At 61.1% G+C, this 230,686-nt stretch carries 191 protein-coding genes and 2 tRNA genes (2 of these 193 running past the window's edge); 71 read left to right on the forward strand and 122 right to left on the reverse strand.

The features are described from left to right. On the reverse strand, window positions 1-596 hold the 5' portion of the coding sequence (mshD, locus tag I6I71_RS00890; protein WP_201821568.1) for a mycothiol synthase. It extends 223 nt beyond the left edge of the window; 596 of the gene's 819 nt are visible here — the first part of the coding sequence; its start codon is at window positions 594-596; its stop codon lies off the left edge, out of view. A gap of 23 nt (window positions 597-619) precedes the next feature. Between mshD and I6I71_RS00895 the strand changes: the two genes are divergently transcribed. Continuing rightward, window positions 620-1,261: a heme-binding beta-barrel domain-containing protein gene (locus tag I6I71_RS00895; RefSeq protein ID WP_052206220.1), complete on the forward strand. Its 642-nt coding sequence runs from the start codon at window positions 620-622 to the stop codon at window positions 1,259-1,261. Window positions 1,262-1,263: 2 nt separating this feature from the next. On the opposite strand, the gene I6I71_RS00900 is transcribed toward I6I71_RS00895, so the two are convergent. After that, on the reverse strand, window positions 1,264-2,160 hold the full coding sequence (locus tag I6I71_RS00900) for an aminodeoxychorismate lyase (RefSeq protein ID WP_201821569.1): 897 nt from the start codon (window positions 2,158-2,160) through the stop codon (window positions 1,264-1,266). Window positions 2,161-2,200: 40 nt separating this feature from the next. Here I6I71_RS00900 and ygfZ point away from each other — a divergent pair, with 40 nt between their 5' ends. Beyond that, window positions 2,201-3,241, forward strand: a complete 1,041-nt coding sequence (gene ygfZ / locus I6I71_RS00905) for a CAF17-like 4Fe-4S cluster assembly/insertion protein YgfZ (RefSeq protein WP_236587427.1) — start codon at window positions 2,201-2,203, stop codon at window positions 3,239-3,241. 91 nt (window positions 3,242-3,332) lie between these two features. Then, complete coding sequence (locus tag I6I71_RS00910; protein ID WP_070464168.1) at window positions 3,333-3,572, forward strand: DUF3073 domain-containing protein; 240 nt, start codon at window positions 3,333-3,335, stop codon at window positions 3,570-3,572. Window positions 3,573-3,730: 158 nt separating this feature from the next. Here I6I71_RS00910 and purM read toward each other — a convergent pair whose 3' ends face one another. The 3 genes from purM to I6I71_RS00925 are packed head-to-tail and all read right to left on the reverse strand — an operon-like array spanning window position 3,731 to window position 6,673. Continuing rightward, a complete protein-coding gene (gene purM, locus I6I71_RS00915) occupies window positions 3,731-4,792 on the reverse strand; it encodes a phosphoribosylformylglycinamidine cyclo-ligase (protein WP_052206214.1) in 1,062 nt (353 codons plus the stop codon). After that, the gene (gene purF / locus I6I71_RS00920) at window positions 4,793-6,259 is read right to left on the reverse strand and encodes an amidophosphoribosyltransferase (protein ID WP_236587337.1); all 1,467 of its coding nucleotides are present in this window, start codon (window positions 6,257-6,259) and stop codon (window positions 4,793-4,795) included. A gap of 18 nt (window positions 6,260-6,277) precedes the next feature. After that, the gene (locus I6I71_RS00925) at window positions 6,278-6,673 is read right to left on the reverse strand and encodes a sterol carrier family protein (protein ID WP_101735061.1); all 396 of its coding nucleotides are present in this window, start codon (window positions 6,671-6,673) and stop codon (window positions 6,278-6,280) included. Between the two features lie 52 nt (window positions 6,674-6,725). Here I6I71_RS00925 and I6I71_RS00930 point away from each other — a divergent pair, with 52 nt between their 5' ends. Continuing rightward, window positions 6,726-7,745, forward strand: coding sequence for an acyl-CoA thioesterase (locus I6I71_RS00930; protein WP_201821571.1), 1,020 nt, complete (start codon window positions 6,726-6,728; stop codon window positions 7,743-7,745). Between the two features lie 9 nt (window positions 7,746-7,754). Here I6I71_RS00930 and purL read toward each other — a convergent pair whose 3' ends face one another. From purL to purS, 3 genes are read right to left on the reverse strand one after another with little or no spacing between them, the layout of a single operon-like run. Continuing rightward, window positions 7,755-10,028, reverse strand: coding sequence for a phosphoribosylformylglycinamidine synthase subunit PurL (gene purL, locus I6I71_RS00935; protein ID WP_201821572.1), 2,274 nt, complete (start codon window positions 10,026-10,028; stop codon window positions 7,755-7,757). Between the two features lie 6 nt (window positions 10,029-10,034). Then, a complete protein-coding gene (gene purQ / locus I6I71_RS00940; RefSeq protein WP_201821573.1) occupies window positions 10,035-10,715 on the reverse strand; it encodes a phosphoribosylformylglycinamidine synthase subunit PurQ in 681 nt (226 codons plus the stop codon). Beyond that, on the reverse strand, window positions 10,712-10,942 hold the full coding sequence (gene purS, locus I6I71_RS00945; protein WP_052206204.1) for a phosphoribosylformylglycinamidine synthase subunit PurS: 231 nt from the start codon (window positions 10,940-10,942) through the stop codon (window positions 10,712-10,714). Before purS ends, purQ begins: the two co-directional genes overlap by 4 nt. A 275-nt stretch (window positions 10,943-11,217) precedes the next feature. On the opposite strand from purS, the gene I6I71_RS00950 reads away from it, so the two are divergent. The 4 genes from I6I71_RS00950 to I6I71_RS00975 all read left to right on the forward strand — a co-directional run bounded on the left by I6I71_RS00950 (window position 11,218) and on the right by I6I71_RS00975 (window position 17,784). Next, window positions 11,218-14,994, forward strand: a complete 3,777-nt coding sequence (locus I6I71_RS00950) for an ExeM/NucH family extracellular endonuclease (protein WP_236587338.1) — start codon at window positions 11,218-11,220, stop codon at window positions 14,992-14,994. Window positions 14,995-15,290: 296 nt separating this feature from the next. Beyond that, window positions 15,291-16,277 (forward strand): metal ABC transporter solute-binding protein, Zn/Mn family, encoded by a 987-nt coding sequence (locus I6I71_RS00965; protein WP_201821574.1) that lies wholly within the window; start codon window positions 15,291-15,293, stop codon window positions 16,275-16,277. Between the two features lie 11 nt (window positions 16,278-16,288). Next, a complete protein-coding gene (locus I6I71_RS00970) occupies window positions 16,289-16,966 on the forward strand; it encodes a metal ABC transporter ATP-binding protein (RefSeq protein ID WP_201821575.1) in 678 nt (225 codons plus the stop codon). Further along, complete coding sequence (locus I6I71_RS00975) at window positions 16,963-17,784, forward strand: metal ABC transporter permease (protein WP_052206196.1); 822 nt, start codon at window positions 16,963-16,965, stop codon at window positions 17,782-17,784. Before I6I71_RS00970 ends, I6I71_RS00975 begins: the two co-directional genes overlap by 4 nt. On the opposite strand, the gene I6I71_RS00980 is transcribed toward I6I71_RS00975, so the two are convergent. From I6I71_RS00980 to I6I71_RS00990, 3 genes are read right to left on the reverse strand one after another with little or no spacing between them, the layout of a single operon-like run. After that, the gene (locus I6I71_RS00980) at window positions 17,781-18,455 is read right to left on the reverse strand and encodes a DUF2334 domain-containing protein (protein WP_201821577.1); all 675 of its coding nucleotides are present in this window, start codon (window positions 18,453-18,455) and stop codon (window positions 17,781-17,783) included. The genes I6I71_RS00975 and I6I71_RS00980 overlap by 4 nt on opposite strands. Before the next feature lie 42 nt (window positions 18,456-18,497). After that, the gene (locus I6I71_RS00985) at window positions 18,498-20,621 is read right to left on the reverse strand and encodes a S9 family peptidase (protein ID WP_201821579.1); all 2,124 of its coding nucleotides are present in this window, start codon (window positions 20,619-20,621) and stop codon (window positions 18,498-18,500) included. After that, the gene (locus I6I71_RS00990) at window positions 20,622-21,512 is read right to left on the reverse strand and encodes a phosphoribosylaminoimidazolesuccinocarboxamide synthase (protein WP_052206188.1); all 891 of its coding nucleotides are present in this window, start codon (window positions 21,510-21,512) and stop codon (window positions 20,622-20,624) included. Between the two features lie 52 nt (window positions 21,513-21,564). On the opposite strand from I6I71_RS00990, the gene I6I71_RS00995 reads away from it, so the two are divergent. After that, the gene (locus I6I71_RS00995) at window positions 21,565-22,089 is read left to right on the forward strand and encodes a hypothetical protein (protein ID WP_201821581.1); all 525 of its coding nucleotides are present in this window, start codon (window positions 21,565-21,567) and stop codon (window positions 22,087-22,089) included. 19 nt (window positions 22,090-22,108) lie between these two features. Here the strand turns inward: I6I71_RS00995 and purB are convergent, their stop codons facing one another. After that, window positions 22,109-23,482 (reverse strand): adenylosuccinate lyase, encoded by a 1,374-nt coding sequence (gene purB, locus I6I71_RS01000; protein WP_201823099.1) that lies wholly within the window; start codon window positions 23,480-23,482, stop codon window positions 22,109-22,111. 56 nt (window positions 23,483-23,538) lie between these two features. Further along, window positions 23,539-24,801 carry a phosphoribosylamine--glycine ligase gene (gene purD, locus I6I71_RS01005; RefSeq protein WP_201821583.1) on the reverse strand — a complete coding sequence of 421 codons (1,263 nt, stop codon included), beginning with the start codon at window positions 24,799-24,801 and terminating at the stop codon, window positions 23,539-23,541. Between the two features lie 31 nt (window positions 24,802-24,832). Between purD and I6I71_RS01010 the strand changes: the two genes are divergently transcribed. Next, the gene (locus I6I71_RS01010; protein ID WP_070494519.1) at window positions 24,833-25,243 is read left to right on the forward strand and encodes an HIT family protein; all 411 of its coding nucleotides are present in this window, start codon (window positions 24,833-24,835) and stop codon (window positions 25,241-25,243) included. Here the strand turns inward: I6I71_RS01010 and I6I71_RS01015 are convergent. From I6I71_RS01015 to I6I71_RS01025, 3 genes are all read right to left on the reverse strand, one after another. Continuing rightward, a complete protein-coding gene (locus I6I71_RS01015) occupies window positions 25,230-26,615 on the reverse strand; it encodes a sensor histidine kinase (RefSeq protein WP_052206181.1) in 1,386 nt (461 codons plus the stop codon). The genes I6I71_RS01010 and I6I71_RS01015 overlap by 14 nt on opposite strands. An 18-nt stretch (window positions 26,616-26,633) precedes the next feature. After that, a complete protein-coding gene (locus tag I6I71_RS01020; protein ID WP_052206543.1) occupies window positions 26,634-27,338 on the reverse strand; it encodes a response regulator transcription factor in 705 nt (234 codons plus the stop codon). 223 nt (window positions 27,339-27,561) lie between these two features. Further along, window positions 27,562-27,637: transfer RNA gene (locus I6I71_RS01025), tRNA-Thr, on the reverse strand. Between the two features lie 68 nt (window positions 27,638-27,705). Between I6I71_RS01025 and thrE the strand changes: the two genes are divergently transcribed. From thrE to I6I71_RS01040, 3 genes are read left to right on the forward strand one after another with little or no spacing between them, the layout of a single operon-like run. Then, complete coding sequence (gene thrE / locus I6I71_RS01030; RefSeq protein WP_201823101.1) at window positions 27,706-29,160, forward strand: threonine/serine exporter ThrE; 1,455 nt, start codon at window positions 27,706-27,708, stop codon at window positions 29,158-29,160. Further along, window positions 29,160-29,567 (forward strand): histone, encoded by a 408-nt coding sequence (locus tag I6I71_RS01035; RefSeq protein WP_201821585.1) that lies wholly within the window; start codon window positions 29,160-29,162, stop codon window positions 29,565-29,567. The genes thrE and I6I71_RS01035 overlap by 1 nt, the downstream gene beginning before the upstream one ends. Window positions 29,568-29,569: 2 nt before the next feature. Continuing rightward, entirely contained in the window at window positions 29,570-30,004 is a 435-nt protein-coding gene (locus I6I71_RS01040; RefSeq protein WP_052206176.1) for an META domain-containing protein, read from the forward strand. Between the two features lie 35 nt (window positions 30,005-30,039). Here the strand turns inward: I6I71_RS01040 and I6I71_RS01045 are convergent, their stop codons facing one another. After that, a complete protein-coding gene (locus I6I71_RS01045; protein WP_201821587.1) occupies window positions 30,040-31,083 on the reverse strand; it encodes a LacI family DNA-binding transcriptional regulator in 1,044 nt (347 codons plus the stop codon). Between I6I71_RS01045 and I6I71_RS01050 the strand changes: the two genes are divergently transcribed. Continuing rightward, window positions 31,082-31,867, forward strand: coding sequence for a CE1 family esterase (locus tag I6I71_RS01050; RefSeq protein WP_101735048.1), 786 nt, complete (start codon window positions 31,082-31,084; stop codon window positions 31,865-31,867). The two genes, I6I71_RS01045 and I6I71_RS01050, sit on opposite strands and share 2 nt — an antisense overlap. On the opposite strand, the gene rlmB is transcribed toward I6I71_RS01050, so the two are convergent. The 6 genes from rlmB to I6I71_RS01080 form a co-directional block, all read right to left on the reverse strand. Next, window positions 31,830-32,771, reverse strand: a complete 942-nt coding sequence (gene rlmB / locus I6I71_RS01055; protein ID WP_070494522.1) for a 23S rRNA (guanosine(2251)-2'-O)-methyltransferase RlmB — start codon at window positions 32,769-32,771, stop codon at window positions 31,830-31,832. The genes I6I71_RS01050 and rlmB overlap by 38 nt on opposite strands. Next, window positions 32,772-34,124 (reverse strand): cysteine--tRNA ligase, encoded by a 1,353-nt coding sequence (gene cysS / locus I6I71_RS01060; protein WP_201821589.1) that lies wholly within the window; start codon window positions 34,122-34,124, stop codon window positions 32,772-32,774. A 5-nt stretch (window positions 34,125-34,129) separates the two neighbouring features. Further along, window positions 34,130-34,630, reverse strand: a complete 501-nt coding sequence (gene ispF / locus I6I71_RS01065) for a 2-C-methyl-D-erythritol 2,4-cyclodiphosphate synthase (protein WP_201821591.1) — start codon at window positions 34,628-34,630, stop codon at window positions 34,130-34,132. 11 nt (window positions 34,631-34,641) lie between these two features. After that, window positions 34,642-35,748 (reverse strand): HNH endonuclease signature motif containing protein, encoded by a 1,107-nt coding sequence (locus tag I6I71_RS01070; protein WP_201821593.1) that lies wholly within the window; start codon window positions 35,746-35,748, stop codon window positions 34,642-34,644. A 114-nt stretch (window positions 35,749-35,862) separates the two neighbouring features. Then, complete coding sequence (gene ispD, locus I6I71_RS01075) at window positions 35,863-36,564, reverse strand: 2-C-methyl-D-erythritol 4-phosphate cytidylyltransferase (protein WP_414017441.1); 702 nt, start codon at window positions 36,562-36,564, stop codon at window positions 35,863-35,865. Beyond that, window positions 36,548-37,132, reverse strand: coding sequence for a CarD family transcriptional regulator (locus tag I6I71_RS01080; RefSeq protein WP_070494527.1), 585 nt, complete (start codon window positions 37,130-37,132; stop codon window positions 36,548-36,550). Before I6I71_RS01080 ends, ispD begins: the two co-directional genes overlap by 17 nt. Window positions 37,133-37,285: 153 nt before the next feature. On the opposite strand from I6I71_RS01080, the gene I6I71_RS01085 reads away from it, so the two are divergent. The 3 genes from I6I71_RS01085 to disA are packed head-to-tail and all read left to right on the forward strand — an operon-like array spanning window position 37,286 to window position 40,253. Further along, on the forward strand, window positions 37,286-37,807 hold the full coding sequence (locus I6I71_RS01085; RefSeq protein WP_236587339.1) for a hypothetical protein: 522 nt from the start codon (window positions 37,286-37,288) through the stop codon (window positions 37,805-37,807). 26 nt (window positions 37,808-37,833) lie between these two features. After that, window positions 37,834-39,219: a DNA repair protein RadA gene (radA, locus tag I6I71_RS01090; RefSeq protein ID WP_101735044.1), complete on the forward strand. Its 1,386-nt coding sequence runs from the start codon at window positions 37,834-37,836 to the stop codon at window positions 39,217-39,219. Beyond that, window positions 39,216-40,253, forward strand: coding sequence for a DNA integrity scanning diadenylate cyclase DisA (gene disA, locus I6I71_RS01095; RefSeq protein ID WP_201821598.1), 1,038 nt, complete (start codon window positions 39,216-39,218; stop codon window positions 40,251-40,253). The genes radA and disA overlap by 4 nt, the downstream gene beginning before the upstream one ends. Window positions 40,254-40,277: 24 nt before the next feature. Here the strand turns inward: disA and I6I71_RS01100 are convergent, their stop codons facing one another. Both I6I71_RS01100 and I6I71_RS01105 read right to left on the reverse strand, forming a co-directional pair. After that, window positions 40,278-41,003 carry a hypothetical protein gene (locus I6I71_RS01100; RefSeq protein ID WP_201821600.1) on the reverse strand — a complete coding sequence of 242 codons (726 nt, stop codon included), beginning with the start codon at window positions 41,001-41,003 and terminating at the stop codon, window positions 40,278-40,280. A 9-nt stretch (window positions 41,004-41,012) separates the two neighbouring features. Beyond that, window positions 41,013-41,615, reverse strand: a complete 603-nt coding sequence (locus I6I71_RS01105) for a carbonic anhydrase (RefSeq protein WP_201821602.1) — start codon at window positions 41,613-41,615, stop codon at window positions 41,013-41,015. Window positions 41,616-41,637: 22 nt separating this feature from the next. Between I6I71_RS01105 and I6I71_RS01110 the strand changes: the two genes are divergently transcribed. Beyond that, window positions 41,638-42,483: an HhH-GPD family protein gene (locus I6I71_RS01110; protein WP_236587340.1), complete on the forward strand. Its 846-nt coding sequence runs from the start codon at window positions 41,638-41,640 to the stop codon at window positions 42,481-42,483. Here the strand turns inward: I6I71_RS01110 and I6I71_RS01115 are convergent. Continuing rightward, window positions 42,462-42,632 carry a DUF4236 domain-containing protein gene (locus tag I6I71_RS01115; RefSeq protein ID WP_141738122.1) on the reverse strand — a complete coding sequence of 57 codons (171 nt, stop codon included), beginning with the start codon at window positions 42,630-42,632 and terminating at the stop codon, window positions 42,462-42,464. The two genes, I6I71_RS01110 and I6I71_RS01115, sit on opposite strands and share 22 nt — an antisense overlap. Window positions 42,633-42,655: 23 nt before the next feature. Here I6I71_RS01115 and I6I71_RS01120 point away from each other — a divergent pair, with 23 nt between their 5' ends. Then, window positions 42,656-44,131 (forward strand): alpha/beta fold hydrolase, encoded by a 1,476-nt coding sequence (locus I6I71_RS01120; RefSeq protein ID WP_201821604.1) that lies wholly within the window; start codon window positions 42,656-42,658, stop codon window positions 44,129-44,131. A 42-nt stretch (window positions 44,132-44,173) separates the two neighbouring features. Here I6I71_RS01120 and I6I71_RS01125 read toward each other — a convergent pair whose 3' ends face one another. From I6I71_RS01125 to I6I71_RS01230, 22 genes are all read right to left on the reverse strand, one after another. Beyond that, complete coding sequence (locus tag I6I71_RS01125) at window positions 44,174-47,041, reverse strand: ATP-dependent Clp protease ATP-binding subunit (protein WP_201821606.1); 2,868 nt, start codon at window positions 47,039-47,041, stop codon at window positions 44,174-44,176. Window positions 47,042-47,190: 149 nt separating this feature from the next. Then, the gene (locus I6I71_RS01130) at window positions 47,191-48,054 is read right to left on the reverse strand and encodes a MetQ/NlpA family ABC transporter substrate-binding protein (RefSeq protein WP_201821608.1); all 864 of its coding nucleotides are present in this window, start codon (window positions 48,052-48,054) and stop codon (window positions 47,191-47,193) included. Continuing rightward, window positions 48,055-49,056: an isopenicillin N synthase family dioxygenase gene (locus tag I6I71_RS01135; RefSeq protein ID WP_201821609.1), complete on the reverse strand. Its 1,002-nt coding sequence runs from the start codon at window positions 49,054-49,056 to the stop codon at window positions 48,055-48,057. A 90-nt stretch (window positions 49,057-49,146) separates the two neighbouring features. Next, on the reverse strand, window positions 49,147-50,820 hold the full coding sequence (locus I6I71_RS01140; protein ID WP_201821611.1) for a phosphoenolpyruvate--protein phosphotransferase: 1,674 nt from the start codon (window positions 50,818-50,820) through the stop codon (window positions 49,147-49,149). 15 nt (window positions 50,821-50,835) lie between these two features. Continuing rightward, window positions 50,836-51,837 carry a hypothetical protein gene (locus I6I71_RS01145; RefSeq protein ID WP_201821613.1) on the reverse strand — a complete coding sequence of 334 codons (1,002 nt, stop codon included), beginning with the start codon at window positions 51,835-51,837 and terminating at the stop codon, window positions 50,836-50,838. A gap of 2 nt (window positions 51,838-51,839) precedes the next feature. After that, window positions 51,840-52,712, reverse strand: coding sequence for a hypothetical protein (locus tag I6I71_RS01150; RefSeq protein ID WP_201821615.1), 873 nt, complete (start codon window positions 52,710-52,712; stop codon window positions 51,840-51,842). A 269-nt stretch (window positions 52,713-52,981) separates the two neighbouring features. Further along, complete coding sequence (gene lysS / locus I6I71_RS01155; protein WP_052206136.1) at window positions 52,982-54,562, reverse strand: lysine--tRNA ligase; 1,581 nt, start codon at window positions 54,560-54,562, stop codon at window positions 52,982-52,984. A gap of 28 nt (window positions 54,563-54,590) precedes the next feature. Further along, on the reverse strand, window positions 54,591-55,856 hold the full coding sequence (locus I6I71_RS01160; RefSeq protein WP_201821617.1) for a hypothetical protein: 1,266 nt from the start codon (window positions 55,854-55,856) through the stop codon (window positions 54,591-54,593). Window positions 55,857-55,927: 71 nt separating this feature from the next. Next, the gene (locus tag I6I71_RS01165) at window positions 55,928-56,725 is read right to left on the reverse strand and encodes a pantoate--beta-alanine ligase (RefSeq protein WP_052206132.1); all 798 of its coding nucleotides are present in this window, start codon (window positions 56,723-56,725) and stop codon (window positions 55,928-55,930) included. Next, window positions 56,726-57,430 carry a 6PGD fold domain-containing protein gene (locus I6I71_RS01170; protein WP_201821619.1) on the reverse strand — a complete coding sequence of 235 codons (705 nt, stop codon included), beginning with the start codon at window positions 57,428-57,430 and terminating at the stop codon, window positions 56,726-56,728. A gap of 3 nt (window positions 57,431-57,433) precedes the next feature. Further along, the gene (locus I6I71_RS01175) at window positions 57,434-58,498 is read right to left on the reverse strand and encodes a DUF6779 domain-containing protein (protein WP_201821622.1); all 1,065 of its coding nucleotides are present in this window, start codon (window positions 58,496-58,498) and stop codon (window positions 57,434-57,436) included. A gap of 10 nt (window positions 58,499-58,508) precedes the next feature. Further along, window positions 58,509-58,976, reverse strand: coding sequence for a DUF3180 domain-containing protein (locus tag I6I71_RS01180; RefSeq protein ID WP_101734676.1), 468 nt, complete (start codon window positions 58,974-58,976; stop codon window positions 58,509-58,511). After that, window positions 58,973-59,431 (reverse strand): 2-amino-4-hydroxy-6-hydroxymethyldihydropteridine diphosphokinase, encoded by a 459-nt coding sequence (gene folK, locus I6I71_RS01185; RefSeq protein ID WP_201821624.1) that lies wholly within the window; start codon window positions 59,429-59,431, stop codon window positions 58,973-58,975. The genes I6I71_RS01180 and folK overlap by 4 nt, the downstream gene beginning before the upstream one ends. A gap of 5 nt (window positions 59,432-59,436) precedes the next feature. Continuing rightward, window positions 59,437-59,808, reverse strand: coding sequence for a dihydroneopterin aldolase (gene folB / locus I6I71_RS01190; protein ID WP_052206121.1), 372 nt, complete (start codon window positions 59,806-59,808; stop codon window positions 59,437-59,439). Continuing rightward, window positions 59,801-60,625, reverse strand: coding sequence for a dihydropteroate synthase (gene folP, locus I6I71_RS01195; protein WP_101734693.1), 825 nt, complete (start codon window positions 60,623-60,625; stop codon window positions 59,801-59,803). Before folP ends, folB begins: the two co-directional genes overlap by 8 nt. A 63-nt stretch (window positions 60,626-60,688) precedes the next feature. After that, window positions 60,689-61,258: a GTP cyclohydrolase I FolE gene (gene folE / locus I6I71_RS01200; protein WP_070494544.1), complete on the reverse strand. Its 570-nt coding sequence runs from the start codon at window positions 61,256-61,258 to the stop codon at window positions 60,689-60,691. A 1-nt stretch (window position 61,259) separates the two neighbouring features. Further along, on the reverse strand, window positions 61,260-63,551 hold the full coding sequence (gene ftsH / locus I6I71_RS01205) for an ATP-dependent zinc metalloprotease FtsH (RefSeq protein ID WP_201821633.1): 2,292 nt from the start codon (window positions 63,549-63,551) through the stop codon (window positions 61,260-61,262). A gap of 32 nt (window positions 63,552-63,583) precedes the next feature. Beyond that, entirely contained in the window at window positions 63,584-64,189 is a 606-nt protein-coding gene (gene hpt / locus I6I71_RS01210) for a hypoxanthine phosphoribosyltransferase (protein WP_201821635.1), read from the reverse strand. 29 nt (window positions 64,190-64,218) lie between these two features. After that, window positions 64,219-65,187 carry a tRNA lysidine(34) synthetase TilS gene (gene tilS / locus I6I71_RS01215; protein WP_201821642.1) on the reverse strand — a complete coding sequence of 323 codons (969 nt, stop codon included), beginning with the start codon at window positions 65,185-65,187 and terminating at the stop codon, window positions 64,219-64,221. Next, window positions 65,187-66,443, reverse strand: a complete 1,257-nt coding sequence (gene dacB, locus I6I71_RS01220) for a D-alanyl-D-alanine carboxypeptidase/D-alanyl-D-alanine endopeptidase (protein ID WP_201821643.1) — start codon at window positions 66,441-66,443, stop codon at window positions 65,187-65,189. Before dacB ends, tilS begins: the two co-directional genes overlap by 1 nt. Beyond that, window positions 66,436-67,296: a nucleotidyl transferase AbiEii/AbiGii toxin family protein gene (locus I6I71_RS01225; RefSeq protein ID WP_052206111.1), complete on the reverse strand. Its 861-nt coding sequence runs from the start codon at window positions 67,294-67,296 to the stop codon at window positions 66,436-66,438. Before I6I71_RS01225 ends, dacB begins: the two co-directional genes overlap by 8 nt. Further along, window positions 67,283-67,846, reverse strand: coding sequence for a type IV toxin-antitoxin system AbiEi family antitoxin domain-containing protein (locus tag I6I71_RS01230; RefSeq protein WP_052206110.1), 564 nt, complete (start codon window positions 67,844-67,846; stop codon window positions 67,283-67,285). Before I6I71_RS01230 ends, I6I71_RS01225 begins: the two co-directional genes overlap by 14 nt. A gap of 163 nt (window positions 67,847-68,009) precedes the next feature. Here I6I71_RS01230 and I6I71_RS01235 point away from each other — a divergent pair, with 163 nt between their 5' ends. Both I6I71_RS01235 and I6I71_RS01240 read left to right on the forward strand, forming a co-directional pair. Continuing rightward, the gene (locus I6I71_RS01235; protein WP_052206108.1) at window positions 68,010-68,486 is read left to right on the forward strand and encodes an inorganic diphosphatase; all 477 of its coding nucleotides are present in this window, start codon (window positions 68,010-68,012) and stop codon (window positions 68,484-68,486) included. 312 nt (window positions 68,487-68,798) lie between these two features. Continuing rightward, window positions 68,799-69,710 (forward strand): endonuclease domain-containing protein, encoded by a 912-nt coding sequence (locus I6I71_RS01240; RefSeq protein ID WP_201821644.1) that lies wholly within the window; start codon window positions 68,799-68,801, stop codon window positions 69,708-69,710. Here I6I71_RS01240 and I6I71_RS01245 read toward each other — a convergent pair. The 3 genes from I6I71_RS01245 to I6I71_RS01255 form a co-directional block, all read right to left on the reverse strand. Further along, window positions 69,695-71,389 carry an MFS transporter gene (locus I6I71_RS01245; protein WP_236587341.1) on the reverse strand — a complete coding sequence of 565 codons (1,695 nt, stop codon included), beginning with the start codon at window positions 71,387-71,389 and terminating at the stop codon, window positions 69,695-69,697. The two genes, I6I71_RS01240 and I6I71_RS01245, sit on opposite strands and share 16 nt — an antisense overlap. A 213-nt stretch (window positions 71,390-71,602) precedes the next feature. After that, entirely contained in the window at window positions 71,603-73,033 is a 1,431-nt protein-coding gene (locus I6I71_RS01250; RefSeq protein ID WP_201821648.1) for a hypothetical protein, read from the reverse strand. A 127-nt stretch (window positions 73,034-73,160) separates the two neighbouring features. Then, complete coding sequence (locus I6I71_RS01255; protein WP_201821650.1) at window positions 73,161-73,841, reverse strand: sortase family protein; 681 nt, start codon at window positions 73,839-73,841, stop codon at window positions 73,161-73,163. Between the two features lie 24 nt (window positions 73,842-73,865). On the opposite strand from I6I71_RS01255, the gene I6I71_RS01260 reads away from it, so the two are divergent. Genes I6I71_RS01260 through I6I71_RS01270 form a run of 3 tightly spaced genes read left to right on the forward strand, consistent with a single transcriptional unit; the run spans window position 73,866 to window position 78,500 of the window. Then, the gene (locus I6I71_RS01260; protein WP_201821652.1) at window positions 73,866-74,159 is read left to right on the forward strand and encodes a rhodanese-like domain-containing protein; all 294 of its coding nucleotides are present in this window, start codon (window positions 73,866-73,868) and stop codon (window positions 74,157-74,159) included. Between the two features lie 10 nt (window positions 74,160-74,169). Beyond that, the gene (locus tag I6I71_RS01265) at window positions 74,170-74,610 is read left to right on the forward strand and encodes a MarR family winged helix-turn-helix transcriptional regulator (protein WP_201821654.1); all 441 of its coding nucleotides are present in this window, start codon (window positions 74,170-74,172) and stop codon (window positions 74,608-74,610) included. 44 nt (window positions 74,611-74,654) lie between these two features. After that, window positions 74,655-78,500 (forward strand): Pls/PosA family non-ribosomal peptide synthetase, encoded by a 3,846-nt coding sequence (locus I6I71_RS01270; protein WP_201821655.1) that lies wholly within the window; start codon window positions 74,655-74,657, stop codon window positions 78,498-78,500. 59 nt (window positions 78,501-78,559) lie between these two features. On the opposite strand, the gene I6I71_RS01275 is transcribed toward I6I71_RS01270, so the two are convergent. From I6I71_RS01275 to I6I71_RS01305, 7 genes are all read right to left on the reverse strand, one after another. After that, window positions 78,560-80,104, reverse strand: coding sequence for an HNH endonuclease signature motif containing protein (locus I6I71_RS01275; RefSeq protein WP_201821658.1), 1,545 nt, complete (start codon window positions 80,102-80,104; stop codon window positions 78,560-78,562). Between the two features lie 180 nt (window positions 80,105-80,284). Next, window positions 80,285-81,184: a polyphosphate kinase 2 gene (gene ppk2, locus I6I71_RS01280; RefSeq protein ID WP_101734662.1), complete on the reverse strand. Its 900-nt coding sequence runs from the start codon at window positions 81,182-81,184 to the stop codon at window positions 80,285-80,287. Window positions 81,185-81,286: 102 nt separating this feature from the next. After that, complete coding sequence (locus I6I71_RS01285; RefSeq protein WP_201821660.1) at window positions 81,287-81,439, reverse strand: hypothetical protein; 153 nt, start codon at window positions 81,437-81,439, stop codon at window positions 81,287-81,289. A gap of 43 nt (window positions 81,440-81,482) precedes the next feature. Next, window positions 81,483-81,650 carry a hypothetical protein gene (locus tag I6I71_RS01290; RefSeq protein WP_201821662.1) on the reverse strand — a complete coding sequence of 56 codons (168 nt, stop codon included), beginning with the start codon at window positions 81,648-81,650 and terminating at the stop codon, window positions 81,483-81,485. Between the two features lie 685 nt (window positions 81,651-82,335). After that, window positions 82,336-83,973, reverse strand: coding sequence for a chaperonin GroEL (groL, locus tag I6I71_RS01295; protein ID WP_201821664.1), 1,638 nt, complete (start codon window positions 83,971-83,973; stop codon window positions 82,336-82,338). Window positions 83,974-84,149: 176 nt separating this feature from the next. Beyond that, the gene (locus I6I71_RS01300; protein ID WP_201821666.1) at window positions 84,150-84,620 is read right to left on the reverse strand and encodes a hypothetical protein; all 471 of its coding nucleotides are present in this window, start codon (window positions 84,618-84,620) and stop codon (window positions 84,150-84,152) included. Between the two features lie 56 nt (window positions 84,621-84,676). Beyond that, entirely contained in the window at window positions 84,677-86,056 is a 1,380-nt protein-coding gene (locus I6I71_RS01305; protein ID WP_201821668.1) for an AAA family ATPase, read from the reverse strand. A 313-nt stretch (window positions 86,057-86,369) separates the two neighbouring features. Between I6I71_RS01305 and I6I71_RS01310 the strand changes: the two genes are divergently transcribed. Genes I6I71_RS01310 through I6I71_RS01340 form a run of 7 tightly spaced genes read left to right on the forward strand, consistent with a single transcriptional unit; the run spans window position 86,370 to window position 94,160 of the window. After that, window positions 86,370-87,740, forward strand: coding sequence for a dipeptidase (locus I6I71_RS01310; RefSeq protein ID WP_201821670.1), 1,371 nt, complete (start codon window positions 86,370-86,372; stop codon window positions 87,738-87,740). A 24-nt stretch (window positions 87,741-87,764) separates the two neighbouring features. After that, on the forward strand, window positions 87,765-90,692 hold the full coding sequence (locus I6I71_RS01315; protein WP_201821672.1) for a Na+/H+ antiporter subunit A: 2,928 nt from the start codon (window positions 87,765-87,767) through the stop codon (window positions 90,690-90,692). After that, window positions 90,693-91,184: a Na(+)/H(+) antiporter subunit C gene (locus I6I71_RS01320; RefSeq protein ID WP_201821673.1), complete on the forward strand. Its 492-nt coding sequence runs from the start codon at window positions 90,693-90,695 to the stop codon at window positions 91,182-91,184. A gap of 4 nt (window positions 91,185-91,188) precedes the next feature. After that, on the forward strand, window positions 91,189-92,886 hold the full coding sequence (locus I6I71_RS01325; protein ID WP_236587428.1) for a Na+/H+ antiporter subunit D: 1,698 nt from the start codon (window positions 91,189-91,191) through the stop codon (window positions 92,884-92,886). Beyond that, complete coding sequence (locus I6I71_RS01330) at window positions 92,886-93,461, forward strand: Na+/H+ antiporter subunit E (RefSeq protein WP_201821676.1); 576 nt, start codon at window positions 92,886-92,888, stop codon at window positions 93,459-93,461. The genes I6I71_RS01325 and I6I71_RS01330 overlap by 1 nt, the downstream gene beginning before the upstream one ends. A gap of 1 nt (window position 93,462) precedes the next feature. Next, window positions 93,463-93,741 carry a monovalent cation/H+ antiporter complex subunit F gene (locus tag I6I71_RS01335; protein ID WP_070465159.1) on the forward strand — a complete coding sequence of 93 codons (279 nt, stop codon included), beginning with the start codon at window positions 93,463-93,465 and terminating at the stop codon, window positions 93,739-93,741. Continuing rightward, the gene (locus I6I71_RS01340) at window positions 93,741-94,160 is read left to right on the forward strand and encodes a monovalent cation/H(+) antiporter subunit G (RefSeq protein ID WP_201821678.1); all 420 of its coding nucleotides are present in this window, start codon (window positions 93,741-93,743) and stop codon (window positions 94,158-94,160) included. The genes I6I71_RS01335 and I6I71_RS01340 overlap by 1 nt, the downstream gene beginning before the upstream one ends. Window positions 94,161-94,188: 28 nt before the next feature. Here the strand turns inward: I6I71_RS01340 and I6I71_RS01345 are convergent, their stop codons facing one another. The 3 genes from I6I71_RS01345 to I6I71_RS01355 all read right to left on the reverse strand — a co-directional run bounded on the left by I6I71_RS01345 (window position 94,189) and on the right by I6I71_RS01355 (window position 97,391). Beyond that, a complete protein-coding gene (locus I6I71_RS01345) occupies window positions 94,189-95,316 on the reverse strand; it encodes a glutamate--cysteine ligase (RefSeq protein ID WP_201821680.1) in 1,128 nt (375 codons plus the stop codon). A gap of 714 nt (window positions 95,317-96,030) precedes the next feature. Continuing rightward, the gene (locus I6I71_RS01350) at window positions 96,031-97,125 is read right to left on the reverse strand and encodes a LytR C-terminal domain-containing protein (RefSeq protein WP_201821682.1); all 1,095 of its coding nucleotides are present in this window, start codon (window positions 97,123-97,125) and stop codon (window positions 96,031-96,033) included. 35 nt (window positions 97,126-97,160) lie between these two features. Next, window positions 97,161-97,391 (reverse strand): DUF3263 domain-containing protein, encoded by a 231-nt coding sequence (locus I6I71_RS01355; RefSeq protein WP_052206074.1) that lies wholly within the window; start codon window positions 97,389-97,391, stop codon window positions 97,161-97,163. Between I6I71_RS01355 and I6I71_RS01360 the strand changes: the two genes are divergently transcribed. The 5 genes from I6I71_RS01360 (at window position 97,390) to I6I71_RS01380 (ending at window position 102,319) form a co-directional block, all read left to right on the forward strand. Next, window positions 97,390-97,962, forward strand: coding sequence for a peptide deformylase (locus tag I6I71_RS01360; RefSeq protein ID WP_052206072.1), 573 nt, complete (start codon window positions 97,390-97,392; stop codon window positions 97,960-97,962). The genes I6I71_RS01355 and I6I71_RS01360 overlap by 2 nt on opposite strands. Before the next feature lie 72 nt (window positions 97,963-98,034). After that, window positions 98,035-98,973, forward strand: a complete 939-nt coding sequence (locus I6I71_RS01365) for an LPXTG cell wall anchor domain-containing protein (RefSeq protein WP_201821684.1) — start codon at window positions 98,035-98,037, stop codon at window positions 98,971-98,973. Between the two features lie 18 nt (window positions 98,974-98,991). Beyond that, the gene (locus tag I6I71_RS01370) at window positions 98,992-99,936 is read left to right on the forward strand and encodes an N-acetylglutamate synthase, CG3035 family (RefSeq protein WP_201821686.1); all 945 of its coding nucleotides are present in this window, start codon (window positions 98,992-98,994) and stop codon (window positions 99,934-99,936) included. Between the two features lie 9 nt (window positions 99,937-99,945). Next, complete coding sequence (locus I6I71_RS01375; protein ID WP_201821688.1) at window positions 99,946-100,737, forward strand: exodeoxyribonuclease III; 792 nt, start codon at window positions 99,946-99,948, stop codon at window positions 100,735-100,737. Between the two features lie 4 nt (window positions 100,738-100,741). After that, on the forward strand, window positions 100,742-102,319 hold the full coding sequence (locus I6I71_RS01380) for a phospholipase D-like domain-containing protein (protein WP_201821690.1): 1,578 nt from the start codon (window positions 100,742-100,744) through the stop codon (window positions 102,317-102,319). 314 nt (window positions 102,320-102,633) lie between these two features. On the opposite strand, the gene I6I71_RS01385 is transcribed toward I6I71_RS01380, so the two are convergent. Genes I6I71_RS01385 through I6I71_RS01395 form a run of 3 tightly spaced genes read right to left on the reverse strand, consistent with a single transcriptional unit; the run spans window position 102,634 to window position 104,789 of the window. Further along, window positions 102,634-103,368 carry an ABC transporter permease gene (locus I6I71_RS01385; protein ID WP_201821692.1) on the reverse strand — a complete coding sequence of 245 codons (735 nt, stop codon included), beginning with the start codon at window positions 103,366-103,368 and terminating at the stop codon, window positions 102,634-102,636. Next, on the reverse strand, window positions 103,361-104,299 hold the full coding sequence (locus I6I71_RS01390; protein ID WP_201821694.1) for an ABC transporter ATP-binding protein: 939 nt from the start codon (window positions 104,297-104,299) through the stop codon (window positions 103,361-103,363). Before I6I71_RS01390 ends, I6I71_RS01385 begins: the two co-directional genes overlap by 8 nt. After that, on the reverse strand, window positions 104,292-104,789 hold the full coding sequence (locus tag I6I71_RS01395) for an NUDIX domain-containing protein (protein ID WP_201821702.1): 498 nt from the start codon (window positions 104,787-104,789) through the stop codon (window positions 104,292-104,294). Before I6I71_RS01395 ends, I6I71_RS01390 begins: the two co-directional genes overlap by 8 nt. A gap of 25 nt (window positions 104,790-104,814) precedes the next feature. Here I6I71_RS01395 and I6I71_RS01400 point away from each other — a divergent pair, with 25 nt between their 5' ends. From I6I71_RS01400 to I6I71_RS01415, 4 genes are all read left to right on the forward strand, one after another. After that, window positions 104,815-106,137, forward strand: a complete 1,323-nt coding sequence (locus I6I71_RS01400) for a hypothetical protein (protein WP_201821704.1) — start codon at window positions 104,815-104,817, stop codon at window positions 106,135-106,137. Beyond that, complete coding sequence (locus I6I71_RS01405) at window positions 106,134-107,144, forward strand: glutamate ABC transporter substrate-binding protein (RefSeq protein WP_201821706.1); 1,011 nt, start codon at window positions 106,134-106,136, stop codon at window positions 107,142-107,144. The genes I6I71_RS01400 and I6I71_RS01405 overlap by 4 nt, the downstream gene beginning before the upstream one ends. Continuing rightward, window positions 107,141-109,492 carry a serine/threonine protein kinase gene (locus tag I6I71_RS01410; RefSeq protein ID WP_201821708.1) on the forward strand — a complete coding sequence of 784 codons (2,352 nt, stop codon included), beginning with the start codon at window positions 107,141-107,143 and terminating at the stop codon, window positions 109,490-109,492. The genes I6I71_RS01405 and I6I71_RS01410 overlap by 4 nt, the downstream gene beginning before the upstream one ends. Window positions 109,493-109,868: 376 nt before the next feature. After that, window positions 109,869-110,777, forward strand: coding sequence for a DUF3800 domain-containing protein (locus tag I6I71_RS01415; protein WP_201821710.1), 909 nt, complete (start codon window positions 109,869-109,871; stop codon window positions 110,775-110,777). Between the two features lie 244 nt (window positions 110,778-111,021). On the opposite strand, the gene I6I71_RS01420 is transcribed toward I6I71_RS01415, so the two are convergent. From I6I71_RS01420 to I6I71_RS01455, 8 genes are all read right to left on the reverse strand, one after another. Continuing rightward, window positions 111,022-111,930: a hypothetical protein gene (locus I6I71_RS01420; RefSeq protein ID WP_101734643.1), complete on the reverse strand. Its 909-nt coding sequence runs from the start codon at window positions 111,928-111,930 to the stop codon at window positions 111,022-111,024. A 281-nt stretch (window positions 111,931-112,211) separates the two neighbouring features. After that, on the reverse strand, window positions 112,212-113,417 hold the full coding sequence (locus I6I71_RS01425) for an acetate kinase (protein ID WP_201821712.1): 1,206 nt from the start codon (window positions 113,415-113,417) through the stop codon (window positions 112,212-112,214). Beyond that, window positions 113,418-114,767, reverse strand: coding sequence for a phosphate acetyltransferase (gene pta, locus I6I71_RS01430; RefSeq protein WP_201821714.1), 1,350 nt, complete (start codon window positions 114,765-114,767; stop codon window positions 113,418-113,420). A gap of 218 nt (window positions 114,768-114,985) precedes the next feature. Continuing rightward, window positions 114,986-119,362, reverse strand: a complete 4,377-nt coding sequence (locus I6I71_RS01435; RefSeq protein ID WP_201821722.1) for a Rib/alpha-like domain-containing protein — start codon at window positions 119,360-119,362, stop codon at window positions 114,986-114,988. Between the two features lie 1,273 nt (window positions 119,363-120,635). Continuing rightward, window positions 120,636-124,691: a YPDG domain-containing protein gene (locus I6I71_RS01440; protein ID WP_201821724.1), complete on the reverse strand. Its 4,056-nt coding sequence runs from the start codon at window positions 124,689-124,691 to the stop codon at window positions 120,636-120,638. Between the two features lie 422 nt (window positions 124,692-125,113). Next, window positions 125,114-126,145 (reverse strand): ATP-grasp domain-containing protein, encoded by a 1,032-nt coding sequence (locus tag I6I71_RS01445; protein WP_201821725.1) that lies wholly within the window; start codon window positions 126,143-126,145, stop codon window positions 125,114-125,116. Window positions 126,146-126,295: 150 nt separating this feature from the next. After that, a complete protein-coding gene (locus I6I71_RS01450) occupies window positions 126,296-130,117 on the reverse strand; it encodes a YPDG domain-containing protein (protein WP_201821727.1) in 3,822 nt (1,273 codons plus the stop codon). 424 nt (window positions 130,118-130,541) lie between these two features. Continuing rightward, window positions 130,542-135,008 carry a YPDG domain-containing protein gene (locus tag I6I71_RS01455; RefSeq protein ID WP_201821729.1) on the reverse strand — a complete coding sequence of 1,489 codons (4,467 nt, stop codon included), beginning with the start codon at window positions 135,006-135,008 and terminating at the stop codon, window positions 130,542-130,544. A gap of 547 nt (window positions 135,009-135,555) precedes the next feature. Here I6I71_RS01455 and I6I71_RS01460 point away from each other — a divergent pair. Genes I6I71_RS01460 through I6I71_RS01470 form a run of 3 tightly spaced genes read left to right on the forward strand, consistent with a single transcriptional unit; the run spans window position 135,556 to window position 137,471 of the window. Then, window positions 135,556-136,698 (forward strand): AAA family ATPase, encoded by a 1,143-nt coding sequence (locus I6I71_RS01460; RefSeq protein ID WP_201821731.1) that lies wholly within the window; start codon window positions 135,556-135,558, stop codon window positions 136,696-136,698. Continuing rightward, on the forward strand, window positions 136,679-136,963 hold the full coding sequence (locus tag I6I71_RS01465; protein WP_070494841.1) for a type II toxin-antitoxin system TacA family antitoxin: 285 nt from the start codon (window positions 136,679-136,681) through the stop codon (window positions 136,961-136,963). Before I6I71_RS01460 ends, I6I71_RS01465 begins: the two co-directional genes overlap by 20 nt. Beyond that, the gene (locus tag I6I71_RS01470; protein ID WP_201821733.1) at window positions 136,956-137,471 is read left to right on the forward strand and encodes a GNAT family N-acetyltransferase; all 516 of its coding nucleotides are present in this window, start codon (window positions 136,956-136,958) and stop codon (window positions 137,469-137,471) included. The genes I6I71_RS01465 and I6I71_RS01470 overlap by 8 nt, the downstream gene beginning before the upstream one ends. A gap of 14 nt (window positions 137,472-137,485) precedes the next feature. Here I6I71_RS01470 and I6I71_RS01475 read toward each other — a convergent pair whose 3' ends face one another. Further along, on the reverse strand, window positions 137,486-138,775 hold the full coding sequence (locus I6I71_RS01475; protein WP_201821734.1) for an adenylosuccinate synthase: 1,290 nt from the start codon (window positions 138,773-138,775) through the stop codon (window positions 137,486-137,488). A 101-nt stretch (window positions 138,776-138,876) separates the two neighbouring features. Here I6I71_RS01475 and I6I71_RS01480 point away from each other — a divergent pair, with 101 nt between their 5' ends. After that, window positions 138,877-139,701: a hypothetical protein gene (locus tag I6I71_RS01480; RefSeq protein WP_201821736.1), complete on the forward strand. Its 825-nt coding sequence runs from the start codon at window positions 138,877-138,879 to the stop codon at window positions 139,699-139,701. 295 nt (window positions 139,702-139,996) lie between these two features. Continuing rightward, entirely contained in the window at window positions 139,997-140,839 is an 843-nt protein-coding gene (locus tag I6I71_RS01485; RefSeq protein ID WP_201821738.1) for a PRC and DUF2382 domain-containing protein, read from the forward strand. Between the two features lie 653 nt (window positions 140,840-141,492). On the opposite strand, the gene I6I71_RS01490 is transcribed toward I6I71_RS01485, so the two are convergent. The 10 genes from I6I71_RS01490 to clpB form a co-directional block, all read right to left on the reverse strand. Next, window positions 141,493-142,686: an FUSC family protein gene (locus I6I71_RS01490; protein ID WP_052206013.1), complete on the reverse strand. Its 1,194-nt coding sequence runs from the start codon at window positions 142,684-142,686 to the stop codon at window positions 141,493-141,495. Between the two features lie 59 nt (window positions 142,687-142,745). Beyond that, window positions 142,746-143,780 carry a class II fructose-bisphosphate aldolase gene (gene fbaA / locus I6I71_RS01495; RefSeq protein WP_201821740.1) on the reverse strand — a complete coding sequence of 345 codons (1,035 nt, stop codon included), beginning with the start codon at window positions 143,778-143,780 and terminating at the stop codon, window positions 142,746-142,748. Window positions 143,781-143,831: 51 nt separating this feature from the next. After that, window positions 143,832-145,028 (reverse strand): glycoside hydrolase family 76 protein, encoded by a 1,197-nt coding sequence (locus I6I71_RS01500; protein ID WP_201821743.1) that lies wholly within the window; start codon window positions 145,026-145,028, stop codon window positions 143,832-143,834. Window positions 145,029-145,481: 453 nt separating this feature from the next. Further along, window positions 145,482-146,156: a TrmH family RNA methyltransferase gene (locus I6I71_RS01505; protein ID WP_236587429.1), complete on the reverse strand. Its 675-nt coding sequence runs from the start codon at window positions 146,154-146,156 to the stop codon at window positions 145,482-145,484. A 22-nt stretch (window positions 146,157-146,178) separates the two neighbouring features. Continuing rightward, the gene (gene pyrE, locus I6I71_RS01510) at window positions 146,179-146,712 is read right to left on the reverse strand and encodes an orotate phosphoribosyltransferase (RefSeq protein ID WP_201821744.1); all 534 of its coding nucleotides are present in this window, start codon (window positions 146,710-146,712) and stop codon (window positions 146,179-146,181) included. Continuing rightward, window positions 146,705-147,565, reverse strand: a complete 861-nt coding sequence (locus tag I6I71_RS01515; protein WP_201821746.1) for a type III secretion system chaperone family protein — start codon at window positions 147,563-147,565, stop codon at window positions 146,705-146,707. Before I6I71_RS01515 ends, pyrE begins: the two co-directional genes overlap by 8 nt. Beyond that, window positions 147,565-148,413 (reverse strand): sulfurtransferase, encoded by an 849-nt coding sequence (locus I6I71_RS01520; RefSeq protein ID WP_201821748.1) that lies wholly within the window; start codon window positions 148,411-148,413, stop codon window positions 147,565-147,567. The genes I6I71_RS01515 and I6I71_RS01520 overlap by 1 nt, the downstream gene beginning before the upstream one ends. 33 nt (window positions 148,414-148,446) lie before the next feature. After that, complete coding sequence (locus I6I71_RS01525) at window positions 148,447-148,860, reverse strand: DUF4265 domain-containing protein (protein ID WP_101734623.1); 414 nt, start codon at window positions 148,858-148,860, stop codon at window positions 148,447-148,449. Window positions 148,861-148,955: 95 nt separating this feature from the next. Continuing rightward, window positions 148,956-149,471, reverse strand: a complete 516-nt coding sequence (locus I6I71_RS01530; RefSeq protein WP_308314034.1) for an NYN domain-containing protein — start codon at window positions 149,469-149,471, stop codon at window positions 148,956-148,958. A 683-nt stretch (window positions 149,472-150,154) separates the two neighbouring features. Further along, on the reverse strand, window positions 150,155-152,701 hold the full coding sequence (clpB, locus tag I6I71_RS01535) for an ATP-dependent chaperone ClpB (protein WP_201821750.1): 2,547 nt from the start codon (window positions 152,699-152,701) through the stop codon (window positions 150,155-150,157). A 482-nt stretch (window positions 152,702-153,183) separates the two neighbouring features. Between clpB and I6I71_RS01540 the strand changes: the two genes are divergently transcribed. Together I6I71_RS01540 and I6I71_RS01545 are read left to right on the forward strand one after the other, a co-directional pair. Continuing rightward, on the forward strand, window positions 153,184-153,687 hold the full coding sequence (locus I6I71_RS01540) for a helix-turn-helix transcriptional regulator (RefSeq protein ID WP_201821752.1): 504 nt from the start codon (window positions 153,184-153,186) through the stop codon (window positions 153,685-153,687). After that, window positions 153,684-154,754, forward strand: coding sequence for a ferredoxin reductase domain-containing protein (locus I6I71_RS01545; RefSeq protein ID WP_052205990.1), 1,071 nt, complete (start codon window positions 153,684-153,686; stop codon window positions 154,752-154,754). Before I6I71_RS01540 ends, I6I71_RS01545 begins: the two co-directional genes overlap by 4 nt. Here I6I71_RS01545 and I6I71_RS01550 read toward each other — a convergent pair. Next, window positions 154,729-155,559, reverse strand: a complete 831-nt coding sequence (locus I6I71_RS01550) for a carbon-nitrogen hydrolase family protein (RefSeq protein WP_201821754.1) — start codon at window positions 155,557-155,559, stop codon at window positions 154,729-154,731. The genes I6I71_RS01545 and I6I71_RS01550 overlap by 26 nt on opposite strands. Before the next feature lie 79 nt (window positions 155,560-155,638). Between I6I71_RS01550 and I6I71_RS01555 the strand changes: the two genes are divergently transcribed. The 4 genes from I6I71_RS01555 (at window position 155,639) to I6I71_RS01570 (ending at window position 158,614) form a co-directional block, all read left to right on the forward strand. Next, window positions 155,639-155,893, forward strand: coding sequence for a hypothetical protein (locus I6I71_RS01555; protein ID WP_201821756.1), 255 nt, complete (start codon window positions 155,639-155,641; stop codon window positions 155,891-155,893). Next, entirely contained in the window at window positions 155,886-157,070 is a 1,185-nt protein-coding gene (locus I6I71_RS01560; RefSeq protein WP_201821758.1) for an alpha/beta hydrolase, read from the forward strand. Before I6I71_RS01555 ends, I6I71_RS01560 begins: the two co-directional genes overlap by 8 nt. A gap of 450 nt (window positions 157,071-157,520) precedes the next feature. After that, complete coding sequence (locus tag I6I71_RS01565; RefSeq protein WP_232305821.1) at window positions 157,521-157,799, forward strand: helix-turn-helix domain-containing protein; 279 nt, start codon at window positions 157,521-157,523, stop codon at window positions 157,797-157,799. Next, on the forward strand, window positions 157,796-158,614 hold the full coding sequence (locus I6I71_RS01570; RefSeq protein ID WP_201821768.1) for an ImmA/IrrE family metallo-endopeptidase: 819 nt from the start codon (window positions 157,796-157,798) through the stop codon (window positions 158,612-158,614). Before I6I71_RS01565 ends, I6I71_RS01570 begins: the two co-directional genes overlap by 4 nt. Window positions 158,615-158,838: 224 nt before the next feature. Here I6I71_RS01570 and I6I71_RS01575 read toward each other — a convergent pair whose 3' ends face one another. The 10 genes from I6I71_RS01575 to exaC all read right to left on the reverse strand — a co-directional run bounded on the left by I6I71_RS01575 (window position 158,839) and on the right by exaC (window position 172,301). Continuing rightward, complete coding sequence (locus tag I6I71_RS01575; RefSeq protein WP_201821770.1) at window positions 158,839-159,075, reverse strand: hypothetical protein; 237 nt, start codon at window positions 159,073-159,075, stop codon at window positions 158,839-158,841. Between the two features lie 133 nt (window positions 159,076-159,208). Beyond that, a complete protein-coding gene (locus I6I71_RS01580) occupies window positions 159,209-161,791 on the reverse strand; it encodes a zinc metalloprotease (RefSeq protein WP_201821772.1) in 2,583 nt (860 codons plus the stop codon). A gap of 18 nt (window positions 161,792-161,809) precedes the next feature. Next, window positions 161,810-163,186 carry a Rib/alpha-like domain-containing protein gene (locus I6I71_RS01585; RefSeq protein ID WP_201821774.1) on the reverse strand — a complete coding sequence of 459 codons (1,377 nt, stop codon included), beginning with the start codon at window positions 163,184-163,186 and terminating at the stop codon, window positions 161,810-161,812. A 6-nt stretch (window positions 163,187-163,192) separates the two neighbouring features. Further along, window positions 163,193-165,022 (reverse strand): Rib/alpha-like domain-containing protein, encoded by a 1,830-nt coding sequence (locus tag I6I71_RS01590; RefSeq protein ID WP_201821776.1) that lies wholly within the window; start codon window positions 165,020-165,022, stop codon window positions 163,193-163,195. Window positions 165,023-165,402: 380 nt separating this feature from the next. Next, the gene (locus tag I6I71_RS01595) at window positions 165,403-165,768 is read right to left on the reverse strand and encodes a heat shock protein transcriptional repressor HspR (protein WP_052205973.1); all 366 of its coding nucleotides are present in this window, start codon (window positions 165,766-165,768) and stop codon (window positions 165,403-165,405) included. 40 nt (window positions 165,769-165,808) lie between these two features. Next, window positions 165,809-167,008, reverse strand: a complete 1,200-nt coding sequence (gene dnaJ / locus I6I71_RS01600) for a molecular chaperone DnaJ (RefSeq protein ID WP_201821778.1) — start codon at window positions 167,006-167,008, stop codon at window positions 165,809-165,811. 106 nt (window positions 167,009-167,114) lie between these two features. Continuing rightward, window positions 167,115-167,756 (reverse strand): nucleotide exchange factor GrpE, encoded by a 642-nt coding sequence (gene grpE / locus I6I71_RS01605; RefSeq protein ID WP_052205969.1) that lies wholly within the window; start codon window positions 167,754-167,756, stop codon window positions 167,115-167,117. 32 nt (window positions 167,757-167,788) lie between these two features. After that, complete coding sequence (gene dnaK / locus I6I71_RS01610) at window positions 167,789-169,636, reverse strand: molecular chaperone DnaK (RefSeq protein WP_052205967.1); 1,848 nt, start codon at window positions 169,634-169,636, stop codon at window positions 167,789-167,791. 201 nt (window positions 169,637-169,837) lie between these two features. Continuing rightward, entirely contained in the window at window positions 169,838-170,635 is a 798-nt protein-coding gene (locus I6I71_RS01615; RefSeq protein ID WP_201821780.1) for a hypothetical protein, read from the reverse strand. Between the two features lie 145 nt (window positions 170,636-170,780). Beyond that, on the reverse strand, window positions 170,781-172,301 hold the full coding sequence (gene exaC / locus I6I71_RS01620; protein ID WP_201821783.1) for an acetaldehyde dehydrogenase ExaC: 1,521 nt from the start codon (window positions 172,299-172,301) through the stop codon (window positions 170,781-170,783). A gap of 361 nt (window positions 172,302-172,662) precedes the next feature. Between exaC and I6I71_RS01625 the strand changes: the two genes are divergently transcribed. After that, a complete protein-coding gene (locus I6I71_RS01625; RefSeq protein ID WP_201821785.1) occupies window positions 172,663-174,144 on the forward strand; it encodes an HNH endonuclease signature motif containing protein in 1,482 nt (493 codons plus the stop codon). A gap of 215 nt (window positions 174,145-174,359) precedes the next feature. Next, window positions 174,360-175,889, forward strand: coding sequence for an IS1634 family transposase (locus tag I6I71_RS01630; RefSeq protein ID WP_462101429.1), 1,530 nt, complete (start codon window positions 174,360-174,362; stop codon window positions 175,887-175,889). 387 nt (window positions 175,890-176,276) lie between these two features. Here the strand turns inward: I6I71_RS01630 and I6I71_RS01635 are convergent, their stop codons facing one another. Continuing rightward, window positions 176,277-177,614 (reverse strand): thioredoxin domain-containing protein, encoded by a 1,338-nt coding sequence (locus tag I6I71_RS01635; RefSeq protein ID WP_201821787.1) that lies wholly within the window; start codon window positions 177,612-177,614, stop codon window positions 176,277-176,279. A gap of 81 nt (window positions 177,615-177,695) precedes the next feature. Here I6I71_RS01635 and I6I71_RS01640 point away from each other — a divergent pair, with 81 nt between their 5' ends. The 7 genes from I6I71_RS01640 (at window position 177,696) to I6I71_RS01670 (ending at window position 186,820) form a co-directional block, all read left to right on the forward strand. Further along, complete coding sequence (locus I6I71_RS01640; RefSeq protein WP_414017442.1) at window positions 177,696-179,069, forward strand: AI-2E family transporter; 1,374 nt, start codon at window positions 177,696-177,698, stop codon at window positions 179,067-179,069. Window positions 179,070-179,122: 53 nt separating this feature from the next. Then, window positions 179,123-179,659, forward strand: coding sequence for a type 1 glutamine amidotransferase domain-containing protein (locus I6I71_RS01645; RefSeq protein ID WP_201821789.1), 537 nt, complete (start codon window positions 179,123-179,125; stop codon window positions 179,657-179,659). Window positions 179,660-179,770: 111 nt separating this feature from the next. After that, window positions 179,771-181,777 carry a hypothetical protein gene (locus I6I71_RS01650; protein ID WP_201821791.1) on the forward strand — a complete coding sequence of 669 codons (2,007 nt, stop codon included), beginning with the start codon at window positions 179,771-179,773 and terminating at the stop codon, window positions 181,775-181,777. Further along, entirely contained in the window at window positions 181,774-182,475 is a 702-nt protein-coding gene (gene grpE / locus I6I71_RS01655) for a nucleotide exchange factor GrpE (protein WP_201821793.1), read from the forward strand. The genes I6I71_RS01650 and grpE (I6I71_RS01655) overlap by 4 nt, the downstream gene beginning before the upstream one ends. A gap of 13 nt (window positions 182,476-182,488) precedes the next feature. Further along, a complete protein-coding gene (locus I6I71_RS01660; protein ID WP_201821795.1) occupies window positions 182,489-184,090 on the forward strand; it encodes an Hsp70 family protein in 1,602 nt (533 codons plus the stop codon). A 13-nt stretch (window positions 184,091-184,103) separates the two neighbouring features. Then, the gene (locus I6I71_RS01665) at window positions 184,104-186,011 is read left to right on the forward strand and encodes a hypothetical protein (RefSeq protein WP_201821797.1); all 1,908 of its coding nucleotides are present in this window, start codon (window positions 184,104-184,106) and stop codon (window positions 186,009-186,011) included. 29 nt (window positions 186,012-186,040) lie between these two features. After that, window positions 186,041-186,820 carry a hypothetical protein gene (locus I6I71_RS01670; RefSeq protein WP_201821799.1) on the forward strand — a complete coding sequence of 260 codons (780 nt, stop codon included), beginning with the start codon at window positions 186,041-186,043 and terminating at the stop codon, window positions 186,818-186,820. A gap of 15 nt (window positions 186,821-186,835) precedes the next feature. On the opposite strand, the gene I6I71_RS01675 is transcribed toward I6I71_RS01670, so the two are convergent. The 16 genes from I6I71_RS01675 to I6I71_RS01750 all read right to left on the reverse strand — a co-directional run bounded on the left by I6I71_RS01675 (window position 186,836) and on the right by I6I71_RS01750 (window position 209,118). Then, window positions 186,836-187,150, reverse strand: coding sequence for a hypothetical protein (locus I6I71_RS01675; RefSeq protein WP_201821801.1), 315 nt, complete (start codon window positions 187,148-187,150; stop codon window positions 186,836-186,838). 18 nt (window positions 187,151-187,168) lie between these two features. Beyond that, the gene (locus I6I71_RS01680) at window positions 187,169-188,269 is read right to left on the reverse strand and encodes a TRAFAC clade GTPase domain-containing protein (RefSeq protein WP_052205940.1); all 1,101 of its coding nucleotides are present in this window, start codon (window positions 188,267-188,269) and stop codon (window positions 187,169-187,171) included. Further along, complete coding sequence (locus I6I71_RS01685; RefSeq protein WP_201821803.1) at window positions 188,266-189,228, reverse strand: hypothetical protein; 963 nt, start codon at window positions 189,226-189,228, stop codon at window positions 188,266-188,268. The genes I6I71_RS01680 and I6I71_RS01685 overlap by 4 nt, the downstream gene beginning before the upstream one ends. A 15-nt stretch (window positions 189,229-189,243) precedes the next feature. Continuing rightward, entirely contained in the window at window positions 189,244-190,224 is a 981-nt protein-coding gene (locus tag I6I71_RS01690) for a GAP1-N2 domain-containing protein (RefSeq protein ID WP_201821805.1), read from the reverse strand. Continuing rightward, a complete protein-coding gene (locus I6I71_RS01695; protein ID WP_201821807.1) occupies window positions 190,224-192,449 on the reverse strand; it encodes a hypothetical protein in 2,226 nt (741 codons plus the stop codon). The genes I6I71_RS01690 and I6I71_RS01695 overlap by 1 nt, the downstream gene beginning before the upstream one ends. 3 nt (window positions 192,450-192,452) lie before the next feature. Next, window positions 192,453-195,146 carry a hypothetical protein gene (locus tag I6I71_RS01700; RefSeq protein WP_201821809.1) on the reverse strand — a complete coding sequence of 898 codons (2,694 nt, stop codon included), beginning with the start codon at window positions 195,144-195,146 and terminating at the stop codon, window positions 192,453-192,455. 28 nt (window positions 195,147-195,174) lie between these two features. After that, a complete protein-coding gene (locus I6I71_RS01705; RefSeq protein WP_201821810.1) occupies window positions 195,175-198,861 on the reverse strand; it encodes a tubulin-like doman-containing protein in 3,687 nt (1,228 codons plus the stop codon). 42 nt (window positions 198,862-198,903) lie between these two features. After that, on the reverse strand, window positions 198,904-201,603 hold the full coding sequence (locus tag I6I71_RS01710) for a vWA domain-containing protein (RefSeq protein ID WP_201821811.1): 2,700 nt from the start codon (window positions 201,601-201,603) through the stop codon (window positions 198,904-198,906). A gap of 3 nt (window positions 201,604-201,606) precedes the next feature. Further along, window positions 201,607-202,218, reverse strand: a complete 612-nt coding sequence (locus tag I6I71_RS01715) for a 6TM ABC transporter family protein (RefSeq protein WP_201821812.1) — start codon at window positions 202,216-202,218, stop codon at window positions 201,607-201,609. 320 nt (window positions 202,219-202,538) lie between these two features. Then, a complete protein-coding gene (locus I6I71_RS01720) occupies window positions 202,539-203,483 on the reverse strand; it encodes a sulfite exporter TauE/SafE family protein (protein WP_101734770.1) in 945 nt (314 codons plus the stop codon). Beyond that, window positions 203,476-204,180, reverse strand: coding sequence for a sirohydrochlorin chelatase (locus tag I6I71_RS01725; RefSeq protein WP_201821813.1), 705 nt, complete (start codon window positions 204,178-204,180; stop codon window positions 203,476-203,478). Before I6I71_RS01725 ends, I6I71_RS01720 begins: the two co-directional genes overlap by 8 nt. Before the next feature lie 13 nt (window positions 204,181-204,193). Then, entirely contained in the window at window positions 204,194-205,465 is a 1,272-nt protein-coding gene (locus I6I71_RS01730) for a sulfate adenylyltransferase subunit 1 (protein ID WP_201821821.1), read from the reverse strand. Beyond that, window positions 205,465-206,373: a sulfate adenylyltransferase subunit CysD gene (cysD, locus tag I6I71_RS01735; protein ID WP_201821823.1), complete on the reverse strand. Its 909-nt coding sequence runs from the start codon at window positions 206,371-206,373 to the stop codon at window positions 205,465-205,467. The genes I6I71_RS01730 and cysD overlap by 1 nt, the downstream gene beginning before the upstream one ends. A 15-nt stretch (window positions 206,374-206,388) precedes the next feature. Continuing rightward, window positions 206,389-207,168: a phosphoadenylyl-sulfate reductase gene (locus tag I6I71_RS01740; RefSeq protein WP_414017443.1), complete on the reverse strand. Its 780-nt coding sequence runs from the start codon at window positions 207,166-207,168 to the stop codon at window positions 206,389-206,391. After that, window positions 207,161-207,442 (reverse strand): hypothetical protein, encoded by a 282-nt coding sequence (locus tag I6I71_RS01745; RefSeq protein ID WP_201821828.1) that lies wholly within the window; start codon window positions 207,440-207,442, stop codon window positions 207,161-207,163. The genes I6I71_RS01740 and I6I71_RS01745 overlap by 8 nt, the downstream gene beginning before the upstream one ends. Then, window positions 207,442-209,118, reverse strand: a complete 1,677-nt coding sequence (locus tag I6I71_RS01750; protein WP_201821830.1) for a nitrite/sulfite reductase — start codon at window positions 209,116-209,118, stop codon at window positions 207,442-207,444. Before I6I71_RS01750 ends, I6I71_RS01745 begins: the two co-directional genes overlap by 1 nt. 259 nt (window positions 209,119-209,377) lie before the next feature. Between I6I71_RS01750 and I6I71_RS01755 the strand changes: the two genes are divergently transcribed. Further along, on the forward strand, window positions 209,378-210,742 hold the full coding sequence (locus I6I71_RS01755) for an FAD-dependent oxidoreductase (RefSeq protein WP_201821832.1): 1,365 nt from the start codon (window positions 209,378-209,380) through the stop codon (window positions 210,740-210,742). Window positions 210,743-210,787: 45 nt separating this feature from the next. On the opposite strand, the gene I6I71_RS01760 is transcribed toward I6I71_RS01755, so the two are convergent. Beyond that, window positions 210,788-211,870 (reverse strand): Fic family protein, encoded by a 1,083-nt coding sequence (locus I6I71_RS01760; RefSeq protein ID WP_201821834.1) that lies wholly within the window; start codon window positions 211,868-211,870, stop codon window positions 210,788-210,790. A 659-nt stretch (window positions 211,871-212,529) separates the two neighbouring features. Here I6I71_RS01760 and I6I71_RS01765 point away from each other — a divergent pair. From I6I71_RS01765 to I6I71_RS01805, 9 genes are all read left to right on the forward strand, one after another. Continuing rightward, on the forward strand, window positions 212,530-214,197 hold the full coding sequence (locus tag I6I71_RS01765) for an ABC transporter ATP-binding protein (RefSeq protein ID WP_201821836.1): 1,668 nt from the start codon (window positions 212,530-212,532) through the stop codon (window positions 214,195-214,197). Further along, the gene (locus I6I71_RS01770) at window positions 214,194-216,026 is read left to right on the forward strand and encodes an ABC transporter ATP-binding protein (protein WP_201821838.1); all 1,833 of its coding nucleotides are present in this window, start codon (window positions 214,194-214,196) and stop codon (window positions 216,024-216,026) included. Before I6I71_RS01765 ends, I6I71_RS01770 begins: the two co-directional genes overlap by 4 nt. A gap of 162 nt (window positions 216,027-216,188) precedes the next feature. Next, entirely contained in the window at window positions 216,189-217,436 is a 1,248-nt protein-coding gene (locus tag I6I71_RS01775) for a Na/Pi symporter (RefSeq protein ID WP_083278938.1), read from the forward strand. A gap of 34 nt (window positions 217,437-217,470) precedes the next feature. After that, the gene (locus I6I71_RS01780; RefSeq protein ID WP_052205901.1) at window positions 217,471-217,785 is read left to right on the forward strand and encodes a hypothetical protein; all 315 of its coding nucleotides are present in this window, start codon (window positions 217,471-217,473) and stop codon (window positions 217,783-217,785) included. Beyond that, entirely contained in the window at window positions 217,778-218,704 is a 927-nt protein-coding gene (locus tag I6I71_RS01785) for a substrate-binding domain-containing protein (RefSeq protein ID WP_201821839.1), read from the forward strand. Before I6I71_RS01780 ends, I6I71_RS01785 begins: the two co-directional genes overlap by 8 nt. A gap of 32 nt (window positions 218,705-218,736) precedes the next feature. Then, window positions 218,737-219,390, forward strand: a complete 654-nt coding sequence (locus I6I71_RS01790) for a DUF1707 SHOCT-like domain-containing protein (RefSeq protein WP_201821841.1) — start codon at window positions 218,737-218,739, stop codon at window positions 219,388-219,390. A gap of 9 nt (window positions 219,391-219,399) precedes the next feature. Further along, window positions 219,400-220,683: a pyridoxal phosphate-dependent aminotransferase gene (locus I6I71_RS01795; protein WP_236587342.1), complete on the forward strand. Its 1,284-nt coding sequence runs from the start codon at window positions 219,400-219,402 to the stop codon at window positions 220,681-220,683. A 138-nt stretch (window positions 220,684-220,821) separates the two neighbouring features. Then, a complete protein-coding gene (locus I6I71_RS01800; protein WP_141738130.1) occupies window positions 220,822-221,049 on the forward strand; it encodes a hypothetical protein in 228 nt (75 codons plus the stop codon). Then, window positions 221,027-221,629, forward strand: a complete 603-nt coding sequence (locus I6I71_RS01805) for a PIN domain-containing protein (RefSeq protein ID WP_232305820.1) — start codon at window positions 221,027-221,029, stop codon at window positions 221,627-221,629. Before I6I71_RS01800 ends, I6I71_RS01805 begins: the two co-directional genes overlap by 23 nt. Window positions 221,630-221,651: 22 nt before the next feature. Here the strand turns inward: I6I71_RS01805 and I6I71_RS01810 are convergent, their stop codons facing one another. The 6 genes from I6I71_RS01810 to dcd form a co-directional block, all read right to left on the reverse strand. Beyond that, window positions 221,652-223,187, reverse strand: a complete 1,536-nt coding sequence (locus tag I6I71_RS01810) for an FMN-binding glutamate synthase family protein (RefSeq protein ID WP_236587343.1) — start codon at window positions 223,185-223,187, stop codon at window positions 221,652-221,654. 108 nt (window positions 223,188-223,295) lie between these two features. Next, a complete protein-coding gene (locus I6I71_RS01815; protein ID WP_201821848.1) occupies window positions 223,296-223,904 on the reverse strand; it encodes a Fic/DOC family protein in 609 nt (202 codons plus the stop codon). Next, on the reverse strand, window positions 223,891-224,193 hold the full coding sequence (locus tag I6I71_RS12245; RefSeq protein ID WP_414017444.1) for an antitoxin VbhA family protein: 303 nt from the start codon (window positions 224,191-224,193) through the stop codon (window positions 223,891-223,893). The genes I6I71_RS01815 and I6I71_RS12245 overlap by 14 nt, the downstream gene beginning before the upstream one ends. Next, window positions 224,126-225,457 (reverse strand): UDP-glucose dehydrogenase family protein, encoded by a 1,332-nt coding sequence (locus I6I71_RS01825; RefSeq protein WP_201821850.1) that lies wholly within the window; start codon window positions 225,455-225,457, stop codon window positions 224,126-224,128. Before I6I71_RS01825 ends, I6I71_RS12245 begins: the two co-directional genes overlap by 68 nt. Before the next feature lie 43 nt (window positions 225,458-225,500). Beyond that, window positions 225,501-226,226 (reverse strand): hypothetical protein, encoded by a 726-nt coding sequence (locus I6I71_RS01830; protein ID WP_201821852.1) that lies wholly within the window; start codon window positions 226,224-226,226, stop codon window positions 225,501-225,503. 34 nt (window positions 226,227-226,260) lie between these two features. Further along, complete coding sequence (gene dcd, locus I6I71_RS01835) at window positions 226,261-226,824, reverse strand: dCTP deaminase (RefSeq protein WP_052205878.1); 564 nt, start codon at window positions 226,822-226,824, stop codon at window positions 226,261-226,263. Between the two features lie 62 nt (window positions 226,825-226,886). Between dcd and I6I71_RS01840 the strand changes: the two genes are divergently transcribed. Beyond that, window positions 226,887-226,960: transfer RNA gene (locus I6I71_RS01840), tRNA-Gly, on the forward strand. 242 nt (window positions 226,961-227,202) lie between these two features. Here the strand turns inward: I6I71_RS01840 and I6I71_RS01845 are convergent. The 4 genes in view from I6I71_RS01845 to I6I71_RS01860 are tightly spaced (at most 34 nt apart) and all read right to left on the reverse strand, a layout consistent with a single transcriptional unit that may run on beyond the window. Further along, window positions 227,203-228,594: an ABC transporter ATP-binding protein gene (locus I6I71_RS01845; protein ID WP_052205876.1), complete on the reverse strand. Its 1,392-nt coding sequence runs from the start codon at window positions 228,592-228,594 to the stop codon at window positions 227,203-227,205. Continuing rightward, window positions 228,591-229,277, reverse strand: coding sequence for an energy-coupling factor transporter transmembrane component T family protein (locus I6I71_RS01850; RefSeq protein WP_052205874.1), 687 nt, complete (start codon window positions 229,275-229,277; stop codon window positions 228,591-228,593). The genes I6I71_RS01845 and I6I71_RS01850 overlap by 4 nt, the downstream gene beginning before the upstream one ends. Next, on the reverse strand, window positions 229,270-229,866 hold the full coding sequence (locus tag I6I71_RS01855) for an MptD family putative ECF transporter S component (RefSeq protein WP_035757768.1): 597 nt from the start codon (window positions 229,864-229,866) through the stop codon (window positions 229,270-229,272). The genes I6I71_RS01850 and I6I71_RS01855 overlap by 8 nt, the downstream gene beginning before the upstream one ends. A gap of 34 nt (window positions 229,867-229,900) precedes the next feature. Beyond that, on the reverse strand, window positions 229,901-230,686 hold the end of the coding sequence (locus I6I71_RS01860) for an ABC transporter ATP-binding protein (protein WP_201821854.1). The gene runs 963 nt beyond the window's last position; 786 of the gene's 1,749 nt are visible here — the last part of the coding sequence; its start codon lies off the right edge, out of view; its stop codon occupies window positions 229,901-229,903.

A 230,686-nucleotide genomic window follows, 5' to 3' on the forward strand; every position in this document is an offset into this window, starting at 1 on the left:
CGTTTCGTCCAATGAAAACCTGCCAGCTGCTCCCCCTGGTACAGCAGCCACACGCCTGCCGGATCAAACCAGTCGGTGTCCATTGCGCTGCGCAAACGCGCCAGATCCCAACCGCCCTGCTCGGGATGCCAATCAAAAGCGTCATTGTTTACATCCAGCCACGCCTGCTCCACGTTCTCGCGCCCGAAACGCTCAACGGCCTGCGCGTACGTCAACGCTGCAAAGCCTTCCGGAAGCTCAACCGGGCCGCGGCTAACCTGATCGGCACCGATGGACATAACCAGCAGCTCGCGCACCGGCCGCAGGCCTAAAGACTCCGCTGTGGCTTGGGCCGCGGGCAGGTTGCCGTGGGCCCACAGTTTGGGGTGGTTGACGTTGGCGTCGATAAGCCTGAAAAGCTCCTTCGCCTTACCCTGCCTGCGGCAATCAGGGTGCACGACAAGCTCAACACTGCCGTCCGAGGCTGCAAGGGCCAAGCCGCCATCCACCGTAAAGCGTGCATAATCGCCATCCAAGCCGCGCAGGAACGCCTCCGACAACGGGGCCACACCATCATGGTTTTCCGCAGCTTGCACAAGCTCTAAGTAGTCAGTCATGGTGCCAGGCTACCCTTGAGTGCATGACTGAAAATGAGAACCAAAACGACAAGCTCAACGGCAGCGACGCCGTCAACCTCGCCGCCGAACAATCCAAAGCAACCGCGCACCGCAACATCCCGGGCCTCGGCTTCGAAGAGTTCCCGCTGGAAGACGACACCGCGAACCTGCGCCAGGGCCCCTCGCTTCACGACGGCCTGTTGGCCCTCCTCCCCCTCGTCGGCGTCTGGCACGGCAGCGGCCAAATCAACGAGCAGGGCGAGGAATACGCCTTTGGCCAGCAGCTGATCTTCTCCCACGACGGTGGCAACTACCTGCGCTTTGACTCCCGCATGTGGCGCCTCGATGAAAACGGCGAGTCAACCGGCCCGGAGCAGCGCGAACTCGGTTTTTGGCGCATCTCCGAAAAGGACGAGATTGAAGTTGTGCTGGCCAACCCGCGCGGCCTGGTGGAGATCCTCTACGGCAGCATGCGCAATGAGCGCGCGTGGCAGCTGGAATCTGCATCCACCATCGCCACCGAAACCGGCCCTGCACACCACGGCCCGGGACGCCGCCTCTACGGCCTGATGCCCAACAACAACCTCGGCTGGGTGGACGAGCGCGTGGTCGACGGCGAGCTGGTGCCGTACATGTCGGCAGAGCTCAAGCGCATCGCCGGCTAGCGCTAGCGTGCTGCGGCGGAGATCAGCGCTTTGATCTCCGCTTCATTTTCGGGGGTGGCAAGCTTCGTGCCATCAATGTGGGTCACGCGTGCGCAGATGCGTGTCGACGACACGAGCCACACCGACTCCGCCTTCAACAGCTCGTTGATATAGATATCTTTGGCTTTGCACTTGAAGCCTTCCTTTTCAGCGAGCGCGAAAAGCGCCGCCTGCGTCGTGCCGGCCATGACCCCCGGCCCTGGCGCCGGGGTGCGCATGCGTCCGCCTTTCTTCAGCATGATGACGGTACTTGTGGCACCTTCCAGCACACGGCCGGTCTCGCGCTCCACGTAAATCACGTCATCAGCGCCCTGCTCGCGCGCCCAGCGCAGCGCCGCCATGTTCGCGGCGTAGTTCAGCGTTTTCGCCTCCCCCACCATCCACGGCACTTCCGGATCCGCCACAAACCCGCGCGGGGTGGTCACTACCTTCACACCGTTTTCGCGTTGTTTGCGCACTTCAGGGTCAATATCGCGCACGGTCAGCCACGCGGTGGCCACACCTGTGGTCTCCCGTCCGCGGCTAAGCGTCCAGGTGCATTTTGCTTCCTTGACTTCCTTTGGGTTGCCGCCGCGCTCCCGCACGTAATCCGCCACCGCCTCCTGGGTGGCTTTCAGCCAGTGTTGCGCGTCCGGCACCGGCAGCTGAAGCGCCTCCGCGGAACGGGTGAAGCGCTCCAGGTGGCGCTCCACGTTTCGTGGTTTGCCGTTGCGGATCAGGATGGTTTCAAATACGCCGTCTCCGCGCGTGACGGCTGCGTCGTCCCAAAACACGTGCGGCGTGTTCGGGTTTTGTCTGCGGATGGATCCGCCGTAGGGCTCTACCAGGTAGATGACGGGTTCTGGCGCTAGGAGTGACATATCTACCCATTATGCCCTTATGATCGGGGCCGTGACTCGAATGTTCTCTGTTGATCTTCCTGGTGCCGTTCCTGATCCGGAGACGCATGTTGCGCTCCACTTTGGGGATCCTTTAGCGGAGCAGCGCGCGTTGGCTGAAACGCCGACGCTGATTGACCGCTCGTATTACGACGTCATCGCCGTTTCCGGCCCTGATGCCGCGACGTTTTTGAACAACTTACTCTCCCAGAAGCTCGACGGTGTAGCCGCCGGTTTCGGCGCCTTCGCACTCGACCTGAACGCCCAGGGACACATCTTGCACCACGTTGGCGTGATGTTTGACGGCTCAACGTTCTACCTGGACATGTTGCCGCAGCAAAAGGCGTCGTTCCTTGAGTTTTTGCAACGCATGGTCTTTTGGTCCGACGTCACCATCGAGGAAACCGACCTCGTGCTGGTCTCCACCTTCGGCCGGCCGCTCGACGGCGCCGTTGCCACCCGCACCCGCCGTTTCGGGAGCTTTCTGCTTCACGACGCCCTGTTATCCCCCACCACCGTCACCCCCACCCTGGACGCGTGGCAGGCCGACGGCGGTCGCGTTGCCGGTTTGATGGCGTACACCGCGGCCCGCGTTCGCGCGGTCGAGCCGGAGCTGGGTGTGGATCTTGATGAGCGCTCCATCCCCCACGAAGCGCCCACCCTCATCGGCCGTGGCGATCACCTCGGCGCCGTCCACCTGCACAAAGGCTGCTACCGGGGTCAGGAAACCGTGGCGCGTGTGGAAAACCTCGGCCGTTCACCACGACTATTGGTGATGCTGCAGCTTGACGGCTCCGCACCTGAGCTGCCCGCCCCTGGTGCCGAGATCACGCTTGGCGGCCGCAAGGTTGGCCAGTTGGGCACCGTGGTCCAAGACGCCGACTACGGCCCCATCGCGCTGGCGCTGGTGAAACGCTCTGCACTTACAGACCCCACCGCGTCCCTGGACATCAACGGCGTGGCGGCCAACGTTGACCCAGACTCCCTGCCCGCCGAAGAAGGTGAGCGCGCAGGACGTGCCGCCATTGACAAACTCCGCGGCGGCGTGAATCCGCGCAGGTAGATGGGCGGAGGGGAATTTTTTGGTGGCACCCGCTATTATGTCTGGCAGGACAAATACGATTAGATAAATAGCACCTCAAGGGGGTCACGCCATGGGCCGCGGACGCGCCAAAGCAAAGCAGACCAAGGTAGCTCGCCAGCTCAAGTACAACTCTCCGGAAATGGACCTCGATTCCCTGCAACGTGAGCTTGCAGCACAGGTCCCAGGAGGCTGGGCCGAGGACGACGATGAGGTGGACGACCAGTACGGCGACTACGCCGACTATGCCGACTACGGCAACTGGGACGATGAGGATGAGGACAACCGCGGCCAGCGCCGCGTTGCTCGCTAACTCCCCCACCTTCTCACTGCAGCTCGCTGCCGCAGCCTAACAGCCGCAGCCTAACCGCTGCCTAACCGCAGCCAGCTGCACCTGTTTGCAACGAAAAGAGCGCAACCCCGAGCCAATACGCGGGGTGCGCTCTTTTCGCGTGCCGTTTTTCGGCGCAGCTAGTACTGCGGGTGCTCGCCGGTGAGCAGGGCGCGGGGTTCGTCGTCGTTGGTGGCGGCGCGGACCTCGCCAAGCACCCAGCTATCAATGTGGCGTGCGGCCAAAATGGCTAGTGCACGGTCGCGGTCGCTAGGCGACACAACGGCAACCATGCCCACACCCATGTTGAAAGTCTTCTCCATCTCCGCATCCGGCACCTGGCCGACAGAGCGGATGGTGCGGAAGATCTGGCCCGGGGTCCAGGTGGCGCGGCGCATCTCTGCAACCAGGCCTTCTGGGATGATGCGCTCCATGTTGCCCACCAGGCCACCGCCGGTGACGTGGCAGAAGGTACGCACTTCGCACTCGGCGGCCAGCTCAAGGCAGTCAAGAGCGTAGATGCGGGTGGGTTCAAGCAGCTCCTCGCCAAGCGTGCGGCCAAGTTCCTCGATGTGGCCGTCAAGCGGCAGCCCGGCGCGCTCCAGAAGCACGTGGCGGGCAAGGGAGTAGCCGTTGGAGTGTAGTCCGGAGGATGCCATGCCGATGATGATGTCGCCTTCGCGCACCAGGTGGGGGCCGAGCAGCTCATCGGCCTCGACGACGCCAACGGCGGTTGCGGAGACGTCGTAGTCATCCGGGTTCATTACGCCGGGGTGCTCTGCGGTCTCGCCACCGAGAAGGGCGCAGCCTGCCTGGACGCAGCCTTCTGCAATACCGCCGACGATCTCAGCGACTTTCTCCGGCACAACCTTGCCAATTGCAATGTAGTCCTGCAGGAACAGCGGCTCAGCACCGCAGACGACCAGGTCATCCACGCACATGGCAACCAGGTCAATGCCAATGGTGTCGTGCTTGTCCATCGCCTGGGCAACGGCCAGCTTCGTGCCCACACCATCAGAGCCTGCGGCCAGCAACGGCTCCTTGTACTTGCCCAAGGCAAACAGACCGGCAAAGCCGCCGAGTCCGCCGCGGACCTCCGGGCGGGTGGCGCGCTTGGCGTGCGGCGCGAACAGTTCAACGGCCTTGTCGCCGGCTTCGATGGATACGCCTGCGGCCTCGTAGGAAATCTCGGGGTTACTCATTTACGCTTCGGCGCCTTTCTTCATGCGGCGGACAAGGTCCGCGTTCGGGTTGCCCTCCGGCAAACCTAGTGGGTAATGGCCGGTGAAACACGCGGCACAAAGGTTCTCGGCATCCTGGTGGGACGCCGCAACAATATCGTCAATCGGCACAAACGCCAGGGAGTCTGCACCAATCATGGTGCGGATAGATTCCGCGATCTCCTCATCCGAGCCACCGCGGCCATGGTTTGCAATTAGCTCACCGGGGCTGGCGAAGTCAATACCGTAGAAGCACGGCCACTTCACCGGCGGCGAGGCGATACGCACGTGCACCTCCGCAGCACCTGCCTCACGCAGCATGCGGATCAGCTTGCGCTGCGTGTTGCCGCGCACAATGGAGTCATCCACCACGATCAGCTTCTTGCCTTCAATGACCTGGCGTACTGGGTTGAGCTTCAGGCGCAGGCCCAGCTGACGCAGGGTGTCGGAAGGCTGGATGAAGGTGCGGCCCACGTAGGCGTTCTTCATCAACCCCTGCTTGAACGGGATGCCAGATTCTTCGGCGTAGCCAATCGCGGCCGGGGTGCCGGATTCCGGCACCGGCATCACCAGATCACCCTCGACGGGGTTGACGCGCGCCAGCCTGCGGCCGATTTCAATGCGGGAGTTGTTGACCGTCTGGCCCTCAATCACCGAATCCGGACGAGCAACGTAGACGTACTCAAACACGCAGTGCGCGCGCGTGGTCTCGGCGTAGCGCTTGGAATGCACACCCGTCTCATCAATCCAGATCAACTCGCCTGGCTCGATCTCACGGACAAAGGCGGCGCCCACAATGTCCAAAGCACACGTCTCAGAGGCAACCACCCAGCCTTCTTCAAGACGCCCCAACGAAAGCGGCCGCACACCATGCGGATCACGTGCGGCGTAGAGCGTGTGCCCGTCCGTAATCATGAAGCAGAAGGCGCCGTGGATGCGTGGGAGGAGTTGCTCGCATGCGTCAAGAAGCGTGTGCTCCTCACGAATCAGAGCCGCCAACAACGCAGAGACCACCGCAGTGTCAGAGGAAGAGCCCTGGCCCTGCACGCCATCGGCAGGCACCAGCTTCTTCTCAATGGCTTCCGCCTGCAGCTCCGCGTAGTTGACCAAGTTGCCGTTGTGCGCCAACGCCACATCAGTGCCGTTTGGCGACGTCCGGAACATCGGCTGCACATTATCCCAACTATTTCCACCCGCGGTGGAATAGCGCGTATGGCCAATCGCCACATCACCCTGCAGCGCGCCCAGGACGGTTTCATCAAAAACTTGGCTGACCAAGCCGGTGTCCTTAAACACCACGATGTTTTCCTTATCGCCAACAGCAATGCCGGCGCCTTCCTGACCACGGTGCTGCAGCGCAAACAACCCGAAATACGTCAGTTTAGATACGTCTTCTTTCGGCGCCCATACCCCAAAGACGCCGCACTCTTCCCTGGCTTCACCTTGCACGACCCCTATGGTATCCGACTAGCGCCGAACTGCCGAAAGTGAAACGACCGGAAGCCCCCTCGCAACCTCACCCGCACGCGCGCCGGAGGCGTGGACGTGGGGGGAGGATAACGCGGCGTCGAAAAGCAAAAGCCCTGTTGCAAGCCGCAACCAGGTCTCCGGATCCATCTCCACAACATTCGGCGGCGTACCGCGCGTGTGCCGAGGGCCCTCGACGCACTGCACGGCCACAAACGGCGGAATGCGCAGCTCAACCGCATGCCCCGGCAACTCCTGCGCAAGCGTGCGAGCCGTCGTGCGACACGCCGCCGCAAGCTGCGCACGCGTCGGCTTTACCCCCTCCCCCTCAAGCCACGCAGCCACCGCCGCAACAGCCTGCGTCATTTCCGCCGGATCAACCTGTTTGCTCGCCATAACTGCATAGTGCCATGCCAGCACAACACGCGGCGATGGCTATTGTGTTGCTATGTCTGGAAGCAAGTCCGAAGCACCCGTACCCACCGAAAAGTCGCCCTCCATCACCCTGCGATTTATGGCCGCACCGACCGACGTGCTGCACGCCGGCGCCCAAGGCGTCAACGGCGGACGCGTCCTGGAGTGGATTGATAAGGCCGCCTACGCGTGCGCCGCACAGTGGTCATCCACCTACTGCGTAACCGCCTACGTTGGGCACATCCATTTCACCCGCCCGATCCCCTCGGGCCACATTGTGGAGGTCCGCTCACGCGTGGCCATGACCGGGCGCTCTTCCATGCACATTGTTAATGAGGTGCTGTCGGCGGACCCTCGCCAGGGAATCTTCACGCGCGCATGCGACTGCCTGGTCATCTTCGTGGCTAAGGACACCGAGACCGGCAAACCCACCCCGGTTCCTACATTTGTGCCGTCCACCGATGAAGAGCGCCGCGTAGAGCAAGCAGCACTGAGCCGCATTGACCTGCGCAAGGCCATCGAGGCAGAAATGAGCGAGCAAACCTACACGGACGATTCCACCGCACCGCGGGTTGTGCACCGCTTCCTGGCTAAGCCAACAGACGTGAACTGGGGCGGCAACGTGCACGGTGGCACCGCCATGGAGTGGATAGATGAAGCCGGCATGGCGTGCACCATGGAGTGGTCGGGTGAGCGCACCGTCGCCGTGTATGCGGGCGGCATTCGCTTCTACCGCCCGATTCACATTGGGGATTTGATTGAGGTTGAGGCGCGCCTGACGCGTACGGATAACCGTTCGCTGCACACCTCAATCCACGTGCGTTCCGGCGACCCACGTGGCGGGCGCGAGAACCTTAAAGATGCCATCCATGCGACCGTAACCTACCTGGCTACGGACATTGACGGCACCCCGCTGCCTGCCCGCCAGTTCAATCCGGTGACGGCGGAAGACAGGCGGCTGTGGGAGCACACGCAGGCTCTGAAGGACCTGCGCGGCCAGTACGAGCCGGTGCCTTTGGTGGAAATGCCAAAGGCTACCCAGCGCGTGGACTAGCCTGCGGGTTTAGACCGCAGCGTTCGGTGCCACACTGTGGCCGAAGTGCTGCGGCAGCGTCGCGGCCCAAGCTTCAGCCAGCTCGTCCACTGCGACTTCCTGGTTGCCGAAGGAGAGCTTGCCGCTTGCAGACGTCTCACCAACCACCACAGCCGGCACCCCAACAGCAGCGGCGCGCTCAAGCGCTGCATCAACACGGTCGCGGGACACGGCGATGAGCACGCGGGACGCGGACTCAGAGAACAGCGCGGTGAACGCGTCCTCATGCACGGCTTCCAGGTTGAGGTCTGCGCCCAAGCCGGAGGCGAGCAGCAGCTCGAAGACCGCCTGGGACAGGCCGCCCTCGGACAGGTCGTGGGCTGCGGAAACACCTTCAACGCCGCCGAAGAATTCCGCCAGGCGGGCCTCATTAGCAAGGTCAACCTGCGGCGGCAGGCCTGCCAGGCCCTGGCCGGAAATGTCCTGCCAGACAGAGCCGCCGAACTCCTCAAAGGTCTCGCCCAGAAGAACCAGCACGTGCTCTTCCGCACCAGCTGGCAGGGCGTGCGGGATGGAGTTTTCCACGTCCTCGATCACGCCGAGCACGCCAACCACCGGGGTGGGCAGAATCGGAGTGTCGCCCGTCTGGTTGTAGAAGGACACGTTGCCGCCGGAGACAGGTACGGAGAGTTCACGTGCGCCGTCGGCAAGACCATGCACTGCCTCAGCGAACTGCCACATCACGTCCGGGTTCTCCGGGGAGCCGAAGTTCAGGCAGTTGGTCACGGCAACCGGGGTTGCGCCGGTGACAGCAACGTTGCGGTACGCCTCCGCCAGCGCCAGGCGCGCGCCCATGTTCGGATCCAGGTAGGTGTAGCGGCCGGAAGCGTCAGCGGAGATTGCCACGCCGCGGCCGGACTCCTCGTTGATACGCAGCACACCAGCGTTGGCGTGCTTGGCCTGCACGGTATTGCCACGCACATAGCGGTCGTACTGCTGCGTGATGAAGTCACGCGAGCACAGCGCAGGCGATGCAACCATCTGCTTCCAGGTGCCCACTAGGTCATCGGACTTGGTTACCTCGGTCTTTGCCTGGACGCCATCCAGCCACTCCGGGCGTGCGTACGGACGCTCATAGACTGGGCCCGCATCAATCGTTGACGGCGGTGCATCCATCACCAGCTCACCCTGGTGGTAGACAGCCAGGCGGTCAGTCTCATCCGTCACCTCACCGATGACGGCTGCGCCAACCTCCCACTTCGCACAGATCTCCATGAAGCGGTCCACGTTCTCAGGGGCCACAACAGCACACATGCGCTCCTGGGACTCAGAGGCGAGGATCTCTGCCGCGGTCATGTTCTCTGCGCGCAACGGCACTGCGTCCAGGTCCACGCGCATACCGCCGTCACCGGCAGCAGCAAGCTCAGAGGTAGCGCACGACAGGCCGCCGCCACCCAAGTCCTGGATGCCCACAACAACGCCGGCCTGGTAGAGCTCCAGGCAGCACTCGATGAGCACCTTCTCTGCAAACGGGTCGCCCACCTGGACGGCAGGCAGCTTGCGCTCCTCGCCCTCCTCAAACGTGGCGGAGCCAAGCACTGACACGCCGCCAATGCCGTCAAGGCCGGTGCGAGAGCCGAACAGGATCACCTTGTTACCGGTGCCGGAGGCGAATGCCAGGTGGAGGTCTTCCACCTTCAGCGTGCCCACACAAAGGGCGTTGACCAACGGGTTGCCGGCGTATGCTGGATCAAACACGGTCTCGCCACCAATGTTGGGCAAGCCCAGGCAGTTGCCGTAGCCGCCAATGCCGTGCACCACGCCCGGCAACACGCGTTTGGTGTCATCTGCATCAACCGCGCCAAAGCGCAGCTGATCCATCACGGCAATCGGGCGTGCACCCATGGCCATAATGTCGCGCACAATGCCACCGATACCCGTTGCGGCACCCTGGTACGGCTCCACAAAGGAGGGGTGGTTGTGGCTTTCCACGCGGAAGGTCACCGCATCACCGCCACCGATGTCCACCACACCAGCGTTTTCACCAATGCCGGCGAGGATCTTGGAGGCCATTTCCTCCGTCATGGTCTCGCCGAAGTAGCGCAGGTGCACCTTGGAGGACTTGTACGAGCAGTGCTCAGACCACATCACGGAATAAACGGTCAGCTCCGCGTCCGTCGGCCTGCGGCCCAGGATCTCCTTGATCTTCTGGTACTCATCGTCCTTCAACCCCAGCTCAGCGTATGGCTGCTCAATTTCCGGGGTTGCTTTTGCATTATCGACGGTATCGTTCACCACAGTCACAGCGTCTTACGCTCCAATCTTCGAAATCGCGTCGATGGCGGAATGGAACAGTCCCAGCCCATCAGTGGAAGGGCCGGTGAGGGCTTCGATAGCGTGCTCCGGGTGCGGCATGAGTCCGACGACGCGGCCGGTCTCATTGGTCACGCCCGCGATCGCGTTGATCGAGCCGTTGAAGTTATCGGTGTAGCGGAAGACCACGCGGCCTTCCTTCTCCAGCGCCTCGATGGTTTCTGGCTGCGCCTGGAAGCGGCCCTCACCATGCTTGGCGGGAACGAGGATCTTGTCCCCCTGCTCGAACTTGCTGGTCCAAGCTGTATCGGCGTTTGCCACCTCAAGGTAGGTGTCAACGCAGTGGAAGTTCAGGCCCTGGTTGCGGGTCAGTGCGCCCGGCAGCAGGCCAGCCTCGGTGAGAATCTGGAAACCGTTGCAAATACCCAGCACCGGCATGCCACGCTTCGCAGCGTCGATCACTGCCTGCATCATCGGCGCCTGCGCAGCAATCGCGCCAGTGCGCAGGTAGTCACCGTAGGAGAAGCCGCCGGGGACGACCACCGCGTCGATGCCGTCGAGGGAATCATCCGCGTGCCACAACTGCTTCGACGTAGCGCCGGCAAGGCGGACGGCACGCAGCGCATCTACGTCATCCAGCGTGCCTGGAAAAGTAATGACTCCGATAGTTGCGCTCATCGCACAACCTCGAAGTCCTCGATCACAGTGTTAGTCAACAGGGTTTCAGCCATGTGGCGAAGCTGTTCATCGGTTACGGAATCATCTACCTCGATTTCGAACCGCTTGCCCTGGCGGACGTCAGCGACGCCCTCCACCCCGATGCGGCCCAGTGCACGCAGCACTGCTTGGCCCTGCGGGTCCAGAATTTCAGTCTTGGGCATGACATTGACGACGACTCGTGCCATGAGAATCCTTCGTGTTGAGGGAGGTTGGACGCTTTAAACGCCTTTTCAAGCGCCTTAAACAAGGACGCGCACCAGTATATCCGACGAGGCCACACGCCTTCGAACGTACGTTGACCAGCGCAAAAACCCTGCTACGCAAAATGAACGTGGCGCCAAAGTGAACAACCCCTGAATTCTTGGAAAAGCCTGTCATCTCACCAAGCGGAAACTGAGTGCCGCCGCTAGTTTGATCTTGCTATTGCACACCATTTGTTCAGTTTCCCGAAGAGGTCTCCATGTCTTTTCCACGCAGAAGCCTGAGCGCAGCATTCGCGATTGCGCTGGCAGCAGGTACCGTATCCGTCGTCACGCCAACTGCTCTTGCAGCTCCAGACGGCTCCAACGTTGTCATCAATGAGGTCTACGGCGGCGGCGGTAACTCCGGCTCGAAGTACAGCCACGACTTTGTTGAGCTGTACAACCCGACCGACCAGGACATCGATCTGACCGGTTGGAAGCTGGACCAGCAGTCCGCCAAAGGCAACACGGGCGCAGAAGTCTTCTTGAAGGGCACTGTCCCCGCCGGTGGCTTTTTCCTTATTCAGGGACAGGGCACTCCAGATAAGGGTGCAGGCCTGCCTACACCTGACCAGGTTGCAGAGTTCAACTTCGGCGCCAAGGGTGCAATTGCCGTCCTAACCAGCCCGAGCGGCGAAGTTGACCGAGTCGGTTGGGGCGGTGCGAGCAAGCCAGAGGGCACCTCTGCCGCAAGCACGAGCAACTCCGAGTCCGTCCAGCGCGCGCAGGTAGGCGTGGACACAGACAACAACGCGGCGGACTTCATCGTGGCTGAGCCGACCCCGCAGAACTCGGGCAATGAAGCAGCCCCGCAGCCCGAAAAACCGCAGCCCGAAAACCCGGAGAACCCGGGCACTCCGCAGCCGCAACCCGGCGAGATCACCCCGATCGCAGAGATCCAGGGCACCGGCGCCGCTTCCCCGCTGGAGGGGCAGACGGTGACTACGGAGGGCGTCGTCACGGCTGTGTATGACGAGGGCGGCAAGAACGGTTTCTTCCTCCAAACCGCAGGTAGCGGCGGTGCAGCGAAGAACCCGGGCGATGCGTCTGACGGCATTTTCGTCTATGTGGGTGGTGGGCAGAGTTTTCCGGAGCGTGGGGCGTCGATACGCGTGACCGGCAAGGTCAGCGAGTACTACAAGCAGACCCAGCTCACGCTCTCCGCGATTGAAAAGCTCAGCGAGGCGCTTGAGGCGCCGAAGGCAACCGCGATCGACACCCTGCCGGCCGGCGACGATGCCCGCGAGCCGTACGAGGGCATGCTGGTCCGCCCGACCGGCGCCTACACGGTGACCAACAACTACACCCTCAATTCCACCGGTGACCTGGGCCTTGCGCCGGGTGAGCGCGCCCACCGCACCCCGACGGATGTGGTTGCGCCGGGTGCACCCGCAACCACCTTGCAGAAGCAGCAGGATCTGGAGCTTGTCACGCTTGACGACGGCCGCACCCGCGACTACTTCCGCACCGACAAGAACACCCCGCTGCCGTACATCTTGACCTCTGACAACGGCATCAAATCCATCCGCACGGGCGACCAGGTGCAGTTCCAAACTGACGTTGTTGTGGATTACTCCTTTGACAAGTGGCGATTCCAGCCGCTGCAGCCGATCACCGGCAAAAATGCGGCAGAGGAGCTGCCGATCACGTGGGAGGATTCCCGCAAGACCTCCTACGACGTGCCGGACACTGTTGAGGGTGACTACTCCATCGGCTTCTTCAACGTGCTGAACTACTTCAGCAGCCTGGGTGAAGACGAGAAGGGCTGCAAGGCCTACAACGACATTTACGGCACTCCGATCGCGACGAACCGTTGCAAGGTCCGCGGCGCGTTCTCCCAGAAGGCGTTCCAGGATCAGCAGGCGAAAATTGTTTCCGCAATTAACAAGCTGGACACTGACGTGCTTGGCCTCTCTGAGATCGAAAACACCTACAGCGTGACCGGCAATAAGTCGAAGCGCGACGAGGCGCTGCAGAACCTTGTGGACGCGCTGAATGAGAAGCAGCCGAATAAGTGGGATCTGGTGAAGTCCCCGCAGAAGCTCGGCACCGATGAGGACGTGATCCGCGTCGCGTTCATCTACCAGCCGGCGAAGGTGGAGCCGGTTGGTGAGTCGATCATTTTCGACGACTCCGCGTTCACCCGCACCGCCCGCCAGCCGCTCGCCCAGGAGTTCAACACCATCGGCAACGATGAGGACGACAACTTCGTGGCCGTGGTCAACCACTTCAAATCCAAGGGCTCCGTTGCCAAGGGCGACGAAGACACCGGTGATGGCCAGGGCAACAACGCACGCCTGCGCGCACAGCAGTCCGAGGCGCTGCTTCGCAAGCTCAACGAGCAGTCCCAGTGGGCTACGCTTCCGACGTTCCTGGTTGGCGACTTCAACGCATACTCCAAGGAAGACGCCATCGGTGTCTTCGAACAGGGCGGCTTCAGCATCGTGGAGTCCGAGCGCGACTTCGACCAGGCGTCCTACCAATTCAGCGGCCAGCTGGGTTCCCTTGACCACATCCTTGCTAACGAGGCAGCGCAGAAGCTGATCAAGGACTCTGCGGTGTGGAACATTAACGGCGATGAGTCGAACTCGTTCGAGTACTCCCGCCGCCTCTACAACGTCCAGGACTTCTTCGGCGACGGCGACGACCCACTGTACGGCTACGGCAACCCATTCCGCTCCTCCGACCATGACCCGGTGAAGGTCGGCTTCGGCGAGGCAGCTTCTTCGTCCGAGTCCGACGCCGACAAGCACGATCCCCAGGTCCAGGAAATCACGGTTGCACAGGGCGATTCGCTTACCGACGCCCCAACCGCCATCACCAACACCGACCAACTTCCCGAGGGAACGACCTTCAAGTGGACCACGCCGGTGGACACCAACACCGCTGGCGACAACCAGACTGGCGTGATCACGGTGACCTACCCAGACGGCAGCTCTGAGACCGTTGATGTTGTGGTGAACGTCAAGCCGAAGGCGCGCTACATCGTTAAGGCCGAGATTCAGGACGGCAACCTCGTCGTCACCTACGACAACGGCGAGACCGAGAACCTTGGCAACGTCACCGGCGAGCAGGGCCCGAAGGGCGATAAGGGCAATAAGGGTGACACCGGCGCCGCAGGCCAGGACGGCGTAGACGGCAAGGACGGCGTAGACGGTCAGGATGGCAAGGACGGCGTTGACGGCCAGGACGGCAAAGACGGCGCTAATGGCAAAGACGGTGTCGACGGCAAGGATGGCGAGCAGGGCCCGAAGGGCGACAAGGGCGACACCGGCGCCCCCGGCCAGAAGGGCGACCAGGGCGACAAGGGTGACACCGGCGCCCCCGGCCAGGACGGCGTAGACGGCAAGGATGGCCGTGGCGTCACATCCTTCGAGATCAACGACAATGGCGAGTTGGTCGTCTCCTACACCGACGGCACCTCCGAGAACCTGGGCAAGGTTACCCAGGACGCAAAGGACGGCGAGGCAGGCGAACCGGGCCAGCCGGGCCAGCCAGGCCAGCCAGGTAAGGACGGCGCCAACGGCCAGGATGGTGAAGACGGCGCCAACGGCGCTGACGGTCAAGACGGCGCTGATGGCAAGGACGGCAAGGACGGCCGCGGCGTAACCAACGCAGAAGTCAACGAAAACGGTGAGCTGATCCTGACCTACACCGACGGCACCACCCAGAACCTGGGCAAGGTCAAAGGCGCCGACGGTAAGGACGGCCTCACCCCGACGACGCCGAGCGAAGATAGCAATAAGCGCTGCTTGCCGGCTGCGCTTGGTGTATCCCTGCCGCTGTTGGCCCTGATCCCGCTCGGACTTGCGGCCACCATGGATATCCCGGCGCTGGCACCGGTTAAGGAGCAGATCAGCAGCACGATCGATCCGCTTCCGATCAGCAAGCAAGACCTACAGATCGCTGGCGGTGTGGCGGTAACAGCGGCTGCGGTTGCGGCAATCGCTACGATCGCTGCGGCTTGCTCCACCGACAGCGGGTCCTCCAAGTAATCCCTCCCAGTAATTACATTTGTCGTCTAGCGCTCCATGTGGCTGCTAGACGACATTTTTGTCTGCCAAGAGCAGGGCCAGCCTGGAGCAGCTCGCGGCAGTCCGAAACACCTGAACCCGGCAATTGCCGGCCAGCTGTGGCAGATATCACCGGTTTGGCAACGTGTTGCCGCAGCCCCAAAAAGGCGCACCCGCACCTCAGGCCGTGAACACACCCCATCCCGCACACCGTCTCAAGTGCCCGCAAAACTACCCTTCAATTGAAACCCGTTTTCAGTAGTGGTTTAATCGCCCGCATGCACAAAACGAAAATGATTCCCGGTTTGGCGGTTGTGGCGGCGGTGGCGTTGGTTGGGGCGTCGGTAAGCAGCTGCTCCTCTGAAAGCCAAAGTGATAACGCGGCAGACATCATTGCCACCACCAATGTCTGGGCCGATGTCGCGGCTGCGGTGACGGGCGACGATGTTGAGGCCATTATCAGCGACGCCTCCATCGACCCCCACCACTTCGAGCCCGCCGCGAAGGACCTCGCGCGCGTCAAGGCTGCGAACCTTGTGGTTGCCAACGGCGGCCACTACGACCAGGCGATCTACCGCGTAGCCGAGCAAGATCGCGTGATCTTCGCGGTGCCGCCGCACGCGCACGACGAGCACGACCATGATCATGAGCACGATCACGGTTACGATCATGATCACGAAGGTCACGACCACGAGGGCCACGACCACGAGCACGGCTGGATCGATACCATCCCTGAGTCCATGGACGAGCTGGAGCACGTGTGGTTCGCCACCAGCAAAGTCAAGGACGTGGCAACGCAGGTAGCTGACCGTACCGGCGGCTCCGCGGATGACGTGGTGGCTCGCATGGATGCCATTCAGCAGCGTCTGGATTCCTTCAAGCACGTCCACCTAGCCATGACTGAGCCGATTGCCGCGCCGCTGATCTGGGGTACTGAGCTGCACGACATCACCCCGGAGTCCTACCTTTTGGCAACGCTTAATGAGGTAGAGCCGTCCGCTTCCGCCGTCGCGGAGACCCTCGCGCTGATTGAGAGTGGCTTCCTCGACTTCCTTGTGGTCAACCCGCAGAGCACCAACAGCGCTACGGATCGCCTGGCGCAGGCTGCGAAGGACAACAACCTGCCGATTGTTGAGATACGCGAGACCCCGCCGGAGGGCATGAACTTCCTGGACTACTTTGAACAGGTAGTTGATGAGATTGAGTCGATCGTGAATGCGGCTGAGCCTCGCCCGGACACGGAGCTTCCGCGCTTCAACAATTAAGCTGCTTTTCCGTGATCCTTCGATTCACTGACGCTGCCGTCGACCCGTTGTGGCACGGCCTGGATTTTGAGCTTGACGGTGGTGAGTTCCTCGCGGTGCTCGGGCCTAATGGCGTGGGCAAATCCACGCTGCTGGGCACGATTTTGGGAACGCGCAAGCTCACACATGGCTCGGTAGAGACCAATGGCCGAGTGGGGTTGATTCCGCAGCAGCGGATGTTTCCGCGTGATTTACCCATGCGTGGGCGTGATTTGGTCTCGCTTGCGGTCAATCACCGGGGTCGTGCTGATCGCGCGCGGGTTGATGCGTTGCTTGACCGCGTCGGTGCCACACCGTTTGCGGATCAGCGCGTGGGCACGCTTTCGGGCGGCCAGCAGCAGCTGATTCGTCAGGCCCAGGCGTTTGCACAAGATCCGGAGCTTTTGCTTGCCGACGAACCCCTGCTCTCCCTCGACCCCTCCAAACAGCGAGAAGCCGTAGACAGGTTTGTCGCATCGGGCGCTGCCGTGGTGTGCGTGACTCACTCGATTAACCCGGTGTTGGGCGTGGTGGATCGCGTCTTATATCTCGGCCCTGAGGGACATGTGATTGGTGAGGTTGGCGAGGTCATGCGTTCCTCCGTGCTCAGCGAGCTCTACGGCACCCACGTCGACGTTGCTGAAGTCGGCGGAAAGCTGGTGGTCCTGTGACCACGTTAGAGCTACTGCAACTGGATTTTGTCCAGGCGACACTGGTTGCGTGTGCGCTGCTGGGGTTGCTCTCTGGGGTAATGGCGCCGCTCATTGTGCTTCGCCAGATGTCGTTTTCGGTGCATGCCACCAGTGAGCTGGCGCTGATGGGTGCCTCTGCCGCACTGCTGGTTGGCATCAACGTGGGGGCGGGTGCGATTGTGGGGGCGATCGTCGCGGCCCTCGTCCTGGCAGCGCTGGGTTTGAAGGGCCAGCAAGACTCAGCCGTGGGTGTGGTCATGAGTTTCGGCATGGGCTTATCTGTGCTGTTTATTCATCTCTACCCCGGCAACGCTAACCGGGCGCTTGCCCTGCTTACGGGCCAGATCGTCGGCGTGACGGGACAGGACTTGTGGCTGCTGGCGGCAACCACGGCGCTGGTCATCATCGCTGTAGCCGCACTGTGGCGGCCTTTGTTGTTCGCATCCGCCGACCCAGAGATGGCCGCTGCTTCCGGCGTACGCGTGCGCACCATGGCGTTGATGTTCGCGGTGCTGGTGGGTATCGCTTCCGCGCAGTCGGTGCAGATTGTCGGTGCGCTGCTGGTCATGTCGCTGCTGATCACACCCGGCGCGGCCGCCGCTCAAGTCACTGCCAACCCAGTGCGTGCGGTGTGGCTGTCCATCCTGTTTGCTGAGGCTGCCGCGGTTGGCGGCATGGTCCTTTCGCTCGCCCCGGGCGTGCCGGTGAGTGTGTTCGTGGCGTTCATCTCGTTCGGCATTTACTTGGTGTGCCGGGTTATTGCGCGAATGAAGGACTCGCGAATCAGAGCGCGCTAAAGGTACGCGCGGTAGTCCGCAGGCACGCTACCTGCGCTCACGGCCGCACGGGCGGCAGCCACAAAGTCGCGGCACACTTTCTTCTCCCCTAGCTCACGACCCGAAACCGAAAGCCTGATCGTGTTGCCGCGCTCCGCGCCGCGCACGGCGGCTTTCATGATGTTGCGTCGCCACCACTTCGCCGCGCCAAAGCCTTCGCCTAGGGACAGGTTGCGGCACTGCGTGAACTCGCCGGTGCGCAGCTGGTGGATCCCGGCGGTAGAAGCCGCCAAGCCGAAGCCGAAATCCGGCAGCACGGCCAGAGTGCCCTCAGACATCTGCCAGCGCGGGGGCGCGAACATGTCAAACGCAAAGCCCAGGGATTCCATCTGCCGCGTCGCTCCTTTGAGACGCAACCGCGCCTCATGCTCCGGCAACGTGGCAAACTCCGCGCGCCTACCCTGCACCGCCTGATCGAACCCGTTGAGCAGCACCGCGCGGGTGCCCATTTGCTCTTTGAGCCAGGTGCGGGTGGTGGTGTCTTTGGCGAGGTGCCATTTTGCGTCGATATGCGGGGCAACCAGCAGGGAGACCGGGATGCCCGCATGGTCGAGATTGTCAACGAGGGTGCGGACGCCGTCGAGTGTTTCGCTAAAAATCGAAGAGACAGAAACAAGCAGACGGCCAGACATAGGGATCAGTTTCGCACAGGTTTCCCACTTGCGCTCGCTATCTCAGCTAGCCAGATCACCCGTATCCACCGCACCCGCGGTCACCAGCATCCATGCGTACTCAAACGCGGTCTGCTTCCACTTTGCGTAGCGCCCAGACACACCACCGTGGCCGGCGGACATCTCCGTTTTCAGCAGGAACGGCCCGCCGCGGCCGACTTCGCGCAGTTTCGCTACCCACTTGGCGGGCTCGACGTACAGCACGCGGGTGTCATTCAGACTGGTCACCGCAAGAATTGGCGGGTACTGAACATCCCGGATGTTCTCATAGGGAGCGTACGTCGCCATGTAGTCGTACACCTCAGGGTCGTGGTACGGGTCGCCCCACTCCTCCCACTCCCCAACTGTCAGCGGCAGCTCGGGCTTCAGAATGGACGTCAGCGGGTCCACGAACGGCACGATCGCCTGGATGCCTGCGAATTTCTCCGGGGCCAGGTTCGCCACCGCACCCATGAGCAGGCCGCCTGCGGAACCGCCCTCAGCAACCATCTGCTCGTGCGTGGTTAAGCCCAGCTCAACCATCTTGTCCGCACACGCAATGAAGTCCGTGAACGTGTTGGTCTTGTGCAGCATTTTGCCGTTGTCGTACCACTGTCGGCCCATCTCGCCGCCGCCGCGCACGTGCGCGCACGCCCAGATCATGCCGCGGTCCAACAGGCTCAGCCGCGCAATGGAGAACCCTGGGTCCATGGAGGCTTCGTAGGAGCCATACCCGTACAGCAACAGCGGTGCGGCATCAGCGCTTGCTGCTTTACGACGCACCACCGACACCGGCACCTGCGCCCCATCCGGAGCCTGCGCCCACACGCGAAACGCCTCATAGTCATCCGCGTTGTAGCCGCCCTCAACCTCCTGCTCTTTGAGCAGGGTGAACTTACCGGTGGCCACCTCGTAGTCCAGAAGCTGCGAAGGCTGGGTGTACGAGGTGTAGATCACGCGCACCACGGGTGCGTCCCACTCCGGGTTGCCGGACAGCCCCACGGTGTAGAGCTCCTCACTGAACTCCAGCTCCTCGAACGCGCCGAAGCTCTCCCCCAGCGGCGCCACGGCCAGGCGTGAGATGCCGCCGCGGCGGTATTCCATGAACGCGAAATCGCGGTAGGTGTCCACGCCTTCGATGCGGATGGTGTCGCGGTGTGGGGTGATCACGTGGGCGTCGGCAAGCTTGGGAAGCTCCCCTGTGGGAACTAACGCCACGCAAAAGTTCGGTCCGTGCGCATTGTGGGTCACCACCCAATGCTCCTGGCCTGCGATTTCGGCGAAGTTCACGTTGTACTCAACACCGGATTCACGCGGCCACAACACCTGCGGGACGGCGGTCGGATCTGCCACCGGCACCACGCGATACTCCGTGGTCAGCGAGGAAGACGCGGCGATAAACAGGTAGCGCTCCGCGCGGTCTGCACCCACACCGACAGCAAAACGCTCGTCGTCTTCCTGGTAGACCAGCACGTCTTCTTCGGAGCTGCCCACCTGGTGGCGCCACACCTGGTACGGACGCCACGCCTCATCCGCACGGATGTAGAACAGGTAGTCTTCACCTGCCCAGGTCGCGCCGTAAAACACGTTCTCCAGCTGGTCTTCTAACAGCTCGCCGGTGTCAAGGTTTTTGATACGCAGCGTGAACCGCTCATCTCCCACCGTGTCCACGGAGTACGCCAAAAACCTGCCGCTGGTAGACACCGAGGATGCACCAAGCGCGAAAAACTCATGGCCCTGCGCAAGCTCGTTGCTGTCCAGCAGCACCTGCTCGCCAGGCATGTCGTCGGTAACCTCGGGCGGGGTCCACGGGTCGCCTTCAACCGGCACCCTGCAAGAAATGCCGTAGCTTTTGCCCTCCACCGTGCGGCCGTAGTACCACCAGTTACCTTGGCGACGCGGCACGGACATGTCCGTTTCCTTCACCCGCGACCTGATCTCCTCATAGACCTTCTCCGTCAGCGGAGCCAAGTTAGCGGTCATGGCCTCCGTGTAGGAGTTTTCCGCCTCCAAGTGCGCAATGACCTCGGGGGATTCCTTCTCACGCAGCCACTCGTAGTTATCTACAAACTCGCGGCCGTGGAAGGTGCGCGTGTACGGCTGCTTCGCAGCATGTGGTGGTTGGAGCCGTGCCTGGGAATCAGCCATTTACGCCCCCGGCCAATCCGCGAAACGCTTCCCACTGAGGCGCTCATAGGCCTCAATGTAGCGATCCCGAGTTGCCTCCACCACAGAACCCGGCAGCTCCGGCGGCTGCACGCCACTAGCCGGGTCCCAGTCCGCCTTCGGGCCGGTCAGCCAGTTGCGCACATACTGCTTGTCAAAGCTCGGCTGCACCTTACCCACTTCGTAGGAATCAGCGGGCCAGTAGCGCGAGGAATCCGGGGTCAGCACCTCATCGGCCAAGACAATCGTGCCGTCCGCGTCTAGGCCGAATTCCAGCTTGGTGTCCGCCAGGATGATGCCGTGCTCCGCCGCGTGCTCGGCGGCGGTGGTGTAGACCTGCAGCGTCAGATCACGAAGCTTCTCTGCAAGCTCCGCGCCCAGCTTGTTAGCCATGTACTCGAAGGTGACGTTCTCGTCGTGGTCACCCTGCTCCGCCTTGGTTGCGGGGGTGAAAATCGGCTCCGGCAGCTTTGAGGCCTCAACCAAACCCTCCGGCAGGGCAACGCCGCACACCTTGCCGCGGGCGTCGTATTCCTTCTTGCCGGAGCCGGTGAGAAAGCCGCGGGCCACGCACTCGAAGGGCACCATGTCCAGCTTCTTCACCACCATCGCACGCCCCAGAACACTCTCCGGGATGCGGGGGTCCTCCACGCCGCCAACCAGGTGGTTCGGCACGCCTTCAAGCAGGTCAAAGAAGAACATCGACGTGGCTGTAAGGATGCGTCCCTTGTCCGGGATCGCTGGCTCCAGCGAAAAGTCAAAGGCTGAAATGCGGTCAGACGCCACCATCAGCAGCGTTTGGTCATCTACTTCATAGATCTCGCGTACTTTACCGCCAGAAATATGCTTGTAATCAGAAAGATCTGCGGGCATGCGTCACAGTGTATGCCCTTGGGCAGGTTTTCACGGTGGTAGGCTCCCGCTCATGAGATTGCGCAGGTGGGCGGTTGGAGCCTTTTGCTTATCGACGCTCACGCTAACCTCCTGCACACCCCCTCCCCCATATGCCGAATCCATCGGGGAGACGGGGGCAGAAACCCAAACTCGCTCCTTCGGCAAAAGCGCCGAGGTGGTGACGCGTGATGTGCGCTATGGGGTGCCGGTGGTGTGGAACGTGGACGTCGCAAAGCCAAAGCTCAAAGCCGCAACCCCCACCTTCCCCGAGGTGTTGTGCTTTGCGGTGACCATGACGCCTCAGGAAATCGGCGACTACCCAGTGGACGTCACGGTGGCAGTGCCGAATTTTAGCGCCGTGGCTGGTGATCTAGAGGCGAACTATCTTGACGACGCCTCCATCTGCGGCCCCCAAACCCCACCCCACGGCTACACCGGCGAGCTAGAGGTGGGCACCCCGTTTGAGTTCTACGTGGCCAGCTGGGACGGCCTATACGGCATTCCAGCGACCGGAGTCCGCCTGCGCACGGCGACGCAGACGGTGACCTGGGAGTAACTGCCGGAGTAGCTTGCGGCTACAGGATGTCGCCCGGGCGGTACTGGGCGGCCTCCGGGTGGGCGTCCACAACCTGCTGGATATGCGCCAACACGCGATCCACCTGGGACTCCGCCGCGCCGATGAATGCGTGGCGGTCCGCCAGCGCCGCCTCCAGGTCCTCCTGAGTCAGCGGCAGACGCTCGTCCTTGGCAAGGCGCTCCACCAGGTTCTGCTCCGCGCCACGCTCACGCATATCCAGCGCCATGGCAACCGCGTTTTCCTTGATGACCTCGTGGGCCGTCTCACGGCCAACGCCCGCGCGGACACTGGCCATCAGGATGCGGGTGGTTGCTAGGAACGGCAGGTAGCGGTCCAGCTCGCGGCCAATCATCGCCGGGAATGCACCGAACTCATCGAGCACGGTAAGCATGGTCTCCAACTGGCCGTCGATGGCAAAGAAGGCATCCGGCAGCGCCACGCGGCGCACCACGGAGCAGAACACGTCGCCCTCATTCCACTGCTGGCCAGCCAAGTCAGCCACCATGGTGAGATAACCGCGCAGGATCACCTGGAAACCACCAACACGCTCGCAGGAACGGGCGTTCATCTTGTGCGGCATCGCGGAAGAACCAACCTGGCCTTCCTTGAAGCCCTCGGTTACCGTCTCATTGCCGGCCATCAGGCGGATCGTGGTGGCCAGGCTCGACGGTCCAGCGCCCAACTGCACCAGCGCAGAGACCACGTCAAAGTCCAAGGAACGCGGGTAGACCTGGCCCACCGAATCAAAGACACGCTCAAAGCCCAAACCCTCAGCAATGCCCTGCTCAAGCTGGGCCAGCTTCGCCTCATCCCCACCCAAAAGATCCAGCATGTCCTGGGCGGTACCCATCGGGCCCTTAATGCCACGCAGGGCGTAGCGGCCCAGAAGCTCCTCAATGCGCTCAATGGCCACCAGAATCTCATCAGCCGCGGACGCGAAGCGCTTGCCCAGCGTCGTGGCTTGCGCCGCCACGTTATGGGAACGGCCAGCCATAACCAACGACTTGTACTCACCCGCACGGTTGCCCACTGCCTTCAGCAGCGCCACCGCCTTATCACGCGTCAGCTCCAGTGAGCGGTACAGCTGCAGCTGCTCCACGTTCTCCGTCAGATCGCGCGAGGTCATCCCCTTGTGGATCTCCTCGAAACCGGCCAGCGCATTGAACTCCTCAATACGCGCCTTCACATCATGGCGGGTGATCTTCTCACGAGCCGCAATGGAATCCAGATCCACCTGGTCAATCACGCGCTCATACGCCTCGATCGCACCCTCGGCGACCTCCACACCCAAAGCTTCCTGCGCACGCAACACAGCAATCCACAGCTGGCGCTCCAGGATGATCTTATGCTCAGGCGCCCACAGCGTCGCCATCTCCGGCGAGGCGTAGCGGTTACTCAAAACATTGGCGTTATTCGGTTTCACGGCACTCACTTTAGGGTGATCCTTCCATCAATAGCGGGACGAGCAATGTCACGACGGTAATGCGCACCATCCAGGTTGATCGCGTCAATAACCTCGTAGGCGTTGGCAACAGCGGCCTCAAGCGTCTCGCCCTGGCCTAGGGCGTTGAGCACGCGACCACCCGTGGCCACCAGCTGGCCGTCAGTATCTCTGCCGGTACCTGCGTGCAGCACGCGGGTCGGATCATCCAGGCCCTCGCCAGTGATCACGCCGCCGGTTTTCGGCTGCGCCGGGTAGCCCTGCGCCGCCAACACCACAGTCGCGGCGTAGCCGGGCTTCCATTGCAGGGGTGGGAGTTCACGCAGACGTCCACAAGCAACTGCCCAAAGCGGCTCCAACAGCGGGGTCTCCAGCAAGCTGAGCACCGGCTGGGTCTCCGGATCACCGAAACGAGCATTGAACTCCACTACCGACGGCCCCTCGGCACCCCACGCCGCACCCACATAGAGCAGGCCGCTATACGGGATGCCGCGCTTGACCATCTCAGCTGCAACCGGCTTAGCAACCTCATCAACGATGCGCTCCACCCCGCCTTCCGGCAGCCACGGCAGCGGGCAGTACGCGCCCATGCCACCGGTATTCGGGCCTTCATCGTTGTCATAAGCACGCTTATGATCCTGCGCAGGCAGAAGCGGCACAACCGTCTCACCATCCACCAGGCAGAACAGACTGACCTCCGGGCCGTCCAAGAAAGACTCCATCAGCACCGGGTTGCCCGCCGCAATCACCGCCTGTGCGTGGGCCTTCGCCTCCTCGCGATCATGCGTCACCACAACGCCCTTGCCACCAGCAAGACCATCGTCCTTAACCACGTAAGGCGCGCCAAACGCATCAAGCGCGGCATCAATCTCATCCTCCACCGTCACACGACGCGCCTGCGCAGTACGCACACCAGCCGCCGCCATGACGTCCTTTGCAAACGCCTTCGACCCCTCAAGCTGAGCCGCCTGTTTCGTCGGCCCAAAGGCAGGAATTCCCGCCGCCACCAGAGCGTCTACCGCCCCGGCAACCAGCGGGATCTCTGGACCGATAACTACCAATTCAGCGTTGATCTCTTTCGCCAACGCCACGATGTCCTCTGGGTTTTTCACGTCAACGTCACGAACCGTGGCTAAAGACGCCATCCCGGCGTTGCCCGGCGCGACAGTAAGTTCAACGGAACTGTCTTTGGCTAAACCTGCAAGCAGGGCGTGTTCACGGCCGCCCGAACCGATGACAAGGATGCGCATACAGACAAATTTACAGGTAGCTTGGGCAAGCATGAGCACCGTATTCAGCAAGATCATTGCCGGCGAGATTCCCGGCCGCTTTGTTTACCGCGACGAGACCGTCGTCGCCTTCCTCACCATCGAGCCGATTGCGTACGGCCACACGCTGGTCGTGCCGGTTGAAGAGGTGGATAAGTGGACCGACCTCTCCCCGGAGGTTTGGGCTCACCTTAACGACGTCGCGCAGAAAGTCGGCCAAGCCGTCCTCGAAGTATGCGGCAGTGAGCGCGCCGGCTACCTGATTGCCGGCTTTGAGGTTCCGCATACCCACATCCACGTCTTCCCTGCCAATGACATGAGCGGCTACAACCTGGCTAACGTCATGGCCGCAGACGCCACGGACCCCTCCAAGATGGACGAGGTTGCCGAAGCGCTGAGGCAGGCAATTGCTAAGCAGGCTTAGCAGCTGGCATTGGCAGCGAAATAGTAAATGTTGAACCCTCGCCCGGCGCGGTTTTCACGCTGATCGTGCCGTCGTGCTGCTCTATCAGTGACTTGGTAATGGCAAGGCCCAGACCTGAGCCGCCGCCGGTGCCGCGCGTGCGCGAGGTGTCCGCGCGGTAGAAGCGGTCAAAGATGTGCGCCGCATCCTTCGGATCCATGCCGATGCCGTTGTCTGCAATATCTATAGACACCCGGTCTAGGTACTCCCTGAGCGTCACGGTGACTTCCGCGTCTGGGCCGGCGTGCTTGAACGCGTTAGTGATCAGGTTGGTCAACACCTGGTAGAGACGGTCCGGGTCGCCGTTGACCACAGGCGGGCGGCTGCAATCGTGGTTGATACGCAACACACGATCCGGAAACGCCGCGCCTAGCGAGCTTGCCACCGAGGCGGTCAGCTCCAGCATGTCTACCTCACGCTTGTTCAGGCGCGCTCCCTCTGCACGGGTGAGCGCCAACAGGTCTTCCACCAGCAGCTGCATGCGGGCGGATTCCTCGTCGATCTTGCGGATCACCATGTCCGCGTCCGGCGCCATACCCTTGTTGTACAGCTCTGCGAACCCGCGCACGCTGGTCAGCGGAGTACGCAGTTCATGCGACGCATCACCGACGAAGCGGCGCATCTGTTCCTCTTTCGCTTCTGCTTCCTTCACGGATTCCTGCAGCTGCGACACCATGGTGTTCATGGCGTAAGAGAGCTTGCCAACCTCAGTCTCACGGGACCAGCGGGGGACGCGGCGTGACTGCTCGCCTGCTGCAATCGCCAGTGCGGTGGATTCGACCACCCGCAACGGCTTCAGCGCCCGATCCACCTGGCTGCGAGCCACATAGACAATGCCCAACATGGCCAACGCACCAATCGCGGTCTCAGCAATTGCAAGCGCTGTCAGCGTTCTGCGCTCCTGGTCCAACTTCTTGGCCACGAACTTCACAGTGCCGTCCGGCTCCTGGCGTTTCATGGCACGCCATTGCCGGTTGAAGTCTGCACCGTCTTGGGAGCCAATGGTCTGTCCCTTGTTGAAGCTGCGCAGCTGCGTGTAGTCCGGCGGCGTCGCACTATAGGCCGGCTCCCACAAATGCGTGTAGCCAGGAAACAGCATCCCCTGGTGGAAATCGCTCGGCGCACCATAGGACGGCAGCCATGCGGTTTGGCCGACCCAGGTATCCAAACCGTCTTCGAGCTGATCGTCCGCACGCTGGTACAGCAGCGAACGCATCAGCAGGTAGACCGTGACAAAGCTGAGCAGCATCGCCAGCAAGGACACGGCCACAACCACCGTCACCAGCTTCTTCTGAAGCGGGGTGTTCTGGCCGTAAGACTTGGAAAGAATCATTGACTGCGTCGTGGCGTGTTACTGGCGCGGGGTGCGCAGCACGTAGCCGACACCACGCACGGTGTGGATCAGCTGCTGTTCGCCTTGGTCTACTTTGCGACGCAAGTACGAAATATACGACTCCACCACATTGCCATCGCCACCGAAGTCGTAGTGCCACACGTTGTCCAAAATCTTCGCCTTGGACACCACAACCTCCGCATTCAGCATGAGGTAGCGCAGCAGGTTGAACTCAGTCGGAGAAAGGTCCACGATCTTGCCAGCCTTGGTCACCTCATGCGTCTCATCGTTGAGCGTCAGGTCCGCATAACGCAGGGTGCCGTCGCCCTTCTCATCCTCCATCACGTTTCCGCGACGCAAAATCACACGCAGGCGAGTAATAACCTCCTCCAAGGAGAACGGCTTGGTCACATAGTCATCCGCACCAATGGTCAGGCCGTGGATACGATCCTCCACGGCGTCCTTCGCGGTGAGGAATAGCACCGGCGCATCCAACCCCTCAGCGCGCAGCGTGGTCAAGAGCTCGAAGCCATCCATCCCCGGCATCATCACGTCCAGGATGTACGCATCCGGCTTAAAGGAACGCGCCAACTCAAGCGCCTCCTGACCTGACGTCACGCTCTCAACCTCAAAACCCTGAAACTTCAGGGACACAGTCAAAAGCTCAACAATGTTCGGCTCATCATCAACAACAAGCACCTTTACAGCCGGATTCTCAGCCATGTGTGGGGTCATCTCCTCTTTGTTTCTGCTTGGGTTCGCGTTTGGGTTTTGTTTGGGTAACTGCTCAAACGCGTATCTCACAGATATCTAACACCCACAGACTGTACGTTTCCTGAACGTTTACTGCATGCGCAACAGGAAGTTCCGCGATGTTCAGTTGGAGTGCTCAACCCCCAGCACCCCCAACGACCCCACCCCAGACACACCCGCCCCAAAAAAGAAATGGAGCTGGAGACGAGACTTGAACTCGCAACCTACGGTTTACAAGACCGTTGCGCTACCGATTGCGCCACTCCAGCAATGGGAGACAGCCTACAGAACGAAACCGGAAATTGTTACATCGGCTAGGGTTTGACGGGTGAAATCAATGTGGGACATGCTGCGCGGCTCGCGGCAACGCGTGGCCACAATTGACGCTGCACGAACTTCTCCGCCGCCGAGTGTGCTGGCACCTGTCGTCCTGACGGATCCGACGCAGGTCGCTGCTGTGATGACTATCGCGGCCCGCATCGGGGAGATTCTGATTGCGAACGGCACGACGTCCTCGGACGCGATTGCCCAGATCCGTACCGTGACCTCCTCGTATGGCCTTCACTACTGCCACGTGGATATTACGGTGAATACGATCACGATGAATACGGTGATCGTCGGTAAGGAGAAGCGAACCCCGGTCACCGTCTTCCGTGTGGTGACCATGATGAGTGAGAACTACCACAAGCTGCAGGAAGCTGACCGGCTAATCCGCTCCATCCGTGCCGGCGCGACGCGGCCCGAGATGGCCGAGAAGATCTTGGACGACATTGATCACTCGCCCATCCCATACCGCAACACCCGCTTCCTCGCTGGCTGGTTTGTCATGGGCGCGGCCGTTGCCATCCTGCTTGGCGGCGACTGGCTGATGTCACTGATCGGCGGCATCACCGCGTTTCTGATCATGGGGTTCAACAAAGTCCTGTCCAGAAACTCGCTGCCATACTTCTTCCACTGCGTCATCGGCGGCTTCCTAGCCACCATCCCCGCGGCGGTGTTTTATGACTTCTCGGCACACATCGGCCACACCATCGTGCCCAGCCAGGTCATCGCCTCGGGCATCGTGGTGTTGCTTGCTGGTTTGACGCTGGTGCAGTCGCTTCTCGACGGCATAACGGGCTCCCCCGTCACCGCCTCCGCCCGCTTCTTCCAAACAGTCCTTTTCACCGGGGGCATTGTCGCCGGCGTGGCCATGGGGCTCTACTTTTCAAATCTGGTGGGCGTGAGCCTGCCGCCAATTGAGACGATGCTGGGCAAGCCGTCTTTGGATTCCGTGGTGTGGCGCATCCTCGGTGGCGCCACGGCAGCCGGCGCGTTTGCCGTGACCTGCTTCGCGGAAAAACCCGCGGTATTTTTGTCATTCCTCACCGCGGGCGCAGGTTCCGCAATGTACTACCTGTTCCTGCTGCCGCTTGGCACTGGGCGTTTCATTGCAACCACTGCCTGCGCCATCGTCATCGGCCTCGCCGGCGGTTTGATTGCTCGCCGCTACCTGATCAGCCCGGTGATCACCGCCGTTGCCGGTGTGACCCCATTCTTGCCGGGCTCGGGCATCTACCGCGGCATGTACGCGGTGATGAACGAGCAAATGGTTGTCGGCCTGACTAACATCTTCATGGCAATCGCCACCTGCATGGCTCTGGCCGGCGGTGTAGTCTTCGGCGAATGGATCGCCCGCAAGCTGCGCGCACCGCAAACATATCTGCCATATCGTGCACTGAAGCGCGTTGGGCGGATGACCTTCGGTAGCATGGCCGGAGTATCTCGTAAACGTCCAAGGAGGAATCCCTAGTGCCACCGAAGATCACGGACTCGCGGCCCGCACCCGATGCTGTTCTTGAGATGGAGGAGCAGACCGCAGCAGGCGCACGTCGGATCGTGGCCACCTACGCGGAGGACTTCTTCGACGGCGTGACCCTCATGTCCATGCTTGGCGTGGAGCCGAAGGGCTTTGTGTACAAGCGCTACGCAGAGCAGCTTGAAGCGGAAGCGGCCGAGGCCGAGGCAGCAAAACCTGCCAAGAAGACCACGAAGAAGGCAGCAAAGAAGGCCGCGAAGAAGACAGCCAAGAAGACGACAAAGAAGACCACCAAGAAGACTGCGAAGAAGGCCGCTAAGAAGGCGACCAAGAAAACCACCAAGAAGACGGTGAAGAAGGCAGCCAAGAAGGCTGCAAAGAAGACGACCACCACCGAGTAGTCATGGCGCGTGCGCTTTACGCCCTTGCGGCTGCCGCGGCGCTCACGCTGAGCGCATGCGGCGCCAAGGAGGACATCTGGCAGGTCACTGCGGTCTACACCGATCCTTCGGTCCCGGGTGACCTGCCGCCGGACGCCCACGGCTCCGCCAACTTCTCCCTGTCCGGCAACACAGTGCACGGCACCACCCCCTGCGCTCTCGTCACCGCCCAGGTCACGCTGGAAGATGAGCAGTTGACCATCGATAGCATCGACATGCGGCCACGCACCGACGTCGACTGCATCGGCGGCCGCCTCTACACACACGAGCAGCTCGCTTCCCTTTTGGAGCCTGGTTTGCTTTTCGACGTCAACGTCCACCCCAACTCCCGCCTCTCCCTAGTGAAAGTCGACCCGGACGTTGTGGACGCCCCCATCATCACCCTGCGCAAGCTCTAACTCTGGGTCTTTCACGCTAGGTCTCTCACGTTGGGTCAGTCCGTGCGTGGGGGTGTGATGGTGGCGCCGGGGATGAATTCGGTATCCAGAAGCACGCGGGTAGAAATCCCGGAAGAGCTCCCAGTAGAACTCGGCGAATCTCCGGCGAGGAGATCGCTGAGAAGGGTGGCGGTGGTGGTGCCTTTGAGGTGGTTGGGTTGGCGTACCGTCGATAAGCTGCGAAGCTCTGCTGCCTCAATGCCATCGAACCCGGTGACTGAGAGATCATGGGGCACGCGGTCACCGTAGGCAGCGAGGACGCCGAGTGCCATGGAATCCGTGGTGCACAACACGGCGGTGAGGTCCGGGTGGCGGGCGAGCAGTTCGCGGGCACCATCGGCGGCGGAGTCAATGTCGTTGAGGTGGCGGGTGACCACGGGGACGTTGCCCAGCACGGCGCGTGCTCCTTCGACGCGGGCGCGCTGTACCTCCAGGTCTGCCAGAGTAACGTCAGCAACCTCCCCGTTGAACGGCGTGGAGAACATGCGCTTAGCCAAAATGCCCACGCGCGTGTGCCCGGCAGCCTTCAGCGCATGGGCTGCGGACTGGATCGCCGTGTAGTCATCGATGCCAACAAACGGGGCGTCGACCTGTTTCGGCTGGTCACACACAACAAGTGGCAGGCCGCGGGCGATGGCTTGCTGCAGCTGGGGGTCGTGTTCGGGGACGGAGTAGACCACGATGCCGTCCACAATCGCATCATGCACGCTCGCACACGCGGGGATCAGGGTCAGCGAGTAGTTCTTGATGGAAGACAACCCGGCGAGGAAATCCACAGACGCGCGGTCCTCGAAGGCGAAACTGAGCTCTTCCGTCAGCACCACCCCAACGGCCCCGGTCTTTTGCGTGCGCAAGGAACGCGCCATGGGGTCGGGGCCTGCGTAGCCTTGGGCTTTCGCGGCAGCCAGGATTCGTTCGCGCAGCGCCTCTGAAAGCTGGTCTGGGTTGTTGAAGGCGTTGGACACTGTGGTGCGTGAAACGCCTAGTTCTGCGGCCAGTGAAGCAAGAGACGGCATGCAGCCGATAGTATCGCGTGCCATGCGGCATTCCATGGACTACGGCGGGCTTGAGCGCACTTGGATTCAAATCGACGGCGACCCGGGCACGGCGATCATGTTTTTGCACGGTTCGCGCCAGTCGGCGTCGGTGGTGCGTAACTTTACTAACCGCCAGTTCGAGGGCCTCGGCCCGACGGTGGTGTACCCGGATGGCTACCACCATCATTTCAACGATCTTCGGGTCGGGTTTCAGGAGCGTGCCCGCCGCGACAACATCGATGACGTGGGTTTTCTCACCGCGCTGGCTGGCCGCTTCGACCGGGTTATCGCCTGCGGGTTTTCCAATGGTGGGCAGATGGTGCTCAGGCTTCTGTGGGAGTCACCAATCACCTTCGAGGCAGCAGCGTTATTTGGGGCTTCTTTGCCTATCGACGCCAACGTCATCGAACTCTCCGCCCCCTTCACCCCCACCCCGCTGCTGATTGTCCAGGGCACCGAGGACCCGCTCGTGCCTTACCAGGGCGGTATGTCTGGCATTGGCAACGCGAATCGCGGGGAGACAATGTCCGCCATGGATTCCGCAAGGCGCCTGGCGCGCTACAACGGTGCCGAAACGCAGCACACCCACACGCAGCATGACGGGTACACGGAAGACACCTGGAACGCCCCGGGCGCCCAGCCGGTGAGGTTGGTGTCGGTGGCGGGGGTGGGGCATCTCGTGCCCGTCGATAAGCAACTAGACCCTCGGTTGGGACCGGGGACCGACAAGGTGACCGGGGCGCAGCTGCTTACGCGTTTCCTCGACGCTGCCGGGCAAACTCACTGAGCACCACGCCTGCAGCAACCGAGGCGTTGAGGGATTCCACCCACGGCGCCATAGGCACGGACATGATCACGTCACAATTCTCACGCACCAGGCGCGAGATGCCCTTGCCCTCGCTGCCAACCACGATGACCACGGGGTCCGTGCCGCCGTCGAACGTATCCAGGGTGTGCTCCCCGCCTGCGTCAAGGCCCACGACCATGTAGCCGTTGTCCTTGAACTGCTTGATGGTGCGCGTCAGGTTGGTCTCACGAGCCACCGGAAGGCGCGCCGCAGTACCGGCGGAGGTACGCCACGCAACACCCGTGACCTGCGCGGAGCGACGCTCCGGGATCACCACACCGTGGCCACCAAACGCCGCCGTGGAACGAATCACAGCACCCAGGTTGCGCGGGTCCGTGATGTTGTCGAGCACGACGAACATGCCGGTCTCGCCACGCTCCTTCACGCTAGCGATCAGGTCAAAGACGTCCGCGTACTTGTACGGCTGAATCTTCAAGCCCACGCCCTGGTGCATGCCGTTGCCGGTCATGTCATCCAGCTGCTGGCGCGGCACCTCATGCACCGGGATGCCACGGGAGTTTGCCAAGGTCACAGCTTCGCTCAGACGGTCATCGTGGCCGGTGCCAAACGCCACGTAGAGGGCCTCTGCAGGCACCTTGGCGTGCAGGCACTCCACCACCGGGTTGCGGCCAACCACCAGGTCAGCCTGCTCCTTTTCGTGACGACCCTGATTCCGACGCTGCTGCTCCAACTTCCGCTTGTGCGCCGCGTGGTACACGCGGTCCTCCGCCTTGGGCGTGGCACCTTTGCCGCGCAGCCCGCGGCGGATCTGCCCGCCAGAGCCTTTTGTTGCGCCCTTCTTGTTTTTCTTCTGCTTATCGGGGCGGCCGTACGGTTTCGCCATTTACTTCATCTCCCATTTCGGTCCCTCGGGGGTGTCCGTGACCTCGATGCCAGCCGCTGCCAGCCTGTCACGCACTGCGTCCGCCTCGGCCCAGTCCTTATTCGCGCGCGCCGTTGCACGTCGCTCAAGCTCCGCGCCCACCAGCACGTCGAGTGCCTTGGTGCTGTCACCCGCAGCGTCTTCACGCCACTGGCCTGGGTCGATGCCCAGCACTGCCGCCATCGCACGCACCTGCGCCGCCACGGCGGTGACCGCCTCAACGTCTTTTGCTTTGTTGCCTTCGCGCACGGTGTTGTGGATCTCCGCCAGCGCGCGCGGCACCGCGAAATCATCGCACATCGCGGCCGCAAACGCATCGGTCCAGGTTGTCGGCTCAGGGTAGCCTGCGCGCTTCACAAACTCCTCAATGCGCTTGTAGCCCGCGGCCGCCTCCTGGAGTGCCTCCGGCGAGTACTCCAGCACGCTGCGGTAGTGCGCGGAGCCCAGGTAGTAGCGCAGCTCCACCGGGCGCACCGGCATGGCGTCCAGGGAGAGCACGTTGCCCAAAGACTTGGACATTTTCTCGCCTGCCATGGTCACCCAGTGGTTGTGCATCCAGAAGTTGGCAAAGCCATCGCCCGCCGCGTGCGACTGGGCCTGCTCGTTCTCGTGGTGCGGGAACTGCAGGTCAAGCCCGCCGCCGTGGATGTCAAACTCCGGACCCAGGTACCAGGTGGACATCGCTGAGCACTCCAAGTGCCAGCCGGGCCGCCCGTCGCCCCAGGGGGTTGGCCAGTGCGGCTCGCCCGGCTTGGCTGCTTTCCACAGGGCGAAGTCCAGGGCATTTTGCTTATCGACGCCCCCCTCACCCCTCAAATCCTCCACCCTATTACCCGAAACCGAACCGTAGTCCCCACCGGCCTCGACCCAAGCGTTGACGTCGAAATAGACCGAGCCCTTGGAGGCGTAGGCAAAGCCCTTGTCAATCAAGCGCTGCATGTAATCGACCATCTGCGTCACATGCCCGGTGGCGCGCGGCTCCGTACTCGGCGGCATCACGCCAAGCGCGTTATAGGCGCGGGTGAACTCGCGCTCATAGGTGGACACCCACTCCCACCAGGGCCGGTTGTTTTCGGCGGCTTTGTTCAAAATCTTGTCATCAATATCGGTGACGTTGCGGACAAACGCCACGTCATAGCCGTTGGCCAAAAACCAGCGGCGCACGATGTCAAACGCCACACTAGAGCGCAAATGCCCAATATGGGGGGCCGATTGCGGGGTGGCTCCGCACACGTACATGGAGACGTGGCCGGGCTTGAGCGGCTCAAAATCTCGAAGCGTTTTGGTGGCAGTGTCAAAAATCTTTTGTTGCACGTTTCTTACCCTACTTTGACCAGCGCCGTCGCAATCGCAGCGCGCCCCTCACCGGAGCCAGTAAAACCCATGTGGTCCGTAGTGGTCGCGGACACCGACACCGGCGCACCCAACGCCTCACTCAACACCTGCTGGCACTCCTCGCGCACCGCCGACATCTTGGGGGTCTGCGCGATCAGTTGGGCGGAGGCGTTGATGATGGTGACGCCTTTGGCGTCGCAAAGCAACTTGAGCTCCTGCAACAACTGCACACCGCGCACACCGTCATACTCCGGACGACCGACGCCAACAAACGAGCCAAGGTCGCCCAAGCCTGCGGCCGAGAGCACCGCGTCCACGATGGCGTGGCTGACTACGTCGCCATCAGAATGGCCCTCACAGCCGTCCTGATCAGGGTGAAAAATGCCAGCGATCCAGCACTCTTTGCCCGGCTGGATCTGGTGGGCATCAAAAGCAGTACCAACGCGGAGGGTGGAAAGCGGGTTCGAGGTCTGGGAGGATTCCATGACCCCCGATCCTAGTTGGCGTGGACGACCACCTTCGCCGGGTCATGGTTGAACAGGGAGCGCATCCCGCCGAAGGGGTGCAGCGTGTTCGCCCGGGCGAACCCGCGCGGAGAGACCCACACCGGTGCCCCGCCGCGCATCTCAATGTGGCCGCGGCGAACCACATGCACGTCATCGTCATTGACACGATTGTGATACCGGCACAGGGGCGCCAGGTTGCTCACATTGGTCTCGCCGCCGTTCTTCCACGCTTCAATGTGGTGGATCTCGCACTGGTCCGCGCCACGGCGGCAGTCCGGACTGGTGCAGATCGGCTGCGTGGCCCGCGCCATGTCGCGCTGCTTCGCGTTGGCGAACCGCTCCAGACGGTACTGGTTCACCGCGCCTTCCGTCGGGTGGAAGGCCACCGCCTCCAATTCGTTGTCCCGGTTGGCGGTGTGGGCGGTGAGGAAGTCGGCGCCGGTCATGGTGGTGCCATCAGTAAGCCCGAGCACAACGTCATCGCCCTCGCCACGGATAATGCGCACCCACTCTGGCAACGGGATGAGCAACTGCGGCCGCGGAACAGCATGCGGCACTCCCCCGCCGCTGCGTATAAGCGCAAGGAAATGCTCAAGTAATTGCTCCGCAAGAGGCAAATCTGGGTCCACCTTCTGCAACAACGCGTGCTCCAAGTCGGCGACATCACGCTCATCTGCCCAGAACATCACCCGACGCCGACCATGACGCGACGCCGAAATCGTCATCTTCTTCTCCGGCGCCTTGTCCACACTGGGCAGAATCTTCCTGACCAGCGCGAGCAGCGCCTTGTACGTACCGCGCACGGAGAGCATAGTCAGCCGCAGCTTGTTGCGCGTCCGGTTGTTCTTAATCTGCCTGAGCTTCTTCTCAATGTGGATGAGCTTGTCCAGGCTCACCCCCTGCACACGAGCCTTCTCCCGCGCCTGTCGTTGCTTCGACGGCGACGTCGTCGGACCGTAATACGCGTCATGCACGAGCTTCCAGTTATTCGCAGTTGTCTGCGACATCCCGGCATCCAACGCGGCTTCGCGGTCAAACCCTTCCAACATTTCTATTGCGCCCCCCGAAAGGGCCTCGATCACATTTTTAAAGTTCATGCCCCAAAGATATTGACCAAAAGTGCCCTTCTACAAGGGTTTTTGAGATTTCCCACAGTTCCCAAATTTATGGAACCGAACAGGGTTTGAGGCAGTCTAAATAAGGATGGGGCTTTATGATTCCGCCTCATCAGTAATGCGCTGTGCCAGCATAAAGTCGACCGGAGTGGTGATCTTGAAGGCCAGCGAATCACCCTCAACGGTGGCTACGGGGATGCCGAACCACTCCATCAACGAGGCATCATCAGTAGCCACAAAATCCTGCGCACCCGCAAAGTAGGCCTTGTTCGCCTCGCGCAAGGTGCGCAAGTCAAAACCCTGCGGCGTTTGCACCGCGCGCAGGCGAGCACGATCGGGCGTGGATTCCACGAACCCGTTGTCCACCACCTTGATAGTGTCCGCCACCGGCACAACCGGGATCACGGCTTGAGCACCGTCCTCAACGGCAGCTGCGACACGCGCGATCATCGCCGGCGGTGTCAGTGCGCGGGCGGCGTCGTGGATGAGCACCGTAGCGTCGTCAAGCGGGATGCTCTGCAACGCATTCCACACGGAGTTCGCACGCTCGGCACCACCGTGGACAAACGTCACATCGTGGCCCTGCAGCAAGCGCGCGGCAGGCGACTCCATCTCCGGAGACACCACAACGTACACAGCATCCACTACCCCCGATTGCACCATCGCGCTTACAGAGCGCTCAAGCAAACTGCGGCCGCGAAGCTCCACATACGCCTTCGGCAACGCAGCCCCCAGACGAGTGCCTTGGCCGGCCGCCGCCACAATGGCGATAACTGAGGGCTTAGTCCTCATCCTCATCGTCGAAGCTCAGATCATCCAGATCCAGATCCTCATCATCCACAGCATTCGGATCCTCGCTGATGCCGGCCTTCACCTGCTCCTCGATGATCTTGGCAATGCCGGACTCCATCTCCTCGACCTTCTTCTCATCCACCGGCTCAGCCAGCGCAAGCTCACCCACCAAAATCTGGCGAGCCTTGCCCAACATGCGCTTCTCACCAGCAGACAAACCCTTGCCCTGGTCACGGCGCCACAGGTCACGCACAACCTCCGCAACCTTGTTAATGTCACCCGACGCCAAACGCTCCTGGTTAGCCTTATAACGGCGAGACCAGTTGCCAGCCTCCTCAACGTCGGTTTCACGCAACACCGAAAAAACGCGCTGCAGGCCCTCTTCATTGACCACGTCACGCACGCCGACAAGCTCAGTGTTCTTGATCGGCACACGGACCTCAAGGTCGGACTGAAGGATCTGCAACACCAGGTAGTCGAGGGTTTCCCCACCGATCTCACGCTGTTCAATATCTGCGATCTTTGCGGCACCATGGTGCGGGTACACCACAACTTCCCCGACCTTGAACTCCATACGTCACTCCTTAGTGGCTCAATTGCCCCACAAGACTACCACTGGGAAAGTTAGAAATAACTGGCAGCGGAGACTAGAGTTAATCCCATTGTCATTGCGTTGGTTATTGTCTTGCGCGAAAGAATATCCAGAAAGATTATGGAGGCACTCCCCGTGAAGTCCTTGAAGCCGGTTGCTGCAATCGCTTGCGCTATGGTCCTGGCTGGCTGCTCTGCAGGTCAGATCACCCAGACCGCCGACCAGGTCGCTGCTGTTGATGGCGCCACCGCATTCACCGAAGACGGCGCAGTGTCCGTCCAGGATGTCACCCTGATCCTCACCGAGGATGGCCAGGCTGCACTGAAGTTTGTGGCAACCAACCAGGACACCTCCATGAAGGACCACACCCTGCAGTCCGTAAGCGTTGCCGGCACCCCGGTCAACCTGGGCGTATCCAAGCCGGTGACCTACAACTGCACCCTGGTCTCTGACTCCGCTGAAGGCCTCAACCGCATCCCGCAGTCTGATGATCCGTGCATCCAGTACGTGCCAAACACCGTTGTGAACAAGGACTTCGCGTTCGCAGGCAACGTCCCGGTTTCCTTCACCTTTGACAATTCGACCGTTGAGGTGGACGCGACCGTGTCCGCACCGAACCTGGTGTCCGGCCAGGAAGACCGCGACTTCTCCAAGTAAGCACGCAAAAGGCAAAGTAGAAACACTTGGCCAAAAAGGCGCGGGTAATCCACACCTGCTCTGAATGCGGGTACTCCTCCCCCAAATGGTTGGGGAGGTGCCCCGAATGTGGATCTTGGGGGACGCTGCAGGAGGAAACTCTTGTCAGCACAGGTAGTGCCGCGAAAAGCGGCATCGGGGGTAACGTCAGCGTGACCGCAGGGGCACTGACCCCTGCCACTCCGGCACGCCCAATCACCAAAGTCGCGGCCGACGCCGCACACGCAGTGCCTTCCGGCATCGGTGAGCTTGACCGCGTACTTGGCAACGGCGTGGTTCCCGGCTCCGTTATTTTGCTTGCCGGTGAGCCTGGCGTGGGTAAATCCACGTTGTTGTTGGAGGTGGCGTCGAGGTGGGCGTCGATAGGCAAAAAGGCTCTTTATGTCACGGCGGAGGAGTCAGCTGGGCAAGTGCGGGGGCGCGCGGGGCGAACCGGCGCGCTGCAGGACACGCTGTTTCTGGCCGCTGAATCCAACCTGGATACGGTGTTTGGGCACGTCAAAGAGGTCAAACCCAGCCTGCTGATCGTAGATTCGGTGCAGACCATGCACGCATCCGGTGTGGAAGGCGTTGCTGGCGGTGTGGCGCAGTCGCGCGCTGTGACGGCCGCGCTGACCACGCTGGCCAAGACCACGAACCTGCCGGTGCTACTGGTGGGACATGTGACCAAAGACGGCAACGTAGCCGGCCCCCGGGTGCTTGAGCACCTCGTGGATGTGGTGCTGAACTTTGAAGGCGACCGACAGTCCAGCCTGCGCATGCTCCGCGGGCTGAAGAACCGCTTCGGCGCCACCGATGAGGTTGGCTGTTTCGAGCAGACCGCGGACGGTATCCGTGAAGTGTCGGATCCGTCGGGGCTGTTTTTGAGCCACCGCGGCCAAACCCCGGACGGCTCGGCAGTAACCGTGGCCATGGATGGTGTGCGCCCCATGCTGGCTGAGGTGCAGGCCTTGACGGTAGACCCGGTAAATAAGTCTCCACGCCGCGTGGTCACGGGCCTAGACGGCAACCGCGTGCCCATGGTGCTTGCTGTGCTGCAGGCGCGCTGTGGGGAGCGCACCAACGATAAGGACGCCTACGTAGCCACTGTGGGTGGCGTGCGCATTACGGAAACGGCAACTGACCTGGCGGTGGCGCTGGCCACGTGGTCCTCACTGCACGAAAAACCACTCCCGGAAAAGACGGTGGTGGTGGGCGAAGTTGGCCTTGCAGGCGAGTTGCGCCGGGTGCCTAACCTTGCCCGTCGCCTGCAGGAGGCCGCGCGCCTGGGCTACACGCGTGCGATCGTGCCCGCCGGCGAGAAGGTAAGCGTGAAGGGTATGCGCGTCCAGCAAGTATCCACGGTGGCCGAGGCGATAAGGTTGCTTGCGTGACACTGCGTGAAATCTTGGCCAAGCTCTCCCCCGGCACTCCGCTTCGCGACGGCTTGGAGCGCATCCAACGCGGCCGCAGCGGCGGCCTGATTGTGCTGGGAGATACCCCAGAGGTAACCAAGATTTGCGACGGCGGCGTAACCTTCGACGCCCCCTTCTCCCCCACCTTGTTACGCGAGCTTTCCAAAATGGACGGCGCGGTAATCCTATCTGCCGACGGCTCACGAATCACGCGTGCAAACGTCCAACTTGTGCCCTCGCCGGAGTATTTGACGGTTGAGTCCGGCACCCGCCACCGCGCCGCCGAACGCACCGCCCTGCAGACCGGTGTTCCGGTGGTCAGTGTGTCCGCATCCATGAACACGGTGACGTTGTACCACGACGGAACCCGCCACCGCCTGGAGGAATCCGCCGTGCTGATCGCACGCGCAAACCAGGCGCTTTCCACCATTGAGCGCTACCGGCAACGCCTTGACATGGCTAACCAGCGCCTGTTCGTCGCAGAGATGAACGGCTACGCCACCGTGGGAGATGTAGTGGGCACGCTGCAGCGCCAGATGATGTTGGAGCGCGCCGCCATGGACCTGGATCTGACCATTGTGGAGCTTGGCTCAGACGCCCGCCAGCTGATCCTGCAGCTGACCGAGCTTGAAGGTTCCAACGCCACTGACATTGAGATGTTGGTGCGCGACTACATCGCCGCCGACACGGTGCCAACCGATGAGCAGGTCGCCCACGCCGTGCACGCGCTCGAAGCGCTTCCGGACGCTGAGCTTTTGCACAGCTCTGCACTCGCCCGCCAACTTGGGCTTCCCGCTTCCGAGGAAAACCTCATGCAGTCAGTGGTACCGCGCGGCTACCGCGCGCTTTCGCGCGTACCGCGTGTGCAGAAGTTCCTCATGGATCACATTGTTTCGGCCTTCGGCGAACTGCCGACGATTGTCAACGCCACGCCCGAGGAGCTCGCCAGCGCCGACCACGTCTCCGGCCTGTGGGCGCGCCACATCGCCGAGGGCCTGCGCCGCATTAGTTAACGCCGCATTAGCTAGCGTTTCGCGTTACGCCGTGAAGTTGAACGGCGCGGCGTCCGAAGCATTGTCGCCGATCACCGCGTGCAGGTAGTAAGAGCCCGCCGGTACTGTCTTACGGTCGGTGCATGCGCCCGGCGCGGATGCAGTGCCGGACCAAACGGCCTGGTACGGGCGCTTCTCGCCAGCCGGGAAGGTCTCCTGGCCAACCACGATGGAGGCGTAGCAGTCAGTATCGCTCCACACGCGGGCGTTGGTGGCCATGTCGTAGACTTCGAAGCGCATGTCGCCGTCGTTAAGGTCGAGCACGCAGTCGGTGTCGGTGGGGTTTTCCACTTCCATGAAGATCTTCGGCGAATCGCCCACCTTAAACGACGGGAACTCCGTCAGTGCGGTGATGCGCAGGTCAGACAGCTCGCAGAAGCCTTTCGCGATGGGCTCTTCGCTTGCCGACGCCTCCGCGCCCTCCCCCTCCGTCTCCTCCTTGGTTGCCGCAGTCGTGACCCCGGTGGTGGATTCGGTGGTGGAATCGACATCCTCTGGGGCAGGTACCGTCGGCTCGGTCACAGGTGTGACACTCGGGGTGGAGTCAGTGGTGGACACCGCAGCGTCAGAGCCGTCGCCGGAGTTGTTTCCGGACTTCGCTACCGCGCTTAAACCCCAGACCACTAGGACAACAAGGATCAAAAGAACGACAAGCGCACCGACCCTGCGGCGCACATAGATCTCGTCTGGGAGCGGGCGCTGGTTTGTCATGCCCTCACTCTAGTTCGCGAAATGCTCCCAGACGGTCTCGACGCGGCCGCAGTCAAGCAGGTAGCGAGCCGCCACCACACCCGTCCCCTCTTTGTTAATGGATGGGATGCGCTCCACCAGGTGCTGTGCGGTGATCTTCGCGTGGGTTTCTTCGATCTTCTCGCGGGAGTTCTCGCCCGCCGCACGTGCGGCCAGGACGGACGGCGCGATCTTTTCCATAAACACGCGGGTCAAACCGTGCGGTGCATGCTCTGGGTCCTCCACCGAACCGATCGCGGCACCGATAGCGCCACACGACTCGTGCGTGAGCGCGACGACCAGTGGTACGCCAAGGCCCTCTACGGCGTACTCCACACTCGCCGAAACTGCCGCGTCCACGCAACCGCCTGCGGTGCGGATGACAAACAGATCCCCGAAGCCGGCATCAAACAGCAGCTCGACCGGCACACGGGAGTCGCTACACGCCACGATCGCAGCGACCGGGTTTTGCCCTTCGACGATCTCTGCGCGGCGGCGCGGATCCCTGTGTGGCGTTGTCGCCGAATCTGTAGCGAAGCGCTCGTTGCCTTCCAGAAGGCTGTTCCAAACCTGACGTGGGGAAGAATGTTCCATAGTCACTATTGTTGCACTCATTGTGAGCCTGCAAGACGAAATCATCCACTGGTATTCCGACAACGCCCGCGACCTGCCGTGGCGCAATGAATCGACCTCGCCGTGGGGCGTGTTGGTCAGTGAAGTGATGAGCCACCAAACCCAAGTTGAGCGCGTCGCACCCATCTGGGTGGACTGGATGCACCGCTGGCCCACGCCCGAAGCGTTTGCCGCCGCCAGTACTGCCGACGTCCTACGCGCCTGGGGGTCTCTGGGGTATCCCCGCCGTGCACTTCGCCTCAAGGAGTGTGCGCAGGTCATTGTGGATGAATGCGGCGGGGTGGTTCCGCGTGGCGTCGATAAGCTGCTGGCTCTTCCCGGAATTGGTGAGTACACCGCGCGCGCTGTCGCCGCATTTGCATACGGGCAGAACGTGGCGGTTGTGGACACCAATGTGCGCCGCGTCCACGCGCGTGTGGTGCTTGGGCAGGAAAATCAGAAACCCCGCAAATCCGAAATCGCCGACGTCACCGAGCTGCTGCCGCCCGAGCAAGGGCCCGTGTTCTCCGAAGGGCTTATCGAACTCGGCGCGCTGGTCTGCAAAACCAAACCCGTCTGCGAGGCATGCCCAGTTAGTCAGTGTTTGTGGCGCGAGCGCGGCTACCCCAAGACGTTTGTGAAGGCGCCCTCACAGAAGTTTGCGGGCACCGACAGGCAGGTCCGCGGCAAGATCATGCGCGTGCTTCGCGACGCCCCTGGCCCCGTCCCCCAATCCGACATCGACGTGGTGTGGCCCGACGATGCACAACGATCGCGAGCGTTGTACTCCCTGCTCGAAGACGGCTTGGCCGTCCAAAACGAACGCGGCTACTTCCACCTGCCGCGGTAGGTCATGCCGCCGGGCAGCTTGATCCACACGCCGCCGCGGGAGTTGAACGTCACCGGCCCGACCTTGGTAGACATCGAAGCGCCGGTGCCGGTCTGGTTAATCCAGACGTTCTTGCCAACCTTGTGCCGTTTCCGATACTGAAGACCCATGCGCAGAAGCTTACACTTTGTGCATGTCTCGTTTCCTGAAGTCGCTAGTCGCGACCACGCTTGTCGTCCCGCTTGTTTCCGTCCCCGCCGTCTCCGCCGCACCGGCGCATGCACAGGATCTCAGCGCTGAGTCCCTCTCATCATTGTCATCGTTTGGTTCCTCGGCGGCCGGGGTGCTCTCCAGTGTTGGTGAGCGCCGCACCGGTGAGCGCATCGTGTACGACTCGGTCAACGAGCTGGGCGAAACCGTGCGTGTCAGTGGCGCCGTGTTTGATGTTGACAATGCGAAGGGGTTGGTGGCGTTGGCGCCGGGTACGAGGGGCGTCGGCAAGCATTGTGCTCCGAGCGCACCGAAGGACGGGTTTTCCTCCATCACGGGCAGCTCGGTGAATGTGAACTATGAGGCGCCGGTGGTGCGCCTGCTGAACAAGGCAGGCTACCGCGTGGTGGTCACGGATTACATGGGCTTGGGCGATCGCGGCTCGGCGAAGGTACACACGTATCTGAACAGGATTGATCAGGGCCATGCGCTTATCGACGCCGCACGCCACGTATCCAAACCCGACGAAAAAGTCGCGTTCTGGGGCTACTCCCAAGGCGGCGGTGCGGCAGCTGCAGCAGCCGAATTGGTCGGGGAATACGCCCCGGAGCTCAACGTTGTTGGCACGTTCGCGGGCGCTCCCCCGGCGGATCCGCTGCGCGTGATTGAAGACGCCAGCGTGGACCTCATCACCACCGTCGCCGGCTTCGGCGCGATCAGCTACTCCGAAACCTACCCGGAGTTCAAGGAAGCCATCGATGAGCTGTTGACCGACGAAGGCCGAGAAATGCTCAAAGAGCTGGCCAACGCCTGCGTACTGGACGGCCCCCGGGTGGTAACCAAACCGTTTTCCGCCTACACCAAAACCGGCAAGACACTCGCGGAGGCCGCGCGGACTGATGCTCGCATCTACAACGTCCTCGAACACAACGCCCTTGGCCGCGTAGGCACCTCCGCGCCTATCATGGTGCTGACCAACCCGGATGATGACATGGTGCCGGAACCGCAGGCCACCCAGCTTGCGAGCGACTACTGCACAGTCGGCGCCCCAGTGGAGTACCGCAAGGTACTAGTGCCGGGTACGGATTCGATGCCGCTGTTTACCGCATCAAGTGACGCGTCCTCCTTCCCAGCAAAGAGGGTGCCAGTCAGCGGACACGCCGCACCACTTGTGTTGGAGACGAAAAATGCGATCACCTGGTTAGACGATCGCATGGCGGGCAAGAAATTTACCCAGGTCTGCCCTGGTGAAGAAACCCCGGTGGAGCTCACCGATGAGCTGAACTCTGTGGAGCAGACCGCCGTTGCCCTCGGCGTGCTCGCAGCGGTGGCAGGGATTGTCGGGTTGGGCGGCTGGGCCGCCTACAACCTAGGCCTCATCCCCAGCGAGTGGTTGGCGATGGTGCCGCAGCAGTGGCTGGGGATGATCCCGCCGCTGCCGCAGCTGCCGCAGCTCTAGCGCTACGGCTGGTTAGGTTAGACCGGCTGGGCCGGCTGGCGCTTAGGCCGGCTCCATCGGGCCGCGGCCGCTCGGGCCGTCTTCGCCATCCTCACCGTCACTGTTGCCATCGGAGTCACCGTTTTCGGTGCCGTTGTCGGCGTCGGTGCCGTTGTCGTGGCCCTCGCCGTTGTCGAAGTCAGCAGCGTTGTCCGTGTTCAGGTCCGTGTTCAGGTCCGTGTCCAGGTCCTTGTCTAGGACGGTGCCTGCCGGCTCATCCTCAAACCCGCCGCCCTGGTCAGTCTCGTCCGGGAACTCAGAGGCCGGGCTCTCCGGCTCGACGCGGGACGGGTCGATCTCGCGGACTTCGCTCTCCAGCTCGATGTCGGCCTCGTCAAACGTCTCGGCCGGCAGCGGGCGCGGACGCGGGGTGAACGTCAGCTTTGCGCTCTTCTCGTCGGCTTCGATGTCGCCGTCGACGTCGACAGTAATGATCTCACCCGCACCGATCTCGCCGAAGAGGATCTTCTCGGACAGGATGTCCTCGACTTCGCGTTGGATGGTGCGTCGCAAAGGACGAGCACCCAGCACCGGGTCGAAGCCGCGCTTGGCCAGGAGGTTCTTCGCAGCGTCCGTAAGCTCGATGCCCATGTCCTGAGCAGCCAGGTTCTTGTCCACTCGGGCGATGAGCAGATCAACCATCTGCACAATCTCTTCCTGGGTGAGCTGGCGGAAGACCACAATCTCATCAATGCGGTTGAGGAACTCGGGGCGGAAGTGCTTCTTCAGCTCATCGTGCACCTTGTTCTTCATGCGCTCGTACTGCGCATCCGCATCCGTGGCCGTGCTGCCGGTAAAGCCCAAGCCCACAGCCTTGGAGATGTCGCCGGTGCCCAGGTTGGAGGTGAAGATCAGCACAGTGTTCTTGAAGTCCACCATGCGGCCCTGGCCGTCGGTGACGTGGCCTTCTTCCAGCACCTGAAGCAGCGTGTTGTAGATCTCCTTGTGGGCTTTCTCGATTTCGTCGAAAAGCACGACCGAGAACGGCTTGCGGCGCACCTTCTCGGTGAGCTGGCCGCCCTCCTCGTAACCCACGTACCCCGGAGGGGCACCGAAGAGGCGCGAGGCGGTGAAGCGGTCATGGAACTCACCCATGTCCACCTGCACCAGCGAATCCTCATCACCGAACAGGAACTCAGCCAGCGCCTTGGACAGCTCCGTCTTACCCACACCGGACGGGCCGGCGAAGATGAACGAACCGCTCGGACGCTTCGGGTCTTTCAGGCCCGCACGGGTACGGCGGATGGAACGAGACACAGCACGCACCGCTTCGTCCTGCCCGATGATGCGCTTGTGCAGCTCGCCTTCCATGTTCAGCAGGCGCGAGGACTCGGACTCAGTCAGCTTGAACACCGGGATACCGGTCCAGTTGGCCAGGACCTCTGCAATCTGGTCCTCGCCAACCTCGGCGATATCCTCAAGGTCATCGGAGCGCCACTTCTTTTCCTTCTCCGCGCGCTCTTCGCCCAGCTTGCGCTCGGTGTCGCGCAGGCCAGCGGCCTTTTCAAAGTCCTGTGCGTCAATCGCGGCTTCCTTCTCGCGGCGCACCTCAGCGATGCGGTCATCCACCTCGCGCAGGCCCTCCGGCGCCGTCATGCGCTTAATACGCATGCGCGCACCTGCCTCATCCAGCAGGTCCACGGCCTTATCCGGCAGGAAGCGGTCATTGATGTAGCGATCCGCCAGGTTCGCCGCAGCCTTGAGCGCATCGTCTGTGTAGGACACGCGGTGGTGCGCCTCGTAGCGGTCGCGCAGGCCCTTCAAAATGGTGATGGTGTCTTCCACCGACGGCTCATCTACCTGCACCGGCTGGAAGCGACGCTCCAGCGCCGCATCCTTCTCGATGTGCTTACGGTACTCATCCAGGGTGGTGGCACCGATGGTCTGCAGCTCACCGCGGGCAAGCTTGGGCTTGAGTAACGACGCCGCGTCAATCGCACCTTCCGCCGCACCCGCGCCAACAAGCGTGTGGATCTCATCAATAAACAGGATGATGTCGCCGCGCTGGTTGATCTCCTTGAGCACCTTCTTCAGGCGCTCCTCAAAGTCACCGCGGTAACGAGAGCCCGCAACCAAAGAGCCCAGGTCCAGGGAGTACACCTGCTTATCGCGCAGGGTCTCCGGGACCTTGCCGTTAGCAATGTCGAGCGCCAAACCCTCCACAACGGCGGTCTTACCCACGCCCGGCTCACCAATAAGTACCGGGTTGTTCTTCGTGCGGCGGGAGAGCACCTGCATGATGCGCTCAATTTCCTTGTCACGGCCCACCACCGGGTCCAGCTTGCCTTCCTTGGCAGCTGCGGTGAGGTTGCGGCCAAACTGGTCAAGCACCAGCGAGTTGGAGCGCTCGCCCTGCCCACGCGGGCCCGGGCCGGCAGCAGCCGGGGAACCAGGCGCCGAGGTCGGAGCCTCCGGGTTCTGCGCCTCGCCGCCCTCGTAGCCGCTCAAAAGCTGGATAACCTGCTGGCGCACACGCGGCAGGTCTGCGCCCAGCTTGATCAGTACCTGCGCCGCTACGCCTTCGCCCTCACGGATCAGGCCGAGCAGCAGGAACTCAGTACCGATGTACTTGTGCCCCATCTGCAGACCCTCGCGCAGGGAGAGCTCCAGGACCTTCTTGGCACGCGGGGTAAACGGGATGTGGCCGGTAACCGGCTGGGTGCCGTGGCCGATGATCTCGATGACTTCATTGCGTACGTCATCAAGATTGATGCCCATGGACTCTAAAGCCTTGGCGGCAACACCCTCGCCCTCTTTAATCAGGCCAAGCAGGATGTGTTCGGTGCCCATGTAGTTGTGATTCAGCGCGCGCGCCTCCTCTTGGGCAAGAACGATGACGCGACGAGCGCGATCAGTAAACCGCTCAAACATGTGGCGACCCCTTCTTCAAACAGATTCCCTAAATAGTCGTTCTCACACCATAACGGCTAAGCCCCACACTTCTTCCCTGCATTTCGGACAGTGTGGGGCATTTACGCAGGTAGATGGCAATGTTCGCCCGTAGCGAACACCCATGTTCCTTAGTTCACCGGCAGCACAGCGTTGCCGTACTTCTCGCGGATCCAGTCAGCAGTTTCTTTAGACTGCAACGCCTCGGCCACGGCCTTCACGCGCGGATCATCCGCGGACTCCTGGCTGGCCACAAACACGTTGACGTAGGGGTTGTTCTCCGGGGACTCTGACAGCACCGCGTCATCCACCGGGTCATAGCCGGACTCCAGGGCAAGTGAGGACGCTGCGATGACGCCGTAGACGTTGGTGTCACGAATCGACTGCAGCACCATCAGGTCCTCCACCGGCACGATGTTCAGGTTGCGCGGGTTGTCCTTAATGGACAGCAGGCTTATCGACGTCACCGCCTCCGGATCCAAATCCGCATCCAACGTAATCAGCCCATTCTTCTCCAACAGCAGCAAGCCACGGGCGAGGTTGGACGGACTCGACGGCACCACAATGTCCGCACCGTCCGGGATCTGGTCCGCGGAAGTGATCTTCTCCGAGTACATCGACGTCGGCTCCAAGTGCACGCCCGCCAAATTGACCAGCTGCTTGCCGGTCTGGTCCTCCCAGTCACGCAGGTACGGCACGTGCTGGAAGAAGTTCGCATCCGCCGAACCATCAGCAACAGCCATATTCGCCGCCGACACATCCGTGACGGTCTTGACATCCAGCGTGAACGAGTCATTGACCTCGTCTAAGTGCTCCAGAATCTCCAAGTGCGGCACCGGGGAGGCAAGGATAGTCAGCGCCTCAGATGAAGCACCGTCACCGGCTGCCTCCCCCGCCGAGTCAGAAGGCGAAGAGGCACACGCCGCGGTGGTGAAGATGATGGCGGTGGTGGTGAGGGCGGTTGCGATGTGGCGTCGAAAAGCAAGAAGGCTCATTTACAGCTCCTGGAATTGATCGGCAATAGCTTGGTTGAATTTCGCTGTGGTCTCGGGATGCGCGCGCAAGCGGGACTTCAAGGTGTTCAGGCCCGAGTTCTCATAAATCTGCTGGCCCTGCATGTCCTGGCCAACACCCCGCGAGTCCGGCAGCTCAAGCGTGGGCAGCACCGTGTCAAGATTCGGCGTCAGGAAAAACGGGAAGGAGTAGCGCTCCGACCCCTTCGCCGTAGGCAGGACGCGGTGGCGCGTAGCCACAAGATAGCCATCCGTGGCGCGTTCCAGCAGCTCACCAATGTTGACCACGTACGTGTTCGGGATGGGTTGGACGTCAATCCAACCGTTGTCCGTCTCCACCTGCAGGCCAGAGGAATCCGGCTCAATGTACAGCAGCGTGATCACGCCCGAATCCTTGTGCGCGCCAACACCCTGGGTGGCCTCGTTGTGCTCAACCGCGGGGTAACGCACCAGCTTCAGCAGCGGGAACGGGTTTGCAAACTGCCCATCAAACACCCCTGGGTCCTGGCCAAGCGCCTGCGACCACGCGCGAATAATGTTCTGCGCAACACCCGTGAGGTGCTCGATGTAACCATTCACGGCGCCCTTCAGCTCCGGCACCTGCGCCGGCCACGGGTTCGGCCCCTCAACCACGCGCCACGGGCGCTCTTTGTACTCCGCCTCATCGGGCGCAGGCAGGTCGAAGGAGTAATCCAGCTGCTCGCGCCAGTCGACTTTGTTCTGCGTGCGCTCATCCCCCAGGCAGGAGTAGCCGCGGTAGTGGCGGTTGTTCAGGTTGGAGATCTCGTTCTTTTGCTCCAGCGGTAGCGCGAAAAACTCTTTGGACTTGCTAATTACGGTGTCGCGAAGCGCTTCGTCCACACCGTGGTCCGCCAGGTAGAAAAACCCGATCTCGTGGGTAACTTGGCGGAGTCTGTCCATTTCTTCCGTATCTCCGGCGGCAAGCTTTGCGTAGAAGATGATTGGAAGCGTGGCTTCTGACATGGTCAATCCTTTCATAATGAACAGCTTGGTTCAGTTTCTAGAGGAAAACCCTAGACCGTTTTGTTCATTTTGAAAGTATGCGGCAGGTTTTTATTCAGCAGCCGCCTGCTGACACTCCTCCAGACTGCATTGGCGCAGCGCGGCGTGCACCGCCGGAATCTTCACGTTTGCCATGGACAGGGAGCTCACACCCATCCCCACCAACACCTTCGCAAGCTTCGGATCGCCCGCAGCCTCACCGCACACCCCGATGGGCTTTTTCTTCACGACGCCCACCCGCACCACCCCCCGAACCATCCTCAGCACCGCCGGCTGCCACGGGTCCTGCAACGCGCCGAGTTCGCCATGCATCCTGTCGGCTGCCATCACGTATTGCGCCAGGTCATTGGTGCCAATAGAGGCGAAATCCACCTCCTCCAGGATCTCCTCGGCCATGATCGCAGCCGCCGGAGTTTCAATCATCACGCCCACGTTGGGCAGCCCGTGGGCGCGGGCGCGCTGCGCGAACCAGCGGGCCTCATCTGCCGACACCACCATCGGCGCCATCACCCACAGCTCCGAACCTGGAACCTGTTCGGCGGCGTTCGCAAGCGCCTCAAGCTGGGTGTCCATAAGCTCCGGGTACCGCTGCGACATGCGGATTCCCCGCACCCCGAGCGCCGGGTTTGCCTCTGCCTGTGGAGGCGCTTGCCCAGGCGCTGGCATGGGCGCTTGCCCAGGCGCTGGCGTGGGCACGAACCGCAGCGGCTTGTCCGCCCCCGCGTCCAACGTGCGCACGACCACCCGGCGCCCGGCCGCCGCTTTCAACACAGCAACGTACTGATCGGTCTGCTCTTGCAGGCCCGGCGCGTCATCGCGATCCAGGAAGAGAAACTCCGTCCGGAAAAGCCCCACGCCCTCCGCGTCGAGCCCTTCCATCTCCGCAGCGCTGCCGATGTTGGCCATGAGCTTCACCGGGTGGCCGTCGCTGGTCTGGCCGTTTCGAATCTGGCCGGAAATGCTGCCCGGCCCGGCTGCAACCGCTGCAACCCCAGCCGCTGCTTCCTCAGCCGCGGCTGCCTCCCGCGCGGCTGCCTCCAAGCCAGCGGCTTCCGCGGGTGTGGGGTTGACGTGCACTTCGCCGGTGGTGGCGTGGAGGGAGATGCGGTGGGCGTCGGTAAGCAAAATGCCCCTGACCTGCACCACCGCAGGAATCCCGAGCTGGGCCGCGAGGATCGCCGTGTGGGAGGTCGGCCCACCTGCCTCGGTGACAATGCCCGCGACCAGCGCCGGATCCAGCGCGGCGGTCTGCGACGGCGCCAAATCGTACGCAACGATGATGCTCGGGCGATCAAGATGCGGCGCCCCCGGCTCCGGCAGACCTTGGAGGCGTGCGATCGCACGATCCCGAATGTCGTAAAGATCCACCACCCGCTCCGCGAAGTATCCGCCCAGCTTACGCAGCTTTTGCGCGTACACCTCCACGGCACCTGCCACAGCGGCGGTGACACCTGCGCCGCTCGCCAGCTCCTTGTCAATCGCCTTGACCAGCGCCCGGTCCGTGGCCAAGGCTGCGGTAGCTTCGAGCATGCTTGTGTGCGGCCCGTCCCCTACCGCCCTCACCGACGCCGCAACCGCCTCCAAGGTCTCACGAATCCGCTGGCCGTCGGTTTGCGGGTCCGTCGAAGGAGGCTCGTTTGGATCCACGCCCACCGGCTGCGACACCCGCACAACCGGCGCCGTCACAAACCCCGGACAGACACCGATGCCGCGCAGCGTAACCATGGTTTCTCTCGGCTGCTAACAGATGGGCAGACGCACGCGCAGGTCTGCCGCGCCCTCGCCGTTGACCAAAATCAGATAGTTACTCCAGTGACTGTTCGGCGCCATGTAATAGGCCTCGAAAGACTGATCGGGGATCTCGGCGGAGGTGAACTCGCAGGTCTCGTTGCCGTAGTGCTCCACTGGCTCGCTAGCCGGGATCGCTGTGTCGCGCTCTGCCTCCGAGGCGTACTGGATCACCGTGATGCCAAGCTTGTCGTTGGCGCAGCGGATCTTCGCCGTCTCACCATTGCTGAGCTCACGCGAGGAACACGGCAAGCCGTCGATGCCGCGGCCGCCATCGTTGGCGGCGATGATCTGCGGAAAGTCCTCCGCAACCATCGCGTACGGCTGCTCCCACGGCGAGCCCTGTGCAGTGTCCCGGCCCGCGAACCACCACAAGCCGCCGCCCACAATCGCAACCAGGGCCACCGCCGCAGCAGCGATCGGCCACACCGGGCGCTTCTTCTTGTCAGACGCTTGGCCTTCCTCCACCTTCGGGATCGGCTCCGTCGGGTACTTCTGCTGCTGCGGTACTTGTGTTGCTGGCTGCTGGATCGACGACGTCTGCCTACTCGGCCCATACTGATACGGCCGGCCCGTCAACGGCTCAGCGACTGCAGGTTTCTCTGCCGGTTTCTGCGCAGGCCGTGATGCAGTCACGCCCGATTCCACGCCCGAATCCATCCCCGAATCCATGCCCCCACCTATGTTCATGTGGGCCAGCTGGCGCAGGGAATCCGGCGTCATCGCCGGCGCGTTCGGGTCGTTTAAACGTTGGTCGTACGCTGAACGTCGATAAGGATCTCCCAGCACCGCACGCGCCACCTGCAACTCCTCCAACCCGCCCGGGTTCCACGTGTTGCCAGACTGAATCCGCTGGTCAATCTCCTGGGCCAACGCGGCCGGGTCTTTCGCCCGATCAAGACGAAGCGAGTCATACAGGTTGTAGTGGGCCATCATCCAATCCTCACGGTTCATCCCTAACAGGGATCAAAGTACTCAGCGCGGTCTACCAACACGCGACCATTACCACCGTACTGCGCCTTCGCCCGGCACATCTCATCAACATCGGACAAAAAGTCCAGATACACCGGGTAAATATCGTCCCCGTCGAGCTGCCCGCGTAACGACGCACACCGCCCCGGCACCGTAAACTTCACACTCCTACCCGACGGGTGCACCGCCAACACCTGCCTTGCAATCCTGTGCGCAGTATCCGGCTCATTGTCAATCACCGAATCCAGGATCAGAATGTTGCGGCCATCGCAGGCGGGGTAGCTGGCGGCCTCACCGGCCTCACCAAGATTGACCAGCGTGATGTACGGACTCGACGGGTCCCCCTTCGGCGCGGTTTCAAAGAACTCATCAAAACCGGTCTTACCGCTTGGACACTTGCGCATCTTCACCAAGATGGTCTCCGGCACCCCAATGTCACGCATGTGTGCAGTGTCCCAGCAGGGGGCTTCGCCCCATTTGGTGTCTTCGACGTGGCCGTCGGCAAGCAAAGGCCCCCACTGGTTGCCATCCCACCGCAGGAAGCTGAACTCGTCTGACGACGGCACACCCGCGTACGCAAAACCACCCTCACAATCGAAGAACTTGTGCTGCATGCCTACCGAGTTCGTGGGCAGCAACGCGTTGTCGCACACCGGCGGGGATGTCGGCTGTTCTGTTGGCGTTTCTGCTGGGGTTTCTGCTGGCGCTTCTGTGGAGGACTCCACTGGCGAGTCCTCCACGGAGGTGAACAGCGGGGTCGGCTCCGCGATCTCCTGCACTACTGTGGGTGTGCACGCCACTAGGCCGGCAGCCAGCCCAGCGGCGGCGACGAACGTAAAGATCCCGTGAGAGCGCATGCGCGAATCCTAACGCACGCACGCCAGGACGGCCCGCGCTGCTTCTTTTGCAATGTGGTCTAGCAGTATGCGAGATGCTGCTAGACGATAAAACTTTTCCCCGCTGTTTCCGCAGGTCGCGTTTTGGCGAAAAGGGGCGAAAATACAATGTCGTCTAGCAGTACACGCAGCCTGCTAGACGACATTTACAAAACCCCAGGCCGAGACACAAAAGCCGGGCTCCGCGCGAGCAAAACCGAGTTTGCTTCTAGTTGGATTCTAGTTCGCTTCTAGTTCGCTTCCGGCTTGACCAGCGGGAAGAGCACGGTCTCGCGGATGCCCAGGCCGGTCAGGGCCATCAGCAGGCGGTCCACGCCCATGCCGCAGCCGGCGGTCGGTGGCATGCCCTGCTCCATGGCGGCCAAGAAGTTCTCATCAAGCACCATGGCCTCTTCGTCGCCGTGGGCGGCAAGGCGTGCCTGGTCCTCGAAACGCTCGCGCTGGATCACCGGGTCAACCAGCTCGGAGTAGCCAGTGGCCAGCTCGAAGCCGCGGACGTAAAGGTCGAACTTCTCGGTCACGCCGCGCTGCTCGCGGTGGTCGCGGGTCAGCGGCGAGGTCTCTACCGGGAAGTTGATCACGAACGTCGGCTCGTAGAGCTGGTCGGAGCAGAGGTGCTCCCAGATTTCCTCGACAAGCTTGCCGTGCAGCCAGCCCTCATCCTTCGGCACCTTCAGACCAATAACCTCAGCAATGCCCATGAGCTCCTCAACGGAGGAATCCACGGTCACCTCGGGCTGGCCCGGGAACTGGCGCTGCAAAGCCTCGTTCAAAGAGGGGTACATTTCCATGACCTTCCACTCGCCGCCGAGGTCGTACTCGGTGCCGTCGGCAAGCGTGACCGTCGTGGAGCCGAAGACCTCCTGCGCACAGAACTGCACAAGATCCTTCATGGTCTTCGCACCGTCCTTGTAGGTGCCCCACGCCTGGTAGGTCTCCAGCATGGTGAACTCCGGCGAGTGCGAGGAGTCAATGCCCTCGTTGCGGAAGTTGCGGTTGAGCTCAAAGACACGCTCAATGCCACCAACAACGCAACGCTTCAGGTACAGCTCCGGCGCGATGCGCAGGTAAAGGTCCATATCCAACGCGTTGGAACGCGTGATGAACGGGCGAGCGGCAGCGCCGCCGTGCAGCGTCTGCAGCATCGGCGTCTCCACCTCAACAAAGTCGTGGCCCGTGAGGAACTTACGCACAGCAGCGATCACCTTGATGCGGGTCATCGCGTTGTTGCGGGCAGCCTCGCGCATGATCAAGTCCGTGTAGCGGTGGCGCACACGCTGCTCTTCATTCATGTCCGCAAAGGCCACCGGCAGCGGGCGAAGCGCCTTCGACGCCATGTGCCAGGACTGTGCCTGGACGGAGAGCTCGCCGCGTCGAGAAGCAATAATGCGCCCGGTTACCGAAACAATGTCGCCCAGGTCTGTGTCTGCCTTCCAGCTGGCCAGCGCGTCCTCGCCAACCTCTGCAAGCGACAGCATGACCTGCAGCTGCGTACCGTCACCCTCCTGCAGGGTGGCAAAGCACAGCTTGCCGGTGTTGCGCTGGAACATAACGCGGCCGGCAACCGACACCACGTCCTGGGTCTCCTGGCCAGCCTCCAGGCGGGTCACGCCATCGCCCTCCCCCTCGGGCACGACCTGGTACTTCGCGCGCAAATCACGCAGGCTCGTGGTGCGCTGCACCTCAACGGGGTAGGCCTCACGGCCCTCATCAATCAGCTTCTGGCGCTTGGCGCGGCGGATGCGCTGCTGCTCCGAAAGGTCTTGGCCGTTTACTGGTTGCTCTGCTTGCGAAGTCGTCTGCTTAGTCACGGATGACCATGCTAGTCGCCCGCAGCGATTACTCACACACCGGCAGATCCAGACGCATCTCTTCCGCCTGGTAGCCGTTCACAACAATCAGGAATTGACCCTTGTCATACGGCGCCATCGCAAACGCCTGCGGGTAGGCCTCCGGAATCTCATAGTCCGCAATCATGCACTCGCCGGAGCCCAGCACGGTCGCGTACTCCTCGCCCGGCAAGTCCTGGTCACGCGCGGCCTGGGTTGGGTACTTCGCCACCGAAACACCCAGCTCCTCACCCGCACAGCGGATCTTGGCCTCCTGGCCGGCATCGGGTGCGGCAGACTCACACTCCAGCCCCTGCCAGCCGCGCTTGCCGCCTTTCTTTGCGACGACCCCCGGGTACGCCTGCGCAATCTCCTGCTCCGCCGCGGTCCACTCCTGGCCACGCTGCGTGGTAACAAACCACGCCACCAGCATGACCACAAGCGCCGCAGCCAACGCACCAATAACCCACGGCCACGGGTTGCGCTGCGCGTTTACGGGTTTCGACGGCGGCGTGTAGCCAGACGGGTACGGCTCCGGCGGCTTGCGGTAACCATCCTGCGGGCGCGGCGCCACGGCAGCGGACGCCTCCGCCGGCAGCTCAGAGGATTCAGGCTTCTCAACCGAGGTGACCTCCTGCAGGTAACCCGCCGCGGTGGCGTGGCGGGCCGCCGCCTGTTCATCCACCGGCTGGCTGGTCACCTGGGCAACCACGTTCCAAAAATCGTGCAGGTTGTCCTCGGTGGCCGCCAGGTCAACGCTCGGCCCCACAAGCGCAAGCTTGACCGGCACGTCAGACCACGACGGCTGCACCAGCAGCTGGTCCGCGTTGATGGAACGCGCCAAAAAGCCCGGGTAGCCAGCTGCGTTGTAGGCGTCAACGGCCTCGGCGGCAGCGGTCAGCAGGTCGCGCGCCTCCTCGTTGGTGAAGGTCTGGCCCGCGTCGTGCTTCTCCAGGATCAGGTCGCGCAGCGGCGTACCGACGGTTGCCTCACGCAGCACGTAAAACTGACCGTCCTCGGTCACGCCCGCATGGCGGGGGCGAAACGCGCCGGGTGCTGCGATTTTCTCCAGCTCGGCGTCCAACGAATCTACGTCGCCACCAATGCCGCGCACCTCCGCGGTATCAAACAGCTCAACCTGGACCGCAGCCCCCTCGTCATTGCTCGCCTCATACAGCGTGGAGCCACTCGTGCGGCCGACCTCCACAATCCGGTCGGCGGCAAACGCGAAGCCGTAGCGTTCATTCAGCAGTGCGGCGAGTTGGGGCGCAGACATGCAAGCGAGTGTAGCGCACCCCAGCACTACCTACGCCCAGCCACCTACGCCCAGCCACCTACGCCCAACCACTACTCCTGGCCGGCGTACTTGAAGCCCACGCCCAACGGCAGGCCGACGTTGTCAATCAGGTGCACGCCGTCCACGTCGATGGCGGCGAGCAGGCGGACGTCGCCGGTTTCGGGGGCGGGTCGGAAACCAAGATCACGAAGCTCCAGGTAGACAGGCTCCACACCGGCGGCTGCAAAGATACCGCGGGCGGTCTCCAACACCACGTCCGCACCGTGTTCCGCCGCATGGGCTCCGGCGGTTAAGGCTGCGGAAAGTGCGAGGGCGGCTTCGCGGTGGGCGTCGCTAAGCAAAAGCCCATTGCGCACGCTGATGGCAAGGCCATCCGGGTGGCGGACGGTGGGCAGGGAGTGCAAGAGCACCTCCATACGCAGGGCCGACACGGCGCGCTGCACGGCAACCAACAGCTCGAAGTCCTTCTCCCCCATCACCAAATCGGTGGCGTGGCAAAGGTTGATCGCCGCCAAGATCGCGGCAACCTCACGCGCCACCTCATCGGCCGGCTCCAGGTGATCAAGGCCGGTAGCAACCGCAACCTCGGCGGCAAGCGGGCCGTGGAACACCACGTCCACCTCCTCGCGCGCAAATGCCTCGGGCACTTCCGCCCCGCGGAACACCACAAACGTGTACGCGCCAAGCAGCGATTTGGCCGCGCGGATCAGCTCAACGTGCGCGCCGGTGACGTCACTGTTGATCACCACCAGCGCGATCTTCTTACCAATCTTGCGAAACGCGCGCCCGTACTGCGCCAGATGCGCCTCATCGGTGACTACTACGGCCTGACCTGGTTCAAACGCCATTTATATTGTTCCCTCGTATTTCGCGTACGCCCACAGCTCCGCGTCGGTGGCTTGGGCCTGCTCAGCGTATCTGCGCTCCACGTCCACGTACAACCTCCGCACCCCCGGGTCCGCGATCGCGTCGGCGATCCGGTCCAGCTCAGTGGGGGTTAAGTCTTCGAGCGGGCCGCGTGGGGCGCTAAAAAACTGCTCCTCCAAAGCGGCAATGTCGGGGGAGGCGGTGGTGGTCAGAGCGTGGGCGTCGATACGCAAAATGTGCTCCAAAGCCCGCAGGCGCTGCGCCGCAACAAGGGCGGGGCGCGCCGTGTCCGCGATGGGGATGTTGATGCCGCCGAGCTCCGCAACCAGCAACCCAAGGACGGATTCACCCAGCTCATCGGCCGCGGACGTCACCCACACATCGCCGAACACATTGTGCGCACACATCACAATCGAATGAGCGGTCTCCACATCATCCAACAGCTGCGCCCCAGCCTCCAGCGCGGTGTGCAAAAACATCTGCTGCGGCCGCGCGTGAGCTTCAAGCTTCTCGACGCCCCACCGCACCTGACCCACCCCACCATCCAAAACCACAAGGTCAACATGCACAATGGCGCCCGGATCATCGTCTGCATCGATCGGGATGATGGTGTGCCCGGCGCGCTCCAACGCGTGCGTTAACGGGGTGTGGCCGAAAACGGAACCGACCACTAAACGAGGCGGCACGGGCTAGCTGTCCTGCTCTGGTTTGTTCTGCTCGCTCTGGGCGTTCTGGGCGCGGCGGGCCAGAAGTTCGGCAACGGAGATGGCGTTCGCGTGCTCGTCACGACGCCTACGCCCACCCCTACGCGGCGCCTCCTCCTGCTGAGGCTGCGGCTCGGGCTGTACTTCCGGTTCCTGCTGTACTTCCGGTTCCTGCTGCGGCTCGGGCTCGGGCTGTACGGGTTCCGGGGTTGGCTCCGGCTCCGGGGTCGGCACCGGCTTGACCACCGGCTCCGGCTGCACAGCTTCTTGTGCAGCCTCTTGTTCGCGGGTGCGCTCGCTGATCAGTGTGGACAGCGGGTTCGGGTGCTCGTAGGTCGGCTGCTGGCCGATGCGGCCAGAAATCGCTGCGGCCGACGGTGCGCCTGCCGGGCGGGTGCGCTGCGCGCGGACCTGCTCGCGGGGTTCTTCCGGCACGTTGACCTTGGCAATGCGGGTGGTCTCATCGCTCGACGGGCCCGGTCGCGAAGCAACAGGAGCAGCAGGCTCAACAGGCTCCGCCGGTGCAGACGGCGCAACAGGCTCCGCCGGTTTCGGCTCCTCGATCTCCTGGATGCGGCGTGCAGAGGCGCGCACCGCGGCCGGCTCGTACTCGAAGACTTGGCCGCGCAGCTCCTCCAGTTGGGAGCGAAGCGCCTTGATCTCCTCCTGCAACTCACGCAGCACGGCCAGATCGGATGCCTGCAGGTGCGCCTCGGCAGAACCGGTGACGGTTGCGGGCACCTGGCCGGTTGCCTGGGCGGTTGCGTGCTCCTCTGCCTGGGCTTCGAGCTGGCTGCGGGCCTGCGCAAGCTCGGCTTCGCGGGTGGCGGCGGTGGCCAGGGCGGCGTCGCGGTCACGACGCGTCCGGTCAATCACCATAATTCCTGCAACCGCCGCCCACAGTGCGAAGATCAGCGCGATTTTCAGCGCGTTGGCGGAGTTTGTAAACAGCATGACCACGGTGCCAATGACGGCAAGCACAAACGGGACAACAACCCAAAGGTTTCCGGAACTGCTTTTCGGGCTGCGTTCGGTGCTGTGGTCAGTCATGTCGTTTACCTTAGCTGGCTTGCTCTCCTTGTGAAGGTGGCGACACCTCACAAGCCCGTTCCAGCACTACACCAGCCACCGCAAGCGCCAGCCCGCCCAAAGCCCCCGACAGTAGCGACGGAAAGTCCTGCGCCGCCGCCGTCAACACCGAAAGCTTGGGCACCACGTACACCAGCGCGCCCACGTACGCCCCGCCGAAGACGGCCCCGGTCCACGCGCTCGCCTTGCCCAGCAGCATCAGGTTGGCCACCATCATCGGGTTGATCTGGCTGCGATCAAGGCCCACCTGTCCGTCTTCGCGGCGCTTCTTCACCACCCACGCAAAGAACCCGCAGGCCAGCGCCACAATCCACAAGCTCATGGGCACAACCAGGCTCAAAGACTCCAGCAGGCCATAGAATCGGCGCACCAGAATCAGCGCCGCGGCCGCGGTAAACAGCGCCGCACCGAACAGGCCCGCAATCGAGGTCCGCTTCACAGTTTGCGCACCCCTTGCTCTTCCAGGCCTTGGAGCAGTTCGCTTATGTGCGCCCCGTGCAACTCCCCATCCGAATCAATTTCCAACCACGGTTGGAGAACGAAGCGTCGTAAATGAGCGCGCGGATGCGGGACGGTGAGCACCGGGTCGTCGGAGGTGTAGCCCTCGATCCAGATGATGTCCACGTCCAGGGTGCGCGGCCCCCAGCGTTCCTCGCGGACGCGCTGGGCGTCGTTTTCCAGGCGCTGGCAGCGCTGCAAAAGCTCAAGCGGGGTTTGGTCAACCTCCACCAGCAGGCTCTGGTTGAGAAAGTCCGGCTGGTCGGTTTTGCCCCAGGGCGCGGTGGCGTAGATAGAGCTCGCGGCAACGAGCTCGCCTGCAAACTCATCAACAACCGCGCGCAGGTGTGCACGCGCATCACCCATGTTTGATCCGGCGGATAGCACTGCGCGCATGGGGCTCACATCCGTTTCCGGGAGCGGCGTGCAACCACGGCAACGTCCTCGAACACCGCGGGGATCGGCGCGTGCGGCTTGTGCAGGGTGACCTCGATGGCGTGCAGCACCTCGTAGGTGCGCATGGCGGTCTCTGCGATCTCCACCACCACGGTCTCAATCAACTGGCGCGGCGTGCCGGTGGCAATGGCCAGTGCGGTCTCGGCGAGTTCGGCGTAGTTGACGGTTTTCGTTAGGTCGTCGTCACGCGCGGCCTCTGAAAACTCCAACCAGCAGGTGATGTCTAAGGAAAACGCCTGGCCAAACTCGGTTTCGTGTGCCAACACGCCGTGGTTGGCGTGGAACGTCAGGCCTTTGAGCTCAATCCGGTCAGCCATAAGCTTGATCTTCCTGCTTAGCACCGCGCTGCCAAGCTGCAGCAACATCCACCGCATCCCGCGACACCGCCACCTCGTGCACGCGCACACACCACGCCCCCAGGTGCGCGGACAGTGCGGTCACGGCGGCGGTGGCCGGGTCGGCGTCTACCGGCCCGTGCTGCAGGCCGCGATCTGCACGAATGGCGGTGAGGAACCGCTTTCGTGACGCCCCCACCAACACCGGATAGTCACCCGCAATGAACTCCGGCAGCGCATGCAGCAACGCCCAGTTGTCCTCCGCGGTCTTGGCAAAGCCCAGGCCCGGGTCCACCGTGATCTGCGCCGGATCAACGCCCGCGGCGATCGCGTTGTCGGTGACCTGCTTGAGCACCTCGTGTACGTCGCGCACCACGTCTCCGCCGTGGTCGGCGGCACCCGAGGCACTTTCGAAGCGGGCCGCGCGCCAGTGCATCAAACACACCGGCAGGCCGGTGTCCGCCATCACCCGGTACATGTCCGGATCTGCCAGGCCACCGGAGACGTCATTGATCAGGTGCGTGCCGGCCTCAGCGGCGGCCAGGGCGGTGGCGGCGCGCATGGTGTCCACGGAGGTTTTGATCCCCTCCTGGCTCAGCAGCGAGATCACCTCGCGCACGCGCTGGGCTTCCACCTCGGCGGGCACACGCACGGCGCCGGGGCGGGTGGATTCGGCGCCGACGTCGATAATGTCAGCCCCCTGCGCCACCAACTCACGCGCATGCGCAAGCGCGGCCTCAGGGGCGAGGAACTGCCCGCCGTCCGAGAAGGAATCCTCCGTGACATTCACAATCCCCATCACGGTGGTGCGCCCCGGCGCAGTGATGTCTGCAAGGGTGACGTGACGTTGAACAGTCACAAGCTAGCTCCTAATCAGGCTCATGACCTCTGCGCGCGAGGCCGCATTGTTCTGGAACCCGCCACGCACCGCACTGGTGGTGGTCACCGCGCCCGGTTTACGAATGCCGCGCATAGCCATGCACAGGTGCTCGCACTCAATGACCACAATCACGGCAGAGGCGTCGAGTTTCTCCACCAGCGCGTCTGCAATCTGCGCGGTCAGGCGCTCTTGGACCTGCGGGCGCTTCGCGTACAGATCCGCCAGGCGTGCGAGCTTGGACAGGCCCGTGACCTTGCCGTCCTTGCCCGGAATGTAGCCAATGTGCGCCTTGCCGTAAAACGGCACCAGGTGGTGCTCACACGTGGAGTAGATCGGGATGTCACGCACCAGCACCAGCTCGCGGTGGTTTTCAGAAAACGTCTTCTCCAGCTGCGTCGTCGGATCCTGGTGCAGGCCGGCAAAAACCTCCTCGTAGGCCCGCGCCACACGCGCCGGGGTCTCCACAAGACCCTCGCGGTCCGGGTCCTCACCCACCGCAATCAGCAGTTCACGCACCGCGGCTTCGGCGCGCTCGCGATCAAACGTCCCCATGCTACTTCTCCTCCGGGTGGTCTGGCTGTTCGTGTTCGGGCAGGCGGAAGCCAATCTCCTCCGTTGGGGCCTCTTGCTTATCGACGCCCCCACGCCCCCCATCCTGCCGCCGCCCCGAAACCTCCGGTGCCTGCTGTTGGCCGGGATAGGTCCACCCCGGCGGTGGGGTCGGGCCACCGTACTGCGGCTGGCCCGGTTGGCTCGACTGGCCCGACTGGCCCGGCTGGCCCGACTGGCCCGGCTGCCAACGCGAGGAACCCGGCTTCGCATGCTTCGGCCCACCCATCGCTTCACGTTCACGACGACGACGCTCACGAGTCTGCCTCGACGCCTCCAAAATAGAGAAACGCTTCGGCGGCTCCTCGCCACGTTCCTTGGCCAGCTCCACCGGAGTCTTCACCGGTTCTCGGCCCGGCTGGCGGACAAAGCGGACGTCATGCGCCGGAAGCTCGGGGCGCTCCGGCTCGATGGTGTCAAAAATCGCCTCCAGATCAGGGCGGCGCAGCGTCTCCTTCTCCAGCAGCTTGGTCACCAGCGTGTCCAGCTCATCGCGGTACTTCGACAGGATGGAGTAGGCGGTTTCATGCGCGGCGTCGAGAAGCTCATGCATCTCCCTATCAATAGTTTCTGCAACCGCCGGGGAGTACTCCAAGCTGGCGCCGGCGCCGCGGCCAGAGAACGGATCACCCTGGGCCTCGCCGTACTTCACCGTGCCAAGCACCGAGGACATGCCGTACTCCGTAACCATGGCGCGCGCGATCTTGGTGGCCTGCTCAATGTCGTTGGAGGCACCCGTAGTCGGCGTGCCAAACACCAGCTCCTCGGCGCTTCGGCCACCCATGGCAAACACCATGCGGGCAAACAACTCGTCACGGTTGTACATGCCCTTATCGTCTTCATCCGCAGTCATGGCAAAGCCACCGGTGTTGCCACGCTGCAGGATGGTCACCTTATACACGCGCTCAATATCCTTCAGCGCCCAAGCAGCCAGCGTGTGGCCGCCCTCGTGGTAGGCGGTGACCTTCTTCTCGTGCTCCGAGATGATCTTCGTGGAGCGGCGCGGACCACCAATCACACGGTCCGTAGCCTCCTCCAACGCGTCCGGGGTGATCACGTTGCCACCGATGCGCGCCGTCAGAAGCGCCGCCTCATTCAGCACGTTCGCAAGGTCCGCTCCACTCATGCCGGCGGTGCGCTTCGCCAACGCATCCAAGTCCACATCCTTGGCCAACGGCTTGCCCTTGGCGTGCACCTTCAAAATCTTCGCGCGACCCGTCATGTCCGGGTTGGTTACCGGAATCTGACGGTCGAAGCGGCCCGGGCGCAGAAGCGCCGGATCCAGAATGTCCGGACGGTTCGTCGCCGCGATCAGGATGACACCCTCGCGGCCATCAAAGCCGTCCATCTCAACCAGCAACTGGTTCAGCGTCTGTTCGCGCTCATCGTGGCCGCCGCCCATGCCGGAGCCACGCTGGCGGCCAACGGCATCAATCTCGTCCACAAAGATGATGCACGGCGCGTTCTCACGAGCCTGCTTAAACAGGTCACGCACCCGCGAGGCACCCACGCCCACGAACATCTCCACAAAATCAGAACCAGAGATGGAGTAAAACGGCACACCAGCCTCACCGGCAACGGCACGCGCCAGCAACGTCTTACCGGTACCCGGCGGGCCGTACAGCAGCACGCCTCGCGGGATCTTGGCACCCAGCTGCTCATAAATCGTGGGATCCGTCAGGAAATCCACAACCTCCTGCAGCTCATCCACCGCCTCATCGGCACCAGCCACGTCCGCAAACGTATTCGTCGGGTTGTCCTTATCCAGCTTCTTCGCCTTGGACCCTCCGATGCCAAACATGCCGCCACCGGCCTGCATGCGATACATCAGATACATCAGCAAGCCGAAGATCAGAACCATCGGCAGCATAAAGCCCAACATGGACATCAGGAAGGATTCCTGCGTCACATTCGTCTTAAAGCTGTCGGCGCCAGAGGCCTTCACCGCATCAAAGATCGTTGGAGTAGTACGCGCCGGGTACTGGGTGGAGACGGCTTCGACGTTCTCGCGTTCGTCGACAGTAATGGGCTCTTTCAGCTCAATCCGGACGCGCTGCTCCCGATCATCAATCTGCACCTCCTTGGCGTTGCCCTTCTCCAGCTGCTCAAGCGCAACGGAAGTGTCAACCGGCTGGTAGGCGCGGGAATCGTCCCCAATCAGCGTAAGCAGGTACAGGACGATGAGGGCGGTGGCGCCAATCAGGCCCCACCGCAAAACATTTTGATTTTTGCTCATGTAATCCGTGAAATCTAACTAGCTTCTAGGCTTTAACCCTCAGACGCATCCGAGTACACCCGCGGGTGCAACGTACCCACATACGGCAAGTCACGGTAACGCTCCGCGTAATCCAAGCCGTAGCCAATGACAAACTCATTCGGAATGTCAAAGCCCACATCCATCAAGTCAATCTTGGCGGTCTGCACTTCAGGCTTACGCAGCAGCGTGATCACCTCAAGGCTCTTCGGGTTGCGGCCAGACAAGTTCTTCAACAGCCAGCTCAACGTCAGGCCAGAGTCAATGATGTCCTCAACCACCAACACGTCGCGGCCGGCGATCTCCTTATCCAGATCCTTCAGAATGCGCACCACACCAGAGCTAGTGGTGGAGTTGCCGTAGGAAGACACGGCCATGAACTCCATCTCGCACGGGATGGACAGCTTGCGCGCAAAGTCCGTAAGGAAGAAGACCGCGCCCTTGAGCACGCACACCAAAATCAGGTCCTCTGCGGAATCCTTATACTTCTCGCTCACCTTGTCGGCGAGCTCCTGGATGCGCTCCTGCAGCACCTCCTCCGAGATCAGGATCGCTTCCACATCGTCGCCGTAGCGGTTCGCCGGGACGTTGAAATCTTTGGTGTCATGCAGCTCAGTCATGGGTGCCCTTCCCTGTCTTGTAACCCCGCCTATCTTGCCACTTCACGGCCACACGGCACAACAACTAGCCGCCCAGCCTCACGCTTTACCGCCTGGGAACCGGCCAACTCCACGCCAACCTGGCCGCGCCAATGGGTAACAAGGCGCTCAATCGCGTCGAGTTGGGCACCGTTGGGGTGCACATGCTTTTCGACGAGCCACGCATGAATCCGAAAGCGCCTCACCACCGCGGGCAGCCCGGCCAGCTCCTCGCAGTCCATCTCTGTACTGGCGCTAGCCAGCTCGCGGATAACCTCGTTGCTCTGCGCGATCCGGTCCGCGGTGCGGGCAAGCGCCGGGACGGCGTCGCCGCCAAGCAGCTCCGATAGCGCGGGGATGATCTCTGTGCGCATGGCAACGCGCCGAAACGCCGGGTCCTCGTTCATCGGGTCGTGCCACGGATGTAGGTGCAGCTCTGTACAGGCGCCAACCGTATCGGCGCGGCGCAGGTAGAGAAAGGGGCGCACCAGGTTGCCGCTGCGCTGCAGCATGCCAGACGGGTTGCCGCGCAAGGCGCCCAGCAGCAGGGTCTCCGCCTGATCATCCGCGGTGTGGGCCACCCAGACTTCAGCCCGATCACCCGCAGCTTCCGCGGCTACCTCGAACAGCGCAGCGTAGCGAGCCTGCCTCGCCGCCGCCTCCACGCTGCCGCCACGCTCCACATCCACGTCCACGTGCACGATTCTTGTCGACGCCCCAAGCGCCCGCGCCTGCACCGCAGCCTCACCAGCAATCTGCGCAGATCCCTCCTGCAGGTTGTGGTTGACCACCACGGCCAACACCGGAACGCCCTCCGCAAGAGCCGCAGCCACCAGCGCCAACGAATCCGGCCCACCCGAAAGGCCGATCACAACAGGGCCGCCAGTATCCCCGCCATGGGACGTTTGCCAACACAGGCGCACGGCGCGTCGGCAAGCAAGAAAGTGCGGGCTCTTGCGCGGCCAGAAAGGCTCAGCCATCAGTACTCCCGCAGGATCGATGCCATCTCATCCATCGCCCGGCGCGCGTCCAGGATGTTGGAGCCGTTGGAGAGGAACGCAAACGTGTACACGTTGCCGTTGACGCTGGTCACCGTGCCGGCAAGTCCCGAGGTGTCACCAAGCGTGCCGGTTTTCGCGCGCACCCAGCCACGCCCATCCAGATCCCCGTAGCGGTCGATCAAGGTGCCTTCGCCAGCAGCCACGGGCAGGGTTGCCAGCAGCGTGCGAAGCGGGGTGTTCATCGCGGCGTCCGCAAGAATCTCGTCCAACAGCCGCGGGGTGATCAGGTTCAAGGTGGAAAGGCCGGAGCCGTCTTCGATCACACAGCCGGCGGTGTTGTATCCGCGCTCCGCAAGCACGGTCAGTGGGTCCTTGCCGGTATGCTCCTGAAGCTCACGGGCGATCGCCTCGGCATACACGTTGTCGGAGCGCTTCATCATCATCTCCATGCGCTCCACCAGCGTCGGCGACTGAACCGCCCCAACCTCCTGCGCCCCCTCCGGCACCGGGGCCACACCAACCTCTCCGGCACCTACCTGGTCCGCCACGGCCTGCGCCACGTCCAGTGCCGGGGTGTGCGAGCGCGGCACATCGCCAGTCTCGTGCTCCAGCCCTCGCCCACCGTTGAGCATCAGCGGCTGCAGCGGCGCCACATAGCCACCATCAATATCCAGCTCATCCCAGCCCGGCAACAGCTCCGGCAACCCCGCCCACCGGGAGGTATCCACATACACAGCGTGAGCCCCCTTGCTTATCGACGCCACCACGTCCACCCCTTCCTGCCCCAACCACACATCCCCCGTGGCCTTGATATACACAGCATCCCCATCCCTGTAGACGGTGGTGGTCAGCGTGTCGTTCGGCCCCAACTCATACAGTGCTGCCGCCGCCGTGAGCACCTTGGTAGTAGAGGCCGGACGCAGCGGCACATCCGCCATCTGCTCAAAGACAACGTTGCCCGTGGTGGCGTCAGTGATGTGGGCGTGGAACTGGCCAAGGTTGGGGTTTTGGGCGGCGTGCGTTAAGGCGTCGGCAAGCAGGTGCTGCTCGATCGGTGCCCCGGTAGCCGGGGTGAGAGGCTGGTGTGCCGCGGGCAGCTCGTAGGCCGGGGCGTGCTCAAGCGCCGAGAGCTGCTCGTGCGCCGCAACACCAAAGCCCGCGACACCGCCGACCGCCGTCAACGCCAACGCCGAAACCACCCAAGTACCAATCCGCTGTGCGCTGCTCTTACTCATCGCTGTTGAGGGTAGTACACAGAACTATGTCCTCCAGGAATCGTCCAAACCAGCACAGCGCCCCGTCATAATCGGCAACATCAGCTGGATCCCGAAGGCTCGCCCGAGCTGTGTCGTACAGTTCCTTCCACCCCTGCCCAGGAGTAAGCATCGGCGGCCACGCCTGTCGCTGCCTGTAGCGGAACAGTCTCTCACACAAAAGCTTCGTTTGCCCCAGATCTATTGCCTCATGTTTCTCCAGCAATTGCAGATCCACAAGATCATGGGCTCTTTCGCTTCCAGGTGAAGTAAGAGCATGAATCTTCTGCGCAACTTGGTACTCGGCACCCATAACCGGCGCCGGCTCAGGCGCCGGAAGCCCAATCGCAGTAAACAAATTCACGAGTTCATCAGGCATGGCTAAGTGCGACGACGCTGCGGAACCAATTTCGTTTTGAGCAAGTTCAAAATCGACGCTCTTCCAGCTCTTACCGCGAAAGCCAAGCTTTACTTGGAACTTTGAGGTCACATAATCCGAGGGAACATCACGGGGAGATGGCTTTTTCAGCTGTTTCAAAACACCAGTAAACCCAGCCCAACCGTCACGGAGGTTCTCTTCAAAAAGATCAAGGACGTCATCTTCCGCCAGCGCCCGCGCTGAGTCCACATCCGTAGTTCGTCTCACACCAGTGCCGTATCGAAGCACCATGGCACTACCACCCTTAATAACCATGCCTTCGGGCATCATCTGAGACACCACAACCATGGCCATCAAGAAATGTCGACGGTTCGCATCGTCTTGGCCCAACTCCTGCTGGGCCACACGCGCCTGCAAAGACTGCAGATTGGCGGGTGGGGAATCATAAGTCTTCATCGCTGAATTTCTCCATCAGTTGGCGGTATTCACGGCGCAACAACAACCCTTCCTCGCGCGCTTTCCTGATCGCCGCCACGAGACGCTCTCGCATGATGCCTGGAGCGGCATCCTCGAATGCGGTCACCAGCGGCTGGCATGGGATTCCTTTGTATAGATGAATATCCTCGGCGCGCTTGGGCTTGATAACGCGGATGTTGTCCGGCAGCTCCCTTTGATGACGCTGGGGCGACGCAATGGTTATCACCCTCGGGTTAACGTTTGCAAGGTCAAAAAGGGCTAAGACGGAGTCTTCCGCTAAGTAGGCTTCATCGCCGAGCGATCTCAAGATCCCACGAATCTCCGTGTGCTCATCCGCGGGGTACAACGGATCCCAATAGACGCCACGGTGCACCTTTTCAAAAGCGCCACGCTGGGCAAGCTTGCGCAGCTCAACCTTTGGCACGCCATAATCCGCAGCGATGGTCGGCGTAACAAAACCATCATTCTCACGTGCAGCCTGGCGGAGGCGGTCACGGTACGTTGGTTTTCGTGAAATTAGCCGACTCATGCTTGAAGCGTACTATTTTTAGTACGGTTTAAGCAATAGTTTGTTGGGTAGTTAGCTAGGCGTGTTAGCTAGGCGATCAAGCACCCACACCACCCACGGGGCTGAGCCGCGAAGTACGATTACCAACGAATCCCATTCCGAACCGAGCAAAAGGAGCTTCCCAATGGCTATCGAGGTCATCATCGAAATCCCCAAGGGTTCCCGCAACAAGTACGAAGTAGACCACGAAACCGGCCGCGTCTACCTCGACCGCTACCTGTTCACCCCGATGGCATACCCAGCCGACTACGGCTACATCGACCACACCCTGGCAGATGACGGCGACCCGCTCGACGCCCTGGTCATCACCCCGGAGCCGGTCTTCCCCGGCGTGACCGTCAAGGCCCGCCCGCTCGGCGTGTTCAAGATGACCGACGAGGCCGGCGGCGACGACAAGCTGCTCTGCGTGATTGACGACGTCCGCTACGACCACTACCAGGACATCTCCGACGTCTCCCAGTTCCTCAAGGACGAGATCGAGCACTTCTTCGTCCACTACAAGGACCTGGAGCCGAACAAGGAAGTCACCGGCTCCGGCTGGGGCGACAAGGCTGAGGCCGAGGCGATCCTGCAGGCTTCCCTGGACGCGTACAAGAAGTAACGTCGGCGCTGCGCCCGCGCGGGTCGCGGCGCGCGGCGTGAGACGCCCGGGGTCGCGGCGCGTGGGGTCACGCCGTGCAGCGGCGCCCCCCCCGAAAACGCGTTTGCAGCTACCTACACCCGGCTACCAAGCGATTTTTCCGCTGGTAGCTGCAGGTAGGTAGCTGCATTCTTGGTTTTTGGCCGTGTTGGGCCCAGCCTACCCTAGCGGCAAACGCCACAATCCTGTTACGCTGCAGCCACACCAACTACACCAACTACACCGTCGCCTCAGGGGGAGGCGACACGGGGGATACACAAAAAGGGGGACTTCATGGACCGCGAAGCACTTGCCGCGCACCTACTGAAAAAGGGCGCCGCGCAACATCACAATTGCGTCAAGCTTTCCGCAACGTGTTTTGTCACTGAGGCGCAGTGGCACGCCATGCGCCGCCATGAGCAGGCGTTTCTCCGCTGCTACGCGGCAGGATTGGCGGCGCCGAGGGCGGTGCTCGTGGGACGCTCGGCAGCGCGCGTGGCCAATATGTGGGTGCTGCCCACGGATGCGGAAGAGGTGGAGTTGGCGTTGGGGGGTGGGGCATCGCCGTCGACAAGCCAATGGCCCAAAGGCGTGACGTACAGGCGCTTTACGGTGCCCGACATGGACCTGGCGACATTTCGCGGGGCGCGGCTGACCATGCCGGTGCGCACCGCGGTGGATGTGGCGCGGCTGCACGGCGTGCGGCACGGGGTGGTGGCGATGGACGGGCTGATGCACGGGATTCCGCGCGGCAATCGGCGGGAGGTACGCGACGCGCTGCATGCGGTGATCAGGCGGCTTGCCGGCAAACACGGCATCGCGCGTGCGCGGGAGGCGTTCACGCTGAGCTCCGTGGTGTCGGATTCCCCGTTTGAGTCCCTGTTCCGCGTGATTCTGGCGGAGCACGGCATCGCGGCCCAGGAGCAGATGTGGATTGGGGATTACCGCGTTGACCTGCTGTGGGACAACCTGATCATTGAGATCGACGGCCACCTCAAATACGCCGACGTCCCGCACGAGGTGCTCATGCGGCAACTCGCGCGCGAGAACTGGCTCAAAGAGCAAGGCTACGAGGTGATCCGCCTCTTCCCCGCCGACATCCTGAAAGATGAAACCGCGTGCATCAAGCGGGTCATGGGGGCCAAGTTGCTTGCCGACGCCCGCGGCGTCCCCCACACCCCCACCTCTCCTTACCGGGAGTGGTGAGTGGATTGCTTGGCGTGGTGGCGCACCATAAACGCGCCGAGTAGGCCCAGCACTAGGAACGCCGCGGAAAACCCGATCGACCAGGCGGCCGCCTGCGCAAACCCTGCGGACAGTTGCGTGACCACGGCGTCGCGGGCCGGGCCGAGCTGCGCGGCAAGAGGGCTGTCGGGGGCGGCGCTGCGCAGCTGCCCGATCACCGCACCTGCGGAGGACTGGGTGGCGTGGGAGAGCTGATCGGCCACCTCGCCGGGCAGGCCGCTGACGTTGTTCAGCGCGGCGGGGATCTTCTGCGCCATCGCGGCAGCCAGTGCGGATCCGGCGATCGCGGCCCCCAAGGCGGAGCCGAGTTGGCGTACCGTCGATTGGGTTGCGGAGCCGGCGCCGGAGAGCTCCTCGGGGATGTCTGCAAGCACGGTGGACGTGAGCTGCGCCGATGCCAGCCCCAGGCCCACCCCGTAGACCACCAAGGCGCCGATGGTGAACCAGATCGACGCCTGCTGGGCAACCACCCACGCCAGCACCGCAACACCGATGACCTCCAGCGCAAGGCCCAGGACCACAACCCCGGGCGCGCCGAGCCGTGCTGCTAGATGACGCGCCGCCGCACCCGACCCAAACGCCCCCAGTGCCATGGTGGCGAGGATGGTGCCGGCGGTGAGCGTCGATAAGCCGAGTGCATTGATGAGGAACAAGGGCAGCACGAACATCAGTGAGAACTCGCCGATGGCCACCGTGGCTGCGGTGAGGTTGCCCCAGGAAAACGTGCCGACCTTGAACAGGCTGAGGTCCAGCAGCGCGTCGCGGCCGTTGCGCGCGCGGTGCAGCTCCCAGCGCACAAACAGGCCGATAAAGACCAGACCGATACCGATGGCGAACGGCACCGGCGACATCGACCAGTGTGCCGGCCACTCCCAGCCGCCAATTGCGAGGGTTTCCTTCTTGGTCCACCAGCCGAGCGTGGTTGCCTCAATCAGGCCGAAGACGACTAGGCCGAAGCCGATTGCAGACGTCAGCACACCATCCACATCCACGCCGCGCACGTTGCGCTTGCCGTGCGTCTGCGGCACCCACGCGAAAATCCCCGCCAGGACCAGCAAGCCAAGCGGCAGGTTCACCCAGAAGATCCAACGCCACGACGCGTATTGGGTCAACACGCCACCGAGCAGCGGACCCAACGCCGCCGTACCACTCATCACCGCGCCCCACACGCCGAACGCGGCCGCGCGATCCTTACCCGTGAACAGGGAGTTCACCGACGACAACGTGGCCGGCAACACCAGCGCGCCGCCGACGCCCTGCACCGCGCGGGCAGCGATCAGGCTGCCTGCGCCGGTGGCGGCAGCGGCCAGCAGCGACCCGGCAACGAACAGGGTCACGCCCGCCGCGAACGTCGTCCTCCTGCCGATTCGATCCCCCAGGCGCCCCGAACCAAGCAGCAGCGCTGCGAAAATCACGTTGTAGATCGCGTTGACCCACTGCGCGTTGGTCAAGCTCAGATCCAGGGCGGCGATCATGGTTGGCAGAGCGACGCCAACGATCGTTCCATCCATCACAATCAACGCCAGCCCGGCGGCCAAGACGCCGAGGGCTTTCCAGCGGTTTTGTACGGGTTGTTCTGGGGTTTGTTGGGGATCCTGTTGGAGGGTTTGTTCTGGGGTTTTGGTGGTTTTTGTGTTCACGGCTTTACGGTAGGCCTGGCTGCGGTAGCCCACCATCGACCGATGGGTTGATTTGCTGGCCGCGCCTGCGCCATGCGCCGCGCCGTGTGGCGCCCCCGAAAACGCGTTTGCAGCTACCTACACCCGGCTACCAAGCGAAATTTCCGCTGGTAGCTGCAGGTAGGTAGCTGCAAACGTGATTGGGCGCCGTCGAGAAACGAGGCGCGGGGCCGGCTACACCAGCTGGCGACGGCCGAACGCGAACACGGCCGCGCCCAGAACGGAAGCCAGCAGCAGTGCGATCATGCCCTTGCCAAACGCGTTGGAGCCGGTAGCGGCGTTGATGCCGCGGGTCTCGGACTGGGCCTCAACGGTGGTCACGGCCTTGCCCTGAGCCTCTGCCTCGGCGGCGGCGCGTGCCTGGGCTTCAACCTCGCCACGGTTGGAGGACAGCATGTGGGCGGAGGCGTCGATCTCCTGGGAGGTCGGGGTCACGCCGATGCGGCCGAGGTCGGTGACGAAGGTCTTGCCGTCCTGGTTCAGGTACCAAGCCACGCCGCCGATGATCAGCATCGCCGGCAGCACGATGGCGGCGGCGGTGCCCAGGTCGGAAGCGGAGGAACCGCTAGCCGCGAGGCCTGCGCCCGGGGCGGAGGAACCGGCTTCCACGGCGAACTTGCCGCGGAGGTCCTGCGGCAGGGAGCGCTGCAGCTTGTTCGCAAACTCGATGACCGACATCCAGGATGCGTTGCCAGCCTCAAACTCGGCGTTGACCAGTTCGGGGTTGTTCACAACGTACTTGAAGTCCTTGGAGTAGAACCACTTCTGGCCGTCCAGCTCGCCGGCAAGTTCGCCTGCAACCCAGGCCGGCAAGGACTCAAGGGAGAAGTTGAAGGCCGGGGAGGTGGAGCTGCCGGTGGAAGCCTGCGCGGAACCCTCAGCACCCTCGCCAACCTCAGACAGCGTGGTGGTGGTCATGGTCAGGGAGCGCTGTACAAGGTTTTCGGGCAGGCGCTTGCCGGTGTCCTGGGCCAGCGACCAGATGGTGCGGGACTCGCCCTGGGTTGGGGTGTTGACCTGGGTTTCGTCGCTGACAACGTTGAACCCGTCGGCGGCGTAGAACCACTTCTTGCCGTCGAACTCGGCAGCGAAGGTGCCCGGCGCGAAGTCCGGCAGGGCTTCGGCGGACTCGGCGTCCATGATTACTGCCTGGTGCTTGAGGCGTGCGGCGCCGACCTGGCTTTCCGGTACGGTGCGGCCGGTGGCGGCGGCGAAGTCCAGCAGGGGCATCTCTACCTTGGCGTTGCCGGTGGGGTTGCCCTTGGCGGCTTCGGCGTCGGTGGTCACGGTCAGGCCGTCGGCCATGTAGTACCAGGTCTTGCCGCTGAACTGGCCGGCTTCGGCGCCTACGGCCCATGCGGGCAGGGAGGTGTTGGTTTCGGTTGCGGTGGAGGACAGGCCGTTGGCAATCGGGTCGAGCACGGGGCTGGTCAGCGTATCGACGAGCGCGTTAACACTCGATCCCGACACCTCAGCACTAACAGATCCGTTGGCAGATCCGTTGGCAGCCCCATCGGAGGACTGCGCGGATGCGGTCGGGGTGATGGCGATTGCCATTGCGCCTGCAACGGCGAGGGCGGTCAGTGAGGTGGCGTGACGCTGCATGGTGTGCTCCAAAGGGGTTCAGGGAAGGCTGAAGTCTCAAGCGAGACTTGAAGGTTTACACCACTCTAGTCACACACATTCACATTTGTCACACCCAACACGCGAAAAATCTCAACACGCCAAAAACTCACCCCACCACATCCTCCTGCCCCACCACGCCCACGAACTGCCACCCCACCACCGCATTCGACACCGCTTCTTTGAAGGGGTTGGCGGGTTGGATGCAGGTGATGGTCACCAACCGCCCCGGCACCGCAGCCTCGCCCCAGATTGCGGCGTCGCCGGCGAGGGCGTCCTTGGAGGGCTCGTGAAGGTCGGTGGCCTGGTACTTCAGCCACCACTTGCCGGATGCTTCGGTGCGCAAATACATGGCGTCCCCCACCGCCACGGTGTGCGCCTCGGCGGATGGGTTGTACAGCTTGTCAAACACGGCCGGCACCCCGGCGGCGGCATGGCCTGCGATCACAACGATGTCGCCCGCGTCGCTGCCAGGCAGTTCGTAGGGCTTGGAAGGATCGGTAAATACGCAGGCTTTGGACAGGCTGGCGGGGTCGACGGTGCCGTCGATAAGCCTGCAAGGCCCCTTCTCAAAGCTGGCATTGAGCCCGACCGAGGGGATGGATAAGGCGGTGGGGGCGGACGCCGCGACGTGTGCGGGTGGCAGCTCCGGAGCAACCACTTCCGGTTCCTCCTCCGGTCCGCTGCACGCGCGCACCGGCACAATCACAATGAGCAGCAGGATTGCCAGCGCCACTGCGCGCCGCACATGAAACACCCACTGCGGCGGGCGCGCCTTCCGGTTAGCCATAAAAACACTATAGGGTTGGGGCCTATGAAAACTGTGCAGGTTACCGAGGTTCCGCAGGGCATCCAGCTTATCGACGTCCGCGAGCCCGACGAATACGCCACCACCCACGCCACCGGCGCGGTAAACATCCCGCTGAGCGAACTTGTCGCACGCACCGAGGAGATCGACCCGGACCGTGACATTTACGTCATCTGCCACGCCGGGGGCCGCTCACTGCAGGCCGCCGAGTATTTGGAGAACGCACTCGGGTGGGACAACGTGATCAACGTTGCCGGAGGCACCAGCGCCTGGGTCGAAGCGGGACTTCCAACGGTTTAGACTTGCAATTATGGCCCAATCCCCAGAGTTACCCAGTACGCTGACCAAGTCGCCGTCGTTTCAGATCGAGCGGGTGCGCCGCCACACCAAAGACCTGGTGGAGAAGGCGCTCAACGGGCACGGCACCAGCATGCGCGAGTACTGGGTGCTCAGCTGCGTGCTGGAGAGGCCGCTTTCGCAGCGCGAGCTGTCGGAGCTGCTGATCATTGATGCTTCCGACATGGTGCGGCTGATCGACTGCCTGGAGAAGCAAGAGTGGGTCAAGCGCGACCGGGATCCGAAGGACCGGCGCCGCCAGATTGTCACCGCCACCAAAAAAGGCACGAAGATGCACCACACCCTAGCCAAAGATGTGGCGGCGGCGGAGGACCAGGCGCTTGAGGCGTCTTCAACCAAGCAGCTGAAGAGCATTAAGAAGCTATCGCGCGCGATTTTGGACGAAGAAAGTTAGGGTTTATCCCCGTACTCCATCCCCTGCTTTGTAACTAGGCCAAGATGTCTTCTGAGCATTTGTTGCGCGCCCACCTCGCGCCAGAACCCCGCACCCTTGTAGATATTGTCCGCGCCACCGCCGCCGCCTACCCGGAGGCCGCCGCGATTGACGACGGCGAGGTGCTCACCTACGCAGAACTCCTCGAAGAAGTAGAGGCCAAGGCAGCCGAACTGCACGCGCTGGGCATCGGCCGCGGCAGCCGCGTCGGCATCCGCATGACTTCTGGATCCAAGGATCTCTACGTTGCCATCCTGGCCACCCTCTTCGCCGGTGCGGCGTACGTACCGGTAGATGCGGACGACCCAGAGGAGCGCGCCGAGCTCGTGTTCGGCGAGGCCAAGGTGGACGTGGTGTTTGGGGATGGCGGGATAACTGGGGGTTTTCGGGATGGGGCTGGAGGGGGCGTTGGAGGGGGCGTCGATAAGCAAGAGCCCCTGTTGGACAGTGATGCCTGGATCATTTTCACCTCCGGGTCCACCGGAACCCCCAAGGGCGTGGCGGTAACGCACCGTTCGGCGGCGGCGTTTGTGGACGCGGAGGCGCGGCTGTTTTGCCAAGACGAGCCGCTGGGCCCGGAGGACCGGGTGCTGGCCGGGCTGTCGGTCGCCTTCGACGCATCGTGCGAAGAAATGTGGCTGGCCTGGCGAAACGGTGCCTGTTTGGTGCCGGCGCCGCGCTCGCTGGTGCGCTCCGGACAAGACCTGGGACCATGGCTGATCCGACGTGACATCACGGTTGTTTCCACTGTGCCAACTCTGGCCGGGCTGTGGCCTGCGGAGGCACTCGACCACGTGCGGCTCCTGATCGTCGGCGGCGAGGCGTGCTCCCAGGAGCTGGCCGACCGCCTTTCTCAAGGCCGCGAGATGTGGAATACCTACGGTCCGACAGAAGCGACCGTGGTGGCCTCCGCCGCCCGCCTCCAGCCGGGCAAACCGGTGACCATTGGTTGGGCGCTGGACGGCTGGGATTTGGCGGTTGCGGATGATGGGGAACTGATCATCGGCGGTGTGGGCCTGGCACGCTACCTGGACCCGGCGAAGGACGCGGAGAAGTACGCTTCGTGGGAATCCGGGGATGTGCATTGGCCCCGCGCCTACCGCACCGGCGACCACGTGCGGGTGACCGACGAGGGCCTGGCGTTCATCGGGCGTGCCGACGACCAGGTCAAGATCGGCGGCCGCCGCATCGAGCTGGGCGAGGTTGAAGCCCATGTGGCTGCGTTGGATGGCGTATATAACTCCGCGGTGGCGGTGCAGACGCTCGGCTCCGGTGACAAGGTGCTGGTGGGGTACGTCTCCCCTGAAGATGGGGTCTCGCTGGATGTGGCGGCGATGCGCGCCACGCTGGCCGAGGTGATGCCAGCGGCGCTGGTGCCGCGAATGCACGTGATGGATGAGCTGCCGATTCGCACCTCCGGCAAGGTGGACAAAAACGCGTTGCCCTGGCCGCTGCCCGCCACCATTTCCGCTGAGGGTTTGACTCCGACGGAGCAGTGGATCGCCGGCCTGTGGGTCGAGGTGCTTGGGGTGGATGTGCCCGGCGCGGATGCGGATTTCTTCGCGCTTGGCGGCACGTCGCTTGCGGCTGCGGCGCTGGTCACAAGGCTGCGGGAGCGGGTGCCCACGTTCGCGGTGCGCGACCTGTATGACCACCCGCGGTTAGGCGCCCTTGCTTTGCTTATCGACGACCACGCTCCCCTCACCCACGCCACCCGCGAACGCACCGTGCCCCCGGTTGGTGCCGGGGTGCGCCTGCGGCAGGCGGCGCTGCTCTTGCCGGTGGTAACGCTTCGGGCTGCAACGCCCTTGGTGTGGTTCCTGTTGGCGTTTAGTCTGCTCTCCCCTGTTGCTGCCTTCCCGGTGATGCTGGTGGCGTGGCTGCTGTTTTGCACCCCGGTGGGGCGCGTTCCCATTGGAGCGTGGGGCGCCCGCCTGATCCGGGGGCGGGTTGCGCCGGGCGTGTACCCGCGCGGCGGCTCGGTGCATTTGCGGATGTGGGCTGCGGAGAAGTGGCTGGCCGCCTCGGGCGCTTTGAACATTTCGGGCACCCCGTTTGTCAAGCCGATGGCGCGGATGATGGGCAACAAGATTGGCCGCGATGTGGACTTCCAGACCATCCCGCCGGTGTCGGGACTTTTGACCGTGGAATCGGGGGCTTCGGTGGAGCCGGGCGTAGACCTGTCCGGCTCCTGGCTGGACGGCGCGTCCTTCCACGTCGGGTCAGTGTTTGTGGGTGCCGATGCCCGCATCGGGGCCCGCTCCACCCTCATGGGCGGCACCGAGGTCCGGGCCGGCGCCCATGTGGAGGCGGGCTCCACCGTCACTGGCGTGAAACCGGTGAAGAAGGACGCGCGCTGGGCGGGCTCGCCTGCCCGCAAGGTGGGCAAGTCCGGCAAGACGGCGGCGGTGTTCCCAGACCAGCGCCCGCCGCGGCGCGGCTACTGGGTGGTGCTCTACGCGCTGACGGCAATGGTGATAGCAGGCCTGCCGTTTGTGGCGGCCGCGGCCGGCGTCTGGGTTGGTGTCTTCCTGTTGTTCGCGGGTGTGAATTTCCCGCTTGCGCCGCTGGTCGGCGGCCTGGTGTACTTCTTCGTCGGGTTGGCGTTGACTTGGCTATCCGTGCGGTTAGCGCAGCTCGCGGTCCGACCCGGTACCCACCCGGTGCGCTCCGTCTCGGGCTGGGGCCTGTGGACCGTGGTCCGCCTGCTTGACGACGCCCGCTACCGCTACTTCCCCCTCTACGCCAGCCTCCTCACCCCACTGTGGTTCCGCTCGCTGGGCGCCACCATTGGCAAGGGAGCGGAAATCTCCACGGCAGTTATGGTGCCCAAGCTTAGCGACGTCCGCGACTCCTCCTTCCTCGCCGACGACACCCTCCTAGGTGCCTACGAACTCTCCGGCGGATGGGTCCACTGCGCCCCAGCATCCGTGGGCCGGCGCTCCTTCTTGGGCAACTCCGGCATCGTCGCGCCGGGCAGGAAGCTTGCGAAGAAATCGCTGGTGGCGGTGTTGTCCTCGGCACCTAGGAAGTCGAAGGCGGAGTCCAACTGGTGGGGGTCGCCGCCGGAAAGGATGCGCCGAGTGGCAGTGGCTGCCGAGGGTGGCGATGCCGCAACCTTCGAGCCCACCTTCGCCATGAAGGCGCGCCGCGGGCTTGTAGAAACCCTCCGGCTGCTGGCGCCCGCCGTGCACGGCATGCTGTACGCCCTGTTCGCGCTGGGGGTGGCAAGCATGTTGGACCTGCTCGGGTCGTGGGGCCTCGACGGTGCCGGGGTGCTCAACGGCGCTGCGCTGCTGGCGGCGAGCCTGGTGCTTGGCGGCGTGGTGTGGATGGCGGTCGGTGCGGTGGCGCTGCTGATCACTGTGCTGTTCAAGTGGGTGCTGGTGCGACGCCACCGGGCTGGCGAGCACCCCCTGTACTCCTGGTTCGTCTGGCTCAACGAGCTGCAGGACCAGTTCGTGGAGATGATTGCCGCGCCGTGGTTTTTCAACTGGGCCGGCGGGTCCGGCGCCATGAATGTTGCGCTGCGGATGCTTGGGGTGAAGGTGGGCCGCGGCGCCTGGATCGAGTCCTACTGGTTCCCCGAAACCGACCTGTGCACGGTCGGCGCCGGCGCGACGGTGGGGCCCGGCACCGTGGTGCAGACCCACCTGTTCCAGGACCGCGTCATGTCGCTGGATGCCGTCACGGTGGGGGCCGGCGCCACCTTGGGGCTGAACTCGGTCATCCTGCCGGGCGCCACGATTGAGGCGGGCGCCACCATCGGCCCAGGCTCATTGGTTATGCGCGGCGACACCATCCCCGCAAACACCCAATGGCAAGGCAACCCAGTGGAACCCGTGCGCTAACTCTTTGGGCAGGCTGGGTTGCTGGGTTGCTGGGCTGGGTTGGCTGGGTGCCCGCGGTTTTAGAACGGCGGGCCGTCTGAAGCTTCCTGTGTCTCAGGGAACAACACCGGGTCGGGCGGCACCCCACCGGGCGGCGTCCCACTTGCGGGCACCCCACCTGCGGGCACCCTTGGTTTTCGGTGCCGCAACTTGTACCCCGCCGATTCGGTATGGCCTGTGGTTTGGTTGACTCGGAGTGGTGAGCCGTCGCAGTATTGGACCCCGACGTCCCCGGTTTCGGGGCAGCGTTCCACGTGGCGGCGTCCATCTCTGCCGTCCCGGTGGTCATTGTTTTGCCGGTGGTGCGTGCGGCACAGGCCGATGAGATTGCTGAGGTCGGTGTCTCCACCCTGGCAGTGCGCCACGATGTGATGGATTTCAAGTTCACCGACTGGGCGGGTGCAGCCTTCCCAGGCGCACACCCCTTGGATGGCGAGCATGGCGATGCGCTGGTGGACGTCGGCAAGCCTGGTCCTTCCTAGCGACACCGGCACGCCCGTCACCCTGTCCAACTGGAGAATGAAGTCATCCGCGCCGCCCACGCCAAGGCGCACTAACTCAAGGCAGTTCAAGTCAATGCCGGTGTTGGTTTGGAACGTGGTGGTGTGGTCAGCGTCCGCAAGATCATCCATGGTCATGGACAGGATCAACGACGCCGCACCCTTGCGGTCCTTGTTCTTGTACTTCTCCCAGTTCTGGAGGATGTTCACAAATTCGTCGTGAAGCCGGTGCCATGGCATCCGCGGGTCTGTAACCCCGGCGGCGTTGAGTTCCTTCTCATTAGGAAGGTTCTTATTCGCCGGCAACCCGGCCTGCAGCTGCGCTTTGAACAGCGCGGCGAAAGCAGCCGTGGTGTCGATGGCGATTGTGTGAACCCCGGTCGAGCGGTTTTCGCTGAACCGCACGGCGCGCTGGTCCCACGCTGCGTTCGGGTCGGATGTTTTGTGCTTCCGGTTCGCCCGGCTCACCAGGTTGTCCACGTACTTGCGAAGGTCCTCCGGCGGGCGGATCGCTGCCTCAGCCATGGCCTTCTCCAGGATGCCGGCGCGCTCACACTGGGCAGCCTCGATGAGGTTCTTGAGCGCGCGGTCAATGATTTTCGCCTTCTCGTCGCTCACCTGGCGGGCACTGGAGCGCGCCCGGGCCTTCTTGCCAGCATCTCCCCCGGCATCTCCCCCAGTATCTCCCCCAAGGTCCCCCTCATTATCTCCCCCAGCGTCGGACGGCTCCTCCCCATCATCGTCTCCAGGCGGAGGCTCCGGCGGCGCAAACAAGTCTTTGCCACGACGCAGTCGCGAAAACGCCTCCGCCCCCGACAGCCCCAACACCTGCTTCAAATATTCCGAGGCATACGGGGAACCGACAACCCGGCCAGCACCGTCACGCTCGCATATATAGGCGAATAGCGCGTCCAGAAAAGCCTTACTCTCAAACGCTTTCTCCACACGCTCCAGTGCCGCGTGAACTTCATCAAAGTGGACAAGGTTGGGATCCTCAAGATGCGCAACAAGACCAGATAGACCTGCTTCGATTGAATCAGCATAAGCCTGCAATAGGTGCGTCATGAGAACCCCCTTCCATCACTTTTGGAATACCACTAACAGTAAAACATACCCACCCCACAGTCAAGGGTTTTCCAAAACTTTTTCAAATCTTTTTGCGACCCTGTTAGAGCGATTTCAGATGCCAAAAACACCGCCCTCCCCCAGCACAAAGGCAAGGAGAGGGCGGTTGGGCGCTAAACCTTAGTCACCAATCTGGTCGCGGCCGCGCTTCACAATCAGCGGGTCCGGCTGGCCAACGAGCTCATGGTCCTTGTTGGTGTACTCAAACTTGGACAGGATGTAGCGCATCGCGTTAATGCGGGCGCGCTTCTTGTCGTTGGACTTGATGGTGATCCACGGCGACTCATCCGTATCCGTGTAGCGGAAGGTCTCCTCCTTGGCGCGCGTGTAATCGTCCCAACGATCCAGCGACGCCAAGTCCATCGGCGACAGCTTCCACTGACGCACCGGATCCACCTGGCGGATAGCAAAGCGGGTGCGCTGCTCACGCTGCGTCACGGAGAACCAGAACTTGGTCAGGGAAATGCCGGAACCGAGGATCATGTTCTCCAGCATCGGCACCTCACGCAGGAACTCCGCGTGCTGAGACTCGGTACAGAAGCCCATGACGCGCTCCACGCCGGAACGGTTGTACCAAGAACGGTCAAAGAACACGATCTCACCTGCCGCAGGGAAGTGCTCAATGTAGCGCTGGAAGTACCAAGAGGTGCTTTCGCGTGGCGACGGCTTCTCCAACGCCACCGTCCTCGCCCCACGCGGATTCAGGTGCTCGTTAAAACGCTTGATCGTGCCACCCTTACCGGCGGCGTCACGGCCCTCGAAAATGATGATGTGGCGCTGACCCGTGTCCTTGGTCCAGTTCTGCCACTTCAGCAGCTCAATCTGGAGGGCACGCTTCAGGTCCTCGTACTCATCACGGCTCAGGCGCTCGTCATACGGGTACTGTTCACGCCACGTATCAATCGGGGTTCCGTCCGGTTTCAGCAGCACCGGATCATCTTCATCCGAGTCGTCTACGACCCATCCTTCGGTCGCAGCAAGGTCGATCATCGGCAGTTCGTCGTCTTTGTGGTCAGCCATACCTACTATCTTATTCCCCTTTGACACATACCGCTTGAACACGAGAAACGGGCTTTACCGCGAGTGCGGTAAAGCCCGTTAAAGCTTGGTTTTGCTTAGAGCTTAGAGCAGCTCGAGCAGGCCCTTGACGTTGCCTGCGAGCTTGCCCAGGGAGCCCAGGAGGTTCAGCAGGGTGCCGGTGATGGTCGGGAAATCCTTCTGGTCATTACCGGAGAGGGCTGCCCAGTTCTTGATTGCCTCAGCGTACTTATCCATGATTTTTACCTTTTCTTAGAGCTAGAAGGGTTGATTCTTCGTTTTACTTCTTGACCTGGAAGGCCTTCTTGGTGTTCTCAGCGGTCTGCTCGTTAAAGTTACCGAAGAAGCCGAAGAACTTCGGGGTCTCCTGGAAGAGGCCGGTGAAGTTGGAAGCGAACTTAGAGAAGTCACCGAGAGCCTTGGTGATGGCCTTGAGATCGAAAGGCATGATATTCCCCTTATCGAGTAGGTAGGTGCCAGTGTTTGTCTGGCAAATCTTGACATGTACTGACACCCAGTGGGCGTCACACGAAGTATCTTGCCACAAGGTTCGCGACCGTCAAGAGGTTTCGTTGAAAAATTCTGAACGACGCACAGGCCGCTGCCAGACGGGCCACGTTTACTCGTAATTAACCGCACCGAAAAAGTGTCCGCCACCTGCACAAACAGGTGGCTTTAAGTGAACTCTAATTTAAGAGTTTCAGGAAGCGCGTAACTATTTTTAATTGTCTACCGATGTATAGAAACCCGAATAATTTTCATCACCTGAATGGTTTACACCAATTAGGGGGTAGTGGCCTGAGACACTGTACTCGCGAGCGCCACACTGAATGCACAGGAGTGCCCAGGAGTGCCCAGGAGTGCCCAGAATCGCCCAAAACGCCGCCACAGAGTTTGTAGCTACCTACTTGCAGCTACCAACCGGTTTGCGCGTTGGTAGCCGGGTCTAACCAGCTACAAACAGCGATATGAGCGTGCACAACCACCCCAAACCACCCCACACCACCCCAAAGCGCCACAGGTCCGGTGGTGGGGTGGCTGGAGGGGGCGTGGGGGCGTCGGCAAGCAACAAGGCCCCATGCAAAGCAAAAAGCCCGCACAAGGCGGGCTTCAAGCGTTAAACGGGCGGGCGTTTACATCATGCCCATGGACTCCGGGTCCATGCCTGCGCCTGCACCGGCCGGCTCCGGCTTGTCAGCCACAACCGCCTCAGTGGTCAGGAACAGCGCGGCGATGGACGCAGCGTTCTGCAGCGCAGAGCGGGTCACCTTCGCCGGGTCGGCGATGCCGTTGGCCAGCATGTTGACGTACTCGCCAGTCGCAGCGTTCAGGCCTTCGCCCTCCGGCAGGTTTGCAACCTTGTCTGCAACGACGCCCGGCTCCAGGCCAGCGTTGAGTGCGATCTGCTTCAGCGGAGCGGACAGCGCCTCGCGGACGATCTTCACGCCGGTGGCCTCATCGCCCTCCAGGCCGAGGTCACCCTCAAGCTCCTTGGCTGCCTGCAGCAGGGCCACGCCACCGCCGGCAACAATGCCCTCTTCAACGGCGGCCTTGGCGTTGCGCACAGCGTCCTCAATACGCAGCTTCTGCTCCTTGAGCTCAACCTCAGTAGCAGCGCCAACCTTGATCACCGCAACACCGCCGGCCAGCTTGGCCAGGCGCTCCTGCAGCTTCTCACGGTCGTAATCGGAGTCGGAGTTCTCGATCTCGGCGCGGATCTGCTTCACGCGGCCCTCGATCTGGTCCTGGTCGCCAGCGCCCTGGACGATGGTGGTCTCGTCCTTGGTCACCACAACCTTGCGTGCCTGGCCGAGCAGCTCAATACCAGCGGTCTCCAGGGACAGGCCGACCTCCTCGGAGATGACCTGGCCGCCGGTCAGGATTGCCAGGTCCTGCAGCATTGCCTTACGACGGTCACCGAAGCCCGGAGCCTTCACCGCAACGGACTTGAAGGTGCCGCGGATCTTGTTCACAACCAGGGTGGACAGGGCTTCGCCCTCAACGTCCTCAGCAATGATCAGCAGCGGTTTGCCGGACTGCATGACCTGCTCCAGCACCGGCACAAGCTCCTTAACGTTGGAGATCTTGCCAGACACCAGCAGGATGTACGGGTCCTCCAGCACGGCCTCGCCACGCTCCATGTCGGTGGCGAAGTATGCGGAGATGAAGCCCTTGTCAAAGCGCATACCCTCAGTAACTTCGAGGTCAACGCCGAACGTGTTGGACTCCTCAACGGTAATGACGGACTCCTTGTTCACGGAGCCGTTGCCAACGGCGTACATTGCCTCGGCAATCTTCTTGCCAATCTCCGGATCAGAAGCAGAAATGCCAGCGGTGGAGGCGATCTCCTCCTGGGTCTCTACTTCCTTTGCGGAAGCGAGCAGGGATGCGCAAACCTTCTCGGACGCAGCCTGGATGCCGCGCTTGATGCCCATCGGGTTGGAGCCAGCAGCAACGTTGCGCAGCCCCTCGCGAACCAGCGCCTGTGCCAGCACGGTTGCGGTGGTGGTGCCGTCACCAGCCACGTCATCGGTCTTCTTGGCTACTTCCTTGACCAGCTCAGCGCCGATCTTCTCGTACGGATCCTCGAGGTCGATCTCGCGTGCGATGGTCACACCGTCATTAGTAATGGTCGGCGCGCCCCAGGACTTCTCCAGGACCACGTTGCGGCCCTTCGGGCCAAGGGTGACCTTGACGGCGTCAGCCAGGGTGTTCAGGCCGTTTTCGAGGCTGCGGCGTGCTTCCTCGTCGAATGCAATCATCTTTGCCATGTGGGTTTGATGCCTCAGTTCATCATTCGTCGTTTCAAGCAGGCGCCCGCGACGGCATGGCTGTCTTTCCAGCCCATCTGCTCAAACTTTTTGTTAGCACTTTGTTAGCACTTGCCATGCGCGAGTGCTAGATCCCATTTTTAGCACTCTGACATAGCGAGTGCAAGGTAGCCGGATCACGGCGACAACCGCGGATACGGAACGATCTCCCCACTTTTCCTATGCCTATATAAAGCAGTATCGGGGGTCTTATTGCGTCTCGACGTCTCCTTGCGCCCACCTTGCTGCACAAAGACAACGTAACGCCAGTCAAAATCCCCAAACCCAAAGTCCTCACCATGGAAAGACTCCGCCAGCCCCGCCAAATAGCTGGTCACAGCCCTTGCCCCCTTGAGCTGCTGGACCACATCCTTATGGATGAATTTTCGTGATTTCAGTTCGACGACGGTGATGCGTCGATAGTAAAAGTCCAGCAGAACGTAGTCGGCGCGAGCCCCATAGCGGACTGCGCCTGAAGCCTCCTGCCTGACAAGGCCCTGGTTATCCAACGCGTCTGCTTTGAAGGCAATAACGCCGCCGGGCACGTTGCCCAGCGTCACCTCATAGCCCTCCTCTTCCAGGGTGAGGTGCCCGTTGGAATCTGGCACAGCCACAATCTTGGGCTCAAGTATCTGAAGCACCAACCCCCCAATTCCCCGCATAACTACTCAGCCCATCCAACCATGTCTACAAGACGATTCTGATCATCAATCACGTCATCAAACGAGGTCGCCTCGATACCCTCATCGCTAACGGGAACATCGTGGACGCCGGTAGCGGAGGTGCTGTACACCTTCACCTTCTGCGGATCCAGCGCCATGGAGCGGGTAATCCCCTGTTCACGCAGGACTTCCTCCACATCTTCCGGCGCCGGCACCGCCACAGAGGACAACGACACAAGCGCGCTAAGTTCCCGGACAATGTAATCCGAATGGGTAGTAATCAACACCTTGACGCCCTGGTTATGCACAAGCGCGAGTAGGCGCGCAAGCTTTCGCTGGTTGGCGGGGTGCAGGTTCAGCTCCGGCTCATCAATGATGAGGAAGTCTCCCGGTTTAGCCCGGTACAGAATGTAGAAATTGAGATCCACCAACGACCGGATGGCGCTTGAGCTTGCAATCAATGGCAACGACACTTGGCCGGTATCAAAAGTCAGCTGCTGCCCTGTCGCCTTGTATCTACCGCCTGCCATACCTTCGATCAAAATTTGGATCGCTGGGTTCGCCTTCACAATCGGGCTGGGTTCCCGCCGCATATCAGGTATGCGTCGAATGAAATCAATGTTCGCATCGACAGCTGCTGGGCGCGCGAAGTCATGGTTTCGAACCACCGCTTCCCGCTCCGCTGGGTTTTCGGATTCATATAGAGCATCAAGCAATTGTGCCGCGGTGTAATCCAGCTCCCGCTGGAAGATCACCGCGCCTGTCCGTTCCGCACTGGAAATAAACACGCCCGGAACGGCCGCCCGCAACATCGCCTCAGTGGCGGCGGCACGTACCCAAAACTGGACGCGCTCCGGCGCGACGTCAGCGTACCCGTCAAGTGCCTCAAAGATTAAGGACTGTGTATCAGCATCAAAACGGACATCAAGAAACGCATCAGACCTACCAACTCGAGCGGCGCGCGTATATCCCTGCAGCACGCTGTAGTCCAGATTGAACACCTGAGCGTGAATCTCTGCCTGGGAAAACAGCGCCGAGTCAGCCGCGAAGAGTGAACCAATTCTGCCCGAAACGCCCGTAGAAATACGAGACATCAATTCCTGCAGAGCCGGTTCTAACGGCGCCAGTTCCAGTCGAGCCACACCTTCAGAGTCAAGCTGCTGACTGATCTGCTCAGCGTTTTCAACATCAATGCGATCTTGGCCCGGAAACTGCGCCACACGGCGCCGATGGCACGCCCTGTTTAGAACCCCGAAGATGGAGTGAGCGAGGTAAGTCTTGCCCGTGTTGTTCCCGCCGGTGATGACCGTCATTCCGGCGAGACGAATCTCGGCCGACGGCACTGGACCGATCGATCCGAGGCGAAACAATAGGTCTGCCACTTCAACTCCAAACGCGCGTTACACGCGAACCCCACCGCTCGCGCTCTTGTTTTCCTTAAGCCCCTATTAAACCCGAACCCTTAGAAAAGAGGTCGGAAATGGGACAAGCGCTGACAAATCGTGCAGCGGCCCCTTGCCGGTTCGGCAAACACCCAGGTGGCCGATTTTGCGTCGTCAACTTTGTCAGGCAGGCGGCCGGGCGGCACCCAAACCCCAGCCCAAAACCACCAAAACCCACTACCCAAAACCGTTGACGATAGCAATATAAGCAACCGATAGGTAAAACAGATTTCAAACAGGTACTTTCGTAACCATGTCAAAAACGCCTATTCCAGCCCCGAACCGCGAGCGAATTTTCGCCGACCTTTCCGCTTTAGTCTCCTTCAACTCCCCGCACTCCACCCCCGAGCTGGCTGACCAGCATGAGGCGGCATGCGCCTGGACTGTCCAGGCTCTTGAGCAGCTGGGCTTGGAGGTCACCCGCCACCCGACGGTGGATGACGCGGACACGGTCATTGGTTATAAGGCGCCGGTGGATAACGCGCCGACGGTGCTGCTGTATTCCCACTATGACGTGGTTCCGGCGAATAATCCGGAGGCGTGGACCAGCGATCCGTTCACGCTGACTGAGCGCAACGGCCGTTGGTATGGCCGCGGTGCCGCCGATTGCAAGGGCAACCTGGCCATGCACCTTGAGGCTCTGCGCATGCTGGAGGCCGCCGGCGGCACGGACCTCGGCCTCAAGGTTGTCGTCGAGGGTTCGGAAGAGCTCGGCGGCCTGGACGGCCTGGTCAAGTTGATTGAGCAGGAGCCTTCGCTTTTCGACGCTGACGTGATCCTCATCGCCGATTCCGGCAATGTGGCCGTTGGGGTGCCGACGGTGACGACGTCGCTACGCGGCGGCGCCCAGGTGCACGTGAGTGTGGAGACACTCAACGGCGCGATCCACTCCGGCTCCTTCGGTGGTGCCGCCCCGGACGCAGCTCACGCACTGGTGCGCATTGTGGACTCCCTGTTTGATGAGCATGGCCGCACGACTATCGACGGTGTGGACGCGACCGCCAAGTGGGAGGGCGACGAGTACTCGCGCGAGGACTTCCGCTCGGACGCTGGTGTGCTCGACGGCGTGCAGCTGCTCGGCAGCGCGGAAGATCAGCCGGCGGACATGGTGTGGTCGCGCCCGGCGCTAACCATGATCGGCTTTACCTCTACCCCGGTTGCGGAGGCAGTCAACGCGGTCAACCCGCGCGCAGAGGCACAGCTGAACCTGCGTGTCCCGGCCGGCATGGACGCGGCTGAGGTGTCGGAAAAGCTGAAGCAGCACATCATCAACCACACCCCGTGGGGCGCAAAGGTTGAGGTGACTGTCTCGGGCGTGAGCAAGCCGTTCGCTGCCGACCCGGAAGGCGAGGCGCTCGCACTGCTCGGCCAGTGCCTGAAGGACGCCTACGGCAGCGAAAACCTCGCCGTTGTTGGTGCTGGTGGCTCGATCCCGCTGACCATCACACTGCAGGAAACCTTCCCCAACGCCGAGGTCATTGTGTACGGCGTGGAGGAGCCGCTGTGCGGCATCCACGGCGTGGACGAATCGGTAGACCCCACAGAAATTGAACACATTGCCATTGCAGAGGCCACGTTCCTCACCCGTTACGGCAGCCCAGAAAGCAGCCCAGAAGGCAACTAACACTAGTAAGTAGGTTTACGCCGCGTGCTCATACTGCTCATCGCCCTATTCGCCGCCACAGCGGCCGCACCACTTCTGCTGCGGGCGCTGGGCAGGTGGGCATTCGCACTGATCGCACTCGTCCCCGCCGCGGGATTTGTGTGGATAGTGTCCCTTTTCCACGGCGGCGTGTTCGCCTCCGGGGGAGAGCTCGTCGCCAGCTACGCATGGATGCCCTCTGTCCACATGAACCTGGAGTTTCGGCTCGACGCCCTAGCGGGCCTGTTCAGCCTGATCATCCTGGGTGTTGGCGCGCTGGTGCTGTTTTATTGTTGGGGCTACTTCGACTCCAACCCGATTCGGTTGGCGGCGTTTGCGTCGCAGCTGACCATGTTCGCCACCGTCATGTACGGCCTGGTTATCGCGGACAACTTCCTGCTCATGTACGTGTTCTGGGAGTTAACGTCGATTCTGTCGTATTTGTTGGTGTCGTATTACGGCGAGAAGGCGTCGTCACGCAGAGCGGCCCTGCAAGCGCTGATGGTAACCACCTTTGGTGGGCTGGCAATGCTGGTGGGCATCAACCTGCTCGGGCACCAGACCGGCATTTGGCAGCTGTCCGGCATCTCGCAGATTGCGGACATTGAAAACACCACCGGCATTTCCGCCGCAATTGTCCTGATCATGCTGGGCGCGCTGACCAAATCCGCCCAGGCACCGTGGCACTTCTGGCTGCCCGGCGCGATGGCTGCGCCTACCCCGGTGTCTGCCTACCTGCACTCCGCGGCGATGGTGAAAGCCGGCATTTACCTGGTGGCACGGTTGGCACCGGACATGTCGGCGGTGACCACGTGGCACCTTGTGGTGATTACCACCGGCTGCTTCACCATGCTGCTGGGCGGCTGGATGGCGCTCAAGCAGCGCGACCTGAAGCTGGTGCTGGCGTACGGCACGGTCTCCCAGCTGGGCTTTATTACCGCGGTGATCGGTATTGGTTCCCGCGAGGCAACCATGGCTGGCCTGGCGCTGACCTTTGCGCACTCCCTGTTTAAGGCGGCGCTGTTTATGGTGGTCGGCGCAATTGACCACGCAACTGGCACGAGGGATCTGAACAAGCTTTCCGGGTTGGGCCGCAGCCACCCGCTGCTGGCCGCAATCGCTATTGTTTCCGGCGCGTCCATGGCGGGTATTCCGCCGCTGTTCGGCTTTGTGGCCAAGGAAGCCGCGCTGGAGACCGTGCTGCATGAGCAGCTGCTAGTTGGCATGCCTGGCCGGATCATGCTGGTGGTGCTGGTGGTTGGCTCGGTGCTGACCATGGCCTACACCCTCTACTTCCTGTGGGGCGCGTTTGCCACCAAGCGTGAGCACGACCGCACCCCGTCCGAGGCTGTACTGCAGATGCACGCAATCGGCCCCACCATGTGGCTTTCGCCGCTGGTGCTCACCATGTTCACCATCTTCTTCGGCATGGTGCCGCGCAGGCTTTCCCGGCTTATCAACGAGTACCTGGACGTGCGCTTCCCCGGCGTCGATTCTGAGCAGCTTGCGCTGTGGCACGGCATTAACGTGCCACTGATCCTGACCGCGGTGATCATCGCAGCTGGTTCCGTCTTGTTCTGGCAGCGTGACTTGCTGAAGAAGGCACAGTCCGAGCGCCCTGCGCTTGGGGATGCCGACGCACTGTGGGACAACATCCTGGCCACGCTTCGCCGCTGGTCGCTGCGCCTGACGGCCTCCACGCAGCGCGGTTCCTTGACCATCAACCTGGCCGTGATCTTCGCCGTGGTGATGGCCGTGCCGCTGGCCGCGATGATCCTTGGCCCAAGCAACAGCATCCAGATGATTGTGTGGGACAACGTGTGGCAGGCCATTGTGGTTGTGCTCATGGTCGGCGCCGCCGTGTTCGCCACCGTGCAGCGCAACCGCCTCTCGGCCGTAATCATGGTCAGCCTCACCGGCTACTGCCTGGCGCTGATCTTCGCGCTGCACGGCGCGCCGGATCTGGCGCTGACGCAGACGCTGGTGGAAACCATTGTCATGGTGCTGTTCATGCTGGTGCTTCGCAAGATGCCGACGGATGTGGAGCAGCGCCACGACGACAACCGTCTGCGCGCCTGGCTATCCATCGGCACCGGCCTTTCCGTGGTCGTGGTGGCCATGACGGCAATCTCCGCACGCGTGTCGGAACCGATCTCCGCACACATGCCGGATCTGGCATACGAGATCGGCCACGGCCGCAACGTAGTCAACGTGCTGCTGGTGGACCTGCGTGCCGCCGATACCTTCGGCGAAATCATCGTGCTGGTGATCGCCGCAACCGGCATTGCCAGCCTGATCTTTGGCACCGGCAAGTTCGGCCGCCCGTCGCACCGCCCAACGCTGTCCACCACCCGCCCGCGGTGGCTGTCCTCCGGCGTGCCAAGTGAGACTGAGCTCAACCGCCAGATCATGGTGGATGTGGTCACGCGGCTGCTGTTCCCGTCCATGATGCTGCTCTCCCTGTACTTCTTCTTCTCGGGCCACAACGCCCCCGGCGGCGGTTTCGCCGGCGGTCTCGTTGCAGCACTCGCGTTTACGCTTCGCTACCTTGCCGGCGGTTACAAGGAGATCGAGGACGCTTTGCCTATCGACGCAGCACGCATCCTCGGCACCGGCATCCTCCTGTCCTCCGTAGCCTTTACGGTGCCAATGCTGTTCGGCCACCCGCCGCTGATGAGCTCCTTTGCAGAGTTCGAGTTGCCGCTGATCGGCCTGGTCGCCGTGCCGTCGGCGCTGGTGTTCGACGCCGGCGTGTACCTGATTGTGATCGGCCTGATCATGCACGTGCTGCCGTCCATGGGCGCGCACCTTGACCGTGAGGACGAGGCCCGCAAGGACCGCGCCCGCGACCGCGCCCGCGAGCTGCAGGAGAAAAACAAACGGCGTCGCAGAAGGCTGTCAAGACTCACCAGCACTGGAAAGGAGAGCAAGTAGATGGAAGCCAACCTGTTCCTACTCATCGGCTCCGGTGTGCTGATCGCCTGCGGCGTGTACATGATGCTGGATCGCGCGCTGACCCGCATGATCCTCGGCGTGCTGTTGCTTGGCAACGGCGCGAACCTGCTGATCCTGCAAGCCGGCGGCGAGGCCGGCTCCCCGCCAATTTTGGGGCGTACCTCTGAAACCGCCGACGGTATGGCGGACCCGCTGGCGCAGGCGATGATCCTGACCGCGATTGTGATCTCCATGGCGCTGGCCGGGTTCATGCTCTCGCTGATGTATCGCCAGTACCGCTACCGCACGGATGACGTGATTGAGCGTGACGAGGAAGACCACGCAATTGCCACCCGCCCAACCACGCCTTCGGCAGCCCCGGACCATGACTTGTCCGAGGACCCGGAGACCGGGCGCCTGTCCGCCAGCGGCGACACCTTTGGGCCACGCAACTTTGAAAGCCCCGTGAAGGAGGTGGACGGTGACAGGTAGTTTGATGGCGTTCGCGGAGGCGTCGTTAAGCATGATGCCCTATCTCACGGCCATGCCGATCCTGCTGCCAGCCGTGGCTGCGGCGCTGATTTTCGTGGTGCGGCCACTGCAGCTGCAGCGCACCATTGCCCTTGGCACCCTGTTTGCGCTGGCAGTTATCGCCGCAACCATGATCATTACTGTGGACGTCCACGGCATCCACACCGTACAAATGGGCGGCTGGGACGCACCGATTGGCATCACGCTGGTTGCAGATCGCTTGAGCACCGTGATGCTGTTCGTCTCCTCCATCGTGCTGTTTGCGGTGATGTGGTACGGCATTTCGCAGGGTCTTCGCGACGGCGACGAGGACGACCCAGTCGCCGTATTCCTCCCCGTCTACATGCTGTTGTCCATGGGCGTGAACCTGTCTTTTCTGGCGGGTGACCTGTTCAACCTGTACGTGGGCTTCGAGGTGTTCCTGGTTGCCTCGTACGTGCTGCTGACACTGGGCGCTTCGCCCGGGCGTGTGCGCGCGGGCATTGGTTACGTGATGGTGTCCGTGGCTTCCTCCATGGTGTTCCTGTTTGCCCTGGCGCTGATCTACGCGTCCGTGGGCACAGTAAACATGGCACAGGTGGGTATCCGCATGGAGGACATCCCCACCGGCACCCGCGCCGCGATTTTTGCCACGCTGCTCGTGGCGTTTGGTATTAAAGCGGCGGTGTTCCCGCTGGATGCGTGGCTGCCGGACTCCTACCCCACGGCAGCGTCGCTGGTAACCGCGGTCTTCGCGGGCCTTTTGACCAAGGTCGGCGTGTACGCAATTATCCGTATGCGCTCGGTGGTCTTTACGGACGGCTCACTAGACAGCCTCCTGATGTGGGTGGCGCTTCTGACCATGATCGTCGGCATCATGGGTGCGCTGGCGCAAAACGACATCAAACGTCTGCTGTCATTTACCCTGGTCAGCCACATCGGCTACATGATCTTCGGCATCGCACTGACCTCTGTGCAGGGGCTTTCCGGCGCGATCTTCTACGCCATTCACCACATTCTGGTGCAAACATCCCTGTTCCTAGTGGTGGGCCTAATTGAGCGCCAAGCGGGTTCCGCACAGCTGCGCCGCCTCGGCTCTTTGATCTACACCTCACCGCTGGTGGCCATCTTGTACTTCATCCCGGCGCTGAACCTGGGCGGCATCCCACCACTGTCCGGCTACCTGGGCAAAGTCATGCTCATCCAAGCCGGTGCACAGCAAGGCACCTGGCTTGCGTGGGTCCTTATCGCCGGTGCTGTGGTTACCTCCCTGCTCACCCTCTACGCCATGATCCTGGTGTGGTCGAAGGCGTTCCTGCGCGACCGCTCAGATGCCCCCGAAGGCGAAGTGGCCCTGGCGCGCCCGTCCAACCTGGCGGACCGCTACAGCACCACCACCATGGCAGAGCGCGAAGACCCGGGCCGCGTGCCCGTTGGCATGATGGCATCGACAGCGCTGCTGGTGGCAGCTTCCTTGTCCATCACGGTGCTGGCCGGCCCAATCTCTGAGGTGACGGACCGCGCCGCCCAATCCGCACAGGACCAGTCCATCTACCGCGACGCCGTCCTCCACCCCGACCCGGAGAACCCGACGCGGCGCCCCGAGTTGTTCCTGGTGCCCACGCTTGACAACTCTTCGTCGGACTCCCAAACCAACCGACCCACCACCGGAGGTGAACGCTGATGGCTTCCCCGCTGCAACGTTTAAACAACCGGCTGCGCTGGCCGTTCGTCCTCTGGCTGACGTTCATGTGGATCCTCCTCATGGGCGACTTAACATGGGGCAACCTCATCGCCGGCGTCTTGTTAGGCCTAGCCGTTGTGCTGGTGCTGCCGCTGCCGCCAGTGCCGCGCCAACACACCACTATCCGTTGGGATCGCCTCATCATGTTCGTGTTGAGGTGGCTGTGGGACTTGATCGTGGCGTCTGCACGCGTGGCCTGGCTGGCGTTGCGCCCCGACCCCACCCCGAAGGGTGCGATCGTGCAGGTACCCATGCGCGTATCATCTGAGCTGGTACTTTACTTAGCCACGTGCGCCTACAACCTCCAGCCCGGCGGCACCGTCACCGACATCAACGTGGCAAACCGCCTCTGGACCGTGCACCTTCTAAACGCCAGCACGCCCCAAGCCCTCGAACGCGAAATCCAAAACGTAGCCACCCTAGAGCGGCAGATGATCGACATCTTCGAAAACCCACCACGCAGCCTCAAACGCTCCGTAAACGAGGCCCCGCGGGCACGAAAGGTAACGCGCTGACATGGACCCCACGCTGTACAACATCTTCCTGGCCATTGCGGCCGTGCTGCTAGCCATGGGCTTTTTCATCGTGTTCTGGCGCATCGTCGTCGGCCCGAACTCCATGGACCGCATGCTGGCCAACGACGGCATCACCGCATCCCTACAGTGCGTGCTGGCGCTCTACATCTGCTGGACGCTAGACACCACCGTGGTCAACGTCATGATCGTGATTGCGCTGCTCGGGTTCATCGCATCCCTATCCGTGGCGCGATTCCGCAAGAGGGACGGTGCGCACTAATGAACTGGCAACTGATTACAGACGTAGTGTCGCTGGTATTCATCCTGCCCGGCGCATTCATGGTGTTCTCCGCCGCAGTCGGTGTGGTGCGCTTCCGCTCCACACTGGCCCGCGTGCACGCCATCACCAAACCCCAGACCACCGGCCTGCTGCTGATGATGGTGGGCACAATCATCCGCCTCGTCGGTTCGCAGGACTTCGGGATCCATCAGCGTGGCGACGTCGGCATGATGATCCTGCTCGTCCTCTTCGCCCTAATGACCAACCCAGTCACCGGCCAACGCCTCGGCCGCATCTCCAGGCTCGAGGGCCTCTACGGCACCGAGAAGGACCTGACGGTCAACAACGCACCAGCGGCCTACCACCCCGGGCGTGTAGAGACGGGCACGCCGAAGAAAGCCGACAAGCCGAAGAGTTAGCTCCAGCCTGGGTTAGCTCCAGCCTGGGTTAGCTCCAGCGCACGAGCTCTTCACAGGTGGCGTCCACAACCTGGCGCCAATCGCCGGTGGCCTGGTAGAGCTTGCGCTGGCGCTCATACCCTGCGCCCCGGTCGATGATCTCGTGGACCAGCTCAAGCTCCTCAACACACCCAATCTCGCGGGCGATCGGGGTGAGCTCCTCCACCAGCGCCACCAGGTCATCTTTAACCCACGCCTCATCAGTGGCGCGGCTGGTAATGATCTCCGCGTCCAACCCATACCTTGCACCGCGCCATTTGTTCTCCGCCACGTGCCACGGCTGCAACGTTGGCAATGTCTCGCCCGCCTCCAGCATCCGGTCGTAGTGCACCACCAGGCAGTGCGTCAGCGCCACAACGCCAGCGAGTTCGCGCAGGTTACTCGTGGCGTCCGAAATACGGACCTCGATGGTGCCCCACTTTGCGGCGGGTCGGACGTCGAAATGCATCGAGCCCGTGTGACTTATCACACCGGAAATCTTCTGATCCTGCATGAACCCAACCCAGTCCGCCCACGTGTGGAACTGGTACGGCATGCCAGCGGTGGGCAGCTGCTGGTACAACATGGTGCGGTTTGAGGCGTACCCCGTATCCAACCCCTCCCACGCCGGACTGGATGCCGAAATAGCCAGCAGGTGCGGGTACTTCGTCATCACAGCGTTGATAATCGGCCACACCTTGTCCTCATGGCTAATACCCACGTGGCAGTGCACGCCCCACAGCAACATCTGCTTACCCCAATACTGGGTGCGGTTAATGATCTCCGCGTAGGTTTCCTTCGCGCTGAGCTGCTGTTCACGGAAGTCCGTGAACGGGTGGCCGCCGCCCGCCCACAACTTCAGCCCCTGGCGTTCGGCTTCGCCCCGCACCACGTTGAGATCACGACGCAACGCTTCAATCGCCTCACCCGTATTCGTGCACACCGGGGTGACCAGCTCAACAGTGTTCTGCAGAAACTCGCGCTCCAGGTGCGTCCCTGGGTGTGCCGCGTGCACCGCGTCAATCACATCGGCAGCCCGTGGCACTAGGTCGCGGGTCTGCGGGTCAATGACGCAGATCTCCCACTCCACGCCGAGAGTATTGGACTCCGAGCGGGCAAAATCGCGGTAAGGATCCATGTGCAGCAAGTCTATGCGGTGGGCGCCGAAATCCCGCCATTACATTCGGCGCTTGGTTGTTCTGGCTTGGTGTTGATAGTGCAGCATGGTGTTGATAGTGCTTCTGGCCATCGTCAGGCTTTTTGTGAGTAGACGCTCGGTCAGAGCGTTAAGTTCTGCAACTGCGGACCCCTGACCGAGCATCTATTCACTAAAAACGGTCACGGTTTACTGGCTTTGGTGATGTTGGTGGCTTATTCCGGTCGGCGCCGACCTACTCCGGCCGCCGCCGCTGCAACAATCTCCGGATTACTGCATTTTCATCGCCGTGGTGGGGTTGTCTGGCAAAGATGACAATTGCGGCGCCCAAGCCGGGCCTAGATGGCACCTCGAATTCTGAATTTGTTTCCCGAAATCGGGGAAATAATTCAGTAATCCCAGGTGGCCGAGAGCACCAACCCAAACTAATTCAGAGCGGTGCCCCGGCCCGCCCGTCACCCCTTCGACGTGAAGCATTTTTGTGAGTAGACGCTCGGTCAGATCGTTAAATTCTGAAAACGCGAGCCCCTGACCGAGCATCTATTCACTAAAAGCCTGACTCTCCCCGAACGCACTACCCGCAGACCAAGGCAGCAATGAGGGCAGCAATGAGGGCAAGGTCTGAAGGAAAAAGGGCGAAAAGGAAAACGCCCCGGCTCCAAGAAGCCGAGGCGCATTCGCACAAGTGTTGAGCGATTAGTGGTTTTCCGCGAGCACCACAACGATTGCGTCGCGAGCATTCGTGTTCGGCGGCAACCGCACACCATCGGTTTTTGCTACGGCGACGCCACCAAGCTGGCGGGCAATCTCCTCAGCAACCTGGCGCGCACCCTCGGTGCTTTCCGGATAGAAGACCTGCACGCCTTCGAAGGTGCCGTATTGCCCCTCCGGCATGTTCGCATTCTTCGTCGGATCGTTGAGCTCCTCAGTGTTCGCCACCTGGAAATTGCCATCCAGCTTGGCCATCGTATCGGCTGCCCAGCCATTGACGTTGGAGTTGTTGTAGACGAATACCTGGGCGTTCTGGGCGGTGATGGCGGGGCCGCCATCGTTGGGAGCCGGAGCCGGTGCCGGAGCGTTCGGATCGGCCGGATTCGCCGGGTCGGCAGGAGCGTTCGGGTCGGCGGAAGCGTTCGGGTCAGCGGGTTCGTTTTCCTGGCCTTCCGCGTTCGGGTCGGCCGGGTTCGCGTTCGTCGGAACGGTCTCCGGGGCCGGTGGCAGCGCCGAGTTGGTGCCGTCTGGCGAGTCGACGGCCGTGGTCTCGGTGGTTGCAGCGCCGGTGTTGGCATCGCTGCTCTTCTGAGTCAGGGCGTAAATGCCCCAGAGCAGCAGCAACGCGGCAACAGCAATCAGGATCATGGCCAGGCCACGCTTCGGAACACCGGCACCCGCAGCACCCGCGCCAGCTGCAGCACGACGACGACCACCCGCGCCACGAGCAGCACCAGCGGCGCCCGCACCTGCGGCGCCGGCGGCGAGGTTGTCGTCATCGTCGTCGTAGGCGTCAATGTACGCATCGTCGTATGCAGCGTCGTCGTATTCAGCGTCGCCGTATTCGGCGTCGTATGCAGCGCTGTATTCAGCGTCGTTGTAATCCTCGCGGCGGTGAGCGCCGGTATATTCCTCGGCACCCACCGAAGCAGCAGTGCCCGCTACCTGGTCCGGCTCGTGGCCGGGGTAGTCGGTGTACTCGGTGTCGGCAATGTACTCGGTGTCGCCAACAAACTCGTCGCCAACAAACTCGTCGCGGTTGTCGTCGCTAGGGCGGTTTCCCGGGTTGTTCGTAGTCACGCGCGCCACACTACCCTCGAGTGGAGGTTGAGGGTTTAAGGCGCGCCGTCGCGAAGCCTCTGCAATCTGCGCACCAACTGGGGCCGGGCGGCGAGCGCATCGGGTGAGTCCAGCAAACCGTTGAGACGCTGGAAGTATCGCACCGGGCTGATGCCAAGTTCGCGGCGGATGGCTTCCTCTTTTGCGCCGAGTGAGCGTGGGGCGCGCGCTTCGAAGTCCAGCAGGGCAAGGTCATCGTCGGCGAGCATGCCTAATATATACCGCATGACTATTCGACCAATCGTGATCTACGGCGACCCCGTCCTGCACACCCCCACGAAGGAAGTGACGCAGCCGGTGGAGGAGCTGCAGGAGCTCATTGCTGATATGCACGAGACTATGGACGCCGCGAATGGCGTCGGCCTGGCCGCCAACCAGATCGGTGTGCCGTTGCGTTTGTTTGTGTACCACTGCCCGGATGGGGATGTGATGCGTCGCGGCACGGTGATCAACCCGGTGCTGGAGACCAGCGAGATCCCGAAGACCATGCCGAGCGATACCGGCGAGGACGACGAAGGCTGCCTCTCCGTGCCTGGCGAGGGCTGGCCAACCGGCCGCGCCGACTGGGCCAAGGTCACCGGCCTGGATGAGAACGGCAATGAGGTAGAGGTGGAGGGCACCGGCTTTTTCGCCCGCTGCCTGCAGCACGAGGTTGGCCACCTGGACGGCTACGTGTACACGGACGTGCTGACCGGCCGTTACAAGAAGGAAGCGAAGCGCGCGATTCGTGATAACGGCTGGACCGAGGCCGGCAACACCTGGCTGCCGGGCACGGATGAGGACCCGTTTGGCCACTAGCACTTCTTGCTTGTGGGTGTAAGGGGTTATGCTTAGGCGTTGACTGTCCGTTTTCAATTGAAGGACCCCGCCATGCGCACCGCTTCCGCCTTGATTGCTGCCGCCGCCGCTCTTGCGCTTTCGGCACCCGCCGCGAGCGCTACCTTGACGTCTTCGCCCGCCCCGGTGGTTCTCACTGAGGGCTCGGAGGCGCCCGAGCTGACCCGCGAGGAGCTGATCGAGGCCGCCATCAAGGCCAGCGACGCGTACGCGAAGAAGCAGACCCCGGAGACCGAGGCCGCACTGCGCGAGGCGCTTGAGGCGTGGCTTGAGGATGTCACGGAGCGCATGGATGAGCTCGACGCCGAGCGCGACGAGGCCGGCGAGCTGCCCGAGGAGCTGGCCGATACCGAGGCTGAGCTGCTGGAAGAGCGCGTGTTGTTGCGGAAGCTGTACAAGGAGCTCCCGCTTGACGACGCTTCAACGCACCCCCTCCCCACCATCCTCACCGAAGCAAACGTGGCGGATGAAGAGGCGGAAGTAACTACCGCGGAGGCCACGGCGGAAGAAGCGGCGGAGCCGGTGGCAACTGAGCGTGCAACCGCGAAGACTGCAACCGCGAAGACTAAGCGCGCGACCGCGGAGCCGACGCTGCGCCAGCGCGTGGTGACCCTGGCGGACGACACCACTACGTCCACCACCACCAGCGAGACTACGACGGACACTACGACGACGAATACGTCGACCACCAGCACCACGACCACGGGCACGTCCACCACCTCTTCCGCAACCACGTCCGGCACGGCAACCGTGTTGGAGAACAGGACGACTGAGGCGACCACGACGCGCTCCAGCACGAGCACCAGCTCCAGCACGAGCTCGACCACCCGCACCTCCACGCCGACGAGTACCACAAGCACGACTCGCAACGACGATCTGGCTGAGACCGGCACCCCGATGCTGGGCCTGATTGCGCTGGGTGCGCTGCTGGTTGTGGGTGGCGTGTTCCTGACGCGTCGCGGCAACGAGTAAGCACAGAGCGCAAAGCTAGTGTCGCGCGTTTTTCGTTCGGACCCGGTGGCGGTTGGGGACCGGGTTGTGGTGCGCCAGCGTCGCGGCGACCTGGATAGTGACGTCATCGGATTCGTCCACAGCACCGACCCTTTGGTGATTCGCCGGGGTGAGGAGCTTGTGGAGATTACGCACCTGCACATTATTAAGAAGCTCTCGCCGCGCACGGTGCGCAATTCGGACATCCGCGCGGTGGAAACCGCCACCGCTAAGGCTTTTCCGGGTCAAGAGCAGGTGCTCATCCAGGGCTGGTTGGCGCGCGCCGGTGCCGAGATCGCTGAGCGCTCCAACTCCGCCACGCCAATTGGCCACGCCGCGGGATTCCAGGCGGTGCCCTTAGACGAGATCAAAACGTTCTATCAAGAGCGTGACATGCCGGTGCAGCTTCTGATTCCGGAGCGCATTGGCAAACCCGCGCTGCGGCTAATTGAGCAGCACCCGGACAAATGGCAGCTGGGTGAAGAGATCGTGGTCATGACCCGCGAGCTCGACGACATTGAATACGAGATGGACCCGCGCGTGCGCATTACAGAGCAGCCGGATGAAGACTGGCTGTCGCTTTACCATTACCGTGGCCAAGACCTCCCCGCCGAAGCGGTGCTGGACCTCGCCCAAAACATCGACGGCGAGATCGGCTTTGCCAGTCTGGTAGAAGGCGGCGAAACCATCGCGGTCACGCGCGCCACGATTACTGCCTCCGAAAACGAACGGCGCTGGCTGGGGTTTTCGGCGGTTGAGGTGGGTGGGCGGTGGCGTCGACAAGCAAAAGGCACTGTGCTGGGCCAAAGTGTGCTCGCGTGGGCCAAAAGCCGAGCTGATGCAGCATACCTGCAGGTAAGGGTGTCGAACGTGGCGGGGATCGCATTGTACACCAAACTGGGGTTTGTGGAACACCACCGCCACCGCTACGCACGGCTGGGCTAGTCTTACTGCATGCGAATTGCCACGTGGAACGTCAACTCAGTGCGAACCCGCGCTGAGCGCATCGGCGCATTCCTCACACGCGGTGACATCGACGTGTTGTGCATGCAGGAAACCAAATGCGCGGACGACAAATTCCCCTACTCAGTTTTCAACGTCTTGGGCTACGACGTCGCCCATGTTGGTTACAACCAGTGGAATGGGGTGGCGATTGCGTCGCGAGTCGGCCTGGAAAACGTACGCCACGAGTTCGAGCGGCAGCCGGCGTTTGCCAAAACCGGCGAGCCTGTGCGTGAAGCCCGCGCCGTGGGTGCCGTGTGCGGCGGGGTGGACGTGTGGAGCCTGTACGTGCCCAACGGCCGCGAGATCGGGGACCCGCATTATGACTACAAGCTGGAGTTCCTCTGGCGCCTCGCCGACGTGGTGCAGCCGTCCGCTCACCAGGCTTTGTGCGGCGACTTCAACATTGCGCCCAGGGATACCAACGTGTGGGACGTGTCGTTTTTTGAAGGCCGCACGCACGTGACCGAGCCGGAGCGCGCCGCGTTCCAAATCCTGCTTGAGACCGGGTTGTCGCAGGTCAAGCACGAAGAGCCGTACAGCTTCTGGGACTACAAATCCGCCCGCTTCCAGCGCAACCAAGGCATGTTGATCGACTTCCTGCTGGCCACCGCGCCGTTGGCGGGCGGGTTCGAGCGCGCCTGGGTTGACGTTGAGGAACGCTCCGGCAAGGGCGCGTCCGACCACGCGCCGGTGATCGCCCAGTTTGATACGCACACGCTGGATATAGACGCGGTTCGCTGATCTTATGGACGTTTCGTGGTGGCAGGCGGCGCTGTTCGTCCTAGATTTTGCGATCAAGCTGGTCATGATCGGTATCGTGCCGGGCGGGCGCAAACCGTCCAGCGCCAACGCGTGGCTGCTGCTCATCCTGTTTGTGCCGGTGGTCGGCCTGCCATTGTTCCTGCTCATGGGCTCACGGATAGCGTCCCGGCGCCGCCACCGCATCCAGGTGGAAGCCAAAGAGGCCGTGGACAACATCCACACGGACATTCCGGATGAGCCCGGGTCTTTAAGCGGCGAGGCCTCCTCCATCGTGCGCCTCAACCGCACACTCACCGGCTACCCGGCGCTGGAAGCGTCCATCCCCGCGCTCTGGACGGACTACGACATGACCATGCACCGCATGGCCGAACTCATCGACAACGCCCAACACGACGTAAACATCGAAATCTACGCCGTGGCCTGGGACGACACCACAGGCATAGTCTTCGAAGCCATCGAGCGCGCCGTCGCCCGCGGCGTCCACGTCCGCCTGCTATTCGACCACATCGGCTCCCAAAAATACCCCGGCTTCCGCAAGTTGAAGAAGCGCCTGACCGAAATCGGTGTGGACTGGCACATGATGCTCCCCCTCGCCCCACTGCGCGGCCGCTGGCGCCGCCCGGATCTTCGCAACCACAGGAAGCTTTTGCTTATCGACGCCAACGTCGCCCTCCTCGGCTCCTTCAACCTCATCGACCGCACCTATTTGCTACGCCGGCACAGGCGCGCGGGCAGGCAATGGGTCGACGCGTTCATTGAGCTGCGCGGACCCATCGTTGCGTCCCTGGAGTCCATGTTCGCCGTGGACTGGTTCACCGAATCCGGCGAAGTCCTCGAACTGCGCTCCCCGCGCGAGATTGGTTCTGGTTCGGGTGCTGTTGGCGCTGGTGTTGCTGGTGGCGCTTCGGGCGCTGGCGCTGGTTCGGGCGTTGGTGGCGGCGCTTCGGGCGCTTCGGGTGCTTCGTGCGCTGGCGTTGCTGACGCTTCGTGCGCTGGCGCGAACGTCGTCCAGCTGGTGCCCTCCGGCCCCGGCTACCTGACCGAGCCGAACCTGCGCATGTTCAACACGATGATCCACCACGCGCGCGAACACCTGATCCTGTGTTCCCCCTACTTCGTGCCCGAAGACTCCATGCTGGAAGCCATCACCTCCGCCTGCTACCGAGGTGTGCGCGTGGACCTCCTCGTCGGCGCGAAGGCCGACCAGTTCATGGTCCAACACGCCCAATCTTCCTACTACGAGCAGCTTTTAAACGCCGGCGTCCACATCTGGGAATTCCCTGCCCCGTATATCCTGCACTCCAAGTTCGTACTGGCAGATCCCGGTACCGAAAACGCCGTCGGCGTCATCGGCTCGTCCAACATGGACATCCGTTCGTTCTCGTTGAACTACGAGTCTTCCCTGTTCATCGCCTCCGGCTCCCTCCTACCCGCGCTTCATCACTTAGCGTTGAACTACATCGCCGTCTCCCACGAACTCCTGCCCCAGGTTTGGGAGCAGCGCCCCTGGTACCGACGCTACATCGACAACGTGATGAAGCTGACCTCCGCGCTGCAGTAGGTGCGGCTTCAGCTTCAGCGCTTCGGCTTTGGCTTTGGCCCCGCCGCCCGCCGCCCGCCGCCCGCCGCTGCACACTAATCCCGGAATTGTTGCATTCCGCCCCCTAAACGCCCAGGTGGCAACACCAGCTCCCGGAATTATTGCATCCTCGCGATGGCTTCACTGACAAATCTGACATTTCGGCACTCCTTGAAATTTTAACCGCCCAGGTCAGGGCGTTTTCACCAAAATCGCGTCGTCACATTTGTCAGAACCAACGGCCAATGGCCCACCCCAACGGCCAATGGCCCACCCCAACGGCCAAAACCAACCCCCTAGGCGTCGCGCGCCGCGGTTAGCGCCACGCCAACGCCCCACACAGCAACCGCCCACACGGCGAACACGCCGAAGCCGTGCCAGACGGAGTCCCAGTAGGGGGTGGGCTGGTTGGTCATGAACGCGATGATGTTGCCAAACGGCATGAATTTGACCAGGTCCGCGCCAATGTTAGGGATCATGCCAACGATGGACTCCAGCACCAACAGCAGCGCCATCCCAATGACTACGGCGCCGGCGGTGTTGCGCACGATCCAGCCGATGCCCTGCACGAACAGGCTTACCAGCGCCATCCCCAGCGGCACGGCCCACATGGCGCGTTGCGTGGCGGGGTTGGTGGGCCAGTTGGCGGAGACGGGCGCGGCGAGATCCGCAAGCGTCAGCGCCGCCGCCAAAGCCACGGCGCACACCACGGCCGCCAGCACAGCACCCAGCAGCGCTTTCGCCGCGGCGACTTGCCAGCGCTTGGGCGTGATGCGGAAGTTGGTGGCGGGGATGCCAAAGCGGTATTCGGTGGTCACCACCATGGATTGCTGCACGATCATGACGATGATGCTGGTCAGCGCTACTGTCGCAATGACGGTGACGGGGATGTACGGGATGGTGCCCAGGCGCGCGGTCCATGCGAACAGCGCGCCGTAGCCAGCGGCGATCAGCACGGTCAGTCCGGAGGTCCACCAGAACGCGGCGGTGGTGCGCAGTTTGGTCCATTCGGCAGGCAGAAGATTAATCACGGGAAGCCTCCAGAGCAGATGCAGATGCGGCGTATTGGGTGTGGCCTTCGGTGGATTGCATGTAGGCGTCTTCAAGCGAGGCGCGTCGTTCGCTCAGCTCGGCCAGTTGCACGCCGGCCGCAAATGCCGCCGCGCCGACCTCGTCGCTGGTCATGTTGGGTACTTCGATGGTTGGGCGCCCGTCGGCGTCGGTAGTCTCGGTGTACTCATTGAGTACCCCAAGGAGCTTTTGCTTATCGACGCCCACGCCAACCCGAACCACCGTCACCACCGCAGAGTTACCGCGGATGAATTCGGCGACGGACGTGTCGGCGACCAGCTTGCCCTTGCCGATGACGATGAGGTGGTCCGCGGTCTGCGCCATCTCTGCAAGCAGGTGCGAGGACACGAGCACGGTGCGGCCCTCGGCGGCGAAGGACTTCAGCAGGCCGCGGACCCAGCGGATGCCTTCGGGGTCCAGGCCGTTGACGGGTTCGTCGAGGATGAGAATTTCGGGGTCTCCAAGCAACGCCGCCGCGATGCCGAGGCGCTGGCTCATACCAAGCGAAAAGCCGCCAACGCGCTTGCCAGCAGCCTGAGAAAGGCCAACCAGCGAGAGCACCTCATCAACGCGTGAGGCAGGCAACCCCGCCGCCTGCGCCTGCCACAACAGCGTCGCACGCGCGGAGCGGTTCGGGTGCACACCCTTGGCGTCCAACAGCGCACCCACTTTGCGGGTGGGGTTTGCAAGGGCGGAATACGTTGCGCCGTCGATCAGCGCCGTGCCCGCAGTCGGCTTGTCCAGGCCGAGAATCATGCGCATCGTGGTGGATTTACCTGCACCGTTCGGGCCCAAAAAGCCGGTGACGTGACCGGGTTGGACGCTGAAGGTGAGGTCATCAACGGCGGTGACTGCGCCGTAGCGCTTTGTCAGGCCTTGTACTTCAATCATGCGGATTAGTATGCCCGACGCGTGCCAGAACCGTTGGCAGCGAGGCAGCAAAACCGGGGTGTAATGGCAGGGGCATTACACCCCGGGATGGAGCGGAAGCACCGGAAGCGGCTAACTCCCCGAGCGGGACCCAGCGCAGCTCCACGCTCTCCTCGTTCGCGGCAAACGGCAACCGAGACTCAGCCGAAGCGATTACGGTGGTGTAGCTCCACCCCGGCACCTCGAAAGTGACCACGCTGTCCACCACCGTCACCTGGGAAGGGTCGATGCCGCACTCCTCTACCGTTTCGCGAAGAGCGGCTTCGGCGGCGGTTTCGTGGGAGTCGCGTGCGCCGCCGGGGATGCCCCAGGTGTCGCCGTCGGCGGTCCAGGGGGCGCGGTGTTGGAGGAGCACGTGGGCGTCGGCAAGCAAGAAGAGCCCTGCGGCGCCATGAAGGCCCCAGTATTTGTGGTTGTGGTGGTGGACCCAGCCGTTTCCGTCGCCAAGCATGAGCCCCACTGTATATTCTTGGGGAATGTTCGACGATGCCTGGCTTGATAGCGCCGAGACCGCAACGCGGCGGCGCTTTCAGCTTGTGCGCATTCCGGCGGGGCTGGCGTCTACGCCGGGGCGGCTGGTGGCGATGATGCTGGTGCTTACGTTGGCGCTGCTTGCGGCCGGTTTTTCCATGAGCCAGTCCATTGCGGCCAGGCAGCGGGCGCTGGACACGCTGATTACGTCCACGGAGCCGATGGCGCATTCGGCGCACCTGTTGTACAACAGCCTGAGTCAGGCGGACACGATTTCCACCAACGCGTTTGTGCAGCCGGGGCTTCTGACGAAGGAGCAGATGGAGGCGTACGCGGCCAGTATTGACCGCGCGGCCGCCACGGCTGCCGATATTCATGAGGGCGCGGTGACCACGGTCGGCGGCGGCGCGGCGGCGGAGGCCACGCGCGAAATCATTACCAAGCAGGTGACGGATATCCAGCGTGACCTGCCCGTTTACACGGGGTTGATGGAGCGCGCGAAGGTGAATCAGCGCATTGGTAACCCGGTAGGTGTGGCGTACATGACGCAGGCGAGTTCCGTGATGCGCGACGGGATGTTGCTGAAGGCGGATCAGCTCTCGCGGCTCACCCAGGAGGAGGTGGCGCGTGAGATGCGCCGCCTGTCCGCGCCGCAGTGGGTGCCGCTCAGTGGCCTGTTTGCGGCGCTTGGGTTTTTGCTGGCGGCGCAGTGGGCGCTGTGGCGTGTGTTCCGCCGCCGCCTGAACAAGGGGTTTGTGGCGGCCACGGCGGCGATTGTGATTGCGGTTGGCTGGGTCAGCGCGTCCAACTACCAGGCGTGGGAGTCCGGCGCGGTGGGATTCCAGCGCGCGGCGGACCCGTGGCAGCAGTTGGCGCGGGCGCGTATTGAGGCCCAGGAGACCCGCACGGATGAGACGTTGGCGTTGTTGTCGCGGCGTTCGGTAACTAGGGCGTCCCAAAGCTTCGCGCTGACGGGCGCGCATATTCGCAACGCGTTGGATGCGGCGGAGTCGCTGGATGCGGAGGTGGATCCGGCGCGCGGCTACCTGTCCGCATGGTCGCAGGAGCACGCTGAGCTGGAGCGTTTGCTTGCCGACGGCCGATTTACCACCGCCATCGACCTAGTCAACGGCAGCACCGCCTACGCGGATTTGGATGCGCAGCTGCAGAAGCTGATTGATTACTCGCGGGAGAACACGCGCGAGTTCATCAACGCCTCTTTGGATGCCACACGCCTGGTGTCTACCGCGGTGGCGGGGTTGACGTTGTTTGCGGTGGCGTGCATTTGGGCGGGTATTCGCCCCCGGCTTGGGGAGTATTACCGATGAAGCGCGTTTGGTTGGCTCGCCATCTTTTGGTTTCCGCTTGTGCAACGGTTGCGCTCGTTGCAACCGCGTGCACAAGCCCCCCGCCGCCGCCTGCGGGCGACCCGCCGCTGTCCACGCGTGAGCCGCTGCGCCCGCCCGGCGCGATCCTGGACCCGCCGGGTGTTGCGCCGGAGGGCGAGTACGCTTCCACGCCTGAGGAGTGGGGCTGGCCGGGGTCGCTGCGCCCTGGGACGGAGGAGCAGCGCGACGGTCCGAACATGCAGCGCATTCGTGAGCGCGGCCGTGTGTTGGTCGGTGTGGATCAGTCGCAGTATTTGTTGAGTTACCGTGATCCCTCAGCAGGCGAGATGCGCGGCTTTGAGGTGGATCTGGCGCGTGAGATTGCGCGTGACGTTTTCGGCAGTCCGGATCACGTGGAGTTCCGTTTCGTGGAATCCGCCTCGCGCGCGGAGGCGCTGCGCTCAGGCGATGTGGACATTGTGATTCGGACGATGTCGGTCACACCGGATCGTGCGAAAATGGTGTCGTTTTCCACGCCGTACCTCACGTCATATGTAAGGATGCTCGCGCCGCGCGACAGTGACGTGAAGAGTCTGGAGGATTTGCCGGGGAAAACAGTATGTGTGGTTGACGGCACGAACCTGCTGAACCTGGTGCGTGAGAAGGTGCCGGGCTCTGAGGTGCTGCGCACCCGTTCCTGGTCGGATTGTTTGATGGCGCTGCAGCAGTACCAGGCGTTTGCGGTGATTGGAGATGACACGTTGCTGGCCGGCATGGTGGCCCAGGACCCGCTGATGGAGATTTTCCCGGAGCGTCTTGCGGAGCAGCGTTACGCGGTGGGCGTGGGCCTGGGCAATGACGATGTGGTGCGCCAGGTGAATTTCACGATTGAGCGCTTGCGTAGCGACGGCACCTGGACCCGCATGTACAACCAATGGCTGCGCACCTCACTTGCAGAGTCGTGGCTGCCGCGGCAGATGTACGCGAAGGAGGGTGAAACGCAGTGAATTCCCAGCATGACGAGCCGACGCAGGCGGTGCACTTCGACCCGTTCGCCGACGAGCCGGCAGACCCGGCTAACCCAGACGAGCCGGCAGAGTACCCCGGCACGGAGGCCGTCGCCTTCGACCCGTTCGCGGATGATGCCGATGACTTCCACGACGAACCTCTCGGCGACATGGCTGGCCTGCTCAAGGAGATGGAAAGCCAGCGCTCAAGGCTCAAGGCGTTGGATACGTTCCGTGAGCGTCGTGGCGCCCGGCGCGCCAGCCGCATGGTGGCAGACGGCATGGTGGAGTTGCCGTGGGTGACTCCGACGGTCCCGTCGGAGTCACTGATCAACCCGGAGGATACGAAGGCCGCTCCCCCAGCGCTGAAACCGGGTGACATGGTGGCAAACCAGTACGAGATCATGGGCGTTATTGCCCACGGCGGCATGGGCTGGATCTACTTGGCGCAGGACCACTTCGTGGCAGGGCGTGTGGTGGTACTCAAAGGCCTGCATTCCACGACGAATGCGGACGAGGCGGCGGCCGCCGCCGCGGAGCGTGAATTCCTGGCGGATATTACGCACCCGGGGATTGTGAAGATCTTCAACTTCATTGATGATCCGCGCGTTCCGGGTGGGTTTATTGTGATGGAGTATGTGGGTGGGCCGTCGTTACGCAGCCGGCGCACGCAGCCTCTGGAGCCGGATGTGGCGATTGCCTACATGCTGGAGGTGCTGCCTGCGCTGGGGTATCTGCACAGCCGCGGGGTGGTGTACAACGACCTGAAGCCGGACAACGTGATTGTCACCGAGGACCAGGTGAAACTGATTGACCTGGGTGCGGTTTCCGGCATCGGCGCGTATGGCTATATCTACGGCACGCGCGGCTTCCAGGCGCCGGAGGTGGCTAGCGATGGTCCGTCGATTGAGTCGGACATTTACACCGTGGGCCGCACCCTTGCGGCGTTGGTGATTGATCTGCCCTCTCAAGATGGCGTGTTTGAGCACGGCATTCCCTCGCCAACCGATGAGCCGCTGTTTCGCCGCTACACCTCGCTCTACCGCGTGCTTGCGCGTGCGTGTGATCCGGACCCGGAGCGCCGCTTCCACTCCGCGCACGCGATGGAGCTGCAGCTGCTTGGCGTGTTGCGTGAGGTGCTGGCGATCCGTGACCAGGTGACGTTCCCCGCCCAGCATTCGCTGTTCTCCCCGCAGAGAACCACCTTCGGCACCAAGCACTTGGTGTTTCACACCGACCAGCTTATCGACGGCATCACGCGCACCGTCGAAATCACCCCACCCGAAGTAGTCGCAGCACTTCCCTCCCCGCTGATTGACCGCCACGATATCGGTGCTGCCATGCTGCAAGGTTCCTCCTACGCGGAGCCGCAGGAAACGCTTGAGATGCTGCGCCAGGCGATGCGGACCCCGCAGTACGAAGAGTCCATGGAAATCCCATTCGGTGTGGTTCGCACCATGTTGGACCTGGGGTTGACGGCGCAGGCGCGCAACTGGTTGTCCTCGTTGGACGAGCGTTATGGGCGCAATTGGCGCTACCACTGGTACTCCGGCGTGGTGGATTTGCTGCAGGAGGATTTCGTGGCGGCGCAGCGGGACTTCTCCGTTGTGTTGGAGATCCTGCCTGGTGAGGCCGCGCCGAAGCTCGCCCTTGCCGCCACCGATGAGCTGCTACTGCAGCGCTCCGGGGCGAACACGAGTGAGATGTTGGATGACACGTTGGCGCGCGCGAGTGCCGGTTTGAGCAGTTCGCTTGCAGACGTCCCAACGTCCTTCTTCCACAACCTCACCCAAGAGGGGTTGCTGGATCCCACCTGGACGATGGTGGCGGATAGCCCCGCGATGCTTCGCTTCCACGCCATGCGTTTGTATGCGTTGGTGTGGGCGGCGAACCCAACGACGGTGTCGTCCGCCTTTGGGTTGGCGCGCCAGCTGATGCACGAGGGCGAGGTAGAGCTTGCGGTTGCTGCGTTGGATAGGGTGCCGCAGTCTTCACGACACAACCGGATGGCATCCCTGACGGCAATTCTGTGCCTGGTAAATCGTGAGCTCACGGAGTCTCGGATCCGGGCGGCGGCGCGCCGGCTTGAGGAGATCCCGAATACGGAGCCGCGTTTCTTGCAGGTGAAGATCTTCGTGCTGCGCGCAGCGTTGACGTTTTTGCGTGATAACGGTGTGTCTGCCGCGGCGTCTGCAAAGCCGTTGTTTGAGTATGACTTCACGTTGCGGGGGCTTCGCCGCGGGCTTGCCATGACGCTGCGGGAGCAAGCGCGTGTGGCGCCGTACGCGAAGCACCGCTACGCGCTGGTGGACATGGCGAACAAAGTTCGGCCCTCGACCTGGTTCTAAGTTTTGGCCTTGCCTGGCTCTGGGGTGGGGATACCCCTTTCCGCGAGAGTCACACTTTTTGTGAGTAGATGCTCGGTCAGAGCGTCGAAAATCCGACACCCACCCCTCTGACCGAGCATCTATTCACTATTTTGAGGACAGACGTGTCGAGGGTCAGGTTGGCTAGATTTATTCACCTAAACAGCATCGCTCTTTGACACACTGCAACTACAAACAATTCAAACCTTCCGAACTATTGACATTGCAGCATGCTTTTCCGAGTGGTAGATTCACCGTCGTAGGCCAGGGTTGAGCGCAAGCAAGAATACCCCGGGCAGCAACTCCGTAAGGTCTCCTTGGCAACAAGGAGACCTTACGCGTTCCTATACTCAAACTCATGCTGCTCGCCTACATCGACGAAATAGGACAGTCCGGAGCATTTGTGTCTCCTGACCACAAACGCTTCAACGACAGCCCTGCATTCGGGTACGGCGGATTCGTGATCCCAGAAGAAGCAGCTCGAGAATTAGGCGCAAAATTTGCCAAAATAAAGCAAGAGGCCTTTGCCAAAGAAATTAAAGAGGCTGCAAATCCCGGGCGATGGGAAAACAAGGGAGCAGACCTACTTTTCGCTGGCGTAAACGAAGCTCGCCCACTAAATGTACGGATACTCGCAAGTCTCTTCGGAGAAATCGCACGTCTCGGAGGCCAACTCTTCTACTACGCCGAAGAAAAACCGTTAGGCACTCCCAAACAAGTCAATACTGGCCCTGAGGAATTCCGGCAACGCGAAGAAACAGCCATGCGGGAAACCCTGAACAGACTTGCACGGCACGCAGACTACAACAGCTCCAACATCCTCGTCATGATGGATCAGATTAACGAGAAATCAAGGAAGCAGCGCTTGCCTGCAATGTACGCACACATATACCGACGAAGCCAAGACTTCAAAGAGATGCGCAGGATCGTAGAGCCACCCATGCACATAGACAGCGAGAACTCAACTAACATTCAACTCGCCGATTGGGTTTGCGCATTCGTAAAGCGGGCGATCGATAACCAACTTGTGAAAGACTCGCGATACCAGTGGATCCCACTATCCGTAGCGGCCGATGCTGCGAATGGGCATTTTACTTACGAGTCAAAGCTTCGCCTATATGAGCGGTCAATAAGCGACTTTAACCATTCCCAACTCATCTATCCGGGGGCCAGACCCATGTTTGTCAACCAGGGCGGATACAGTTTGCGTGATGACCACATCGTTCAACTCGAGAGAATTCGTGCAGCAGCCCGAACACAAAAATGAGCATCCAGTTGACTCCTCAAATTAGGAGACTGCGGTAGCCTGTCACAAGGCAATACCAAGTTGAAATATCGAAAGAGGCTTCTCCATAGCAGCACCGTGAATGCCTGGTAGCAGACACCGAATCGGACGAGTGAAGCGGGGAGGATCCCCCCCTCCTCCGCAAATGCATCTGGCCCCACAGGGGTACGCACACCATCGAGAGCGCGCAGAGCGCCACGGAGCTCGGACATGCTTACGGGTTGGATTAGGGGATGCGGCCGAGGGCGAAGTTGACCACGCGGCTGGGGTCTCTCCTGTAGGTGTCGAGACCCACGGTGACGTCCCGATAGCCCATGAACTGGCTGGGAGAGGTCACACTGATTCGGTGTGGACCGTTCTCAAGAATGCGCAGCGACGTCCGTCTGTTCACCACCAAGGGAACGGTGTTGTACGCCTGGTCAATGACGTTGACGGCAACGTCTGCTCGTTGCTCTATCAAGAGCGCGCGAACTTCGCTCATTTCTTTGAGGCCGGTTTGGCCTGGGCGGGAGTGTCGCCAAACGGGCTCGATGCGTTTGGTCCACGGGCCGGTGAGTCGGCTGTAGCGTTCCGGGATCTCGGTTTCGGCGGCGGTTTCGGCGCCGGTTTCGGCGGGGGTTGCTGTGGAGGCTTCTGTGGGATTTTGGGTTGTGGGGAGGTTGCGGAGGGCGTCGGCAGTAATGAGGCCCTCAGCGAAGCTGCCGCGCTTGATCACGCCTGCCAGGGCCATGACGGCGTTGACGGTGCGGACCCCGTGGATATCCAGGACGTCTTCGGCTTCGATCTGGTCGCGCACGTACACCGTCCGATGCGGCCAGGCGTCTTTGCGCAGCACGTTGTTGGAGAGCAGACCCAGCTCCACCGTGGTGGGGTTCTTCACCGCCAGGCCTAAGACCAGGGCCGCTGACTTGCCCACGAGTACCGCTTTTCGCGTGTTCAGGACCGTGGCCATGGCGATGGCGAGGTAGTGGCCTTCCATAGTGAGGGTTTCTGCAAATGAGCGTTGCATGTAGATGCTGCCGGAGACGCGAATCAGGTCGCGGGTTTGGGCGGCGGCGCGGACGTCGGCGGTGCCATCTGCACGCCAGCGGGTGTCAATGAGCTGGCAGCGGATCTCCTGGAAAAGCGGGTGCATATTCGAACTATGGCGGAGGTTGGGGTACCCCGCAAGCGGATCCTTGTACTTTTTGTGAGTAGATGCTCGGTCAGGGGCTTGAGTTTCTGCTTTTCGACGCTCTGACCGAGCATCTATTCACTAAAAGTGTGAGCCTCGCGCAAAGCTATACCCCCGACCGGGAGGGGCCGGGGCAGCGGTTGGGCCAGCCGGGCAGGGCTAGGCGGGCTGAGCCGGCCGGGGGCTAGGCGTGCCGAGCCGGGCGGGGCTAGGCGGGCCCAGCCGGGTTGGGCTGGGAGGCGCTAGGCGTAGCGGGCGGCGACGGCGGCGGCCTTCTGGGCGATCGCCAACTCCTCGTTCGTCGGTACCACGAGCACCTTGACGCGGGAGGATTCGGTGGAGATGATGCGCGGGCCGTCGTTAGGCAGGGCGTTGCGCTCCGGGTCGATTTCAACGCCGAAGTTCTCCATCGTGTCCAACGCGTCGCTGCGGACGAACTTGTCATTTTCGCCGACGCCAGCGGTGAACGTGATGGCGTCTACACGCCCAAGGGCCACCATGTAGGAACCGATGTAGCGGCGCAGCTGGTTGATGTACACGTTGTAGGCCAGCCAGGCGTTTTCGTCCTCGTTCTCAATCATCTGGCGCAGCTCGCGGAAGTCGTTGACACCCGAAAGTCCCTTCACACCGGATTGGCGGTTGAGGAGGTTATCGATTTCGTCGATAGTCATGCCGCCCTGGCGCACCAAATGGAAGATGACGCCCGGGTCAATGTCGCCGGAGCGGGTGCCCATGACCAGGCCGGCGAGCGGGGTCAGGCCCATCGAAGTGTCAATAGGGTGGCCGTTTTCCACCGCGGAGGCCGAGGCACCGTTGCCAAGGTGCAGCACGATCTGGCGGGTATGGTGCGGATCCAGACCAATCAGCTTCGGAACCTGGGACGAGACGAACTCGTGCGAGGTGCCGTGGAAGCCGTAGCGGCGAATCAGGTTGCTTTCTGCAACCTCTGCATTGATGGCGTAGAGCGCCGCGGCCGGTGGGAGGTTGCGGAAGAACCCGGTGTCAAACACCGCCACGTGCGGGATGTTCGGCAGGAGTTCGCGGGCGACCTCAATGCCGTCAATGTTCGCCGGGTTGTGCAGCGGTGCGAGTGGGATGAGGGAGCGAATCATGTCCACCACCGGATCCAGGATCAGCTCCGGCTCCGAAAACACCATGCCGCCGTGGACCACGCGGTGCCCGCACGCAACCAGGTCGAGCTGGGTGGGGCCGATGCCCTTGGAATCTAAAAGCCGGAACGACTCCTGCAAACCAACCGTGTGCGTTGGAATTGCGCGCTGGACAACCCACTTGTCATCGCCGTGCTTGATGGTGACGCGGCCCTGGGGCTCACCAATCTGCTCCACCAAGCCGGAGACAAACGGGGCGTCCGACGCCGAAGCAGTTGGGTCAACAATCTGGAACTTGACCGAGGAGGAACCCGAGTTAATCACCAATACGTATGCCATTTACTGTGCTCCTGCCTGGATTGCCGTGATGGCAACCGTGTTCACAATGTCTGCCACCGTCGCACCACGCGACAGGTCATTCACCGGCTTGTTCAGGCCCTGCAACACCGGGCCAACGGCTAAGGCGCCGCCGGTACGCTGCGCGATCTTGTAACCCGCGTTGCCGGCCTCCAAGTCAGGGAAGATGAACACGTTCGCGTGTCCTGCCACAGGCGAATCGGGAGCCTTCTTGGCGCCTACTCCTGGGTCGCAGGCGGCGTCGAACTGCAACGGGCCGTCGATAAGCAAGGTGCTATCAGCAGACCTTGCAACCTCAACGGCGGCTGCGGCGCGCTCCACATCCGGGCCTGCGCCGGAGGTGCCGGTGGAGTACGACAGGATGGCAACCTTCGGGTCAATACCAAACTGAGCTGCGGTTTTGGCGGAGACAACCGCGATTTCGCCGATCTGCTCGGCGGTGGGGTTGGGGTTAACCGCGCAGTCACCAAACGCCCAGAGGCGTCCCTGCATAACCATCAGGAAGATCGAGGAGACGACTGAGGCGCCCGGGGCGGTCTTGATGATCTGGAACGACGGCTTAATCGTGTGCGCCGTGGTGTGTGCAGCTCCGGAGACCATGCCGTCTGCCAGGCCCTTGTGCACCATCATCGTGCCGAAGTAGGAGACGTCCTTGACCGTCTCGCGCGCCTGCTCCAGAGTCACACCCTTGGATTTGCGCAGCTCCGCGAAGTCCGCCGCGAACTCTTCGATGAGGTCAGACTCCACGTGGTTCAGCAGGTGAGCCTGCGACAGGTCGAGGCCTAGGGAGGTGGCGCGGGACTGCATCTCGCCGACGTTGCCAAGAATCGTGATCTCCGCAACCCCATGCTTGAGCAGCTGGTGTGCGGCCTGCAAAATGCGATCATCCTCACCCTCCGGCAGGACGATGTGCTTGCGGTTGGCCTTTGCCTGCTGGAGCAGCTGGTGCTCGAACAGCGCGGGGCTCATGACCGGCTTGGTTTCCACCTGGGTGGGTGTGAAGGTGGCGAACGCATCGCCGGTGATTTGGGCGGCGATGGCGGCACCCCGCTCCCCCACGCGATCCGCAGCGAGTGTTGCGGCGCGGTCATCGGCGGTGACCAGGATGACCGGTACGCCGAGTGCGGCGGCAACCTCAGCGTCAAAGTTGTAGTCACCGCTGCCTACGTACAAGCGCAGATCATCGGGATTGTGGGAGGCAATAACGTCAGCGACCGACTCACCCTGCACGCGGGTGAGGATAAGGCCCAGGCGCTCTGCCAGGGCCTCCAGGTCAAGGCCTTCGAATGTGCGGTTGGCAACAGTAACAAGCAAGGACTGGCGTTGAGTCATGCGGCCAAGTCTACCGGCCAACACCACACCACTTACAGGGAATCGTGCAGGGGATTTTGGTGAGAAAGGTTACGCAGGGGTCGCGATAGCGCACTGCCCTGCCTACACCAATCTGTCTACACCGGTTATGCCAAAGCGAAACCCCGGTGCCACAGGGAGGTGATTCCCTACAACACCGGGGTTGACAGCTAGCTACAAGCAGCTACACGAAAGCGGTCCTACTTCTGAGCAGAGGGCTTCTTATCCTCACCCTGCTTCTTCGAAGACAGCTCGTGCGTCTTACCGGAAGAACCCTTCAGCTCCAGGTCCTTCACGGAGGAGTTGAAGCCACCGTTCGGGGAGCAGTTGTCGTAGATCAACGTGCCAGCCAGAATGCCTGCAGCAATCAGAGCGATACCAGCAGCAACCATAGACAGGTCACCACCGACCTCCTTCAGGCGAGCATTAATCTCAGCAACCTGACCAGCCATCTGCGGGTTGAAGATACCCAGCTGCTGCTGAATCTGGGAGTTCGCCTGCTCCAGACGAGCCGAGACCTCATTAGCAATCGGAGTGACACCCGGGATATCCATCTGGGTAGCCAGACCAATCGGCAGCAGTGCAATCAGCGGCAGACCGAAGCCAAGGGTGGTAGCAACACACTTGCCGGTGTCGATGCCAACCTTTGCGGTGGCCTTGTTACCAGCAGCATCGGTAACGGTGATGGTGTCGCCAGTCTTCAGATCAACATCAGACGGAACGTCAACAGACCAGTTGCCATTTTCATCGGTCGTGGTCTCAATGACCTTACCGTTCGGCAGCGTGACCTTGATGTCCTCACCCGGACGGTCGCCCTTACCGGAGATGGTCTTATCACCAGGCTTAATCTCGTTGATGGTCGGCTTGTCGGTGTCCTTGACCTCAACGGGGGTTTCGTTACCTGCTTCATCGGTGACCTTGATCTTGTCACCGTGGTTCAGGTCCGTACCCTCCGGAACATCAACAGACCAGTTGCCGTCCTTGTCGGTGGTCACCTTCTTCTTGGTGCCATCCGGGAAGGTCACAGTGATCTCAGTGTTCGGACGATCATCCTTACCAGTGATCTTCTTATCACCAGGCTTCACCGGATCCACAGTCGGTGCGGCCTCATCCGGCGTCGACTCCTCATCAGCCGGGTTAGAACCCTTCTCGATCTCGTCCTTGTTGGAGATACCATCACCGTCGAAGTCGCCGTTCGGATCCAGCAGGGACTTACCGTCCTTGCCAACCAGGTCAAAGTCCGCGGTTGCGGAGTTCTCCGAACCATCGTTGTAGGTGAAGTCAACATCTACCGACGGACGAACGTACGGGGTAAAGATCTCCTTGAACTTATCCCAGCTGCTATCGATGTTCGGCAGCTCAGACTTGATCTTCTCAGCGACCTTGTCGTAGCCAGGAGCCGTTGCCTCAACAACACCGTCGGTCTCACCAGTCTTGAAGGTCCAATCGCCGGAACCAGCAGACGGCTTGCCCTTTGCGTCCTTCACAGGAACATCGGTCTTGCCCTCAAACGGATCAGACGACTCGGTCTCACCAGCCTCGACGTCCTTGCGATCGCCGTAGTTCGGAGTGTTCTTCGCAGCATCCGACTTCGGATCCACGATCTTGATATCGATCTCGCCAACCGGGTTGCTGTTCTTGTCCCTAATGACAACCTTGCCATCCTGTGGGTCAGTACCCTCCGGCACCGTCACCTTGATCTCACCAGTGTTCGGATCAACCTCAACCTTGGCATTCTCGATCGGGTTACCGTCCTTATCCAGGACATCACCAGTCATACCCTCAGTCGGGTTCTTAACCTTGTCATCCAAGGTCTTCGGCTCACCATTAGCCGGCACCTGATCGGTGCTCTTGCCCGGAATGATCGATGGCGGAACAGAGTTCGGATCCTTCGGATCGGTTCCAGCCTTCTTCTCATCCTCATCGGAAACGCCGTCACCATCATCATCAGTGTCGGTGATATCCGGGGTGCCATCACCATCGGTGTCACGCTGGACCTTGATGACCTTGTCTTCCTTGGCAACCTCGTTGCCGTCCTTGTCCTTGACGACAACCGTGACAGTTACTTCACGCTCTTCCTCTTCCTTACCCCAATCAGTGATCTTATCCGGGGTACCCGTGACCTTACCGGTCTTCGGGTCGACCTCCAGACCACCAGGCAGGTTCTCAACCTCAACCTTGCCGCCTTCCGGAACGTCCTTCGCGGTATCGAACGGCTTGATCGGCTGGCCCTCGATAACCGTCTCAGGCGTCGTGTTCACCGATGGGTTACCCGGAGTCTTGTCAGAGTTGTTGTCATCACGATCCTTCTCGTGACCATTAACCGGAACCTCAACCTTGACCTTGCCATCCGTCAGATCCGGATCCTCAACGACCACATTGATCGGACCATCAACGTCCTTACCCGGGGTGACCTCAATTTCACCAGTGTCCGGATTGATTACGACAGGGATATCCTTGCCGTCCTCATCCTTCGCGGAGACCTTGGTGTCCTTATCTGGGTTGTTGACGATGATGCCAGTGCCCTGCTTGTCCTCAGTCGGATCAACCGGCTTCACATTCGAATCATCAACCGTGGTCTTAGTGGGAGCAGCTTCTTCCTTCTTGACCGTGACCTTCGCCGTAATCGTCTCACGGGAACCATCCGGGTAAGTTACCACGACTGGGATGGTGTAGTCGCCGGGCTTGGCATCTGCAGGCGGCACAACCTCGATCGAACCATCGGGATTAACTGTGATCCACTCGGGCTTGTCGATCTTGTTGCCCTCCCGATCAGTCACCTGACCGGCCTGCTCGAAGGTGGTTCCTTCCGGAATCTCCTTGCCGTCCTTGTCCTTCGGTGCTTCCACTGTGGTCTTCTCACCGGCAGGAGCAGTAGCGTCCTCATACTGCGGCTCGAATTCACCGTTCTGGCGGACCTTGTCGATCGCGATGAAGGAGTCCTGACCAACGACGACGTCGTAAGCGTTGACCAGCTGTGCCACATAGGTGCCCGGGTTCTTGAAATCTTCGGGAGCCAGAGAGCAGTTAGCTGCGTCCGCCAGGGTATCGACCGCGCAATCTTCGCCAATCTGCTTTCCATCCGGATCAATCCAACGGATCTTGTTATCACCAGAGAACGGCAGTGCGCCCGTCAAATTGATCTTCGCCGGCTCAAGATTATTGATGCCTTCCGGAAGATCTGCCGGGTTGAGGTAGGAATCGTAATTAACGATGTCCAAGTGTGTGATGTCGGCCTGCACCTCAGCGAAGTTGATGTTGTACCAACGGTGGTTGGTAAAACTTGCGATGCCAACTGCGCCGTCGGAGTTCGGGTTCTCACCCGAGTTGGCATTTACACTTTGGAAGACAGGCGTGGGGAAGCCGCTGAAGGAGTTGAGGACCTTACCGTCCTTCTCAGCCCAGATGTACGTGTAATCCTTCATACGACGTCCGATGTCATCGCCCATGCGGATCGTGTAACGGCCATCCGCATTGGTTTCGGCACCAACGGTCTTAAGGATCGGCTCCTTGCCGTTCGCGCGCATGTTTTCGATCATGGCCTTGGTAGCGGCCGCCTGCTCACGGTACGGCTTATCGGCAATTGCCAGGCGCTCGAACTCCGCAATGCCTTCGTCGGAAAGAACCGAGGCATAGACCTTCGCACCCTCAATCGGCTGATCACCCTTCCAGAAATAAAGCGGGCCGACCTCGTTACGGTCCGGACCACCTTCCGCATCGGACCAAACCCTGCCGAAGTAGGAATAACGCGGAGCCTTAGTGCCGGAAGGCTGGTGCCAGCCTTCCTCATCCATGGAAAACTTCGGGCTCACCATGTAGGAGTTTTCCGAAACGCTCGGCGCGCGCTCCTCCAAGAACACACCGGTGCGCTGCATGTTGTTGCCCTCAAGGTAGAACGCACCGTTTCTGGCTTTTGCCACGACGGCACGTGTCCATGCACCTGGCACGCCACCACCTGCTTGGCGCACGTAAGTCAGGTCGTTGCCGGTTTCCTCATTCTTCAGCGGGGAATCAACCCAAATACGGTACTCCTGATCGCGCTCAGCGCGGAAGATGTGAGGTTTACCGTTAGCATCGACGAAAGAATACTCGCCGCCCGGCACAGGGCTGTCCGGGTGGGAAAGCAGATTGCCGTCTTTGTCCTTCGCACGAAGATCAAACACGTAGTTACCGCTGGTGCCGCCAAGCTGGTGTGACTTCGTGGAATAGATCGGAGAAATCGTGCCGTCGACATCCTTAAACTGCATGTACACCGTAACGTCATTGACGCCCATGGTTCCCTTCAGGGAAGACGACGCACTCGTTTCTTTCAGGCCGACGAGACCAGAAAGCGTCGCGAAAGCGTTGGTCATATCGAATCGCTTTGTGACATAACCATTCGCGATGCCATCAGCTTCGATCAACTTAGACGGATCCGTGGCCGGGGTAGCAGCAACCGTGCCCGAAGTCTGAGCATTAGCAACTGCTCCGAACTGCGGCGCGACAACCGGCTGAACAGCCGGCGCAACAAGCGCCAATGACAAAGCAGCAGCCGCGATGCTAGTGCCGCGGCGGCGGGTGATGTTCTTTCCTTGCATGTATTTCCCTCCAGGGATTAATGGTTTCAAGGTCCCTACGCCCACTTTTAGGCGCAGGGCTGATCGGAGAGTTGCGGCCAAACCGCCTCTCACCCACGTCATGCAAGGTTAGCCAGGGCAAAATATATACTCAATCTGGTGCGACTATTAGACATAGGAAACGTTTAGCTATACCTAAATTTTTGACCTGCAATAATTCAACTAACAGCAATCTCCAAAGAACCCCCAACTGACCTCCAAAGGTCCACAAATTCCGTTTCCATAACACGCATAACTTAGAAAAATCACAGGTGGATGGCAGCTTTTACCACTGGGGGACACGTCATCAAAACCGTTCGCACCCAGCGACGAAACAATTGACCCAAAATCACCCTATTCCGGGGGGTATTCATAGCCGGTTTATCAAGATCGAAGATGAGCCTTACCTCATAGACAGCTCCTGGACCGAACGCCAGCAATCGCCGTGACGCTGTTTAGTTCGTGCTCGAATTTAGCCTCTCGACAACTCGCTTTACCTGGGGTTGTAAATATACTTCCGTTGTCTATCTGTCAGTCGAGCCTGTTGCCGTCCACTTCAGGAGCTTTATTGCCGCTGACACCATGCGCAACCGGCAAGCGCAGCATCACGTAGCGACGGACGCAGTCCAGCAACGCCAGTTGCACTTCTCGCCTCTTGCGTCGACGGTAAAAGTCCTCTCCCCACTGGCCCAGCACCGCTCAGCCTCTACATCACCGAGACAAGACAATCAGCAACCGTGAATCGGCCCCACAAGCCGTCATGCTTACTACTGGGGAAATGCAGACGGCGGACAGATACAAAGATCATCGCCCTTATGGTGTATCTCTCGTTGAATTGTCCCAACATCCTGCTTCAGATCATTTGTGGTGCTTCCACCGGCCAGGCGTTGCTTGCTCCGTTTAGCGTTTCCCCTCGTTCCCAGATCGCTACTGTCGACACCTTTTCATTTGCGAGTGTTTTTTATCCAACACCCCCACAAGATAAAGCGACCCTGAGTCCCCGCTCAAGACGGCACGTTGCATCAACCGCCAATAGGACCTTGTGAAAAACCTGCCATTTTTCTCGACCATCTGCCTACACGACGCCGGCTTGTTAGGTCGTAACTGCTACCCAACTACGAAGACAAATCCGCCCATCCAATGCCTCAAGGTCCAGCAAAGCCGAGTCTCCGAAACCATAAATATGCGAAACCCCGGTGCCACAGGGAGGTGATTCCCTACAACACCGGGGTTGGCAGTCAGCTACAAGTAGCTGTTACTGCTTGTTGTCTTGCTTCTTCGAAGACAGCTCGTGCGTCTTACCGGAAGAACCCTTCAACTCCAGATCCTTCACGGAAGAGTTGAAGCCACCGTTCGGGGAGCAGTTGTCATAGATCAGCGTGCCAGCCAAGATACCTGCAGCAATCAGGGCAATACCAGCAGCAACCGTGGACAGGTCTGCACCGACTTCCTTCAGGCGAGCATTGATCTCAGCAACCTGACCAGCCATCTGCGGGTTAAACACACCCAGCTGCTGCTGAATCTGAGAATTCGCCTGCTCGATACGACTCGAAACCTCATTAGCAATCGGGGTGACACCCGGGATATCCATCTGGGTAGCCAGACCAATTGGCAGCAGTGCGATCAGCGGCAGACCAAAGCCAATCAGGGACTCGGTGCAGCCCTTGCGCTCGGAGGAGCTAATCGGCTTCTCGACGATCTTCACAGTGAAGTCATCAACCTTATTGCCGTCCTTGTCCTTGACGGTCACCTTGATCTCATCATCGACCTTGGCATCGTCATTCGGCGTCACCTTGATGTCACCGTTCGGAAGAAGCTCAGCCTTGCCCGGACCCTCAACCTCAAGCGTGGAGCCTTCCGGAACCGTGAAGCCATCTTCCTTGGGAACCGTGACGGACTCCTTCGGGTAGGTTTCCTTGTCCTTCCACGGATCAACGATGTCGACGACAATCGTGTCGAGCTCTTTGCCGTCCTCGCCCTTGACGGTCACCGTGATCTTGTCACCAGGCTTCGCATTCTCACCCGGAGTCACAGTGATGGAACCATCAGTGGTGATCTCAGCGGTACCAGGACCTTTAACCTCGACCGTGGAGCCTTCCGGAACATCACCAGAACCATCCTTCTTCGGGATCGTCACCGGCTTGTCCGGAGTTGTAGAGGTGTCATCCCAATCCGGTTTCTTGGTCGGCTCCTCGACCGTGACGGTGACGTCGACGTTGTCCTTCGAACCATCCGGGTAAGTCACCTCAACCGGAACAGTGATCTTGTCACCCGGCTTCGCATCCTCCGGAACCGGAACAGTGATCTCACCGGTGTTCTCATCGACCTTCACACCATCAGGTGCACCCTCACCCGGGGTGAACTTCGTGCCATCCGGAGCCGTCGTCGGATTACCGTCCTTGTCCTTGAACTCAGGAGCAGGAACCGTCACATCCTCACCCGGCTTACCAGAACCAGCCTCGTAGCCAGGCTCGAAAGTCTCGTTGTCCTTGGCATCCGGATCCGTAACCGTGACGGTCACATCAACGTTGTCCTTGGAGCCATCCGGGTAAGTCACCTCAACCGGGACCGTGATCTTGTCACCCGGCTTCGCATCCCCAGGAACCTTAACGGTGATCGAACCATCCTCATTGACAGTCACACCCTCAGGAGCATCCTCGCCCTTATCGAACTTCGTGCCCTCCGGCGGAGTGGTCTCCTTGCCATCCTTATCCTTGAAGGTCGGCTTATCGATCTTGACGTCGCTACCCGGCTTACCGTTGCCACCCTTGTATTCAGGCTCGTAGACCGTGTTCTGGTTAGGAATCTTCGGGTTGCTGTCTTGCTCGTCCGGGATGCCGTCGTTATCGTCATCCTCGTCCTCGGTGTCAGGCTTACCGTCACCATCGGTGTCCAGTTTGAACTTCGCCTTAGCGTCGTCCTTGGTGCCATCCGGGTAGGTCACCTCAACCGGAACCTCGAACTCCTCCGTGGTGTCCTTGTTCAGCTTCAACTTATCCGGGAACGTCACCGTGATCTCACCGGTGTTATCGTCAATCTTGACTTCATAACCCTCAGGAGCCTTGAAGTCCTTACCGATTTCGAACTTGGAGCCCTTAGGAGCCTTAGCGTCCTTACCTTCCTTATCAGTAAAGGTCGGAGAAGACTTCGTCTCTTCACCCGGAACAACGAGCTTCTCTTCGTAAGCAGGCTCGTAGTCCAGGTTCTGGTTCGGAATCTTCGGGTTGTTGTCCTCACCATCCGGGATGCCGTCATTATCGTCATCCTCATCCTCGGTATCAGGCTTACCATCACCATCGGTATCCAGCTTGAACTTCGCCTTCGCGTCATCCTTGCTGCCATCCAGATACGTCACCGTCACCGGAACATCAAACTCTTCCGTGGTGTCCTTGTTCAGCTTCGACTTATCCGGATACGTCACCGTGATCTCACCGGTGTTATCGTCAATCTTGACTTCATAACCCTCAGGAGCCTTGAAGTCCTTACCGATTTCGAACTTGGAGCCCTTAGGAGTGTCAACCTTCTCCTCAGTCGGCTTACCTTCCCCGTCAACCTTGGTAAAGGTTGGGGACGACTTCGTCTCCGTACCCGGAACAACAAGCTTGTCCTCGTAGGACGGGTCGAGCTCGTCCGCATCCTTGGTCACCAGAACGGACCATGCGGCAACGTCGTTATTACCGGAGACAACAACAACGTTGTAGACGTCACCCTTCTTGGCATCCTTTGGGATGTCGAAGGTGCACGCAGCAACCTGATCCTTAGCGTTCTTCGACTGGTCGAGGTCGCAAGTCTTGACGACCTTGCCGGCCTTGTCGCGCCATTCAATCTTCGACGGAAGAGGCGACAGCTCGCCGCTGAACTCCGGGGTCACCGTGACGCCCGGGGAAGCAGGCTTGTCGGTCGCGTTGTAGTCAGCCGTGATCGACACCGGAGCGTACGGCATGAGCGCGTGGCGGACGTTGTAAATCGAGTTGACTGGCTTGCCGTAGCGGGGCTTTCCCTGGTCCTCAATGCGCGACGTGACGGTCTGGTTTTCAGCAGGAGCCGCATCCGCCGGTTTGAAGTTACCGCCCGCATTAAAGCGCTGGAAGATCGGGGTGTGGAAGCCCGTGTAGCCACCCTGGACCTCACCCTTCGGGTTCTCCACCCACACGAACACGTGGTCTGGGTTGAGGTAGTCCTCGCGGGTATGAGACGGATCCGTGTAGTCACCGAAACGCAGCGAGTAGTTGCCCTCTGGGTCGGTCTTGCCGTAAACCGTCTTGAGGATGTACTCGGGGTGAGCCTCGAGCATCTTCTTCGTCTCTTCAGACAGCTTGTCCGGGTCGTTCTTGAACTTCGCGTGGAGAGCCTTGTTTGCCGCAGCACCGTCCTTCGTCAGGGTCGATGCGAACACGGTGTAGCCATCAGCCGCCGGGTCCTTAGATTCCGCCTTCGGGCCAGTTGCCGGGAAGCCCCAGTCTGGGCTACCACCAGTTTCAAGCCACACCCGGCCCGAAAGGACGTTTGATTCCCCGAGCTGAACAGCCGCCGCGTCAATAGGACCCTTAGGGTCCTCAACGAGCTTGTCACCCTTGGCGGCCATCCAGCTGGTCTCGTGGCTTGGCGGAATTTCGCGCATGAACGCGGCCATCAGCTGCATGTTGCCGTCAGCTGCGACGAAGGAGCCCATCGGGCCATCAACAACACCGTTGAAGGAACCCGGCGTCCAACCGTTAGCCTGACGGAACATCTCAACGCGGTTGCCACGCTCGTTCACCCACGGCTCCACCCAGATACGGTGCTGCTGGTCCGTGCGAGCCGACCAGGTGTGCTCCTTGCCAAGCTTGTCGGTCCAGGTAATACCCTTATCGCCGGTACCAAAGGCGAAGGTACCCTCGCCACCATTACCACCGACGAGAGCTCCTTCAAGGTTGTGCGTCTTCGCACTGAAAATCGGCGAGTAGGAGCCGTCCTTGTCACGGAACTGCGCGTAGACGGTAATGCCATTGAGTTTCACGTTGCCGTTGTCGTACGAAGCACCCGGGTTGCCCTTTGGGCTAGTCAGGTACACGTGACCGGAGATCAGGCCCTTACCGACACCGTGAGCGTCGGTAAGGTTAGCGGGCTTCGTGACACGGCCGCTGGCGATCATGTCAGCATCAATGATCTGGTTAGCCGGGTCCGCAGCCGGCGCATTCTCCTGCGCGACCGCAGCCGGTGCGGCTGCCGGGTTTGCCACCGGTTGTGCGAACGGTGCGATCAACGCCAACGACAGTGCAGCAGCAGCCACGGATGTACCGCGACGACGTGCGATGTTCTTTCCTTGCATGTATTTCCCCTCCAGGGATCAATAGTTCCAAGGTCCCCCACGCCCACCTTCAGGCGCAGGGCCGAGCAGAGCACCTAAGTGATAGGTAACCCTCACACTGACAAAGCGTAGTATCCACAAACTAAATGCTCAAAGGTTTCTGGACATTAGTTAGCCGCAACTACTTGAGACTGGAGAGGCTTCCAGGAATTTCAGAGGGAAAATCCATGACCCGCAGCCCGATACAGGTTTCCTAAAGGTAAACATTTACTGAGTGCGTGACAGTTCACCTATCTTTTAGCGCTGATCAGCGGCAATGTTCACTCAAGGCCATAATGTACGACCAAATGATTAGGATTACATTTCAGGTAGCGTTCAGAGCTTTTACCCTATAACGGGGGCAGAAGGAACGGACCAATGGGACGAGAGGCGGTCACGGAAGGTTAGCTTAAAGCTTCCTGTGCGCGGTCTCGCGCTTCATCGATCGTGTCCGCGGTCGCATGGGCGGCCACGGCGCCGTCGAGCACCTGGACGCGGGTTTCATCTACAGACAGCGCCTTCGCCAGCAACGTCGGATCCCCCAGGCGGTATTTGAGGTGGGAGGCGCCGGGGGAGGTTAACGTGACGTCTATAGGCAAAAGCAGCGAAGCGCGGGCGAAGAGCTCACACTGATCAAAACGCTGGGTTGCGCACGTGAGCATGCCGTCCATGCCGGGCAGGGGCGTGGCCTGGGAGAAGTACACCTCTTCCCCATCTACGAACAGTTCGATGGCGAACAGGCCGTGGCCGCCCAACGCGCCAGTGATGCGGGCGGCGATGGAGCGGGCGTTGTCACGCGCGGCATCGGTGAGCGCGGCCGGTTGCCAGGACTCTACAAGCCTGGCGCCCTCATGACGAGTACCGATCGGCTCACAGAACCACGTGGCCAACTGGCCCGTCTTCGGATCAATGGAGCGGACCGTGAGGATGGTGACCTCATAATCAAACTCGATGTAGCGCTCCACCATCAGCTCACGGTTGCCAAACGGGTGGTTGAGTTCTTCTGTGGTGGTGGCCACGTGCTGGCCGCGGCCCTTCGTGGGTTTGAGAATCAGCGGGAAACCGATTTCTTCTGCCGCCTGTTCGATTTCTTCTTTGGTGGTGGCCAGTTTGTACGCCAGCGTTGGTAGGCCGAGTTCTTCGCTGGCTTTAGTGCGGAGCGCCTCACGGTCCGTGGCAAGCTCACAGGCGTGACTGGAGGGAACGACGCGGGTTTCTTGCTGCTCAAGCTGCTCAAGGGTTTCAAGCGCCTCAGTATCGAGCACCTGTTCTTCCACCACCGCGATCAGTGCTGGACGGTTGTCCGGATGGGTGTTCAGGAGTTCTGTAAGCACCTGCGTGGTGTCGATGGTGGGCCAAAAGCCCAGTTGACGGTAGGCCTCTGCAAGCTGGTAGGCGACCGGGCCCGTGCCCAGAACCAGGATCCGGTTATTCATGGCTGTTGATTATTGCACCTGTAGGTATGGGTTTGGATATTAAAACTCGGGGTGTTGGGCAGACGAAACCCCGGCGCTTTGGCGTTTTGGTTACCTTATTGCGCCGGGGTTCGTTGCCTGCAGGTATCTAGGAGGGGCTACTGCGTGGGCTTAGTTGTTGTTGGTGGCGGTGTTGTCCTTTTTCGAAGACAACTCGTACTCCTTGCCCGAGGAGCCCTTCAGCTTCAGGTCTTCGACCGTGACATCTGTAGTGCCATCCGGCACGCAGTTCTTGTAGATCATCGTGCCGGTCAGGATGCCAGCGGTGATCAACGCGAGGCTGGTGGCCACCGTGAACAGATCCGCACCGACGGACTTCAGACGGGCGTTGATTTCCGCCACCTGGCCGGCCAACTGTGGGTTATACACACCGATCTGCTGCTGGATCTGGGAGTTCGCTTGCTCCAGGCGCGCCGACAATTCATTCGCGATCGGAGTCAAGCCCGGGACATCAACCTGGGAAGCCAGTCCAAGCGGCAGCAGTGCGATCATTGGAAGGCCGAAACCGAGGGCGCTGGCGATGCACTTGCCGGTGTCGATCTCCGGCTTGTCACGGTCTCCGACGTTCGGCTGCTCGACTGTGACGGTTACCTCGACGTTGTCTTTGGAGCCATCCGGGTAGGTGACGGTGACGGGGACGGTGATCTTGTCACCAGGCTTTGCGTCCTTCGGGACCTTGACGGTGATCGAGCCATCCTCGTGAACCGTCACGCCCTCAGGTGCGCCTTCGCCCTTCTCAAACTTGGTGCCCTCCGGCGGGGTGGTCTCCTTGCCGTCCTTGTCCTTGAAGACAGGCTTGTCAATCTTTACGTCCTCACCAGGCTTGCCGGAACCGTCCTCGTAGCCAGGCTCGTAGTTCTCGTTGTCCTTCGTCGGCGGGGTATCCGGCTGCTCCACCGTAACAGTCACATCAACGTTGTCCTTAGAGCCATCCGGGTAGGTGACAACGACCGGAACGGTGATCTTGTCACCCGGCTTCGCGTCCTCCGGGATGGTGACGGTGATCTCGCCGGTGTTCTCGTTGGCCTTGACACCGTCCGGCGCGTTGTCACCCGGCGTGAACGTGGTGCCGTCCGGAGCCGTGGTCGGGTTGCCGTCCTTGTCCTTGAAGACAGGCTTGTCGATTGTGACATCCTCACCCGGCTTACCGGAGCCGTCCTCGTAGCCAGGCTCGAACTCTTCGTTCTGCTTGGCATCCGGATCCTCAACCGTAACAGTCACATCAACGTTGTCCTTAGAGCCATCCGGGTAGGTGACAACGACCGGAACGGTGATCTTGTCGCCAGGCTTCGCATCCTCCGGGATGGTAACGGTGATCTCACCGGTGTTCTCGTCGACCTTCACACCATCGGGTGCGTTGTCACCCGGCGTGAACGTGGTGCCGTCCGGAGCCGTGGTCGGGTTGCCGTCCTTGTCCTTGAAGACAGGCTTGTCGATTGTGACATCCTCACCCGGCTTACCGGAGCCGTCCTCGTACCCAGGCTCGTAGTTCTCGTTGTCCTTCGCCGGCGGGGTATCCGGGTTATCCGGCTGCTCCACCGTGACGGTGACGTCAACGTTGTCCTTGGAGCCATCCGGGTAGGTCACAACAACCGGAACGGTGATCTTGTCGCCAGGCTTTGCGTCCTTCGGAATGGTGACGGTGATCTCGCCGGTGTTCTCGTCGACCTTCACACCATCGGGTGCGTTGTCACCCGGGGTAAACGTCGTGCCGTCCGGAGCCGTGGTCGGGTTGCCGTCCTTGTCCTTGAAGTCAGGCTTGTCAATTGTGACATCCTCACCCGGCTTACCGGAGCCATCTTCATACTCCGGCTCGTACTCCAGGTTCTGGTTCGGAACCTTCGGGTTAGTGTTGTCGTCGATCTCCTTGTCGTCCGGGATGCCATCGTTGTCATCGTCATCGTCTTCAAGGTCGGGCGTACCGTCACCGTCGGTGTCCAGCTTGAAGTTCGCCTTCGCGTCATCGGTAGAGCTGTCCGGGTAGGTCACTGTCACCGGAACGTCGAACTCCTCGACCGTGTCCTTGTTCAACTTGGACTTGTCCGGGAAGGTCACAGTGATCTCGCCGGTGTTCTCGTTGATCTCAACGACGTAGCCGTCGGGAGCATTGAAGTCCTCCGGGATAGCGAACGTGGTGCCCTCGGGCGCCTTGACCGTTTCCTCGGTCGGGTTGCCCTCATCGTCCGTCTTGGTGAAGGTCGGCGAAGACTTCGTCTCCTTGCCCGGGACGACAAGCTTAGGCTCGTAGGCAGGCTCGAACTCATCAGCGTCACGAGTAACCAGCACCGTCCAAGCGGAAACGTCATTGCCACCAGACACCAAGACAACGTTGAAGTAATCGCCCTTCTTAGCATCCTGCGGAATGTCGAAGGTGCACGCTGCGACCTGCTCCTTGGCGGACTTGGACTGGTCAATGTCACAGGCCTTCAGGACCTTCCCGTTGACGTCGCGCCACTCCACCTTCGACGTTGCACTGGACACCGTGCCATGAAGCTCCGGTGTTACGGTCACACCCGGCGCGGCCGGCTTGTCCGTTGCGTTGTAATCAGCCGTAATAGACGCCGGTGCGTACGGCATGATCGCGTAGTGGACGTTGTACAGCGAGTTCAGATTCTGGAACGGGACGCCGTTGTAGTTGATCGGCAGCTGGTTCTCACCAGGGCTTGCGGCGGGGCGGAAGTTACCACCAAAGTTGAAGCGCTGGAAAGTTGGCGTATGGAAGCCGGTGTAGCCGTTCTGGACCACGCCGTTCTTGTCCTCCACCCACACGAACAGGTGGTTCGGGTTAAGGATGTCCTCACGAATCTGGCCCTTCTCGTAGTTACCGAAGCGGAGGGTGTACCAGCCGTCTGGATCGGTCTTACCGTAGACGGTCTTGAGAATGTACTCGGGGTGCGCCTCAAGCATTTCCTTGGTTGCCTGGGCGATCTTGTCCGGATCATTCTTGTACGTCTCACGCAGCTTCTGGTTCGCTGCCGCACCGTCCTTGGTCAGGGTGGATGCGTACACGGTGTAGCCATCAGCCGGCTCATCAATGCTGTTAAACGCCGGACCGGTTGCCACGATGCCCTTATCGGGGCCACCGGTCTCCAGCCACACGCGACCGGACACAGTGTTCGGAACCTTCGTCTGCGTCGAAGCTGAGGCGATCGGCCCCTCCGGGTCCTCAACGAGCTTGTCGCCCTTGGCAGCCAGCCAGCTTTCCTTGTGATTCGGCGCGACCTCACGCAGGAACGCTGCCGTAAGCTGCATGTTGCCGTCGCTAGCAACGAAGGAGCCAAGCGGGGCATCGGCTGGCAGGTTGAACGAACCCGGCACGAAGCCGTTGGCCTGGCGGAACATCTCAACCCGGTTGCCGCGCTCATTGGTGAACGGCTCCACCCAGATGCGGTGCATCTGGTCCGTGCGGGCGGTGTAGGTGTGCTCGCGTCCCAGCTTGTCGGTCCAGGTAATGCCCGTATCGCCGGTACCGAAAGCGAAGGTGCCCTGGCCGCCGTTGCCGCCGACCACGTCTGGCAGCGTGTGCGTCTTCGCGCTGAAGATCGGGGAGTAAGAACCGTCCTTGTCACGGAACTGCGCGTAGACGGTGATGCCATCCAGCTTCACGTTGCCGTTGTCATAGGCTGCGCCCGGGTTACCTGCCACGCCAGTCAAGTACACGTGACCGGAGATCAGGCCCTTGCCTACACCGTGGGCATCCGTCAGGTTCGCAGCTTTAGTGACGCGGCCGCTGGCGATCATGTCTGCGTCAATGATCTTGCTCTCGGGATTCACCGTTGGCGATGCCTGCGCCTCCTGCGCTTCCTGCGCGACAGCGGCCGGTGCGGCAGCCGGGCTCACTACCGGCTGGGCAAACGGGACAATCAAAGCAAGCGACAGTGCCGCGGCAGCTACCGACGTGCCCCGCCGGCGTGCAATGTTCATTCCCTGCATGAAAATCCTCCAGGACGTAAGTGGTTCGGAGTGGTTCTGTGTAGTTCGAGCAGAGCACCTACGTGATAGGTTCCTCTCGCACCGCCGAAGCTTAGTTTCACAAAACTATCCACTCAAGGTTTCCTGAAATTTTACTTACTTACGCTTGGGTAACTACTGAACTAGTTTCGCCCTTACTCACTGCAAATCCTCACTTTTGCAAGATATGATCACAGTAAATTAACAGTGAATAAAAATAGCTCCTGTGGACGTAGGTGACAGGTCACGCTTTAAACGCTGGTCACGCCCACAGAATGCCGGAGTTAAATCATGCCCATGACATATATTCCGGTTGTAGCGTTATTTGATGTTACGTGGGCGTCGATAAGCTAAAACGCCCAAACCCCGATGCCGAGAGTGCGACACCGGGGTGAGTTTTATCAGCTTAGGAGGAGAGCGTGTACTCCTTGCCGGAGGAACCCTTGAGCTTCGCGTCCTTCACCGAGGAGTTGAAGCCGCCACCCGGCGCGCAGTTGTCATAGATCAGCGTGCCAGCCAAAATGCCTGCGGCGATCAGTGCGATACCTGCGGCAACCATCGCCAGATCCGCGCCGACCTCCTTCAAGCGGGCGTTGACCTCAGCAACCTGGCCAGCCATCTGCGGGTTAAACACACCTAACTGCTGCTGGATCTGCGAGTTCGTCTGCTCCAGGCGAGCCGAGACCTCATTGGCAATCGGGGTAAGCCCCGGCAGGTCGATCTGGGTGGCCAGGCCAATCGGCAACAGTGCAATCAGCGGCAGACCAAACCCGAGGGCGGTGGCGACGCACTTGCCGGTGTCGATGCCAACCTTTGCGGTGGCCTTGTTACCAGCAGCATCGGTAACGGTGATGGTGTCACCAGTATTCAGATCAACATCAGACGGAACGTCAACAGACCAGTTGCCATTCTCATCGGTGGTGGTCTCAATGACCTTACCGTTCGGCAGCGTAACCTTGATGTCCTCGCCCGGACGATCGCCCTTACCAGAGATGGTCTTATCACCAGGCTTAATCGGATTCACCGTCGGAGCAGTGGTATCCGGAACGTCCTTCTCATCGGCAGGGTTGGAGCCCTTCTCGATCTCGTCCTTGTTGTTGACACCATCACCGTCGAAGTCACCCTCCGGATCCAGCAAGAACTTGCCGTCCTTGCCAACCAGATCGAAGTTGGCCGTTGCGCTGTTGGTGGAGTCATCGTTGTACGTGAAGTCAACAACTACCGACGGACGAACATACGGAGTAAAGATCTCCTTGAACTTATCCCAGCTGCTATCAATGTTCGGCAGCTCAGACTTGATCTTCTCAGCGACCTTGTCGTAGCCAGGAGCCGTTGCCTCAACAACACCGTCGGTCTCACCAGTCTTGAAGGTCCAATCCTTGGAACCAGCAGACGGCTTGCCCTTTGCGTCCTTCACAGGAACATCGGTCTTGCCCTCAAACGGATCAGACTTCTCGGTCTTGCCAGCCTCGACGTTCTTGCGATCGCCGTAGTCCGGGACGTTCTTCGCCGCAGCCGAGTTCGGATCAACGATCTCGACACCGATCTCGCCAACCGGGTTGCCGTCCTTGTCAGTCACAACAACCTTGGCATCCTGCGGATCAGTACCCTCGGGCACCGTCACCTTAACGTTGCCGTCTTCGTCGATCTCGACCTTGGAGCCCGGGATTTCATTGTCGTCGTTGTCGACAAGCTTGCCGGTCTCATCACCATTCGGGTTCTCAACCTTGCCAACAGTGCGCTCGTCACCATCAGCCGGAACAGTGGTGTTGTCACCCTTCTTGATAGTCGGAGCCGGCTTCTCAGCCGTCACCTCGACCTCGACGGTATCAGTCGAGCCATCCGGGTAGGTGACAACAACCGGGACCGTGATCTTGTCACCAGGCTTCGCACCCTCCGGGACAGGGACGGTGATTGCACCGGTCTTCTCATCGATGGTCACACCGTCCGGGGTGCTCTCGCCCAGGGTGAACTTCGTGCCATCCGGAGCCGTCGTCGGGTTACCGTTCTTGTCCTTGAACTTCGGGGCAGGAACCTTCACGTCCTTGCCAGGCTCACCGGTGCCGCCCTCGTACTCAGGCTGGAAGTGATCATTCGCGTTAGGAACCTTCGGGTTGCTGTCTTCCGCATCCGGAATACCGTCACCGTCATCATCACCGTCTTCGGTATCTGGGGTGCCGTCACCATCAGTGTCCAGCTTGAAGTTCGCCGTGGGGTGATCCTTCGTGCCATCCGGGTAGGTCACGGTTACCGGGACGTCGAACTCCTCCTTGGAATTCGCGTTGAGCTTCGGCTTGCCCTCTTCATCATTCTCCACCGTTACGGTGACAACGCCGGTTTCCGGATCAACCTCAACCTTGTAGCCCTCCGGAGCCTTGAAATCCTCCGGTAGCTCAAACGTGGTGTCTGCCGGAGCGTCAACGTCCTTGCCGTCCTTGTCTTTGAACGTCGGCTCCGAGGCTGCCGGGGTATCCGCAGTTACGTTGGTGCTGCCATAGGACGGATCAAAATTCTCCGCCTGGTCCTGGGCTTTCACAACCAGCGGCACGCGATCAACGTGACCAGCCTGCACAACCGTCGGCTCGCCGCCTTCTTCCTCAGCCGGGATGACAATGTCATACGTCACCGTCACATTCGGCTTCTCCTGCGAAGGAGCATCCTTGGACACCTCGGTCGGAGTGCCCGTGATTGTGCCGGCAGTCGCATCAAACTTCAACCCAGCCGGCAGGCCCTCAACCTTGAGGTTTCGCACCACCGCGCCCTCAGGAAGACCTTCGGGGAGAACGGCTTGGTCGTAAGGTTGGTTCACGGTGGCGTCGTGAAGCATAGTGTCCGTAACAAACAGGTCATAGACCTTCGAGTTTTCCACCGTGGACACTGATGCATCCCCAACGGTCAGCTCAGCCTGATTAGCCACCTTCACCTGGTACCGGCCAGGCTTCTTCGGCGTACCCGAAATCACGCCGGTTGCCGGATCAATGCTCATACCCTCCGGCAGGCCCTCAGCGTGGAAGTTCTTGTATGTAACGCCGTCCGCAGGCGCCGGTGCGATCTCATGGCTGTACGCCTCCCCCACCGATCCAACAGGCAACGACTTCTTCACCACAGCCGTAAACGCATCCGACGCAAGCGGCGTACGGTTACCCGTACCATCCTGCGCCCACAGCGTCGCCGTGTACGTAGTGTTTTCCTCCAAATCCGCCGGGACCGTGAAATCCGCAGAAGGCAGCGAGTAATTCTCCACCTTCAGATCCTTGTGCTCCGCAACAACCTCACCTGCGGGATCAGTCCACACAATGTCGTACTTCAGGTTCTCATGCGTAAGCATGCCCGTAGCCTTAGTCACCGCAGTATCCCCAGCCTGCGCCGTATGCAGCTGCGAATCATAATTCACCACATCAAAATCCAACGGCGCCGGGCTCAGAATAATGTTCATGCCGCGCTGGTAATCCTGCATCCAGTCCTCGGTCTTACCGGCCGCAACGTTCTTGCCGCCAGACCACGTGCCCGGATCAATACCATTCATCCAACGCTGGAACTGCCAACCAGACTGCACACCAATGTTGTCCGGCAAATCAACCGGGCCAACGTACATCCAGTCCAAGTTGATGTGCTTCGACGTGGTCGTACCCTGGCTCCAATTACCCTCAGGCCAAGCGTCGGCGAGAGTGTGGAACTTGTCCTGCGGGACGATCCAGCGGCTATTACGGGTATCACCATAAATGCCCTTAAAGTAGAGCCAGTACGCACCGTTTTCATCCGTAGTGGTGGTTACCGTCTCTGCAATCCACTCCGGATGATCAGTCTGGATCTGCTGGTTGATCCACTCCTGCATCTTGTTCTCATCCGCAATCGTCCAATCACTGCCGCGCAGCTTTCGACCGCCGAAGTTCTGCTTCACGTGCTCCTCAATGGCAAGGATCGCTTCATCACTCAGGTAAGAGCCGACGATCTCCTGGCCGGCAAGCACCAAGTCGCGCTGCTCGCCCTGGATGATGCCGCCGCCCAAGATCGCTGCCGATTCGGAGTCACGAGCGCCGTTCGGGACCGCAGAGTTCCAGAACACAACACCACTGACTGAACCCTCCAAACGGCTGCCCGCATTGTCGCCCTCATTGGACACCGCCCACTGATCACGCGGCTTAGTCAACGTGTAATCCGTGTTACGGATGAAGTTCACATCCAAGTTGGAAACGTTGTAGTTGCTGTTCCACGACACCATGTGCGAGCTATCCGCCACCGACTGCGACGGCGCCCACGCCGACGCATAGTGATTCATCAGACGCAGATCCTTCTTCTGGCCGTCCGGCAACTCAACCCACACACGGATCTTCTCGTTCCAGCCATCCAGACGGCGGTTGCCGGCAATGTCTTGGAGACCCGCCGAGCCCGTGGTTCGGGCCGCCTCAAACACGCGCATACGGTTCAGCTCATCAAAAAACGGCTTCATCTCAATGGCGTACGAACCCTGCTCATTCGTTGTAGCGGTGTAGACCGGCGAATAACGGACATCGCTAGTACCCTCCTTCCACTGCGCATACACCTTCGCGCCAGCAATCGGCTTGGAGTAATCCGCCAAACCCGCGTTCGTAGCCGCCTGCGCGAACACCTCACGCACCGTGCCCGAAATAGTGAACGGGGCGTTGGCCAAGCCCTCAGACTCAATCGCGGTGTCCGTGACCGGGAGGGCTTGCTGTGCTTGCTGTGCTTTGGCTGGTTTGACTTGGGCTGGTTTGGCTTGGGCTTGCTGTGCTGGTGCTGGTGCGGCGTGTGCTGGTTGTGCTGGCTGTGTGGTTTGTGCGATCAGCGCAAACGACAGTGCTGCAGCGGCAATCGACGTTCCACGACGACGCGCGATGTTCATTCCTCGCATGAATTCCCCTTCAGGGATCAAAGTTCCAATAACACCCACGCCCATCCGTAGACGCGGGGCCAAGCGGGAAACCTGCTCACAGGCTTCTCACAGACCGGGCAAAGTTAGCTTGAGGAAATTAGTTGCTCAAAATTGAATAAGGGGGCTATCAGTTTTTATTCGTTCGTTATTACAGGTTGTGAGCAGGCAATTTAAAGTGGATTCTCAGCTATCAGTTAGATAGATTTAGCCAATTTGGTGATAGGTCACGCCCCTATCAGTGCTGGTTAGGGGTTTGTGTCTGTGCTTGGTTTAGTTTGTGGTGGGGCTTTTGGCGGGTATCGTCGCACCATACCCACATCTGGGGGCAATTCGTGTGATCTATGGGTGGCGGCGGGGCTCGGCGGGTGTGGTGGGTCTCGGCGGTGGTGCAGCGCTCGGGGTGTTGCAGCATGTGGGTTTCGGGCGCGGTCGGGGTGTTCCGCCAAGGCGGGGTGCCTAACGGAGGCAGCAGTGAATTAAACGCGTGTCGTGGTAGCCAAAAGCGCTTCACAGTAAAGTCGGCAGCGTGCAGATTCACACCCTTGCTCTGGATAACTTCCGGCGCTTCGCGCATTTTGAGATGGAATTTGAGCCAGACCTCACGCTCATCAACGCGCGCAACGGCAAGGGAAAAACGACAGTGCTCGAGGCCGCGACAATCGCACTACAGCCCTTCGTTGGTACCTTGATGCCTGGGCAATCTGCCAGCATCAAACAACCGGATGCAAGATACTTGCCTACAAACGGGTTTGAACGCGAGCAAGAGTTCCCGGTTGCAGTAACCGCAACTTTTGCCAACCCCAATGCGCAATCTAGGCGAGAGCTTCGAAAACCAAACGGTCGCACGACCAGCGTAAGTACCCACGAGCTAACTGAATACGCAAATGACCTCCTCGACAAACTGCGCGATGACAGGGCCGCGGTGGAGTTGCCGGTGATCGCCTATTACAGCTCGAAGCGTCTCTTTGCGCTGCGTGGTGGCCTTGCAAGCAGGATCGCCGGACTAAGCCGTACGGTTGGCTACCAGGATTGCTTGTCAGCGCTATCAAACTTCAAAAAACTCGAACAATGGATGGCAACCGCCACACTCGCGCAACTGCAAGAAGAGCAACGGCAAACGGGTGCAGCAGGCATTGCAGCACTCCGCAAGAGAGTGCAAGGCATTGAAAATGCCGTCGACTCCGTACTGACAGATGAAGGCTGGACCGGCTTTCACTACAGCCTCCACTTTGAGGAGCTGGCGATTTCCCACCCAGACCACGGACTGATGCCAATTTCAGCGTTAAGCGATGGCACGCGTGCAATGGTCTCCCTCGTTGCTGACCTGGCCAAGCGAGCATCACAGCTCAACCCTGATTACGGTGAAAACGCTGCGAAGCTTGCATCCGGAATCGCGCTCATCGACGATATTGACCTGCACCTTCATCCCGAGTGGCAGCACCGCGTTGTTCCTAGTTTGCAGGCAACATTCCCCAACATGCAGTTCATCATCAGCACCCACAGCCCCCAAGTGTTGAGCTCAGTACCGCGCAAACACATCCGTGTACTGGAACAGGATGAAGACCAGCAATGGCACACCCTTTACACCCCTCCAAAAGATGACGTACATTGTACTCACACAATATTTCGGGAAGAAGTAGGGGACTACGATGACACTGACAAAGGATAAGCGACTCAACCTCCGCACAACAGCCCAACAAGACCAGCGCCTTAAGCGGGCTGCGGAAGTCCGTGCGGTTTCCGTGTCCGAATTCATCCTCAAAAGCGCAATGGCAGAAGCAGAGAAGGTCCTAGCGGATCGCCGCTGGTTCGAGCTGAACGCAGAGGACTTTGCAAAGTTTGAGCAAGCTCTTGACACACCAGTCGATGGGACGAAGCTGGCACGCCTCCTCGCCTCTGAATCCGTATTTGGCAAGGAGTTCACCCTTGACTGACGGTATCCTGCACGAACCTCGCAGGATTAAGAAAGGCGACCACCTTTCAAACTTCTCGTGCGGAGTAGATAGTCTCGACGAATGGCTCAAGCGGTTTGCGCTGCGGAATCAGCGGGCCAACAACGCAGTTACGTACGTAACCACGCTCAACGATGAAGTTGTCGGCTACTACGCCCTCGCCTCAGGCGGGGTTAGCCGTGAAACACTGCCGAAAGACCTGCCTGGCGGGTCGAGACCATATGACGTACCGGTGATTGTCCTCGCTCGCTTCGCCGTTGACTCCCGCGCACAGGGCAAAGGCGTCGGCCGATCACTGCTTGCAGACATGTTCCGGCGTGCGCTCGCAGCCGCCGACATCGTGGGTGCAATGGGAATTTTGATCCATGCACACGACGAAAGCGCGAAACAGTTCTACCTGCGCCATGCCGATTTTTGGGAGATGCCCGGCGAACCGCTACACCTACTACTGCCGATTAAGTCGATCCGTGCTGCGCTTGAGAGCGGGTAGGTAAACCCAGCCCCCTAGCGCTCCATGACGTCGTGGCGCATGATCGTCTGGTCGCGGCCCGGGCCCACACCGATGTAGCTGATCGGGGCGCCGGAGAGCTCCTCCAAACGCAGCACGTAATCCTGCGCCTTCTGCGGCAGATCCTCAAACGTGCGGCACTCCGTGATGTCCTCGTCCCAGGCCGGCATGGTCTCATAGATCGGCTCGGCGTGGTGGAAGTCGGTTTGGGTCATAGGCATTTCGTCGAAACGCTTGCCGTCCACGTCATATGCCACGCAGATCGGGATCTCACCGATGCCGGTGAGCACGTCCAGCTTGGTCAGGAACAGGTCCGTAAAACCGTTAACGCGGGAGGCGTAACGGGCAATCACACTGTCGTACCAGCCGGTGCGGCGTTTACGGCCCGTATTCACACCAACCTCACCGCCGGTAACCTGCAGGAACTCGCCCCACTTGTCAAACAGCTCCGTTGGGAACGGCCCCGCGCCCACACGCGTGGTGTACGCCTTCACAATGCCCAGCACACCCGTGATGCGAGTCGGGCCGATGCCCGCGCCAACGCAGGCGCCGCCAGCTGTCGGGTTGGAGGAGGTGACGAACGGGTAGGTGCCGTGGTCCACGTCCAGCATGGTGGCCTGGCCGCCCTCCATAAGCACGTGCTTGCCTTCGTCGAGGGCGGTGTTGAGGACACGTTCAGCGTCGATAACCATCGGCTTTAAGCGCTCACCATAGCGGCCGAAGTAATCCATGGTTTCCTCCACCGAGATCGCCTGGCGGTTGTACATCTTCACCAGCATCTGGTTCTTCACATCCAGGGCGGATTCGATTTTTTGGCGCAGGATTGATTCGTCGAAAATATCCTGCACACGCAGGCCAACGCGGGCAACCTTGTCGGCATAGGTCGGGCCGATACCACGGCCAGTGGTGCCAATCGCGCGCTTGCCCAGGAAACGCTCCTGCACGCGGTCCAGCGTCTGGTGGTACGGCGCCACCAAGTGCGCGTTGCCGGAGATACGCAGGCGCGAAGCGTTCGCGCCGCGGGCCTCCAGACCGTCAATCTCCTCAAACAGCGCCTCAAGGTTGACCACAACGCCGTTGCCAAGAATCGGGGTGGCGTTCTCACTGAGCACGCCGGCGGGAAGCAGCTTCAGCTCATACTTTTCACCGCCGACAACCACGGTGTGGCCGGCGTTGTTCCCACCGTTGGGTTTGACCACATAGTCAACCCGGCCGCCGAGGATATCGGTAGCTTTACCTTTCCCCTCGTCTCCCCACTGGGCACCCACAATGACGATGGCGGACATCTATCGCTCCTTATATATACGGACCCGCATTATTCGTCCCGCGTTGCATATCTCGCGTGGACTTTGCGGCCAGAGACGGCGCTTATTGTAGCGTGCAACCTATGCGTCTACTTCATTGCGCGTGCGGTCCCACCGAAATTTCTATCCCGGGCGCCCAGCGACACGACCTTCCACCAATCCCCACACGCAAAGATTTGCGCTTTTTAGACACCGCGGCCAAGGAGTGCCTGCCGGTAGATCCCACGCCTTCGCTTGCAGAGATGCAGAAAAACCCCGCCGCCCCGCATTTGGGCGATCCCACGTTTGCGCCGCAGCAGCCGGAGGAGCCACTGCGCGTGATCGTCTCCGGTTCGGACGCCGCCTTAGGCGCCGTGCTCACCCGCATGATGCGCGGCGATTACCTCTGGGCGGAGGTTGCCTACCTGCCCTCTGATGCTGGCTCGCCCGCCGCCGTGAACTGGGGTGTGGATGGAGACGTTGCGTTTGCCTGCGAAGCACCCGTCATCCCCGCCGCATGCGTCCGCACAGACAAAGGCCTGGTAGTTGCGGGTTCGGCGTCTGTATATTGCGGCGATGGGTCGTCGGAGTTTGTCGGCGAAATCATCGTTGATTCTAAAACCTTGCTCCTACGCACCGGAGGCCGCTCCCGTCGCCGCGGCCTCTACGGCGCACGCCTAGTACCCACCATGAGCGCACCCGGCATCGCCGCCACCACCATCACCACCCCACTTCTGCGCCGCGGGCTGGCCCGCCTCCTGCCCGCCGGCCAACCCGACCCCTCCCAGGTCCTCACCGGACGAGCGGTCCAAGCCGGTGGCGAGAACATCACTTTGCTTATCGACGCCCACGCCCACCCCCCAACCACCTCCACCACCTTCTACCGCCACCTGCGGGACATTCAATCGGTGCGTGCCGCATCGTTGTAGGGTCACTTTAGGGTCACTTTAGGCCGAGTGTGAGAAAACTCACATTGTTGGTTTTGTTGTTTATGAGGCCGCTTTCGTAACCGTTTCGCAATGTATGCAAGGTGGATAGAACCGTAAATGTTCCTGAATCCCCAGCGCATCCGGTTGCTGATCGCAGATATACCGGAATATTTGAAAATTACGAGGGAAAGTTCCGGATTTTTGGCCGGCTGGGGTTTGTGGTCGGCGGAGTCGGTGGAACGCCGTTACGTTGGGTTGTGTTCTGAAAAACCAACTAACCAAGGAGCTACACCCAATGACTAACCTCAACCGCATTGAGGATCTTGCAAACGCAACCGCTTACGACGTCAACGGCGACAAGGTCGGTTCCGTCCAGGACGTCTACGTCAACGACACCACCGGCCAGCCGGACTTTATCACCGTCAACCACGGCCTCTTCGGCACCGGCAGCTCCATCGTCCCGCTGCGTGGCCACAGCCTTCGTAACGGCGAACTCCACCTGGCCTTCCCGAAGGACCGCATCGAGGACGCCCCGGATCTTGATGACAACGGCCACCTCACCACCAACGACCAAGACGCCCTCTACCGCCACTACGCTCTGACCGAGACCCAGGACGTCACCACCTACGAAACCGGTGCCCCCGCCGATGGTGCTGTTGATGCTGGTACTGCTGGTGCCGCTGGTGTCGGCGCTGCCGCTGCAGGCCTTGGTGCTGGTGCCGCTGATGCTGACTGCCCGGCCGCTGGCGCTGCCGACAGTGACGAGCTCATCCGCTCCGAGGAGCAGCTCAACGTTTCCACCGACCGCGTCGAAACTGGCGAGGTGCACCTACGCAAGTACGTAGTCACCGAAACCGAAACCGTCGAGGTGCCTGTTGAGCGCGAAGAGGTCCGCATCGTCCGCGAGCCGATCACTGACGCCGACCGCGCCGCCCACACCGGCACGATTGGTGAGGGCGAAGCCTCCGTCACGCTTCATGAGGACCAGGTCACCGTAACCAAGGAATCCGTCCCGGTTGAGAAGGTCTCCCTGGAGAAGGACACCGTCCAGGACACCGAGCGCGTCTCCGAGGAGGTACGCAAGGAGCGCTTCGACACCGATGGTGTTATCACCGACGGTGACGCCAACCTCCGTTAGCGGAGGAATCGGCCGGCGCCAGCCGGCCCAACAATGAGAAAGCCGACCCTCTCGGGTCGGCTTTTCCTTTTCCTTTCGTCCCGACTCTGGCCGTTCCCGACAAAAGAATTCAGAACTAATTCAGTGTCCTGGGGAGAATCCTGAATTCGTTTGGTTTTGGGTGTTCAGCGACCTGGGGAAACTGAATTCTTTGCCCGTTTTTGGGGAAAGAATTCAGGGTCGGCGGCGCAGCACTGAATTACTTCTGAATTCTTTCCTCCGGGCGGACCGAACCCGTTCACAACTGGCCCGACAACTGGCCGAGCATCTGGCTTGGCAAGGCGGATCCTGACAAATGTGACGAGGCGCCCAGGGCCGCTCAGCTGAAGCCCAGCTCAGAGCGTTTCGAACGGATTGGCGATGTAAGGTTTGTCAGCGGGAAGGCGACGGCCCTGACAAATTTGACAATTCGGCCGGCTGCCGATTTACAAACGGGCAGGTCAGGGGGTTTTGGCAAAATTTTGGTGTCAAGTTTGTCAGTGGTCGCCCAGCTGGGCGGCGGTGGGGCTGGACCGGTGGCTGGAAAACGGCCAGCCAGGCTGGCCGGTGGCCGAAAAGGGCTGGCCGGTGGCCTGGCAACAGCCACCAAAACCAACAGCCACCGAACCGCCCGGCTACTCCCCGATGGGGTCTACGTCGAAGACTTCCGGCGGGTACTTCGGCGTTGGGGACGTCGGCGCCAAAGCAGCCAGGGCGGACTCCCTAGACATGCCGCAAATCTGCAGCATGTCCACCGTCAGGGAGCGCGTCTGGGCGAGGATGGCGTAAGTGGACAACACCGGCCCTCCAGGGGCGGATTCCGCAACTGACATGTCGGCGGTCTGCGCCACGGCACGCAGCTCGTTGACCATCCTCGGGATGACGGTGGCTTGGGCGCGGCGGGAGTGGACGTCGTAAACCTCGGAGACCTCAAGGGCCACCTTGGCAAGCGTGTCAATCAACGCGATCTGGGTCTCGGACACCGGGTCCTGGTCCTGGCACAACACCCGGGCGCGACGAGCCAGCACACGGGCGGAACGCACCGCGTTATCCACCGGCGGGATCACGCGGCTCATGGACTGGATGTAGCGGCGCGAGCTCCACAAGAACGGGGAGATGCGTGTGGATTCTTCACCCGACTGCACCGCCGCGGCCATCGCGTCAATGCGCGTTTGGGATCCTCGAATCGCCTTCAAGGCAGTGTTGATTTCTTTGGGGTCGAGGGCTTGGAGTCCAGACGCGACGTCGTCAAGCACACTGCTCAAAAGGCTCATAACCTGGGCGATCTCTGCCCTCGCTGAGGCCATGGGACCTTGGGGAATCAACGAAAGGACGCCGAGGGCCACGAGACAGCCGATGAAGGCGTCCACGGTGCGGTCAATGCCCGTGACCTCTGCATCCGGCGGCATGATTGTCGCGATCAGGATTGAACCGATCGCCACCTGGTTAACCAGCATCTGGGACTTTGAGAAAAACGACGCAATCAGAAGCGCCCCAGAGACAATAACCGCAATCTGCCAGGGGCCGTCCCCCAGCCGGTAGAACAACAGATCACCCACCAGCACGCCAAGCATGCAGCCGATGGTGATGTCCACCGCCTTAGTCAGCCGGTCGCCCGTGCTGATGCCAATGATCAGCACCGTTGTAATCGGCGCGAAGAACGGCCGTTGGTGACCAAACAGATCCTGCGCGATCCAATACGCAAGGCCGGCGGCAAGACCGGTCTGCAAAATCGGCAACAGCCGTTTACGCACGCGCTTGAAACGCGCCTGGAAAGACTCATCAACCGCGCGCAGGCGGTCGCGAGTGTTCATTCGTTGTTGAGCCATGGCAGTACAAATACTAATGGCGCCGGGCTAAACCCGACGCCACGTGTTAAAGAGAGAGCTTACTTAGCGACGCTCTTTCCAACCGAATGCAGATCCTGGCACGCCTCAATCACACGCTCAGACATGGACTGCTCCGCCTTCTTCAGGTAAGAACGCGGGTCATACATCTTCTTGTTGCCAACCTCGCCGTCAATCTTGAGCACACCGTCATAGTTCTGGAACATGTGGGTGACAATCGGACGGGTGAACGCGTACTGGGTGTCCGTGTCCACGTTCATCTTGACCACGCCGTAGCGCAGGGACTCCTCAATCTTCTCCTTCTCAGAGCCGGAGCCGCCGTGGAAGACGAAGTCAAACGGGTTGGTGCCAGCAGCCAGGCCAAGCTTCTGCTCCGCAACCTTCTGGCCCATGTCCAGCACCTCCGGGCGCAGCTTCACGTTGCCCGGCTTGTACACGCCGTGGACGTTGCCAAAGGTAGCGGCAAGCAGGTAGCGGCCGTTCTCGCCGGTCCCCAGTGCGTCAATAGTCTTAGCAAAGTCCTCTTCCGTGGTGTACAGGTTCGCGCCGGCCTTCGCCTCAACGCCGTCCTCTTCACCGCCGACAACGCCGATCTCCACCTCAAGGATGATGTTGGCCTTGCGCGCCTTCTCCAGGAGCTCCTGAGCCACCTCAAGGTTCTGATCAATCGGCACCGCCGAGCCGTCCCACATGTGGGACTGGAACAGCGGCAGCTCACCACGGTCCACGCGCTCCTGGGAGATCGCCAGCAGCGGACGCACGTACTCATCCAGCACCTCAAGCTGGCAGTGGTCCGTGTGCAGCGCAATGTTCACGTCATAGTGCTTGGCCACCTCGTGCGCGAACGCCGCCAGCGCCTGCGCGCCAGCCACCTTGTTCTTCACACTCAGGCCGGAGCCGAACTCTGCACCGCCGGTGGAGAACTGAATGATGCCGTCCGACTCAGCTTCGGCGAAGCCCTTGATAGCTGCGTTGATGGTTTCGGAAGAGGTGCAGTTAATTGCCGGGAATGCGAAGCCGCCCTTCTTGGCGGCATCAAGCATCTGGTTGTACACCTCAGGGGTTGCGATAGGCATGCGGAAATCCCTTCCTGTCGGGGCAAAAGATACCCCTCCAGTATGCCCCGTCTACGGCATGTTTGCAGCCACCGCCGCCGCAGCCTCCAGCAGCAGCCAGCCAGACAGCTGGACTGAGAGGTCGCGCTCATCAATTCGAACCAGCCCCACCGCTTCGCTTATCGACGCCGGGCCCAACCCATAGTTATGCGGCAACCTCGCATCTTCCGTCCACTCCGCCGGGAAAATCGGCAGACCATCGACCTCAAGACGGTGCTGCCACAGGCTTTCCGCCGACGCCAAAACCAGGCGCGCCGCCACCTTTTTAGTTGCGATGTTCTCCCGCGAATCCTCCGGAAGCCTCACCGCGATCTCCGCCAGATAACGCGCAAGAATGCCCTTGAACAGGCCGCCGTCGCCCTCACCGGATTCGGCGGCCGGGCTGATGATCACGCCCTGCGGGGTTGCCATATTCAGCGCGATGGCCTGCACGATGGCGCGGATGTGCGTGATGTAAAACACGGACGCGTCGGCGCGCTCGGAGAATTCAAAGGAGTCGATCGGCTCGTCTGTGGCCAGCCCGATGTCCTCGCGCAGCGCCAGCGCAATCTCCAACGAGGCGCCCAGCACCGTGCCCTGGTTATAGGTGTAGAGCTTCTGATTCACTTCGGGCCCGTGCATGCGCATACGGATGCCGTCATAGAGCAGACCGGACTCTGCGACCAGGTTGTCAAAGATCCAGTCCGTGATCTGGCGCGCCTTGTCTAAACGACCGGTCCTTGCAAACAGGATCGCCGCCGTGGCGTTCGACGCAATGTTGTAATACGTCTCCTCCGCCTTAAGCGGCAACACACCCGTAATCGGATCAATGGCCTCAAGCAGGTCAAACTCCAGCGCGTCGAGCGTGCGCGTGCGCTTAAACCCGTCGAGCGCAAGCGCCCGGTTCCACGCGAGCGCCAGCCACGCCTTGTCATCATTGTGCGGATTGTCCGTCGGCTTGCCCTTGGTCCGGCGCTGAATGCCGCGAAGCGTGTCCGCCAACTGCTTGCGCCTGGACTTAGTCGGCCGCCGCAGCGCCGCATCCACCTGGCAATCCAAGTATTGCGCCTGCCACCAAAAGTGCCAGTGCCAAAACAGTTTGTCCTTCGCCCCCGGCGGCCACGTCACCATTGCCAGGTTGGTTTTGGGGATGCCCCAAAGACGAGCGGCGTGACGCTCATGAATGGCAGATGCTGCCAGGTCAGCGCGATGCGACCAGGTTTCGGGCACGTTGGCTCCCTCGGCTCCCTCGGCTCAGAATTGTGCTTTCTATATTGCCACGGGACGCCCCTTTGTTACCCCCTCCCCCGGCCGGCGCTGCGGGTGGTTGCCAGGGCGAGCCCGGGTGCGCATTTCTGTGAATCGGGGCTTTCCTGTGAGTCGGGGTTGGAATACCCCTTTGGCGCATCGTCGGCATTTTTGTGAGTAGATGCTCGGTCAGAGGCTCGGGATTTGGAATCTTCACGCTCTGACCGAGCATCTAGTCACTAAAAGGCAGAGCCTCCGCGAAAGCAGGGTGTCTAGGCCAGGGCGGGTGTCCGGGTGGGGTCAGCGGGAAGGTCGGGAGGAGAGCGATGAAGGAATTCCGGGAGGTGATGTCACCACCTGGGGCAATGGGTGCCGGAATGCAACAATTTGGAAATTACCGCAGCGGCCGGGGGCCAGCAGCCGGGGGCCGAAAAGCTACCAGGCTTGGGAAAGGTCGGCGTGCTGGCGGATCCAGGCGTGCATGGCAATGCCAGCGGCAACGCCCGCGTTGATGGAGCGGGTGGAGCCGAACTGGGCGATGGAGCAGGTCATGGAGGCGGCGGCTTGGGCGTCGGCAGTCACGCCGGGGCCTTCCTGGCCGAAAAGCAGCAGGCAGCGCTTCGGCAACTCAGCCGTTTCCAAAGGCACCGAGCCGGGCGTGTTGTCGATGGCCACAACCGTGATGTCCTCATCCCTAGCCCACGCAATCAAGTCCGCAACCGTGGCGTGGTGGCGGATGTGCTGGTAGCGGTCCGTGACCATCGCGCCGCGCCGATTCCACCGCTTGCGCCCAACAATGTGCACCTCACGCGCCAGAAACGCATTCGCAGTGCGCACCACGGTACCGATGTTCATGTCGTTTTCGAAGTTCTCGATGGCCACGTGGAAATCGTGACGCTTCGAGTCCAGGTCGGCGACGATCGCGTCCATGGACCAGTAGCGGTAGGCGTCGACAACATTGCGGGTGTCGCCTTCGGCAAGGAACTTCGGGTCGTACTGCTCGCCTTCCGGCCACGGGCCTTCCCACGGCCCGACACCGTGGCGGCCCTCGTTCCATTCGGTGGGGCCCTTCAGCTCGGTGGGGCCTTTCGCCTCGGTGGGGCCCTTCACGTTGGCGTCGTCAAGCGGAAGCTCAGGCAAGCCCAAGATCCTCCAGGCCGAGGATGTGGCGGTACTCCACGCCGGCGTCTGCAATCACCTGGGCGGCGCCGGTCGCGCGGTCGACCACGGTGGCCACGGCGACAACCTCAGCGCCCTCGGCGCGGCAGGCCTCGACGGCGGTCAGCGGGGAGTTGCCGGTGGTCGTGGTGTCCTCCACAACCAGGACGCGCTTGCCGGCGATCGATGGCCCCTCGATGCGACGCTGCATACCGTGCTTTTTCGCTTCCTTGCGCACCACAAACGCGTTGATAGGCCGGCCGTCCGCGTGCATGACAGCGGTGGCCACCGGGTCGGCGCCGAGGGTGAGGCCACCGACGGCGTCGAAATCAAGGTCCGCGGTGAGCTCGCGCAGCAGCTTGCCAATCAGCGGGCTCGCCTCATGGTGCAGCGTGGCCCGGCGCAGGTCAACGTAGTAATCCGCCTCCTTGCCGCTGCTCAGCGTCACCTTGCCGTGTACCACGGCCAGCTCCTTGACCAGCTCGGCCAGACGTTCTTTGTTACTCATGTGTGTCCTCCTCAAAAATGGATGGCGGTTGTTGCATGCGCGGCGCGCGCGTTAAATCCCCCGCGCGGGAGTCGCCGGCGATCGGCGCGACGTCATCCGCACCGACCTCGCGCGGATCCACCTCCCCCTTCGTGGTCCCCGTGACCCGCGTGGGCAGTTCCACTTCGGGCCGCAAGAGCTTTTGCTTATCGACGCCCACCTCAAAGCCCCTCTCCGCCAACCCCCGAGGGGAGGCGGGTGGGAGGGTCCGCGCGGCGTCTGCAAGCAACCCGAGCGGGGCGAAGGCGGCGTGCCAGTCGCTGGTCTTGGCGCCGTGGGCCATCTGGGCGACAACCCAATCAGCCTCAAACCACACGGCCTCCACCGCAGCCGGCATCTGCTCAAGAGCAGTGGAAACGCGAACGTCAATGAAGCGTTGGATGGGGCCGGTGTCCGTGCCGAAGACGCGGAAGCCTTCGAGTTCAGCAACCAGGTGGAGGTCTGTGCCTGCGTTGTCGCAGGCTCCGACACCGGGATCGGCATTGTCAACGCGGCGCATGTCAACCACCACGTCACTTACCTCACCGGTGGTCATGGCGATGACCGTGGTCGAGCCGAGGTCCGCAATGTAGGTGTCGTGGCCGTACTGCACGCCACTGGCCACCTTGGTTGCCGCCGCTCCTGCTGAAGCGGCGCCACGGCGCCACTCCCCCGTCAAGGACTCATCAGTCTTGGCGTACGCGAACCCATGTGCCTTCGCCCACGCTTGCCTGCTCTCCGTGACCGGCAGCGCTGGCAGACTGGTCTCCGGACGCAGCAGCCACAAGCCCGCCGCAAATAACACGACGGCCAAAAGAATTAATACGTAAGCCATTACACGTCTGCCGCCACCGGGTTTTCACGATTGGCAGCCCACTGGGACCAACCACCGATGTAATGCGTCAACGTAGGCAACCCGGCGTGCTCCAACGCAGCGAGCAGGAGCGCCGAATGGTTACCCGAACCCGAATACGTAATGGCCTGAGCAGGATCCGTCGACTCTGTAACCCCAATCTCAGCGGCACGCTGGCAGATCTCGTCTGCGCTGCGCACCAAGATGTGATCCTCCTGCGAGTCAAACAGCTCTGAGACCGGAAGATTCACCGCATGCGGAATGTGACCCGCACGCAAGTCAAGGGCTTCGCGGCGGCCCTGGAAGCGGCGTTGCGATCGTGCGTCGATAAGCAGGCCAGCGAAATCCCTGACCTCCTCCATGCTGGCAGTGGGCATGCACCCTGGGTTGAGCTGCACCTCGCGCGGCACGACCACCTGGCCGGGGCCGGCGACCGTGGGCAGCTGCTTGTCGTCCCAGCTGGCAAAACCGCCGTCCACAATGTGCACATCCTGGATGCCCGCCCAGCGCAACACCCACCACGCGCGCGCCGCGAACAGGCCCGTGCCCTGGTCATAGACGTACGTCGGACGGCCTGCCTCAATACCCCAGCTCTTCACAGCCTTGCGCACAACATCAATGTGCGGCAACGGGTTACGACCCTCCGCGCGGCCCGGCATGCCCGCCAAATGCGACGCCGGATCACAAAACAACGCCGACGGCACATGCTCCGACTGGAACTTCGCCCAGCCACGATCCTCTTTCTGCTCCCACAGCGCCGCAATCACGGTCTGCTTCTTGCCGGACTGAATGCGATCGTTCAGCTCCTCCGCCGCCACAAAAACGCTCATGGTGGCTCATTCTAGGGCAAATCTTTGAAGCTGTTATGCCATGTAGCCCGGCGCTTGCTGGATTGCGCCCTCAGACTCCAAACCATCCAGCCACTCCATAATCCCCTCACGAGGGCAATCCGCGCCTATGGACGCCGCGAGCATCCCACCCGGCCCCATCTCCACCCGGCAGCCGAACGCCAAAAGCGTCTCGGCGAGCTGCAGCGGCGCCTCCGTCGCCGGGAGAATGCGCACCGTGGACGCACCGCCGCGCACCACCACACGATCCACGTGGAACTGGCCGCCAACCGTGACGCATTCGACGATGTCGCCCAGCGCCAACGACGTATCCACAAACGGCACACTGGCAACCACAAAATGGTTGCCAGAGAGCTGGTGGCCCGCAAGCAGCTCATTTTCCACACCCGGGACGGCAACCCGGGTGGTAATCGTGGTGATCGGTTGCATGCCCGGGATTGTAGCCGGTACTAGGGTCTGGGCGTGGCGGGTTGGCGGTGGGTTGGTGCGGCTTTGAAACTCTGAAACGCAAACATCGCTATTTCCTAGAGCTCTTCGTCCTCTTCATCCCCTTGCCCTTTGGGGCCGACCCCGAGATTGCTAACGTGAAGTGGGTCTTTTAAGTTTTCTGGGTAATTGAAAACGCATTGCCGAATACCATCTACATGTTCACTGAGGCTCGTGGTAACGGTGGCCCACATTGGGTCAAGAATAAAATCTATCCCGGAACGGCGGGCATGCTTTGCAGCTGGAACAAAGTCGCTATCTCCGGTGATCATCACTATCTGATTTACCGTTCCACTCTCCGCAAGAGATGCTATGTCGAGACCAATTCTCATATCGACACCTTTTTGAGTGATTTCGAGTTTGAAATCTCTCTCTTGCAAATCCTCTACCCGAAGAGTCCCCGCACAAAGCTTCTTCAGAGGATCAGTCTTCAGCACATAGCCATTCTGAGTTTCAAGTTCTTCACCGCGACGAAGTGCAACCTTTCTCTTGTGCGTTAACGCATCGAAGAACTGATTTGTCCATTTGAACTGGTCGGTCGCGGCCAAGTTCACTTGGCTTCTAGTCAGTGGGTGAAAGAGAACTTTTTCAGAGGGCGGGCAATCATAATAGAAAATTCGGTACAGGCTGCTTCGCGACTTACTTATATGACGGCGGGCATACCTCACCATCTCGTTTGCGCGGTCTTCCGGCGTCTTATCCCCAAATAGGCTATAAGCACGGCGCCTATAGAAACCTCCATCGATTAGAACTGCAGTAATCACCGGACGTAGGTACAAGGGCCGGCCTGCCTCGTTTTCTCGCCTTCGATGCTGCCTAGACTTTTGACTCAAAACTTCCCCCTTAGATGATTAAAGCCCCTGTCATCGGCGTCACTCCTGATTGGTGGAGGGTCAACGGCAAGGGGCGTTGATCAACAATGATAGCACCGCGCGAAGCCTTTTACCATTCGTCAACCTCATTCTTAGCAAAGATTTACAACTTGCCAGACTATCCCTCCACCCCTCCCATAACTACCGCAAATGTTTCTTTGGGAGCAATTACTGCGGGGTTGGCGACTCGGTTGCTGCCGAAACGTTTCTACCTATGAACCGGAAGAGGGCCCCGTAAGCGCTAATACGCTTCAACGAGACCCTCACCGGCGAAGACAAGGGGTAATGGAACATGCAATTGGGAGGGAATTCGTACCATCCGATCTCCGACAGTCCGGCCCACCGGCACCGCCGGCGGCGAGTACTTAGGCCGTGATGTCGAGGTGGTCGGCGCCTTCGGCGACGTCTACGTGCACCGGGTCACCGTCGCGGATCTCACCGGCAAGCAGCTTCTTCGCCAGCTGATCACCGATCGCCTGCTGGATCAGACGACGCAACGGACGAGCACCGTAGGCCGGGTCGTAGCCACGCTCCGCCAGCCAGGACTTGGCGGCGTCGGAGACGTGGAGCGTCAGGCGTCGTGAAGCAAGACGCTCCGCGAGCGCCGCGAGCTGGATGTCCACAATGCCCACGAGCTGCTCCTGAGTCAGCGGGTCGAAGACCACCACATCATCAAGACGGTTGATGAACTCCGGCTTGAAGTGGTGCTTGACCGCGTCCATGATCTGCTCACGAGTACCACCAGCGCCCAGGTTGGAGGTCAGGATCACCACCGTATTGCGGAAATCCACGGTGCGGCCCTGGCCATCCGTCAGGCGGCCTTCGTCCAACACCTGGAGCAAGACATCGAAGACGTCGGGGTGGGCTTTCTCGACTTCGTCGAAAAGCACGAGCGAGTACGGACGACGACGCACCGCCTCAGTGAGCTGACCACCAGCGTCATAACCCACATACCCCGGAGGAGCACCGACCAGGCGCGCAACGGAGTGCTTCTCGCCGTACTCGGACATGTCGATGCGGACCATGGCGGACTCATCGTCGAAGAGGAACTCCGACAGTGCCTTCGCCAGCTCCGTCTTACCCACACCGGTGGGGCCGAGGAAGAGGAAGGAACCAATCGGACGGTTCGGATCCGCAACACCCGCGCGGGCACGACGCACCGCGTCAGACACCGCAATGACTGCCTCGCGCTGGCCAACCACGCGCTCACCCAACACGTCTTCCATCTGCAGCAGCTTCTCAGTCTCGCCCTGCATCATCTTGCCGGCCGGAATACCCGTCCAGCTAGACACCACATCAGCGATCGTGTCAGGCGTGACCTCCTCCTCCAGCATCGTCTTCGTGCCGGCCTCAGACTCAGCCTTGGCCACCTCCGCCTCCAACTCCGGGATGCGGCCGTAGCGCAGCTCAGATACCTTGGCGTAGTCACCCTCACGCTCCGCGATCTCGGACTCATTGCGCAGGCGCTCCAGCTCCTCCTTCGCGGACTGGACGCGATTGACCTCGCCCTTCTCGTTCTCCCAGCGAGCCTTCATCTCGCCCAAAACCTCACGCTGATCCGCCAACTCCTGGCGCAGCGCGGCGAGGCGCTCCTTCGAGGCTGCGTCCGACTCCTTCGCCAGCGCAATTTCCTCAATTTCTAGACGACGCACCACCCTCTCCAACTCATCAATCTCCTGCGGAGACGAATCAATCTGCATGCGCAGACGCGAACCGGCCTCATCGACAAGGTCAATCGCCTTGTCCGGCAGGAAACGGTTAGTGATGTAGCGGTTAGACAGCTCAGCGGCAGCCACCAGCGCGGAGTCCTGGATACGAACACCGTGGTGGACCTCGTAGCGCTCCTTCAGGCCACGCAGAATACCAATCGTGTCCTCGACGCTCGGCTCACCCACGTACACCTGCTGGAAACGACGCTCAAGCGCCGCGTCCTTCTCAATGTACTGGCGGTACTCATCCAGCGTGGTCGCGCCAACCAGGCGCAGCTCACCGCGCGCCAGCATCGGCTTGATCATGTTGCCCGCGTCCATCGCGCCCTCACCGGAGGCGCCGGCGCCGACGATCGTGTGCAACTCATCAATAAACGTAATGATCTCGCCATCACTGGACTTGATCTCATCCAGCACTGCCTTCAGGCGCTCCTCGAACTCACCGCGGTACTTCGCCCCGGCCACCATGGAGCCCAAGTCAAGGCTGATCAACGTCTTGCCCTTCAGGCTCTCAGGGACGTCACCGGCAACGATGCGCCGCGCCAGGCCCTCAACCACAGCGGTTTTGCCCACACCAGGCTCACCAATGAGCACCGGGTTGTTCTTCGTGCGACGGCTCAGCACCTGCACCACACGACGAATCTCCGCGTCACGGCCAATAACCGGGTCAATCTTGCCCTCACGCGCACGCGCCGTAAGGTCCGTGGAGTACTTCTCCAACGCCTGGAACTGCTGCTCCGGGTCCTGAGAGGTCACCTTCTTGTGGCCACGCACGGACGGAAAGGCGTTCTTCAACACCTCATACGTCGCGCCGCGCTTGCGCAGAAGCTCCGCAGCCTCGTCGCTGCCCTTCGCAATCGCCGCCAAGAGCACCTCCGTAGAGACGTACTCATCACCCAACTCACCTGCCAACTCCTGGGCAGCGTTGAGCGCCGTCAGCGCCTCACGGTTAAAGTTCGGGTTCGCCATGTTGGCACCCTCAGCCTTGGGGTAGCCAGCCGTAATCTCCGCAGCTTCCTTTGCGACGGTCTCCGGATCCACCCCCGTCGCCTTCAACACAGGAGCGGCAATACCGTCCTCCTGCTTCAAAATCGCCTCAAGCAGGTGCGCCGGACGAATATCCGGGTTGCCCGCAGCCGACGCCTTCTGCAGCGCCTGTTGGATCGCTTCCTGCGTTTTCGTGGTTGGGTTAAAAGCTCCCATCTCGTACTCCTTTGTGTTTTTGTTGCTAAATTTTGTTGTGCACTTGGTGTGCACTGTCGTGCACTGTCGTGCACTTTGCTCTGCACTTGGTGTAACGCACGCGAGGTTGAGTATGTTCCACTCAACTTTGAGTTGGGCCGTTTGGGCCCGGTTTGGTCTATGCCTGTGGGCTCGGACCTTGGGGGTTTCTGAGATTTGGAGTACGGGGGGAGCTTTTTGGGATTGCGGCGAATATCTGCCAAACCGGGGATAGTTGCATTGGCTGACAGCTGGTTCACAGTTTCGGACCTATTGCGGCAGATATCCCCGATTTGGCAACATGCTGCCGCAATTAAAAAAAGCTCCCCCACCACCCCACAGTCCCAAGGTGCTGCCCCAAGTCACCGCCCCAAGGCGCGCACTGAGCAAGCCGAGTGCGCTGAGCAAGCCGAGTGCGCCGAGTGCAGCGAAACTACAACACAACAACGGAGGGGGATCCACCAATGGACAACAAGGCCGAACAGGCACAAGAGCAGGCACAAGATCAGGCACAGGGAAAGAAGCGCGTTGAGACCGCTGCGCGCGGGCTGACCATTTTGCGGCTCATGCAATGGGGGCGCCAGTACACGGCTCGCGACCTTGCCGAGGCGCTAGGCGTGAGCGAGCGCACGGTGCGCGAGTACATCGCGCAGCTGCGGCGAGACGGCTACAACATTCACTCCGCACCCGGTGTCGAAGGCGCCTACCAAATTCAGTCGGGCGACTACATTCCCGCACTCTTCTTCGATGAGAAGCAGTTCGATCTCATCCTGAAAGGATTACGCGCGCTGCCGTTCTTGCTTGGTAATGACCACCCTGACATCGCCGAACCCCGCCTCCTCTACGACAAGATCATCCGCCAACTTCCGTATGGTACTGACCATCGGGTCTCCGAGGAGATCCGCGACTTTGAGTGGAACATGCTGAAGATGTCAGCGAAGGCGACTGCGTATGATCGACGGTCATGAAGGACCCAGCAAACGTGCGCGCAGAATGGTTTCAGCTTTTCATTGACGCCTACCCACAAGGCGCCGCACTGTTGCCACAGGGCACGACCGAGATGCCGCAGATCGCGCTCGATGCTGTGGAGTACGTCCTAGAACACGCGACGCACGCAGCGCACGCCGGGGCCAACGGCGAAGACAGCGCAGGCAACGCGAGCGCTCCGGAGCTGCCGGAGGAGGTCACGCGGCGCCTGGAAGCATGGGCATTGGATTTGCGTCGCACGGGGTTTCCGCCGGCTGAGTTTGGGGCGGTTGGGGGGCTGTACGGGGGCGTCGTCAAGCTGGAAAAGCCCCAGCGTGAGGTGCTTGCGGCGGCTGCGGACGTGATGAGGAAGGCCAGCGAGGCGGCCGACGCGGCGGGCATCGCGCCGGCGCACGTGGCGCAAGTGACGGATGTGACACAGGCGGCGGGGGTGACGGTGTTGAGGTTGGAGACGGGCTCGCAAATCGAGTACCAGCCGGGGCAGGTGTTGCCCGTGATGCTGTCCGGGCGGCCGGGCGAGTGGCACCAGTGGGCGCCGGCGACGCCGTCGAACAACTTTGGCCAGCTCGAGTTTCACGCGGAGCTGGATTCGGACCCGGGCGATTTTGTCACCGTGGGTGCGCCGCGCGGCAACGGAGTGGAAATTGGTGAGCGCGACGTGCTGCTTGTGGCCGTGGGCACTGGCCTGGCCGCGGCGAAGGCGATCGTGTTTGACCTGCTGGAACGCGCAGAGAAGCCGAACGTACACCTCATCATCGCGCCGGGCCCGGAGGGCTTTTACGACTTGGCAACACTCAGCGCACTCGCGAAAGCCCAGCCCTGGCTGACGGTGACGTGTGCGTCTGCGGACCCCGAGTTGGACACCGGCGGCCTGCCGTGCGTGCGCGTGCCGTTGCACATGCTGGTTGAGGGCCCCGGAACGTGGTGGGGCAGGGACGTGATCTTGAGCGGATCAGAAGCCGACATCACGCCGCTAGCGGAGACGCTTGCAGAGCTCGACCCGCAGGTCATCGCGCATGACGCTAGTGCATCTCCGTTTGCTCAGTAATAGTCAAAAGCGGTAGCGCGCGGCGGGTGGTGTCCACTTCGCTGAGGTCAATGTCCACAATCAGCGTCTCCGGGGCGTAACCGGCCTCCGCGATGCGATGCCCAACGGGGTTAACCACGCACGAATGCCCCGCGCCGGTCGGCCCGGACGCCTCGCCGGCCTTGGTCTCCCAATCGGGACGCGCCTGGCCCGCCGCCGCAATAAACGCGCCGCTATCGAGTGCGCGGGCGGCCGTCAGCGTGCGCCACTGCTCAATCTTGTCCGCACCATCGGCCCAGCTTGTGGGCACAACGATCAGCTTCGCGCCGCGCGCAGCCAGCGCCTTGAACTGCTCCGGGAAGCGAATATCAAAGCAAATTGCCACGCCCACGGTTTCGCCCTCGTGCTCAAAGGTGACCAGCTCGCTGCCGGTCTGCACGGTGTCGGATTCGCGGTAATTGAACGCGTCATAGGCGTGAATCTTGTCGTAGCCCTTGTGTATATTTTCGCCCGTTATGAGTGCTGTGTTGCGCACGCGGTTGAGGGTTTTTTCGCCGACCTTATTGACATCACCCGGCCGAAACATCCCCGCCACAATCTTCACCCCAAGACGCGTGGCAAGCTCGCGCATGGCGGTGGCGAACTCCCCGTCCAACTCCTCCGCCTGAGTATCTAATCTCCCCTGGTCAAAGGCCTGCGAGGATGCTTCCGGCAGCACGATGAGGGTGGCGCCGGCGGCGGCTGCGTCTTCGATCAGCGGGCGTAGTTTTTCAATGTTTTCGGCCTTGCTGGCTCCCGTGACCGTTTGCAATAAGGCGATTTTCATGTGGATAACTCTAGGCAAGTTATCCACAGTTTGGCTGCAAACCGTTGCCCCACCCACCGCCACCTGCCACACTGCCGGCATGAATTTTCTTAGCCTGACCGAACAAACCGCACACACCGCCCTCGGGCATCTCCCCGAGCGCGTCCCAATCCCCACAGCCACCCTCGACCCCTCCCATACAGCCACCGCCCTGTCCCAACTCCAGGCCAAGGAGCTTCTGCTTCACGACGCCACGTTTCACCCCCTCACCGCCCACCTCAAATCCATCGCCACCTTTGCTCGAAGCGTCGTTGATGCGGACGACGCGTGGGCTAGGAGGTTTGGCCGTGACTGACCTCGCGTATGCCCCGAGCCTGTTTCCTACCCAGCTGCGCAGCGTTGCTAGCGCCTGGCGGCTTACCGCCAGGGCGTTATCGGCCCGCGCCGCCGCCGTGCGCCGCGCGATTGACGCGTTGAAGGCCAGCGGCTTCGACGGTCCCGCGCCGCAGCAGGCGTATAAGCGTTTAGAGTCTTACGCCGCTAGTTACGAGGCCGCCGCCGCACGCGCCGAACGCGTCGCCGACGTGATGACGCTGGCCGCCCAACAGCAGGACCTCATCGACCAGGCTGCCGCCGACGCTCTTCACCAGCGCACCATTGTGCTGCTGAATCTGATGTCGAAGCAGCTGGATATGGCGGTTGCCAAACATCTCAACCCAACCGTTGCGGATCGGATGGAGAGGTTGGTGGATGGGGTTGGCGTGGACGTCGATACGCTACATGCCCAACACATGGCCACCCTGCCCGCCACAACCCAACTGGCCATCGAGCGGGCCGGCGGGACCGTGCTTGAGGCCGGGCCCGGGGCGACCACCGTGATGGTTGGTAATGCCGTGGACCCCGCGCGCATCATCACCATGGTCGCGGGTGTCTCCAGCGGTGACCCGCGCGACCTGCCCGCTGAGCTGGCGAAAGCCCAACGCATCGCGGAGACCACCGGCGCGTCCGTGGTGGTGTGGCAAGGCTACGACCCGCCCAAAGACCTGGCTGAAGGCTTCTCCGGGCTGCCGGCCACGCGCGGGGCGGCGGACCTGTCCATGTTCCAACTCGCGCTTGAGCAGCGCTGGCCGGACGCCACCAAAACCGTGGTCGCACACTCCTACGGCACACTGGTGGCCAGCCGCGCCGCCCACCAGCACGGGTTGCTTGCGGATGACCTGTGGCTATTAGGCAGCCCGGGTGTCGACGGCCGCTCCGTTGACGACCTCACCCTACGCAGCCCCGATTCCGCAGTGTTCGTGGCGGACGCCTCTGACGATGTGATCCTGGCCCTGCGCAACGACGCTTTCAGCCTCCACGGCTCGACCTCCCCCAGCGACCCCAGCTACGGCGCCACCATCATCGACGGCGTCCGCGGCAGCCACAGCGACTACTTCACCGACCAGGTGCTGCTGGATGCGTTGGCTGGTGGTGGTTCTGGCGGTGGGGTTGGTTCTGGCGCGGCGGCCGGCGCCGCGGCTGGCGCCGCTTAGCCGTTGCGCTGACAAAGTTGACGACGCCATTTTGCCAAAAAGCCTCTGACCTGCGCATTTAAAATCTAGGGTGCGTCCAAAATGTCACATTTGTCAGTGGTCCCGAAGGAATCCTGACAAAGTTGACGAGGCTATTTTGGCGACCTGGGCGTTTGCCGACCGGCAGCGGGCGCCCCGTCATCTTTGTCAGTGCTCCACTTTGTCGGCCAACGGCCCAGGGGCGGATCCTGAATTCTTTGCCCGATTTTGGGAAACAAATTCAGGATTGACGGCGCCGCTCTGAATTCTTTTGAGGAGACCTGGCACCTCGGGCAAAAAGAAGTACGACGGCAGCCTAACCGTCCGTGCCACAATCCGTATAGAATCAAAAACAAAGGCGGGTGATTCACAATGAAGCAAAACAATACATCCTTCGGCAGCCGGCTCACGCAAGCGCGAAAAGAAGTCGGAATGTCCCAGCGGGACCTTGCGCGTGTGAGTGGGATATCGCAGCCAACTATCCAACGCATCGAAACTGGCGCGCGGGAGCCTTCGCTCTTGCAGCTCTCGGCGCTTGCGTTTGGGTGCGGAGTAAGCGTTGATACCCTGCGCGGGTCAAGTCCACTACGTGAGGAAGTGCGCGTTGCCGGCCGCACAAATGACGCTGGCTCGGATGATTTAGCCGAATATCTTCTTTACGCGTTGGAGCTCTCACGCGAGCTAGACGAAATTGGGATTCCCAGACGATGAGAAGCAACGAAGTTATCGGCCGGGAAGCAGCCAACGCTTGCCGAAAAGAGTGGAAATTGGGTTTCACGCCCATCGGCAACCTTCCGAAGCTGATTGAAGATAGGTGCAAGGTCGGCGTCGCACTTATTCACACCGATTCCCCAGGCCATGGCATGACAATGCAGCTCGGCGACCACACCATCATGGCAGTCGGATGTACTCCGCATCCGATGCGTCTGCAATCAACCCTCGCCCACGAACTCGGTCACCTTCGAATAGGTACGGTCAACCGTCAATTGGGATCCAAAGGGTGGGAAAAACGCAGTTCAGAAGAAATTCAGGCCGATAGTTTTGCTCGCCATTTTCTACTCCCCACGGAGGCACTCAAAGGTTTTGGAAAGCAGTCACACGAATTGGAGCTTTCGAACCTTGTGCAGAACTTTCGCGTATCGCCTGCCATTGCTGCGATTCAGATGCGAGACTCGGGACTCATCGATGAACAGCTATGTATCGAATTCGGAACAATCTCAACGAAAACACTTGCCGCAAAATTCGGCTGGCTGTCCGAATACAACGCTCTAGCAGCTGCTTCTCTCACGCCACGACCACCACAAGCGCTCATGGCGCGGGCTGTTGAGGCATACCAATGGCGCCAGATTAGTGCTAGTGCGCTTGCACGCCTCCAAGGTGAAAAAGAAACCACACGCTTTGAAAAAGCCTTGGAGCAACAAGGGATTACGCCGTCGCCAATATCCACTTCGCCCGCCCGTCCAACTCCAGCAGATGGAGGATTGACGCCGGCCGAGATTGAAGTCCTCATGAATGGCGAAACGTAGTGCATATCCTCGACACTGGACCAATATTCAAGTTTCTGACTACAGATTGTGCGCCCCAACTACTGCTAGCGCTGGGAAACAACCCCATTCATGTGCCGGAAGCTGTGGCGTACGAAGTGGTCGACACCCCAACGCGGCATACTCAGTTCGCAAGGGCAGCCGAGGTGTGGCCAAGGATCCCTGAGCGGTTCAAAGTGATTCTCCCTGATGCTCCGACCGATGAACTACGGGAACTGAGTCGGTCCGTCCTCAAAGCAGACTTCGACGACATGTACGCCCAAACCCGAGACCGCGGAGAGAACATGGCCATCCTCCACGCTGTTTCCCTTGCCAGGAAGGGCCGAACCGTACTTGTCATCTGCGACGAGGAAGAAGGAACTTCCACGATCCTTCGCGAAGCGAACAAACTGAAGCTGCAGCAAACCACTGGCCGCCACACTCCCGGTGGCCAGATCCACCATGCAGACACGATCACACTTCTGCGGTGGGCTCTCGAAGGGGGCGGTTTTTCGTCTATCGACGCCTTTGTAAAGAAGTACAACGCCATGGCCTCCCTCGACTCCTCCCTACCGCGAGAGGTGAAAAAGACCGGACTTACAAAAAGCCCTCCATGGCCCCGACCATGACGTGGGTGGCAAGCCAGGAGCCAGCGGCGAGGGCGGCGCCGCCCAGCGTCATCAACACGCCAAGGATGATGGACACCACGGTCAAGGGCTCGGTCAAGGGTTCGGTCGCGGTACCAGCAGAGGAAGCGGCGGGGCCTGTGTCAAAAGAGCCGGGGTCGGCGGGTGTCACGGTGACGCCGTCGGCGTGGGTTGGCTGGACGGTGGTCACGCGCGGGACGGCTGGGATGCTGGTCAGCGGTGCAGCGCTCGGGCCGGAACCTGGACCAGCGCCGGGGCCAGAGTCAGCACCGGGACCGGGAGCGGCCGGCGGGCGGGTTGGCAGCGGCGCTGGAACAGCAGGACCACCAGCACCAGGGCCACCAACACCAGGACCACCAGAAGCAGAATCATCAGCATCAGCATCAGAAGGCGCAACCTCGGTCAGGGCCGGCTTTAGCTTGCCCTCCACCACTGCGCGGACGGGGCCGGTGGCGTCTGAAGGCAGCTCCGAAACCACCCGCTCGATTTCGTCCTTGGTGTAATCCAACACCGGGATGGACAGCGTTTGGTTGTACTGGACCTCGCCGTCTTGGTTAAACAGGGTGAATTCAACTGGCAGGGTGGGTTGGGGGTGGGCGGGGTTGGGGTTGACGGGGACGTCGATAAGCAACTTGCCCTCGCTGGCCGAAAGGCCGGCAACTGTGACCTTTTGTACCCAGCTTTGGTTGAGGTAGCGGGCCTCAAGCGTGAACTCGTGGGCGGCGGTGCCGTAGTTGCTGATCTCGGCGTGGACGACGTTGTTGCGGCTGGCGGTGAGGACGCCGTTGGGCTTCTCAGGGGTGTCTACAAGCCGGAAGCCGCCGGTGCCGTTCTGCGAGTCGGCGGCGAGTTTGATCAGGCCGCGGACCTCGTCCTCGGTTTTCTGCGGGATTTCAGGGGTGACCTGGCCAATCGCGCGACCCACGCGGCCGCCGGTCAGCGTCAGGTTCTCCCAGTCCGGGGCGATGCGGAACTCGCCCGGCGCGCACAGTTGGCCTGCGGGCGCGGTCTCGCAATACGCCGGCCAGGAGCCGCTGGTGGACCACGCATCTGTAAACCCGAAGTGGGAGAACTGATACAGGTAGTTCATCGTGGACTTGTAGCCCGGGATATAGTCGTAGCCGCGCGGGCGGTCGTTGAATTTGATGGAGCCGCTGTGGTCCAGGCCGAGGTTGTGGCCGAACTCATGAAGCATGGTGTTGCGCACCTGCTCGTCACTACTGATGTCCTTGTACCAGGCCACGTAGAAGGCGCTGCCGGGCATCTGCCCACGGCCGGAGGCGCCGATGCCGGGCGCCATCTGATCACCAATCACGCCGAGGTGGAAGACGGCGTCGCGGGAACCTAGCAGGTCATTGGTAAAGGCGTTGAAGACTTGGCTGCTGACCTTGTTTTCAAAGGGGTATTTGGCAAACGGGATTTCGCCGCCTTTGTAGGTATCGGCGTGGTAGGTGTGGTACCACTCGCCGGCGTCGATATGCAGGCGCACCCCGCCGCGGTCAAACTCTTTGACCAGGTCATCCAGGATCTTTTTGGACGGCCGGTAGGCGTTCTTGTTCGCCGCCGCACACTCCGCCCAGTCGGTGAGCCCCTGAACGTTGACGGCGAAGCGGCCTTCAACCTTGCAGGCGTCTTGGTTGGTGAACTCCGGCACCATCCAGTTCAGCTGCAAAAACACGTCTTTTTTATCCGGCCCGGCACCCCATTTGTGCAGGTCTAACGCTTCCCCGCCGTCGGGGGTGAAGGAGCCGCGTTCCCATTCGTCGGGGATGCCGTCCCCATCGTGGTCCATGGAGATCGGCTGCGGGGTCACGCGCACGCGCACCTGCGCCTCGAACGTCTCGCCGGGTGCGACCTCACGCGCCCAGCGCGCACCCTGGATGTCCGCGCCACCAGCAGCACCCTGCACGCCGACACCGCTGCCGGGGATGGCTTCGCCGAAGCTATCGGAGAACCCGGAGCTGACGTGCCCTTCGTTTGGGCTAAACGCAATGTCATAGCCCGGCGCGGCGGAGCGGGCGGTGATCGTGCCGTTGTCATACTCGCCCACGAACTCGGTGCCGGCGCTAAAGGAGCGGTGGCGCATGTCCGCCCGCACCCACTTCACGCTGCTGGTGGTGTTCGTTGCGCTTTGGGTGACCACCACGGTGTCGCCGTGCAGCTCTACGGTGCGGGTGACTGTGATGCCGGTGGTGGCGTCCGTGGACACCATGGTCACGGTGTTGCCCACCCGGTTGACGGTTGCGCCGTCCTGATACTGCGGCTTGCCGCCGATCCACATCCGCGTTTGCACACGCGAGTCAAACACGCCGGCCATGCTCAGCGGCGCGTCCCACGTAAACTCCAGCTCATTGCCAAAATCGGTTGCGTTGAGCTCGGCGGCGCGCAGCACATCGTCCTCACTGTCGCGCGCGTAGGTTGCCGTTGTGCCACTGATGGTTGTTGCGGCTTGAGCATGCGTATCGACGCCCACGCCAACCCCCACCAACGCCCCCACCACACCAAGTGCAAGCACAGTTTTTGGAATACGCATGACTACCGTTTCGCCTTCCTAGAAATTGAGCCCGGACTGTGTAACAAACGCGTACGCGCCGCCCGCCACCAAGGCGAGCAGGCCAAGGACAATCGGCAAGATCGTGGCTGCGCTAGAGGTTGCGGGTTTCTGTGCCGGCGCAACCTTCACGGTGATGGTCACCGTGTTGGTGGAGCCGTCCGCGTAGATCACGTTCACCGGGAAATGGCGCTGCTCCCCCACCGGAACAGATGCCGGGATGGTTGCCGTGAACACGCCCGCCGGCGTAATGCGCGCGCCCCATTCGGTGCTCTGCAGATCAAACGTGGTGATCTCGGCTCCCGCGGGACGCTTGATCGCCCCGGCAACTTTTGCGCCGGCTCGGTGGGTGAGGGTGAGGGGGTTAAGCGTTTCGTCGTCACGCAAATGCTCATTGCCTTGCGATGTCTTGACGGTGAGTAGTGCGGTGATGGTTTCGCGGCTGCCGTCGTTGTAGCTCACTGCGACCTTGATGCTGCGGGGGCCGGGCAGTGCGGTCGGGTCCGCGTGGGCGGTGAGCGTGCCCTGCTTGTCGACGCTCAACGACACACCATCTACCCCCTCAACCAGCGAAAACGTTGCCGGGACCTGGGAGTCCAACGGCATGCGCACGCGTGCGCCGGCGTTGACCGTGGCTGCTGTGTAGGACGGGTTGTACTGGCTGCGCTGGCTTGCCGTGGCTGTCGCCTCAACCGCAACCACCGCCTGGGAGGTATCCGGCAAGGACACCACCACCGGGATACGCACCTTGGTGTCCGGCACAACCTCGGGGCGAGGCTGCACCCGCAACGCGCCGGAGTCCTTGTTGACCTCGACGTCCCAGTGCTCATCGGCAAACTCAGCACCGACGCCGAAGGTAGTTTCCTCCGGCAGGTTCTCAAACGCCTTCGGCAACACCGGCTCCACCGAGCCCTCATGCACCGGGTCGAGCTCCACGGTGAGATCCCGCAGCGCGCGTGCCATGGACTCCACCTCAAACTCGGCGCTCAGCGCCTCTGCAGAGGCATCGGCGTAAGCCACCTGCAGCGCCACGGTGTAAACCGTTGCCGGCGCCGCATCCTTAGGCACCGTTACGCACACCGTGTTGTCGTTGCCAAGCGTGACCGTTTGCACGCCGCCATTGCTAGTCACCGTCACCGAGGCGTCCTTGGGCAGGTCCTTCGGTGCGGCACTGCAGGTCAACGCGCCGGGTTCAACGATGGTGCGCTCGTACGTTGGCTGGTGGCGTTCACTATCCGTCACCGGATCAGCAACACCAATCACGGTTTCGATCTTGCGGTGGGAGCCGTCGTTGAAAAACGCAAGCGCACCAAAGCGAAGAGGCTCCGGATCCTGTGGTGCTGTGGCGCGCAGGTCACCCGTGAACTCATCAACCACCACCCGCTAACCGTTGAGCGTGTTGTGCTCCTTATCCGGCAGGAACTGCACAATCTGATCGCGCGGGTTGAAGCGCTCGCCGATGCGGCGCACCGACACCGGCTGGCCCGGACGAGCCTTCCTGCCCTGCTCATAATCCACAAACGCGGTCTCATTCAGCGGACGTGCGATCACCGTAAACGGCGCAACAGCGGTTGAAGTGGTGCCATCCGGATACGTCACCAACACCTCAACGTTGATGGTCTCGCCTACCCTCGCCCAGGACTGCGGCGTAAACCGCACCACCTCATTACCGCCTGCGTCCGTGGTGATCTCCGCGCCGGGCGTGGACGTCAACAACGTCGTACCCTCCGGCAGCGGCTGGTTGCTGAAACGCTCACCGTTTCTTGTCAGCGTGGCAAGCGGCGGCACCGAAACCGCCGTCTGACCTGGGCGCACGTACGCCGGCTTAAACGAGGTTTCAAACGCATCTGCGTACGGACCATCCGGTGCGGCCGGCGGCTCATAAGGCGCATCAGGACCACCGGGAACGGGCAGCGGCTGCTCCTCCGTCTCAATAATGATGGACGTTGCCGCCACCTCACGCCCAGTGATCTTCGTGATCAACACCGCCGTGAACACATCACCACGGTTCACGTTCTCCGGCACCTTGTACGCAACATTGCCAAACGCATCCAACGACGGCACCGGCGCACTGCCCGACACCTGCAAACCGTTGAGGTACCAAATCTCCCGCACACCCTCGTGTGGAAGGCTGCCAACGCCCTCCAACTGCACCGCATCACCCGGGCGCGCCGGGGCGTCAGTCATGTTGAAGCCCTGCTCTTGGTCCGCAACCTTGGCGCGAATCTGCAGATCCACCACCACCGGCAGGGCGAAATCAACGCTGTTTTCCTCCACGGCTTCAAACTGCGGCGTTTGCCACTTCCCCACCGCCGGCACCTGCTTGCCATGAGGATCCTCAACGTAGGCATAGAGCAGGTTTGCGTCAGCGTCTTGCGCGTCTTTCGGCAGGCGCACGGTGTAGCGGCCTTGGACAATCGGTGCCGATACGGTGGTTAAGATTGCCTCTGGGTTCTGTTCAAGCGTGTGTTTGGTGGACGCAGGGTCATTTCCAACCTTGTCCTTCCAGGCAGGATCCAGCACAGAGACCACCACCCGGTAGTCATCCAGCGCCGCGGTACCGCCACGACCATCGGCGCCAAAGGCCACCGTGCCGTGCAACCAGTTGGTTTGGGCCTGTCCCTTGTGAGGACCAGCGTTGTCCTCAACCCACTGATCACGGGGTTTTACCATGTAGCCCGCATCCGGGATTTCATACGTGCGCACGTGCAGCGGCCCAACATGGGATCCCGCCGTTAGCCCGGCCTTGCCTGGCTCCACACGGACCCACTCACCAAAACCAAAGTCTGCTCCATCGGCGTACGGCAGGAGCTGATTGTTTGTTTGCGCCCCCTCTAACTCCCCAAACCACACCCTGAAACGCTGGCCCTCTTTCGAGGTAAACACACGTTTCTTATTCACGCGGTCCACAAACCCACCGCTGGTATCAAAGGCGAAACGGGTCTGATCCCCGTCACGCTTCATCTCAGTGCGGTACACGGGTGAAACCGCACCGTCCCTATCCATCCACTGGAAATAAACCTGGGTGCCTTCAGGGATTTCGTTGCTGTGCGCGAAGCCGGCGACGCTGGTGCCCGTTTCGGCGTTGGCTACTGGGAGAAACGGTGAAGAAGCAGGTGAAGGAGCAGGTAAAGGAGCAACCGCCTGCACGCCCGTTATCGCAAGCGCGGCAGCAACCACTGCTGCGCCGAAGCCACGCTGGCCTCGCCCCATCTTCACTCCTCAAGCCCCAGACCTTCATCGGCTCTTCCCCACCGACCACTAAGAGACGGCTGGAAGAACCTCCAAAGAAACCGGAAAGAACACTAAAAGTTATCTAATCAACGCTAACCTTAGTAGCTTCCGGAGGGACGGCGCCAACCAACATCCGAGCAAACGCCTGGGCGACTCCCTGACAAAGTTGACGACGCTATTTTGCCGACCTGGGCGTTTGCCGAAGGCACTAAGGGCCGCCCGTCGAATTTGTCAGCCGGGGCCATCGCGGGGATGCAACAATTCCGGGAGCACGTGCCGCCGCCTGGGCGTTTAGGGTCCGGAATGCAGTAATCGGCGGATTACTGCATCGTCAGGAGCCACTGAGCGGCTGGTGTTCTTTAGCGGCGGCGTCGTGAAGCAAAAGGCTCCCATGCCACGATCGCTGTGGAGCGCGGCACGTGGACGAGTTCGCCGCGGGAGCGCCTGGACGCGGAACGCTCCTGCTCAAGCTCGGCCTGCAACGATTCGATCTGCTCGGTCAGCTCAATGATCGTCTTGATGCCGGCCAGGTTCACGCCCTCCTCCTGGGAGAGGTACTGCACGCGTCGCAACAGAGCGATGTCGCGCGCGGAGTACCTGCGGCCGCCACCGGAGGTGCGCTGCGGCGTGACCAACCCCATGCGGTCATAGGTGCGCAGGGTTTGGGCGTGCATTCCGGTCAGCTCAGCGGCGACGGAAATTGCGTAGAACTGCTCCTTTGCCATGTGTCTTCACCTCCTAAAACTCCTGAAACTCCTCAAACTCCTAGACTGCCCCGGCCCACCCGGCGCGCGGGTCAAAGCCGGAGTCTTTCTCAGCCTGGGCGTAGGTGCGAAGTGCGCTCATGGCGCCGGCGTCCAAATCGCCGGAGCGGGGCACGGCTACTTCCACGGTCACCAGCAGGTCGCCAGCGCCGGATTTCCGAGCAACGCCGCGGCCCTTCACGCGCAGCGTCCTGCCGTTCGGGGTGCCGGCGGGAATCTTCACGCGCACTGGTTTGTCCAGCGTCGGTACCGCCACGGTCCCGCCAAGCGCGAGCTCGGTGAAGGACACCGGCACGGTTATCTCCAAGTCGTCGCCGTTGCGGGTGAACACCTTGTCCGGGCGCACGTGCACGGTGACAAACAGGTCGCCGGAGGGCTTGCCGTTCGGGCCGGCCTCGCCTTGGCCGGCAAGGCGTACCTTCTGGCCATCCTCAACACCTGCGGGGATACGCACGGTGATCGAACGGGTGCGGCGCACGGTGCCGGTGCCGTTACACGTGGTGCACGGGTCTTCGATAGCTTCGCCGGTGCCGTTGCAGTTGCTACACGGGCGTGCCATGCCGAACGCGCCGGAGTTTTCCCGCACGTAGCCGGACCCGTTGCACACGCCACAGGTGTGTGTCTTGCCGGATTTGGAGCCGGATCCGTGGCAGGTGGTACACGGTGCGTCGCCAGTCAGCTCAACCGGGAAGGTTGTGCCTTTGGCTGCCTCGCGGAAATCAATGGTTATTTCCGTTTCAACGTCGGCCCCCCGCGACGGCCGAGCGCTCCTGCCAGCACCGCCGCCGCGGTTAAAGAAGCCACCGAGGATATCACCAAGGCCGCCGTCTCCAGCTTGTCCACTAGCCCCGCCGAAGATGTCTCCGAGGTCGAAGTCTGCGCCGTCGAAGTTTGACGTCGACGTCGTGCGAAACCCGCCCGGGAACCCGGAACCACCTCCAAACCGGCCGAAGCCGCCTGAGCCAACCATTGATTTGAACTGGTCGTACTCTTTGCGTTTGGTTTCATCACCAACCACGTCATATGCCTCGGCGACTCGCTTGAATTTCTCCTCAGCCGCCTTGTTGCCCGGGTTGGAATCTGGGTGGTTCTCGCGCGCGAGTTTGCGGTATGCCTTCTTAATATCAGCCGCCGACGCGCTGGAGCTCACGCCCAGGTCACCGTAGTAATCCTTGTTTGCCCATTCCTGTTGCATTGCCATAGCCCTCCTCCTTTCTTTCTCTTTCCTGTTTTAAAAAAGCCGGGGCAAGCGTTCGCCGCTCGCTCCCGGCTTTGGGGCCATCATGCTTATCGACGCCCTACGCCACCTACTCCGACGCCCCCACCGGATCAGCCGGTGCAGCCGGGTCGCCGATGATCACCATGGCGTTGCGTACGAGCGTGCCGCCGAGCGTGTAGCCCTTGCGCAGCACCGAGGCGATGACCTTCTCATCACCTTCGGAGAGGTCTTGAACAGCCTCGTGTACTTCCGGGTCGAACGCTTCGCCTTCAGCGCCGAACGCCTTCAGGCTCTGGCCTTCAAGCGTGCTGCGCAGCTTGTCACCAAATGCCTTGAGCGGGCCTTCGGCCATGTCGCCGTGCTGCTCTGCCAAGTCCAGGTCATCCAGGATCGGCAGCATCTTCTCGGCGAACTTTGCCTTGGTCAGTTCTGCGATCTGGGTGCGCTCGCGTTCCGTGCGACGACGGTAGTTTGCGTACTCCGCACTCACACGCTGCAGGGACTCGGTGCGCTCAGCCAGCTGGAGCTCAACGTCGCTCACCGTGCCGTCACCGTCAGCGTCCGGGTCAACCGGGTCTACGTCTACCTCAGCGTCAGCGTCTGCCGCGTCAGCGAGTTCCGCTTCAAACGCTTCGGCTTCCGCCTGGTCCGGGGACACGAACTGCTCGTCCGTGTTCTCCGGCGCGCCCGGGTCATCCGGCATCTGCGGATTCACGTTGGGTTCAGTCATAGCTTCTCGCGTCCTTTACCTACTTGTTGTCCCTACTTGTTGTCCTCAGTCGGTGCGTCTGCGTCGTCCTCAACAACCTCGGCGTCAACCACGTTGTCATCAGCGTTGGCGCCAGCCTCACCAGCGGTTGCGCCGGCGTTTGCCTCAGCCTCGTAGAGTGCCTTGCCAAGCTCCTGAGACTCAGTGTTGAGCTTCTCCACAGCGGACTTGATGGCATCCAGGTCGTCGCCCTTCAGCGCCTCATCCACAGCGTCTGCTGCCTCAGCCACGCGGGTACGGATGTCTTCCGGCAGCTTGTCGGTGTTCTCATCCATGAACTTGCGGGTCTGGTAAGCAGCGGTCTCCGCGTTGTTGCGGGTCTCCTGCTCTTCACGACGCTTCTTATCCTCATCAGCGTGCGTCTCCGCATCCTTGATCATGCGGTCGATCTCCTCCTGGGACAGGCCAGAGCCGTCCTGGATCTTGATCGTGTTCTCCTTGCCGGTGGCCTTGTCCTTCGCGGACACGGACACGATGCCGTTAGCGTCGATGTCAAACGTGACCTCGATCTGCGGCACACCACGCGGAGCCGGAGCGATACCCGCCAGCTCGAAGGAGCCGAGCAGCTTGTTGGCAGCAGCCATCTCACGCTCACCCTGGAAGACCTGGATCTGCACGCTCGGCTGGTTGTCCTCAGCCGTGGTGAAGGTCTCAGAACGCTTCGTCGGGATGGTGGTGTTGCGCTCGATCAGCTTGGTCATCACACCGCCCTTGGTTTCGATGCCCAGGGACAGCGGGGTGACGTCAAGAAGCAGCACGTCCTTCACGTCGCCACGAAGCACACCAGCCTGCAGAGCAGCACCGAGTGCCACAACCTCATCCGGGTTCACGGACTTGTTCGGCTCCTTGCCAGTCATCTCCTTGACCAGCTCGGTCACGGCCGGCATACGGGTGGAGCCACCAACCAGCACAACGTGGTCGATGTCGGAGAGGGACAGGCCAGCGTCCTTAATCACCTGGTTGAACGGAGCCTTCGTGCGATCCAGCAGGTCAGAGGTGATCTTCTGGAACTCAGTACGGGTCAGCGTCTCATCCAGGAACAGCGGGTTCTTCTCAGCATCAACCGTGATGTACGGCAGGTTGATGGATGCCTGCTGTGCAGACGACAGCTCAATCTTGGCCTTCTCCGCAGCCTCACGCAGACGCTGCATAGCCATCTTGTCCTTGGACAGGTCCACGCCGTTCTGGGACTTGAACTTGTCTACCAGCCACTCAACGACGCGGTTATCCCAGTCGTCACCACCCAGCTCGTTGTCACCAGCGGTTGCGAGTACCTCAACAACACCGTCGCCGATCTCCAGCAGGGAGACGTCGAAGGTACCGCCACCCAGGTCGAAGACCAGGATGGTCTGCTCACTATCAGCCTTCTCAAGGCCGTAAGCCAGTGCAGCCGCGGTCGGCTCGTTCACAATACGCAGCACGTTCAGGCCTGCGATCTGGCCAGCCTCCTTGGTGGCCTGGCGCTGAGCGTCCTCGAAGTAAGCCGGGACGGTAATCACTGCGTCGGTGACTTCCTCACCCAGGTAAGCCTCAGCGTCCCTCTTCAGCTTCTGCAGCGTACGAGCGGAAATCTCCTGCGGGGTGTACTTCTTGCCGTCAATGTCTACGGTCCAGTCATCGCCCATGTGGCGCTTGACGGAGCGGATGGTGCGATCAACGTTGGTCACCGCCTGGTTCTTTGCGGACTGGCCAACCAGCACCTCGCCGTTCTTTGCAAAAGCAACGACCGACGGGGTCGTGCGGGACCCTTCCGCGTTTGCAATAACTACCGGCTCGCCGCCCTCAAGGACAGAGACAACCGAGTTCGTCGTACCAAGGTCAATACCTACTGCACGTGCCATGAAATTTTTCCTCCTGTGTATGTGGGTTTGTTAGTAAGTTGAAGCTCCTCGACTCAACTTCACGGCCGCCACTGTAGCAGAAGACCTAGCGAGGTTGAGCCTGTCGCGCTCAATCCTTACAACGGCACATACACAAAAGTTGTTCCCACTCGACTCAACTTTTCTTGTTTCGGCAGGTCAGAGCAGGTTGCTTGCCGACGCCTAACGCTGCCAACCAGCCAACACATCGTCGATAAGCGGACGCGCGGCAACACCCAAACCGAACAACGCCAAGAGCCCAAGTACCGCACCCGCGATGCCAAGACCCATAACCTGGCCTGTTGTCATGGAGCTTCCCGCCATCACCGTTCCGCTGCCGGACTTGCCATCGGCACACGTTGACAACGCCTTGCCGTAGGACAAAATCGGCCCAGCGAACTCCGGCGCGTATTCCTTTGCCAAGTTAATGATCTGCTCACGGACATCACCGACGCTGCCGCCGAAGAGGATGCCGCCGATCGTGCCACCGGCCGCCGACTCGAGGTCCACGCCATACAGCGGGCCTTGGTCATACGCCCCTTTCTGGCTGACCGTGATGGTCTGCGCGGAAACCACTTCTTTCTTCGACGCATTGATGAAGCCGATCATGCGCCAGTACTTATCTTTTTGACTGCCTACGGCAAGGGCGGCCTGCGCGTTGGAGATCTTCAGATCCGGAGGAATCGGAAGGTCGCTCGCCTTCTTCACGTCCTTGCGCTGGCCGTACTCCCACACGATTTGCGCTTGCTCCTTGGCTTTTTCGCCCTCGAAGCTGTCACGAACCTGCTCACCTAAGCGAGCGAAGAGCGTGGAGTACGCATTGTTAACACGCTCTTTGTCCGTGTCCGTGAACGTGATGGTGCACTGCTTGGTGCCAGCGTCATATGTAGTCTCGTACGCCTGCGCCTGCGGAGCGGCAATAATCAGGGAGGTAGCAGTAGCTGCTGCCACGGCGGTGGCAGTGAAACGTGAGATACGCATTAGCGATTCCTTTTGCTTAGGAAACAATCAAGACTTCACCGAAAACTAACACGTTCAGGCCATCCAGTACAGGGTTTTGCGTAAGTAAATTTTGTTGCGCCCATTTCGGCGTGAGCGCAACAGCAACCGGATCAGAACAGGCGGATTAGAACAGGCCAGTCTCGTTCTCAGAGTAGGAAACCAGCAGGTTCTTGGTCTGCTGGTAGTGCGCCAGCATCATCAGATGGGTCTCGCGGCCAATGCCGGACTTCTTGTAGCCACCGAAAGCCGCGTGGGCGGGGTACTGGTGGTACTGGTTCACCCACACACGACCAGCCTGGATCGCACGACCAGCGCGGTACGCCGTGTTTGCAGAGCGAGTCCACACACCAGCGCCAAGGCCATACTCAGTGTCGTTGGCAATGCGGATTGCATCGTCGTAATCCTTGAAGGTGGTCACCGACATCACCGGACCGAAGATCTCCTCCTGGAACACGCGCATGTCATTGGTGCCCTTAAACACTGTCGGCTCAATGTACAGACCGTTTTCCAGGCCCGGGATCGAGTTCACCCCACCACCAATGAGCACCTCAGCGCCCTCCTTCGGGCCAAGCTCAAGGTAGGACTTAATCTTGTCCATCTGCTCCTGGGAAGCCTGGGCCCCCATCATCACATCCGTGTCCAAGGGGTTACCGGTCTTGATGCGCTTGACGCGCTCAACGCCCAGCTCCAGGAACTCGTCCGCAATGGACTCATGCACCAACGCACGCGAAGGACAGGTGCACACCTCACCCTGGTTGAGTGCGAACATGGCGAAACCTTCGATGGCCTTGTTCCTAAAGTCATCATCCCGGTCCATGACGTCCGCAAAGTAGAGGGAAGGCGACTTGCCACCAAGCTCCAGCGTGACCGGGATAATCTTGTCGGCCGCGGCCTTGTTAATGATCTTGCCAACCTCGGTGGAGCCGGTGAACGCGATCTTGTTAATCCGATCCGAGCCGGACAGTGCCGCGCCCGCCTCATCGCCGTAACCGTTGACAATGTTCAACACGCCCGGCGGGATCAGGTCTCCCACAAGATCCATCAAATACAGGATGGACGCCGGCGTTTGCTCAGCAGGCTTCAACACAATCGCGTTGCCAGCCGCCAGTGCCGGGGCGATCTTCCATGCGGCCATCAGCAGCGGGAAGTTCCACGGGATGATCTGGCCCACCACACCAAGCGGCTCGTGGAAGTGGTACGCCACCGTGTCGTCATCAATCTGGCTAAGGCGGCCCTCCTGCGCGCGGAGGGCACCTGCGTAGTAGCGGAAGTGATCAATGGCCAACGGGATATCCGCGGCGAGGGTTTCACGAACCGCCTTGCCGTTCTCCCAGGTCTCTGCCACCGCGATCTCTTCGAGGTGCTCCTCCATCCGATCAGCAATCCTCAGCAGCACCAGCGAGCGCTCCTGCACGCTGGTCACACCCCATTTGGGCGCGGCCTTCTTCGCTGCGTCAATGGCAAGGTTGATGTCCGCTTCGCGGCCGCGTGCGACCTGGCAAAACACTTCACCAGTCACAGGGGTGGCATTGTCAAAGTATTCTCCCGCGACCGGAGCGACCCAGTCGCCGCCGATGTAGTTTTCATAGCGCTTGCGGAACTTGACATTCGATTCCGGGGTTCCAGGGTTGGGGTAAACAGTCACGGGAGAACTCCTTTACATCTCACAGAAACTCAAGAAAGTGGTGTGGCACACACTATAGCGATAGTGAGCTGTATGCCACATTGCTGTTTCCTGTCAAGATCCTGCATATGGAGATCCCCTGCCGGCAGAGCCGGAAACATGAACCGCCATTCGAACGGTTGTTTGGCATTTTCTTATCGACGGCAAGGGCGTGTGGAATCGGTCGATATACTGAATGCAACCGCCAGCCTGTGTAGTGAATGTACATGCGGAAATAGTGAAATAAATGCAGGTTTACCCCTTGCGTATAGAACAGTTAGGCGGGTATAATTAGGGGCACAAAACAACGGGAACATAGGGAACACAACACTGGGGGTAGACCGTGGGCGAACCATACTTCCGCACACAGCGACCAGAAGATCCACTAAGCACGTTCAGTCAAGGTATTCGCGATATTTACTGGAATGCCTTCGGCCACTTCGCCACACCTGGGGCAAGTGTTGATATTGATGACTTCGACGTGACTGTGGTGGCCATGAGGGAAGCAACCGGCTGGACTAAAGGCTCGGTTGAGCAAGCGATCTTCTCCCATGCACGCCTGCAACACTTACCGAAGCTGCGAGCATTGCAGGCCAAGACGCGTGTGATGGATCTGCAGCATTTACGCGCCATCGATACCGTGCTTGCTGAACTCGGCCCAGAGATTACTGATGAAGCGTATGCCGAGTTCGACGAGATGTTGACTACTACGTTTACCCCAACACGAGCCGGGCAACACACTCCACAAACCACGACGATTACTCGTCGTATCCGGGAGATGATTAAACGTATTGACCCAACGTGTGCCTACCAGCCGAAGCGGCGTCAGCAACGCGTGGCGCAGGCACATGTGGCTGATGACGCGTTGACGTTTGAGGAATCTGCATTTACCGGGACTGTGAAAACATTGGTCACACTGTCGACGAACCCGTTGACTGCGCGTGTGGTGCGAGACCACGTGATGGCTACTGCACGGGAGCAGAAGTTGTCGATGGCCGATGCGATGGTCAAACTGCTCTCCGGGGAGATCACCCCAACGAAGACGACCTTGCACGTGTTTGTGCCGAAGGGTCGTGAAGCCGGTGGGCCAGCCTATGTACCAGGTGTCGGCGCCTTGACTCCGGAAGCCACTGCGGCACTCGATGACCTGCTGGCTACAGCCAAGGTCACCGAAGTGGATATGGAGGCAGAACTTCAAACACATACGGATAGCTACACCCCAACCGAAGCAATGCGACGCGTCGTCTGCGCACGCCACACGCACTGTGTGTTCCCGGGATGCAGTGTGCCGTCATTGAGGTGCCAGATGGATCACCGGATTCCATTTGGCCAGGGTGGCAAAACCACACCAGGAAACCTCTACCCACTGTGCCAAAAGCACCACAACCTAAAAACCGATAAACGTGGTTTCTACGTCCCGGATCCGGATACCGGTGAAATCTTGTGGCTGTTTGCCAACGGCACGTATGAAACCTGCACCCCAGACAGCCTGATCGCACACAACACCCACGCCCAGGCCCCACGGTGGAAGTCAAACCTTGAGCAAGTATGTGCTCGTCGCAATAAAGTGGCGCAGTTTTACGCCAAAGGCCACAAAATACTGGACGATTTTGATAACCACCACAACAACCTCGGACAGGCCGACGCCCAAATCGCAGCACTAGAGGAAGAATACGGCCTTATCTTCCCAATCAAGGCAGTGCTCCCGGAGCCGTTGCCAAAAGAACCCGATTTTTCTGAACCGCCCTTCCCGGACCCAGAAGATGCCTACGCCTGGTCGGAAAACTACGACCCAGAAGAACTCGTCGATACCCGACCCGAGTAAGAGAATCCAGGTGGCCCGATCCAAAACAAAAAAACAGCCCGTTTTTCCGAAGGAGGCCTCGACCTGGTTCCTGGCTTGGGACAAATGACCTGACTTAGGCCATGGGTGGGTGAGCAACGTCACTCTTGACACTGCTACCTGGTGGTTTTCTTTGTCAGGGTGAGAATTTTCCGCACTAAGTGGGTAGTGGCGGGGGTGATCAGTAGTCTGATTTTGTGAGTCCTTATATCCGCACCGTCACAACCGCCTCCGGGGCAACAGCGGTGCAGGTCGTGTTCTCTGAACGCAAAGGTTCCAAACAGATGAAGCATGTCGGTTCGGCGCATTCGGAGTCTGAGCTTGCGCTTTTACGTGCTGAAGCCCAACGCATCGTTGATGGTGACCAACTCGCGTTGGATTTCGGCGAAGTTGATCACACTCCATCTGCAACGGGCAGTGTGGATAATCCGCTACCGGTAGTCGGTCAACGTGCCGGTTACCTGCTGAACTGCATTGATACGTGTTTCGACGAGTTAGGCCTTGCTGCGGCCACCGGTAATGATCTGGTGTTTCGCGATCTTGTGCGTGCCAGGATCATTCACCCCGGTTCAAAGCTCGATTCCATCGAGACTCTTGCCGAGGTCGGAGTCACCAGCGCAAGCTACCGCACTATCCAAAGGCGCCTTGCATGCTTTGCTACCGAATCGTTTGGGGAGATCTTGTCCCAGGCGTTGGCCCATCATGCCGGGATTGGGCCGGGCGCATTCATCTTGTACGACGTGACCACACTGTATTTCGAAACAGATACCCCCGATGAGCTTCGTAAACCCGGGTTTTCCAAAGAACGCCGGGTCGAACCGCAGATTCTGGTGGGACTACTGACAGACGCCACCGGGTTTCCTTTGCATGTCGGGGCGTTTGCTGGCAACTCCGCCGAAACACACACGATGCTGCCGATGATTACACGGTTCCAAGACGCCTACCAGCTCGACGAAGTCACCGTGGTCGCGGATGCGGGGATGTTTTCCGCGGCGAATAAACAAGCACTGATCGATGCGGGCTTGCATTACATCCTGTCTGTGAAAACCCCCACCGTGCCCGAAGTAATCGACACCTGGCGCCGCAAGCACCCAGACACTACTTACACCCACGGCCAGATCTGGACACAACCTTCGGCAAGTGACGGTCGCAAACATGCTACCCCGAACTCGGTGACCCACTTCCAGTACTCCCACGATCGGGCCCGGCGCAGCCTGCGAGGTATTGAAGAACAAATCATAAAAGCCAAACGCGCTGTTGACGGCGAGACCGCCATCAAACGCAACCGCTACATTGACCTTTCTGCCCCGAACAAGAAAGTCAACTACGCCCTTGCTGCCAAGCACCGTGCGCTAGCGGGAATCAAAGGCTACGAAACTGACCTGACTACTCTTCCCGCCGAGGAAGTGATCGGACATTACCGCAGGTTGTTCAACATCGAGAAGTCGTTTCGGATGTCGAAATCAGACTTAAAAGCCCGCCCGATCTACGCGCGGAAACAAGACTCGATTACCGCACACCTCAATATTGTCATCGCCGCGCTAGCAGTTGCGCATCTCATGGAAACCCGCAGTGGGCAATCCATCAAACGCCTCGTAAGAACACTCAAAAAATACCGCAGCTTTCAACTCAACGTCAGCGGCGAAACCATCCACGCCGCAGTACCACTGCCGCCCGACCTCGCCGCCACCATCCAAGCGATCACCGGCCACGAACTTCCGCACTAAATTGGCCTAAGTCAGGCCGACCCGAGTAAGAGAATCCAGGTGGCCCGATCCAAAACAAAAAAACAGCCCGTTTTTCCGAAGGAGGCCTCGACCTGGTTCCTGGCTTGGGACAAATGAGTGACGAAATGAGTGCCGAAACTAGTGCCAAACTTTCGCCAACCACAAGACCAAACCCAGAGGCCACAATGTCGAAGGGATCTTCAACGACCAACGGTGACCCCAACTCAGGTTCAAAACCAAAAAACAGGCCATTTTTTGAAGGGGCACGGTCGAGATTTCATTCGCTCCGTTTTAGGCGAAAAACAATGTGGCCTAGCAGGCTTCGTGCACTATTAGACCTGCACTGCTAGACCGCATTGGTTCGACCGGATACACCGGCCATCCGAACTACTTCGTGAAGTTCTCAACGATCGGGCGGGCTGCGAAGCCAGCAACACCCGTCGCAAGCAGTGCTGCGATTACGCCCAGGATGCTCACCACGGTCAGACCCGTCATGTCCAGCGAAGAACCGGATGCAACCGAACCCTTCACGTGGTCATCGGAGCTACCCTGCTTGCGGCCGGAGGAACCAACGGTGGAACCAGACGGCTTCTTCTTCACCTGATCAGAGTGGACAGAGCACGCGGTGAATGCATCGTTCATAGTGACGATCGGTGCCAGCACCTGCGGACCAACCGCGTCAAACGCGTCCTGTGCAGCGAGGGACACCTCGGAAGTCTTGAACCCAAGGATGGTTTCCACGTTGAGTTCAATGCCGGACTTCTCCAACGCGTCCTTCAGCGCCTTGCCAAAGTCGATCTTGTCCGTCTGCTTCTTCAGCTCAGCCTTCACCGCAGGCTGGCTCATGAGGTTCTTCAGCACTGCCTTGATATCCAGGCCGGAAGCCTCCAGGGCCTCCTTCAATACTGCCTGCGTATCAACGTCCGCCTTCTCCAACGCCTCAGAGAATGCCTTGTCAACGTTCTTGACCTCGAGGTTCTTTGCAACCAGTTCCAGGATCCCCTGGAAACCAGCCTCCTCGAAGCCCATGACTTTTAGCACTGCCTTGATTGGGTCAGCAATGAAATCACCAATCAAACCGAAATACTCGCTGAAACCCCGGTTGGGAATCTTCGCCTTCAGATCCTCGCGCATCTGCGCATCGTTAAAGTCCGCTTCAACCTTGGACCAATCAACATTTTCCAAAACCTCACCAATTGGCAGGGTCTTCAGTGCGGCCTGAACGTCCACGCCGCCGGCGTCCTCGACAGCCTTCTTTACGTCGGCTGCGTTGGCTACGGCCTCGAAGTCGACGTCTGCAAGCACAGCTTCGAAGTCAATGTTGGCAACGATCTTCTCAAGGTCCAGGTCCTTCAACGCAGCCTCGATGCCCTGCGGGAAGACGATCTGGGCAATGTCTACGCCGTAGAGCAGACCACCCTTTTCCAGCGCCTCGTCGGGGCTCATGATCAGCGTCTTGTCGGCGTCGGTAAAGAACGGGCGCTGTGCTGCGTTCTGGAAGCTGGCCTTGAGCTTCTCGTTGTCGGTCTGCTTGGCCATCTCGGTGAACAATGCCTTGTAGGCCTGGTTCACGCGGGTGATGTCCCGGTCAGAAAACGAAATCGAGCACTTGTCCGCCGCGCGGTCGTACTTAGTTTCCCAAGCATTGGCTGCAGGTGCGGCAACGATGAGGGAGGTGGCGGTGGCTGCGGCGACGGTTGCAGCGGTGAAACGGGAAAGACGCATCTGCGAATCCTTCAGATAGGGAAACAATATAAAACCTTATGGAAAGTAGCACGCCAACACCTATCTGGCACAATGATTTGGGTGACCGAAATGGATGAGAGCAAAAACCCAAACAAGAACCCAGATGCCGGCGTTTTCGCAACGCTGCCTACCCCAGCGGAAGCCGCGCAGGAAATGTCTGACGAGCCGATTGATCGTGGGCAAGTGATTGCCTCCGATGGTCGTACGGCAGCAGCTTGGGCGCTTCGCTTTATCATTGTCGTTGCTGCTACGGGTTTGCTGTTCTACCTTCTCAAGTTCGTTTGGATGGGCCTGCTGCCAATCCTTCTGGCGCTGATTTTCTGCACGGTGTTGTGGCCACCGGTGCGGTGGCTGAGGGACCACAAGGTGCCGTCGGCACTGTCAGTGCTGCTGGTGCTGGTCGGCTTCTTCGGCGCGATCATCGGTATCTTCTCGGCGATGGCACCGACCGTCCGCACGCAGGGCAAGCAACTGTATGACCAGGCGCAGACCGGTATCCGCCAGATTCTGGATTGGGTGGACAGCCGCATTGATTCGGAGTTGATCGACCCGAACAAGATTCAGGAGACCCTGGATCAGGTTGCTGGGATGGTGCGGGGGCAGGCGTCGTCAATCGCCTCGGGCGTGTTTACTGGCATCGGTGCGATTGCTTCGGTGGGTACCACCCTCGCTCTGACCCTCATCCTGTCCTTCTTCTTCCTTAAGGACGGCGACCGCTTCCTCCCCTGGCTACGCAAATACACCGGTGTGCGCGCAGGCTGGCACCTAACTGAGGTGTGCATGCGTTCCTGGAACACCCTTTCCGGGTTCATCCGCACGCAGGCGATCGTGTCGCTGGTGGATGCCATCTTCATCGGCATCGGCCTGATCATCCTCGGCGTACCGCTGTGGCCGGTGCTGGCCGTGCTGACGTTCTTCGGTGGCTTCATCCCCATCGTCGGTGCGTTCACGGCAGGCGCCCTGGCTGTCATTGTTGCGCTGGTGTCCAACGGTTTCCTCAACGCTGTGTTCGTGCTGATCCTGATCATTGCTGTGCAGCAGATCGAGGGCAACGTACTGCAGCCGATCCTGCAGTCCCGCGCCATGGGCCTGCATGCGGCGATTGTGCTGCTTGCGGTGGCATTGGGTGGTACCGGCTTCGGCATCATCGGCGCCTTCCTTGCAGTGCCGGTGGCGGCAGTTATTGCAGTGTGGTTCCGCTACTGGGCGGAAATGGTGTCCCTGCGCGCCGGCGAGATCACCGCGGACGAGATCTCCATGGCAACGCAGCAGACACAAACCCTGGATTCCAAGGAGTCCTTCCTGGCCATCCGCGACCACATGATGCGCATGGCCAAGCGCGACAAGGCACACGCCGACAACCCGAAGGTGCCGGTAAAGGAAGGCCTGGGATCTACCAAGGTGCCGTTGGATCAGGACCTGCCGGAGGATTAGCCGTCTAGCCAGGTCCGCTGCACGATCCAAACAAGATACGTACGGTGGGCCGCATGGCTGATTTGAACAACGCTCTAAACAATAAGACGATTGCGATTCTTTCCACTGACGGTTTCGAGGATTCGGAGCTGACTAGCCCGAAGGAGGCCGTCGAGGCCGCCGGCGCCACCACCCGCGTGGTGTCTACCGAGTCCGGTGAGATCGAGGGCAAGAACGGCACGAAGGTTGCGGTGGAGCTTCTTACTAGCGACGCCAACGTGAACGACTTCGACGCCCTCATCCTGCCCGGCGGCACCATCAACGCCGACCACATCCGTGTGGACGAGGATGCGGTTGCCCTGGTCAAGGCGTTTAAGGACGCAGGCAAGCCGATCGGCGTGATCTGCCACGGTGGCTGGATTCTTACGGACGCGGACGTGATCCGCGGCGTGAAGCTGACGTCCGTCAAGAACGTGAAGACCGACCTGATCAACGCTGGCGCGGACTGGGTTGATGAGGAGGTTGTGGTTGACTCCGGTGTGATCTCCTCGCGTACGCCGGACGACCTGCCGGCGTTTAACGCGGCGCTGGTTGAGGAGTTTGCCAAGTAGGCAGCCCAAGTAGCGCGCGAAGCTCCCCGGCGGGGGTGTGTGCACGGCGTATATACTGCATGTGTTTTTGTGCCTAAGTTTTAAGCCGTGTCACTCGAGGAGATTCGCGCGATGACAACATCTGAGTTCGAGGAACGTCCAGCAGAGTTCAACAAAACCGCTCTCAACGCCTATTTGGGCGGGACCTCTGCTGCTGACTGGGACTCACTCGCAAGCGCCGTGCAGGGTACATCCGGTGCTGCTGCAGAAAGCGCGGCCACCGGAGCGCTTCCTGCTGTAAACCTGTTCGGGCTGCTGCAGGTAGACCCGCAGGGTGACAACGAGGAGCTCGTGGCTGACCGCGGCCAGGAAGTGCAGGCGGAGCTGGACCGCCTGGCTTCTGGCACGGGACGTCAACGTGCTGCGGCGCAGAAAGTCACGGCAGGACTGAAGGCGCTTGCAAACGCGAACTCCGCGTGGACGCTTGATAACCCGCAGCTGTACAAGCTTGCGCACACGGCTTGGTTGGAAAACATCAACACGGGCACATACGCCGCGGCTGATGAGCTGGAGGAGCGTTTCAGCGACTTCCCACTGATTAGCCGTAAAGAGGCAGCACGCCCGATTCGTTACCGCGGCCTGCCGGAGAACACCGCGCTTGGCCTGCTCAAGCCCTTGATGGCGAATCGTTCCATCACGGTGGTGGACGATATCCCGGCGATGCTGTTTAGCCAGATTGCCCGCACGTTCCCGCAGGGCTTTGCGCATGCAATCCACCCGCGTGCGTTTGATGAGGACGCAGACGCAACCATCTCACTGCTGGAGCAGAAGGTGTCCGGCACCTCTGTTCCTGTAACCAAGGCGGATTTGGACGCGGCACTTGAGTACTTCACCCGCAACCCGCAAAAGTATGGTCAGCAGAAACTGCTGGCTTCCCGCCTGACCTCCCAGATCAAGAGCGATGAGCAGCTGCGCAACTGGCTTGCCAGCTACTACCTGCAGGTGTTTGAAGATGAGCAGGACCGTGGCGCTACCGTTTCCCAAGCTGCCGAAACCCTTCGCGGCCTGGGTGTGGACAGCGCCGAGGTGGACAAGCTGGAGGCCGCGTTTGGCGGCGTGAGCAAGCTGACTGCGGAGTGGGCTGACCCGGAGGTCTCTGAAGAACGTGCGCGCGAGCTGGACAAGGAAGCGTTCGGCTCCCTGCAGCGCGTGATGGATGACGGACGTCTGGCGCAGGCGAAGTACCAGCTTGATCAGATGCTTGCCTCTGGTGAGAAGCCGCGCTCCTCAGTTGGTGCGGACATTGTTGAAAGCATTAACTCCAGGGCAAGGCAGTTGGATCGGGATACGTCCTCGCTGGAGCAGGCGATTCAGGCTCGTAATCCGATTGCGGCTCGTACGGAATTGGACGCCATCGCTGAGTACTGCGTGGACTCGCGTGCGGTTGGTGAGCTTGCGACTCAGGTTGCTGAGATGGAGCACGACCCGGTTTTTGTTGACCAGGTGTTAAGCACCCACTTCCAGCCGGTTGCAGACGAAGGCCAGAACAAGGCGTTGGGTTTCTTGCCGCCGAAGTTCTCTAACCCGTGGATCACCCCGCTGGTGCTGGGCATTCCCGCGGCACTCCTAGATATCGCGGCGTGGGACCCGAACCCGGCAACGGCCATCATTGGCATTGTGGTGCTGGCCATCGCCGCCGTGTTCCTTGAGGAGTACGTTGACGCAGATGGCTGCGTCGGCTGGGCCGTGTTGCTTGGCCCGGCGGTCTTGGCGCTTTTTACCTCGGGCCTGTTCGGTGCGATTGCGGTGGGCGCAACCCAGTTTGCCTCGCGCACAATTTTTGAAAACCGCAAGAAACAAAAGGCGGCTGACGCCTTTAACAAGCTGATTCAGGCGGCGGATCTGGAGCTGAAGCGCACTGGCATGGGCGCGCCCGTCGCCGGGCTGTACTTGGGATCTGAGCGCATTGTGCCGCCGCTGAAACCGACACGTCGGGGTACCGGCGAGGGCCTCTACTTGGTTACGGATAACGGCGTGACCAGCAGTGAGATCTCCCCACTCACGCTTGCGCAGATGGCGCACGGCGGCCAGTTCGCTGGCCGTAACACCTGGATCGCTCAGAAGGAGTTGGAGCAGTGACACGAGGTTTCCGCGACGGCGATCTGCACGTAAACACACCCCCACCCAGGCCGCAGCAGCAACAACAACCACAACAGCTGCCGGATGAGGTGTCCGCGCGCACGCTGCTGGACAAGCTGAACAACCAGGTGGACAACATGCGCGCGAACATGCGCACCCTGGAAACCTCGATGCTCACGGAGTTCCGCCAGCTCAGCGAGTATGTCACCGCAAAGCTGGATGAGGGCACCACAGAGCCCCTGCTTGACGACGATCCACGCGACACCGCCATCCGCGCCCTCGAGACCGCGCGCATGGACATCATCTCCAAAACGCTCGCACCCGCCGCGAAGGTGGTTGTGGACCTGCTCAAGCACACCGAGGACGGTTTGCAGCAGGACTTGAGCGACCTGACGGCCGAGCAGGCGCAGCAGCAGACGCGCGATATGTACGAATACTTCGAGCAGCAGCTGCAGGATTTGCTGCGTGTGCTGGGGTTTGCGGACGTCAAGGCGAAGCCTGGTGATGCGTTTGATCGGAAGCTGCACAAGACGGTCCGTAGGGTGGAAACGTCAGACGCTAGTCTGAATGACACGATCCACTGCGTGCTTGCGCCTGGGTTTGGTCACCCGGGTGCACAGAACACGGCGATTCCGGCGCAGGTGGCGGTGTACCGCTATGTGGCGTCGGCAAGCAAAAGCCCCCAAACAGACAAGTAAGGACTGAGACGAAGTGAAGGTTTACGGCATCGACCTGGGTACTACCTACTCTGCGATTGCGCATATTGATGAGTTGGGAACCCCGCAGGTGATCCAGAACTTCGAGGGCGACCAGACCACCCCGTCCGTGGTGCTGTTTGATGACGCATCGAATTTTGTTGTCGGCCGTGAGGCAAAAAACGAGATTGAGCTGCGCCCCGATGAAACCGTGCAGCTGATCAAGCGTCAAATGGGGGATAACTATGACGTGAAGATCCATGACGTGGTGCACTCCCCCGAGTCCATCTCCGCACTGATCCTTTCCTACTTGGTGGAGACCGCAGAGGACTTCACGGGTGAGAAGGCGGACGGCGTGGTGATTACGGTGCCGGCGTACTTCGGCGTGGAGGCGCGCACCGCCACCAAGCAGGCCGGTGAGATCGCCGGTTTGAACGTGTTGGACATCATCACCGAGCCGGTTGCCGCGGCGCTTTCCTCGGGTACCCGCCACGGCGACAACCAGACGCTTTTGGTCTATGACTTGGGTGGCGGCACCTTCGATACCACCATCATGGAGATGAACGAGGACGGCATCGAAGTCCTTGCTGTTGACGGTGACCGCCAGCTCGGCGGCGCGGACTGGGACGAGGAACTCTACAACCTAGCCGTGATGAACTTCGTTGTAACCAGTGGTTTGGAAGAGGACCCAACCTACGACGAGGACTTTGTCCAGAACCTGAAGAGTGGCGTTGAGCAGGCAAAAATTGCCCTGACGCGGCGTAAGTCCGCGAAGATTCTGTGCAACTACCAAAACCGTGTGAAAGCCAACGTGGAGATCACACGGGAAGACTTTGAGTCTGCAACGCAGTACCTGGTGGATCAGACGCTGCGTGTGGTGGAGCGCGCCATTGAGTCCGCAAAGAAGAAGCGCCCGAACCTGCAGATTGACCGCTACCTTCTGGTTGGTGGTTCCTCGCGTATGCCGATGGTTTCTCAGGCACTGGAGTCCCGCTTCGGTTGGGAGCTGACTCCAACCGAGTTCGACCTGGCCGTGGCCAAGGGCGCCGCAATCTACGCGCAGGGCCTTGTGGATGCGGCTGGTGGTGGCATTAACGTCAACCCGAACGACACCTCTGCGCAAACCGGCGGTTCCATGATCACGGTGGCAACGCCAACGGGTGCGCGCAGCATGGAGATCAAGAACGTCCTGCCGAAGGCGGTGGGTGTGAAGTTCTGGGATCCGGAACGTCAGCTGCCGTACGTCATGCACGTGCTTGAGGCCGGCGCGGAGCTTCCCGCCGAGGCTACGGCGCAGGGTTTTGCGTCCAACGACAACACCACCCGCATCCGCTTTGATATTTATGAGCAGGCGGGCGAGGTGGTGTCCCAGGACATGGACGCCAACAAGCTGATCTCGGGTGAGAACGGTGCGGTGCTGCAGAACCTGCCGAACCTGCCGAAGGGCTCGCCGGTCTACATGATTATGAAGGTGACCAATGACGGCATCGTGTCCCTTGAGGGCAGCGAGCCGACCACTGGCCAAAGCGTTGAGCTGACTGCGCAGATCTCGGCCCTTTCGGACGAGCGCGTGGACCAGTACAAGAACATGGTTACCGGGATGATCCGCTCGGAATAGGAGCAAAGGGCTGATGCTTGACGACGTCGCGTTGAAGAAATACCTCAACGAAACCCCCTACCCCGCCCAGTGGGCCACAGCGAAAACGCTGGAGGACGTTGCTGCGTTGGAGCCTGCGCGTCTCTTCCAGCTGGATGGTGCTGGTTCTGGGGACGCTGATGTGTCTTCGCGGTATGCGGAGGTGGTGGAGGAGTTGGGGAGGCACGCGATGTCTCCAAGCAGCAAGTTCCGTGAGCCCGCAGGGCTTGTGGTTGCGGGCCTGCGTCAGTTGGCTGCGGGCTCCCCTGCTGTGGACTTGAGCGACGCGGCGACATGGGCGCAACTTGAGCAGCTGCACAACGCCGCGCTTGGGCAGCAGGTCAGCGAGTTCAGTGGGAAGCTTGCGCACATGTTTGGCTCCCTGAAGTTCGCTACATCGGAGCACGTCAATGCGATGCGTGAGGCGGCCGGGCTTCCGGTATCCGCCATGGGCCAGATCATCCACGAGCTGGGTGGCCAGGGCGTGCGGGTGATTGACCCGTTGCCGGCGCCGCTGCAGTCGGAAATTGAAAGCGTGTTCCCCTTTGGCATCATGCAGGCAGTGTGGCCCGAAAACTACGCGGATGGTGCGCCTACCAGCGAGTACAGCCTGACCCCGCCGTACTTTATCCAGGCGAAGCGCCAGGTTACGGCTTTAGACCTTGACGCGGCGATTGATTACTTCACGCGCAGCGCCGGTACACAACGGGAGAAGACCGCGGCATCAAAGCTGCGCACGCACGCAACGGATGACGCCAAGCTGCACAACGCGATCATCGCCTTCCACCTGGACATCTGGAACACGATTCGCACCCGGTTCGCACTCCCCCAGGACGTTGCGGCTCGCTTTGCGTCCTTCGGCCTGGCGGCCGATGACATCGCGCTGTTCACCGGCGAGGCCCGCCCAGCGCCAGAGCCAGAAGCAGCGCCAGAACCTGATCCTCGCGAAGACGCTGAAGCCTACGACCGGATGTACTTCACGGTGCTCCAAGGATTGATGGAGAAGGGGAGGTTGACGGAGGCCGTCGATAAGCTTGAAGAGCTCAAACGGGCCGGGCACGGCACCCCGAAATCCGGCATTGGTGCGGACATTCTGACTGATCTGCAGGCACGCGTGAACCTGGTTTCGCAGGCGGTGGACAACACGCGTGCGGCGCTGCGTGAGGGTGACGTTGAGCGTGCCAAAGCCAAGATTGTTACCGTACGCAAGTTCGCGCACGACGACCCGCGGCTAGCCCCCTTGGATGACGAGATTGCGCGCATGGGGCGTGTCCCGGAGCGCATCGAGCCGCTGATTGACAAACAGATGCCGCCGCTTGGCGATATCGGGCTCAAGCGCCCTCTGGGTTTCCTGCCGCCGTCGATGCAAAGCACGCTTGGGCTTGCGCTGGTGCTGATCATCCCGTCGGTGTTGTTGGATCAGTACATGGCGATTCACTGGCCGTGGCCGATCTATCCGGAATACCGCCTGATCCCCGGGCTGATTGTGGGTGTCGGACTGGCCTGGCTGATTGGTGCGCTTCGCAAACGCAGCTGGTTCCTCGGCATGTTAGCGCTGACCGGTGGGCTGTTCTCCACGCTTGCAGACGGCTACTTCTTCACCGCGATCGACCTCATAGTCATCTACTTTGCCGCGGCGAGCATGGGCTTTAATAGGCAGCGTTTGGCGTTGGCTCGCAAGTGGGAAGGGGTGCGCAACGCGGCCCTGGCCATTTTGCAATCAGACGGGCTTGAGGCGCCACACGCCGGCTTGTACGTGGGCGGGCGGCGCATGGTTCCTCAGTCGCGCGGGATTGATGGCATGGTGGATGGCTACGCTGCGGTGGACACAGACGGTACGGTGCGTCTGCAGATGAGCACGGAAGACCGCAACGAAATGATCAAGCTGGGAATGACCAAGTAGGTCAGGGCTACGGGCAGGAGTTTTAGGTCATGTCATTTGTTGCAAAACTTGTCCAAGCGGTGATTGCGCTGGTTGTGGCTGTAGTCCTGATCATCCAGATGGCACCCGCGTGGGAGTTGCCGTGGAAACAAGGCACGGGCGAGCACGCCTCCTTAGACGCGGCGTTGCTTACCTCGAAGGACCTCACTGGCGAGTACGCACACGATTCCATCCGCCACACCATGCGCCACGGCGATGCCGGTGGCTACGTTGACTTTGAGGCGCGCATCCCCAGCGATATTTATGACACCCAGTGCTTGAGCAACGCGCCCTACTTCTTTACTGCGGCTGACACCACCGCCAGGTCCACCGTCGCGTTTACGGACCTACCGCAGGATTTTGTCGTCGCTCCTGAAGCACCCGAAGACCTCAAGCCGTACATCACCATCGAGGTAAACGACGCCAGAAATGCCGCCCAAGACTACGACCAAGAAATGATCACGATGATCCAGTCCTGCGCCAACCAAGGCAACCTCGGCGCTGCAGCAGGCAAAACGATCACCGCCGAATGGCACGATGACCTGCGCGTGTTGACGTATTACCACCAGTTGCCTGACAGCATTGTGCCGCTGAGCGTTGCCGTGCGTACAGACACCCGCGGCTCCACCTACGTCGCCGGCATGAACGTCCCCGAAGAACTCGTCGCGGACGTGGCTGACATCCAGATCCACCAACTTAGCCAGCGCTCCTACGCGGAGCCGGACTTTTCCACCCCAGTGCCGGGGCTTGCCCAGCTGCTGGGGACGTACCTGTACTGGAACTGGTTCTAGCGTTATTGGCTAGAGCTACTGGGTGGGCTCAGTCACTACCGGGGTGGCTGTCTGGTCAGCCTGGGAGCCGACCTCGTTGATGCCGTCTACAACCCACGGCACAAACGTCCACAGCTTGATCGCCGCGTACACAATCGCGGCAATCACCGCCAGCGCGGAGGTTGCCTTCACCCACATTGCGGCACGCTTGCGCTCGCCTTGGGCTTGCTTCTCGTTGTGTACCTGGTCTTCCTGCGCAAGCTGCTGCGAAGTCATGGTGGCAGGGCCGCCTTGGAATCCAGGGGCTGGGTAGCCGGACGCCGGGTAGCCGTTGGCTGGGTTGTTAGTCATGGTTGGTCCTTTCGTGCCTTACACGCGGGGAACGTCAATGCCGTACGCGGCAAGCAGGGAGCGAATCGGGTCGAGGCAACGGAATGGGGCGATGCCGCTGGAATCTACTTCATCGTCGCGGGTTTGGAAGCCCAAGGCAGACACCGCAAAGCAACGGTAGAAGTCCTCCGGGTTGCCCTGGCGCAGCCAGCTTTCCAGCTGGTTAAACAGACCACGGGCGTCCAAGGTGACCAGCATGCTGCGGATCTCTTGGTGCAACAGGTCGTTGTCGTTTTGGTCCCATGGGCGGTTCACGCCAGCACCTTCACGGTTGAACGCGGCACCACGGTTACGCATGATCACGTCCATATTGCGGGGTTCGCCCTGGGTCTCGGCGAGTTTCTGCAACACGTCGAACTTGGACATGGTGACGGCGATGCGTGGGGGTGCTTGCTCGGGGCGTCGATTAGCTTCAATGATCGCAAGCACGTTGCGAAGCACCATCGCCGGGTCCGTACGTGCACCGTCCTCCGGCTGGGTCATGCCCGGCAGACCCGCCAGCGCCAGGCGAATGTCTTCATCCGCCAACGGGTCAAAGAGGAACACCACCAGGTCCGCGTTGCTCAAGAAAGCAAGCTCATCCTTCACAGCAGCGATGTCATTGTCCTGCAGATCCTCACCAGCAATGTCGCGGAAAACCAGGAAGATCTCCTGCTGGCTTCGCTGCCCCATAAGCAGCGGGCGATCCATGGAAAAGATCAACGGCTCACGCGTGTACGTGGCGTTATCCCCAATACGGCGAGTGGACTCGAGCGCCTTGCCTTCTTCAAACAGTCGGGTGCGGAAGTGCTCCTCATAGATCGCTTCCGTATCCGAGGTAGCCGGGCGCCAGTTTCCCTTGACCTCATTGGTGAACTGGCTCAGCAGCTCAATCATCACCGCTAGGTATACGCTCTTGCCGGAGGCACGCGCACCCGCCATGGCAACGGTGATCACACCTGCGCCCTGCCAGCCATATGGCAACTCCTTGCGGGCGCAGTTCCGAGACTGCCCTTCAGGCGTGGTGTGCTGCAACGTCGCCGGGTCAAGGTACTCAAAACAGTACGGGCAGCGGGTGGGGATGGTAAACGCCTGGGTCATCGCGCAGCCCCCGAAGCGTCAACACCAGCGAGGTAGAGCCTGTCGCGCAGGTACTCAGAGAGGTTGCGCAGGTAGGTGTGGTTGTCGTTTTCTACGGCCTCGACGATTCTGGGGCCGACCTCGATGCCGTCGAAACGCTGCGGCAAATGATCCAGGTTGACCAAGGTCACGCGCGGGTTTTCCACCTCCGCCGGGATGCCATCAGAGATCACCACAACACGGTCATAATCCTTCAGCGCTGCGTTGAGGGAGCGCGGCCAGCCCACCTCAGAACGCGGCGTCAGCGCAAGGATGGCCTCCTGCGCTGCCGAGGAGGAGCTCACGCGCTTCGGCTGCTGCGCCAGCGAAGACCCCGCCACGGACAGCTCGATCTCCAGCTTGCTCAAAAATTCCGCGAGGAACTTCGCTACCGCACGGATCTGCTCCGGGCGGCTCGCGTTTTCCATCGATGAAGACTGATCCACGTACACCAACACGGAGCGGGGTTCGTTGGTGGCACGTGAAGCGTCGTCAAGCGAAAGCTCCTCTTCGGGGGTGATCTCGCGGATAATTTCGCTGTACACGCGGCTTTGCTCGGATGCGAGCTGCTCCACCTGGCCTGACTTCAGCAGCAGGCCGCCGGGTTGCGGGGTGAAGTGCAGCGGGGTGAACTCGCTGAGCCCTGCGATTTTGAAGCGCTGCAGCTCCACCGTCTCCGCATGGCCGGTCTCCGGCTTGAGCTCGACCACGATGTGCGCCTGCGCGTCAGTGACAAACTGCATGGTTGCCACCGGTCGGATGGTCAGCTGCCCCGGGCCATTAAACCCACGCGCGTAGACCGTCTGTGCACGCATAACGTGCTGCTCCACGCCCTCAATCTCGTAGGCAAACTCCGCAGGTGGGGTGATGTGTACTTTAATCTGCGCGCTGAAGCCGTTGCCGTGCACGAACGCTTCCGCGCCTTGCTGTAGGTGTTCCATGTTTCGTCCTTCGGGTTAAAGATTCAGCTGCCGCATAGCGTCGCCCAGCCGCGGCCTGTCGGGGTTGAGTGGGGGTTGCGCATCCAGCGCCGCGATGAGCTCACCGTGGCTCGGGTAGTGCTCAAGGGCATTTTTGCTTGCCGACGCCCACGTGCCACCCACCCCATAGCCCTCACCAGCATCCTTCGTATTGATCACCTCTACGCCATCCATACGCGCTGCAGCCTCCGCATCCTCCACCGGGATTGCCACAACGGCGCGCCCGCGGAACTGGCTGTAGCGATCCACCTGCAGCGTGGCGGCGCGCTCAAACGTGGAGAACCGGAACAGCTCACGCGCCTCTTTCCTGGACATCAACGAGCTAATCACCGTCAGCCACGTCTGCGCGTCCATGGAGTTGTTCACCACCAACACCGGTAGCTTCTCGCCCGCTTCCAGCGTGTCGAGCACCTTCCACACCACATTGGTGCGGTCAATGCCCATGAACATGGAGCGGATGATCTCCCACGCCAAGTCAATGTCAAAGTGTGGGCCGGCGTCTGGGCCGTTGTTGTCCTCGCTCAGCTCCACGCCGTCTACACGCTTGGACAGGAACGGCATCCGGAAATCCGGCGAGTGATACGCCTGGATCGGGTAGATCAATGTCGAGTTCTCCACCTGCGCCGCGTGATCCACGTAGATGTGGGTAAACGTGTTGCCCTGGCGGCCGGAGGAATCTTTGCCGGCAGGACGCGTGTGCAAAAACACGGCACGCTCGTACCACGGAATGTACTCCATACGAATCGGCAACTGGTCTACCTCTTCGCTGGTGAGGAAGTCGCTGACCTCCTGCACAGGCTTGAGTGAACCGCGTACGAAGTGGTTCACAAACTCCTCATCCTTTGGGTGCACGTTGCGGCTTGGGCCGAAACCCCAGCCGTCGCCCATGCCCGGGCCGAACGATGCGTACGTGAGCTGCGACCAGCGGGTGCGCTGTTGTGTTTGCTGTTCCACCATTAGCGCTTCCTCCTAAACAGGCTGAAACGTCCACCGGATTCCTTCTGTTCCGGCTCCGGTTGCGGTTCTGACTGCTGATATTGCTGTGTTGGTGCTTCCTCGGTGTAGTACAGCTGGTTTAGTGGCGGGTCCAAGAGCACCGGCACCGGTTGCGGGTGCTCGCCCTGACCCACAGACTGCTGCTCATAGACCCGCTGGTAGCCACCAGATGGGGTGTAGAGGAACAGGCGCAAGAAGATGTTGCGGCGCCCGTACAGCTGGTTCATGTCAATAGCGAAAGACTCACCCGGCATCTCCTGGCCACTCAGGCGGTCGCGCGTGAACGGTTCGCGGATATCAAAGATCTTCTCTGCGTATTGACGCTCCGCCGAAGGCGCACCAAACGATGCCGCCCTACGCCACACATTCAACTGCAACTCTTCACGCGTCGGGTCAATCGGCAGCGTGCCTTCCTGCGCCATGAGCACGAAGCTCTGCCCAAAGGTATCCGCCCGGTCATTTGCGTGAATACGCACCGACAGTTGCGCAGGTGCGCCCGCCGGAGCCTCGTTGACAATCTCATAGCTCATCTTGAGCAGGCCCGGGTAGTTCAACACCGTCGGCTTACCCGGCACAGTCTTGCCTTGGTGCGAACGGTACGGCATCAAAATCAGCAACGACGGAACCTGCAGGTTCACCTGGTACCCGCCGCGGCGGCGGTACTGGTTCTCACTGATACGCCCCAAGTGCTGCACAGAAGGGTTGTTCTGGATAGCGTCCGGGTCACTGAAATCCAGGTTGTCCGTGTTGTAGATATCCGCGGTGAAAAACTCCACGCCGGCTGCATGCTCCGGCCAGGCAAACGTGATCAACTGCTCGTCCACACGCTCAAAGATCCGTACGTCATGCGCCTCACCGCAGCGTACCCACGATGCCGTGGTGCCAATCATCGCCTGGTTTTCCACCACGTTTACCGCCGTGATGTACATGGAGTAGGCGTCGCTCTTCCAGTCCGTGGCAAACTCCGTAGCGTCGCGCGGTTCCAGCCTGTTAGACCAGTCCCCGACCTGCAATCCGTACTCGCCGAGGTTGTCAGCATCCACAAGCTGGCCCGCCGCACCATCGGCCACCGGCTCAGCAGAACGGTAAATGCGCACCTCACCAGCGCCTGGGCGATCCCAGGACAGCGTGAAACGGTCCCCGTCGAGCGAAATCTGTGGCGTGATCTGTGTCAGCTCCGCCGGCACGTCCACTGCCTGCTCATCCGAATAGGCAGACATGTGCACGCCAACTTTTCTGCGCGCCTGGAACACGTACGCACGGCCGGTGGACTTCGGTGTCAGTTGGAAGCCGCGCAGGTTGTTCTCATTCTCAAACTGCTGCACGCGCCCGTGGACGTTATCTAGCAGGAAGATCTCCACGCTTTCCGTGCCGTCGATTTCGGCGTAGCTGCCGTAAATGCGGCCGTCTTCAAACGTCACATGCAGGTCATGCACCGGCTGGACGTACACGCCCACACCCACCAGCTTTGGCTCTGCACGAAGCGCCTCAATCTCACTATCGCCCTCGTTGAGCCACACGTGATACGAGCGGATCGCGCGGTCCATGTCGGCCTCATCCGTCCACAAACGGCCAGCGGTAATGGTGCGCAGCAGACCGAAGTTCGGCTCCAGCTCATTGTCATTCATGATCGAATCACGGCTGAGGAGACGGAAGATGCGAACCTTCGCACCGCTTTCCGGCGCCACCCATGACACCTCGAGCGTGCCTTCCTCATCGCCGCGCGCGCGAACCATGACCTCGCCGCCCTCCACGCGCAGTGGCTCCGGGTGGGTCCACACGTCACGCTCCGCGAAGTCTTCAGCCCGCAGGTTCAGGGGCTTCGGCTGCTCTTGGCGAGCCGGTTGCGGTTTCGGTTCTGGCTTCGGTTGTGCGGGCTCCGGCTGCGGTTCAGGCTGTACAGGTTCCGGCGCAGGCTGTGCGGGTTGGGCCTGTGTCGCCTGCTTGAAAAACAGGTCCGGCAGCGGCGTACCCTTCACAAAATTGCCGGTGGCAACCGCTTGCAACAGCTTGGTCAAGGAATCGCCCCACATGGCAAGCGTGGGCTTGTCCTGCCACTTTTCAGGATCATTCTTGGCACGAAGGAAGGTACCCAGCTCAAACGCCGAGGGCAGCAACTGCTTATCAATGCCGCGGCTCAGTGCCTGCTCACGCCAGGCGTTAAGCGCCAACAACTCTTCATTCATGTCTTAATCCAATCCCGGAAGTTTCAGTCCATCGCTTGGCGACGGCGCCGGCGTGCCGTTACCACGCATAGCGTCTGCCTCATCACCAGCGAACACGAAGGAGGAGCGATCCCCCGGGTGACCGAACTGCACCAGCAGCTCCGCCACACCGACCTGATCACCAGTCTGGCGAGAGATGCTGTGCTGCGTCTGCGACGTATCAATCACATTCGCATTGCCGCCCGCCCAACCAGTGGACGTAACAAAAGTGCCGTTGAACGTGCCAGCATCCTTCACGTTTGCCAGTGCGGGCATCTCACGCGCGGCGGCCAAGGAACCAGCGCGGTACATCTGCTGCTTGCTCAGCAACGCATCGCGCACGCCGTTGTCGTTGCGCTCAAGACGCTGAACAACCTTCTCCCACTTCTCACCCGTGCGGTCTGCATCCACAAACTCCGGAGACGTCATGGCCTTCGCCAACAAGTCAAGAAGCTCCTGGGAATCCTCGCCCTGAGACATGAGGAAGGAATGCCTGTCACCACCCTGGTCGCCGTAGCTTGCGTTGACCATGTCAAACGCACGCTTCAAACCAGCATCCACGCGCTCTTCCAGCCAGCCCTGGCGGTAGTACTCTTCACGCACCGAAGCAACAAAACGCTCAATCGCCGCCGAATCCGGCACTGCCTCAGTGATGCGTACAGACGCCGGCATCTGGTTCATCGGCACCGGCGACTTCGTCTTCACCGACGCAATGGTGCCAAACGGACGCTCAAGCAGGGATCCGTAGATCTTCGAGATAGACAAGAACTGCAGGTAGCCGTGCTGGATCTGCACGTATGCGCGCTCTGCGGCATCCATGTTGGTCTTCGCAGCCTCACGCTCAGAGCGGATCTGTGCACGCGCGTTCACCGTGCGGAAAATCGCCAGCGTTTCCAGCCACACCTGGATAAGCCAGCACACCAGCCACAGCACAAACCAGAGGCCAAACATCCAGGCCTTGACCTTGGTCGGCGCCTCATTCAAGTTCTGTGCGAACAACCAGCGCGGCACCATCGGGTTGGCGGCATCAGGCCACCAGTTGCCAATGCCCCACGCCAACGCGAAGATCGCACCAGACCAGAACACCACGTACCCCAGCCAGCGCCACCAGCTTGCACCACCGCTGGTGTTGGTGATGCGGCTTTCGCGACCCTCCAGCTCGTAGTAACGATCACGTGCCACCGCGTAGTCATTCCACAGCTGGTCTTCTGTAATCACCAGCTGCTCGCCTACACGCGACGCTAAAGACTGGGAGTTCTTGCGCTTCCACGCCTGGAAACGCTGCACGCCATCGTGCGCGCCACGGAACTCGGAGGTACGCAGCTTCTCTTCAAAACCGCGGATGCCCTTAATGTCATAGGGCTGCAGCGGCAGCTCACTTGCCTGACCACGCAAGCCAGCCGGCAGGTCATTTGCCGTAAACGCAGCACTCGGGCCCGGGATGATGTCTTGGGCCGAACGCGCCGTGTTCAACGCCTGATTGGACGCCTTCAGGTACGGCGGGACCTGCTTGCCGTCATCATTAAAGCTGCGCAGATCAGCATCAGCCAACGCCAAAGAGGTGTCGATGTACTCGTCCCAAAGGGGGCGGTACAAATCGCGTCGGAAAGCAGAAGCTCCCTGCACCGTCTCCTTGCCCACCGGCGGGGTGGCCGGCATGGTCTCCGGGCCACCGACGCGCACGCGGGAATCCGCACCCAGCAGCTTCTGAGCCTCAGAGTTCACCTTGTCGCGCACGTCTGCGGTGAAGTTCTGCAGCGCAATGACAGGCCAACGCACCAGGTTGCGCAGGTACAGCTTGCCCACGTCCTTGGCAACCTCGGTGGCCTTCTTGTACTCGGTTGCCTCACGCAACGCCTCAGTACGCGGCGCCTCAATCTGCTCGCGGTGGTTTTGCAGGATCTGCTGTGCAATCTGTTGGTTCATCCCTGCCAGATTCGGCAGCGTTGTCACATGCAGCGGCTGGCCTGCCGGCGTGGTGCGCACCTGCGGCAGCTGCGCCACGTTGAAAATCTGGTCCTTGAGCTGGGCCTGGATCTCCTGGGCGTCTACACGGCGGTAGTAGGTACGCACCAAACGCAACCCATCACCAGCCGCCTGATCCGCCACCGGGATAGAGGTCGCGCCCTTCCACAACCCACACAGACCAGCCAGCTTGCAGGCCGCCGACAGTGCGAAATCCTCCGGCGCACTGTTGTCCGCCTTGAAAATCTCTGACGCCGGGATGTCCGGGCTTTCAGACTCCTCCGGAGCCAGCATGAGGTTACGGAAACCAGCGATAGTGGGCAGTTGCTTGCTTACGCGCGCGCCAACCTCTGCAACAATCACATTCGCCGAATCCGCGCCCTGCAGTTCGCTGACGCCCGTGTTACGGATCTGCTGCTGCAGGTCAGAGATGTGGTGCTGCTCAAGCGTGCCCACACCCTGGTCTTGGCCCAACACGTTGAGGGTTACCACGTGCACCGGCACGCCGCCGACCTTGTTCAACAGCTGCGAGAGGCTTCCGTAGAACGGCTTGCCCTCATCAGCGTTACCGATGAGCACGCCGGTTGCGGGATCCTCTGCGTCAATCCAGATGCTCTCGCCCACCAAGCCAAGCGCGGCCAAGTCAGCGATGCACTGGCGAAGCCGCCGGGAAAACGGCCCTTTGTGCAGGAAAGTACTAATTGCTTTTGCCATGATGTTTGCTTGTTCTCCTGCCTAGTACTTAGTCCAGACCCGGCATCTGCGGCATTGCGCCGCCGCCGTCAAACGCCTGGCCGGTCGGCGGCGTAGGCTGCGTCGGCTGCGGCTGGAACTGCTGGCTTGCACGCGGATCACCGGAGTTAAACGCCCAGTCCAGCGACACCAACAGATCATCAATAGCCGCAATGTAATCCGGCGTGAGATCTGCAAACAGCGGCAGTGCGTACGCAATCTGCATGTCACGGATGTCGCCGTAGGGGTTCTCGGTCTGACCGCCCAAGAAGCCATCGCCCGAGCCAGCCTTTGCCGGGCTGTACGCCACAGCCAGCTCGCGTTCCTTCTGCAGCCACTCCTTCGCAGCAGCCAGGCGCTGCTCTGGGGTGACGTTCGGGCCGGTGCCCTCCACCATCAAGAACTCACCATTCGGGCGCTGGCCGCTCCACAGCCAGTGGCGGAGCACATCCTGGCCGCTGGTGTGGTTCACAATCTGGTTATCCCCGTACAGGCCTGCTTGCGGACGCCACTGCGTAGGCATGTCACCTTCATCCCACAGCGCACGCAACGCCAAGTAGGGCTGGATGGAGCCCATCACTGGCGGCTGCGAAATCTTCGCCCAGGCCATGGTGGCGTTTTCCAGAATTGCCGGCAGGTAGTTGCGGCGGTGACCCAGCGCATGCGGCGGGGTTAGAAGCGGGGTGGCAATGGTCAGCCACTTATCGCGGGTCTGGCTGTTTGTACGCACGTCATAGATCTGGATCGGATCATTGTCCGCCGTCGCGCGTACCTCCTCCGAGTGGTAGATGCGGCCGGTCAGCTTGCCCACGAAGTAGCCGCGGATCATCGCACCGCGCTCAATGTCACTCATCGGCAGCGCTGCCGACAGCGGACGTGCGCGGCGCATGCGCCAGAACTCATCACGATCCGTCGGGGTGGAGTACGCATCCCACTGGGCAGCAGCGCGCGGCAGCACAGAGCTGAAGACCACCGGCGGGTACTTTTCAAAAGAACCGGTGATGCTGATTTCGCGCAGGCCACCGTTATTACCAAACGCGTCATCCAAGGACTTGTGGCTGTCAATGTTTGCCGCACCACCCTTGAACGCCGTCAACGCGTCTTTCATACGACGCTCCAACGGGTGGTTCTTAAACGGAATCGTGGTGAACACGAAGTCATAGGCAACAGAGGTGCCCAGAAGCTCCTGCAGCACCGCCTTGTCCACCTGGGCCAACGGGAGCGCAAGCTCAAGGGCCAGTGAGAACTTCTGCTCAAGCAGGTCCTCACGACGTGCGCGCTCGTGTGCTGGGTGGCCATCCGCATCCACGTAATCCGCCAAAGACTCAGATACGAACGTTGCGAACGAGGTGCCGGTGCGGTTGATGAACTTGCGGGAACGCTCCAGCACTTCCTTGGAGCCAATCTTGAAGTCAAAGCGCGGCTTGCGATAATCCACGCGCTCACCCGTGTGCGGGTTCACCGTGTGCTGCTGCGGGATCCACCACATGCCGTCGCGAACAGACAGCAGGTCGCGCGGCGCCGGGTCCGGATCCGCACCCTGGTGCCAGTCTCCAGACACAACGGCGCGACCAGCCTGGCCAAGCCCCGTGTCGAAGGAGACAGTGTCATCCCCACCGTTCGGGCGAGCGTTCTGGATGTGCTCCTCGAAACGATCCTTGAACTCATCAATCGGCGTAATAGACGCCTCCGTCGCAGGCGCGCCGAAGCGGGAATCCACAGCACCGTCGCCCTCGGCAGGCCACAGGGACGGGTAGATCGTCTCCAAGCGAGAAATGCCCATCTCCGGGTCAGAGGTAACCATGCGCTGGGAACGCAGCTCATCGCGCTGGCGAGAGATCTCGGCGTCCAGTGCCTTGATGAAGTCATTGTCAAAGGAACGCAGCAGCTCAGCAATCTGGCTTGCAATGAACGCCACAGCGAACTGCCGAAGCGCAGGATCAATAGCGGTACGGATCAGCTGCAGGTACTCGGTGCTGTCCGGGATGCGGCCCAGACCAGAGATGCGGTCACGCAGACGGCCGTCCAACGTAATCCACGGCTGTACCTGGTACTGCTCAAGCTTGGGCACGGTGGTGTTCTTCAGCTCACCCTGCAGGCGGTGCAGCAGCTCCTGCGCGTAGGCAGCACCGTGCTTGCCCACCTCATGGCGCAACTGGTCCAGCAGACGACGCTGCAGCGCCTCCGGACCAGCCCACTCCACAAGCGCGCCGTAGAACGGGCGCTCAGAGCGCTGGTCACGCGTGAATTCTGCATTGATGCGTTGAGAGGCGTTGCCAAGCTCGCGCTCTACAACCGCCAGCCATTCGTTGCCCTTCTGCTTGTTGGCATTCGGGATGGACTGGGTAATCGCGCTGACCTTGCCAGCAACCCAATCATTGATCACGCCGCCGAAGTTGCGGCCAATCCACTCCATCGGATCGCTTGCCAGCGGCAACACGGTGCCCATATTGTCGCGGAAGCCAGCCCAGTTGCTCTCCACACGGTCACGCAGCTGCTGCGCTTCGTCCTTGCCAATCTCCTGGCGGTCAAAGTGGCCGGACGTAATGTGGTCTACCGCCCAGCGTGCCAGGCGCTGCGCGGAATACTCGGCGTAGCGCTCACGGCCCATTGCCACGCGGCCGTAGCCGAACGTACTCCACGGCACGAACGGGTACTCCACCGCACCCCAGCCGTACATCGGACTGCGCTTGGACTGCGGGTTGTTCATGATGTGGGCAACGTAGTTGGCCATTGCCTGGTGGTCCGTAAACAGGGAGGCCAGACCCAGGCCCAGCGAACGGTAGATGTCAGACGGAGTGCCGTTGCCAATCTCCGTGATGCGGTCATCCGTACCAACCGTGCGGCCAACCGGGAAGATACGGCCCACCGGCAAGGAGTTGACGGGAATGTTCAGGCCAAGCGCCTGGTAGGTTGCTGCGTCCGTCTGGGAACCAGCACCGGCCTGGCCTGCGGCTAGCTCGGCGAACATTGCCAGGGCGTTCGGGTTGGTGCCAGCCATCTTGTCCATCGGTGCGTCCGCACCGCCGGTGAACACGTCCGGGGTCACCATGTACAAACCAACACCGCCGTTATCAATACCCGGCAGCGCGCTGACCAGGCGGCACACGTCCACAGCCATGGAGGCGCCCGAGCCACCCGCCATGGAAGAGATGATGAAGACGATCGGGCCGTCCGTCTCCTTGCTCTGGCCGGTCTCAGCAGCGATTGCTGCAAGGTCAGCGTCGGTCTCAGCACTAATGACCTCAGCCCAGGAACGGTTGAGCTGCGCGTTCACTTCCTTCAGGCGGTTCAGGATCAAGATGCGGCCCACGCCACGGTACTGGCCGGCACCACGAGCAACGTTGAGGTTATCCAGCGTGTGGTCCTTCAGCGCCCAGTTGGCCAAGGTGCCCAGCTTCGCCTCGCTGGCTGCGGCGGCAGCAATGTTCTGGCGCACACTTGGCAGACCCGCATTGGAACCACAGGCCACGTAGTCGCCGCCAGCCTCGGTCACGCTCGGCAGCTTGGAGTTTTCCACAACCTCAGGCACCAGCGGCGCGTCGATGGAGACGAACTTCCACGCATCCGGCAAGCGCTTGTTCTTCGCCCACCACTGCGGCGCCTGCTTCTCCAGTGTCGCCTTGAGCTCATCCATCATGTAGGACATCGTCTTGGCGCCACTGCCGCCGCAACCGACTACGAAAACCTTGTACATTGCTGTTCCTTACGTTCCTTTGCGTGCCGTGAAGTTATGAAGTTAGTTGGAGCCGAATCCGCCTTGCGACGGCGGCGGTGGCGGCGGCGTCTGAGGTCCCGGGCCAGAGCCGAAACCACCAGAGGCGAAACCACCCGGGGTTTGGCCTGTCTGCGGACCTGGCTGTGCACCCTGGCCGAAGCCTGGCGGTGGCGGCGGAGGCGTCGGGCCACCAGGGTTTGTCGGGCCACCAGGGCCGCCGTTGCTGTCGCCGCCGTTGCCTCCGCCGAGATCATCAAACGGGTCAGCCCCCGCTGCACGAAGGTCATGCAGCTCACGCACCAGTTGCGGCGCGTTGGTGGAGATCTCCGTGGCCATCTGCTTCAGCTGCGCCTCCGGGGTGCCCGGGTTCAGAAGCGCAACCACGTCGTAGGAGTTCGGGCCACGGTTGCTTGCCGCAACAAACCACGTGTTCGGCAGCGCCAGCGGCAGCTTCGCGGCACCCTTGACCTGCTCGCCATCACTGCTTATCGACGGCACCTGCTCCACCAACACCGGCGCATCCGCAAACGGGTTGGGGTGGAACCCACGAACCTTGCCGTTGTAGCCAGACGCGCTAAACGTGGTAGAGGTCAGCTGCGCCGGGTTCATCAGTGCTTCCTGGGAAGACAGCTCCGGGCGACCGTTGACAAACTGCGCGTTGGTGCCCTCCAGCTCAATTGGGAAGAGCTGGGATCCAAGCTGACGGCGCGTAGGAATGCGCGAGGTGACAAAACGGATCAGGTAGAACACCAAAAGCGGGATCAACAGCGCCGCAAGCAGGGCACCGATCAGCGCGCCGGTGAACTTCGCCGTGTTCAGCGGCACCGTGTAGGAACCGTTGACCGAAACCGGAACATGTGCCGCGTCGACCTCACCGTTGAGGTCCGCAACGCTGACGTCCACGTTGCCATTGATAATGCCCTCGGTGGGTTCAGCAACCGTAAACGTCACCGGCAGGGTTGCCGTTTCACCGGCGACCACCTCAAGGGCGTTGTCTTCGGAGTCATACTGCGAAGCCACATTCACTGCATCCACACCATCCGGCAGAGCGTTTGCGCGGATCTGCGTACCCGGCTCAATCCACACCTTGCCCGGGCCCTTGACAGTTATCTCACCCTGGCCGGTCACCGTGTCAGAGGCGAACTGCACCGGACCCGCCACCTGCGGCAGGTTCTGCGGGGAGACCGTCACCGCCTGCTGGTTAATGAACGGGCTGAACGTGGTCTTCGGCTCGCCGGAGGTGGACACCACGGTGCGTGCTTCCAGACGGCCAGAGACCGGTGCGCCCTCAATCTTGGACGCCGGGATCTCAATCGACCCGCCCGCAATGTCGGCGTTTTCTACCAACACGACCGGCTCGCGGCCATCGGCCTCAAACACGATGGTGGTCTTGGCTTCGCCAGCCAACGGATGGACGTCGCCGGAGCCGTTGATGAGTTCGGCGTGGATCGTTTGATCGTCGAAAAGCGAAAGGGGCCCCTCGGACACCTCATCGGAGCGGAAACGAACCTGCAGGTCAGGCTGGATCTCCACCTGAGAAATCACGCGACCTTCGGCCTGTTCCGGATCAAAATCAACAAAGCCGAGCTTCCAGGTGCCAGACCAATCAGCACCCGGGCTCAGGCGCATGCGGCCGCTGACGCGCTGCGTCGGCTCGGTAGCCGTGGTCCACTCAACCGCAGCACCGGCAGCCTCACCGCGGCCGGACTGCGCCAAATCAACCGTGGAACCATCCGGCGCAGTCAGCACCAAGTGCGCGCCCTGCCCAAGATTCTCCTCCGCGATCGCGTTGAACCGCACAGCGTCAATCGACTGATCCAGCGTGAACTCAAACGTCTGCGCCGCCGGACCCTCATGCACCGCATCACGGCCGGAAGACAGCGCGCGCTGGAAGGCCGCGAACAGGCCACCTACGTTGGAAGCCTCAAAGAATGCGCCGTTGAATGGCGGCTGGCCACACGGTTCGCCTCCGGAACCATCAGTGATGCCGCGCATCAAACCGAAATCAGCCGGCTTATCCGGCGAGGACAAACCGATACCAACGTTGGTAATGCCGCCCGCACGCAGACGGTCCGCAATGCCACCCGCGCGACAAATACGCTCACGTGCAGCGTCCTCACCCTCCTGGGCAGTCAACTCACCATCCGTGAACGTGACCAGCAGGCGGCACGGGTTCTCCGAACCGGAACGCGCGAAATCGTTGTACGCACCCTCAAGCGCGTTGGCGTAGTTGGTGTACACCTCTTCCCAACGATCCTGGAACTGCGCAATCTCGCCCTTGACCTTGTCAGCGCTCGACTCGTTGAGCTCCTGCCACGGACCGTAATTCGCTGAGTCAGTTGCACCCGAGTGGTACTCCTGACCGAAACCAGCCACACGCACGCGCACATCCGCGCCCGTGTCTGCTTGGCGAGCCACCAGCTCATCCACAAAACTCTGCGCCGCCGGAATGCGGTTGTGATCATCGTCCGTACCCGGCACCGACGTATCAATAGAACCGGTAGCCTCATTGAATTCACCGACCAACGAGCCGGTCTCATCCATCAAGATGACCACATCAAGCGCACCACGCTCAGCCATACAAGCGCCAAGCTGCGGCAACGCCTCATTCGGCGCTGCAGGTTGGCTTAGGCCAACGCCCATGCCGGTGAGCGCCGCAAGCGATGCGGCCGCCGCCGCGGCCAAACCACGACGTGCAATGCGGGAAACGTTTACCCCCATGAACTACTGCCTCCCGAACCAAAGCGCGAACATGATGCTAGACAGCACCACAGCGATAACCAACGCAGCCACCGTTGCGTACAACAGCGCCTGCTTCCAACCAACGATTTCGTACAAGCCTTCAGCGCGCGCCTGCGTGTTCTTGGAAAAGTACAGGCCCAACGCGGAGACACCGACGATGCCGGACAGCGCCCAGGCAACGCCGCTGAGCACGCCCCACTGGGCATCGATGCTGCGCAACGGACCGAAGCCCGCAATCGCCAACATCACCAGCGAGATAACCGCCAGCGCCAAACTTGGCACCAGCATCAGGTGCGGTGCGGATGTGGTGGTGAACTCATCCGACTGGTCGCCGTACTCCGGCTCTGCGCTGCCGCCGAAAGAGTTACCGAAGGACGAATCGCGCCCCAGCGACTGGGTCGTGTCCTGACCCCACGAGGGCTGCTGCGGCTGGGACGGCTGCGCCTGTTGTGGTGACGGGCTCCCCCAGCCGCCACCAGACGGGGCCGAGCCCCACCCGCCACCTGGGGCTGCAGGCTGCGACGAAGGGCCGGACCCCGGCTGAGGCGCACCCCAACCTCCTCCGGATCCCCAGCCATTATTCGGCGTTGACATGGGTTTGACTCCAATCGGTTGGAAACAAGCTGGCAACCCCCTGCGACCATGCGTAATTATGCACTTCCGGAAGTTGCCGTGACGAAGAAAAATGTTAGCAAAGGCCACCCACACTGTCTCGGGGTCCTGCACGTTTGTACGAATTCGGCGTGCGTGCCGATGCGGGAAGTGTGCCCAAGCCAAATGCAGCTACCTACATGCAGCTACCTGCCGTTTTTTCGCTTGGTAGCCGGGTGTAGGTAGCTGCAAACGCGTCGGGAGGGGGCGCAACCGACCCCGCCGCGCAACCGACCCCGCCGCGCCGCCACGCCGCGCACCACCTACTCCACCACGGCCACGCGCTGCGGCGGGTCCACCACCAGCGGCGTCGCGCCCTCGGCAACTGAGGCCGCTTTCGAGTTCGCCCGCGCTTTGACGGCGCCTCGCCAACACAGCACCGCGCCAAGGCACAGCAGCAGAACACGCACGACCCACAGGTGCTGGTCAAGTCCCACAGCGGCAAGGACTACCGGCAGGTTCAGCACTGTAATGAGCGTGCCTACAAACCCGCCGAGGATGATCGGGTTGATGCGCGTGACCAGCCACGCGGCGATCGGTGCGGCAATCACGCCGCCGACCAGCAGCGCCACCACCGCCGCCAGGTTGGCCACCAGTTGGTTCCACATGCCCACCACAAAGCCTGCGGTGGCAGCCGCGGTGACCAGGAATTCGGCGGTGTTGACGGTGCCCACGATGCGTCGCGGTTCACTGCGTCCCGCAGATAGCAAGGTGGAGGTGGTGACGGGTCCCCAGCCGCCGCCACCGGTGGCGTCGATAAACCCGCCGGCCAAGCCCAGCGCGCCGAGGAATCCCTTGGAGTGCGGTTTCGGTGACAGCTTGCGCCGCGTCAGCCCGCGGGCGAAACGCAGCATCAGGTTGACACCGATTGCCGCCAGGACCAGCGACATCACCGGCCGCGCGTGCTCCATAGATAAAGAGGACAGCAGCAACGCGCCCGTAAAGGAACCGACCGCGCCGGGGATGCCGATTGCGGCCACCGTGCGCCAATCCACGTTGCCGAAGCGCCAGTGCGCCACACCCGAAACCAGGGTCGTGCCCAGCTCCGCGGTGTGCACCACCGCCGACGCCGCTGCCGGTGTCAGCCCGGCGAGCATGATCAAAATCGTGGTGGAGGTGGCGCCGAAGCCCATGCCCAAGCCGCCGTCTACAAGCTGCGCTGTAAATCCGGCCACTGCGATAAACAGCAGGGTTGTTGTACTACGCATGGGTCACCTCCAGTGAATTCAGTGCTTGGCTAAAACGCTTCGCCACAATCGCGGCCAGATCAGTGCCCAACGGCTCCGAGAAGCTCGCCCCGGGCAGCGCCGCACGCGCGCGGTCTAGCAGCAGCCCGTGCGTGACAAACATCGGCAGCACATGCAGCGCACCGTGCGTCCGCTCCAGCGCCCGCAGTTCCTCTACTCCCCCGCGCGTTGCGGCCACCACACTGACCGCCCGAGCAGTTTGCTTTTCGACGCCCAACGCAACCTCCCCATACCGCCCCGCCGCCACCGGATCCGACGTGCCAACCGGATACAGGACCACGTGGGCGCCAACGGGCGCATCTTGCAGCACGCGCGCCGCTAGCACGTCCACCAAGTCCTGGTCGATGCCAAGGCCTTTGGCCAGCGTCAACGACGCCTGCGAGCCAGCAGATTCACGTGCCTGCGCCTCGCGTGCTTCGGCCACATGCTGCGGCACGTCATAGCGCGCGTGGAACGCATCGGTGAACAGCAGGGGCACGATGATGGTGGGTTCGGGGGTGTGGCGTGTGGCGTCGATAAGCAAAGGCTCATCGAACTCCAAGTAGGCGGCCTGCCCGCGCACCCCGAGGCGCCGAGCTGCGGCGCGGGTGAGTGCCTCAACGCCGGCGGCCGCGCGCGGGTGGCGCGAACCGTGAGCGAGGGTGATCAGGGCAGTCATGGCCGTATCCGTCCTAGCGCAGGCGACGGCCCACCAGGCCGGCCGCAAGCGTGTTCCCGCTTGCCTGATCTACCAGCAGGAAGTTGCCCACCGCGCCGCGGGCCGCGTACGGCTCCACGGGAAGTTCATCGGCGGTCTGGATGGTCACATGCGCGATGTCGTTGAGCTGCACGTGCTCCGGATCAAGCGTGTCCTTGTCCGCGCTGTCAATGTCCAGAATGCGCTCCACGCTGGCAATACGCGCACGCACAAGTGCTGTGCCGTAGCGCAGCTTCACTGCCTGCCCGGCGCGCAGGTCCTTCTCCGTAAGCGCGACGATGGTGGCAGCGAACTCCCTCGTTTCTGCTGGCCGAGCTTGCGAGGTCAGCAGGTCGCCGCGGGTCAGATCGATCTCGTCGCTAAGCCGCAGTGCAATCGAGTCGCCGGTGTTGGCGGTGGCCACTTCGCCGTCGGCGGTGTCAATGCCTGCGACCGTGGTGGTGCGACCGTGCGGGGCGAGCACCTCGTCGCCCACGCTGATGGAACCTGCGGTGACGCGGCCGGCGTAGGCGCGGTAGTCGCTGGCGTGCTCGCGCAGCACGTACTGGATGGGGAAGCGGAAATCCAGGTCATCGGCGCGCCCGTGGGTCACCGGGATGGATTCCAGAAGCTCAAGCACGGTCGGGCCGGTGTACCACGGCGTTTCCACGGAACGCTGCGCAACGTTGTCGCCCTTGAGCGCACTAATCGGCACCACGTGTGGATCGGCGATGCCCAGCTCCGCCGTCTTTGCGTCGAAGGTGGCCTTGATCTGGTTGAACACGTCCTGGGAGTAGTCCACCAGGTCGATCTTGTTCACGGCCAGGATCACCGTTTTGACACCAAGCAGGCTCGCCACGTTAAGGTGGCGCACGGTTTGTTCGACAACACCGTTGCGGGCGTCTACAAGCAGGACCACAACTTGAGACGTGGACATACCCGTCACCGTATTGCGCGTGTACTGCACGTGCCCTGGGGTATCGGCCAGGATGAAGGTGCGTTTGTCGGTGGCGAAGTAGCGGTAGGCAACGTCGATAGTAATGCCCTGCTCGCGCTCAGCACGCAGGCCGTCAACCAGCAACGACAAGTCGAGGCCCTCGAAGCCGCGGTCGGCGGAGGTGCGCTCAACGGAAGCAAGCTGGTCTGCAAGCACGGACTTCGTGTCGTGCAAGAGGCGGCCGACGAAGGTGGACTTGCCGTCATCAACAGAACCGGCGGTGCACAGGCGCAGTGTCGCACGGTTGGCTAAAGCAGTGGTGGCAGTCATCAGAAGTAGCCCTCCTTCTTGCGGTCCTCCATTGCGGACTCGCTCAAGCGGTCATCCGCGCGGGTTGCGCCGCGCTCGGTCAGGGTGGAATTGGCAATCTCTACAAGCACCTGGTCAATGGTGGCCGCATCCGAATCAACGGCACCCGTGCAGCTCATATCGCCCACGGTGCGGTAGCGCACGCGGCGGGTCTCAAGCTGCTCGCCCTCCTTCGGCCCACCCCAGTCGCCGGCAGTCAGCCACATGCCGTCACGGTTGAACACCTCGCGGTCATGCGCGAAGTAGATGGATGGCAGCTCAATGCCGCGCGCACCGATGTACTCCCACACGTCCGCTTCCGTCCAGTTGGAAATAGGGAACACGCGGATGTTCTCGCCCGGCAGCTTGCCGCCGTTGTACAGATCCCACAACTCCGGACGCTGGCGGCGCGGATCCCAGCCTCCAAAGGAATCGCGCACAGAAAACACGCGCTCCTTGGCGCGGGCACGCTCCTCATCACGACGCGCACCACCCAACACCGCGTCATAACCAACCTTCGCGATGGTCTCCACCAGCGGCACCGTCTGAAGCGGGTTGCGCGTGCCGTCTGGGCGCTCAGTCAGATCACCACGATCGATCCAGTCCTGCACGTGCGCCACGCGAAGGCGCGCGCCGGTCTCCTCCACCAGGCGGTCCCGAAACTCAATAACCTCCGGGAAGTTGTGGCCCGTATCCACATGCAAAAGCTCAATCGGCATCTTCGCCGGCGCGAACGCAAGCATGCACAAGTGCAGCACCACGCAGGAATCCTTGCCACCGGAAAACAGCAGGCCAATCTTGTCAAACTGGCCAGCCACCTCACGGATGATGTGGATGGACTCATTTTCCAAGTCCCGCAAGTGCGGTGAAAGCGGTGAACGTTCAGTCATCGTGTTGCTCCTTACTTACTCGTGCAAACCGCACTCAGTCTTCGCGGCAAACGCCCAGCGGCCAGCACGCGGATCCTCACCCTCAGCTACCGGCATCGTGCACGTGGCACAGCCAATCGACGGATACCCCTGGCGCGTCAGCGGGTGAATAATCAGATCGTTGTCCTGCTCAAACGCCTCGGTTTCCTCCAGCGTCCACGTCACCAGCGGGGAAATCTTCAACCTGCCCGTGGCATCAAGGCTTAGGGCGGGGGCTTCGGCCCGCGTCGGGCCGTCCGCACGCCTCAAGCCCGTAATCCAACCCACGTACGGGCTCATGTGCACCGCAAGCGGCTCCACCTTGCGCATCCGGCAGCACGCGCCCGGGTTGCGCAGGTACAGGTTCGGGCCGTACACCTCGTCCTGCTCCGCGCGGGTCAGCTGCGCTTTCGCGCGCACCAGGCGGTGCTGCGGGTAGCGGTGCTCCACCGCATCGGCCACCTCAAGCGTTTCCGGGAAGTGGTACTCCGTGTCCAAGAACAGGAAGTCCGCGCCCGGCAGGTAGCGCTTCGCAAGCTCCGCAAGCACCGTGTTTTCCATCGACAGCGTCACCGCCAGCGGGCCCGGCGCGTGTTCGTGGGCCCAGGCGAGGATTTCTTGCGCGGAGGCGCTAAAAAGCAGCGTGCCAAAACGCTCAACCAGCTCGGCGTTGCGCTTAGCAATGTCCGGGTCCAGCGGCTCGGTTGTTTTCGGGCCTTCGGGGCTGACTTCCGGATCGCGGAAGCTGGCCGTATTCAGGTGCAGCATATTATTCATCTCGTTTTCCATCCCCGTCAGTATTCCCGCTCCCGGCCAGCACCGCAGTGTGACCGCGCCTGGCCAGTGAATCCTGCAAGGCCTCGGGGGTAGAGCGCGCAGGTGCCGGCGGTGTATCGGGCGCGTCCTGGCCGTGGAACTTCACTTCAAACACGCGCAGGCACTCGTTACACTTCCAGGCGAAATCCGTCTCCTCGTTCGGCTCCAGCTCCTCGCCGCCGCAGTACGGGCAGTACGTGGGGAAGTTTCGGTTGGGGTTTGGCGCGCGGCGCATTACTTCAGATCCTCCTCATCAGCGCGCTGCACCCAGGTGCGGAACGTCTCAGCAGGCTCACGCTTGTCTAGGTAGTTGCCCACAACGCGGGTGACGTAGTCCGTCAGCTCGCTGGAAAGCACCTTGTGTCCGCGCAGCTTGCGGCCAAAGTTCGCGCCCTCACCGATCGTGCCGCCCAGGTGTACCTGGAAGCCCTCGACCTTTTCGCCGTGGCCGTTGTCCACCATCTGGCCTTTAAGACCAATGTCGGAGACCTGGTGGCGCGCGCACGCGTTCGGGCAGCCGTTGAGCGAAATGCTGATCGGAGAATCCAGGTCCCCGAAGCGCTCCTCCAGCTCATCGGCCAGCTCAATCGCCCGGGACTTCGTGGTCACGTGCGCCAGCTTGCAAAACTCCAGGCCAGTACATGAAATCAGACCCCTACGGAACTCGCTCGGCTCACTGGATAACCCCAAGGTTTCAAGTTCGAGCTTTAGCTTATCGACGTCCCCACGCCCCACCCCCAACAGCAACAGCTCCTTAAACGGGGTAAACCGCAACTGGGTCACGCCGTATTTTTCAGCCGTGTCGGCCACGGCAATGAGTTGTTCACCGGACATGTGGCCAAGCGTTGGCTTTACGCCGATGTAGACGTTGCCGTCCTTTTGTTCGTGGACGCCGATGTGGTCACGGTCAACGAGGTTGTTGGGCGCGTGTGGGCCGTCCGCAAGCGTATAGCCCAAGTAATCCTCTTCGAGGACCTGGCGGAACTTCTCCACGCCCCACTTCTGCACTAAGAACTTCAGGCGCGCGCGGTTGCGCAGGCGGCGGTAGCCGTAATCACGGAAGATGCGCACCACGTTCGCCCAGACCTCCGGCACCTGCTCAAGGGTGATAAACGCGCCAAGGGACTGCGCCAGCATCGGATTGGTGGACAAGCCACCGCCGACGTAGCACTCGAAGCCGGGGCCGAGTTCCGGGTGCTCGACGCCGATAAACGCGAGATCGTTGATCTCGTGCACCACGTCCTGGCGCGCGTTGCCGGAGATCGCGGACTTGAACTTGCGCGGCAGGTTCTGAAACTCCGGGTCTGTATAGATCTGCTGGATCTTCTGGATGGCCGGGGTGGCATCAATAATCTCGTCCTTGGCAATGCCGGCTACTGGCGAGCCCAACACCACACGCGGTACATCCCCGCAGGCATCCCACGTGTTCAGGCCGTTGGCTTCGAGCTTCTCCCAGATCGCCGGGACATCCTCAATCCGCACCCAGTGGAACTGGATGTTCTGCCGATCCGTCAGGTCCACCGTGGAGCGGGCGTAATCGCGCGAGAGCTCCCCTACCGCGCGGGCTTGCGCGGTGGAGCAGATGCCGCCGTCGAAGCGAATGCGCATCATGAAAAACTTGTCTTCCAGCACCTGGTTGTCCTCGCCGGTGAACTCGCCGCCCAGGTTCTGCTTGCGCTGCGTGTACAAGCCCAGCCACTTGAAGCGCGGGTAGAGATCCTCACGGTCAATGGAGTCGAATCCGCCCTTGGCGTAGGTGTCAATCACGCGCTGCTTAACGTCCCAGATTTCAGACGCCTGCTTGATGGCTTCGTCGGTGTTGAGGGGCGTGTGGCCGTCGATAAGCCACTGGCCCTCCGGTTTTGGGGTGCGGGCTTTCGTAGCTGGCTTGGTGACTGCTGGTGCGCTCATGGCCACTTCCTAACTAGACCGATCGGTTTACTAAATGCGGTTTATTTGCGTTGTTTCGATAGCTAACCGTACCGGTATGTCTATTGCAATATCGTTGCTGAGAAAGTGGGTTTAAGTGGGGCTTTAATAGTGAATGTTATTCTTTGATAGCGCCGTGCGAGATGGTTGAGTGGTGGAGTGTCAAAATTGCGCCGATTAGCAGACCGATTTGTCTATCGGCTATATTGGCAAGGATACATGTAACGAAAGGACACAACTCATGACCCTGCGCGTGGCCGTAGTCGGCGCCGGACCAGCCGGCATCTACGCATCCGACCTGTTGATCAACAACAAAGAGCTGGACATTCACGTCGACCTCTTCGAGCAGATGCCAGCGCCATTCGGCCTCATCCGCTACGGCGTGGCACCCGACCACCCGCGCATCAAAGGCATTGTGAAGTCCCTGCACAACGTGCTGGACAAAGACAACCTGCGCCTCATCGCCAACGTCACCGTGGGCCGCGACATCACCGTCGAAGAACTGACCGACTACTACCACGCAGTGGTGTTCTCCACCGGCGCAGTACGCGACCGCGAGCTGCTCATCCCAGGCGGTGACAAGTCCATCGGCGCTGGCGAATTCGTCGGCTTCTACGACGGCAACCCGCGCTTCGAGCGCTCCTGGGACCTCACCGCTGAGGAAGTTGCCGTTATCGGCGTTGGCAACGTGGCGCTGGACATCTCCCGCGTGCTGGCCAAGACCGCCGATGAACTGGCAGTTACGGAGATTCCGGACAACGTCTACGAGTCCCTGAAGCAGAACAAGGCAACAACGGTCCACATGTTCGGCCGCCGCGGCCCCGCCCAGGCAAAGTTCACGCCGAAGGAGCTGCGCGAGCTGGATGAGTCCCCGACCATCCAGGTGCTGGTGGACCCGGAGGATATTGACTACGACCAGCTCTCTGAGGAAGTCCGCCGCGCCGACAAGTCCGTCGACCTGGTCTGCTCCGTCCTGGAGTCCTACGCCATGCGCGAGCCTGACGACAGCCCGCACAAGATCCACATCCACTTCTTCGAGGAGCCGGTTGAGGTTCTTCTTGACGACGCCGGCGCGATCACCGGCATCCGCACCGAACGCCAGGAACTCGACGGCCAGGGCGGCATCACCGGCACCGGCAAGTTCACCGACTGGCCAGTGCAGCAGGTCTACCACGCCGTTGGCTACCGCTCCGAGCCAGTTGAGGGTGTCCCGTTCGACCTTGAGCGCCACGTCATTCCTAACGACGGCGGCCACGTCCTCACCGAAGCCGACGGCGAGATCGTGCCGAAGCTCTACACCACCGGCTGGATCAAGCGCGGGCCTGTCGGCCTGATTGGCAACACCAAGTCCGACGCCAAGGAAACCACCGACATGCTGGTCGCCGACGGTGTAGCTGGCAACCTTGCCACCCCGACCAACGATAGCGCCGACGCCATCCTCGACCTCCTGCGTTCCCGCGGCGTGGACTACGCCACCTGGGAAGGCTGGTACAAGCTTGACGAGGCCGAGCGTGCCCTCGGTGCCGCCGACACCGCCTTCCCGCGCGAGCGTAAGAAGATCGTGGAGTGGGAAGAGATGCTCGGCCACTCCCGCGCCGGCAAATAACCGGCACCCGGGGTCTCGGGTTGGTCTGAGGTTGGCCTTTAGGGGCTAGCGCCGGGTCAAGATCGCCACTGCGCGACGATGCAAGAAGATCTTGGTCCGGCCCGCGTCCAACTCCTCTAGTACCCCAACCTGGGCGAGTTTGCTCAACCATGTCGATGCTGTCTGGCGATGGGCCAACCCAGCATCAACCACGTCCGCAATCCGAATGTAGGGCTTTTGAAACAGCAACTCGCTCAGTTCGTGTGCGGGTGACAAGCCGGCGTCGCGAATCGCCTGCTCCGTTCGCTGCTGTTCCTCCCGCAAATCATTAATCAACGCCCTGGCAGCGGCCGCCGAATGCTCCACCGCCGTAACCATGAAGACGATCCAATCTTCCCAGGCGTCATTCTCGGTAACAGCCGCAAGCAGCTCGTAGTAGCGCTCCTTGTTATCCACGATGTAGCCGGACATGTAGAGCACCGGAAGCGTCAACACGCCCGTCTGCAGCAAAAGCAGAATATTGAGGATCCTGCCGGTCCTGCCGTTGCCGTCATAGAACGGGTGGATCGCCTCAAACTGGTAATGGGTCAACGCCATCAGCACCAACGGATCCAATCCGTGTGGCGAGTAAATGTAGCGCTCCCATGCGCTCAAATGGCGCTCAATAGCGTCTTTGCCCTCCGGCGGTGTATAGCGTCGGCGCTGTGTGAACGGGTCACCAATGTACGTACCCGGCGTTGAGCGAATAGCCGCTGGTTGGCCTTGCAGTTGCGAGCAAATCTCCATCGCCAGCTTCTCCGAAACCGGCTGATCATCAATCCGACTTGCACCATGTCGTAGCGCAACCGTGTAACGCAGCGCCTCCTTCGTCGCTGGACTTGGCGTTGGATCCACGCCCCACTCTGCACGGAAGAGTTCATCGTTCGTCGTGACAATGTTCTCGATTTCCGTCGAAGCCTGCGCTTCCCGCAACGGGATCGTCGCCGTAATAGTGTCCGGGTTTGGAATCAGCTCACACGCAGTGTTAAGCGCCGCCAGTTCCCTGGAGGCAGCAATAACCGCTTTGAGCACCCGTGCAGTCTCCACCTCACCCGCTGGAGGGGGCGGCGGCAACTGGTTGTAGGGCACGTTCGGGTCAAAGGACGCCATGACAGCAGCGTATGCGGATTCCTCATGACGTATCGAATTTTCGCCCCTTTTTCGACATAACGCCTCCGACATGTCGAACCGTTCGACATATCGACGGGAACGTGTCGAAATTGCGGCCCGTTTTCGACATAACCGTATTGTTTTGAAGGTTGTCCAGCGTTCCTGTGAACCGGGGTGCGGATACCCCTTTAGGGCAGCCTCGGCATTTTTGTGAGTAGATGCTCGGTCAGAGCGTTGACTTTCCAAAACCCGAGCCTCTGACCGAGCATCTATTCACTAAAAGACAGAGCCTCCGCGATAGCAGGGTGTCGGGGCGCGCGCACTTAGTGGCTTTCTGCGCTGACAAATCCGACGAGGCAAAATCGGCGACCTGCACGTTCGCCGAAGCACTAAGGCCCCCGCTGCACGATTTGTCAGCGGGCGACCGCCGATCCTGACAAATCCGACGGTGCGAAATCAGCGACCTGCGGCTTTGCCCTGGCACTAAGGGCGCGCTGCACGATTTGTCAGGGAGTCGCCAAGGCCGACCGCTGAGGCCGGAACCGGGCCCGCGCCAGAGGGGCAAATCACCGACCGTTTCGGCGTCCCAGCAAAAACCGGTAGGTTCAAAAGGCTGAAACCCTAGAAAACCAACAACCACCAACAGAATCGAGGCCGCGGTGGATTTGATACGCCTGACCAGTAGGTTTGGTAAGCGCTACGCATGGGCGATCACCCTGGTGATAGCGCTGCAGCTGCTGACAACGTTGGCAACACTGTCGCTGCCAGACCTCAACGCCAACATCATTGACCGCGGCGTGGCCACCGGCGACGTGCCGTACATCTGGCGCACCGGCCGAACGATGCTGCTGGTGGCGTTCGCGCAAGTTCTGACAGCGATTGGGGCGGTGTGGTTTGCGTCGAAAGTAGCCATGCAGACGGGCCGCGACATCCGCAGCGCTGTGTTTTCCAAGGTCAGCGGCTTCAACGCGGAGGACATGTCGCACTTTGGCACCCCGACGCTGGTCACGCGCGCAACCAATGACGTGCAGCAGGTGCAGATGACGTTCCTGCTGTTTATGAACTTCATGGTGGCGGCGCCGATTATGGCGGTTGGCGGCATCTTCATGGCGCTGCGCCAAGACGCCGGCATGTCCTGGCTCGTGGTCACGGCGGTGCTTACGCTGACCGTGGTGGTTGCCATCATCGCGGCGGTGCTCATGCCCATGTTCAAAAAGATGCAGGAGAAGCTGGACAACATCAACGGCCTGCTCCGCGAGCAGATCGCGGGCATCCGGGTAGTCCGCGCGTTCGGCCGCGAAGAGCACGAGACGAAGCGTTTTACTGAGGCGAACCAGGACATCACCAAGCTGAGCCTGAACATTGGCCGCGTTTTTGTCACCATGTTCCCGGTGATCATGCTGATCCTGAACCTGGCTACTGCGGCCGTACTCTGGTTCGGTGGTCACCGGGTGGACAGCGGTCTGGTTGAGGTCGGTGCGTTGACTGCATTCATGCAGTATTTGATGCAGATTCTCATGGCGGTGATGATGGGCGTGTTCATGCTCATGATGTTGCCGCGCGCCCTCGTCTGTGCGACGCGTGTACGTGAGGTTCTCAGCTATGAGGTGAGGGAGGGGGTAACGCAGGCGTCGGCAAGCAAGAAGGGCTCTGTCGAATTCCGAGATGTGTCGTATACCTACCCGGGTGCGGAGCTGCCGGTGCTGGAGGGCATAACTTTTACGGCGACCCCCGGCACGACTACCGCGATCATCGGCTCGACGGGTGCGGGTAAATCCACGCTTGTTGGGTTGATTCCGGGGTTGTACTCGCCTACTTCGGGGCTTTTGCTTATCGACGCCACCGTGGCCGCCACCCCGCAAAAACCCTGGTTGTTCTCGGGGACTGTGGCAACGAACCTGCGCATGGCTAACCCGGATGCGACTGATGCAGAGCTGTGGGAGGCGCTTCGCGTGGCGCAGGCGACGTTTGTGGAGGATCTGGATATGCCGATCTCCCAGGGCGGCACCAACGTTTCCGGTGGTCAACGGCAGCGTTTGTGCATTGCGCGGATGTTGGTGGCGGATGCGGACGTGCTGATTTTTGATGACTCTTTTAGCGCCCTCGACGCCAAGACGGAGGCGAACCTCAACGCGGCGCTGACCGACATTGTTGCTGATAAGACGGTGATTGTTGTGGCGCAGAAGGTGGCCAGCATCAAGCACGCCGATCAGATTTTGGTGATGGAGGCCGGGCGCATTGTTGCGCGCGGTACGCATGAGGAGCTCTTGGCATCGAGCGAGACGTATCGCGAGATTGAGCGCAGCCAGGCGGAGGTCAACGCATGAGTGATCAAACCACTGAACACATGACGGACGACCAGCTCGCCGAGTACGAAGAGAAGATGGCCGGCGATGACTTCTCCAACAAGGCGCCGCGCAAGGCGAAGCATTTCTGGCCCTCGGCGAAGCGTCTCTTAGGCCTGCTTGCGCCGTTCAAGGCGGCCCTTATTGCGGTGTTTGTGATGAACGCTGCGTCAGTGTTGTTGGGGGTGTACGCCCCGCGGGTGATGGGCCAGGCCGTGGATGTGATTTTCACGGGTGCGATGTCGCACGGGGTTGACTTCGAGCGCCTGCGCACGCTGATTTTGATCGTGCTGGGGTTGTACGTGGGGGCGTCCATACTCATGTGGGCCCAGGGTGCGATCCTGAACCGGCTGACCATGCGGGCGGTGTTTGACCTGCGTGAGCGGGTGGAGGCGAAGATCAACCGCCTGCCGTTGCGCTACTTTGACACGCGCCAGCGTGGCGACGTGATGTCGCGCACCACCAATGACGTGGACAACGTGCAGCAGGCGCTGCAACAGTCCTTGTCTTCCCTGTTCAACGCGCTTTTGACGGTGGTGGGCATCCTGGTGATGATGTTCGCGATTTCCTGGCAGCTCGCGCTCGTGGCACTGCTGTCGCTGCCGCTGACGGGCCTGATCATGGCGGTTGTGGGTACGCGCTCGCAGAAGCAGTTCACCACCCAGTGGAAGGCCACGGGTGATGTGAACGGGCACGTGGAGGAGTCTTTCTCCGGGCACGATGTGGCGTTGATTTTCGGCCGCACGGACCAGGTGCGCGAGGAGTTTGCCAAGCGCAACGAGGAGCTCGCAGGCGCCGCACAGAAGGCGCAGTTTTTGGCGAACTCGATGCACCCGATCATGCAGTTCGTCTCCTACCTGTCGTACGTGGCCATTGCGGTGTTGGGCGGGGTGAAGGTTGCTTCCGGGCGCATTTCGCTTGGCGACGCCACCGCGTTCATCCAATACTCCCGCCAATTCAACCAACCTTTGGGCGAGCTTGCGGGCATGATGCAGATGCTGCAGTCCGGTGTTGCTTCCGCGGAGCGCGTCTTTGAGCTGTTGGATGCTGAAGAAGAGCCTGATGACGCAGCCACCGAGCACCTGGACAGCCCGACCGGGCTGGTGGAGTTTAGAAACGTCTCCTTCTCCTATGACTCAGAGCCGTTGATCCAGGACTTGAACCTGCGCGTTGAGCCCGGCCAGACCGCTGCGATTGTCGGCCCGACCGGTGCAGGCAAGACCACGCTGGTGAATCTGATCATGCGTTTCTACGACGTGGACCAGGGCGCGATTTTGCTTGACGGCGTCAACGTCAACGATCTCTCCCGCGAAGAGTTGCGCGGCCACATCGGCATGGTGTTGCAGGACGCAGTGCTGTTTAAGGGCACGATCATGGAAAACATCCGTTACGGCCGCCTGGATGCCACTGATGAGGAGGTCATCGCGGCGGCGAAGGCAACGTACGTGGACCGTTTCGTGCACTCCCTGCCGGATGGGTATGACACGGTGGTGGACCAGGACGGCGGCTCGATCTCTGCGGGTGAGCGCCAGCTGATCACCATTGCGCGTGCGTTCTTGTCCCAGCCGACGCTGTTGATTCTGGACGAGGCGACCTCTTCCGTAGACACCCGCACCGAGGTTTTGGTGCAGCACGCGATGAACGCGTTGCGCTCTAACCGCACCAGTTTTGTCATCGCGCACCGCCTGTCCACGATTAGGGATGCGGATGTGATCATTGTCATGCGCGATGGAAAGATTGTGGAGCAGGGCTCGCACGCCGATCTCCTGCGCAAACGCGGTGCGTACTACGAGATGAACAAGGCGATGTAACCCGGTTCCGGCTCGGCTTTACATTGTTTGCCTAAAGTTCACTTTGATCTCACCTGCCGTTCGCTCGCACCATGTACCGTGTCCAGCGGAATTATGCGGTAGATGGTTTGAACCCGTTTGAACCCGTTTCAACACGGTCGAGAGCAGCGAGAAGCAGTAGGCATGAGCATCAAGGAAGCGAACATGAGGCGCCAATCCCCCTCCCCGGACAACGTCCGCGCAGTTGAGGATGACGCCGAGCACAAGGATCCCCTCGGTTTCCTCCCGTTTACGGGCACGGCAAAGCAGGTAGCTAACTGGGTTGCCGTGCTGTTGGGTGTGTGGATTCTGCTCAACGGCGTGGGCATGATTGGCGATGGCTTTAAGGGCATCGCCGGTGACCGCGCCCAGGAACTGTTCTCCTTTGCGGAGAACCCGTTCGTTGGCCTTGCCATTGGCATTGTTGCCACGGCGATTATTCAGTCTTCATCCACCACCACTTCCATTGTGGTGGGCATGATCGCGGGTGGCCTGCCGCTGAATATTGCGATCCCAATGCTGTTCGGTGCCAACGTGGGTACCTCGGTGACCTCCACCCTGGTAGCGCTTGGCCTGGCTGGCAACAAGAAGCAGTTCCAGCGTGGTTTCTCCATGGCCACGGTGCATGACTTCTTTAACCTGATCGCTATTTTGATCTTCTTCCCGCTGGAGATCTTCACCGGCTTCCTGGGCAAGACGGCAACCGCGATCTCGCCGTCGCTATCTGGCCAGGGTGATGGTGTTGTCTCCGGCATCTTTGAGGCGATCGGTGATTTCATTGACCTGATCACGGAACCCCTCGTTGGCCTGGCCGGCACGTTGGCCGCCCCGCTTGGAGACGTGTGGGGAGGCGTCGCCCTTGCCGTCGTAGGTATTGTGCTGATCTTGTTCTCCATCCAGTTCATCGGCAACATTTTGACTGCACTGCTGGTGGGCAAGGCGCAGGAGATCCTGTACGCCGCACTGGGCAAGAACGCGTTCGTCGGTGTGCTTTCCGGCGCAACGATCACCACCTTGGTGCAGTCCTCCTCCACCACCACGGCGCTGACGGTGCCGCTGGCAGCGTCCGGCAAGTTTGAGGTTCGTACGCTGTTCCCGTTTGTGGTGGGCGCCAACATCGGCACCACGGTGACAGGCTTGATCGCGGCGTTCTCCGCGTCTGGTGCTGAGGCGGAAGCCGCGATGGCCGGCGCCTTGGTCCACACCTTGTTCAACACCTTTGCGGCGATCCTGATCTTGGGCATCCCGTTCATGCGTAAACTGCCGCCGCTGTGTTCTGACTGGTTGGCGGAGCTGGCAACCAAGAACAAGCTCTACGTCGTGGCTTGGATTGGCGGTATTTTCTTCATCCTTCCGATTCTTGCTGTTGTGATCTCTAACGCGCTGACTTAAAGACTTCACCTAAAGACTTCAAAGGACCTAACTCATGAACATCAGCAACCCAGAGGACAACGAAACCCCAGACCTGTCGCCGTTGGCGGATAACCTGATCCGCAACGCGGCGCCGGATGAGGCCCTGCACGCCCTGCTGCAGGAGCTTGAAGAAACCGCTGAGGAGCTTCGCTCCGAGCTTGAGGAGCGTCACGGTCGCAAGATCAACCCGAACGTTACCCCGGAACAGGAAGAGGAGCTCGAACACTTCCCGGAGTACTGGGCTAACTCGAAGGGCTCGTGGAGCAACCTGTTCAAGCTGTTGCGTGAGTTCCGTGATGAGATGGGGAAGGGCAAGAAGGATGCGTAAAACACTCGTGCTTACCGCACTGGCTGCCGTTGCCGCACTGACCGTGGGCTGTGCTTCCGGCGGGACAGACGCCGCAGGCGGTGAGCCAATCCGCATCACTGGTTCCTCTACCGTTGCACCGATCAGTGCGTACATGGCCAACCGTTACGGCTTTGATGTGGCGATTGACGCGGTTGGTTCCACCGACGGTTTCGCCACGTTCTGCGCTGGCGATGCTGACATCAATGACTCCTCCGTGCCTGTCCCGGCGGACATGCAGCAGCTGTGCGCTGACAACGGTGTGAACTTTGTTGAGCTGCCGATTGCGCTGGACGCCATCACGCTGGTCAAACACCGCGACAACGATTGGGCGCAGGACCTTACCCTTGAGCAGCTGCATGACATCTGGGCGAAGGATTCGGATGTAACCAAGTGGTCTGACATTGAGCCGTCCTGGCCGGATGAGGAAATCGCGTTGTATGGGCGTCCGGAAGGATCCGGCACCTTGGGCATTTTCCAGCAGCTGGTGCTTGGCAACGATGAGATTCGTGATGATTACCAGGCCACCGATGACATCCAGGAGCTCTCGGGTTGGGTTGCTGAAGACGTCAATGCGTTGAGCTTCATGGGCATTGGCAATTACTTGGCAACGGAGGATCCCACGCGCACCCACATCGATAATGTGCTGGTGGACGGCGTTGCGCCGTCGTTAGACGAAGCGCGTAGCGGCAACTACCCGCTGGCACGTCCGCTGTTCATCTACGTCAGCGAGGACGCCGCTCAGCGCGATGAGGTCGACGCGTTTGTGACCACGTACCTAGACAAGGTCGAGGCTGTGTTGCCGCGCGTGTACTTTTACCAGCTGCCGGAAGAGGAGTATGCCGCGTCCCAGCAGCGTTACGCGGACCGCGTCACTGGTGCTGACCAGCGCTGGCAGTAAGGCTCTCTCGGGGCCGCTAGGATGGGGAAGTTGTGAGCACTCCCTACGGCAATATGAGGATCGGCGACGCTGAGCGTATGCACGCCATGGACACCCTTGGCCGCGCGCTTGGCGAGGGCCGGTTGACCATGGACGAGTTCGACCAGCGCTGCAACCAGGTTGCCAGCGCGCAGACGAATAATGACCTGCGCCCGATCTTGGCGGACCTGCCGTCGGCGCCGCCGAGCACGCAGCCCGCAAACACCTTGCAACCTGTGGAGTTTGGTGGCCAGGGTGCGGACAAGCTGTACTCGGCGCGCGAGATTGTGCTTGCGCGTAGGCAAGGTCAAAGGACCCGCGCGGGAGTGTTCTGGCTGGGCACGTTGGGCACGGTCGGTGCCAGTTTTGCCGCGAGCGCCTTAGCCGGGCCCATGTTGTCTAGCCTGTTGCTCTTGGTCATTCCAACGCTGTTTGTGTTGCTGTACGTGATGAAGGTTGGTCCAGATAATTGGTACCAGCCCTCCATCCGTGAGCTGGAGAAGCAGCGCCGCCAGATGGTCCGCGCGCGCCAGTTGGAGCTTGAGCAGTCCCAGGCTTATGAGTTGGCGCAGCGCAAATTGGAGCGTAAGGCGCAGATTGACCGGTTGACGGGGGATGCGTTGAATATGGCGCAGCAAACGATGAATCGTTTCAAGCCGCGGGACTAGTATTGCCACATGGCGAAAAACGGCAGCGGTGAGAAGAGCGGTAAAAAGAAGGTGAAGAAGCAGTTGAAAAAGCACCGCCATTTTGATCAGGCGGAGAAGCTCAAGAACGTGTTCTATGACATCCGCGGCCCGGTGACGGCGACTGCGGAGCAGATGGAGCGTGACGGCCACACCATCTTGAAGCTGAATACCGGCAACCCGGCGATCTTCGGTTTTGAGGCGCCGGACGTGATCATGCGTGACATGATTGCCAATCTGCCAACGTCGCAGGGCTACACCACGTCTAAAGGCATCATCAGCGCTCGTCGCGCGGTGGTGACCCGTTACGAGACGATTGAGGACTTCCCGGATTTTGACGTTGATGATGTCTACCTGGGCAATGGTGTCAGTGAGCTGATCAGCATGGTCACTCAGGCACTTCTTAACGACGGTGACGAGATCCTCATCCCCGCCCCCGACTACCCGCTTTGGACTGCGGCGTCGACGCTGGCAGGCGGCAAGGTGGTCCACTACCTGTGCGATGAGGAGGACAACTGGAACCCGTCGCTGGAGGACATCCGTTCCAAGATCACCCCGCGCACCAAGGCGATTGTGGTGATCAACCCGAATAACCCGACGGGTGCGGTGTACTCGCGTGAGATTCTTGAGGGCATTGCCAACATTGCGCGTGAGCATGAGCTGATGGTGCTTGCGGATGAGATTTATGACCGCGTGCTTTATGACGGTGCGAAGCACATCTCCATGGCCGAAGTCGCCCCCGACCTGGTGTGCGTGACCTTCAATGGCCTATCCAAGGCGTACCGCGTGTGTGGCTACCGCTCTGGCTGGATGATTATTACGGGTCCGCGTCGACGCGCGGCAGGCTTCATCGAGGGCCTTGACCTGCTTTCCGGCACCCGTCTGTGTGCGAACGTGCCAGGCCAGCACGCGATCCAGGTGGCGCTTGGTGGCCGCCAGTCCATCTATGAGCTGACTGCAGATGGTGGGCGTTTGCACGAGCAGCGCGACGTTGCGGTGAAGAAGCTACGCGAAATCCCCGGTATCTCCGTTGTGGAGCCGAAAGGTGCGCTGTACTGCTTCCCCAAGATCGACGCGGAGATGTACAACATCCACGACGATGAACGTTTCATGCTGGATCTGCTCAAGTCCGAGAAGATCCTCATGGTCCAGGGCACCGGGTTTAACTACCCCACCCCGGACCACTTCCGCGTGGTCACCCTGCCGTGGGCATCCCAGCTGGAAAACGCCATCGAGCGCCTGGGCAACTTCTTGGCGGACTACCACCAGCACTAACGGCTCCCCCTACACCGGGCGGAACGTGTCCGGCGAGGCGGCCTTCCAGTCGGGGGTCCAGCCTGATTGGGGTCTTCAAGCATCTGGCCGGGCTGGTTTGGCCTTCCCGCTTCCGCCCTGCCGGTGTATGCTGCACTCATGATTTCGGTGCCAGTACCCAGAGAGACGTTCCGTAGAAACGCGAACGCTCTTCGCCGCGCAATGAACGAGGCAGCAATGGCATCATCGTCATCAGTCATACTTTCCCAAGATCAGGCCGCGACCATCCTGAATGTCTTGGAAAGTGCCGATCGAGAGTTTGATCGTCGAGATTCTGCCGCCCGAAAATTGGCTAACTTTTCTAATGAAATCGGCTTCACCGAGTAGGAGAGATTGGCCCTCTTTTGCGATCGTTTTCGCCGATGCAAACGTTCTATTTTCACGGGTTCTTAGGGATTACGTGCTATATAGCGCCCACTTCGGAGCGATTCAAGTTCACTGGAGCCAAATGGTTTTGGATGAAATGTCGCGCAATCTACGTAAGCGTATTAATGCGACTACTCAAGATACACGTCGGCTTGAAGCACTGATGAATGACTTCCTCCCTGAAGCTCTTGTTCAAGACGCGCGGTTTGATATCAAGCTTCCTGAAACAGTCTCGGTACATCCAAAAGATCGTCATGTTTTGCAAGCTGCGCTGTGTGTTAACGCCAACATAATTGTCACTGACAACCTAAAGGACTTCCCTGCGGATTGGATGCGAAAGCAAGGAATCCTGCTTGTAGACAGTGCCGCGCTCATCTCTATGCTCGTTATGCAATTTCCAACTCAATTCAAACAGGCTCACGAACTCTGCGTGGAACTAAGCGGCTCTCAGAGCGAAGCGAAAGTCCTCCAACAGCTGGAACGCGCGACCAACGCCAATGTTGTTAAACAAGTCCGAGACCTACTTCGCTCTGTCAGCTGACTCAGAATTACAACAGGCTCCCCTACACCGGACGGAACGTGTCCGGTGAGGCGGCCTTCCAGTCGGGTGCCCAGGATGACGGGGGATCTTCTAGCAGCTGGCCGGGGCGTAGCCACTCGTAGATGTTGGCGTAGGAGCGCGAATCCGTTGGCGACACGTTACGGCGCAACATCTCAGGCGTCAGATCCGCCGGATCCGTCACACCCATGGACGCCATGAGACGCACCGCAGTATTCACGGTGGTGTGGTGGTAGTTGTACACCGCCTGGGCCTTGTCCTTAACCACAACGGCGCGGTTGCGGCGCGGGTCCTGGGTAGCAACGCCGGCCGGGCATTCGCCGGTGTGGCAGCGCTGCGCCTGGATGCAGCCAACCGCCATCATCATGGCGCGGGCGGAGTTGGTGTAGTCAGCGCCCTGGATCATGCGCATGACAATGTCGGAACCACCCGCCACCTTGCCGGAAGCGCCGATCTTGATTTGGTCACGAAGTCCGGTGCCAACAAGGGCGTTATGCACCGTCATCAATCCGTGGGTCAGCGGCATACCCATGTGGTCTTCAAAGTCGATGGGTGCTGCACCGGTGCCTCCCTCGGAGCCGTCCACAACAATGAAGTCGGGCGCGGTGCCAACCTCACGGATGGCCTTGCAGATGGCCAGTACTTCCCTGCGGCTGGACACGCACAGCTTAAACCCTGCCGGCTTGCCGCCGGAGAGCTCACGCATCTTTGCAATGAACTCGATCAACTCCACCGGCGTACTAAACACGCGATGACCTGCGGGGCTGATGCAGTCCTGGCCCATGGGCACTCCACGGATTTCGGAGACCTCTTTGGTGATCTTGTCCGCCGGCAGCACGCCACCAATACCCGGCTTCGCGCCCTGGCTGACTTTGAGTTCAACCATCTTGATCTGGTCATCGGCAGCGCGGTCGCGGAACTTCACCGGATCAAAGTCACCGTCTGGCGTGCGCGCACCGAAGTAGCCGGTGCCCATCTGCCACACCAGGTCACCGCCGAATTCCTTGTGGTACGGCGAGACACCACCCTCACCCGTGTTGTGTGCAAACCCGCCCATGGCCGCGCCCTTGTTCAAGGAGCGCACGGCGTTTTTGGACAGAGAGCCGAAACTCATCGAGGACACGTTCAGCATGGAAATGGAGTACGGCTTGGCGCAGTCCTTGCCGCCGACAAGGATGCGCGGCGGCTCATCCGGCATCTCAACAGGAGCCAACGTGTGCACCAGGTGCTCATGATTGGTGGCGTAGACGTCCTGCACCGTGCCAAACGAGGTTTCGCTTTGCTTGCCCTTCGCACGCTCATAGATAGCGTTGCGCTGGTCACGGTTGAACGGGCGGCCGTCCCAGTCACGCTCGATGAAGTATTGGCGCAGTTCAGGGCCAATATCGGTGAGCATGTTGCGCATGTGCCCAAGGACGGGATAGTTGCGCAGGATCGGGTTTTTCGTCTGCGTCATGTCGTGGATGGCCACGCCACCCAACGCCGCCGCAACTGTGCCGAGGGCGACCTTGCCAAAGTTTCCGGACTTCTCTTTAGCCATGCGCCCCATCATGCCCTAACGGTGCCCACATAGTGGGACAAATCGCAGACCTATTTTTGGCCGCCGCGCCCAAGCGCTTGGAAGTCCCTTCTGAGGTTCAGCCCAGATTCACCTGGGCACTGCGCGGTCAAAAATTGCAATCAATGGCTCTAGGTCTTGCTGTTCGTTTGCAATACGGCATGCGTCATCGTTCTCAGTCTTGGAAATGCGAAACCATTCAATTTCTCTCCCAGTAGCCCGAGCAATTCGCCCCCAAAACACCCGCTGTGTTCTACCGTTTCCCTCCCGGAAGGGATGCAGATAATTCAGGGCGTCATAGTGATATGCAAGACGGTGTACAAACTGTGTTCTTGACATCCCGTAGAGACAGGAGTCGTCTTGTAAAGCTTCGAAGCAATTCTGAGCAACTATAGGGAGCATTCGGTGCGGCGCGAAAGGTAATGCCATGCCAGTTGGCCTGCGAAGATCAACAGTACGAAGTTTTCCCGCCCATTCGTAAACGTCCCGAAAAAGATGCTGATGAATCAACTGAACTTCGCGCAGATCTCGGCTTTCTGGAATATCCTTGTCGGATAGTTGAAGTGCGCGAGCAAAGACAAGGTCTGCTTCCGCTTTATCTAATTCAGCCTGTTTGTCGGCCCCCACTAAGTTCTTCAGTATCCCAGTTGAGGGGTCAATGTACGGATCCAGATTGCCGCGGAACTCAGTGGAGCCCATATCTAGCTCGGGTCAGTTTCACAAGCTCATCTGCAGAGATCAAACCATCGACCCAGCGTTGCCCATCTGCACGAGTAGGAGCGCTCACAGTCAGGCCCTCCAACCGATTATTCACTACGGCTTCTTCAAACAGCTTTTGCCGACTCACAGTGTCCTTATCTTGAAAGAAGAACGGCGTTGCCATCTTGCCACCTTCCTGGGGTTCGCACGAGTTACTCCCACTATAGGCTGCGCCCCAGGGCTTGGATTTCCCATCCGGCTGCATGCCAGGCTTCCGCTGGCAGCACATTGCGGCCGTCGATGAGCTTTTGCTTATCGACGACCCCCGCAACCCACCCCGGCTCCATCTCCTTAAACTCCTGCCATTCTGTTGCAAGGATGACAAGTTCGGCGTTACGCAAGGCGTCTTCAAGCGAAGAAGCGTAATCAAGCGTTGGGAAGACCTTGCGTGCGTTGTCCATGGCCTGCGGGTCATAAACGCGCACACTTGCACCCGCGAGCGAGAGCTGACCTGCAACGGCGAGTGCCGGCGAGTCACGCACGTCATCCGAGTTCGGCTTAAACGCCGCCCCAAGCACCGTGATGCGGGTACCAATCAGGGAACCGAGCATCTCACGGGCGAGGTCCACCACGCGTTGGCGGCGGCGCATGTTGATCGCGTCAACCTCACGGAGGAACGTCAGCGCCTGGTCCGCACCCAACTCACCGGCGCGCGCCATGAACGCACGAATGTCCTTGGGTAGGCACCCGCCGCCGAAGCCGAGGCCGGCGCCGAGGAATTTACGGCCGATGCGGTCGTCATAACCAATGGCATCCGCCAGCTGCGTGACGTCCGCGCCGACGATCTCACAGACCTCACTTACCGCGTTGATGAAGGAGATCTTGGTGGCCAAAAACGCATTGGCCGAGACCTTCACCAGCTCCGCCGTCTGCAGGTCCGTGACAATAAACGGCGTGTTGTGTGCAAGCGGGGTGGCATAGACCTCGCGGGCAACCTGCACCGCTGAAGATTCCGCCTGGGAATTAGTAGCGTTGACGCCAAGCACAATGCGGTCCGGCTCAATGGTGTCTTTCACCGCGTAGCCTTCGCGCAAGAACTCCGGGTTCCAGGCGATCTCTACACTCGCACCATCTTGAACCAGCCTGTTCGCGCGCTCCTGCAGTGCCGCCGCGGTACCAACCGGCACGGTGGACTTACCAAAGATGATGTGGTGGCCCTGCAGTTTCGGCACCAGATCATCAATAACCGCCTCCACGTAGCGAGTATCCGCCGCGTACGAACCCCGCTGCTGCGGAGTACCCACACCGATGAAGTGGATGTTGGCGAAGGAGGCGGCGGTGGCGTAGTCCGTCGAAAAGCTAAGGCGACCTGCGTCAATATTTCGCTCAAGCACCTCCGGCAAACCGGGCTCATAAAAAGGCACCGTGGAGTTTTGCAGTGCCTCAATCTTGTGTTGATCCACGTCCACGCCGAGCACCTCATGGCCAAGTTCCGCCATGCACGCCGCGTGCGTCGCCCCGAGATAGCCAGTACCGATCACCGTCATCCGCATAACTGGCAATTATGCCGTGCGGTGGCCAGATCGGCAGCGCGAGTTAATCCTCGCCATCCAAGTAACCGGTGAACTCCACCTGGAAATCCGGGTGGTCATCCGCCCACGTATTGCTAGTTTCGTCTTCCCAATCCTCCATGGCGTACTTAATGCTCAAGCGTGCATCATCCGGGTCCGTGATCTTGATCGGGTGCGACGGCTGCGGCCCCCGCTCACTCAACAGCCTTGCGCGCTCATCAAACGCCCCCTCCTCAGAGGACGCCTGGACGGTAAACATGCCTTCATCATCAATGATGAAGTAGAAGCCGCGGCCGAGATCGTAGACCACTACATCGGGGCCCGACATGTAGCTGGCCTCCGGGAAGACCTCGGACGGGTGCTGCAAGAACGCATCCAACGCCTGCGTGATGTATAGGGACGCAAGCAGCGCAAACAGCTCACACACCGCCGGGGAAAACGCCGGCTGGTTACCGTTTTTCGCAAGCGCGTTATCCACGTCCTCCTCATAGAGCGAGGTGGCCAACGCAAGGTTGCGCAGCGCCATGGACAGATCCACCGCACGCTGCTCGTTGGTCAGCTGCGGGTCCTTAACGACGGCAGCGACCTCAGCCGCGTACTGCAAAATGCGCGCCTGGCGCTTTGCAAACTGGTCGTAGATGACATGGTCAGCGTCGATACGCTCGGCAAGCTCAATGATCTCCTGCTGCGTAATCGCAGGATCCTCGCCCTGCACTGGCAGCGGGGTGAAATACAGTGTGTAATCTTCCATCGGTTTCGTCCTTTTGGTTTGTTCTTCTGGTTGGTTAACGGAAGTTCAGGTAGGCCTTCGACGCCGTCGGCCCCCGCTGCCCCTGGTACTTCGAGCCCAACTTGGACGAGCCGTACGGCGTCTCCGCGGCCGAGGTCATAGCGAACAACGCAAGCTGGCCTACCTTCATGCCCGGCCACAACGTGATCGGCAAATTCGCCACATTGGACAACTCAAGCGTGATGTGGCCTGAGAAACCCGGGTCAATGAAGCCTGCGGTGGAGTGCGTCAGCAGTCCTAGGCGGCCCAGGGAGCTTTTTCCTTCAAGACGCCCCGCCAAATCCGCCGGCAACGCAAAACTCTCAAGCGTTGCCGCCAACACGAACTCGCCCGGGTGCAGCACAAACGCATCCCCCTCCGGGACCTCAACCAGTGTGGTCAGGTCCGGCATCTCCTCTTTCGGATCAATGTGCGTGTACTTCGAGTTGTTGAACACCCGAAACAGGCTGTCAATACGCACATCAATCGAACTCGGTTGAATCATCTCCGGATCAAACGGGTCAATGCCGAGACGGCCGGATTCAATAGCGTCGCGAATATCATGATCAGAAAGCAGCACGTATGCGAGTGTACTTCCCTATTTTTGGGCTTGGATTGCACGGTGCTAAAGTCAAGGACGCTGCCGGCGTAGTTTAGTGGTAGAACATCAGCTTCCCAAGCTGAGAGTGCGAGTTCGATTCTCGTCGCCGGCTCCAATTGTCAACCATCAGGAAGGTTCTCCCAGTCACGCTGTGTCAACTATGTCGTGACTTCGGACACCGTCGCCGGCTCCAATGTCGCCGGCTCCACTATGACGTCGAAAATGATAAGTACCCTTTTGCGTTAGCGAGTACGCCCCAAGGGGGTCAAGAAAATCGCTTGCGTTAGCGAGTGTATAGCGCGTTTGCCCTGACCTGCGGAAATGCTTTCCTCTCTTTCGACCGAGCGAGCGTTTGCGTTAGCAGGCGTTGATTTGGTCGAGGTGGATAGCGTGGTCGGCGACCTCGGTAACGAGTTCAGCGTCGTGGGTGATGACGATGACGACGGCACCAGTGTCAGCGAGTTTACGCATTACTCGGGAAATCGCGACAAGGTGCTTGTAGCCAACACCTGATGTCGGCTCGTCGAAGATGTAGACCTTCTTGTTCGCGGCAAGCGCTGTAGCAATAACCAGACGTTGACGTTGCCCACCAGAGAGTGCTTGGGGATGATCAGCCTCATGGTCGGTGAGGTCGAGTTCTTTAAGGATCGCCTGGGCGTCGATGTGTTGTTTTTCGGCTCTCGTTATCCCGAGCGTGACTTCGTCAATAGCGGTGTCTGAGAATAGCTGCCGGGTGGGGTCTTGCATTACGAGGTATGCGTCCCGGTTGGTGAATTTTTGCCTATTGAGTGTGATGGATGCACCTTTGGCTTTTTCGAGTCCGCAGATGATGCGTGCCAGTGTTGATTTGCCTGACCCGCACGGGCCGAGGAGCGCTGTGATTTTCCCTGCCGGAAAGAGCAGATGGCCGATGTTGAGAACCGTGTTTCCGTGGCGGTAGGCGAAGGTGAGGTTGTCAATCTCAAGCCCATCTCCTGCCGGTTGCGGAAGTTGTGGCATAGGCACAGTCACTAGGGATCGCAGCCCAAGCTGTTTGCGCTCCTCATCCGAGGTAGCGTAGAACTCTTCGCCGGTTGCGGTGAGGGCGATGTTACCTTTATCGAAGCAGTAGACACGGTCAGCGATCCCGGAAAGGAAACTTAGCCGGTGTTCAGCAATGATGATGGTGTGTCCATCAGCTTTGAGCCTGGCGATGAGTGTGGCGAGTTGGTCGATAACGTCAGCTGAGAGGTTCGCGGTCGGCTCGTCAAAGACAATCAGCGACGTGTTGTTGCACATGGCGACGGCGCAGGCCACGCGTTGCATCTGTCCGCCTGATAGTTGTGTGACGCGGGATTCCAACAGGTCGGCGATACCTAACTCGGCTGCAACCTCGTCAATGCGGGCACAGATCTCCTGCGGGTCGCGGCCGAGATTTTCTGGGCCGAAGGCGAGTTCTTGACGCACGTGAGTGGTGTAGAACTGGGTGCGCGGGTTTTGAAACACTGTCGAACAGTGGTGGGCAAGCTCTGATAAATCTACTCGTGCCACGTCAATGTCGTCGACTGTGACGCTTCCGGTAAGGTCGCCGTCGTGGAAGTGCGGGATGAGCCCGTTAAACAGCCGCAACGCGGTGGTTTTCCCCGACCCTGACGCACCACACAGCAAGGTGACGGTTCCAGGTGTGATGGTGATGGTTACGTCATTGATTGAGGGGTGGTCTGCTCCCCGATAGGTGAAGGTGACCCCAGTTGCTTGGGCTGTTGTCATAGGACGATTCTCCATATCGCGAAGCTGATAACGATGAGCAGAATGACCGCGTCGATCACACGGAATTTCACGACCGTGACTGAGGTGGGCTTTGCGGTTCCGCCCAGTCCGCGTACAAGGGCAGCAGATGCCAGTTCGTCTCCGCTGCGTACCACGGTCGATAGCAGCGGGATTGTGAAGTACTGGGCCGCACGCAGGGAAAGCGCGGACATGCCGCGTAGTTTCATGGCATCTGAGATCGCTTTAACCTCGTGGCCGATCACGGGCAGCACACGTAACGCGACTGAGATCGGGATCGTGAAACAGGTCGGGATTCGTGAGCTGGCGAGTGCTTTTTGCAAGGTGGCAGGTCGGATCACACCGATCGCGTAGGCTCCCATTCCTGCGCTGACACTGAATCGCCACATCCACTGCAAAAACAGCACGAGGAACGCGCTGGCCGTTGACTTCCACACCAGTGGTATCACGAAGACGAGTGTGCCGAGAGCCGCAAACGTGGCCAGGTAGACGGCAACCCAGCTCGGGCGCACGAGCGTGTTGGGATTGATCGCAGCGCTCGCCAGCATCACGGCGGCGAATCCGCCCAGAGCACACACGAACCACGGCGAGTAGGCACTGTAGATCGTGGTGGAGACGATGACGAGCGCTACGATAATCGTGCGCGGGTCGGGAAGTTTAGACAAGACCGGCCCGTTCAAAGTGCTTACGCGCCACCCTGGTTCCCAACAGACCAGCAAGCCAGCCCACGATGAGCATCACAACGAAGAAGCCCAACAGAATCGGAATCGTGACAACCTGCGCCATCTTCGCGGCATACTCGGCGCCCATTTGTTCGGCGATCTGCGACATATATGCGTCTTGGTTCATAAATAGCGGAATCCACGGGGAAACATAGATCGGCAGGATAAACAGTGCATATGCCAGCGGGACACGAACTTTCACGCTCTTCGGCCCCTTGGTGATCACCAAGTCAGCGAGCAGGCCGAACACAGCGGCGATCGCAATTCCTCCCACCCAGTGACCCGTTACGAAGAAGAGGACTTCGATGAGGATCAGCATGATTGTCAATGCCCCCATCTTCGGAGTGCGGGCAGTAAACAGCGCGAACACGGTGCCGTTGACGAGAATGGAGAGTAAGAAGCCGGCATACATGGCAGCCGGAATGAACCCGAGCATTCCGAATGCAAACACGATGACGAACATCAAGGCGGTGAAGACGCCGATATTGATGAAGTCGCGCGTGTTTAGGCGCGAGGACGTGGGTGTGGACATAGTTTTTCCTTTCATGTGCGTATACGTGCTGTGTTTAGACGAGTTGCCATCCGGCAGCATTGATGCGTTCTTGCCAGAAATCGCGGTATTGACCTGGCTGGTTGACCAGCTCGTCGTGGCACCCGCGCTGGGCGATACGCCCATCGTGGGAGAGCACAATGATTTGGTCAGCTTGGCGAATGGTTTCAAGTTTGTGGGCGATCACGATTAGCGTGGAGTGCTTGCGTAGCTCGTTCATCGCCGCAACAATGTTGGCTTCATTTTCCGCGTCCAACGCGCTGGTGGCCTCATCGAACAGCACGATCGGGGCTTTCTTCACCAAGGCGCGAGCGATGGACACTCGTTGGCGTTCCCCACCTGACAGTGCACGCCCGCCAGCACCCGCCAATGAATTCCAGCCGTCTGGGAGGCGGTTGACAATTTCCGTCACGCCCGACAGCTCAGCGGCCCACCTGATTTCTTCATCAGTAGCTTCGGGATTGCCAAGGCGAATGTTGGCTTCGAGAGTGTCATTGAATAAATAGACGTCTTGGAAAACGAGAGACACCTGGCGCATCAAATCTTCGGTGGTCTGCTCGCGCACATCAACCCCGCCAACGCGTACGCTGCCGGACTGCACATCCCAGAAACGTGCAACCAACCTCGCGATTGTGGTTTTTCCGCAGCCGGAAGGGCCAACCAGGGCACACATGCCGCCTTGCGGGACATGGAAGGACATATCACGGAGAACCGGGGTGTCCGGATCGTAGCCGAAGGTGACGTCCTCGAAACGAACATCACCAGGTGCCCTCACTGGTGTACAGGCATCGGGTTCGGACAG

It is taken from the genome of Corynebacterium riegelii, assembly GCF_016728505.1.
GTDB classification, from domain to species: Bacteria; Actinomycetota; Actinomycetes; order Mycobacteriales; family Mycobacteriaceae; genus Corynebacterium; species Corynebacterium riegelii.

Excerpts from the sequence above, each read along its gene's own strand:
- purM (WP_052206214.1), bottom strand. The coding sequence starts at position 4,792 with ATGAGTAACCCCGAGATTTCCTACGAGGCCGCAGGCGTATCCATCGAA.
- I6I71_RS01515 (WP_201821746.1), bottom strand. The coding sequence starts at position 147,565 with ATGGCTTACGTATTAATTCTTTTGGCCGTCGTGTTATTTGCGGCGGGC.
- ppk2 (WP_101734662.1), bottom strand. The coding sequence starts at position 81,184 with ATGGCTGACCACAAAGACGACGAACTGCCGATGATCGACCTTGCTGCG.
- I6I71_RS01555 (WP_201821756.1), top strand. The coding sequence starts at position 155,639 with ATGAATTTTCTTAGCCTGACCGAACAAACCGCACACACCGCCCTCGGG.
- I6I71_RS01645 (WP_201821789.1), top strand. The coding sequence starts at position 179,123 with ATGGCTGATTTGAACAACGCTCTAAACAATAAGACGATTGCGATTCTT.
- I6I71_RS01415 (WP_201821710.1), top strand. The coding sequence starts at position 109,869 with ATGCTGCTCGCCTACATCGACGAAATAGGACAGTCCGGAGCATTTGTG.
- I6I71_RS01325 (WP_236587428.1), top strand. The coding sequence starts at position 91,189 with ATGGCGTTCGCGGAGGCGTCGTTAAGCATGATGCCCTATCTCACGGCC.
- I6I71_RS01450 (WP_201821727.1), bottom strand. The coding sequence starts at position 130,117 with ATGCAGGGAATGAACATTGCACGCCGGCGGGGCACGTCGGTAGCTGCC.
- I6I71_RS01130 (WP_201821608.1), bottom strand. The coding sequence starts at position 48,054 with ATGAGCCTTCTTGCTTTTCGACGCCACATCGCAACCGCCCTCACCACC.
- I6I71_RS01255 (WP_201821650.1), bottom strand. The coding sequence starts at position 73,841 with ATGGCTAACCGGAAGGCGCGCCCGCCGCAGTGGGTGTTTCATGTGCGG.
- I6I71_RS01165 (WP_052206132.1), bottom strand. The coding sequence starts at position 56,725 with ATGGCGTTTGAACCAGGTCAGGCCGTAGTAGTCACCGATGAGGCGCAT.
- I6I71_RS01240 (WP_201821644.1), top strand. The coding sequence starts at position 68,799 with ATGGACCGCGAAGCACTTGCCGCGCACCTACTGAAAAAGGGCGCCGCG.
- I6I71_RS01715 (WP_201821812.1), bottom strand. The coding sequence starts at position 202,218 with ATGTCAACGCCGAATAATGGCTGGGGATCCGGAGGAGGTTGGGGTGCG.
- I6I71_RS01720 (WP_101734770.1), bottom strand. The coding sequence starts at position 203,483 with ATGCGTAGTACAACAACCCTGCTGTTTATCGCAGTGGCCGGATTTACA.
- I6I71_RS01310 (WP_201821670.1), top strand. The coding sequence starts at position 86,370 with ATGTCAAAAACGCCTATTCCAGCCCCGAACCGCGAGCGAATTTTCGCC.
- I6I71_RS01365 (WP_201821684.1), top strand. The coding sequence starts at position 98,035 with ATGCGCACCGCTTCCGCCTTGATTGCTGCCGCCGCCGCTCTTGCGCTT.
- I6I71_RS01010 (WP_070494519.1), top strand. The coding sequence starts at position 24,833 with ATGAGCACCGTATTCAGCAAGATCATTGCCGGCGAGATTCCCGGCCGC.
- I6I71_RS01665 (WP_201821797.1), top strand. The coding sequence starts at position 184,104 with ATGCTTGACGACGTCGCGTTGAAGAAATACCTCAACGAAACCCCCTAC.
- I6I71_RS01740 (WP_414017443.1), bottom strand. The coding sequence starts at position 207,168 with ATGAATAATATGCTGCACCTGAATACGGCCAGCTTCCGCGATCCGGAA.
- I6I71_RS01570 (WP_201821768.1), top strand. The coding sequence starts at position 157,796 with ATGAGAAGCAACGAAGTTATCGGCCGGGAAGCAGCCAACGCTTGCCGA.
- I6I71_RS01260 (WP_201821652.1), top strand. The coding sequence starts at position 73,866 with ATGAAAACTGTGCAGGTTACCGAGGTTCCGCAGGGCATCCAGCTTATC.
- I6I71_RS01080 (WP_070494527.1), bottom strand. The coding sequence starts at position 37,132 with ATGGAGTTCAAGGTCGGGGAAGTTGTGGTGTACCCGCACCATGGTGCC.
- I6I71_RS01650 (WP_201821791.1), top strand. The coding sequence starts at position 179,771 with ATGACAACATCTGAGTTCGAGGAACGTCCAGCAGAGTTCAACAAAACC.
- clpB (WP_201821750.1), bottom strand. The coding sequence starts at position 152,701 with ATGGGAGCTTTTAACCCAACCACGAAAACGCAGGAAGCGATCCAACAG.
- I6I71_RS01750 (WP_201821830.1), bottom strand. The coding sequence starts at position 209,118 with ATGAGCGCACCAGCAGTCACCAAGCCAGCTACGAAAGCCCGCACCCCA.
- I6I71_RS01455 (WP_201821729.1), bottom strand. The coding sequence starts at position 135,008 with ATGCGAGGAATGAACATCGCGCGTCGTCGTGGAACGTCGATTGCCGCT.
- I6I71_RS01400 (WP_201821704.1), top strand. The coding sequence starts at position 104,815 with ATGTTCGACGATGCCTGGCTTGATAGCGCCGAGACCGCAACGCGGCGG.
- I6I71_RS00925 (WP_101735061.1), bottom strand. The coding sequence starts at position 6,673 with ATGGCGAGCAAACAGGTTGATCCGGCGGAAATGACGCAGGCTGTTGCG.
- folP (WP_101734693.1), bottom strand. The coding sequence starts at position 60,625 with ATGGGGATTGTGAATGTCACGGAGGATTCCTTCTCGGACGGCGGGCAG.
- I6I71_RS01290 (WP_201821662.1), bottom strand. The coding sequence starts at position 81,650 with ATGCCTTTCGATCTCAAGGCCATCACCAAGGCTCTCGGTGACTTCTCT.
- I6I71_RS01360 (WP_052206072.1), top strand. The coding sequence starts at position 97,390 with ATGACTATTCGACCAATCGTGATCTACGGCGACCCCGTCCTGCACACC.
- pyrE (WP_201821744.1), bottom strand. The coding sequence starts at position 146,712 with ATGAGTAACAAAGAACGTCTGGCCGAGCTGGTCAAGGAGCTGGCCGTG.
- I6I71_RS01340 (WP_201821678.1), top strand. The coding sequence starts at position 93,741 with ATGAACTGGCAACTGATTACAGACGTAGTGTCGCTGGTATTCATCCTG.
- I6I71_RS01015 (WP_052206181.1), bottom strand. The coding sequence starts at position 26,615 with ATGATTCTTTCCAAGTCTTACGGCCAGAACACCCCGCTTCAGAAGAAG.
- I6I71_RS01160 (WP_201821617.1), bottom strand. The coding sequence starts at position 55,856 with ATGTCTGCGCCCCAACTCGCCGCACTGCTGAATGAACGCTACGGCTTC.
- I6I71_RS01125 (WP_201821606.1), bottom strand. The coding sequence starts at position 47,041 with ATGTTTGAGCGGTTTACTGATCGCGCTCGTCGCGTCATCGTTCTTGCC.
- I6I71_RS01320 (WP_201821673.1), top strand. The coding sequence starts at position 90,693 with ATGGAAGCCAACCTGTTCCTACTCATCGGCTCCGGTGTGCTGATCGCC.
- I6I71_RS01830 (WP_201821852.1), bottom strand. The coding sequence starts at position 226,226 with ATGGAAGATTACACACTGTATTTCACCCCGCTGCCAGTGCAGGGCGAG.
- I6I71_RS01375 (WP_201821688.1), top strand. The coding sequence starts at position 99,946 with ATGCGAATTGCCACGTGGAACGTCAACTCAGTGCGAACCCGCGCTGAG.
- purD (WP_201821583.1), bottom strand. The coding sequence starts at position 24,801 with ATGCGCATCCTTGTCATCGGTTCGGGCGGCCGTGAACACGCCCTGCTT.
- ftsH (WP_201821633.1), bottom strand. The coding sequence starts at position 63,551 with ATGAGCAAAAATCAAAATGTTTTGCGGTGGGGCCTGATTGGCGCCACC.
- I6I71_RS01265 (WP_201821654.1), top strand. The coding sequence starts at position 74,170 with ATGGCCCAATCCCCAGAGTTACCCAGTACGCTGACCAAGTCGCCGTCG.
- grpE (WP_052205969.1), bottom strand. The coding sequence starts at position 167,756 with ATGACTGAACCCAACGTGAATCCGCAGATGCCGGATGACCCGGGCGCG.
- I6I71_RS01800 (WP_141738130.1), top strand. The coding sequence starts at position 220,822 with ATGATTTCGGTGCCAGTACCCAGAGAGACGTTCCGTAGAAACGCGAAC.
- I6I71_RS01540 (WP_201821752.1), top strand. The coding sequence starts at position 153,184 with ATGGACAACAAGGCCGAACAGGCACAAGAGCAGGCACAAGATCAGGCA.
- I6I71_RS01545 (WP_052205990.1), top strand. The coding sequence starts at position 153,684 with ATGAAGGACCCAGCAAACGTGCGCGCAGAATGGTTTCAGCTTTTCATT.
- I6I71_RS01575 (WP_201821770.1), bottom strand. The coding sequence starts at position 159,075 with ATGGTGGATCTGGCCACCGGGAGTGTGGCGGCCAGTGGTTTGCTGCAG.
- I6I71_RS00990 (WP_052206188.1), bottom strand. The coding sequence starts at position 21,512 with ATGCCCGCAGATCTTTCTGATTACAAGCATATTTCTGGCGGTAAAGTA.
- I6I71_RS01330 (WP_201821676.1), top strand. The coding sequence starts at position 92,886 with ATGGCTTCCCCGCTGCAACGTTTAAACAACCGGCTGCGCTGGCCGTTC.
- cysD (WP_201821823.1), bottom strand. The coding sequence starts at position 206,373 with ATGACTGAACGTTCACCGCTTTCACCGCACTTGCGGGACTTGGAAAAT.
- I6I71_RS01845 (WP_052205876.1), bottom strand. The coding sequence starts at position 228,594 with ATGACAACAGCCCAAGCAACTGGGGTCACCTTCACCTATCGGGGAGCA.
- I6I71_RS00965 (WP_201821574.1), top strand. The coding sequence starts at position 15,291 with ATGCACAAAACGAAAATGATTCCCGGTTTGGCGGTTGTGGCGGCGGTG.
- I6I71_RS01595 (WP_052205973.1), bottom strand. The coding sequence starts at position 165,768 with ATGGCAAAGGAGCAGTTCTACGCAATTTCCGTCGCCGCTGAGCTGACC.
- I6I71_RS01270 (WP_201821655.1), top strand. The coding sequence starts at position 74,655 with ATGTCTTCTGAGCATTTGTTGCGCGCCCACCTCGCGCCAGAACCCCGC.
- I6I71_RS01405 (WP_201821706.1), top strand. The coding sequence starts at position 106,134 with ATGAAGCGCGTTTGGTTGGCTCGCCATCTTTTGGTTTCCGCTTGTGCA.
- I6I71_RS01135 (WP_201821609.1), bottom strand. The coding sequence starts at position 49,056 with ATGTCAGAAGCCACGCTTCCAATCATCTTCTACGCAAAGCTTGCCGCC.
- I6I71_RS01580 (WP_201821772.1), bottom strand. The coding sequence starts at position 161,791 with ATGCGTATTCCAAAAACTGTGCTTGCACTTGGTGTGGTGGGGGCGTTG.
- I6I71_RS01810 (WP_236587343.1), bottom strand. The coding sequence starts at position 223,187 with ATGGCTAAAGAGAAGTCCGGAAACTTTGGCAAGGTCGCCCTCGGCACA.
- groL (WP_201821664.1), bottom strand. The coding sequence starts at position 83,973 with ATGGCAAAGATGATTGCATTCGACGAGGAAGCACGCCGCAGCCTCGAA.
- I6I71_RS01395 (WP_201821702.1), bottom strand. The coding sequence starts at position 104,789 with ATGCTTGGCGACGGAAACGGCTGGGTCCACCACCACAACCACAAATAC.
- dacB (WP_201821643.1), bottom strand. The coding sequence starts at position 66,443 with ATGAGTAAGAGCAGCGCACAGCGGATTGGTACTTGGGTGGTTTCGGCG.
- ispF (WP_201821591.1), bottom strand. The coding sequence starts at position 34,630 with ATGGAATCCTCCCAGACCTCGAACCCGCTTTCCACCCTCCGCGTTGGT.
- I6I71_RS01700 (WP_201821809.1), bottom strand. The coding sequence starts at position 195,146 with ATGGCAAAAGCAATTAGTACTTTCCTGCACAAAGGGCCGTTTTCCCGG.
- I6I71_RS01390 (WP_201821694.1), bottom strand. The coding sequence starts at position 104,299 with ATGATTGAAGTACAAGGCCTGACAAAGCGCTACGGCGCAGTCACCGCC.
- I6I71_RS00895 (WP_052206220.1), top strand. The coding sequence starts at position 620 with ATGACTGAAAATGAGAACCAAAACGACAAGCTCAACGGCAGCGACGCC.
- I6I71_RS01045 (WP_201821587.1), bottom strand. The coding sequence starts at position 31,083 with ATGGCACGCGATACTATCGGCTGCATGCCGTCTCTTGCTTCACTGGCC.
- I6I71_RS01780 (WP_052205901.1), top strand. The coding sequence starts at position 217,471 with ATGAACATCAGCAACCCAGAGGACAACGAAACCCCAGACCTGTCGCCG.
- folB (WP_052206121.1), bottom strand. The coding sequence starts at position 59,808 with ATGGCTGACCGGATTGAGCTCAAAGGCCTGACGTTCCACGCCAACCAC.
- I6I71_RS01635 (WP_201821787.1), bottom strand. The coding sequence starts at position 177,614 with ATGCGTCTTTCCCGTTTCACCGCTGCAACCGTCGCCGCAGCCACCGCC.
- I6I71_RS01685 (WP_201821803.1), bottom strand. The coding sequence starts at position 189,228 with ATGGAACACCTACAGCAAGGCGCGGAAGCGTTCGTGCACGGCAACGGC.
- I6I71_RS00900 (WP_201821569.1), bottom strand. The coding sequence starts at position 2,160 with ATGTCACTCCTAGCGCCAGAACCCGTCATCTACCTGGTAGAGCCCTAC.
- ygfZ (WP_236587427.1), top strand. The coding sequence starts at position 2,201 with ATGTTCTCTGTTGATCTTCCTGGTGCCGTTCCTGATCCGGAGACGCAT.
- I6I71_RS00980 (WP_201821577.1), bottom strand. The coding sequence starts at position 18,455 with ATGTCTGGCCGTCTGCTTGTTTCTGTCTCTTCGATTTTTAGCGAAACA.
- I6I71_RS01670 (WP_201821799.1), top strand. The coding sequence starts at position 186,041 with ATGTCATTTGTTGCAAAACTTGTCCAAGCGGTGATTGCGCTGGTTGTG.
- I6I71_RS01425 (WP_201821712.1), bottom strand. The coding sequence starts at position 113,417 with ATGGCATACGTATTGGTGATTAACTCGGGTTCCTCCTCGGTCAAGTTC.
- I6I71_RS01445 (WP_201821725.1), bottom strand. The coding sequence starts at position 126,145 with ATGAATAACCGGATCCTGGTTCTGGGCACGGGCCCGGTCGCCTACCAG.
- I6I71_RS01615 (WP_201821780.1), bottom strand. The coding sequence starts at position 170,635 with ATGCGTATCTCACGTTTCACTGCCACCGCCGTGGCAGCAGCTACTGCT.
- I6I71_RS01020 (WP_052206543.1), bottom strand. The coding sequence starts at position 27,338 with ATGGCTGAGAATCCGGCTGTAAAGGTGCTTGTTGTTGATGATGAGCCG.
- I6I71_RS01705 (WP_201821810.1), bottom strand. The coding sequence starts at position 198,861 with ATGTACAAGGTTTTCGTAGTCGGTTGCGGCGGCAGTGGCGCCAAGACG.
- fbaA (WP_201821740.1), bottom strand. The coding sequence starts at position 143,780 with ATGCCTATCGCAACCCCTGAGGTGTACAACCAGATGCTTGATGCCGCC.
- I6I71_RS01420 (WP_101734643.1), bottom strand. The coding sequence starts at position 111,930 with ATGCACCCGCTTTTCCAGGAGATCCGCTGCCAGCTCATTGACACCCGC.
- rlmB (WP_070494522.1), bottom strand. The coding sequence starts at position 32,771 with ATGGCGAAACCGTACGGCCGCCCCGATAAGCAGAAGAAAAACAAGAAG.
- I6I71_RS00985 (WP_201821579.1), bottom strand. The coding sequence starts at position 20,621 with ATGGCTGATTCCCAGGCACGGCTCCAACCACCACATGCTGCGAAGCAG.
- I6I71_RS01335 (WP_070465159.1), top strand. The coding sequence starts at position 93,463 with ATGGACCCCACGCTGTACAACATCTTCCTGGCCATTGCGGCCGTGCTG.
- folK (WP_201821624.1), bottom strand. The coding sequence starts at position 59,431 with ATGCGCGCAGTGCTATCCGCCGGATCAAACATGGGTGATGCGCGTGCA.
- I6I71_RS01120 (WP_201821604.1), top strand. The coding sequence starts at position 42,656 with ATGTCTCGTTTCCTGAAGTCGCTAGTCGCGACCACGCTTGTCGTCCCG.
- I6I71_RS01355 (WP_052206074.1), bottom strand. The coding sequence starts at position 97,391 with ATGCGGTATATATTAGGCATGCTCGCCGACGATGACCTTGCCCTGCTG.
- I6I71_RS01040 (WP_052206176.1), top strand. The coding sequence starts at position 29,570 with ATGGCGCGTGCGCTTTACGCCCTTGCGGCTGCCGCGGCGCTCACGCTG.
- tilS (WP_201821642.1), bottom strand. The coding sequence starts at position 65,187 with ATGGCTGAGCCTTTCTGGCCGCGCAAGAGCCCGCACTTTCTTGCTTGC.
- I6I71_RS01175 (WP_201821622.1), bottom strand. The coding sequence starts at position 58,498 with ATGACTGACCACAGCACCGAACGCAGCCCGAAAAGCAGTTCCGGAAAC.
- I6I71_RS01475 (WP_201821734.1), bottom strand. The coding sequence starts at position 138,775 with ATGTCCGCCATCGTCATTGTGGGTGCCCAGTGGGGAGACGAGGGGAAA.
- I6I71_RS01345 (WP_201821680.1), bottom strand. The coding sequence starts at position 95,316 with ATGGATCCTTACCGCGATTTTGCCCGCTCGGAGTCCAATACTCTCGGC.
- dnaK (WP_052205967.1), bottom strand. The coding sequence starts at position 169,636 with ATGGCACGTGCAGTAGGTATTGACCTTGGTACGACGAACTCGGTTGTC.
- I6I71_RS01140 (WP_201821611.1), bottom strand. The coding sequence starts at position 50,820 with ATGGTTACGCTGCGCGGCATCGGTGTCTGTCCGGGGTTTGTGACGGCG.
- I6I71_RS01855 (WP_035757768.1), bottom strand. The coding sequence starts at position 229,866 with ATGTCCACACCCACGTCCTCGCGCCTAAACACGCGCGACTTCATCAAT.
- I6I71_RS01050 (WP_101735048.1), top strand. The coding sequence starts at position 31,082 with ATGCGGCATTCCATGGACTACGGCGGGCTTGAGCGCACTTGGATTCAA.
- I6I71_RS01825 (WP_201821850.1), bottom strand. The coding sequence starts at position 225,457 with ATGCGGATGACGGTGATCGGTACTGGCTATCTCGGGGCGACGCACGCG.
- I6I71_RS01565 (WP_232305821.1), top strand. The coding sequence starts at position 157,521 with ATGTCCCAGCGGGACCTTGCGCGTGTGAGTGGGATATCGCAGCCAACT.
- I6I71_RS01690 (WP_201821805.1), bottom strand. The coding sequence starts at position 190,224 with ATGGTGGAACAGCAAACACAACAGCGCACCCGCTGGTCGCAGCTCACG.
- I6I71_RS12245 (WP_414017444.1), bottom strand. The coding sequence starts at position 224,193 with ATGTGCTGCCAGCGGAAGCCTGGCATGCAGCCGGATGGGAAATCCAAG.
- I6I71_RS00930 (WP_201821571.1), top strand. The coding sequence starts at position 6,726 with ATGTCTGGAAGCAAGTCCGAAGCACCCGTACCCACCGAAAAGTCGCCC.
- I6I71_RS01145 (WP_201821613.1), bottom strand. The coding sequence starts at position 51,837 with ATGAACCGTGAGGATTGGATGATGGCCCACTACAACCTGTATGACTCG.
- I6I71_RS01770 (WP_201821838.1), top strand. The coding sequence starts at position 214,194 with ATGAGTGATCAAACCACTGAACACATGACGGACGACCAGCTCGCCGAG.
- I6I71_RS01725 (WP_201821813.1), bottom strand. The coding sequence starts at position 204,180 with ATGACTGCCCTGATCACCCTCGCTCACGGTTCGCGCCACCCGCGCGCG.
- I6I71_RS01465 (WP_070494841.1), top strand. The coding sequence starts at position 136,679 with ATGACACTGACAAAGGATAAGCGACTCAACCTCCGCACAACAGCCCAA.
- I6I71_RS01590 (WP_201821776.1), bottom strand. The coding sequence starts at position 165,022 with ATGGGGCGAGGCCAGCGTGGCTTCGGCGCAGCAGTGGTTGCTGCCGCG.
- I6I71_RS00950 (WP_236587338.1), top strand. The coding sequence starts at position 11,218 with ATGTCTTTTCCACGCAGAAGCCTGAGCGCAGCATTCGCGATTGCGCTG.
- I6I71_RS01235 (WP_052206108.1), top strand. The coding sequence starts at position 68,010 with ATGGCTATCGAGGTCATCATCGAAATCCCCAAGGGTTCCCGCAACAAG.
- I6I71_RS01380 (WP_201821690.1), top strand. The coding sequence starts at position 100,742 with ATGGACGTTTCGTGGTGGCAGGCGGCGCTGTTCGTCCTAGATTTTGCG.
- I6I71_RS01485 (WP_201821738.1), top strand. The coding sequence starts at position 139,997 with ATGACTAACCTCAACCGCATTGAGGATCTTGCAAACGCAACCGCTTAC.
- I6I71_RS01785 (WP_201821839.1), top strand. The coding sequence starts at position 217,778 with ATGCGTAAAACACTCGTGCTTACCGCACTGGCTGCCGTTGCCGCACTG.
- I6I71_RS01775 (WP_083278938.1), top strand. The coding sequence starts at position 216,189 with ATGAGCATCAAGGAAGCGAACATGAGGCGCCAATCCCCCTCCCCGGAC.
- I6I71_RS01760 (WP_201821834.1), bottom strand. The coding sequence starts at position 211,870 with ATGGCGTCCTTTGACCCGAACGTGCCCTACAACCAGTTGCCGCCGCCC.
- I6I71_RS01150 (WP_201821615.1), bottom strand. The coding sequence starts at position 52,712 with ATGCGCTCTCACGGGATCTTTACGTTCGTCGCCGCCGCTGGGCTGGCT.
- I6I71_RS01795 (WP_236587342.1), top strand. The coding sequence starts at position 219,400 with ATGGCGAAAAACGGCAGCGGTGAGAAGAGCGGTAAAAAGAAGGTGAAG.
- I6I71_RS01745 (WP_201821828.1), bottom strand. The coding sequence starts at position 207,442 with ATGCGCCGCGCGCCAAACCCCAACCGAAACTTCCCCACGTACTGCCCG.
- ispD (WP_414017441.1), bottom strand. The coding sequence starts at position 36,564 with ATGAGGATGAGGACTAAGCCCTCAGTTATCGCCATTGTGGCGGCGGCC.
- I6I71_RS01550 (WP_201821754.1), bottom strand. The coding sequence starts at position 155,559 with ATGAAAATCGCCTTATTGCAAACGGTCACGGGAGCCAGCAAGGCCGAA.
- I6I71_RS01710 (WP_201821811.1), bottom strand. The coding sequence starts at position 201,603 with ATGGGGGTAAACGTTTCCCGCATTGCACGTCGTGGTTTGGCCGCGGCG.
- I6I71_RS01115 (WP_141738122.1), bottom strand. The coding sequence starts at position 42,632 with ATGGGTCTTCAGTATCGGAAACGGCACAAGGTTGGCAAGAACGTCTGG.
- hpt (WP_201821635.1), bottom strand. The coding sequence starts at position 64,189 with ATGACTGAGCTGCATGACACCAAAGATTTCAACGTCCCGGCGAACCGC.
- I6I71_RS00910 (WP_070464168.1), top strand. The coding sequence starts at position 3,333 with ATGGGCCGCGGACGCGCCAAAGCAAAGCAGACCAAGGTAGCTCGCCAG.
- I6I71_RS01525 (WP_101734623.1), bottom strand. The coding sequence starts at position 148,860 with ATGCAACCGATCACCACGATTACCACCCGGGTTGCCGTCCCGGGTGTG.
- dnaJ (WP_201821778.1), bottom strand. The coding sequence starts at position 167,008 with ATGGCAATGCAACAGGAATGGGCAAACAAGGATTACTACGGTGACCTG.
- purS (WP_052206204.1), bottom strand. The coding sequence starts at position 10,942 with ATGGCACGAGTCGTCGTCAATGTCATGCCCAAGACTGAAATTCTGGAC.
- I6I71_RS01070 (WP_201821593.1), bottom strand. The coding sequence starts at position 35,748 with ATGAACTTTAAAAATGTGATCGAGGCCCTTTCGGGGGGCGCAATAGAA.
- I6I71_RS01440 (WP_201821724.1), bottom strand. The coding sequence starts at position 124,691 with ATGCAAGGAAAGAACATCGCACGTCGTCGCGGTACATCCGTGGCTGCT.
- I6I71_RS01285 (WP_201821660.1), bottom strand. The coding sequence starts at position 81,439 with ATGGATAAGTACGCTGAGGCAATCAAGAACTGGGCAGCCCTCTCCGGT.
- I6I71_RS01815 (WP_201821848.1), bottom strand. The coding sequence starts at position 223,904 with ATGGGCTCCACTGAGTTCCGCGGCAATCTGGATCCGTACATTGACCCC.
- I6I71_RS01105 (WP_201821602.1), bottom strand. The coding sequence starts at position 41,615 with ATGGAACATTCTTCCCCACGTCAGGTTTGGAACAGCCTTCTGGAAGGC.
- I6I71_RS01230 (WP_052206110.1), bottom strand. The coding sequence starts at position 67,846 with ATGAGTCGGCTAATTTCACGAAAACCAACGTACCGTGACCGCCTCCGC.
- I6I71_RS01490 (WP_052206013.1), bottom strand. The coding sequence starts at position 142,686 with ATGGCTCAACAACGAATGAACACTCGCGACCGCCTGCGCGCGGTTGAT.
- I6I71_RS01520 (WP_201821748.1), bottom strand. The coding sequence starts at position 148,413 with ATGAGCGTTTTTGTGGCGGCGGAGGAGCTGAACGATCGCATTCAGTCC.
- I6I71_RS01275 (WP_201821658.1), bottom strand. The coding sequence starts at position 80,104 with ATGACGCACCTATTGCAGGCTTATGCTGATTCAATCGAAGCAGGTCTA.
- I6I71_RS01225 (WP_052206111.1), bottom strand. The coding sequence starts at position 67,296 with ATGAAGACTTATGATTCCCCACCCGCCAATCTGCAGTCTTTGCAGGCG.
- purB (WP_201823099.1), bottom strand. The coding sequence starts at position 23,482 with ATGGCGACGCTGTGGGCGCCTGAGCATAAGATCATCCTGGAGCGCCAG.
- I6I71_RS01805 (WP_232305820.1), top strand. The coding sequence starts at position 221,027 with ATGAAATCGGCTTCACCGAGTAGGAGAGATTGGCCCTCTTTTGCGATC.
- I6I71_RS01680 (WP_052205940.1), bottom strand. The coding sequence starts at position 188,269 with ATGACCCAGGCGTTTACCATCCCCACCCGCTGCCCGTACTGTTTTGAG.
- I6I71_RS01730 (WP_201821821.1), bottom strand. The coding sequence starts at position 205,465 with ATGACTGCCACCACTGCTTTAGCCAACCGTGCGACACTGCGCCTGTGC.
- I6I71_RS01250 (WP_201821648.1), bottom strand. The coding sequence starts at position 73,033 with ATGCAGCGTCACGCCACCTCACTGACCGCCCTCGCCGTTGCAGGCGCA.
- I6I71_RS00995 (WP_201821581.1), top strand. The coding sequence starts at position 21,565 with ATGAGATTGCGCAGGTGGGCGGTTGGAGCCTTTTGCTTATCGACGCTC.
- thrE (WP_201823101.1), top strand. The coding sequence starts at position 27,706 with ATGTGGGACATGCTGCGCGGCTCGCGGCAACGCGTGGCCACAATTGAC.
- I6I71_RS01755 (WP_201821832.1), top strand. The coding sequence starts at position 209,378 with ATGACCCTGCGCGTGGCCGTAGTCGGCGCCGGACCAGCCGGCATCTAC.
- I6I71_RS01675 (WP_201821801.1), bottom strand. The coding sequence starts at position 187,150 with ATGACTAACAACCCAGCCAACGGCTACCCGGCGTCCGGCTACCCAGCC.
- I6I71_RS01695 (WP_201821807.1), bottom strand. The coding sequence starts at position 192,449 with ATGAATGAAGAGTTGTTGGCGCTTAACGCCTGGCGTGAGCAGGCACTG.
- pta (WP_201821714.1), bottom strand. The coding sequence starts at position 114,767 with ATGACTCAACGCCAGTCCTTGCTTGTTACTGTTGCCAACCGCACATTC.
- I6I71_RS01435 (WP_201821722.1), bottom strand. The coding sequence starts at position 119,362 with ATGCAAGGAAAGAACATCACCCGCCGCCGCGGCACTAGCATCGCGGCT.
- purQ (WP_201821573.1), bottom strand. The coding sequence starts at position 10,715 with ATGAGCGCAACTATCGGAGTCATTACTTTTCCAGGCACGCTGGATGAC.
- I6I71_RS01100 (WP_201821600.1), bottom strand. The coding sequence starts at position 41,003 with ATGACAAACCAGCGCCCGCTCCCAGACGAGATCTATGTGCGCCGCAGG.
- folE (WP_070494544.1), bottom strand. The coding sequence starts at position 61,258 with ATGGGGACGTTTGATCGCGAGCGCGCCGAAGCCGCGGTGCGTGAACTG.
- I6I71_RS01480 (WP_201821736.1), top strand. The coding sequence starts at position 138,877 with ATGCGTCTACTTCATTGCGCGTGCGGTCCCACCGAAATTTCTATCCCG.